The organism is Spiroplasma platyhelix PALS-1 (assembly GCF_021496725.1).
Taxonomy (GTDB): Bacteria; Bacillota_I; Bacilli_A; order Mycoplasmatales; family VBWQ01; genus Spiroplasma_D; species Spiroplasma_D platyhelix.
In genome coordinates this window covers 115343-346028 of sequence record NZ_CP051215.1, presented here as the reverse complement: position 1 = coordinate 346028, position 230686 = coordinate 115343, and the positions used below count along the sequence as shown (strand labels likewise).

The following is a 230686-nucleotide window of genomic DNA, read 5'->3' as shown; positions in this document are numbered from 1 at the left end:
AAATTTAATGGCCAAACATTAGGAAAAAAAATGTTTGCCATTAAATTAGTTCAAGAAAATAACGACAAAATTTCTTTAAAAAATATTTTAATCAGAGAAGCAATCTTAGTTTTTATTCCAATTACACTAACTATGGTAGCTATTTTGTTAAGCAGTATTTTCTTACAAAGTAATGTTGCAGAAATTGATGATAAGACAACTTCTGGCTTTTGAATTAGTGTTTTAGTACGCATTATTTATAGTTTTATATTTGCTTGATACTTAGGAATCATGATTACAACAAAAGTTGATAAAAAACATCAATTATTTTATGATCGTAAATTTAATCTTTACGCAATTAATAAGAATCCATTACTTAAAAAACCTAGCCCTCAAGAAACTAAGGAAAATCCTAATCTGATTCACATTCATTTAGGAACAAAACAACCAGGAAATATCAGTCAAGAAGAATTAGATGAAATTAAAAACTTATAATTGATAAAAATAAAAACTAAAAAGTAACTAAATATCATTTTATAATTTGCTATAACTATGATAAATTATAAAAAAATAGACCACTTAAGGAGTAACAATGGAGCAAAATAGTTTAATAAAAGAATTAAATGATAGCCAATTAGCAGCTATTCTTTATAATGAAGGACCTTCAATTATTGTTGCTGGAGCAGGTGTAGGAAAAACTAAAGTCTTAACACATAAAATTGCTTATTTAATTACAGGATTAAATGTTAGTAGTGAAAGAATACTAGCTGTAACCTTTACTAACAAAGCAGCAAAAGAAATGAAAAATAGAGTTAGTCAACTATTAAATAATGACAGAAATAATGTCAGAATTTTTACCTATCATGGACTTTGTGCTCAAATTTTAAGAAGAGAAAGTCAGAATCTAAATATTAATAACAACTATAATATTATTGATACCAGTGATCAAAGACAAATTTTAAGAGATATCTATCAACGTGATTTTAATCATAAACCAGAAGCAAGTGAAATAAAAATGCTAATTCACTTTATTTCAGAATGAAAAAATCATCATCTAACAAAAGAAGATGTAATCCATGATTATACTGAGCAAGAAACTTGAGTACTTCGTGCTAAAGTTTATGAAAGATATCAAGAATACCAAAGACAAAATAATTGTCTTGATTTTGATGATTTACTACTTTTAGTTGCTCAACTTTTTAAAGAATTCCCTAATATTGCTAGCAAATGACAAAACAAATTTGACTTTGTTTTAGTTGATGAATTTCAAGATACTAACAATTTACAATATGAAATTCTTTTAAACTTAGTATCAAAGAAACAAAACTTAACTATTGTCGGTGATCCAGATCAAACAATCTACACTTGACGTGGCGCTAATATTAATCTAATTTTAAAGTTTACTGAGAAATTTCCTCAAGCTGAAACATTCATTTTAAATCAAAACTATCGTTCAACATCAAAAATTTTAAATGTTGCCAATAGTTTAATTACTAACAATGAACAAAGAATTGCCAAAAACTTATTTACTAAAAATAATCTTGGTGAAGATATTATTGTTTATCATGCAGTAAATAGTACACAAGAAGCTAATTGAGTTGCAAATGTTATTAAAAAAATTAGTTTAAAAGAAAATATCAAATTGAACCAAATTGCTGTTTTATATCGTAACAATTATTTATCAAAAGATTTAGAGCAAGCTTTTATCAATCATAATTTAAATTATCGTATTGTTGGTGGTTTTAAATTCTTTGAAAGAAAAGAAATTAAAGATATCATCGCATATTTAAAAGTAATTGCCTGAAATGATAACTTATCAATGATTAGAATCCTAAATGCAACACCAAAAATAGGTGCTAAAACAATTGAAGGTCTATTATCTCAAGCTAACGAAAATAACCTAACATTAAGTGAGTATCTCTTTTTATTCCAACATAATCTGACAAAAAATCATAAACTTTATTTGCAACCTCTGATTAATTTAATTACCGATTTTAAAGAAAAAACTAATGAAGTAACTTCATTACATCAAATGGTTTCTAAATTATTGCAAGATACTGAATATTTAAAAAAATTAAAAGATCAATTTGAAAATGAAAGAATTGAAAACATCAAACAATTTTTAGAACAAATAGTTGAGTTTGATAGTAAAAATGAAAATTTACAAGGTGAACTATTGCTCACTACTTTTCTACAAGAAATTAGTCTCTACACTGATTTAGATGAAGATAATGACATTGAAGCAATTAACTTTATGACAATTCATAGTGCTAAGGGATTAGAATTTGAAGTTGTTTTCATCATTGGATTGAATGAAGGTATTCTGCCTGGACTTACTAATCCAACAATAAATTTATCAACAAAAGAAAAAATTAAACTAGAAGAAGAAAGAAGACTCTTTTATGTTGCCATCACTAGAGCAAAAAGATTTTTATTTGTTTCAAGTGCTAGTGGCTATTCTTACGTTTTAAATAACCATCGTGTGCCTTCTCGATTTTTTGAAGAACTAGACTTTCAATATTTAAAGGTCATTTCTTCTAATAGAACTCAAGAAGAGAATCAAGAAAAGTTCTATCCCAAAAACTATAAGTTTAATAAAATTGTTTCACGAATAAATTCAAAAGAGTTAAATCAGTCAACAAACTCAGAGAATCCTTGAAAAATTAGTGATCTGCTAACTCATGAAATCTTTGGTAGTGGTGTGGTAACAAAAATTATTGGTGACAAAATTGAAGTTGCATTTCATAAAAAAACTGGAGGAATTAAAATCCTTAGTGCTAGTCATCCGTTAATTAAAAAAGTAATTTAAAAAAAATAAAAGCATCGATTAATTCGATGCTTTTATTTTGAGATTCATTTTTTATTTGCAGCAGTTTAATTTTACATTTACTTGTTAAGTAGTTTCATTAATACACGGAAGAACAAGCAATAATACAATACTAATACTTATTAAACGTAAATTAAATTTGCTTTCCTCTTAGCAATTAATGACCTAAATCCCAAAAGAATCTAAATTTTTATTATAGCTATCAAAGTGTCACATATAACCATAACAAAATTATTTTAAATGTTTATTAAACAAAATACAAATATTTTATTTAATTAATTTCAACTATGAGTTGAAGCTGTTAATTTTGTTGGCATAATTCATCCACCAAATCTAATTAATATACCATTTCCTTCATCTGCTTTATCAAGAATATGAACTTCTAATTTTAAAATAACATTAATAATATCTGAAATAGATCCAATTTTTTCTTTTAAACTTGGAATTTTTTCTATAACATCAGATACAATATCTAAAATATCATTTACACTTGCACTACCAGAAATAATATCTTGTGTTAGTTCATGATTAAATTCTAATCTTCAAACTCCACCAATTTTTTCAGCTAATGTTTTAGGTCCTTCAGCATTAACTTTTCAATTTTCTGAAACATAAATATTAGTTTCTTTTAAAACTCCTATATGATTTGTTTCTACTATATTATTTTGAACTTGTGAATTTATTACTACTGTTGTTGAAACACCAGAAGTAATTAAAGCAGCAGCTCCTATCATAGTTAGTATTCTTTTCATAATAAAACCCCCTTAGTTTTAATACTATTTATTATAATATCTAATTCCTCAAATAAATAAAAAATTCTTGAGTTAACTCAAGAATTTTTTAATTCACAATACTTATTTCTTTTTCTTCTTTTTTTCTTTCTGCGCTTTTTGTGATTCAAGTTTTAATTTATTACGTTTAATTTCTTCAATCTCAGCAACATCAGTAATGATATTAAATAAGTGATAAAGCATATATTTTTTTTCTTTTTCTTTTTCATAATGTTGTTCAAAAAACGTTGTAGCTTCATCAATTTCTGTCATCAATTTATAAGCCTGACTAGTGTTAATTGCATTCTTTGCAAATGGTACTTTGATTAAAGTAGGTAATTGTGTAACAAAAGTATAATCTTCTAAACCTTTTTGTTTTTGTGAGTAATAGAAGATACGATAAGCAGTAACTCGAGCATTAATTGTTTTAATTGCTTTCATAATAGCACTAACTTGAGTGTTCAACATGTTACGAATTAAAATTGTTAACATTACTGTAATTGTTCCAATTGGGAATAGCACTGATAGAATTAAATCTAAATTTACTCCAAATTCGTTGGCAAAAACAACTTTCAAAATGTTGAAAGTATTTTGAATTATTATGATAATAGCAAATAAAGCAAAATTAGGTGCCTTTCATCATTTATGTTTTACTAAAACTTCAGTTTTGATTCTTAAGACATATCAGAAGAAATAAGAAACTAGAACTAAGATAGTTCCATATGCTAAAGCAACAAGTGTTGATAAGAAATTAAAGAAACTGAAAACAATTGCTAAATTAACAATAAAATTTAAATACATTTTAATATCATAAATTACATAATCATTGTGATATTTAATAACTAAACCATGACGCTTTTCAAAGTGTGCACGATGATAAATTCTAACAATAACAATGATATAAAAAACAAAACCAATAATTGCAATTAGTGCTGTAATAAAGATATAAGAATAAGCCAAATTAATATTATTTAATCTTTGCGTTCAAGCAGCTCCTCAATCAGAAACTGGTGCACTTGAAGCAGAAAAAACAACAAAAGTCATTAAAGAAAAGTCAATCAAAGGATATTTAATATCCATTAATTGCTTATACAATGTGGTCTTTTGAGCTTGATCATTACTATTTGCAATTTGATCCAAAATAGCATTAACATTATTATCACTGTTAACTCGTGCTCGTTCAACACTAAACATAACAACAGCTGCAACTAACAGTGCAATAAAAATTAATCAAAAAAAGCTTAAAATAAAATATTGTAGTCCCAAAACTTTTGGTGAATGGATATTAAATATCGCATTATCACTAGCAGTTTTATTTTTACCCATTAGTTAAATTCCCCCTATTTTTAAAATAAATTTTTCAATATGTTTCAATTATATCATTCTTCAAAAAAACATTAATTAATATGAAAATATGATAACAAAGATTTATTTATTGTTTTCTTTATCTATTTTTTATTTTTTATTTTATAATTAAGAAAGATAATGAAAAATTATTTAAGAAATGGTGGCAATCAATGAATACTATTTTACCAATCTTAGTTGTTGACAATAATTACATAGCTAAAGAAGTAGCAATCTTAGCAGGAATTGCAATTGCATTAGAATTAATTATTTTACTTTTAGTGGTTTTTCTAGTAATTTTTAAAAATAAAAAAGGTTGATGAATCATCAATCGTAAATCTCATATGACCGTTCTTGGATCTTCAGAAAAAAGAATGTTATCTAGTTTATTGTCTGAAGCAATTATTAAACTATCAGAAGAAAAAACTGGAGCTTTAATTACAATTGAAAGAAGCATGCCACTAAATCAATACGTTGATTTAGGAATTAAAATTGATAGTGAGGTTAGTCCTCAATTATTGCAATCAATCTTTTACAAAGAATCTCCCTTACATGATGGAGCAGTAATTATTCGTTTAGGAAGAATTGAATGTGCTTCAACTTATTTTCCTCTAACTAACAAGAAAATTTCTAGTCAATATGGCAGCAGACATCGTGCTGCTCTAGGAATATCTGAACTAACTGATTCAGTTTCAATTGTTGTTAGCGAAACTACTGGCGCAGTTTCAATTGCTCGAGATGGTAAATTCTTGCAAGTAGAAAATCTTAATAATTTAGTAAGAACATTATTTGATGAACTTGCATCAAGTAAAGAAATGGCCAACCAACTACAATAAAGAAATAAGGTTGAAATGATGATTTTATTAATTGACATTGGCAATACACTAACAAAAATTGCTTTAGGTGATGAAAGCAATAATAAACTTTCTTTCATCAAAGCAATTGATACTCAAAATCATAATTGAGAAAAAACAATGCAAAAAATTTCTCTAAGTAAAAAGACAAAAGTTGAAAATGTTGTTATTTGTAGTGTTGTACCAAAAAAATTACCAATCATTAGCAAAATAATCACAACAATTTTTAAATTTAAACCAATTATCCTTAACTACAACACAATTAAATTCCTACCAATAAAAGTTGATGCAAAATATACAGAAATCGGCAGTGATTTAATTGCGTTATCAATTGCTAGTCATCATCTCTTTGATAGTGCCATCACAATTAGCTTAGGAACAGCTACAACTTATTGCATCATCAAAGATAGCATCTTAAAAGGCGTAGTTATTGGCCCTGGTTTCACTAGTGCTAAACTATCTCTATCTAATGCTGCTGCACAAATTAAACCCTTTCAAGTTGCTAAATATCAATCAGTTTTAGGTAACTCAACTAAACATGCTTTAAGTATTGGTTATGGTAACGGATTTAATTACATGATTGATGATACAATTAAAGTAATTAATAAAGAATTAAAAACAAATTTAAAAGTAATTGTTACTGGTGGTAGTTTTGAAGAATTAAAACCTTTTCTAACATTCAAATATCAGTATCAAGATAACCTTGTTCTGCAAGGTTTGATTATTATTTACCAAATCTTAAAGAAAAATAATAAACTTAAATAATAAATTTAATTGGAGGCACTATGATAATTGATTTTACTACTACTAAAATTCTTTTTCTAACAGTAATAATTTTACTTTTCATTGTTTTGATTACATCCACAATTATTCTTATTATCATAAGTAATATTAAAAATAAAAAAAATCAAATCTTAAAAAACTTAGAATACTGCCAAAATATTAATCTAAAAGATCGTTTAAAGCGTATCAATGGAATCATCAAAACAAATACCCAATATGAAAATATTTTTAATATATGAATTAATCGCTATCAAAAACTATTAAAGCAAGATTGTCAAAAAATTGTTAAGGATTTTTGAAAAATTATTGACTTAGAAAAAAATAAGGATTATGTTGCTCGAAATGAATTAATTAAAATAACTTTTGTTGCTAGCAACAAAACTAAAGAACAAACTAAAAAATTACTAATTGAAATTGATTACTTTATTAGTATCGATCAATTAATTCGTGAGTATCAATTATTTTTCAAACAAAACTTTAACTACTTACAAAGTGAAATTATTAAAATCAACTTACAAAGTGAAATTAACCAAGAGCAACTAACAGAAATTATCAATGTTTTAGAAATTAAATTTAAAGATTTAGAAAACTTTGTCAACCAAGCACAATTTTCTTTTGTTATCAGTACCTTAAGTGAAATTGCTATCGGAACAACAGTACTAGCAGAAATTTTAGTTAACCTACCAAACTTAAGCCATCAAGTCTATCATTTAATTCCAGCACGAATCAATGCCATTAAAAAGCAATTAGAATACCAATCTTATGATCACAATTTAATTATTAGTTTTAGTGTTTTAGAAGCAAACATCAATCATAAGTTACAAGTAGCTAAAAAATTAATCAATAACTTACAATACAAAAAATCAAAAAACGAAATTAAAGAAATTCTCTTTGCTTTAAACAAATTTAATACTGATCTAAAAGAAGAAGACAATTTTAATAACATTTTTTCACAATACTATCAACAATTCTTAGATTTATCATTAAATCTTAATCACGTATTCGATAACCTTAATCAAGACTTTGACGATCTTGATCAAACACAAAATGGCATCCAAAATGGTAACGAGGTAAATAATTTAAAAAATATTATTTATCAACAAATTAGTATCATCACCGATATCCAGAATGAAATCACGATTGAAATAGAAAAAACCGATAAGGATTTAACTTATCAACAACTACTAATGCTTTTAAGAGATTTACTAGAAAACAATATTATTGCTTTTAATAGTCTAACAAAATATAATCAATTACTAATTGAAGAAATTAAACCTAAACTAATTATTTCTTCTTCACTTAACAAATTAAATTCAACAATGTTACAAGTTGAAAACATTCTTTCTAACTTTAAATACAAATATTTATCAAGTCAATACAATCAAATGTTTCTTAATTTAGAAGATAAAATTAAAAATTTAACTGATACTATTGAAAATAATGTTGATTTAGATTTAAATGTAGTTATCAAAGAATTAAATTTATTACAAAATCAAAGTTTTCAATTATATCAACAAATTAAAATTGCCATTACTTTTTATCAATTATCCAATGCAACTTTAGTTTATGCTAATCGCTATCGTCAAGATAATGAACAAGCTAATTTCCAATTTCAAAACATTGAAGAAAACTTAAAGCAACAAAACTATCAGCAAGCTTTAGTTAACTTAATAAATTTAATTCAATAGCATAATTATCTAATTATGCTATTTAATTTAACTATTAAATAGGAGTCTTCATGGAAGTAACAAAAGTAATTATTATTCATTACGATGAATTAGTATTAAAAGGTAAAGTAGTACGATTTAACTTTATTAAACAATTAAAAAATAATATCAGTAACAGTTTAAAAGAATTTGATAGTTTAAAATATCAATCTTCTTTTACTCATATTGAAATTAGCAATTTTAAAATTAGTGAATGAGAAGGAATCAAAGAAAAATTAAGTCAAATTTTTGGTATCAGCAATTTTTCTTTAGTCTCAAAGTTTCCAAAAGATTTTGATCTAATTAAAAGCAGCATTCTTGATCTAATTGCTTTAGAAGCAATGCAAGTAAAAACTTTTAAATTAATGGTCAAACGAAATGATAAATCATTTAATTTTTCTTCAAGAGCAATGATTGAAGAACTTGCAACAATTATTCTAACCAACACTAAATTAAAAGTTGATGTCCAAAATCCAGAATTAAAAATATTTTTATCTGTCAACACTGATGCAATTTACTTTTATACCAACAAAGTTGAAGGGGCAAAAGGTCTACCTGTTGGTAGTTCTGGTCGAATTCTTCTACTACTTAGTGGTGGAATTGATTCTCCTGTTGCAGCATGAAAACTTATGAAAAGAGGATTAGAGGTAATTTTTTTACACTTTGCAACACCTCCAGTAACAAGTGAAGAAGCTTTAAACAAAGTAAAAGATTTAATCAGAATCTTAAAACCTTATAACAACAATAAATCTAATTTATACATATGTGACTTTCTAACACTGCAAAATGAACTAATGCATACCTCTCTATCTAGTTATCGTATTACTTTAATGAGAAGAATGTTTATTAAAATTGCTAATCAACTATCAGACAAACTTGGGATCATTGCTATTGCTACAGGCGAATCAGTTGGTCAAGTTGCCTCTCAAACTTTAGCTAGCATCAATGTCATCAATCAAGTTTCTAATGTACCAATTCTAAGACCTTTAATTACTGATGATAAATTAGAAATCATTAATCTTGCTACTAAAATCAATACCTATCAAACTTCGATTCTACCATTTGATGATTGTTGTTCACTATTTGTTCCAAAAAACCCAACTACCCAACCAAAATTAGAGATAGCACAAAAATTAGAACAAGAATTACAAGAATTAATTAACTTAGAAGAATTAATTAAAATAACTACTGACAAAATTATTGCTACAACTATTTGCTAAGCAACAAACAAATAATTATTAGCACTTATTTTTAATATTTATGGAATAATAATATTATATATATTGGAGGTAAAATGAAATATCTAGTTAATTTAAATGTTCATTCTAATTATTCATTTTTATCTTCAAGTATCAAACTAAAAGACTATCTTTCTTTTGCAAAAAAAAATAATTTAGCAAGCTTAGTTCTCACAGATAGCAATGTCATGTATGGTGCTTACGAATTTTATCAACTATGTCAGCAACATAACATTAAACCTATTATTGGCCTTGATTGTCAGTGAAAACATCAAGATATACTAATTAACCTTAGTCTTTTAAGTATTAACTATCTAGGTTACAAAACTTTAATTAAAATCAGCACTTTTTTAAATACTAAAAGTCCTTTTCTAACTGATTTAGAAATTGCAGCAGAATTAGTTGCTAACTCTAATCTAATTGTTATTATTAAAGTTGATGAACTAGAACCAACATTCTTAAAAGAAACTTGAAATATTATAACTAAAAATCCAGATGATGAAACTTATTTTGGTGTGACAGAAAATAATATTAAAAAAATATCTGATCTAACTAAGCTAACAAAAAAAATTCTTGCTACTAATTTAGTTGAGTATATCAACTCAGAAGATGCTGAGATTCTTCAAGTTCTAACAGCAATTAAAGATAACAAAATTTTGAAAACTAATGAATTAGTTAAATCTGGTTCTAATTATTATAAAAATGAAGTAGAACTAAAAAAAGTTTTCCCTGATTGAATTTTAGCAAATAACGAAATAGTAATTAGTAAATGTAACCTAGACCTGCCCAAACTAACAAATCAAGAAAAATTACAGCAACTTCCAAAATTTAGTACTCCTAACAGTACTAGTACTAGTTACTTAAAAGCATTATGCAAAGAAGGTTTAGAAAAACGCTTCAAAAGTAAAACAATTAATCAAGCATACATCACAAGACTTCTTTCAGAATTAGCTATTATCAATTTAATGGGTTTTAATGATTATTTTTTAATTGTGCAAGATTACATCACTTTTGCAAAAAAGCAAGGAATTATCGTTGGTCCTGGTCGAGGAAGTGTTGCGGGTAGTTTAGTTGCTTATGTACTTGAAATCACTGATGTTGATCCAATTAAATATGATTTAATTTTTGAACGTTTTTTAAATCCTGAAAGAACTTCATTACCTGATATTGATATTGATTTTCAAGATGAAAGAAGAGAAGAAGTAATCCAATATCTAGGTCAGAAATATGGTCTAGAACATGTTAGCCATATTGTTACTTTTCAAACAATTGCTAGTAAAATGGCAGTAAGAGATTTAGGCCGTGTTTTTAACATTAGCCTAGAAGAAATTAATGAAATCAGCAAATTAATTCTAACGCAATATAATTTTGATTTATCGCAAGCTATTACTGCTTCACCAAAATTACAACTTTATGTCAAGAAGTATCCTATGATGTTTGATGTTGCTCAAAAAATTCTTGGTTTCCCAAGACAAACAAGTACTCATGCTGCAGGGATTATTTTAGCTAATCAACCTTTAGTTAACTTACTTCCACTACAAACTGGATTCAATAATATTTTTCAAACTCAATATGCAATGCAAGAATTAGAATCTATTGGTCTGATTAAAATGGATATTTTAGGTTTAAGAAATCTAACAATTTTAAATAAAATTTTAGAGCAAGTAGAAAAATACTATAATATCAAATTAGATTTAAATCAAATTCCTTTGAATGATGCAAAAACTTTTAAAATCATTGCCAATGGTGACACAACAGGTATTTTTCAACTAGAATCGCAAGGAATGCGTGAAATTTTAAAAGCAATGGAGCCAAATAACCTAGAAGATATCATTGCAACAACATCTTTATTTCGCCCTGGTCCACAAGACTATATTGAAACATACATCAGAAGAAAATTAGGAAAAGAAAAAGTAACTTACGTTACTTTAGATTTAGAACCTTATTTAAAATCAACTTATGGGATTATTGTCTATCAAGAACAAATCTTGTTAATCTTACAAAAAATTGCAGGATTTACACTAGCTAAAGCTGATTTAATCAGAAGAGCAATTAGTAAAAAAGATCTGAAAGTAATGAATCAACAAGAAACTTTATTTATTGAAAGCGCTTTAAAGCAAGGTTACAATCAAACAACTGTAAGCAAAATTTGAGATGATATTAAACAATTTGCTGGTTATGGTTTCAATCGTTCTCATGCTGTTGCTTACACCTTAATTAGTTACTGATTAGGATATTTAAAAGCTAATTATCCTCTAGCATTTATGTCATGTTTACTAACTAGTGCAATTGGTAATGATCAAAAATTAATTCAATACTTACATGAATGTCAAAAATACAACATCAAAATCTTTCCACCTGATGTTAATAAGTCAAATGCTGAATTTATGATTGATAAAAAAAATAATGCCCTAATTTACAGTTTACAAGCAATTAAACAAATGAGTCTAAATGCTTGTCAGCTTTTAGTTACTGAACGTGAAAAAAATGGTTTATTCACTGATTTCTTTAATTTTTGTGCACGAGCAATCTTTGTTGGCCTTAATCGTAAAAATATTGAATATTTAATTGCTGCAGGAGCCTTTGATGAACTTAATAATAATCGAACAACGCTAATAAAAAATTTAGATAATGCTTTTAAATATGCTAATATTGTTCAAATTAAAGATTTAAATACAAAAATAGTCAGTTTAAACTTAAAATTCCAAGCACCTATTCTCATAAGTTATCCTAATAATTGAAATGCTAACAGTATCAATGAATATAAAGCTTTAGGACTTTATTTAAAATACAATCCAGAAAAAAAATGAAAAGCAGAACTAGACAAGCAGAATCAAACAATTAGTCTAACTGATGTTAATAATTATGTTAACCAAACAGTTAAAGTAATCTCAAAAATTATCTCTGTCAAGACAATCAAAACAAAAAACAATCAACTTATGGCATTCTTAATGGTTGAAAATAATAATATCATGGCCGATGTTACTGTATTTAATAATGTCTATCAATATTATCAAGATAAATTACAAACTAATAAAGTTGTTTTAATGGAAGTAAAAGTCGAAAATTATCAATCAAAAATTAAATTAGTTCTGAATAAAGTTCTTAATAGTCTATAATATAAGTATAAGCAATTTTTGTCTCAAAAAAAGGGGGATTTATTTATGAAAAAATTATTAGCAACAATTGGATTAGTTACTCTTAGTGTTCCTACATCATTAAGTGTTGTAGCTTGTGGTAACAAAGAAGTACCTAGTGAAATTGATAATCCTGAAAATGTAAAAGTCAATCAACTAAATCAAGATATTACAAATCAATTTAATGATTATGCCAGCATTGAAAAGAATATTTTAGCAAGTGAAAATCGAAGTCTTCAACATTCATTTCTTAGACCAACTGGTTATTTTTTAGAAAAAGATAAAGAATATCAGATTCAAATTAATAAAAATGCAGATAGTAATGATTTATTATATCTTGCTATTGGTCAATATGGCGACTACAAAAATTTAAATGATGGCAAAAATGTTGGATTCGAAAGTTATCAAATTGTTGGAGAAAATTTAACTGTTACTCCAAAAATTTCTGGAATGCTATACTTAAAAGATTACCGATTTACTAATAGTGTATCAATCGTAAGTATTAGTAAAAATGAGCCAATAAAAGTTCCAACATTTATTATTGATGAATCTAATCAAACAGATTTTTTTAATCAAATACTAGAAACAAATTCACCTTTTGTTGAAGTTGTTGGTAATCATGTTTTTGGAACATTTCAAACTGAAATGTTTAAAAAAGATGTGATAAATGCAAAAGATGTAAATATAAGTAATACTGTTGAATCTTGAGATCAAATTTGAAAGTATTCAAGTGAACTATATGGACTAAATGAAAAATATTCAGGAGTAGCAAAAAAAGTATAACCAATTTATTCATATTACTAATCCTGATAATGGTGTTGGTTATGCTTCTGCAACTAGTTATCGAATTACTTTTCAAAATAAAAGTGGTGCAGGTAAAAATTTATTTGTTAGAAAACCTGATAATCAATGAGGATTATGACATGAGATCGGTCATACTTATCAAACTCCACAATATAAATGATCTAATTTAACAGAAGTTACAGTTAATATAAGCGCTTTATATGTACAAAAATTTATTGCTAAAACAAATAACTTAGAAAGTGCAAGTAATATCGCAAAAGTAAAAGCATTTTTAAATTCAAATGATCCAAATAAAGATTTCAATAACGAAAAAGACGGATTTGTAAAATTAACAATGTTTTGACAATTACAAATGGCTTTTGGAGATAACTTCTATCCAACGTTATCACAGTTTTATCGAACTAATTTATCAATCAGCAATATGCAACAAGATTTTATTAAGATAACATCAAAAATAACAAATCGAAATCTAACACCTTTTTATCAAAAATGAGGGATTAAAATAAATGATGACACTAAAAAAACAATTGAACAATTGCCTTCACTAGAAAAAAATATTTGAGAAAACATAATTAATGGCACTAAAGAACCTGTTGTTGAGTTAGAATTACCAGAATATCAATTATCAACACTTAAATATGAAATTACATCAAAAAAAGCAGTTAATTTTGGAACAAAAATTGATGATACTAACATAAATGAATTTTTGGATATTTCAGAAAATAATAATATCCTAGCCGATAAAATACAATTAAATTGAATGAACTATTATATTAAAGAAAATCAATATTATATCCAAACAAACATTATTGTAAAAGATGATAATTTATTATCTAATTCTTATATCTACTTCATACCAGTTTCTTTTGAAGATACAATCAGTTTTATTGGGTACGCTTATTATCAACGTGGATTAATTGGATTAAATCAAGCAACAAAAACAATTTTATTTAGAGGTACTGGTACATTGATTGATGCAAGCCAAAATAAAGAAACAGAATATTATGATATAACTATTAAAAATCAAAACCGTGAAATTGTTAAAAATATTACTTTAAAAGCTGGAGATAATTTTAATAATGTTCTTAATGCTAATAAGTTATGAGAAATTCCATATGAAGAAGGTTTTATAATTGAAGTTAATACTCACTTATCAAACAAAGCCAGAATTTTTAATTCTGAAAAAAATACTTGAGTAAGTAATAATAAAAAATACAGCGAATATGTAATTTCAAATGATAAACTAGTTGTTGTAAAATAATTATTTAAAATATAATCTTCAAATTAAAAATATTAAAACCTAGTAAATTTTTACTAGGTTTTTTAAATAAATTTTAATTATTGCTAGATAAAATAATTTTCTGAGATTAAAATAAAAAGGGTAGAAATATAAAAATATATTTAATATATTTTTGTTTCAAGCATATTTTTAATGAAAGGGTTATCTTTAAGTTAATTAAAGATATTAAGGTATAAAAATATGAAAAAATTATTAGCAACAATGGGGGTATTAGCAATTGCAACTCCTGCATCAGTAAGTCTTACTAATTTAAATAGTACTACACTAGTTTCTACACAAGCTACAATTGAAGAACAAATAGTAGAAGCAGTAAAAGCAAACATCGGTAGAATCCCAGAAGAAGCACTAACAATTTATGAAATTTTAACAGTAAACCAATTTATAGAAGAAATTGCTTCAACAATTCCATTTCTTATGGCTTTAGTTCTACCTTCAGAATTATTAGATCAATTTGATCTTAGTTTAGTTCAAACTAACAATATCACTTTAGATGGTAAAGAAATAACTGATGAAATTTTACAAACAGAAGGAAAAAAAGTTACTGAGATTAATTTTAATTATGGTTCAGTAAAAAATGAAACTATTAGTCTAAATTTAACATTTAATTTCAATTAAAAAACTTTATCAACTAAAAAGTCTGATCAAATGCATTTGATCAGACTTTTTTACTTTTATTTAATTAAAGCTTTAATTTTTGTTGCAATAATATCAATTGCAACAATATTATGAAAATCAAACGGAATGATGATGTCAGCAAAACGTTTTGTTGGTTCAACAAAAGCATCATGCATTGGCTTAACAGTTGCAGTATACTGTTCTAAAACACTATCTAATGTTCTACCTCTAGTGTTGACATCGCGAGCAATTCTTCTTACTAACCTAATATCACTATCAGTATCAACATAAATATTAATTGTTGCTTTATTACGAATTTCTTGATTTTCTAAAGCAAAAATTCCATCAAAAATAATCACATCGCCAGGCTTAATAATTTTTACTTTCTTACTACGACTATTAACCTTAAAATCATAAATTGGTTCTTCAATTTCATTTCCTAATAATAATTGTTCTAAATTATGAATTAATAGATGAAAATCAAAAGCATTAGGATGATCAAAATTAGTTTTCTTTCTTTCTTCTCTACTTAGATGACTTAAATCTTTATAATAGTTATCCATTTCAATAAAGATAACATCCTTGCCTTTACATGCTTCAGCAATTTTTTTTGCAACTGTTGTCTTACCTGAAGCGCTTCCTCCAGCAATTGCAACTAAATTAACTTTATGATTTTTATTTGTCATTATCTTCTTCCTTTCTTTGCTTTTGAAAATTTATCTTGTCAAAATAAGTTTGCAAGATAATTGTTGCTGCAACCTGATCTTTTTTTTCTTTTCTCGCTTTTCTACTCAAATCAGCTGCAATTAAAACTTGATTCGCACTAAAAGTTGTTCTTCTTTCATCTAAAAGAACAATAGCAATTTCACTATCAATTTTTTCTTCTAACATTTTTTTAAATTGTAAAACAGTCTCAGCACTTTCTCCAATTGAACCATTCATATTTAGTGGATAGCCTAAAATAATTTCATCGGGCTGATATTCTTTAATTGCTAACAAAAGTCCCTGCAAAGCCTGATCAAAATCATTTTCTTTAAATCTTAAAGTTTTTCATGGTGAAGCAATTAGCCCTGTTCCGCGAGCTAATCCTAAAGTCTTACTTCCTAAATCAATTGCTAAATATTTCATATTTTTATTATACCTTAATTTGTTTAAGTAGTAATTATTAAAATAATTAAAAATTTAAATAATTCTTGCCCCCCCCCCCCCGAGAAAATGATAAAATAATTTTGAAAAAGTAAAATTAATAAAGTTTTTTTAATAAAAGGAGGAATATGCTATAATTTATTAATTATAATTTTAAATATAATAGAAATAGAAATAAAAAGGAGAGAAATTGAAAATGAATTTTAAAAAAATGTTAGCATCAATTGGTTTATTAGCTATTGCAGTTCCAACTTCGTTAAGTGTTGTATCTTGTGGTTCAGATGCACCAACAGCTAAAATCAGTCTAGACACAGTGATTAAAATTACTGAAGTTGCTAGTGATGCTACTGAAACAACAATCATCGACAAAGTTTTAGCACTAAATCCAGATTCTAAAGTAAATAAAACAGACCTTGAAGTTAACTCTTTTGTAGCAGCTCAACCTGGTACAAAAGGATCAGCTAAAATTGCTGCCAAAAAAGAAAGTACATTCACAGGCGAAGTAAACATCACAATCAAAGCAGCAGACAAAATCAACCTAGACACAGTAATCAAAAATAAAGAAGTTGATGGAAACACTTCTAATAATGAAACTAAAGTACTTCAAACAATCGAAACAGCTAATCCAGAAGTAAAAGGTAACATCCAAATCAAAAACTTCAAAGCAGCTACACAAATAGCAAACGGATCAGCAACTGTTTTTGCAAAAGAAAATACTAAGTTTACTGGCGAAGTAAACATTTCTATTAAATCTCTCAACAAAACTCAATTAAGTTCTGTAATTAAAATTACTGAAGTTGCTAGTGATGCTACTGAAACAACAATCATCAACAAAGTTTTAGCACTAAATCCAGATTCTAAAGTAAATAAAACAGACCTTGAAGTTAACTCTTTTGTAGCAGCTCAACCTGGTACAAAAGGATCAGCTAAAATTGCTGCCAAAAAAGAAAGTACATTCACAGGCGAAGTAAACATCACAATCAAAGCAGCAGACAAAATCAACCTAGACACAGTAATCAAAAATAAAGAAGTTGATGGAAACACTTCTAATAATGAAACTAAAGTACTTCAAACAATCGAAACAGCTAATCCAGAAGTAAAAGGTAACATCCAAATCAAAAACTTCAAAGCAGCTACACAAATAGCAAACGGATCAGCAACTGTTTTTGCAAAAGAAAATACTAAGTTTACTGGCGAAGTAAACATTTCTATTAAATCTCTCAACAAAACTCAATTAAGTTCTGTAATTAAAATTACTGAAGTTGCTAGTGATGCTACTGAAACAACAATCATCGACAAAGTTTTAGCACTAAATCCAGATTCTAAAGTAAATAAAACAGACCTTGAAGTTAACTCTTTTGTAGCAGCTCAACCTGGTACAAAAGGATCAGCTAAAATTGCTGCCAAAAAAGAAAGTACATTCACAGGCGAAGTAAACATCACAATCAAAGCAGCAGACAAAATCAACCTAGACACAGTAATCAAAAATAAAGAAGTTGAAGGTGATTTGTATAACGATGAAACATGAGTTCTTAATCAAATTATTTTTTTAAATAATGATGTAACAATTGAAGATGTTGAAATCAAAGAATTCAAAGCAGCAACAATAAGTCAGTCTGGATCAGCTAAAATTACTGCCATCCCAGAAAGCAATTTTACTGGTGAAGTTTCAATTACAATCACAAAATTGACAGCAACAAAAAAAGGTTTAAATCGTATCATTATAAATAGAGTAATTGATAGTAATACTAATAATACCGAACAATCTGTTCTTAATGAAGTTCAAAAACAACATTCCGAATTAAACAGCGCAAATATTAGTATTAAAGATTTCAAAGCAGCAACCAAAGAAAACTTTGGTTCAGCAACTATAATTACTAAACCAAATAAGACAATTGAAGGTGAAGTTGCAATTGTAATTAGCAAAATAGATCCTGCTTACAATAACATAATTGAGAATCTAAAAAATGCTGAAACAAAATCAGCAGCAAAAAAAGATGCATGAATTGCTTTCTTTGATTATAAAGAAAAACAATTTATAGAAATTTATGGAAATGGTTTATTAATCGCAGATCTAGATGGAACAACCGACGAAAATGTATGAAGATTCATCTTTTGAGTACTTGCTCATCAAAGACAAGAATTAATAAATCAAGATATTGAAATGGATTATAAAGACCTTGATAAAATCGTAAGTAATTCAAAAAATGTTTGAGATAAAGATCAAGAAACTGTACTACATAGTGGAACCTATACTGTAGTATTTTGAGATAATTCTACTCATGTAATTCAACTTAAAGACTTTAAAATGTTTTATGAATTAAATAAGCAATAATAATAATTTTATTAAAATAAAAGCTCCAAATTTATTGGAGCTTTTATTTTTTATATTCAACAATCAATTTATCAACTAACTCTTGAGCAATTTTAGGGTTAGCTTGACCTTTCGTTTGCTTCATCACTTGACCGATAAAGAATTTATTCGCTTTAAAAGGATTTTTAAAGTACTCTTCTACCATTTGTGGGTTGTCTTGAATTAATTTGATGATGATTTCTGATAGTTCTTTTTCATCAGTGATAACTCTAACATCTCATAACTTCAGTAACTCATTTGGATTGTGTTCATCCGACTCAAAAATTGTTGTTAGAATCTTTTGACTTTGTTTGTCATTTACTTTTTGTTCTTTAATCATTGTGATTAATTCTGCTAGATGCTGATAGTTAAGTTTTGTTACACTAAGATCATTTATCTGCTGCGTATTAAGATAACCTAGCACTGGTCCTAAAAGATAGTTAACTGTTTCTTTAGATAAGTTATTTTCTTTCACTATAACCTCAAATGCTAACAATAAATCTCTACGATCTAAAAGAACATTAATCTCACTATCATTTAAACTAAATTTATTCTTTAAAATATCTGCAATCTCATTAGGTAGCATCGGCAGTTTACTAATGACATCATCAATTCATTTTTGTTCTAACTGGACTGGAAAAATATTTGGTTCAGTAAAATATTTATAATCAACAGCACTTGTTTTCTTTCGCATTAAAACTGTTTGATTACTTTTTTCATCAAATCTTCTAGTTTCTTCTTCAATTTGTTTGTTTGCTAACAATAGTTCACTTTGACGAATAATTTCATCATTAATCGCTAAAGTTATATTATTCAGCGAATTAAGATTTTTAATTTCAACTTTTGTTCCTAAAGTTTCACTTGCTTGTGGCTTTAAAGAAATATTTAAATCACAACGTAATGAACCTTCGTTCATTTTTGCATCACTGATATCTAACGCAATTAAGATTCTTCTTAAAGCAACAATATAAGCATGAACTTGTGCTGCATTATTAAAAATTGGTTTTGTTACTAATTCTAATAAAGGCACACCAGCACGATTGTAATCTAAGTAAGTTAAATCACCTTGATGAATTTGTTTTGCTGTATCTTCTTCAATATGAACTCTTTCAAATTCAATTAAAAATGGTTTATCTGCAACAGTAACTTGTAAGTTACCATTGCTACCAATTGGATGATAAAATTGAGTAATTTGGTAGCCCTTAGGTAAGTCAGGATAGAAATAATTCTTACGATCAAAACGTAAAAGCGGATCAATTTTCATATTCAAAGTATGTGCTAATTTAATCCCACTAACTACTACTTCTTGATTTAAACTTGGCATTGCTCCTGGATAACCTGCATCAACAGGACTAACTTGGCTATTAGGTTTTGCAGCAAAACTATTTGCAGCAGATGAAAAAGCTTTTGTTTTTGATTTTAATTCAATATGAACTTCAACACCAATTGTTACATCATAATTATTCATCATCTTCACCTAGTAGTTTATTTTTAAAGTTAATTTGTTTGCTTAAATAATTAGCAATATTAAGTGCAGTTTGATCTTTAAATGGTGCAGTGTTAATGTTAAGTCCGATTGGTAGTTCATCAACTATTGTTAGAGGAATAGTAATTGAAGGAGAACCATTCAAATTTGCTAGCACCAATAAGTCTTCCATATACTGATGTTCTGCTTTCAAAGTATTATTTTTTTCAAGAACATCTTTTATTGTTGGCGCTGGACTAACTGAAGGCATAACAATAAAAGCATCATAGTTAGCTAATAATTGATTAATTTGTTCAACAATTATTCTTCTTACTCTTTTAGCTTTTAAAAATAATTCTTTTTGATGCAATTCAGATAGCGCATACGCTCCAATAACATATCTTCTCTTAACTACTTGACCAAACCCTGCTGTTCGACTTTTAATCATTGTTTCTTGATAGTTGCTTCCTTTTTTTTGTACACCAAAATTAACACCATCATAACCTGCATGACAACTTGTTGCTTCAGCAAAAGAAATAATCATATAAACTGGTAGTAAAGCACTTAACAATTCTTGATTAAAATCAATATATTCAACTTTTGCCTTACCATTAACTAAATATTTCATTGCTTGATCAAAGGCAGATTTAACTTCATCTTTTCATTGATAAGATTGATAATTCAAGACTGCAATTTTTAAATTACTAACATCTTCTTTTAAGTTCTTAAAATAATCTGACTCTAAACTTTTTGTATTAGTAAAATCATTCTTATCTTCTTTTACTAGTACATCCAAAACATTAGCAATATCTTGTACATAATTAGCAAATATTCCAACAGTATCTAAACTAGGTGCATAAGGAATCACACCATTACGAGAAATTAAACCATACGTTGGCTTAAATCCAACAATACCATTAAAACCAGCTGGCTTACGAATTGAATCTCCTGTATCTGTCCCTAAAGCAAAAGGAACAACACCAGCAGCCACTAAGGCCGTTGAACCACTTGAACTACCTCCAATGATATGTGCTTTGTTTCATGGATTGTAAACATACCCTGTGTTAGCATAAAGACCATCTCCACCCATACCTAATTCATCTAATGCTGTCTTAGCAATATTAACTGCCTTAACATTTTTTAATAAACTATTAATTGTACTATCATAGTGCGGCACAAAATTAGCTAAGATATTTGATGATGCTGTTGTTTTTTGACCAATCGTAATAATGTTGTCTTTCATTACAAATGGAATTCCATATAAAGGATTATCTTTTTCAATTTCCATTGCTTTTAAACTTTGAACTCATTCAGTAGCTTCTTTTTCTAAAACAGTTGCCACAGCATTAAGATCTGCAAATTTTTTTAATCTTGATAGCACTAAGTTTAATAATTCTTCAGCACTAAGTGTTTTATTAACTAATAATTCATGCAATTGCATAATTGAAAGTTGTTGATAATTAATTTTCTTCATTATTAATCACCTTATTTATCACAATATAATCATTTTCAACCTGTCCAGCGACAGATAAAACAGCGCTACTTGTTAATGCAGATTCAATCGTATCACTACGCAAGTAATTTTTTTTCAATTCAAAAGGAAAATCTAATGGCGCCACATTTTCAGTGTCAATTTTTCTTACAACTGCCATCTGTTCTTCAATTGCATCAAATTCTAATAATAAATTCTGACATTGCTGATCATCTAATTCAAAAAACAAATCTTGCGCTAATTGATGTAAGAAATTTAAAGTTATTTCAGGATTTTCTTTAGTCATATTTTTCCCTTTCTTTATTTCCCTTGCTTAATTTTAACATTAATAAATATCAATAAGCAAAGAAAAAAGGCTTTACTTCTTGTTAATTATTGAAAATAATTCTTCTTCACTAATAATTTTGACATTTAATTCTCTAGCTTTTTCTAATTTTGATCCTGGTTCTTTGCCTGCTAATAAGTAATTAGTATTGCTACTAATTGTATTGGTAACACTAGCACCATAACTCTTTAATAAACCAGCAAAATAATCACGACTTTTTGATAGCGTACCTGTGATAACAAAAGTAGTATTAGTAAAAATCTGCTCTTGCTTTATTTCTTGCTCAATAAAACTAAAGTTAACTTTAAATTCTGCTAACTTTTTAATTAATTGTTGATTATCTTGATTAGCAAAATAATCAATAACACTAGTTGCGATCGTTGGTCCAACATCATTAATTTCTGATAATTGCTGATGGTTTGCTTTCATTAAGTTTTCTAAAGTTTTAAAATTTGCTGCAAGAATCTCAGCATTCTTTTCTCCAACATGACGAATCCCTAAAGCAAAAAGTAAACGTTCTAAAGAATTACTCTTTGATTTAATAATCATGCTAACTAAATTGTTAAACGACTTTTCACCAAATTTCTCTAAATTGATTATCTCTTGACGATAGTTAACTAATTGATAGATATCTGCTACATCATGAATTCATTTTAAATTTAAAAATCTTGCTAGAATTTTTTCTTTTAAACCAGTGATGTTCATGGCATTACGCGAACAAAAATGAATTAAAGATTTCAAAATTCTAGCTGGACAATTAGTGTTGACACAATATTGATCTACTTCATCTTCTACTTGCTCTAAAACACTATGACATTTTGGACAGTGCGTAGCTTTGCTAAATTTTTTTGCATCTTTTTGTCTTGCACTAACAATCACTTTGATAACTTCTGGAATGATGTCTCCAGCTTTTTTAATTTCTACTAAATCACTTTCTCTTAAATCTTTCTCAATAATGTAGTCGCCATTATGTAAAGTCGCATAAGAAATTTTACTTCCTGAAAGTAAAACTGGTTCTAATTTAGCATTATACGTAATTCGTCCTGTTCTTCCTACAGTTGGAAAAATTTCTAATAATTTTGTTGTTGTTGTGACAGCAGGAAATTTATAAGCAATCGCTCATCTAGGTGCTTTATTGGTATTTCCTAATATTTGATACAAACTTAAATCATCAACTTTAATCACAATCCCATCAATTTCATATGCTAAATTATTTCTTTTTGATTGATAATCATCAATATATTGTCACACTTGATCAATATTTTGACATAATTTTCACTCTTTATTAACATTAAAATGATATTTTGTTAGTTGTTGCAAAGCTTCACTATGAGTTTTAATCCCATCTTTAAGCGCATCAACATAGTAATAAAGAAAAGCATCTAACTTTCTCTTAGCAACAATTGTCTTATCTAATTGACGCAAAGTTCCTGCAGCAGCATTTCTTGGGTTAGCAAATAATGGTAAATTTAATTCTTTCTGTTCTTGATTTAAAATTTGAAAATCATTTTTACTTAAAAAAACTTCACCACGAACTTCTAGATTTTTAATTGGACAATCAATTAAAGTTATTGGAATTGTTTTAATTTCTTTTAAATTTTCTGTGATGTCTTCTCCTAAAGTACCATCGCCTCTTGTTGCTGCTAATTTCAACTTAGCATCCTGATAAGTAACAGTAATTGAAAGACCATCAATTTTTAATTCGCAAACATAATTCACATCAGCTTTGCTAGTAATTTTTTTTATTTGTTGATCAAATTTAATTAAATCTGATTGATTAAAAGCATTTGCTAAACTCAACATTGGAACTTGATGAGCAATTTTTCTTAAACTAGAATCTGTTATTTGAGCACCAACTGTTTTTGTTGGTGAATCATTTCTAATAAACTGTGGATACTGCTCTTCTAATGCAACTAGTTTACGATAGTGTTGATCGTAGACACTATCACTAACTGAAGATTGATCAAGAACATAGTATTCATAATTTCATTGTTTGATTTTATTAATTAAATCATCAATTTCTTGTTTAATTGCTTTTAATTCTTCTTTTGTCATTTTCTATCTTGCTCCGTTACCATTAGTCACATTAGGATTAATGTTGTTAGTACTATTACTAATAGTACCATTATGACTTACTTCATAGCTTTGAAATAATTTTTTATATTCATCAGTAAAAACTGCTAGAATTTGATTTTTACTAGAATATCTTTCAATTAATAAATGTAAGTAGTGATGATCATTATTAGCTTTTAATTCTTGTTGATAAGAATTATTATTGCTACGCTTTTGATTAAAATGAACACCTAAGACTTTAAAGTTATGCGATAAATAATTACGAATATCTTTTAAATATTCTAATTGTTCTAATAAAATATTTTGATTGTTGTGTTCATTAAGACCAAAATATTGTGCCACTTTTTTTAAATTTTCATCATTTAAAGTTTGCAATAAAGTCATAATTGATTCAAAAGACATAACCTCAATCAAACTACGAATTGTTTTTGATTTTAAAACTCCATTACGACTATATTTATGATAGCCTGCTCTAATGACTCTTCTTGCTCTTCTTAAATTTTTTAAATGTTCTTGATTAAGAAAGTGACTATTTTCTAAATTTTGTAACTCATTGATGAACATTTGATGCAATAAAATATTTTTTAACGAATTTTCAATCATAAAAAGATGCTTTAAATATAGTAACCTCAGATCAATATTTAATAATAGTAATTTTTCTAAATCATGATTAGAATAAACCTTCTTTAATTGTTCTAGATATTTTTCATCAACAATATTTGTTGCTAATCATGTTTGTGATATTGTCATTTAATAAACCCCTCTCAATTTTTAACCCCTAATTTTATAAATTCCAACTTTTGGCTTTTCTTGCTCACTAGTTTTCTTACTTGATAACTTTTGCTTTTTAATTAATTCTTGCTCCAACAAATCATCAATGTTATTTCGATTTACTTGATAAGTTGATGTTAGATCAAATGTGTTTGAAAAATTATTCATTTGACTTGGTGGTGGCATGTCGTTAAATAAGTCTTGTCACTCCTTATCATATTTCTTCTTGTCTGTTTTTTTACTCTTAAATAAACTTTTAAAGAACTTTTTCATATCAAATATTAATCAGAAGTGCTTAAAGTTGATTATCATGGCCAAAAGTAGTACCAAACCAATACTTCCTAATAAAGTGTAGCCAGCAATTGATAGCGTTAGTTTTGGCTGTTTAATATTATTAACTGGTGGATAAGCATTAAATAAATATAAGAAATTAAAGAGTACAGCAACCAACATTGGTAGGATTAGAATTAAACTATTTTGAACAATATAGCGTAAGTCACTATTGTAAGTTAAATTCTTTCAGACATAAACTCAAATAGAAATTAAACGATAAACTCAGCCAATGAACACAGAAAACATAATCATATATAAAGCTCAATCACGATGACCTGTTGCAGATAGACTTCATCCTAAACTAATTCCTAGCACTAAAATAATTAAAGCTTGAATATAAGAACCTCAAATTGTTTCTTTATGCTTAACTGTTGCGTTCACAATAACTTTTCCTGGTTCAGTTGCCACTTCAACAGCATTTTTTAATGATAAAAATAAAATAAAAGTTGGACTTGATAAGAAAAAATCAAAAAAGATACGACTATTTTCTTGATTACTGGCATTAAGATATTGAGTACCATAAATTGAACTAATTAAATATTGCGAAATAATAAACTGACAAATAAAACAAAACCCAGCAACCATATAAGCATACATTTCAAATCTAGTATAAGTTGACCAACGAATTCTTCCACTCTTAGCAATCCAATAACCCAATACTTCTCGAAACGAACTAATTAGAATCATCGCAATACTTCTAATTGTTGCTGCAATAATTAAATAGTAAGAATAAATTGTGGTAAAAGAAAGTGACAGAAAAATTGTCACTAAAATGACATCAATATTAGAAACTACTAATTCAGGCAGTCTACTCAAAGCAACTCATCATGATTGTTTCAATAAACGTTTCTGTTTGATTCATTTCTTATGTTGTAATCATGGATACTCAATTTTAATAATAATAAAAGTAACAACTGTTTTGATAATTCCACAAATCAAATAAGCAAAAAATGGTACAAAAAATGGAATGTTAGGAACTAAGAATAATGAAATTAAAAAAATGTACATAATAATTTCACTAAAGATAAATACTAATCGATTTAAATAACCTTTTTGATCAGATTGAATCAAATTTTGATAGGCTCCAGAAAAATAAAAGAAAATTAATTCTTTTGAGGCCAAACATAAAATAACAATAGCTAGTTCTCAATAAGCAATATCAGCACTAAAACTACCAAGAATTCCTGGTACTAAACCATTTACCAAAGCAACAAGAAAAGCAATACTAATTACTATCACTAAATAAATTTTTCCAGTACGCTGATAGTTTTTTCTGGTCGTGTTGACAATATCATTAACTGTTTCGTAGTCGCCATTTTGTAAAGGACGATATAAAGAAAACATGGTTATTAAACCAAGTCCTCCTTCAGTTAGCGATAAATAAGCTAGAAATGAAACAATAACTCTAATCAACCCAACAAATTCACCTTGATATTGAGTATTAATCACAAAAAGAAAAGTAAATTGGAATACTGATATGATAATTGTCATTACTACTCCAATTAGAGTATTAAAAACACCTTTTCTTGTTGACATTAGGCACTCCTATCTAAATTACTAATAAAGATATTTTATCACTTTTTTATCAAACCCTGTTCTCATCATCTTTTCTAACTCTGCTTTACAAGCAAATAAAGTAATTTTTTGCTTATTTAAATATTCTAAGGGTGCTGCTAAGTTTTGAAATCCCAAATAATAAGCAAACAATAAAATTTGATTTTTTAAAAAATATTCAGATCCGTACTTTTCATCACCAATAATTGGTAGGTTTAAATATGCTAAAGTAGCACGAATTTGATGCTTTCTTCCTGTCACTAATTGACATTCAAGTAAAGAAAAATCACCAATTACTTTTAATGGTTTAATAATTGTTTGACAATTTTTACTATTTCTAACTTGTTTTTTAGTAAAAACCATTTTTTGATTAATTTCATCTTTAAAAATAAAACCACTAACATGCATTTCTTTAGTTAACTTGCCTTGACAAACTACCAAATATTTTTTAATGATATTGTTTTCTGCTTGAGCTTTAACTAAAATTTGTTGCGCTATTTTTGTTTTTGGATAAATCACTAATCCTTTAGTTAATTTATCTAAACGATACTGATGACTAATAGTAAACGTTTGATTATCAAATAACTTTGGTTCTTTTTGCAAAAGATAGTAGCGCACAATATTATCTAATGATTGACTAGTAGGACTATGTGTAACAATACCATGATCTTTGACAACAACTAAAATTTGTTGATCTTGATAGGCAATTTCTGGTTTCATTTGTGGATCAACTAAAGTTTCTTTATCAACTAAAGTTAATTGATGATCATAAATTAAAATGACATCATCAGTTTGTACTAAATATTTAAAATTTGTAACTCTCTTATTGTTGACTTTAATTTTCTTTTTATAAAATAAATGATAGATTTTTGCTAGTGATTCATGCTTAAAAGTCTTCTTTAAAAAGTTAATTAAAGTTTGATTGCTATCATTTTTTTGAACAACTAATTTAATCATGATTTATTTCATTGTGGCAAATAAAGTAATTGTTGCAATTGTGTTTAACAACATATGTAACCCAAGAGTATATGTAGTATTACCTCTAGTGCAAACAAACAACAATGGAGCCATAATTCCCGATCCTAAATAACCAAAGATATTATTTCAATCACCACTACCCATAATATGCATAGCAGGGAAATAAATTAAAGAAGCGCTAAAGCCAATTCATTTATGACGGACAATACTAAACGTTCCATAGCGATAAGAAATCTCTTCATTAATTGGTGCTAAGAAAATTGAACCAAGAACTAACGCAAAAATTCCTAAAGGTGTCGTAGCCATAAATACCAATTGATTTTGATTTTTACTGTTACCAGTATTATCAGCAAGAATATTTGTGTTGACAGAATTTGAAATTGCATTAAAAGCAAAATTTAAAATTGAAACAAGAGCTAAAAATACTAGAATTCAAATTAATAAATCTAGTTTAGCTTCTTTAAAAGTTGCAATAATTTGTTTTCTTAGTGCTTTATTAGTAAAAATAACTACTAATGAACCAATAAATTGAATAATTATCTGAACTAAAAAACCAACAGCTAAATAAATTGCATCATCAACTTTTCCTGAAACCGCTCCTGTTTCAATTAAAAACAAACTAACAAAAAAAGAACTAATAATTCCAAAAAGAAAATGTGTGTAGGCTGCTCATGCTCCATTTTTAGCCATTGCTTTTCAATCAACAGCAAAAGCTATTCCTGCTCCAATAATTGGTAACGCAATAGTAATTAATAACTCAAGATTATTTCATGGATTAGGTAACTTACCATCAACCAACACAACATTGTAAGCATAATTTTTAACTAAATTATAAATAATTGGTATTGCAATAAAAGTAGTCAAATAAACAATACTTACATATCAATTAGCATTTTTAAAATTAAACGGATAGTCATGATCAGAACTAATTTCTTTACTAGTGAAATACTTTTTTCATTCATTATTTATTTTCTTTGCTTTAGTACTTTTTGTTGAACTTTCAGTCATCAAAATCATCTTTCTTTCTTAAAGATAAAGTTTTTTAATAAGTATAACATAAAGGATTAATTAAATAAAATATTATTTAATTACAACAATTTCTAAGAGCACTTAAGAAAAAATATTTTTTTATTATTTATTTTTAATATATTGTTATAATTACCGTGTAATATAAAATAATGATAAAAATAAGTAAAAGATTTATTCAATTCAGGTGAACATAGACAATGAAATGAAAACGCATATGAATATCTTTATGGCTTTTAACCTTATTAGCAATTTTTATTGTTACTTTAGTAAATCACAGTCCGTACTTCCTATTAGGAGGATCAAGCTCAGTTGCTCCTGTAATGGAAGAATTATTACATAATTATCCTAATAATCATAAAAAAGGTGACTTCAATTATGTTAGCTCAGCTTCATCTGGAGCTCCTATTAGAGTTGACAATGATTTATTTGCCATTGGTTGACTTTCAAAAGATTACACTAACACTAATCCTAATCTTCTTTCTTTTCAATTAATGCGTGATGCGTTAGTTATTGTTTACAATTTACCTAATTTAGAAAACCCTGATACTCCTTTAAATTTCAATTCAGAAACAGTAAAGCAATTATATCTAAATCATAAGCGTTGAGATGAAGTTTTTCCTGACCAAATTAAAAGCTATACACCAGCAAAACTCTTTACTAGACCTAATGGTTCAGGAACAAGAGATGTTTTTGATAACAAAGTTCTTTCAGGAGAAACTTACTACGAAGCTAACACTGTCGATTCTAGTAGTGCGATGTTAAATCTAGAACCTGGAAGTATTGGCTATACATCTTTTGCTGATATCAATCAAGCAAAAAATATGCGTGTTAGTTCAGGATACTGAAATCAGAAAAAAGCAACTGAAGATAATATTAAAAATAAACTTTATGAATTATGAAGACCTTTTACTGGTTTACTTAAAAAAAATTATAAATATAGTGCAGAAATTGCTGGTCTTTTAAAGTGAATTTATATCGAAAATCCTCCTGAAGTAGAAGCAATTTTTAAAAAGTATGGACCAAGAATAGACATTAGCGATCCCGTTAATAATCAATTACAAGAGTGATTATCAGGTTGAGCATAAGGAGTTAATTGTGGAAATAAAAACAAAAAAAGCCTTTTGGCAAAAAATCAATCTTTTTAATCGTAGAAATCAAGATACTTTTATTAGCGAAGAAACAAAAAATTTACATGACTTAATTGCAAAAATTGTCATTTGATTTTTTTTATTGCTTACTTTATTGCTTTTTGCTTCTTTAATTGGTTTTGTGATTGCTCAATCAGTTACAGCCTTCCAAAGATATGGATTCTGAAATCTTTTAGTAGGAAATAAGTGAGCTCCTTCAGATGATCCTCCATCATTTGGTGTTCTACCATTCATCACAGGAACTTTTTGGGTTTGCTTGTTCTCAATGATTCTAGCTGTCCCTTTAGGAATACTTTCTTCATTATTTATTTGTGAATTTCTACCAAAAAAAATTAAAAAAACTAGTCTAACATTAATTGAATTACTATCTGGAATTCCTTCAGTTGTTTTTGGTGCTTTTGGATTAATGGTGATTGGTCCAATTTTTGTCAAAATGGGAGCACCAACCAAAGAAAATATGATGACAGCTAGTTTCATCTTAGCTTTAATGGCCTTGCCAACAATTATTTCTCTATCTGTCAACGCAATTAACGGAGTTGCTAAATCACACCGTTACGCTTCTCTAGCTTTAGGAATTAGTCAAGCGAATACTACTTTTAGAATTGTTTTTAAATCTGCTCTAACAAAAATTATTGGAGCTGTTATCTTTGGTTTTGGCCGAGTAATTGGTGAAACAATGGCAGTGATCATGATTGCTGGAGGTAGCGTCTTTTCTCCTGACACCATGAATGGTCCCTTAGCATTTTTCTTTTCTTCAATCACAACGCTAGCAGGAATTATTGGAATTGAGATTAATGAAACAACAAGTACTCTTCATAGTTCTGCTTTATATGCTGTTGGAATTTTCTTATTCATAATTGTGACAATTATTAATGTTATCGTTTTAATAATTTATAAAACTCATGATTATCGTGCAAAAAGAATTGGCAAGGAAAAAACTCCTGACTTAAAAACATTGAATTTAAATGACACAAAAATGAAAAAACTAATCTATCAAAAAACACTGAACAATCGCAAGGTCAGTCAAACTTGAGACTACATTAGAATTGGCTTTATGTCACTTGCTTGAGCACTAACAATGGGTCTAATTATCTGAATTATTGGCGACATTATTTTAGAAGGTATTTTTAATTTCCGTCCTGCTGCAGGAGAAAGCATCTGAAACTTTCATTTAGCTCAATTCTTTACCACTGAAGTTAATCCACTTACTGGACGAGGTGGCTATATGTCTCTCTTGTTCACAACATTCTTATTGGTTATTGTTGCAATTACAATTGCTATGCCAATTGGAATTATGATTGCCATCTATTTAAATGAATATAGTGGTATCAAGAAAAATAAATTTGCTAACTCTATTCGCTTCTTTTTAAATACTCTAGTTTCTACGCCATCAATTATCTATGGAATGTTTGGATTAATCTTATTTATTGATTTTCTGGGATTTGGCTTTACAATAATTAGTACAGGTCTAACATTAACACTTGTTGTTCTACCAGTAATTATTAAAGCTGTTGAAGATTCTTTAAAAGCAGTACCAGATGAATTAAGAGAAGCATCTTTAGCTTTAGGAGCTAATAAAATTGGTACGATAACAAAAGTAGTTATCCCTAATGCTTTACTAGGAATCATCACAAGTATGATCCTAACAATGGGAAGAATCATTGGTGAATCTGCTCCTGTTTACTTAACATTAGGTTCAACATTACAATTCCCTGACAAAGGATTTTTAAGCTCAGGGCAAACTCTAACTACTCATATTATTTTTCTTAACAAAGATTCACCCCTACCAAATAAAATTAATTTAATGTATGAAACAGCCTTCATTACCATTGTTTTAATTTATCTACTAAATTTCTTAGCAAAACATTTTGCTAATAATGCTAAAAACAATACGTCAGGAGGAAATACAAGATGAACAATCGACTTAATAAAACTAAAGATAAGCGAAAGAAAAACCCAAAAAGCGACAAAAAAACAACAGAAAAAAACACAAAAACCGAAACAGTAAAAATTAGCAATTTTATTATGCAGATCAGAATAAAAATAAACGAAATAAAAAGCAAAAAAGCTGCTAAGAAAATAGTGAAAGCAACAAAGAAGTCAGAAAAAAAAGCAAACAAAATAAAAAATAAAAAATTAACTAAAAAACATTCTACGAAAAAAACTAACAAAAGTAGCAAAAAAATAGCAAAGAAACAAAATAAACCATCTAATAAAAATAAACAAAATAAAAAGCAAACAACAAAAACTTTAAAACAAAAGAAAAGACATGCTCTAATTACTAAAATTAAAAATAAAAAAACTTCTAAGAAACAAAATCCAAAAACAAACAACAAAGTAAAAGTTCTTGACGATAAAGTTTTTAAAATTAAAAATTTAAATTTTTATTACGAAAATGGCAGCAAACAAGCTTTATATGACATCAATTTAGAATTAACTCGTAACAAAGTTACTGCACTAATTGGTCCTAGTGGTTGTGGAAAATCAACCCTATTAAGAACATTAAACCGTATGAATGACCTAACTGAAGGTACTAAAATTAATGGTGAAGTTCTATTTAACGACCAAAACATTTATGAAAACAACAAAAATGTCATCACTCTAAGAACAAAGGTCGGAATGGTTTTTCAAAAAGCTAACCCCTTCCCGATGTCAATTTACGATAATATTGCTTACGGGCCAAGAAACCAAGGAATTAAAAATAAAAAAGTTTTAAATCAAATTGTTGAAGATTCTTTAAAAAAAGCTGCTCTATGAGAAGAGGTATCTACTCATCTCTATAGTTCTGCTCTAGGTCTATCAGGAGGACAACAACAACGTTTATGTATTGCACGAGCACTTGCTTTAAAGCCTGAAGTTCTACTGATGGATGAACCCACATCTGCTCTAGACCCAATTGCTTCAGCTAAAATTGAAGAACTAATCAACCAATTAAAAAAAGAATACACCATTATTATTGTCACTCACTCAATGCAACAAGCAGCAAGAGTATCTCATCAAACTGCATTCTTCTTAAATGGCAAGTTAATTGAATTCAATGAAACAAAAAAACTATTTTCTCGTCCTGATAGCAAACAAACTGAAGAATATATCACCGGTCGCTTTGGCTAAAAAAAGAAAGGGGGAACACTACTATGCTGACAAATAAAAATCGTTTTGATAACCAAATTAAAAAATTAAAAGAAGACTTACTTGATCTATTATATAATGTCAAAAAAGAACATGAACAAGCCTTACTTGCCATTCAAAATCATGATTATGATATTTCAAAACAAATTATTGAGAATGATCAAGAAATAAGAAAAGTTGCTGAAAGCCTAACAACAACTGCAATTTGACGAATAGCATCGCAACAACCATTTGCTACTGATTTAAGAATAATCATCGGCTATATGAACATCATTCGTGACTTAGAACGTATTTCCAACTATGCAAAAAATATCTCTAAGTTTAATGTTAGATACAAACCCGAAACTGAACTAGTCAAAGAAATTAGTAATTTAATGGATACAGCTTTTGAAATGATGGACTTAATTGCTGAGTCAATTGAAAAAGAAGAAATCAAGCCAGCTCTAGCAGCAGCAAAAAAAGATCAAGTCATCGATGAAAATTATAAAAATGCAATGAAAAAAATCACGCACAACTTCACTAAAATTAATAAAGACAAAGAACTAATCAAGCAGTACACTGCAGGTGTGCAACAACTAAAGTATATTGAAAGACTTGGTGATCATCTAGTAAACATTTGTGAAACAATTGTCTACATCAGTAAAGGTAAATTTTACGACTTATCGCTATCAGATGAACAACAATAAAAAAAGTATTTTTACAATTATGTAAAAATACTTTTTTTATTCTTCTAATTTACTATCAAACTATTAATAAGCTCCTTCTTTAGTGTAAAAGTTTAGGGTCTATTTCCATTTTCAATCAAATGTTATCTTAATTGAATTTCAGTCATGTTCTCCCCCCCCCCCCGCTTGGTGGAAGAGAAATGTAACATAAAAAATTATTAATCTAAATAAAGAAAACGAGACCAAAAGTCGTTTCATAAATTCCCCCTTTATTAAATTTTAAAACAACTATATTATACTTCAATATTTCATTTATTAGCAACAACAGAAAAACCAATTGTATTGTCACCAGTATGAGTTTGCAAAATATTACACAATGGTTCAATCTTAATTTTTTTAAAGCCTAACTCACGTGCAGTTGCAACTGCTTTATCAATTAAACTTTGATCACATCATCCATTGATGACATATAAAGTTTGTTCAAAAGAATTTTTTGTTCGTTCAATGATTAATTCCAACATTTCTTTAATTGCAGAACTCATAGTACGTTTAATTTTTTGATTCTTAATCTTTTCTTTACAAGCAATAATTGCTTTTAATCGTAAGAAATTAGCAATGTTAGCCAAAGAACTTGGGATTCTTCCACCACGAACTAAAAATGATAAATTATCTGGTGTTAAGAAGCATTCATAAGTAATACGAAATTCATCTAATGCTTTAATAATTTCTTTCATACTATGATTTTCTTTTGCTAGTTTTAAAGCAATTAAAGCCATTGCTTTTAAAGGTACAGAAGCAGCCCCAGTTTCGTAAACAACAACTTTGTTAGCAAATTCTGGTTCTTTTTGTAAAACAACAGCACTATCATATTGTCCTGATGCAGCTTGAGCAATTGGCAAAAATAAAACTTCATCATATTCTTTTAAAGCTTGAATTCAAAACTGACGTAATTTTTCTCGATTAGTTTGACTAGTTTTTAAAAATTTATCTTCTTTAATCATTGCTTGATAAATTTTTTCACTATTAATATCAAAATGATTATCCTCATAAACTTGATTATCTTCATTAATTATTACTAAAGGCACAACAATAAGATCAGAATATTTTTCAATTTCTTCTAAACTTAATCCTGTTGATGAATCAGTAATAATGCCAATTTTCTTTTTCATTAAACACTCCTAGCTAAATCTTTCTAGCAAATTTTCTTAAATTATAACAAATTTCTATTAATTAAAATAGCAAAATGTTTAAAAATGACTCTAAAAAATTAAAGTCATCATTAATAAAATATTATTTAATTCAAGGATTTTTAAATACGTTCTTTTCTTAAACTTCTTAAAGTACGAGCGCTAACAAAAACTACCTTACCATTAATTCTAACTTTTTGTAAGTTAGGGTTTCATTTTCTTTTAGTTGCATTCATTGCGTGTGAACGATTATTTCCTGAAAGTGGTCCAATACCACTAATTGCACATTTTCTTGCCATGTTTGTCTTTTGCTCCTTTCACTTTTCAACTTATATATAATATCATAGTTTTATTAAGTATGATATTATTTTTTAAAAATTTTTGATTATTTTTGCTAATATTGGCTTAAAATATGTTATAAATAATATTGTACTTTTTCTTTTTTGGAGGGAATAAATATATGAACAATGAAAATAAAGAAATTTATGCTGTACAAATATTAGATAAAGCTAAAGTTGGGTTACATGCTCGACCTGTAGCTAAAATTGTTGCAATTACAAGCGACAAAAAATATCAGGATACTACTGTTGAAGTAATAAAATTAGCAGACAATACTGATCTTAACAATGAAATCAGCTTTACTGGTGAAGAACCAAAAGCTAATGGGAAATCAATCCTAAGTTTTATTGGCTTAGCTGTTAAAAATGAAAATAAAATTGCTTTTATTATTCAAGGACCAAATTGTAAAGAAATTATTACAGCAATTAAAAAAGTTTTAAAAGACGAAAACTTAATTGCTTAATTTAAGGAATTGAAAATGGCTGAAAAAAATAACCAAATAATTATTACTAAACAAGGTTTACAAGAATTAAAAGAAGAATTAAATAATCTAATTAATTTCAAACGTGAAGAAATTAAAGAAAGATTAAAGGCTGCTCGTGCTGATGGAGACTTATCAGAAAATGCTGATTATACTAGTGCTCGTGAAGAACAAGCAAAAAATGAAGCCAGAATTCAAGAGTTAGAAATTATTATTGCTAGTGCTGTGATTATTGAAGAACAGCAAAGTAATAAAAAGAATAGTAACTCAATTCGTGTCGGATCTTGAGTAACAATTTGTCATGTTGGAAGAAATGATCAAATAGTAAAAGATTCAGAAGAAAAATTCAAAATTGTTGGATCAATTGAATCTAATCCTTTTGAAGGATTAATTTCTAATGAATGTCCCCTAGCAACATCTATTTTAAATGCTGTCACTGGTGACATCATTGAAATTAAAGGGGTTCAAAATCCTTATAAAGTAAAAATTTTAAAAGTACAAAACTAAAGCATAAAAGAAAAATGGTTTCCTAATTAGAAACCATTTTTTTATTAATTATTATTATTTATTTGCTGCCAGTAACTAGTTCATTTAATGTTTCTTTATGATCTTGATTGAAATCAAAAGCTGCATTTAACTCAACTTGTAAGTCTGGGTTGGCTTTCAAACGTTTTTCATACTTTGGTAGATAGTATCAACGGTATCAGCAAACAGCAAATGTAAAGCTTCCAACAATAAATAGTGCTTCAATAATTAGAGCAACAATTGGAGAAGAAGTAGCTCCAGGTTTTTGCATTTCTTTAATTGTATCTGTGATTAAAGCATAATAATGTCAAACTAAAGTTAGTGCTAAAAAGGCAACAACAATTGGGAAAACAATTTTTTCATATCATCCTAATTTAATTTTTTTAGTTAATGCTAGTTTAAGCACCACACCTAACACCATCATATAAATAAAGATTGTTACAAATGAAGATGCAGCTGTTAATGATGAAATATTAAAAGCTGATTTATAATCTTCTGGAAGAACGTCTGGATGACCTTGTAATCAAATTCCTTTAATTAAATCTGGAATAACTAATCACAAGCAAATCATTACTGAAGTGATAATTAAGTTTATGATAGCAGCCTTTACAGGAATCCCATCATCATTTAATTTAAATAAACGATCAGAAATATATCCTTCTTGTGAAAGTGGTTGTAACGCTGTTCCACCATATAAAGCATTTTGCATTGCAACATTAATTTTTAAAGCGATACCACTAATAATCATGATGATTGGTCCACCATATAGAATTACCTTACTTGAGAATTTTCCTCATGCTCCCATATTCATGTTTTGGAAAAATTCATCATAAGCCAAGAAGAAGATAAGTGAAGTCACAACATAAAAGATTGTTGAAATTAAAATAATTGATGTAATTCCCTTACCAATATTTTTCTCAGGATTTTCAATATTTCTTCCTGCTGTAGCAAATACTTCAAATCCAGCAAAGAAGAAGAAACATGAAGTAAAGGTATTCATAAATCCAGCAAATGATAGTTGACTTTCTGATGTTCAATGTTGTCAGTTTGAACTACCATTTCCAATTGCTAGAGCAAATGCCGCTATAATTAAGAAAAATGCTGTTCCTCATTTAATAATTCCAGTACCATGTGCAAGTTTTTTATATCATTTAATACCAAAGAATATAACTGAAGCTGCTGTTAGATAAATAACAATTCCAATTAAATCTAGATAAAAATCTCCAAAATTTCCTCAATGTAAAGTGTATCAATGATTTCCTGCATATTCGGCTGAAAATGTTCCCTTCATCAACATCATAATTTGAATTGTGATGATAAAAGGTAACATAACATATTGCATAAATCCAACAATTCATCCTCAGAATCGACCAAAGCTTGTTCTTACATAAATATAAGCAGCCCCATTAGCGTCTGAATTATGAATTTTTGCCATTTTAGCAAAAGCTCAAGCACAATTACCAGCAATAAATCCAATAACTAAATACACTCAAATAGCATGCATACCAATTGAATTTGGAGCATTAACATTTGATAGAATAGCAAAATTCCCAACAAAACCAATTCCAACGGTATAGTTAAAACCTAATCAAATAAATTCTCTTAAGGATAATTTCTTCTTTGAAACTTTTCCTTCCATTGTTATTTCCTCCTTTTGAAATTAAATATATAAAAATTTATATATTGAATAATTTTATCATTAACGAGCATAAATAATCAAGTAAAAATGAAAATTGAATACTTCAATTTTAAGGAAATAAAAGTCAATCATTCATGATTGACTTTTATATAAACATATTAAATTAGGTAAGTTTTATATTTAATTAAAATTTTTATAGTGAATTTAATATAATTATTTTTTCTTGCTATTTTCAATGCAATCCATGTAGTCTTCCAAATACTTTTCAAGACATTTCTTCATATTCTTCTTTTTTTCATCAATACCTTTGTATTGTCAAAGTTCAGCAAATTTACCAGCTGCTAAATTATTTGTTCCACCTACAGGATCAGTTCTAGTAAGTCCTATTGTAGGTGCTTCTCTTCTTGTAAATTGAATAAATGTTTCAGGATCTAACTCAATATTTGTTGGACGATTCATTGCATAAAATGTTTGATCATGCGGAATTGATATACATTGACGTTTTCCAAAAAAGTCATGATAATGTTCTTTAACTTCTCCTGCTGTATTTCCTTCTTTATCACCTTGAATTAATGTTTGTCCTGCAGTAAGTTCTACTTTAACTCATCCTTCTGGCATTTTTGATCCAATTGGCATTCATTTATATTCACCAATAACTCATTTTTCACTATTAAATTTCTCTAATAAAGCTAGTCATTCTTCTTTAACACTTTCAATTGAATTATCTGTTTTTTCTTCTATTTCTTTTTTCGCTTTTTCTATTTCTTTAGCTATTTTTTTAGCACAATCAATTCCTTCAACTACTTTGCCAAGACCATCAATTACATCACAAATATTTTCTTCCTTTTTGCAAGAACATGCATTCATGCAGTCTTTTAATAATCGGCTCATATTAAACCTCCTTTTGTATAAATTATATTTTTACAGATTAATTATATATACGGATTTTTTTATTGTCATACCACTATCAGTCAAGATAATAAAATATTCATTTAGTAAATAAAAGATTTAAAATCAAAAAAATAGTTGTTATTATTTTTTTGATTTTAAATTAAATTATTTGAGGTTTAAAGAATAAATTTTATTCTTTCTTATCTAAACAATCACTAATAGATTTTGCTAAACATTTCTTTAACATTTCCTTCTTGTAACCAGTACCTTTATATTGTCAAAGTTCAGCATATGTTCCTGCTGCTAAATTTTCTTTTTGATCTTCGCTTAAGTTCCCACCATATCCAGCAGTGTTAAATAAAACAGCTGCATCTTTAATATCATTTACATAAGGGAAAAGAACATCATCAGCACCAGTGGCAGTACCTTTTCCATAAATCACTTTATGAGTTGCTCAAACACCAAATTCATATGGAAAGAAGTGACTATGTGACTTAACAATTCCTTCTGTTTTACCTGCCTCAATACCTTGAACTAATGTTTGTCCTTGACCCAAATCAATCTTAATTCATCCTTCTGGCATTTTTGATCCAACTGGCATTCATTTATATTCACCAATAACTCATTTTTCACTATCAACTTTGTTTATTAAAGTTAATAATTCTTCTTTAGCCTCTGTGATTAGTTCAGTTGTTTCTTCTCTGATATCTTTCTTTATTTTTTCTGATTCTTTAGCTGATTTTTTATTGCATTCAATTTCTTCTACTACCTTACCAAGACCATCAATTACATCACAAATATTTTGTTCTTTTTTGCAACAACATGTATTCATGCAGTCTTTTAATATTCGGTTCATATTAAACCCTCCTTTTTATATAATTCTATTTTTACACATTGATTATATAAAAGGATTTTTTTATTGTCATACCACTATTAAGTAGAATTATCTTTCTCTTGCCAAAAGAATAATCAAAATAAAAAATAAAAAAATAGTTAGAACTAACTATTTTTTTATTTTTTTAAAAAGTCAAATTATTTGGCGTTCTAGGGAACGGAATCACATCACGAATATTATTAATTCCTGTAATCAACATAATTAAACGTTCCAGACCTAAACCAAAACCAGCACTTGGTGCAAAACCTGATTTTCGTAAATCAAAATATCATTGTAAATCATTATTCTCAATTTTAAATTGTTTTTTATTAGCAATTAACTTATCATAATCATCTTCTCTGACTGAACCACCAATTAATTCACCAATGCCAGGAACTAATAAGTCCATTGCTGCAACTGTTCTTCTTTCTGGAGTATCTTGTGAAATTGGATTTGCTTTCATATAAAAAGCTTTAATATCTTGTGGATAATTTGTCACAAAAACAGGACCTTTAGAAACTTCTTCACAAAGATATCTTTCATGTTCAGATTGCAAATCCATTCCTCATTTAATATCATTAAAAATGAATTCTTTTCCTTGCTCTTTTGCTTTTAGTAAAATCTCAATTACTTCTGTGTAAGTCAGTACTTTATAAGATTCTGCTTTTGTTAGCATTGCTAGTCTTTTCATTAAATTGTCCTGACTTTGTTCTGTTGACTTTAATCTTTGATTAAAAAAATCAACCTCTGCTGGACAATTTTCAAGCACATTGCTAACAACTGAAATTACTAAATCTTTAGCTAACTTAATAGTACTTTCTAAATCTGCAAAAGCAACCTCGGGTTCAATCATTCAAAATTCTGCTGCATGACGAGTCGTATTAGAATTTTCGGCACGAAAAGTTGGACCAAATGTGTAAACCTTTTTAAAAGCTTGTGCATATGCTTCAGCATTTAACTGACCACTAACAGTCAAAGCAGCTTTTTTGCCAAAGAAATCTTTTTCATATTGATCACTAGTAATTGTGGTAACAATAAAGTTTTCTCCAGCACCCTCAGCATCATTTGCTGTAATTATTGGACTATTTAAATAAATAAAATCAGAGTTTTGTAGGAATTGATGAATTGCAAAAGCAATCTGATTGCGAACTTTAAAAATTGCTAAAAAGGTATCAGTTCTTGATCTCAAATGTGCTTGTTCACGCAAAAATTCATGACTATGAGCTTTTTTCTGAATTGGATAATTTTTATCCGCTAAGTTAAGAAAATCTAAACTTTGTAATTTTAATTCAAATGGTTGTTGTGCCTTATCTGTCAAGACAATTTCTCCAGTCACACTAATAGCACTACCAGTAGTAACTTCTATTAATTGTTTTCATGCTGGATTTTCAACATTATAAACAACTTGTAAAGTTTTCAATGTACTACCATCATTAATATCTAAAAAGCCAACTTTATTACCATTACGATTTGATTTAACTCACCCCTGAATTGTCACTACTTTTGTAGCTTCGTTATCGTTATTATATAATTGTTTGATTGCTACTATCACTATTAAAACTCCTTACTGTTTTTCGTAGTTAATTTTTAATTTATTATAACTTAATTAATAATATATTATAATAATAGATAAGAAAAAACTTAATATTTTTATTTGAGGTGCAGAAAATGAAAAAGTGAGTCAAACTAATTAAAGCTGACTTTATGTATGGGGTTAGTGAACCTTGATGTGATGATCAAGGTGTTGCTATTTTACCTTTTATTTATCAATATAATCAATACTGATTCTTATTAATTCATGAAGCCAATCCTTTACTTAAAGGCAGACTACATCAAAGCTATGGAACGCTAACTGGAGGTTGTGAATTAAAACTTGACTTGCTAACAACAGTTAAGAACGAACTTTATGAAGAAACAGGAATTAATGTTAAAAAAAATGAAGATGTTATTTTTCATGATTTAGGAAGCTACTATGCTAACAAAACTAACATCAAAATTTGACATTTATATGCTGTTGATCTAACATCACTAAATTTGAATCTCCAAGAAACTTATCATGGTAAGGGTGACGGTTCAGCTGGTGAAAAAAACATCAATGGTGTCTTTGTCAACGAAGTTGACCTTGACAAAACAAATGACTCCCTAGCATTAGCTATTTACGGAAAATTGAAACTAGAAAAAATTCTTAATAATCCTAATTTGATTGTCTAGTGCTTATGACATAATTAAAGGATAAGGAAATTAATATGACACAAAACTACCAATTAAAAACTTTAGATGACACAAAACTTCTTGCTAAAGCAATTGCTAAAATTGCTGATAGAAATATTTATCTACTTTTAAGTGGTGAATTAGCTAGTGGCAAAACACAACTAACAAAATTTATTGGTGCTGAAATTGGTGTCACAGATGTCATCAATTCTCCATCTTTTGTAATTTTAAATCAGTATCAAACAAAATATGATTGAAAACTAATCCATATTGATGCCTATCGTTTAGATAAAAAAAATGATTTTAGCGAATATTTTGAACTAACAATTGACAACTTTACTATTGCTGAATGACCAGAAAAAGTTAATTGAAATTTTGATAAGCTAAAAACTATTGCGATTACTTTTAAAGTTGATAGTGACATTAGAAATCTAACAATCGCAACAAATAATCTAACCTCTGAAGCAGAACAAACTTTATTTGCTGATATTAAATAAAAAAATGCAGACTAATCTGCATTTTTTTATTGACCAAAGTAATGTGACATGACCCAGCTAACAAAGCCTTCGCTAACAATATTAAATTGCTGATAAATGTTTAGTGTATCTCTTGTCAATCCTTGTTCATCAAAGTGATAGTAAGGATTTAAAAATGCTACTAAGATGGCAAATAAAATTAATAAACCAATTGCAACAGGACTAAAAGCATAAAAGAGAGTTAACTTACGATTATGATAACTAACAACTGCTCCAACTAATCAACCTGAACCAATGGCAATCATTCAATATAATAAAGTGATAACTTGCATTCCACTAAAGAAAATTCAAAATAGCAACATTAAGATAAAAGTGATAATTATTTTATTCATCACTGGTGATTTAAACAATCGATAATTTCAAATAATTGGAATCATTGCACCAATTGAAATTAAACTTAAAATCTCAAAACCATTCATAATCTGAACATGATCAACCGTTGATTGGATAACTCCTGTTAGGATTACAGCTGAAACTCAAATAATAAGTGACTTTCACAATCCATAGAATCCTTCAATGTAACGACCCACTCGATAAAACATTCATAATGAAAAGACTAATGCTAAAGAATCAAATTGAACTAAAGGATAAGTTAGTCATCTTCAATATTGGTTGGCTCCAAAAATAAGATTACGATGCGAAGCACCAAATACTAATTTAATTAAATTTAATTCTATTCCACCTTGAAAGATATTTGGATTACTATTAATTAAAATTGTAAAAATTACATATGAAACAATCGGTAAGGCAAAGAATAATCATGTCACAACTAAATGCGGATTAGTAGATTTTAAAAGAGCATCTTTTAAAAATCTACGATTTTGAAAGTTAATTTTCTTTCAATTTTTTTGACGATCTGTTAGTTCTTCAGATCCTTCTTCTTCATCTTGCTTTTCTTCATCTTGAAATTCTTCTAAATTATCTGTTTTGATTGCTTTAGTAATTGAAGGAAAAGTTTTTGCTAATTCACGAACAATATTATTAGGAGTAGCAACAATGATATCTACTGTTGGAGATTGACGAAATTCATTTTGATGATCACTATTAAGAATTAAAATCAACATTTTAAAATCAGCTTCGTTTACAGCTAAATCTTTTTTTAAGATTTCAACTACTTGATCATCTTTAGTTTTAATTTCATTTGCATCATAAGAACTTTGTTTAATAATTTTAATTACTTGATATTTTCTACTATTCTTATTAACTAAATAAACTTTTCCTCTCTCTTCATCACGAAGCTTTTCAGGAACATTAAATGGCTGGTATTCTTGAAAATTAATAAAATAATCAACTAATTGTAAACCTAAGACATCTAAAATATTTTCTTCCATTAATTGCCACTTTCCTTTCTTAATAATTGTAACCTATTTTCAAAAAAATCTGGCAAATCAGACTTAAAAGTCATAACTTTTTTTGTGCTTGGGTGAATAAAAGTAATTCTACTAGCATGCAAATACTGACCAAAATTACTATTCTCAACTGGATATTTACTATATACTGGATCATTTACCACAGGATGATTAATTCATTGTAAGTGAACACGAATCTGATGTGTTCTTCCTGTTTCTAATTGACAAGAAATTAAAGTATATCTTTCAAATCTTTCTAACACTTCAAAATGAGTCACTGCATTTTTTGCATTTTCTTGATTAACTGTCATTTTAAGACGATTATGCTTATCTCGAGCAATTGGTGCATCAATTGTCCCAGATCTTGTATTAATTTTACCATGAACTAAAGCAATATATTCGCGTTTTATTTCATGATTTTTCAACTCTTGACTTAAAAAATAATGACTTTGATTGTTCTTAGCAACAATTAATAAACCTGTTGTTTGCTTATCTAAACGATGAACAATCCCTGGTCTTGTTTCATCAATTGATGATAACTCTTTCATATTAAATAATAATCCATTCACTAATGTATTATCAAAGTTTCCTGCTCCAGGATGAACAACTAAATTATTTGGTTTATTAATAACAATCACATCTTCATCTTCATAAATAATTGGAATATCAATCTTTTTTGCTACTAAATCACTTGGTTGATTTTCATTAATAATTTCAATACTAACTTCATCACCTGATTTTAATAATTTTTTAGCACTAGTGACAACTTCATTGTTTACTGTTACTTGACCTTGTTCAATTAAATTACTAAGAAAAACTCTTGAATAACCATGTTTTTGTAACTCTTGTGCTAAAAACTTATCAAGTCTAATTGCTTCTGATGATTGATATTGCAAACTAAACTGCTTTTCTTTGTTTTTCATGAGTTTTATGCTGCACTTTCTTTTCTTTTTTTTCTTCAATAAGGAACATCACACCATCAACAATTAAACGAACAACAATAATAATGATACCTATTGTCACCATGATATCTGCAACATTAAAAATTGTTTTTGGTTCAAACATATCTCACTTTAGAAAATCAATCACACCACCATCAAAAACAAAACGATCACTTAAGTTACCAATTGTTCCTGCTAGAATAAAAGTAACAGCAATAATATTAGTTGTTGAGCGGCTAAAGATTCATCAAATTAACAATACAAAGGCAATTAAAAAAGCAATGGTAACTAACACAGCAGTTTTATTTTGATTAAGACCAAAAGCCGAACCATAGTTAATCACATACTTTAAGTTAATAAATCCTGGAATAAAACTACGTTCAACATCTTGCGTTAAGTTGGTTCTTGCTCAGAATTTAGTTAATTGATCTAACTCAAGTAAAAAAAGTAACCCAATAAAAGTAATTAGTTTAACAAATAATTTCCAATCATAATCCAAAAAATATTTTTTTGTTCTAACCTTAAAATCTTTCATTCTTTCTAATTCCCTGTTTGTCCTTCTTTTAAAACATCAGTACAACGTTGACAAATATCAGTTACTAAATTTTGATAAATTAATCAACAGCGTGCACACTTAATACCTTGCTTTAAAGTAACACTAATGTCAGCTAAATTACTAGTGAAATCTGCTTTTAAATCATCAATTCATTGCGCTTCACTAACAATTAACAACTTAGTTAACTCTTGATTGTCAATTACTTTTAACGCTTGTGCTTCTGGCTTTAATTTAATCACTACTTTTGATTCTAAAGTATTTTTAATTATTTTATTAACTTGTGCTTGTGAGATTGCTTGGTTAACCTCTGTTCTTAATTGCATAAATAAATTTCATTGTTTTAAAATTTCTTCTTCATTGCTAATTTCTCATGGTTCAACAAATGGTTCAAACATGAAAGATGTTTCAATGTTGTCTCAAGATTTTTGCTTTAAACTTTGAAAAGCTTCTTCACAAGTATGAGGTAGAATTGGGCTTAATAAACTAATTAATGTCTTAACTAAATAAAACATTGTTGTTTGCGTTTGCTTTCTTCTTTTATCATCTGCTGCATTTAAATACAAAGTATCCTTACTAATATCACAATAAAAAGCTGATAGATCATTAGTAATAAAATTTAGAACAGTATAATAAAAATTATTAAATTGATAACTTTGATAAGCACTATGAGTATCCTTTATTAACTGATTTAATTTTACTAAGATATATTGATCAACTTCTGCTAGACTAGCAAAAGTAGTATTAAAGTCTTGCTTTTCAATTGTTGAAGCATCAAAGTCAAATAAATTTCCTAATAAAAATCTTAACAAATTACGAATTTTACGATAATTTTCACTAATTTGCTTTAAAATTTCTTGACCAATTCTTGTGTCATCTTGAAAGTCAACACTAGCAACTCATAATCTTAAAATATCAACACCATAACTTTGACAAACATCCTTAACATTAAGAACATTTCCTAATGATTTTGACATCTTGTTACCTTTTTCATCATTAACAAATCCATGCGCTAAGGCATTCTTATAAGGACTAGCCTTGCCATCAATAATCCCAGTAATCAAACTAGAATTAAATCAGCCACGAAATTGATCATTTCCTTCAAAATATAAATCAACAGGTCAAGGTAGACCATTAGCTTTAATTACTGCTAAATGAGAAACACCACTATCATATCAAACATCCATAATATCATTCTCTTTAGTAAAATTACCATTTGGACTATTTATATGAGTGAAATTTTCTGGTAACAATTCTTTTGCTGTTTTTTGATATCAAATGTTGCTACCATATTTTTCAAATAAATCTGCAACATGTTTGATGACTTTACTATCTAAAATCGCTGTATGCTTTTCACTATAAAAAATTGGGATTGGTACTCCTCATGCTCTTTGACGAGAGATACATCAATCATTACGATTCTTTGTCATCAAAGTCATACGCTTTTTTCCTCATTCAGGAAAAAAGTTAATCTTATCAATTGCTGATAGAATTTCTGGCTTTAATTTACTAATAGCAATAAATCACTGTCAAGTAGCACGATAAATCACTGGTTTTTTTGTTCTTCAATCATGGGGATAAGAATGAGTAATTCAGCTAAATCCCACTAAATTGCCACTTGCTTTTAAACGTTCAACTATTGCTTTATTAGTATCATCATAAAACTTACCAACTAAACTATCATCTTGAACTTCTGTCGTAAACTTACCCTGATCATCAATTGGCACAATAATTTGAATATTATGTTTCAATCCTAAAGTAAAATCATCAACTCCAAAACCTGGAGCAATATGAACAACTCCTGTTCCTGATTCTAAGTTAACATGGTCACTATGGACAATTAATGTTGGTCTTTGATATAACGGATGAGCAGCCTTTAATCCTACTAAGTCATCACCTTGAACTTCTTTAATAACTTGATAGTCACTACTATTTGTCCCTTTTAAGAAATTTTCTAATAAATCCTTAGCAATGTAGTATTGCTTATCAGCAACTTTAATCAACACATAAGTAAAATGTTGATTAACTGCTAGCAATTGATTTGCTGGTAGAGTTCATGGTGTAGTTGTTCAAATCACAACTGCAGTATTTGCTTGATCAATTAAATTAAACGCAACAAAAACTGCTGGGCTTTTTTTATTGCTATATTCAATCTCAGCTTCAGCTAAAGCACTTTCACTACTTGGTGATCAATAAACAGGATATAAATTACGATAAACAACTTCTTGTTCAATCATTTTGGCAAATAACCTAATTTGCTGCGCTTCATATTTCTGATCAAAAGTTACATAGTATTGCTTAAAATCAGTTAGCAAACCTAACTTCTCAAATTGATCTTTTTGATTCTTAACTTGTTGACTAGCATATGCTAAACATTTTTGACGAAACTCACTAATGCTAATAGTTTTTCTATCAATACCACTATTAGTAACAGCTTGTTCAATAGGTAGACCATGAGTATCTCAACCAGGAATATAAGGAGCATAATAACCATTAGCATTATAGTAACGAATCAGAAAATCTTTTAAGATTTTATTTAAAGCATGACCCATATGCAAGTCCCCATTTGCATATGGTGGTCCATCATGAAGAATAAATTGTTTAGTTTTTTGCTCATTATTTCTAGTAATTAATTTTTGATAAATTTGATTTTGATTTCAAAAACTTTGAATTGCTGGTTCTTTTTGTGATAAATTAGCACGCATCTCAAAATTAGTTTTTGGCATCAATAATGTTTCTTTGTAGTTTTTATTCATTATTACTCCTAATTAAAATAATTCATTTGTATTACATAATTATAATTATAAACCTAGTAGAAATAAAGTTTTTTATAAATAAAAAAATTATCTTATTTTTCAAACAAGATAATTTTCATTTTTAATTACTTATAAAATTTGAGCAAGGCTACCATTATGTTTAGCTAGTAAACGAACACTATCTTGATAGTCAACATTTTTAACTAACATAACAATTGCATTTTTACAATTATAATTTGCTGTTGCTAAAGTTTTAAGAATTACTTCACTATCAGCATCTGTTATTGTAGCAACAATATTGACTACTCTAGCTTTTAATTTTTCATTACTGGCAACAAGATCAACCATTAAATTTTGATACACTTTTCCATATTTCACCATTAACGCTGTTGAAATCATATTAAGTACCAATTTTGTTGCAGTTCCTGCTTTCATTCTTGTACTTCCAGTAATTACTTCTTGACCAGTTTCAATGATAATTACCTTTTCAACATAAGAAGATAATTCTGGATCAGTAGTCATAGTCAATCCAATTGCTAATCCTTTAACTGCGCGACAATATTTTAAAGCTGACAAAACATATGGCGTTCTTCCTGAAGCTGTGATACCAATTAAGATATCATTTGCATTAAAGTTAACTGCTTTTAAATCTTCGATTGCTAGCAACTCATTATCTTCAACACCTTCTTTTGCTAATTTCAAAGCATCATCGCCACCAGCAATAATTCCAAAAATACGTTCAGTACTAATTCCATAAGTTGGCAACATTTCTGATGCATCTAAGATTCCAATTCTTCCAGAACTTCCAGCGCCAATATAAATTAATCTTCCTCCAGCTTGAAATTTTTGATAAATTAAATCAACTACTTCTGAGATATCTGCTAATTTTTTACTAACAACTTTCGCAATTAACGCATCTTCTTTATTAATAATTTTAAGAATTTCCATAGTAGAACTTCTATCAATATTCTTACTATTTTTATTTCTTTTCTCTGTTGTAATTTTTGTTAAATCCATTGTTATCTCCTATGCAGTAACATCAATAATCATTTTAATAATTGAAATTCAAATTAAAACAATTAAAATTCACTTTATTATTTCTTCATTTTTAATTTTGTTTTTAATAAAGTAAGCAACTATCGTTCCAATAACAACTCCACAAGTCATAGGCAAAGAAATTTGCAAATTCAATGTTTGATTACTAAAGTATTGATAGCTCAAGCAAAGTGAAACAAACGCAGTAATTGCAATCACACTATGTGAAATTGGTGTAGCTTGTTTCATTGTTAGTCCACAAGTTAATAAAAGCAAAGGCATTAATATTGGTCCTCCACCCATTCCTGTGAGTGTAGTAATAATGCCCCCTAAAAAAGTAATTAAAATAATTGTAAAGATATTTATTGTTAGACCATAATTAGTTTTTAATAAATATCATGATTTTTTTACGACTTTATCTTTTTTTCATAATAAGATTTTTTTACTAATTATATTGTTACAACTTAATAAAATCGTAACAATACTTAGTAATACAATTACAATAATTTGAGTAATTCTTTGACTAATTAATGAAGATACATAATTTCCTAAAAAAATGGTTGGAATTGCAATAATTGCAATTAAACTAATTAAAGTTCAACTAAATCTTTTATTAATAAATTCTAAAAAAACATTAATAAAAGCACTCACAAATACTAATAAAGTAGAAACAAATCTAATTTGATTAAAAGAGTAGTAATCAGATATCAGCAACAACATTGCTGGAATAAATAATACTCCCCCACCAACTCCAGAAATAGATCCAAGAACTGAAACTAATAAAGCAATGATAATAAGAATTGGAATTAAAATTGAAATATTCATACTTAACTTTCTAAACTAATTTAAATTCTTTTAAATTCATTTTATCTTCATTACTTGATTTATAATATCAAGTTAGTCAAATAATTGGTAAGCCAATTAATGTTACATAAGTAAGCATTAATCCAAATTGCTTTAATGAACTAACTATTTTATTTCAAATTTCTTGATCTTTATCTTTCATAGTTACAAGTCATTCTCTTGTTATATTTGTAGTTTTTTCTGCACCATAACGAGCAACTCTAGAATAAGCAAAGAAACAAAGCCCTGCGCCAATAAAGTAAGTAACAAATACAACTGATAAATAAACTAAAATTCCTTTTACAACATTACCATCAACAGTAGTCATCATAATCGCAGCTGTTAGACCACCTGGACCTGTTGCAGCATTCATTCCAATCCCTAAACCGCCTCAAGTATTTAATGCTCCCATAATGAATCCACCAAAAGCAGCAGCAATACATGAAACAAAGAATGGCTTAACTCTTGGCAATGAAATACCATAAATTAATGGTTCTCCAATTCCTAAAAATCCAGGTATGATAGCACCAGAAATTTGTTTTCTTAAAAGTGAACCTTTACCTGCCATAATTCACATTGAAATTGCAACTCCAACTTGAGCAACACCACCCATACACATAATTGGGAATAAACCATTTACTCCAGTGTCAGCAATTAAAGCAAAATAAATTGGTAAGAATCCTTGATGAACTCCAAATGCTAAAGCAAAAAGGAAGATTCCAGCAAGTAGTGCTGCACCAAATGGATTAGTGTACAAATTATTAAATAAGAAAGTTATTGCAGTAAACAAGTAACCAGCAGCTGGAATTATGAAAACAAAATTTAAAAAAATCATCGCAAGAATTACTAAAATTGGTGTCACAATTGTATCCAATGCTCCTGGCATAAATTTTCTAAATTGTTTTTCAACAAAAATTGTGAAACCAACAGCAATCATTGCTCCAATTAATCCAGCATGTGGAGCACCTAAAATTGGATTTCCTTGAGTATCAAGATTAACAAATCCAACTGTAAACCAATTGTGTTGAATAGTATCTTTATTAATTAGTATCCCTAAAAAATTATAAGCTGTGATGAAGCCATCAGTATCTTTAACTGGAATAAAAATCCCAGAAATATTCGCTCCAGCAAAACCACAAAACATTGCTGCAATTAAAGCACATAATCCAGCATTACCACCAAATTCTTCACCCAATCGTCATCCTACAGCAATGATAAAGACATTTGTTAAAATTGCTAAAGCAAATGCAAGAACACTATTTCAAGATTTTATTGTTTCAGATGCATTATCTGCTCCTCCTCCACTTGAAAGAATAATTCCAGCAATACCAGATAAAAGTCCAGCACCAATAAAGGCTGGGATTAATGGTGTAAATACTTTAGAAATTTTAGTTAAGAATTTCTTAACACTTCCTCCAGCACGCAATTTTTGCTTTTCAAAACTCGCTAAATCTGCTAGAGATTGTGATGCTTGAATATTGTTATCTTCAACTGATTCAGTTTCTAAATTAACAAATTTTTTAAAGTTATTAGTTACTTGATTAACAAACCCAGGACCTAAAATAATTTGATATTCTGTGTCATTAACAATTAAACCAGTTACATTTTCAATTGATTTAATTTTTTCTTGATCAATATTTGCTCCTCTTCTAACTGTTATTCTCAAACGAGTCATACAATTAGTAAAAGATACAATGTCTCCCTGATTAAAAAGTTTTGCTATTTCTTCAGCGGTTTTTAATGAATTCTTTTTACTCATACTATTCATCCCTTTTAACAATTTTTTGTTTTTTAAATAGTTGATATCATTTCATTTTGCTGTTTTTAAATCAAGTTCAAACTTCAAATCATGATATTGCTGCTGGTGGAGTTGTTATTTCAACACTCCATATGCTTTGCATAATCCAGCAATACCAGATAAGATTTTTTATCAAAATCCAAGATATTAATAAAAAATCTCAGAAAAAATAATAAAAATACTTGAATAGGGTATTGTTTCATCTATTTAACATTTTTAGAATTAATAATTGTCTCATCATTATGATTAATTGATTCAGTAAGGGCATTAATTACTTTAAAGACAATTCTAATTCTAAAACAATTAATTTATTGCAGAGGGAGATAGAGTTTCTATCACTTCGGGTAAAGATTTAATGTCTGCAAAAATTATTGAATCGGGTTTAATTTTGTTAAAATTTTATGAAACAATTTTTTTATAACCCCCACATTTATATTAAAAATATAATTTAGTAAAAACAAGCAAAAATTACATTATAGATTTTTATCTCAAAAAAAGTAATTTTTTTTCATTTAAAACTTATTTAATGCAGTTTTTTGCAAAAGATCCTTATAATGTTCAAAATCAGTAAACAATAGTTTATACAAAATCATATCCAGACAAAATATTAAAGCTAACCTATTGGTCAAAGATACAATTCTAACAATTGGATCGTTACTACTAATTTCTAATTTAAAATCAGCAAGTCTACCCAGCGTGTTATTACTTTTCTTTGAAATTGTAACTACTTGACTATTATTTTCTTTACAAATTGAAGCCAATTTAATTAAATCTTTTGTTTCTCCTGAATAGGAAATAAACATATTAACAGTGTCTTTATTAGTTTGCTTAACTAAAAAGTAACCATCATGAAAGTTATTAGACGAAACAGCATTAAAACCCATTCTTAAAAGTTTTTCTTGAAAATCTCTAGCAAGATTATAAGTACCACCAACTGCAAAAATATTAATTCTTTTAGCGTTTCTTAACTTACTAACCACTTGCGTTGCTAAATCTTCTTGTGCCACAAATAAATTGAAAGTATCTTGAATACTATTAAGAACATCATGATATCTTTGATATAAAATATTACTTTCACTATCTTGCTTGGCTAATTTATCACTATCAACTAAAGTGTAATTAAAATACTTAATGATATGAACTAATTCTTTATATCCTGACAAGTCTAAAGATTTAGTAAAACGATTAATTGTTGATGGTGAAGAAAAAGTTACTTTAGCTAAATCTGTGATAGTAATTTTAGGTATCTCAGTGATGTGATCAATAATATACTTAGCAATAAAATAAAATCGATGTTTATTATTTAAACTAATTTTTTTAATTTCACGAATAATATCAATTTCCATGTTTTATTAACCCTAAATTTTAAAACAATTAAAATCCTTTATTTTTTTACTTATTCTATCATGGCTATATAAAATAAGCAAAAAAATCTAAAAAATATCAGCATAAATACTGATATTTTTACTTTGTTTGAGACATTAATTTTTTATTGTTAACATTGACACTTCAAGTAATAAGATAACTAATAAAATAAATTAATAATACAACTAATAAAGTTAACGCAAAGTACCATCATTTAAAAATAATTGGTACATTTAATGAAAGAAAATTAGAAATTGCCCCTGCAACAACTCCAACTAGCACCGGAGCTATAAAAATAGCAAATAAAGAAAAAATAATTAAAATTGGAATCGTTGTTAGCAAGAAGACATAAGAAATTTCTGTTGCTGAATATCCCAAACTACGTAAGATATCAATTAAAACCAAATTATCACGAATATTAATGTTGCTAATAATGATGATAATCATAAACGACAAAATAACACTAAAGACAGCAAATAGAACAATCAAAGTTTGTAAAGTATATTGTCTTGCTTGAAACATTTCCTTAATTGCATCAACATCATAAATCATCGTTAGAGCAGGTGCAATTCCTTTATCTTTTAGATAACTATTATCTGCAATTTTTGTTAAATCAAATAAATAATCATTTTTAGTGCTAATAATTGGTAGATACTGATGCAGTTCACTTTCATTAAATTTAGTAAACTTAGTATTTGCAAAACTTGCTGCTAAATTAGTATAGTTACCAAAAATTGCTGGATTTAATCATGTTTCAGGCATCAAGATAGTATTTTGCAATAAATTTCTGGCTCCATCATAAATAACTCCAATAATATATTTAGTTTGACTGTCTAGTCCTTGATAGCGATATAAAACAGTCTTACCAATACTATCTCCATCACCACCAGCCTTATTCTTTATTCCAGGTACTGTTGAACCAATCATTGGAATAATTTTTATTGCTGCAGTATCAGGATTTTGAATATTAAATTTTTCAATAATTGAATTTCTAACATTTAAAAAATTAGTATTTAGTCATCCTCCAGCAGTATCCATCCCTGACAGAGTTAAGTTAGTAAAATTACTAAAATTAGTATTTTTAAATGAAGGAGAAAGATAAGTGGCAGCACTGTCACCCACACCATAAACAGTTCTTTTATTTCCTCTTAATTTTGTTCAATCACCTTGCAAGACATTACTATCGTTATCATAATAGTATTCACTACTATCAATAGTATTAATATTAAAATCATGAGCATCTGAAAATTCAAGCTCAGTGTAAGGTGTTTCTACTTCTGTGTTATATGGTAAAAGCCCAAAGTTAATCATTAAATCAGTTTTGTTCTTACCATTGTCATTAGTTAAATAATCAATGAAGAAAATATTTTGATTTCAAAAATCTTGAAATTCTTGTGGAAATTCTGTCAAATTTGGATCAACAACTTCACTACGAATTTTATACATTTCACTACCCATTAAATATCCGTAACGAGTATCAATTAATTTTGGTGTATTAGAATGATCATCTCTTATTTGTTCAAGAGCTTTTCTAATTGGCAAGTATAAAGAAGGACTAGCTTTAATTTCACTAACTGTTTCTTTCTTATACAATAATTCATTATTACCATTAATAAAATTACTACTAATATCACTATCAAAGTTATAGGTGGTATTAAATTTATAATTAATTGAAGCAAATTGTAATCCTAATAAATTATTAACTAATCCACCTGAAGAAAAAGAGAACAACAATAAAGTACTAGCAAAAACGCTAACAATGATAACAAAAAGCAACTTACCAAACCCACGAAAAGTTGTTGTGATTGCTAACTTATTGTAATAGTTGAAATTCTTTGTCACCCCTGAAATTAATGAACCAAAAAAAGCATTAATGCTAAAATTATTTTTTGGTTTTGATCAACTATTATTGATTAAAGTCAAAGGTTTCACTTTTAAAAGAAAAGCTACCATAATAAAACTAATTATTGATAGCACAACAAAAGGAACAAAAATTACTATTAAAGCAATTGACCAATAAAAAGGTCAACCATAAGACACTAGAATAATTGCTGTACTATAAGTGCTAATAATCAAATGACCAAATAAAATAGCAATAGCACTCCCTAAAATAGCAAATAAAAGAATCGGAAAAATTGTTGAAGCAACTAAGGCAAGATTTAACTTTCAACTTGGATAGCCATGCGCTTTTAAAATTCCAATCAACCTTTTATTACGGTCAATCATTTTAAAAATAACAATGAAAACAATCACACTAACAACAACAAAAATCAACCCTAAAAAAGCAGAAGCAATTTCTAAAAAGATGCCTCGTAAATCATTAACATTTGTTCAAACTACAGCTTCTATTGCTTCAACTTTATATGTTGTTCTAATATTAAGTGGGTTTAATAAGATTCTATTATGAATGGCATTCTGATTAGCAGAATACAATTTTGTTCGATTAACTGTCTTATCATCAAGAATTCTTTGATGCAAATAATTATAAAGTCATTCATTCCCTGTTGGATTCTCATCTGTTACACCAATACTTTTAGCAGATACTTCTGGATTAAACCCAAAAAATTGATTTTCATAAATAACAGTATAAGGATTATTCATCACTTTATTCATTGTTGCTTGATTAGTAAACGCTACTGTTTGATTCTTATTATCACTTTGATAGTAAAAATAAGTTGCATTATTTGCTGCTAAAATACTCGTTGCAAAGCCTGCAATATGAAACTTATAGCCAGCAAAAATGTAATCTTGACCAATCTTTAAATTGTTTTCTTCAGCAAATTGACGATAAACTAAAATTTCATCATCTGCTAAATTTCTTGGATCAAATTGACGAGTGTTGCCATCTGTTAGAATTGGAGCAAGAACTTTATCTTTAGCAGTTGTTTGAATAAAACTCATTGTCTTACCAGTAATTAATAAATCATTAATGTAGTAAACTTTTGACCATGATAAATTATCACCATACAACATACCAGTAAGAAGATACTGATACAGTTTTGCTTGATTGATGATATCTTGTGCAGTATAGTCACCATGAGTATCTCATGCTGGTTTATTACTATTATGATATTCTAAAGCCTTGTTATTAGTGATGAAAAAATTAATTTTATTCTTATTATCGCTACCATCGTAAACATAACTATCCAATATAGTAGCTTCATCTTTTAGAAATTGGTTATGCTCAGCAACAGAAGGATAATTAAAAGGAGCACTTAATTTAAAATCAACATAGTCATGTCCTGTATCTTCAGCAACTTTTGAACCAACACTGATGTGATCATCACTATTAGTGCTATTAAAATGAAAACGATAAAGATACAAATTATTTGCTGCATCTCCTGGTAACTTTTCAAGTTGAAAAGTAGCTTTAAGCATCTTCTCACTATCAATCTCATTGCCTCTCAGCATATAGTCAAGATTATTTAATCAAGTTTCTTTGATAAATCCATTTTTAAATCTTGCATCAGGATTAAAGTAAACATCTTGATGAAACTCTTCTTTGGCAATATCTTCTCAATAACTATCGCTAACATAAGAAGTACCAAAATTTAATGATAAGAAAGAACTAACCATGATGATAATAACAAAACCCAAGCCAAAAACTTGTACTAAACTTGTTTTTTGTTCTCGAATATAGTTAGTTAGTAACTTAAACATCTTAATCTCCCAATCCCATTTATCTAATATTGTTTAATTGCTACTATTTTACTTCTTTTGATAGCTTTTCTAGAGCAGCTTTAGCTGCTTCCTGCTCTGCTTTCTTTTTAGTTGACCCTTGCCCTTTTCCTAAAAGGATATCATCTAAATAAACTCCAATTACAAAAAATGTTATATTATTTTTTTTGTTTTGCTCTAAAAGTTTGTAGACAATCGGATTACGTTTTTCATTTTGGACATACTCTTGTAACTTTGTTTTGTAGTCAACCATACTATCAAAACTATTAGAAATAATTCATTCGTATAAAGTTAGATTCAAGACCTTATCAACTGCTTGATGTCCCAAATCTAAATACACTGCAGCTAGAAAACTTTCAAACACATCAGATAAGATACTCACTCTTTGCTTACCACCAGTATTTTCTTCACCATGGCCAAGAAAAAGATATTTTTCTAGACCTAAAGAAAGACTTGCAGCTGCAAGTGTTTCTTGTCTTACTGCCTTACTTCTTAAATTAGTAAGTTCACCCTCATCCATATTAGGAAAATGTTCTCAAATAAAATGAGTGATATGGACACTTAAAACAGCATCACCAAGAAACTCCAATCGTTCATATGAATAACTTAAATGATTTTCATTTGAATAAGACTTATGAGTAAAGGCTGCTTGATAGAACTGATTTGTTTTAATTTTTTCTTCTAAGGGCATTTTTAAAATATTTTTAATTTCATTTTCCATACTTATTCCTTCTTATAAAAGTTCAGCAACTTGTGTTTTAATTTTATTTGTTACATCTTGGTCAATTGCTTGTCTTAATAATTTTAAAGTACTATAGTAAGATCTACTGTCACTTGATCCATGTGCTTTAAAGCAAATGCCATTAATCCCAATTAATTGTGCTCCTCCAGTATTTTTATAATCAAAAGTATTTTTGATTCCCTTAAACACAGGTTTAGACAATAATGCTAGAAACTTCGTTCATAAATTTTTTGTGTAGCCTTTTTTAATTAGACTAAAGATTAAGGTTGCCATTCCTTCAAGTGACTTTAAAACAACATTCCCTGAATACCCATCGCAAACAATAATATCAACATCACCTGATAAGACATCTCTTGGTTCAATGTTGCCATGAAAGTTTAAAAAACTAAGACTAGCATTTGATTGCGTTAGTTGCTTTAATTTCGCATAAGTTTCTTTTGTCACAGCAGGACCTTTATTTTCTTCTGTTCCAATATTTAATAAAGCAATCGATGGACGAGCAATATTCAAAATTGTTTGACTATAAATATGAGCCATTAAAGCAAAACTAATCAACTCGTCAACACTATTCTCAATATTAGCTCCCACATCTAACAACAGTACTTTACCACCTTTTAAAGTTGGCATAATCGGCATAAAGGCTGGTCGTTTAATCCCACTAATTTCTCCTAAGATTAAATGACAAACTCCTAAATAAGCAGCTGTTGAACCAGATGAAAGTACTCCATCTGCTTTTTCTTCTTTGACTAATTTTACAGCTTGACTCATTGACGAATTAGGCATTCTTACTGCTTCAAAAGGACCAGCAGTCATTGGTACTACATCCTTAGCACCATGAATTGAGATTGCATCAGGAGTTTTTTCATCCTTAAAAATCTGCTTTAAATGTTCAGTAATCTCTTTTTCATCACCAACTAAAATAATCTCTAAATCCTTAAATTCTTTAATCATTTGCAAAGCAGCTAAGATTGGATTTTTACTGCCATTATCTGAGCCCATCACATCAAATGCTATTTTCATAATACCTCCACTGTTATAAAACAATTATATACTTTTATTTCATTTTAAAATTGAATAACGATTCTAATTATAAAATTGATAGACATTTTTCGCAACATCTATCAATTTAAATTTAAATCCAACTTTTGGTAATTTTGATATACAACATTTTCCATAACTGACTAAGAATAAAGTATAAAACGACAACACCAGCAAGATAGGCAAAATAAATACCAGATAAGTTAACAAAACCAATATTATGACCTAAAGGTGTGAATGGTATCGCAATTCCAATTACTGTAATTAAACCTGTGACAATAAGAACTGGTCATGAAGCAATACTTTGAATAAATGGAATTTTTGGTGTTCTTAATAAATGGAAAATTAAAGTTTGAGTTGTAATACCAACAATAAATCATCCAGCTTGGAAAAGACCAAGATAATAAGGATCATTAAAGTGATCAAAGACATTAAAGGCATAACCCATAAACAAGAAGGTTGTGATATCAAAAATCGAACTTAAAGGACCATTCCATAAAGCAAATGGAATGATACTTTTACTATTTCATTTCTGTGGTTTAGCAATAAATTCTTGATCAACATTATCTCAAGGAATTGATAGTTGAGAAATATCATACAACAGATTTTGTAGCAGAATTTGAATTGCAACCATTGGAAAGAATGGCAATCAGAATGAAGCCACTAAAAGACTTAACGCATTCCCAAAGTTAGAAGAAATTGTAATCTTGATATATTTTAAAATGTTCCCAAAAGTAATTCTTCCGCCAACTACTCCTTGCTCTAGGACATCTAAATCTTTTTCTAACAAAATGATATCTGAAGCTTCTTTAGCAATATCTGTCGCACTATTTACTGAAATACTAACATCAGCATGATGCAAGGCAACAGCATCATTAATTCCATCACCTAAAAAACCAACTGTATGACCTTTTAGCTTTAAGATGTCAATAATTCTTGCTTTTTGTAAAGGATTCATCTTAGCAAAAATTGTTGTGTTGACTGCAAGTTCTCTTAACTTCTTATCACTCATACTGTCTATTTCTGTTCCTAATAATGGTGTTTTAGGATCCAAGCCAACTTTGTTACAAATTGCTCTAGTTACAATTTCGTTGTCTCCAGTTAGAATCTTTACATCAACACCATGACTTTTTAGTGTTTTAATGGCACTAATAGCACTCTTCTTTGGTACATCAAAGAACCCAATGTAACCAAGTAAAGTCAACTTTGATTCATCTTTAATTTTGTAAACATGATTAGTATGCTTATAGTCTCTTGAACCAATCGCAATTACTCTTAAACCTTCAGCATTTAATTCTTTACTTAAAGCTAGAACATTTTCTTTAATTGCTTTATCTAATGGCACTATCTTGCCATCTATCTCAACATCTTGACAAATCTTTAAAATTTCTTCAACTGCACCTTTAGTAATTAAAGTATCTGTTGCTTTATCTTTAGCAACAACAACTGACATTCTTCTTCTAGCAAAATCAAATGGTATCTCATCAATTTTTGTGTAAGGCATCCCAATAATTTTGTCATGACGAGATTTAATATGTTCAATAATTGTCTTATCAATATTGTTTTTTAATCCTGTTTGAAAAAAACTATTCAAATAAGCCATTTCTAGAACTTTTTCTGATTCTTTTCCTTTAGCATCCAAATGCTTCACTAATTCAATTTTATCTTCAGTTAGCGTTCCTGTTTTATCAGTACATAAAATATCCATCGCACCAAAGTTTTGCATACTACTTAAATTCTTAACAATAACTTTTTTCTTTGATAGTCTTACTGCTCCTCGAGCTAAATTTGCACTAACAATCATTGGGAGCATCTCTGGAGTCAAACTAACTGCAACAGAAATTGAAAAAATCAAAGCTGCTAGTGCATCATGTTTCATGAATGCATTAACAATAAAGATAATTGGTACGATCACTGCCATAAAACCAACTAAAATATAACTAGTTTTTTTAATTCCTTTATTGAAAGAAGTTGTTGGTCTTTTAGCGGTAATTGAACTAGCAATTGTGCCAAAATAACTACTTGTTCCTGTTGCCACAACAAGTGCAATAGCACCACCAGAAACAACACTTGTTCCCATAAAACATAAATTTTGAAATTCCAAAATATTTGAAACTCTTTTAGGATTTACTGGACTATACTTAGCATGCTTTTCAACAGGAAGTGCTTCTCCTGTTAATGATGCTTGATTAATAAACAAATCAACTGAACTTAAAATTCGCACATCAGCAGGCACCATATCTCCTGATGAAAGAAAAATAATGTCTCCTGGTACCAATTCTTCAATTAAAATTTCTTTAGTATATTTAGAAACACTGTTCAAATCTTTTAAATTTGCTTTATACTCAGGATTTTTCTTACTAAAACGAAAAACACTGGCAGTAGTTTCAACTAACTCTCTTAATTTTTCTGATGACTTATAGCTACGAAAATCTTGAAAATAAGAAATTCCCACACTCAAAACAATCATCACTATCACAATGATTGCACTTCATAAGTCACTAATTCTTTCATCAGCATTATTAGCATTAATCACAAAATAACTAATTAAGTTGTAGATAAAGATAATAAATAAGATGATAACAAAAGGATTGGCAATATTTGCAAAAAGACGTTTGTATCAAATAAAACCTTTTCTTGCAAACACATTCTTACCATAAATTTTTTCCTTGTCCTCAACTTCTGATCTTCTCAATCCTGCTAAGCTGCTTTCAAGTTTAGTAATTGCTTCTGTTTGCGATGCTTGCGAAATCTCTTTAAAAAAGTTAGTATTCTTTGCAACATCTTTCTTTTTCTTCTTTAGAAGCATTTTACACCTCATATGATTTTTTAAAAAAATTAAAAAAGGACTTATTATCGAATAAATCCTGACTCACTGAAAAAGAATTTATTCTCCACGTTGAGCTTTAGCACTTTACAACTTTGACTTTTGAAAGTCAGCTACATTAACTCAAGCCTTAATCCGACAAGAGTTGTTCACCCAGTTTTTTGTCTTTAGACAAAAGGTGGGTAGCAGCATATATCCATAAAGTAGCCTCACCTAACAGAATAAAATTACTTATTTAATTTATTTACCTTATTTATAACAAAAATTTAATCAATTAACAATTATTTAACTAAAAATTTCCATTTTTTATTAAACAACAAATAATATTTAAAAGTGATACTATTGTTTTCAAGTAAACAAAATAGGGTAAAAAGAAAAGAAAGGATGATAAATAAAGCAATTTTAATTTAAAAAACATATCTTTTAAAAACATATTAAAAATTGGTTTTATGAAAATTTAAGGGTAAAGAAATATGATAAAGGTGTATGTTTCTCCTAGTTGTCTATCTTCAAAGAAAGTAATGCAATTTTTCGACAAAAATAATATTTCTTACATCAAAAGAAATATTATTAAAGAACCACTAACTGAAAGTGAAATCAAAGTTTTATTACGATTTGCTACTAATGGCATAAATGATATTATTTCATCAAGAGCTAAACTAATTAAACACCATGTGTTTAATATTGAAAGTTTAAAACTTTCTCAAATTTATCATTTAATTAGTACTTCACCAACAGTTTTAAAACGTCCACTTATTTTACAGGAAAATAAAGAAAGACTGCAAATTGGTTACAATGAAGATGAAATTGAAATATTTTTAAGAAACGATAGCAACAACGAGAATAATGAACAATGTGAATTTTTTTAAAAAATGGTTAGTTTGAGCTAACCATTTTTAGTTCTCTTTTATTGTTCTTCTAACACCTTAACGATATCTTTTGCTCTAACAATTCCTTCAATCTTACCTTGACTTAATAAATTAGTTCCTCCCCCCTTACCTTGAAATCACTTTAGAATTGTCAGCAACATTTCCTTAGCATGATAATTGTTGTCAGCCAACTGCTTACTAATTGCAAGAACAATCAAAGTTTCATTCGTTGCAGAAAGATGATTTAAAAAGATGATCACGATATTGTCATAACGATTACGATAGTGATCTGTTAGATTCTTCAAACTATTAAGATTAAAATCTTTAAACTCATGAGTTAGTAAATAAGTACTATTCTTAGTTAGTTCTGGCTTTAATTTTAAATACTTAGCTTCTTCTTCTTGTTCAAGTTTCACTTGAACGTCTTTTTGTCACTTACGAAAATCATTTTGTAACACAGCTAAATTTTTCTTAGCAATTCTTCAAGCTTCTTTTGTTGTTTCTAAAACTGCTAAAGCAAGCAAATGCTTTTCAATTTTTTTATCTTGCTTGATTTTTGCTTGTGCAGAATATTTAGTTTTAATTTCTGCAACTTGCAATTTAATTTCATTCATCTTTTCATCTAAAAAACTGTTAATTGTTTTAAAGCTAGTTAGCGCTTGAATACGATAACTACCTGATCCCTTTGACTCAATATTAGTGACTAGTAAATCTTCAACTTCTTTTGTGTTGCCACAATGTGTGCCACCACATAATTCAATTGAAAAGTCACCAAACTTAATCACTCGTACAATTGATTCATATTTCTCACCAAAGAAAGCTAACGCACCAATTTTTAAAGCTTGTTCATGAGTTAAATGCAGTACCTCACATGGTGTAGCAGAATTAATTCAAGTTGCTACTTGTGCTTCAATTTTCAACATTTCTGCTTCACTAAGATTTTGAAAGTGACTAAAATCTAATCTTAAGTAGTCTTCATTATTAAAACTACCTGATTGCATCACATGAGTGCCTAAAACACTTCTTAACGCAGCATGCAATAAATGAGTACCTGAATGATTCTTTCTTGTGTAGAAGCGCTTCTCTTGATTGATGACAGCGCTAACAACATCACCTTTTGTTAATTTTCCACTAACATCTAAGTAATGAATATTAAGATTGTTGACTGATTGAACATCTAACACTGTCCCATAGCCATCAGGACCATTAATTTCTCCTGCATCTGCTGCTTGACCACCTTTTTCAGCATAAAATGGTGTGCGATCTAAAATGACGTAGCCAGTAGTATTTTCTAAACTTTGAAATTGTTGATTGTCTTTGAAAATAAAAATAATTTCTCCATCATCAATTTTTTCTTTTTTGTAGCCAACAAAACTAGATTTTAAAGGTAAGTTAACTAATAAAGGATTTTGTTGCGTTAGCGCCTTAACATCTCCTTGAGCACTACGAGCATTTTCTTTTTGTTGAGCTAGTAGTTTTTCAAATCCTGCTAAATCAATGCTTACTTGATTTTCTTGGGCCAGTTCTTGGGTTAACTCAATTGGAAAACCATAAGTATCAAATAACTTAAAAGCGTTTGCTGCTGAAACTGTTTGCTCTTCTTTGATTACTTTTAAAAGTAATTCTTTGCCTGAAACTAAAGTTTGTCAGAACTTAATTTCTTCATTCTGAACCACAGTAACAATTAAATCTTGCTTAGCTTTTAATTCTGGATAGTAACTTCCCATTTGTTTGACAACAGTTGGCACTAAAAAATATAAAAATGGTTTATTGATATCTAACTTTTGTCCATAAATTTCTGCTCTTCTTATTAGTCTTCTTAAAATGTAACCACGAGTTTTTGCACTAGGAAAAACTCCATCACTAATTGCAAAAGTCAAACAACGAATATGATCACTAATAATTTTAAAAGCAGTGTTGATCTTGCTTTGTTGCTCATCATTCTTAAAATAATTATTGATATCGTAACGATACTTAGTTAGTGTCTGACATTTCTTGATAATCGCTTGAAATAAATCCGTATCAAAATTAGTTGGTACATCTTGTAAGATACTGATAATTCTTTCTAACCCTGCACCAGTATCAATATTCTTTCTTGGTAGGTCAGTGTAGTTATTAAAGCCATCATTATTAAATTGTGAGAAAACAATATTTCAAATTTCAATATAGCGATCATTCTCAATGTCATCAATTAATAATTTCAAGCCAATTTTTTTCTTATCATATTTAGGACCACGATCATAATAAATTTCAGTGTTTGGTCCACAAGGACCTTGACCCATATCTCAAAAATTAGTTTTTCTTGTTCCTAAAATTATGTGGTCTTTCTTAACTTTAATTTGCTTCAATCAAATATCATAAGTTTCTTGATCATCTTCAAAAACAGTGATGTATAATTTTTCTTTTGAAAAGTTCAACCACTGCTTATCAGTTAGAAACTCTCAAGCTCAAATGATTGCTTCTTCTTTAAAATAGTCACCAATCGAAAAATTTCCTAGCATCTCAAAAAAAGTATGATGTCTAGATGTGTAGCCAACATTTTCAATATCATTAGTTCTAATTGCTTTTTGTGAGTTAACTAATCTTAATGAAGGTGGTGTTTTTTTTCCTTCAAAATAAGGTTTTAAATTAGCTACCCCAGAATTAATTCACAACAATGATGGATCATCATTAGGAACTAACGAAGCTGTTGGCAGAACATGATGATTTTTTGCTTTAAAAAATTCTAATCATGTTGCTCTTAATTTATCAGTTGTTCATTTCATTGTTTGATCTCCTTTTTAAAAATAAAAAACGTTCCTAAATTTAGGAACGTTTGTTCAACGCGGTACCATCCTAATTCTTCAGTATTTTAAATACCAAAGCTCTCAATTAGTTTATTAATTTTGTCAAATCTTAGTAGCTTCTAATTAAGTAATTTAAGTGATTGCACCAATCTCACTCTCTCTAAAAAACAAACTTAATTATACTTATCTAATAAATCCATTCTATCGTAAATTATTTTAAAAAACAACTAAAAAACTTAAAACTAATTGCTAACGTTTCTTTTTCTTAAATAAACTTTTCTTACGTTTTTTAATTTTTTTCTTAACCTTTTGGGCCTTTTCTTTAATTATTGTTGAAGGTCCAATATTTAAATTAAAATCATTGTAAACTCGACTAATGTTGTCATTCTTGCCAATGAAAAGTACTTCATCATTTAAGAACAGTCTTTCATCACTACGAGGAATGATAACTTTATTATCTCTTTTAATAGCAATTAGATTGATGTTATAAGTATTAGGAATTTTTAATGTTTCTAACTTCTTATTTGTCAAACGAATATTCTTAACTGTAACATTAACAATCGAATGCTTTTCATCAACTGTTGTTAGATCTAATCCTAACTTTCAGATTGCTCGATAAGCTGCTCTTCTACCAGCTTCTATTTCAGGAAGAATGATATTATTTATGCCAATCGCTTGTAAAAGCAATTGATGAGTGCTATCAACAGCCTTAGCAACAATATTAATTTCAGTACCATCATTATATTCTTTTTGTAAATTTAAAATTTGAACTGCTGTAACAACTGAAGCTGCTAAATCTGATCCCACAGCAATGATGATGTTCTTAATTTTATAAATCCCAGCATCTTCTAAAGCATTACGATTTGTTGAATCTAAAATCAAAACTTCACTAGCAATATTTGCTGCTAATTGTACACGTTCTTCATTCTTATCAATCGCCAAACAAACCTTACCTAATTCTTCTAGAGTTCTAACAACTGACATTCCAAACTTTCCTAAACCAATGACACAATAATCATTTTCAGAAGACATTATATTCCTACTTTCTTAAAGAAATCTTTTTTAAAATTCTATTAAACAATAATATCATTATACTAAAAATTATTAAATAAGGTTTCAAAATAAAAAAATGATAAGAATATCAGCTTATCATAAAAATTAACTACAAAAAAAACACAATAAAAAAACTACTCTGTAAAAGAATAGTTTTTTTATTAGCTTTAATTGCTTTTAGTCAAGTCACCTAATTCATTCAAAATAAATTCTGTTTTTTTAGTTAGTCCTTGTCATTTATTAGTACTTTTATCAAATACTAGAATTCTGTGTAATTCTGGACTATCCACAGTAATCTTACTTCCTGGAATAAATTCTAAACTACCAAATATGTTTGGAAGATTATCAACTCAGGTTCTTCCATTAAAAGTAAAGTCTTTTTGTCCAGAAAAATTAAAAGTATGATACTTAATAAAATTTTGATGTACTTGAACAGATGCTTTTTGAAAATATTTTACAACATCAAAAAATTTAATTTTATTAGTTGTACTATCTAAATAAATATATCCTTTAAGTCCATTTTTAATATTAACATTGCTTGCATTTGCACCAATTCCTGAAATTTCAAACAATTTTAAATTTCAAGTTAATTTTACATCTCCTCGATATTTAGAATCTGGTTTCGCTTTCACAAGAATTGAGTTACTTGAATGATTTTCTAAACTTAAACCTGCTTCATCTAAACTTGAAGCACCAATATGACTCAAAATTTTATTAGTAATACTATCTAAATTATTATTATCTAAAAAACCTTGAACATTTTTTTCATCAGTAAATTTAAAATTACTAAATACTTCACTCAATTGAAGTTTGATGGTTGTAACAATGATATTTACCTTACCAGTAAACTTAGTATTTGATTTAGCTGAAATTATTGCTGAACCATTTTCTAAATTTGTTGCTGCTTTAAAATCATTAATTTCAATAGCACCATTCACTTCTGAATTTTTTGCTTCTATTTCTTCAAGAACTTTAGCTGCATCATTAGCAATGTTCCCATCAACTTCTGTATTCTTAATCACATCGCTTAACTCAGTTTTATCTAAAGATTTAATAGTAATAATTACTTCACCAGTAAACTTAGTATTTGCCTTTGCTCTAACAACTGCTGATCCATTTTGAATTTGTGTTGCTGCTTTAAAATCATTAATTTCAATAGCACCCTTCACTTCTAAATTTTTTGCTTCTATTTCTTCAAGAACTTTAACTGCATCATTAGCAATGTTCCCATCAACTTCTATAGTTTTAACAACTTCACTTAACTCAGTTTTATCTAAAGATTTAATAGTAATAATTACTTCACCAGTAAACTTAGTATTTGCCTTTGCTCTAACAACTGCTGATCCATTTTGAATTTGTGTTGCTGCTTTAAAATCATTAATTTCAATAGCACCCTTCACTTCTAAATTTTTTGCTTCTATTTCTTCAAGAACTTTAACTGCATCATTAGCAATGTTCCCATCAACTTCTATAGTTTTAACAACTTCACTTAACTCAGTTTTAGGTGCTTCTGTTTCCTTTGAACCACAAGCCACAACAGTTAAAGAAGTTGGAACTACAATAGCTAAAGATCCAACTAGGGCTAACATTTTTTTAAATTTCATTTTTTCTTTCATAAATTTCAAGTCTCCATAACCAATAAAAAATATAAGTATATTATCTCATTTTTCTCTTGCTGTGTCAACATAATAAATGAGAACTAAAATTCCAAAATATAATTAAAAAACTACTCACTAAAGGAGTAGTTTTTTAACTATACAATTGCTAATTCTCACACACTAGTTTTTGTCCCTGCATAAAGAACTTTATCAATTATCACTAATGAATATACTGAAGCATTTAGTTGATAGGAATTCTTTATGCTCTTAGCATCTAAATCAAGTTCATAAATATTTCCTTTTTCTGTTGCAACATATATCTCTTGGTTGGTTCCTTGAACTAAAGAAAAAATGTGCCCTTCTTCTAAATTAAGTACTTCAGACATTTCATTACTATTCAAATTAAATTGATAAATTTTATCTTTTGTAGTTAAAACTAATTTGTCATCAGCAATTTCTTTCATATCTAAAATTGAATTACTTTTATTTTCAAAACTAAATTTTGGAGTTTTAACTTCAGTAGCAGTAAAATCAATCTCTCATAAATTACCATCAGTTGTACCAGCATACAATTTACCATTTGAAGCTTGAACTAAAGTATTAACAAAACTTCAATCTAATAAACGATATTTTGTTGGATTTTCAAGATCTTTTAAGTCAATTTCTCAAACATTTCCAATACCACTACCAGCGTACAATTTACCATCTAATCCTTCAATTAAAGTTGCAATATCGCGATGATCTGCACCTGGTCAATCATTAAGAATTTTTAGAACTGTATTATCTTCTAAATTAATTTCTCAAATACTAGATTTAACAGTTCCTGCATATAATTTACCATTCTTAGCCTGAATTAATGTATATATATGTTCATTATTTAATTGGTATTTTTTGCTTTTTTCATTATTACTTAAATCAATTTCTCAAATGTTACCATTGTCAGTTCCTGCATATAATTTACCATTCTTAGCCTGAATTAATGTATTTACATTACCATCATTTAACTCAAATTTATCAGCAATTTGAGCTTCATCAACAGTAATTATTAATTTAGTGCTTTGATTTGCTGATTTAGCATAACTATAAACAATTCTTGCTTCAAAACTGCCAACAGTTTCAAAATTTTCATCTGTTAGAATTTCATCTTTATCATTAGTAATTGTTTTTAAGTCAAATAAATCTTTTTTAAAATAATTCGCAATTTCTTCAGACAATTTGCTCTTAATAAATTCTTCATCAATGGAAGCCTTTAACTCTACAATTGAACTTTTAAAATTAACTGTTGTTGTATAATCACCATCATTAATTTCTTTAATAATTTCATCACTTTTGTTATCTTCTAATTTACTAATTGTGATGCTAACCTCACCAGTATATTTACTATTTGCTTTTGCTACAATCTTTGCTAAACCAGTTGCATTTTCTGTTGCTTTATTAAAATCTGTAATTTCAATATCTTTATCTGTTAACTTAGAATTTAACTTAATAACTTCTGCAAGCACGATATCTTTTTCATTAGCGATATTTCCATCAACTTCTGTAGTTTTAATAACTTCACTTAATTCAGTTTTTGGGGCTGCTGTTTCGTTTGAACCACAAGCCACAACGCTTAAAGAACCTGGAATTATAATAGCTAAAGAACCAATCATGGCCAACATTTTTTTAAAATTCATTTTTTCTTTCATAAATTATCACGCCGCCACTATCACTTAAAATATTATTGATATTATAATACTTGCATTTTTTCTTTTTCATGTCAACATAATCAACATAATTATATAATAGCTAAAGAAAACTTATAAAGGTTCTTCATCCATTTTAATATCTACTCTCCTACCTTAATAGAAAGTTTACAAAATTACTAAAATTAGATATAATATTATTTCTAATTATTAAGAATGAGTTTTAAGCAAGGTTCTTAAACAAATAATGATAAAATTATTTAAACAAAATTCTTAAGGGAGGATATTAGTGAAAATTAAAATTGTTCATAATCAAAAAATGATGAATCAAGCTTTACGAATTAGAGAAGCAGTTTTCATCAACGAACAAAAAGTACCGCTTTCTGAAGAAGTAGATGAGTACGATACTACATCTACTCACTATCTTGTCTATAACTTAAAAAATAGACCAGTAGCAACTTGTCGAACAAGAGCATATAAAAATAAGCTTAAAATTGAAAGAGTGTGTGTTTTAAAACCTTATCGTGGCAAAAAAATTGGCGAAAAGTTAATGCTTCATGCTGAAAAAGAAGCACAAACACAAGGATTTAAAGGTACCATGTTAAGTGCTCAAGTCCAAGTTGTACCATTCTATAAAAAACTTGGCTACCAAATATGCTCAGAACCATTTATTGATTCAAACATCGAACACTATCTAATGGAAAAAAACATTAACTAGTGATTAAAAAAAGTCTTACTATTTAGTAAGACTTTTTTATTTTTAATTTCTAAAATTCATTAATTAATATTTCCAAAATAATCAATAGAATAGTCTTCTTTTGAAATTGCAACTCACTGACCAGTCTCTTTTTGAAATATTTTAGTATAATCGCGTTCTTCAGAATTTAATATAAGTTGAACACCATTAGTAAAATCAAAACTATTAAATAATGCTGGAACTTCAAAAGTTAAAGAACCCGAACTAATGCCAAATTCTTTGTTAATACCTTTGTTGTTAGCAAAATAAAAACTATGAGACTCAGAGTATGGTGGTCCTTCATGAATCATAGGTACACCATTTACACCTTTATATGCTGCTACATCAAAAACTTTAATGTGATTATCTTGATAATCTAAGTAGAAATATAATTTAAGTCCTTCACGAATATATGAATCAGTAGTTTCTTCAAAATTTGTTCCTCAAAGTTCTAATAATTTTAAATTTCAATTTAATGTTACTTCACCTTTATAATTCTTAGCATCTGATTTTGCTTTTAAAAGAATTGAAGTAGCTTTTTGATTTTCTAAAATTAAACCTGCTTCATCTAAAGATTTACCTAAATACTTTTCAATTTGAGTAGTAATATTAGCTACATCATTATTATCTGTAAATCCTTCAACATCCTTTTGATCTCTAAATTGAAAATAATTAAATACATCAGTTAATTTAAGCCTAGTATCTCTAACATTAATTGTTAATTTAGTTTTCTGTTTACTAATCTTGCCATAACTATAGTTAATTTCAGCACTAATATCAGCAACTTTTGTTAAATCCTCTTCATTTAAATCATTACTATCAACAGTAATTTTTTCAAACTTAAATAAATTATATTTAAAGGCATTTGCTACATCATCAGTTAATTCATCTTTAATAAATTTTTGACTAGTTACTAAACTATTAACTTCATCAACACTAGAATTAATATTAAATTTTCCTAAATACCTAACCTTATTAATTGCCTCTACTATTTTCGATCAGTATTTTCTACTTCTTTGTTACCACAAGCTACAACACTTAATGTTCCAGGAACAACAATAGTTAATAAACCAATTGATGCTAACATTTTTTTAAAATTCATTTTCATCATATAAAAACCCTCCAAATTTTGTTAAATACGATATTTCTTTTATATTTAATTCTTTTTTTTCTATAATTATCAAGACTTATAAAAAAATATATCATACGATATATTTTTTTATTTCTATTTTAAACTTATTAATTAACATTGCCAAGATGATCAATAAAATAAGTTCTTTTTGATGAAGTAACTCATCTATTACTATTTTTGTTAAATACTCCTTTGTAATAAGGTGCTGTAGTAGGATTTAATGTAACTTGAATACCATTAGTAAAGTCAAAACTACCAAATCTTGATGGAAGAACTGAAGATAAATCTCTAGAATAAATATTAAATGATTTATTAACTCCTTTATTATTAGAAAACGAAAAATTATGAGTTCTTGGATTTGTTAGACTATTAGCATAACCAACTACTGTTAGTGCATCTTTATATCCTGGTAAATCAAAAGCTTTAACTTGATTATCTTGATGATCTAAATAAATATATAATTTAATTCCTTTACGAACAGATTCATCAGTACTACTTAAAAGTGGTTGACCTAAAGCTTCAAATAATTTTAAATTTCAAGTTAATGTCACTTCACCTTGATAATCCTTAGCATCTGATTTTGCTTTTAAAAGAATTGAAGTAGCTTTTTGATTTTCTAAAATTAAACCTGCTTCATCTAAAGATTTACCTAAATACTTTTCAATTTGAGTAGTAATATTTTTTAAATCATTAGAATCTAAAAATCCTTCAACATCTCTTAAATCTTTAAAATTGAAATCCTTAAAAACATCAGTTAATGAAGCACGATTTTCTTTAATATCAATAATTAAATTAGTACTTTGATTTCTAAATTTACCATAATTATAATTAATTTCTGCATTAATTCTTCCAGGAACTTTAAAATCATTATATGATAGTTCCATATTCTTATCATTAGTGATTTTATTTAAAGTAAACGAACTATCTTTAAAAACATCCGCAATTTCTTCAGGTAATTTATCTTTAATAAAATTAGAAGTAATTATTGTTTTTAAATCACTTACTTTACTATTCAATTCCACATTTGTTGAATATGAACTTTCATTAATTGCATCAACTATTTGTTGATCTGAAACAGTAACAGAAATTATTAAATTAGTACTTTGATTAGTAATAGATCCATAATTATAAACAATTTTAGCAACAATTGTCCCACTATTAACTATGTCACTATCTAACAAATCTGTGCTCTTACTATTAAGAAGAACATTAAATAAAGTAAATTTATCATCAGCAAAAATTGATTGAGTACTTTTATCTAACTGATTTTTAATAAAGTTAGCATTAATTTGTGTCTTTACATCGTTTACTTTACCATTTAAATTAATATTTTTAAAATATAACTCTTTATTAATAGCATCAACTACTTGCTGATCTGAAGCGCCAACAGTAATAATTAAACTAGTACTTTGATTATTAAATTTTCCATAGTTATAAATAATTTTTGCATTAATTGTTCTACTAATATTTAAATCACTATCTAATAAATCTGTACCTCTACTATCAATAATTCTATTTAAAGTAAATAAATCGTCTTTAAAAGTCTTATTAATATCTTCTGTTAACTGACTTTTAATAAAATTAGTATCAATTGTTGACTTTAAGGAATTTATCTCACTATTAAACTTAACATCTTTAGTATAGGTACTTTCATTAATTGCATCAACTACTTGCTGATCTGAAATACCCACATTAATAGTTAAATTAACGCTTTGATTACTAATTTTTCCATAGTCGTAAATAATTTTTGTACTAATTGTTCTACTAACATTTAAATCACTATTTGATAAATTTGTTCCTTTATCATTAAGAATATTAGTAAAATTAAATTTTTCTTCATCAAAAGTTGACTGAATATTTTCACCTAATTGATTTTTAATAAAATTACAATCAATTGATGCTTTTAAAGCAATAACGTCACTATTTAAAATAACCGTTTTAGAATACTTTCTAGTACTAATATCTTCCACTATTTGCTGATCTGAAACAGTAACAACAATTATTATATTAGTACTTTGATTAGTAATAGATCCATAATCATAATTAATTTTTGCATTAATTATTCCAGTACCTGCTAAATCTTTATCCGTTAGTTCTTGATTTTGTTTGTTAAAAATGTTATTTAAAGTAAATAAATTATCTTTAAAACTCTTATTATCTTCTCCTATTAATTGATTTTTAATAAAATTAGTAGTAATCTGTGACTTTAAATTATCTAATTTACTATTAAATAAAACATTTAATTGATAAGAATCAACACCATTAATTGCATCAACTACTTGCTGATCTAAATTCTTTTCTTGTGTTCAATCTTTTGGTTCTTTTGGCTTTTCACCATTTTCTGCAACTTGTATATTTCCACAAGCTACAACACTTAATACTGCAGGAACAGCAACTATACTTGTACCAATTAATGACAACATTTTTTTAAAATTTATTTGCCTTTTCATTCTTAACCTCCCTAAAATGTATAATGTTTTTTGTTCTAGAAATTTTACCTACCTTTCTTTTGTAATTCAAGAACTTTTTAAAAAATAAAAAATCACTATCAAAAAGTGATTTTTATTTTTAGTATTAAATTTTAACTAATATATTTCGTATTAGTACTCTTCTGCTCTAGCAATCTCACCTAAGCGAATAATTTCTTCACTAGTTAGTAAACCAGTTCCTGCTGGGATAATGTTTCCTAAGATAACATTTTCTTTTAATCCTAATAGGTTATCTGTCTTACCTTTGATCACAGCATTAGTTAGCACTCTTGTTGTGTCTTGGAAAGAAGCAGCAGCTAAGAATGAATCTGATTCTAATGGTGCTTTCTTAATTCCTAAGATGATTGGCTTTCCAAATGCTGGATTCTTACCTTCCATAATTGTTTGCACATTAACACGTTTGAATTCCTTCACATCAAGAATTTCTCCTGGTAGCAATGCTGTATCACCACTATCAAACACAAAGATACGACTTAGCATTTGTTTGATGATAATCTCAATGTACTTATCAGAAATTTCAATTCCTTGAAGACGATAAACTCTTTGTACTTCTTTAAGAATATATTGTTGAACTGCAATAATTCCTGCAACATCTAATAGTTGGTTGATGTTGATTGAACCTTCAGTTAGCTTTTGACCAACCTTAACTTCTTGACCAACCTTAACTCTTACTTGTGCATTATATTGTGTCTTATATTCTTTGTAGTCTAGTTCTGAAGCTACACCAATAGTATAAATTCCTTGTTCTTCACGAATATCCTTAACTTTTCCAGCAAATTCACTAATTAGGGCAACTGCTCCTTTTGGATTAGTTACGTCTAATAGTTCTTTAATTCTTGGTAGACCTTGAGTGATATCTGTACCACCAGCAACCCCACCAGTATGGAAAGTACGCATAGTCAACTGAGTACCTTGTTCACCAATTGATTGAGCAGCAATAATTCCTACTGCTTCACCAATTGCAACTTCAGATCCAGTTGTTAGATTCAATCCGTAACATTTCTTACATACTCCACTTTTAGCTTCACAAGTAAGAATAGAACGAATTTTTACTTTCTTCACACCAGCATTAATTACTTTTTCAACTAAATGTTCAGTAATTAAAGTACCATGAGGTAGCAGTACATTCTTCTTATTATCTAGTAAGTCACCTTGAAGGTATCTTCCAAATAAACGGTCTCTTAATGGCACAATGATGTTGTTTCTTTTAACGTCAACAATATCATTAATGATAAATCCGTTATCTGTTTGACAATCGTCTTCAGACACAATGATATCTTGAGCAACATCAACTAGTCTTCTTGTTAAGTATCCTGAGTCAGAAGTCTTCAACGCCATATCAGCCATACCTTTTCTCGCTCCATGAGTTGAGATAAAGAATTCTGAAACATTTAATCCTTCTCTGAAAGAAGATTTAATTGGTAATTCAATAACTTCTCCCTTAGGATTGTTCATCAATCCTCTCATCCCTACTAATTGAGTAAAGTTACTAATATTAGTTCTAGCACCTGAATCTCACATCATAAAGATTGGATTGTTGATGTCTTCTTTTAAGACATGCTCTAATTGATCTTGAATGTCATTTTTTACTTTTGCTCATTTATTGATAATGTGATAGTGACGTTCACGTTCAGTTAGCATACCTTCTTTATAGAACTTATCAATCTTACCTACGTAAGCATCAGCTTCCTTAAATTCTTTTTCCTTGGCATCATATGAAATAATGTCACCAGCAGAAATTGTTGTTCCTGATATCGTTGAGTATTTAAATCCTAAATCCTTCATCTTATCTAACATTTCTGCAGTTGATTGTGTTCCATATAACTTAAAGTATTTATGAATAATATCAGCTAATGTTTTTTTCTTAAATGGATCAATAATTTTACGATTTGCAACAACTTCATGAATGTTTGTTCCAAAATCAATTAAATCTCCAGTTTGATAGTCATGTAAGTTATCAATGTTTGGATGATTGATATATGGCATGTCGCTAGGGAAAATTTTATTGAAAATTAATTTTCCAACTGTTGTGATTAAAATTTTGTTCTTATCTTCTGGCTTGAATTTATTTTCACCAACGCTAACAACTCTAATTCCAATCATCGCATGTAAAGAAACACTGCGTGTTTCATATGCCTTAACTGCTTCATCAATATCTTTGAACACCATTCCTTGTCCTAATTGATCTTGCTTTTCAATTGTTAGATAGTAGTTTCCAAGCACCATATCTTGAGTTGGTGTAACAATTGGCTTACCGTCTTTAGGACTTAAAATATTTTTTGAACCTAGCATTAAGTATCTTGCTTCAGCAACTGCTTCTTTAGTGATTGGCACATGAATCGCCATTTGGTCACCATCAAAGTCAGCATTAAAAGCAGGTGTAACTAAAGGATGCAAACGAATTGCTTTTCCCTTAACTAACTTCACTTCAAAAGCTTGAATTCCCAAACGGTGCAATGTTGGAGCACGGTTTAGTAGTACTGGTCTGTCTTTAATTACTTCTTCTAGATTGTCTCAAATTCTTTCATCTTGATTTTCAATTAACTTTTCAGCAATCTTGATGTTTAATGCAATCCCGTTAGTAACCAATTTTTGAATCACAAATGGTTTGAATAAGATGATTGCCATATCTCTTGGCACACCACATTCATACATCTTTAATTCTGGTCCAACAGCAATAACACTTCGTCCTGAATAGTCAACACGTTTTCCTAAAAGGTTTTGACGGAATCTTCCTTGCTTTCCTTTTAAAGTTGCTGTGATTGATTTTAATGGACGCTTGTCTCTTCCTGTTACTGGACGAGCTTTTCTTTCGTTATCTAATAGTGCATCAACAGCTTCTTGCAACATTCTTTTTTCATTGTTGACAATAAGAACTGGCGCACCCATTTGTTTGATTTTCTTTAAACGTTCGTTACGAATGATAATTCTACGATATAAATCGTTGATCTCAGATGTTGTGAATCTACCACCATCTAATTGAATAATTGGACGAATATCAGGTGGAATAACTGGGATAGCATGCATCACCATTCATTCAGGACGATTTCCTGATTTTAAGAATGAATCAATCACATCTAATCTTCTCATCAATTTACGACGATCAGTTTGTGATTTTTTACTTGTTAGTTGCTTCTTAACCTTATCGAATTCTACTTCTAAATCAATATCTTTTAAGAGATATTCAATTGCTGAAGCACCAATTCCAAACTTAATATCAGTATGTTTAGCAATAAATTGTGTACATTCATCCATTGAGAATGGTCGTGATAAATCAGCTAAGCTTTCAGCTAAAACTTTTGCTCTAGTGTGAGCAAAAGAATTTGGCTCTAAATCTTCTTGAATTCCAATCACTACTTTACGTAAGCGATTACGAGTTTCAGCAGCAGTCTTCACTGAACCAATATCAAGAATCATCTTACTCTTGAAAACCTTACTTGAACCTGGATCAAGCACGATATATGAAACAAAGTAAACTACTTCTTCTAAATCTTTTGCTTTCATATCAATTGCTAAAGCAATTCTTGAAGGCGAAGCCTTAAGCATTCAAATATGAGTAACTGGTTCTTCTAATTCAATATGTCCTAAACGTTCTCTACGAACGATTGCTTCTGTGATCTCAACTTGACAGCGTTCACAAACTTTACCTTTGTTTTTAATCTTCTTGTACTTTCCACAAATACATTCATAATTCTTAATTGGACCAAAAATTCTAGCATCAAATAAACCATCTTTTTCTGGCTTTAAAGATTTATAGTTGATTGTTTCTGGTTTTGTGATTTCTCCATGTGATCAAGAACGAATTTGTTCAGGAGAAGCTAAAGAAATTTTAATTGCACGATAGTGCTTTGCATCATTATTTATCATCTTTGTTCCTCCTAAATTGTATCTTCTTCAACAAAATTATTGTTGTCGAGATTTTCTTCTAAAATCACTGCATCATCATAAGCAATAACTTCTTGTTCTTTACCTTGAGCATCAACTAAAGTAACATTAATTCCTAGTCCTTGTAGTTCACGTGTTAGAACATTAAATGATTCAGGAATTCCTGATTGTGGGATATCCTTATCACGTAAAATTGCTTCATAAGTCTTAATACGACCTTTAATGTCATCTGACTTGATTGTTAGGATTTCTTGTAGGGTATGAGCTGCACCATAAGCTTCTAGTGCTCATACTTCCATTTCTCCAAATCTTTGACCACCATTTTGAGCTTTTCCACCAAGTGGTTGTTGAGTAATTAATGAATATGGACCAACATTTCTTGCATGTAACTTATCGTCAACCATGTGAGAAAGTTTCAACATGTACATAACTCCAACAGAAATTTTGTTGTCAAATTTTTCTCCTGTCATCCCATCATATAATGTAACTTTATCAAAGCCATTAAAGTTAGCTTCTTTCATAATATTTAGTAAGTCATCATTTTTTAAACCATCAAACACTGGAGTAGCTACTTTAATTCCTAATGTCTTAGCAGCCATTCCTAAATGAAGCTCTAAAATTTGACCAATGTTCATTCTTGAAGGAACTCCCAATGGATTCAACATAATGTCAATTGGTGTACCATCTTCTAAGAATGGCATATCTTCAACTGGTAGCACTTTTGAAATAACACCTTTATTTCCGTGTCTTCCAGCCATCTTATCTCCTTCACGGATCTTACGCTTTTGAACAATGTAAACATGAATAATTTCTTCTACTTCAGAAGGTAGTTCATAACCATCTGCTCTAGCATAACGCTTAACACTTTGAACAATTCCAGCACCACCATTAGGTACTCTTAAAGAATTATCCTTAACATTACGAGATTTTTCTCCATAAAGAATTGATAATAGTTTTTCTTCTGGTGTTGGTTGAGTTTGTCCTTTAGGAGTCACTTTACCAACTAAGATATCTCCTTCTTTTACTTCTGTTCCTACTAAAACAATTCCATCATCATCAAGATATTTTCTTGCTATCTCAGAAGTATTAGGGATTTCTCTTGTTATTTCTTCTTTACCTTGTTTTGTACGTCTACGCTCTAATGTGTACTCTTCAATATGAATTGAAGTGTAAACATCATCTTTCACTAGTCTTTCACTAATGATGATAGCATCTTCATAGTTGTAACCATTTCAAGTCATGAATCCTACGATCACATTTTGTCCTAAAGCTAGTTCACCATCTTTCATTGATGGACCATCAGCAAGAATTTGACCTTTTTCAACTTTGTCACCAATCTTAACTAATGTGCTATGACTAATTCCAGTACCATAGTTACTACGTTCAAACTTACTTAATTCATAAGTGTTGACTTCTTTTTCACCTTGAACAATAATTTCATTGGCATCAACATACTTAATAACTCCAGGATTCTTAGCTAAAATTGCTAATCCAGAGTCTCTTGCTACAGCATACTCCACACCAGTACCAACAATTGGTGCTTCTGGTTTAATTAAAGGAATTGCTTGACGTTGCATATTAGCTCCCATTAAAGCACGGTTAGCATCATCATTTTCCAAGAATGGAATACAACTTGTCGCAATTGAAACAATTTGTTTTGGTGAAACATCAATAAAGTCTACTTTACTTGGACTAACAATAATATTTTGACCATTATTACGCGCAATCACATTCTTACTCTTAATCACATTATGACTATCAAGTTCAATATTAGCTTGAGCAATAATGTAGTCTTTTTCATCACCAGCAGTTAGATAAAGTACTTCATCAGTTACCTTAGCATCAACCACTTTACGATAAGGAGTTTCAATAAACCCATATTCGTTTACCTTAGCATAAGTAGCTAAGTTACTAATCAACCCAATATTTGGACCTTCTGGAGTTTCACTCGGACAAATTCTGCCATAGTGAGAATAGTGCACATCTCGAACTTCTAAACTAGCACGTTCTCTAGATAATCCACCAGGACCAAGTGCAGTTAGTCTTCTTTTATTAGCTAATTCTGCAAGTGGATTAGTTTGATCCATAAATTGTGATAATTGCGATAGATTAAAGAATTCACCAATCACAGCTGTTAGTGGTTTATTGTTAGTGATGTTAGTTGGCTTGATACGATCAATATCAGTTGTTGCCATCTTTTCTTTGACATTCTTTTCAATACGACCCATACCAATACGGAATTGATTTTGTAGCAACTCACCAACAGTTCTAATTCTTCTGTTTGATAAGTGATCGATATCATCTTCATTTCCAACTCCTTGAATGAAGTTTAAAATGTATGATAAAGTTGCAACAATATCAGCGATATTGATGTTGTCATCATGACAATTTGGATTTACACCAATAACATTAATAATGTTGTCATCAGTACGTTCAACATCTTCTTTATAAACTTTAACTAATTGCAGATACTTTTCACCTTGAGTTTCATTTAAAATTGTATTGACAGGAATTAAACAAGCACCAGCTTTTAAAGTTTGTTTCAACAATTCTAATTTATCTTTACTAATAAGAGTATTCTTTTTAAACACAACATTCCCGTCAACATCTTTGATGTCTTGGGCAATCGTACAATTTAAAATTCGTTCACTAACTGATAATTTTTGAATTAATTTGTATCTTCCTGCTTTTGTTAGATCATATTTCTTACGATCAAATAACAGCCCATTTAAGAACTTAAAGGCACCATCAATACTTGCAGTTTCTCCAGCTTTAATCTTCTTGTAAACTTCTTGAATGGCATCTTCTCATGAAACATGCTCATCATATTGATAAGTATTTAAAAGTGTTTCATCATTTCCAATGATATTAAGCACATCATCTTTTGATAGTCCTAATGCTGTAAGCAATGTTGTCACTGGAACTTTTCTTGATTTCTCAATCTTAACTTGAATAATTTCTTTTAAACTATTCTTATTTTTTAGAATCTTATTACGTTTAACATCTGTTTCTAATTCTAATCATGTTCCTCTTGAAGGAATTAAATCACCAAAGAATTTCTTTAATCCTGTTTTGCTATCAATCTCAACTTTAAAGTAAGCTCCAGGAGAACGTACTAATTGAGAAACAATAACTTTTTCACTACCATTGATGATAAATGTTCCCTTATCAGTCATCAACGGGAAGTCTCCTAAAAAGACATCGCCTTGACGATTTAAAGTGAAATCAACAATTAATTCTAATTCATTTCTTCCTTGAACAGTAATTTCAATATTAGAAAAATCACCATTACTATGTGGCTCTTTTTCTTCAAAATAATAAGTGCTACCACTAATTTGTGGTTCTTTAATGTTAGTGATGTTAAATTGTTCTTTAATTCAACGAATTAAATAGTTTAAAATATTTTCTTTAGGTGAAATTGCTAACTTACGATTAGCATCTGAGATTGCTAAAGATAGAATAGTATAAAGCGGCGCTTCATAATTTTTTGATTCATTCTTAGCTTCTTTGATGTTTCTTCTTGGATGACGAAATTCTCATCCTAATAGAGAAAGTATAATACGGTTATCGTTATCAGTAATTGGGAAGATATCATCAAATACTTCTTGAATTCCTGTTTTAATAAATCAATCATAAGTATCTCTTTGTATTGCTATTAAGTCAGGTAGTTCTAAGTTTCCTGAAACTTTAGTGTAGTCTCTTCTTGTTGCATAATGTCCAAATTTTTTTGTTGTATACTCCATTGGCCAGCTCCAATTCGTTTATTTCTTGCACATAATTTTTTATGTGCGGTACCTTTTATAAAGTACAGAAAACCAGCTATAAACTGGTTTTAAATTTTCTTAAGTTTTCTAAGTTTTTTTAAGACTGCTTGCAATTATTTAATTTCAACAATTGCTCCTAATTTCTTAAATTCTTCTTCAAGTTCTTTTAATTCATCAGGTGACACATTGTCTTTTAATAATTGTGGCTTTTCAGCAACTGCATCTGTCATCTTTTTAGCTGACATTAAGTCCATTCCTAATTTTTCTTTCATTAATTTAATAACTTGAACTTTAGCAGCTCCTACTTCTTTTAAGTAGATTGCACTTGCTTGTTTAGCTTCTGATGCTTCTGAAGCTCCAGTTGCAACTGGACCTTGAACAGCAACTGCAGCAGTAACTCCAAATGTTTCTTCAATTGCAGAAACTAATTCTTTTAATTGAAGAGCAGTCATAGTTTTAATATGTTCAATAATTTGATCATTTGTTAAGTTTTCCATTTTCTTACTCCTTTTTATTGTATTCTATAATTATTTTTTTAGTTGTTTGATGCTTCTTTTTGTTCAGCCACTGCTTTAATAGTTGCAGCTAATTTTTGTACAGGGGCTTGTAAGCAACTCAACATCATTGATAATAAGGTTTCTTTTGGTGGTAGTGATGCAATAACAACCAATTTTTGGCTATTAATTACTTGATTTTCAAAAATACCTGCTTTTAGTTTTAAAATTTTATTTTTCTTAGCAAAATTTGCTAACACCTTTGCAGTACTCAAATCATTTTCAAAACCAAAAACAAACGCATTTGGACCAATTAATTCTTTTGATAAATCAGTAAACTCAGTGTTTGCTAAAGCACGATCAAACAAGTTATTCTTGTAAATTTTAATCTCTGCTCCTGCATCACGTAATTCTTTTCTTAACTCACTTAAAGAACTAACATCTAATCCTTGAAACTGAACAACTATCGTTGTTTTAGCTTTTGTAATTTGACCATGAATTTGATCAATTATCTTTTGTTTTTCAACCATTGCTGGGCGCATCAATACACCTCCTTCTTTCTAGATTTTCAAACTAGAATTAATAAGCAATGTAAAAACTCGAGTGAACCCGAGTAATAATTACCACATAAAGAAAACATGGAATTTACCTGGGCAACATGATTAAGACTTGCGTCCGTTGCTGTCTTAGGCTTATTTTCTAGCTTTATTATTATAATACAGTATTAAATAAAATACAATGTTTATTACTATTTTTTAAAAAAATTAAACAGTTAACTTTATTCATAAATAAAATGATTATTTCTTTTTATTTTTTAATTTTGTTTTAAAGAAAATTACTGCTTATTATTTACTTGCATCCACATGGATTGAATAAAGTATTTTACGGATTGAGATTTCTAGCAACTGAACTTTAGTTGCTAAATCATCTCTTTCAATTCTTATAAATTATATCATGATGCCAAAAAATATACCACATGAATTTGGATATTTTTAAAGAAAATTTTTAATTTTTAATCGTGCTAGCATCTAATGTTTTCTCTAGTTGCTCAGTAGCTTTTTCAATAAAAAGATTTAATTGCTTCTTTCTCTAATTGATATTGTTCTTTTAAAAAACCAACAATATTTAATTGATTAATTTCAGCTGTTTTTAAGAACAGCATATTCTTAAAAGTTTGATAATTGAAAGCTTTTGATCCATAACCTAGTAGTCACTTAACAATATGAGAAATATCTCCTTCTGCACTAACACCAATATTTCATGCTAATTTTTGATTGCTAATACCAAAAGAATTATTACTAAAATAATTGATTATTTTTTCTAACTTTTGTTCTTTTGCTGGTTTAACTTTAACTTCTTTTAATTGATTAATTAATTCTTTCGATGCTCCTTGCTCAAATAACTTTTTACTTGCTCTATAAGACTGATAAGTTGATTGATTTTTGCTATTAGAAAAAATTTGCTTTAGATAACGCACGGCATGAAACTTATCTAAAACATATTCAGAATTCAATCAATAATTAGCAGCTTCTCTAATTCAAGGTGCTCCATCTCCTCCAATAATTACTTTAGTTTCATCTAAATTATCATAAAATTTTCTGGCAACTCTTTCTAAAGTAAGCATAAATTCAAATGTGTTAATTCTCTTTGAGATAGGTAGTAATTGATAGTACACACGTTTATTAGCTAGCACTTTTCTTTTAGCAGTAGAATAAGTTTGATCGTAGCCAGTATGAAACGTAACTAAACGAATACGGTACTTTTTCATTTTATTGTTCTTTCTTAATTTAAGAAATGTTTCATCCATATTGATATAAAGATATTGATGAATCTTAACTTTAGTAATATTTTTATTAATATGATCAAATGACTTTTGAAAATCAGATAATTTAATAATATTGCTAACAGTTGTTCTAGTAAGCTTAGCTGAAGCAAACATATCACAAATATCTCTTTGTCTTTTGCCTGTAGCAACCTGCTCTAAAATCTTAAACTTTAAATGACTAGTAACTCTACTATATTTTTCTATTTGTAACTTCTTATCTGCTAAGAAAACATAATGATATCTTGTCTTGTCTCAATACTTATAAATTCTTCTTTTAAATGTAACTGGTCCATAAATAGTTAGCAGTGTTCGTGATTTAAAGCCATCTGGAATGTAACCCTTATTCTTCCTTCATGCTGCAAAAAATATTTCTCGATCAATACTTTCAAAATAATTTTTTAAATCATTCCTAATTCTAATTAAATTATTTTCTTGATAATCTTCAAAAAACAAATATTGATTATTAAAGTCATTATTTCCCAATTTATCTATACCCATACTATCTTTTCCCCTGCTTCCTTTGGGGAAATTATAACGCTAATAGAAGAAAGAATAAAACAAGTTAATCTAACAAAATTGTAAATAAATATTATACAGAATCTAATATATCTTTAGAAAAAAGACCATCAATAAAACTCTTAGTTAAAAATATATCTTTTTTATCTTTATAATGTTCATTAATAATTAATTCATGTAATTTATTAATTCCATAAATATGTATTGAAAAAAAATTATTACTACTAATATCAAAAATATTATTAGATTCACTTTCAGAAAGTTTAAAAATTTTGTAATCAAATTTATTATTAATAATTTTTTTTAATTCTTGTTCTAATAAATCATTCTTTTTAGAATCATTTAAATCTTTATAATAAATTCTTTTTGTTTTAGCATCTAATTTTGGAAATAATTCGTCTTTTAATTTATCCATATAAAATAAAGTAATCAAAGGAAATATTCCAGAATTTCTAATATCATTAACTTCTTTTGCTTTTGTTATTTTTGTACAACCATTTTTATCAATTTCTGAAATATAAATATTCTCATTTAAATTAGGAATTAAAAAAGGTGAGTGCGAAGTTATTAAAATGAAAATATTATTTTTATTTGTAAAATTCAATTTTAGATATTTTGCTAATTCATATTGTAATAAAATATGTAAGTTTTTATCTGGTTCATCAACAATTAAAAGAGCCTTACCATATGTTGTTTCATCCACCTTTTTTGTAGCTTCCAACATAATAACTAATCAAAAAAAAGCTTTAAAGCCTGAACTTTGATTATAAGTTTCTGATGAACCATAATATCTTTCTTCATTTCCATTAATAAGAATTTGAAACATATTATCATCAATAAGAACTTCTGGGAGCACATCAATACTAAAATTTTTAAAAATTTCTTTAAAACATTTTTGAAATTTCATACTCAATGTGTCTTTTAAAATTCTAATTTCAGCTCTTTTCACTTCAGAAGTGGATAAGTCAATTATTTGTTTAAGATTTTCAATACTTTCTTTACCAATTATATTTAATAAAACTTTAAAAGTAGGATTCATAGTTTCCTGATTCTTAACACTTTGAATTGGATATTCAAATAATATACGGTTATCATTTTCTAAATTTTGAGAAAATAAAATATTTGGATGGTATTTAAACATTTCTTCAATTGCAATTCAACTATCAAGAGCAGTACATAACATATCTTTAATATCTCTATTTAATCCTCGTTTTGTTGAATTTTCAATTTCTTCTTTAGCAATTTCAAGAGGCATATTAATCTCAAAATAATTATAACGGTCAATCTCTTTTTCAACAAAAATATAACTAGGTCAATAATCTTCAAATTTTAAAACTATAGCTTCTTTAATTTTTGCTAAATCTGTTAAACCTTTATAATTAATATTTAAATCTTTATAATATAAATCTTTATATTTAATGAAATATCTATAAAACTTAGAATCATTAAATTTTTTAATATTTATTTTATGCAAATGCTCTAATACAACTTTTTTTTCATCTTCATCTAATTCAGCTTGATAAATAATCTCGGGTGAATCTAAATATAAATCATTAATGTTAAAATTTGGGTGAAATTTTGTCTTTTTAGATTTTATATTCTTAACATCTCCAGCAGAAAATCATCTAATAGCATCTAAAAAATTCGATTTACCGCTACCATTTGTTCCTATTAATATATTAATTTTATCTGATACTAATTCTAGTTCTTGACTTTCAATTATTGATCTAAATCTTTTAATCTTATATTTTATATTCATAAAAACCTCCCAATAATAAAATATTTATTTATATTAAATAAATATTAAACTATTTTTTTCATTTTTTATATTATAGTAATAATCTTTTTCAAAATTAATTAATTTTAATCTCTTTTTATATATTTCTAATTGATCGTGATTACTACTAATTTGGTATCAAGGAATTAAAGTAGCTTTAAAAGCATTTTCCTTAGCATAAAAAATGATTGCTTGATTAGATGACAGTCTCATTAAATCACTAGCTAAAATTAAAGGACGACCTGCTAGATTTTCAGATTGCCTTTTAACTTCACCTTTCCCACTAATTCCAATTTGTATGACTGTTGAATATCCAATCATTTTACTATATTTTTCTGCTGTTTCTAAAGCCATTGTTTGTAAGAATATATGTAAACTACAGTTAGTAAAAATAATATTTGCTACTTCAGAACCATATTTTTCTTTTAATTGTTGTAAATCTTGAATGATTAATTGAAAAAAGATATTTCTACCACGGGCAATAGTAATGATAGATTCCATATTAGGAATTGTTGGTAGATTACCAAATTCATCACATAAAAAATAAACTGGTCTTTCTAATTTACCAGTTTGTTTTTTATTAGCTTGCGTAACTAAAAACTTATAAAGTTGCATAATTAATAAAGTAACAAAAATATAGTAGTTTTTATTTTCATCAGGAATAATTACAAATAAAGCTGTTGGCTTCTTAATAAAATTATTAAAATTTAAATCATTCTGACATGTAAGATTTCTAATAAACTCATTTTTAAAGATTGATAAATTAGTAGACATTGTCATTATAATACTTGTCAGAGTTTTTGATCCATTTTGTAAGACTTGATTAGCAGTTATCTTAGCAATGCTTGTATCTGGAAAAGATTTAAATCATGAAACCATATCTTTATCTAATGATGCAATCACTGTAACTGATGCTAAATTAAATTGATTAACTGGCAAATATTTATTTAATAATTTGCTAATTGTTTTATTTTCTTGAGATTCATTTTTATTAATTAATGCTTCAGTTTTTTCTAAAATTCCTAATATGATAGCTTCAGTAATTAAAGCTCCACTTTCATTTCAAAAAGAATCTATTTGATTCTTACTAGCAAATAAAGTTTTAGTTAAATCTTGAATATCAGATTGAATTTGAACTTTTAAATGAAGTTTTGTTTGTTTCCTATGACTTAGCAACATTGTTTTAAATTGATCATAGATTGCTTGCAAGGGATTTCAGGTAATACTTTCTCTGATATTACGCAAGTTAAGAACTTTAACGCTATAACCTTGTTTTTGTAGCCTTCTAGCTTGACATTTATAGAGTTCACCCTTAACATCTGTAATCACCATACTTGGTTTAATTTCACTCTTAGCATTACAGTTAATTGTTGGTAAAACTAATCCTTGTGTCTTGCCACTACCTGTTCCTCCAATTACTAAACTATGAGTATTAGTTCTAATGTTATGAAATAAAGTATTTTTTTCTTTTTTACTATTAACTACAAATCCATGTTGTTTATGATTTCTGTTTCCATAAACTAAAGGATATAATTGATTAATTTCTTTTTTATTTAATCATCTAGCGTTACCATAATCATTCTTTTTAGTTGCTTTTAAAGTAGCTTCTTTTTTCGTAGCAAAACAAACTTTATAACCATAATAAAAGTAAATAATAAAACTTAATAAAAATGATAGTAAACTATAGTATCAATTGCTAAAACTTTTACTTCAATAATTAAATAAATTAAAATCAATATTACTATATTCAATTAAATCAATAATCATTCCAATAACTGTTATTAAAAAAATAAAAATAATTGGTAAGATAAGTAATCCAATTACTAAATGCCATTTATATTCAACAATTTTTTTCATAAATTTTCTCCTTTACTAATTAACAAATATTTATAAAAAAATACAAATAAAAAAGTAACTAATAGTTTGTTCTACTAATTAGTTACTTTTTTATTTGCTAGAATCCTTCTTGCTCTTTTCTACTAGCTTCAATATTGATGCAGTGACGTTCGTACCCTGAAACAACAAACAAAGCTTGTCCTTTAGAAGCTCTTGCGATGTAGTCTCTTTCTGTTTTTGTTAGCCCCCCATAACTACGATACAAATCTGCAACATCTTTTAAATCTTGTGGAGCAAGATTTAAAATTAAAGAATACTGTGTGTTGTTGATCATCGCTGTAGTTTTCTTTTTGATATCTTCAGTACCAGTAAAGTCATTTAAGTTTTGCGTTGTAATGATAATTGAACCTTGATACTTACGAATTCGCTTCACCATTTGATACATAAAATTCAAAGCAGCTGGATTATCACGATCAATTGCTAAATGAGCTTCATCAACAATGATTACTATTTCATTCTTGTCTCTAAAGCGATTATGCTTAACTTCTGCTTTAATCACAGCAAGCACTAAATGTAACTGTGCAGCCGTGACTTTAGGTTCATCTTGTTCAAACATTGTTAGCACATCATAAACAACAAATTGATTATTAAATGTTAACGTAGTGTGACCATTTCATAACTTTTCATATTTACCATCATTTAAAAAGTCTGTGGCAATAATATCAATAAACTCTTTTAACAAAACACTAGAATCTTTTTCATACTCTCTTACTAAAAGCTGATAGAAATCAGACATTGTAGGAAACTGAATCCTACTTAACTTATTGACATCAATTTCATTAGTAATATTAAATTGTTGATAGAGTTTCTTTAAATATTTAACTAATAAATTAAATTCACGATCATTAAAGTCAGGATACAATGTTTTAAATCATTGCGTTAGCAAACGCAAGTGATTAGAAACAGGAGCTGAATTTTGTTCATCCATTAGCATTTCAATGCTATTATCTTGTGCTTTTTTAAATTCTGATAAATCTTTAAAATTATTATCTAAAACTTGTAAGGGATTGATTCTTCCTAAAGAAGCATCACCAGTATCAACCCATTGACCATGATAGTAGTTAGCTAAATTTTTATACTCTCTTTCAGGATCAATCACAATCACATTACGACCAACATTTAAATGAAAAGCAATCATTTTTTTAGTTGTAAAGGACTTACCTGAGCCACTTGTTCCGATAATAATTTGATTGTGATTCTTACGTTTACTATCTAGTTTAAAAGGGTCAAACAAGATGCTATCAGCAATGTTACTTTGACCAAGATACATTCCCTTATCATCATTCAAACCACCTGTCATAAAGGGAAAAGCAGCAGCAATTGTTGCACAAGGCATCTCTCGACCCAACATCATAATTAATGGATCATAATTCTTCGGTAGAAAAGCATTAAAAGCATCTAATTGACGATAAGTAAGCGGATTAATTTTCATATCTAATTCTTGTAAGGCTTTCTTTAATCTTGCTTGAGCTTGCTTAAGAATTTTAAAATCAGTACCATAACTTAAGAATAAAATATCAACATTTTTGATGATTTCACTAGAACCATTAATGTCTTCGATTAATTGTTGATAGGCTTCAATCTCATAATTGTTCTCACTACGATTGATGTGAGACTTAGTCATAAATTGTTTAGTAAAGGCATTATTAAGTGCTTTGTTTAAAGACACTTTCATTCTTTGCTGATCAACTGGATTAATATTTCAAATCATGGTTTGCTCATTGCATGCTAAAGCAGCACCTCACAAATCACTAATTATTAAAGGATAGTCGTAAACACCACTAATTGCATAATAAATCTTGTTAGCAGTGAAATATGTTTTATGTAACTGAAAACTTTCAAATCGTAACAACTCACTAAGATTATTTTTATATTTTTCAAACTGACTTTTAGTAATTGGAGTATCATAAGGATTTCAAACTAAATGTAAGATTTGAACAATTTCATAGTTACTTAACCACTCACAAACAAAATTACCATTAATTAATTTATGTTCTAAAACATTCATATTTTCTAATAATTCAGTTTCATTCTTACCATAAACAAAAACATAAAAACATTTCTTAGTTTTGATTCCTTCACTAGTAGCAATTAAATCCTTTTCTAAAGTAGCAATCAAAACTTTAAGTTGAACCTTTCTTGCTAAAAAAGCATCTTCTTTTATTTCTTGCTTACCATAAGCTTGCTTAAGTTTTGTTAATTGACTTTTATAGTATTTAATTGTTTGCTTAAACTCTAATGGTTTTTCTAACTTTAAAATTGTCATTGGAAAGTTAGAAAATTTTAATGTATCTTGTAAGTCTCTTAGTCTTAGTTCTTGTTCTTCAGGATTCAACAAAGTAATATCAAATCCTCTAACACTTAAACATCCTACTAAATTCTTCTTACCATTAATCTTGTTTGTTTGAATAAATGCATCCCCCACAACCTTGTTATAAGGAACTAATAAACTAGTATCGTTACGACTATCTTGCTGATACTTTTTTGCCATTGAACAATGTCTAAATAATAAAATCATCACATTTCAACCCTTCATCCCATGTTGAATTGGAATAATTAAAGGCACAGCACAAATTGCTACTAAAAAGACAGCTAAGATTTTTTGTCAGTTACCTAAGGGTAGTCCAAAAACAAACATACCACTCAAAGCAAACCACACCATAATGATGAGAACATCAATTAAGTTAACATTTCTTCAAATTGTTAGCTTACTTTTATTAATTGATTTTGGGATTAAATTCTTCATAAGTTCTCCTTAAAGATAAAAAAGCCCATTTAGGGCTTTTTTAATAACATATTTAATCATAATATTAAATTTATACACTCATATAACCATTCATATTATTTTTATAAAAATGCAATTTTTTAATTTTATTTTTATTAGACTTTTCAATAACTTTATTAATATCAACAATTTTTTTATTAATTATTTCTTGATTTATTAAAAATTTATATTCATAAACATTATCATAAATCAATACTAATGTTTTTTCTTGTAACTCTTTATCAATCATCAATAAAAATGCAAAATTTAATTCCTTACATAATCATTCATAGTCTTTATGTTCTTCAAATAATTTATTAAATTTATCTTGTTCTTCTTTATCAATATTACCAATAGTATTTTTCATTTTTGAAATTTCTAATGGTTTATATTTATTAAGTAATAAAACTGATTTATCTAAATAATCTTCTATTAATTTTGGTGGTTTTTTTCTTTCTTCTTTCAGTTTTAAAATATATTTTTGAGCAACGTCCATAATAATCATGTTAATAAATGCATTTAAGATTTTAAAATCAATTTTTTTATTCATAATATTATGTCCCACTTTCTGATTTTATTATATCATTATCCAATTTGTCATTATTATTGATACTTGTATCTTGAATATTCTCCTTAGATTCACTTAACCTATTAGTTAATAAATCCACAGTTTTTTCAAATGCTCCATCATTCATAATATTAAATAATTCATCTGCTGTAACGTTATTTATTTTCATATAATTTAAGGCAGCTATTTTTGCTTCAGTTTCTCTATCTTTCTCTTTTTGTTCTTTATCATGTTTTAATTTACTTTTATGGATATAAAAACTTCCTAAAGAGCCTAAACCGCCTCCTATTAATGCTGCAATAATAGTAGCAAGAGGAGAAGCAATTAAAAGCGCATCTTGATCAATTAAAAACAAATTAATAAACCCAACCCTTCATAAGTATTACTTATTCAATTTTACATATACTTAAATAAAAAACCAAGTCCCCTATTAATAAAATTCTTGATTAGAACTTGTTTTTTTATTTAATTACTTATTGTTATTGATAATTTATTATATTTCCTTTATTAAATTTATTTTTTTAATTGGTTCTTCTTTTTCTTGCCACCAATCCCTTTTTTCAAACGATATTTAAAAAAGATAATTGTTCCTATTGTTGTAACAATCAGTACAACAACAACTGACATAATAATTAAATTTGTTTGCTTAGCAATTCAAGTATTATTTGGTGGTAGTGGATTTGGATCAGGGTCAGGAGCTGGTGGTTTTGTTGGAGCAATTTGACCCTCTGGATCGTTAGTTAACTCCAAAGTTGTACCATTTATTACTTTTAATGAACTATCTAATGCGTAGATAGTAATTGATAAACTAACAAGTTCTTTACTGCTAATAAATTGTGCTAAAGTTTCATCATCAATTGACTGCACACCATAATCAGTTTGATAAACTAACTCAGCTTTTGCACTAATAAGTTTCTTTTCAATTGAAGCTAAAATTCAATTATCTCTTAGTTGTTCAATTGTTAGTTCACTAAAATTTTGAGTGTAAAATCATGGTTTAATTTTTGATAAATCAAAAACCCGATCAGGATCATAATGAATATTATTCTTAACTTTAATGGTATTAGAACCAATTGCTCTGGTTGAAGTAGTTAAGGCACTAATATCTAACTCAATTGTTGCATCACCTTCACTATCATAATCTAACAATTCTTTAATCCTATCATCACCAAATGACTTGAATTGATAATCTTCTTGATAGATTAAACTAGTTTTAGCTAATTGACTTTGCACCTGTTTGATAATTTCTTCTTTAATTAAATCAACTGAAGTCAAATTCATCTTAATTGTTCAAAAAGAAATTTCACTTAAATCTAGATAGTTTGCTGGATTAGGATCAACTGGAATTCTTTGCGCTATGATGTCACTAGTGTACTCTTTTCAATAACTAACAACTTGCTCATAATTTAAAATGCTAATATTTCCTGAATCTAAGTTTTTATATTTTGCTAAATAATTTTTTAAATGAAACCCATGAATTGTTGTTCAAAAATCAACTGCGATAGTTGAATCATTTAGCACATCTAAAAATCGTGGATACTTATTTTGATAGTTAGGACCAATTAAAACATATTTTTCATATGCTAAACCATCTAAAGTCTTAGTGATGTAATGTCACATTCCTTGTCAACTTCAATAGGTATTATTCTTATTAGGAATAATTTCTGTTAGTTTTTGCTTGTCATTTGGTTCAGTAAATTCTTTTAAAGCATCATCTACTCCTTCTCGAGAGACAGACTTAACTTGACTAGGCTTAAATGATTGTTGTACTCCCATCCCAGCAACTGATCCTTCAGCAATAAACCCTAAATCATAGTCTTCAGCGTTGGCATTGGGATTAATTAATTCTCCCTGTTTGTTTAAAGGATCTAAAGGAAATGGATATTGCGATTTCTTTTTCACTCAAATAATTTGTGTTTTAGTTCCTGTTTTTGGGTTGACTTCTTTATCATAGTCTGGATTAGTTTTGCCATTAGATAAGGTTGGTGTAATTAATTTTTTTTGATCAGGATTAGTTTCTGGATCTCAAGCATATCATTTTGCTTCTAAAGTCGGCACAAGACTACTAATTGTATATTTAATTTGATACTGCTCTTTGTAACTACCATCATCATGATAAATAATAATATCGTAAACATTAACTGCTTGATCACCATTTTCAACACGATTATCAACCATGTCATAAATAAATTTGTTATTTAAAACTTCTACTAGTTGACCATTGACTGTCATCCATTCAGTTGAATCTTCTAACCCATCAAACTCAATATGTGCTGTTGTATGATATTGCATATTACCACCATAAGTTTCACTAACTTTATCTGGTTCTATCTGCAAACCAACATCAGGAACCATCCCTTTTGTTGAATCTTCTGGATTAACAATTTGTCCTGGCTCAATATGCAATCGCTCACTTAATGATTTACCTCAATAATCATGTGATAGAGTAATGTTAATAGGTGTATTAAAACTTCATACTTGTTGTTGCTTAGTAACTGGATCAAGAAATTTAAAAACTATTGTTGCTTGCCTAGTTGCATTGCTAAATGAAAATGGTTGAATATATTGTTTTCAAGCACCATATTCATCGCCTAAAACTTTTGCAATAACACCATTAATTAAAGTAGTTTCATCATTACCTTTTCCTGTTGGATCTTTGATATTATTAGGATCTTCTAATGAACCTGAATAATTTGATTCTAATTTAATTTGATTTGATAGTGCTGAATTTAAACTATCTTTGATTGCACTTAATTTTCATGATGAACTTATTGTTCCACCACGATAATTAAGATAGCTTTCTGTTCAAATTGAACCAGTACCATATTGATAGGCTTCTGTTCATAAATAAAATCTTAATTTTATCGTTGAACCAGAAACTATCGCATCATAATAAACTCCTGATTGATTGTAACTTCCTCAAGTAAAAGATTTATTAGTGTAAGTTAAACAGTATTTTGACCCACTTGCTCTTAATACACTATTAGCATGCCAACTGCTTTGCTGTGCAATACTAGAAACTGCAATGCTAACACTAGAAAAACTTTTCTTACCCGCTTGCTTGCCATCAGCATAGCCGTTTGCATTTAAACTAATTGTTTTATAGTACTTTTTAAATTGTTCTCAAGTACTTGCATAGTTTGTTCAAATGATTTCTGTTGTGCCATAGTAGTTTTCTTTTGTTGAACCTTTAGCTAAATTACCTTCTTGACGCACTGTTGCACTCGCACTGTTAGAAATTTTAATATCTGGGTGAAATGGTGAATCTGCTAAATTACTAATTGATAATTTATCAAAAGTTTCTGTTGTTGTAACTACAAACCCAGAAAATAAAATACTTGATAGCATCCATGTTCAAATCTTTTTCATTCTAACCTCCTTCTAGTGATATAAATAGAAAAATAATGAAACTGCCAAAACAAAAAAGAAACTAAAAATGATAATGGCGTAAATTAAAAATTTACGCCATTTTTTGTTTCTTATTGTCTCAACAGCATTAATTTTCTTAAGTTTATTAATTTTAAGTAATCTTAATAAACAAAATAAAATCCCAGCTAGTGAACTACTAACCAGGATACTTAATGCTGTCAACATAACAACTCCTTCTATTTAGATTTTGAATTACTTTTTACGTTTGTTGCCGTTGTTGTTTTGTTTGTTTAAAGAATCATTAAACTTATTCATTCCTTCAACATGTGTTCTAACGAACTTTTCTTTATTATCTGCCATTTTTATCACCTCCTTTCGTGTGTGCTACTATAGTTTTATGCCTTTAAAATAAAAAAAGGTCTGATTTGCTCAGACCTTTCATATTTAGTATTTAGTTCCTTTAATTATTTTTCTTCCTCTTCTGATGCTTCAAATTCAATTTCTTCTATTTGATTTTTTTTAAACTCTTGATAGGATTTTTTTCTTTTTAATTGGTTTATTTTTAAGTTTTTTTTAGCTAAGATTTCTTTCAATTTAGCAATTTTTCGATCTTTTGCAGCTAAGATATTTTTTTTATCCAACTCAGAAATCTCAATTTGTTCTTTATATCTAGCAATCTTAGCTTTCATGGTTTTAAGTTCTAATTCCAAATCAACATTCTTTTTTTCTTTTTCAGCAAGAATAGTTTCAGTTTTATGCTTATTGTATTGAACAGCTCAAGCATAAGCAACATCTCAACTTTGTTGCAAAGCAGGATTTTTTCTTAACTTTCGTGCTGAAGGTAAGAGATCCATAGTAGAACTAAAATCTGTAAATTTATTATATTCAGTTCTGGTTGGACATTCTTCACCAAAAGCTAAAATCACTTTATAAGCTCATTCTTTTTTAATTTTTCAATAACACTTAGTAAAAAAAATCTCCATGTCATAATCATAATATTCTAAATGTGTTACTTCTTTGACAACAATACCTGCTTGCCATAAAGATTCTTTTAATCGCATTCGATCAACACGATCTCAATTAGTTCCAAACCCTAGCAAAGTAAAAATACTCATTTATTAACCTCCATACAACCCTTTATTTATTTAATTTTATCAGTTTTATCAGATTGAAGGCTTTTTTTATTGCTTTTTATAATTGGATTTAATGTCTTTCCAACACTAACAAATGGCGCTCCTGCTGCTTTTGCTACTCCTTTAGAAAAGTCTCTAACTCCACCTTTGATACCATTTTTAGATTTTCCATCTCTAAAGTTTGAAACTCCAATTGCTGTAGCACCAATTGCTAAACCAGCTAGACCTAAGATACCTGCTCTTGCAGATAAACCTGTGGTTGCATTACGATAACTCGTAAAATTTATTCCCTCTGAACTTGCTTCACCAGACTGATTACTCATGGCACTGGCAAAACTATTGCCTAAAGATCCTGAATGTCTAATCGCACGTTTGCTTCGCGCAAAGCCCATTGCCTTACCTGCCATTTTCCCTGCTCCCATAGCCATCATTCCTCCTGCCATAGTTGAACGCATTGAAGACATACTTTCTCTAATTCCTGCACTTTCGCCAACAAAATGAGCAATCATGTCAGAAGCAGCCATTGTTGCTAAACCACCACCACATAAATATAAAATAATAAACAATGATTTAGTAAAGTTACTTGTCTCTAACCCTGTTAGCCCCGAACTTAATAAAATTTGTGTTACTGAAATAAAGATGTAGTAACTAACTAAAGTTCCTGTTGAAGCTAGAAACTTCGCTCCAACCATATCTTTTCAGCTAAAAGCAGCCTTGCCATCATCAACAACCATGACTATCATCACAATCGGACTAATCACAAATAAAAAGAATAATTCAATAATCTTTTGGATTAAAGTGATTCCAATCATAAAGATAGCAAACAACATAAATCATGTCCCAAACACTTGAGCCATCATATTGTAATCATTAACATTCCCAGGTACTGAAAAATCACCAGGTACATTATTAGCTGTTCCATCTCAAGTTGGATCACCAATATGTCAGAGATATTGAGCAATGTTGCTGTTGTTTCCAAAATGATTAATCACTGTCATTGCTAAACTTTGGATAATAAAGTTAGCAAGGAAAAAGAAAATTGGAATTAGAAACATAAAACCAAATGCCTTGACAGAATTTTGAATTGCTTGCACAAATTTTGCTTTTGTTTCAACTGATTCTTTGAACATTAAGACAATCATTTGAATAGTGAAGACTAAACTAAAAATACATAAAGCCACCACAACAAATCATCAAAATTGTACTGGAATATTATTCCAATTAAATTCTGTTGACGATCCAAATAAAATATCAGTAATTAATCCACCTGTTAAATATTCTAGTACTGTGTTAAATGCTGAAATTAAATTTAATGGTCCTTGAACAAAAATAAACCATGTTAGTTTCAAAATCGCATTTCAAATCATAAATTCATCCCCTTTCTAAGAGAGTTAACCAACTTCACTCTAACTACCACCTAAACTTGGTGTTTCAACCATTTTGATAACAACATTAGCTATTCCTACTACTGCCAAAGTACCAACAATTGCAATAACTGGTCATTTTAAGGCATTTAAATAAACTGCTCTTGAATCTGGTTCATCAGAGTTACGAATCACACTTCATCAAATTCAAATCGCTTTCAGAGCAGCAAATATTATCTCTAAAGCAATCAAAACTGCTAAGGCTGCGTTAACTCAAATTGTCACCTCTTTTGTAACAGCACTAAAGTCAGGTACATCTGCTAAAATAGTTATGACTGATAAAGCAAATTGTGTCATTTTAGTCCTCCTTAAGCGCTAAAAATATCTCTAAAATTAGCTTTGCTACTTGAATATCATTTCTAATTATTTCTAACTCTTTTTCAGTATAGTAATCTGGATACTTTTCTTTTAGTTTCAACTCTTGCTCTAAACTACTAACTCTAGTACTAAAAATAACAATACCTTCTAACACCTGCTCAGCAGTAAACTTTTCATTAAACTCTAACAATAAAATTTGATACTGATAGTCACAAATCTCAGCTTGATAGGCAAAGCGTTGTGCCTTAACTTCATCAAGCGCACTTTGATAGTCCACTTCATCATCGTAACCATCACGATTATCTTTAATTTCTACTAACATTTCATCACAGTCAAGGATATAGTTTTCTGTTTCTTTAATTAATACTTGATAGTATTTGATATTCTGGACAATTGGATCAGGTGGCTTTGATTTGCCATCTTCAGCACTATTCAAAGAATTGCTACAAGCTACAGTTGTCAAACCTGCACTGCTAACTACTAATGCCTGTGCAGCTAAACTTAAAATTTTTTTCATCTCTTTTCCCCCACTAATTTTTGATTTTCCCAACTGAAATTGAACTGTCGTCAATCAGCACTCAACGAATCACTAAATGACTATCGCCACAAAGAAAATAGACATGTCAACGCTGCTCACTAATTTGTTTAGCAGATTGATAAACCAATTTCTTACAACACTTAACAGGTTTAATTTCTTTACAATTACTACAGTTTTGATAGCTATAAGCCGAACAATAATTGTATTGCTTGTTTGCATATAATAACTTTTGATTTTCCACTGGTAGATATTTCTTAATTATTTCGTTAATTGACATAATTTTTCCCCCTAAAATTTATAAATATTTTATTGTCCTTTTAAGACTCTAGCACTTATAAGTGCTGGTATTGCTTATGGTCAGGGTTACCACCCCCAATAATTCACTAATCTACCACGAATTAATGAATCAATTTTTCAATTGCTATTCAATTTTGTCAACTACGCTAATAAATTAAGAAATGATCTTGCTGATTCTCAGTATAGCAATCAACATCATCTTCATTTGCTTTTAAGTCTTGATACAACTGTTCACCAAGAACTAATGTTGTTGCTATCTCTGCTTTTTCGTAGTCAAAGATGATGATTTGATACTCTTTTTTAAAATCCATCTCAACAACCATTAACTCATCAGAACTAATTGCTGATGAAACAACTAAGCGAGACAAGAAGATTCCTGCATCAACATTATCTGCTGGCTCAAGATACTGCTTAGGAGGAATTATTTTGATAAAATAAGGTGTTTCTTTGATGATTCATTTTTTATTGAGAAAAACTTTTTTAATGTTTTGATTTACCATATTGCTTCCTTCTTTCTTTTTTTGATTAGTGCACGATAGTGAATTGAACTAATCCGGAAACAATTTTATTCAGCCGATATAAGAGATAAATTCTAATTCAGGCATAAAAAAACTAGTAGGCAACCTACTAGTTTTTTTACACCTAGCACACTAAATAGTGCTATTGATGTTGACAGTGACAACCTGCGCAGTCACATTGTTCGCAGTGACAAGTACATTGTTCTTCTGAACTATCTTGATTGTCTTGCTCTGAACTTCCTTGCATATTTTCATCCATATTACTGAACCTCCTTATTTAATTCTGCTTTAATTATAACTACAATTTATTTTTAATTGTCAAAATATAATAAACAAGAATAAATAAACAAATTAAGCTAACTCTTGACTTCTTTTTGCTACTGCTGCTATTGCCTCAGATACAACTTGCTTGAGATTGTGTTGATCAAAAACGCTAATTGCTTCAATTGTTGTACCACCAGGAACACTAACTTGCTTTTGCAGTTCTGCTAAACTATCTGAACTATGCTGAATATTTGCTGCTACACCTACTAAAAGTTCAGTAATGATGCTCTTACTGTCTGCTAAACTGATTTTGCTATCCAGAGCCATTTGCATCAATGGTTGCAATCAGTAGTAAAGATAGGCACTAGCGCTACCACAAATAGCAATGAACACATGAATCTTTTCTTCTGGCAAGACGATAGTCTTGCCTAATAAATTAAAAATCTCTTGAGCAGTTTGATTGGCTTCTGGCTTACCTTCTTGCGCGATCATTGTCATCGATTGATTAAACTGACAAGAAGTGTTAGGCATAGCTCTGCTAACTGAAGCATTAGGGAATATTGCTTGCAATTGCTGTAAGTTGACACCTGCTGCAACTGAGATGATGATTTGCTGTTTACTAAATATTGCTGAGAGTTGCTCTTTGTTTTTGCTGATGTCATCTGGTCTTAAAGCCAACAAAACAACCTCACAATCTGCTAAAGTAGCTCAATCCTTGCTAACTTTAAAGTTTTCTTTCTGATAGGCTGCCATACTGCTATCTGAGCCAACAACGATATGAAAGTCTTCTTGCTGATACTTCTTACTAGCTAATAAACCTTTAATGATGGCTCCACCTAAATGACCTGCACCTAAAAAACCAATTTTCATGCTTCTAACTCCTTATACTTTGCTAAATTGTATCATAAAGCCACTCTATTCAAATAAAAAAGACCCTTTCTTTTAAAAAGAAAGGGTCTTCTCGGTCAAGCTGACGCTTGAAATTAAACTTTGGCATTGTGCTATTTTTGCACATAGTGCTATTTTCGCCGCTGATATGCTTAACTTCTGTGTTCGGAATGGGAACAGGTGATCCATATCGCTATGAACACCAAAGAATGAACTTTGTGTTTTATGTAATTATTCTCTAAAAACTAGATGTAGGCATCACAATAAATCGTGATATAAATTTGTTCGCAATAGCGCATTTCTCTAATAAATCCTCGATCTATTAGTATTGGTTAGCTGAACACGTCACCGTGCTTACACACCCAACCTATCAACCTTGTTGTCTTCAAGGGATCTTACTCCTTACGGATGAGAAATCTAATCTTGGAACTGACTTCGCACTTAGATGCTTTCAGTGCTTATTCATGCCCTACATAGCTACCCAGCTGTGCCACTGGCGTGACAACTGGTGCACCAGAGGTAGGTCCATTCCGGTCCTCTCGTACTAGGAACAGCTTTCCTCAAATTTCTTGCGCCCACGACAGATAGGGACCAAACTGTCTCACGACGTTCTGAACCCAGCTCGCGTACCGCTTTAATGGGCGAACAGCCCAACCCTTGGAAGCGACTACACCTCCAGGATGCGATGAGCCGACATCGAGGTGCCAAACCTCCCCGTCTATGTGAACTATTGGGGGAGATAAGCCTGTTATCCCCGGGGTAACTTTTATCCGTTGAGCGACGGCCCTTCCACTCGGGACCGCCGGATCACTAAGCCCAACTTTCGTTTCTGCTCGACGTGTTAGTCTCGCAGTCAAGCACCCTTCTACCTTTGCGCTCTATGTATGATTTCCATTCATACTGAGGGTACCTTTGGGCGCCTCCGTTACTTTTTAGGAGGCGACCGCCCCAGTCAAACTACCCACCAGACACTGTCCTCAGACCAGATCATGGCCTCAAGTTAGAATTTCAGTATAACAAGGGTGGTATCCCAAGGTTGACTCAGTGCCTACTAGCGTCTGCACTTCATCGTCTCCCACCTATCCTGTACAAGTTATACCAAAATTCAATATCAAGTTGTAGTAAAGCTCCACGGGGTCTTTCCGTCTAATCGCGGGTAACCTGCATCTTCACAGGTACTAAAATTTCACCGAGTCTATAGCCGAGACAGCGTCCGGATCGTTACGCCTTTCGTGCGGGTCAGAACTTACCTGACAAGGAATTTCGCTACCTTAGGACCGTTATAGTTACGGCCGCCGTTCACTGGGGCTTCAGTTCAAAGCTTCGCATATAAATATGCTAACAAATCGCTTTAACCTTCCAGCACTGGGCAGGCGTCACCCCCTATACTTCGTCTTACGACTTTGCAGAGAGCTGTGTTTTTGCTAAACAGTCGCCCGGACCTCTTCACTGCGGCTCATATTTCTATGAGCACCCCTTCTCGCTAACTTACGGGGTTATTTTGCAGAGTTCCTTAGCTATAGTTATCTCGCTTGCCTTAGGATATTCTCCTTGACCACATGTGTCTGTTCTCGGTACAGGTACCATAATAATATCTTTAGAAGCTTTTCTTGAAAGCATGGCGTCAGATACTTCGTTACTAGGCGAACCGTTCACTACCCATCGTATTTCAAGGTTAACGCTGTGCGGATTTGCCTACACAACCCTCTTTATACTTAGCCCAGCACTTCCAGTCGTTGGGATATCTTAGCCTTCTTTGTCACTCCATCAGTTATTATGGTAGTACAGGAATATCAACCTGTTGTCCATCGACTACGCCTCTCGGCCTCGCCTTAGGTCCTGACTAACCCTGGGTGGACGAACCTTGCCCAGGAAACCTTGGTCAATCGGCATGAAGGATTCTCACCTTCAATCGTTACTCATGCCGGCATTCTCACTTTTAAGCGCTCCACCAGTCCTTACGGTCTAGCTTCGTTGCTGCTTAAAACGCTCCCCTACCGCCCAAGTGTGTGTAAACACACACTATAGACCCATAGCTTCGGTACAATGCTTAGCCCCGGTACATTTTCCGCGCAAAATCATTCGACTAGTGAGCTGTTACGCACTCTTTAAAGGGTGGCTGCTTCTAAGCCAACCTCCTAGCTGTTTAAACAATTTCACATCGTTTTCCACTTAGCATTGATTTGGGGACCTTAGCTGATGATCTGGGCTGTTTCCCTCACGTCCATGGACCTTATCACCCATAGACTGACTGCTAGACATGAAACAATGGCATTCGCAGTTTAATTGCATTCAGTACCCCGAGGTGGGGCCATCATACATTCAGAGCTTTACCTCCATTGTCCTAATTCTAACGCTAGTCCTAAAACTATATCGGGGAGAACCAGCTATCTCCAGGTTCGATTGGAATTTCACCGCTAGCCACAAGTCATCCACGGTCTTTTCAACGAACGTTGGTTCGGTCCTCCATTAACTATTACATTAACTTCAACCTGCTCATGGCTAGATCACCTGGTTTCGGGTCTACAACTACATACTAAACGCCCTATTAAGGCTCGCTTTCACTACGGCTCCGTGTTTTCCACTTAACCTTGCATGTAATCGTAACTCGCCGGCTCATTCTACAAAAGGCACGCCGTCACCCATTAACGGGCTCCGACTTGTTGTAAGCATATGGTTTCAGAAACTATTTCACTCCCCTTACGGGGGACTTTTCACCTTTCCCTCACGGTACTGGTTCACTATCGGTGATTGGTTAGTATTTAGCCTTACGCAGTGGTCTGCGCAAATTCCGACAAGATTTCTCGTGTCTCGTCGTACTCAGGATACCATCAGAAGATTTGTCAATTTTATATACTGGGCTTTCACCATCTATGGCGTTGCTTCCCAACAACTTCTACTATCGACAAATTTTGTAACTTCTATAATGATGGTCCTATAACCCCACTCTGATGAGTGGTTTGGGCTGGTCCCTTTTCGCTCGCCGCTACTAAGGGAATCGCATTCGCTTTCTTTTCCTCTAGGTACTAAGATGTTTCAATTCTCTAGGTATCACTCTGAATAGCTATGAATTCACTATTCAGTACTATCTGATTAGAGATAGTGGGTTTCCCCATTCGGAAATCTCCGGATCAAAGTTTATTTCCAACTCCCCGAAGCTTATCGCAGGTAATCGCGTCCTTCTTCGTCTTCCAATCCCAAGGCATCCACCATACGCTCTTATTAATTTATTAGAATAATCCTATTGCAAGATAATTTATAAAAAATTTGATTAATTTTGATGTCTACTTATCTAGTTTTTAAAGAACAATTACACTCGAAAACATTTTGTTAAAAATGTTTGAAAATGTGTTTTTTCAGAAATTAAAACAATCTCTGAAAACTAAATAGAACTCGAACTTTAATAATCCGTATTAAATCAAGGTTAAATTTCTATACATTGTTGTCTGTAAAGACAATTCTCCATAGAAAGGAGGTGATCCATCCACATCTTCCGATACAGGTACCTTGTTACGACTTAAGCCCAATTGCCACCACTGCCTTGGGTAGCTCCCTCCTTGCGGTTAGGACACCAACTTCTGGCATTGCCGACTCTCGTGCTTTGACGGGCGGTGTGTACAAGACCCGAGAACGTATTCACCGTGACATTGCTGATTCACGATTACTAGCGATTCCGACTTCATGAAGTCGAGTTTCAGACTTCAATCCGGACTGAGACTGATTTTTTGAGATTAGCTCGATCTCGCGATTTTGCGACTCTTTGTATCAGCCATTGTAGCACGTGTGTAGCCCAGGCCATAAGGGGCATGATGATTTGACGTCATCCCCACCTTCCTCTAGCTTACACTAGCAGTCTCCTTAGAGTCCCCAACTTAATGCTGGCAACTAAGGACAAGGGTTGCGTTCGTTGCTGGACTTAACCAAACATCTCACGACACGAACTGACGACAACCATGCACCACCTGTATCCCTGTTAACCTCCACTATATCTCTATAGCATTGCAAGGTATGTCAAGGCCTGGTAAGGTTCTTCGCGTTGCTTCGAATTAAACCACATGCTCCACCGCTTGTGCGGGTCCCCGTCAATTCCTTTGAGTTTCACTCTTGCGAGCATACTACTCAGGCGGAGTACTTAATGCGTTAGCTACAGCACTGCCTTTTGGCAACACTTAGTACTCATCGTTTACAGCGTGGACTACTAGGGTATCTAATCCTATTTGCTCCCCACGCTTTCGTGCTTCAACGTCAGTAATAGGCCAGCTAGCCGCCTTCGCCACTGGTGTTCCTCCATATATCTACACATTCCACCGCTACACATGGAATTCCACTAGCCTCTCCTATACTCTAGCCTTGCAGTTTCCAAGGCGAATGAGAGTTGAGCTCTCATATTTAACCTCAGACTTACAAAACCGTCTACGCACCCTTTACGCCCAATAAATCCGGATAACGCTTGCCACCTATGTATTACCGCGGCTGCTGGCACATAGTTAGCCGTGGCTTTCTAGGTAAGGTACCGTCATAAGTAGAACCATTTCCTGTCCTACTATTTCTTCCCTTACAACAGACCTTTACAATCCAAAGACCTTCATCAGTCACGCGGCATTGCTCCATCAGGCTTTCGCCCATTGTGAAAAATTCCCTACTGCTGCCTTCCGTAGAAGTTTGGGCCGTGTCTCAGTCCCAATGTGGCCGTTCATCCTCTCAGATCGGCTACGCATCATTGCCTTGGTAGGCCATTACCCTACCAACTAGCTAATGCGCCGCATCCTCATCAAATAGCGAAGCTTGAAAGCTCCTTTCATTCCTAGAAAATCATCCTAGGAACAACATGCGGTATTAGCTGTCGTTTCCAACAGTTATTCCCCACTAAATGGTAGATTAGATACGTGTTACTCACCCGTTCGCCACTAAGTAGTAAACTACTTCGTTCGACTTGCATGTATTAGGCATGCCGCCAGCGTTAATCCTGAGCCAGGATCAAACTCTCATAAAAAAATTTTAATTAAAGTATAATTCTGACTTAATTGACGGATTAATTCTTGTTCTATTTAGTTTTCAAAGATCGTTCTTTTTTTCTTAATTTTGTAACCTTTGTTTTCGGTCACAATAAGAATACTACCTAAAAGCAAAACCATTGTCAACTAAATTAAAGAAAAAAAAGAATTATTTTTTTTCATTGATTTTTAGTCAGTAAAATCAAGCAAAAAGGCATTTTCTTTTTTTAAGAAAATGCCTTTTTTAAATAAATCTATTTTTTAATTTCAGTCTTGTCTTTATCCTTGTTATCAGCAACTGGAGTTGCAACTGACTTAGCTTCAGTTTCTTGTGCTAAAGCTGTAGTCTTTTTACTTGTGGGAATGTTTTCACCTTTATAAGTATGACATTTCATACAAGCATGATGAGGTAAAACTACTGAACCACAATTAGGACAATTAGATGTTGTACGAGAAATTAAAGCGTGATGACTACGACGAGTATTCTTACGCATTTTTGAAGTTCTTCTTGCTGGTACAGCCATATTTATGTTCCTCCTTGAAATTTACATACCAATAAATTATATATGTATTATTTAAAAAATGCCAATATTTTTTCACTTTTTTACTTTTTTTCTTCAATTTTGAACTTAATTGTTAAATATTTATCATTTAAGGTTGCTAAATAACTTCCAACACCCACAAAATTGTAAAGCTTTAGTGATAAATTAGGATAATTCTTGTTAATTTTGTTATCTAGAAACAAAAACTTGGTAATATCTTGTGTTTGTAAATCACGAACTAGTTTACTGCTAATACTTTTATTTTCTGGAACTGATCAATAGAATTCTTGTCTATCAGCATCATATCTTGTTAACTTACCATAATTACTAGCATCAACATCTGCTAGAACAACAGATTTTGTTTGATCATAGGTTAAGTAACCTGCCTGAAATGCAATAACCTTTAATGGTCCTAATTGCTTCAAAAAATTAAGTCTGTTAATTGCTACTAAGGCTTGTCTAACGGTATAAGTAGTATCTTTAATCAATAAAGGATGATGCTCAACTTCACTTTGACTAACTAGTAAAGTTTCATGATTTAATTTATATTCTAAAATCATGATTAGCTCTTTTACGATTAATTCATGATTGCTAATGAAATCTTGCACTAAATCCTCACTAGAACTAGCAAAGTTAGCATCAAATACCTTCATACTAGTCACTTCAGGAAATAAAGACACCACTAATAGGTTGTCATAATAATAGTTAAGCTCAAATTTACTCAAATCATTGGCTAACCGATGATAGAAATAACTAACAATGTGATAGTTATTTAAAAATAAGAATTGTTTTAAGATATTTTTGTTACGACCACTCTGATTTTTAAGGGCAGTGTCTGCATTAAATGAAAGTGCTACTTTAAGATAAAAGTTATCTAGATATTGATAGAATAAAGGCAAACTTAAATCATAATCAGCGATAATCCTTGCTAGTCCTTGCATTTGATACTTTTGATAGTAGTCTCGTACCACTTGATACATTCGCTTCGGTACTTGATATCATGCTTGTAAATTGTTTAAGATAACTTCCTTACTTCTTGCTTCTAAATTAATAGTGCAACCTTCTGGTAGACTGAAGCCTTGCTCAAAGATATCCTTATGCTTTAAAGTTGCTTGATTGTGATACAAATTCTTAATTCCTACTGTAATATCATACTTTTGATCAATATTAGCGATTAAATCATAAACTGATAGCTTATTCTTACTATTTGTCTTTCTTAACCCTCTACCTAATTGCTGTAAGAAGATTGTTTTTGAGTTTGTTGGTCGTAATAAGATAATACTATCAATCTCAGGGACATCCATCCCTTCATTAAACATATTAACAACACATAAATAGTTAATTTTTCGCTTTTTAAAGTCACTAATGATTTTACTACGCAAATGATTAGTCTTGCTTGTTAGATACGCTGCTTTTAAGCCATTTTGATTTAAAAAGTTACTGATAACCTCAGCATGCTCAACATTGATACAAAATACTAATGCTAAGGGCTGATGATAGATTCCGATATAATTCTTAATCACACTAAACAACAATTCATTTCTACCATGATTATTTAGTGCTCGAAAGACTTGTTGATCATTGTTTAAATCCACTCCAACTAAATTACTCTGAATGTCATCAATACAATAGTAATCAAATTTTGATAGTAATCTTTGATCTATTGCATCCCACAACCTTAACTCGTAAGCAAACTCATCATCAAAGTAAGGCAAGATACTTTTATTATCTTCTCGTTCTGGAGTTGCTGTTAGACCAATAACTTCTTCTGGTTGAAAGTAATTAAAGACACGATCAAAGGTTTTTGCAGCAATATGATGTGCTTCATCAAAAACAATCACATCAAATTGATTAACAGAAAAGCGCTTTAAATGTAAGTGCACAGTTTGAATTGTGGCAAATAAGTAACCACTACTAAAGTTATGTTTGCCAACATTTAAAATGCTAGCAAAGTTAGCATCATTCAAGACTTGTCTAAAAGTTGCTAGCGCTTGTTCAACAATCTCTTTTTGATGCGCTAAAAATAAGATTTTTGGTCTTCTGCCATGATTTTGAACTTGCTTTAAATAATCAAATGCACTAACAACAGTCTTGCCAGTACCTGTCGCCATAATGATTAAATGCTTATGCTTATTAATTTTTCTGCGATAAGCTAACTTTTCTAAGATTTCAATTTGAAAATCATACAAAACATAATTAACTAATTGAATATGTTTATCTTGTTGCTTTTGGTCTATTCGTTTGAATAATTCTTTTCTTACTAATTCATCATTAAAATCAAGCAAATTATCCTCTCATAATTTTTGATACTCTTGTTCAACTTTTTGATACAATTCTTGATTATCAAATTGACTAATTCTTAAATTTCATTCTCTACCTGTTGCCATTCCTGGCATTGTTAGATTACTAGACCCAATAACAGCCGAAGAAAACCCCGAATCTCTTTGAAAGATTGCTGCTTTGATATGGATTCTTTCACTTCTCAACTCAGTGTTGTCTTCAATTCTGATTGTGATATTAGGATAAGTCTTAATCAATTGCTCTAATTCATATAAGTTAACAAACAAAGCTTGATCATCAAAAGTAGTAGTAATCAAAGTAATTGGAATGTTATGTTGCAAAGCATGACTAAAAGCATTACGTAACTTATTAATCATTGCTTTAGAAATAAAAGGATAAACAAATGCAACAGCATCACTAGTGATGATTTCTTTATTTAATTGTTCAATTAGATTTTGTTCTTTACTGTTAGTAAATAAGTAGTTGTCAACTAATCTAATGTTACTTTGATAGTTAATATCTTGCTTTGAGTCTTTAATTTGTAACAAAACATCATGACTAAATTGTTGACTACTAAAATTTGCTAGTAAATTATTTAAAAATTTAATTTTATCGCTGACACTATCAATATTTGATAAGTGATTAACGATGATACTACTAAGTTGATTAGTTAAGTAACTATCAATATTATTGATAGTTTTTGCTTCGTTTTTGATGTCTTTAGTTAAATAACTATCACTAATTTCATCTGTTAAGTTTAATAATAAATCATAGTATCCTTTTTTCATGTTATTAAACCCTTATTCCATTGATTAAGATAAGTATAAAATAAAAAATCTCTTAATCAAGAGATTTCTATTCTTTTTAATTTGAATATGAATATGGATGATCTTTAATCCCTATTTCTTTATTAACTAATTTTTGATAGTATTCCTCTTTATATTTCAGAAAATCTAATTCATTTTGTAACTCAGCAATTTTTGCTTGAACAATTTCTTGTTGCTGGATAATCATTAAGTGTCGTTCTGATACCGTACTTTGACCTTTAGTACATAAATCAAGATATTTTTTGATATCTTTTAGTGACATTCCTGTCTTTTTTAAGCAAACAATCACTTCCACTCATGATAAATCAACTTCATTCAAATAACGATAGCCATTGCTATCTCTTTTCAAGAATGGCATCAAACCTTGCTCATGATAGTATCTAATTGTTGCACCACTAATGGCAAACTTCTTTATAAGATCATTTAAATATAATTTTTTCATTTTTTTTAACTATTCTCCTTGCCTTAAAGTAACTTTAATCTTTTACAATTATAACAGAGGTGATAAAAATGAAAACAAGAACATTAGGTAAAGAATTAATTGTTTCAGAGATTGGGTTAGGATGTATGGGATTAAGTATGAGTTTTCCTCCATTTCCTTCAAAAGAAGAAGCAGTAACATTCTTAAGCGAAGCATATCAAAAAGGGGTTACTTTTTTTGACACAGCAGAAATTTATGGACCATTTAATAATGAAGAAATTGTTGGTGAAGCTTTAAAATCATTTAGAGATAAAGTTATCATTGCAACAAAATTTGGTTTCAAATATGATGGCAACAAAGTTGTTGGTTTAGATAGCAGTGAAACAAATATTCGTCGTGCCATTGAAGGATCACTAAAAAGACTGCAAACTGATTATATTGATTTGTACTATCAACATCGAGTAGATCCAAATACACCAATTGAAGAAGTTGCCAAAGTAGTCAAACAATTAATGACAGAAGGAAAAGTACGCTACTGAGGTCTAAGTGAAGCTTCACCAAAAACAATTCGTAAAGCTCATGCTGTTTGTCCAGTAACTGCACTACAAAGTGAGTACTCAATGTTTTGAAGAGACCCTGAAAAAGAAATCATTCCTACACTTGAAGAATTAGGTATTGGCTTTGTTCCTTTTAGTCCTTTAGGTAAGGGATTCCTAACAGGAACTGTCAAGCCAGGTCAAATATTTGGTGAAGGAGACTTCAGAAACACAATCCCAAGATTCAACACTCCCGAATATGTCGAAAAGAATATGAAACTTGTTGAGTATGTCAAAGAACTTGCAGCAACTAAACAATCAAGCCCAGCTGCAATTGCAATTGCTTGAATTCTTGCCCAAAAGCCATGATTTGTTCCAATTCCTGGTACTAAAAAGATAAGTCGTTTAGAAGAGAATCTATCAGCTGCTGAGATAAAATTTAGTGAAGCAGAGCTTGCTGAAATCAAAAAACATTTAGATGCCATTGAAATTGTTGGTCATCGATATAGCGAAGCTTCAGAAAAACAAATTGATAAATAAACAATAGGAGATAAGATATGACAAACAAAGTATGATTCATCACTGGAGCTAGTAAAGGCTTCGGAAGAATTTTAGTTAATAAACTATTAAAACGTGGCGATAAAGTTGCTGCAACAAGCAGATCAATAGAAAGTTTTGCTGACATCAAAGATAGCAATTTTTTAGCCTTAGAAGTTAAGAATTTAGCTGACGAACAAACAGTCAAGCAAGCAGTTGAAAAAACAATTGAAACATTTGGTGCAATCAACATCTTAGTAAATAATGCTGGCTATGGCTTATTAGGAGCTTTTGAAGAGATATCTGATGCTGAAATGCGAACAGAATTTGATGTTAATGTCTTTGGTACATTCAACACAATCAGAAATATCCTACCATTTATGAGAAAACAAAAATCTGGTCAGATAATTAATATTTCTTCAATTGCTGGGTTTGTTGGTTACGAAAACTGAACAGCATACAACGCAAGTAAATTTGCTGTTGTTGGATTTAGCGATTCGCTAAAACATGAATTAAAACCATTAAATATTAGAGTGCTATGTGTCATGCCTGGACCATTCAACACTGACTTTTTAAATAACAATTCACTAAAAGTTTCTGATCAAAGAATTTCTGACTATAAAACTAATGCTGTCCATTCTGCTTGAGATGAAATGAACCACAAGCAAGAAGGTGACCCAGACAAAGCAATGGATGCCTTAATTAAATTAGTTGATGAAAATAACATCAATATTGATCAAGCCTTTTTTGGGAAATGAGCCTATCAAGGAGCAAAAGAACAAATCAAAAATATTGAAAATCAAATGAATGAAATTTCTTCCCTAGTTGAACATTTAGAATACAACTAACAAAAAAGTACATCTTACGATGTACTTTTTTTATTGTTGTGCTTTTCAAATTTCAGCTTCTTTTGTTAGCGTCTTATCAAAAATTTCTAACACCTCTTCAAGACCAATTTTCTTGACACTAGAAAATAAAATTACTTCTGTGCTAATTGGTAGATTTAAAGTTGTTAGCAGTAACTTCTTTTGTTTGATATATTGATTCTTGCTCACCTTATCAACCTTTGTTGCTACTAAGTAAATCTTATGTTTCATATATTGCAAATATTCCAACATCAAAACATCATCTTTTGTTGGCTGGTGACGAAAATCTAATAGTAAAAAGATTGCTTTTAAATTCTTTCTTGTTGCTAGATATTCTTCCATCATGTCAGCAAATTGTTCTTTTTTACTACGATTCACCTTAGCAAATCCATATCCTGGCACGTCAACAAAACGAAACTGATTATTGTTGATATTAAAGAAATTTAAAATTTGTGTCTTTCCTGGTGTTTGAGAAGTTCTAGCTAAATTCTTTTGGTTAACTAAAGTGTTGATAAAGCTAGACTTACCAACATTACTACGACCAACAAAACAAAACTCAATAATTTGATCTTTTGGTCACTGACTTTCTTCTACTGCACTAGTCAGAAATTGTGCTTGTTTGATTGCTAACATTTTATCCTCACTACTTCTTCTTTATTTAATTATATTACAACTTTTAATCTTTAAAATTTTAATTAATAATGTTACAATATAAATGTAAAGAAGGAGTAAGCCTTCGCATTCCCAACCCTGGCTGTTGGGCTTTTTATTACCTTTTTTCAAATTGGATATTTGCTCTTAAAAACCTAATTAAACTAAAATCTCTAACCTAATTCTAACATTAAACCATACAAAAAAAGACCTTTAAATAAGGTCTTTTTTCATATTTTTATATGCTAATTTTACACTTGCTAAAATGCTTCTGGTTGAGCTTCATCTTGCTTAACTCTTACTTTGTTTTGCTTGAAGATGATATCGTAAACTTCACGATAGAACTCAACAGGAAGAATCTTTAATTTCTTCTTTACTTCTTCAGGAATGTCATCTAAATCCTTTAAGTTTTGCTTAGGAATTAAGATTGTTTTCAAACCACTTCGATTAGCAGAGATTGATTTTTCTCTTAGACCACCAATTGGTAGCACATGACCACGAAGCGTAATTTCTCCTGTCATCCCAATATCTTTTGATACTGGCTTATGAGATAGAGCAGAGATGATTGCTGTTGTTAGTGTGATTCCTGCACTTGGTCCATCTTTTGGAACTGCACCTTCGGGAACATGGATGTGGATGTCATTTGTTGCGAAAACAGAAGGATCAATCTCAAATAAACCACTATTTGCTTTGATGTAATCTAGAGCAATAGTTGCTGATTCTTTCATCACATCTCCTAATTTACCTGTTAGCACTAAGTTACCTTTTCCTTTAAAGAAGTTAACTTCAATCGGTAGGATATCTCCACCAAATTGAGTGTAAGCTAACCCAGTAACAACACCAACTTGTGATGCTTCTTCTTTTTTAGTGTAGTCAAAGATTTGTTTTCCTAAATAGTCCTTCACATTTTCACTTGTTAGTTCTAACTTAGAAATTTGTTTGTTTAGATACTGAACAATGAATTTACGAGAAATCTTATTTAGTAAACGTTCTACTTGACGCACACCAGATTCACGAGTGTAGTATTTAATAATTTCTTCAATTGCATCAGTTTTATATTTAATTAATTTATTATTTAATCCTGTGATCTCGTTCACTCTTGGAATTAGATATTGCTTAGCAATTTCTACTTTTTCTAACTCTGTGTAAGAAGATAATTCAATGATTTCCATACGATCTTTTAATGGTTCAGGAATCCCTTCAATATAGTTAGCAGTCGCAATGAACATTACTTTTGATAGATCATAGTTTTCTTCAATGTAGTGATCTGAGAAGTTAGCATTTTGCTCAGGATCTAGCACTTCTAACATCGCACTAGAAGGGTCACCACGATAGTCTGATGCCATCTTATCAATCTCATCTAATAAGAAGACTGGATTGATAACTTTAGCTTTCTTCATACCTTGAATAATTCTTCCTGGCATCGCACCAATATATGTTTTTCTATGGCCACGAATTTCTGACTCATCTTTCACTCCACCAAGTGAAACCTTCACAAAAGAACGATCCATTGCTTCAGCAATTGATTTTGCTAACGAAGTCTTTCCAACCCCTGGAGGCCCAACTAAACAAATAATTTGGCCTGGTAGGGCTTTAGACATTTTTTGGACAGCTAAGTACTCAACAATTCTTTCCTTAACTTTATTTAATCCATAATGATACTTATCAAGAATTGCTTGAACACGCTTTAAATCATAATTTTCTTCACTATCTTTTTGATATCATGGAATATTCATCATTCAATCAATGTAAGTACGTAAAATGTTAGCTTCACTTGAAGCTTGTGGCATTTCATCACAACGAGCAATCTCTTCTCTAATACGTTCTTTAATATTTTCTGGGAACGGTTCAGTTTCAAGACGTTCTAGATAACGATTAAGTTCATTTGACTTACCATCAATCTCACCTAACTCTTCTTTAATTGCTCTTAGTTTTTCTCTTAGATAGTATTCTTTTTGTTGTTCATCAATACGATCTTTGATTTTATTTGTTAGTTCTTTTTCAATAATACCAGCTTGTTTTTGTCCACTGATATCTTTAACTAATAAATCTAAACGCTTCTTAACATTAGGTTCAGATAACAATGCTTGACGCTTTTCAATTGTTAGATAAGGTAGGAATTGAGCCATCTTATCTATGATCTCAGTTGCTTCCATCCCATCAGTAATTTGACTAATTACTCCTTGTGGAATTGAACCATGAACATCTAAAATGTATTGTAGATTGTTCACAATTGATTGAATTAATTCTTCTTCATCTTCTTTATTGATTGCTTCTTTTTCAATAATTTCTGCATCACCAGAGTAGAAAGTCTTTTCTTTTAAGTTAGTAACTTTTACTCTTTCTTTACCTTGAAAAACTACTGTTAGTGTATCATCAGGAAAAACTTTTTTAATTGTAACATCACATAAAGTTCCAACATGATAAATATCACTAGATTTTGGATTTTCAGTTTTTGGATCTTTTTGTGATAATAAGATCATTTGAGAATTTCCATTTTGCTTTGCTTCATTGATAGCAGCAATTGACTTTGCTCTACCAACTTCTAGTTCTACTTCAACATTTGGAAAAACAAAATTTCCTAATGTTACAAGAACTGGAATATCAGTAAGTTTTTTTTCTTTCATACTTTCACCTCAAGATTATTGTTTTAATTTAATCATCATAATTTATTGATATAAATTATTATAATATAAATTGTTAGCACTTACAAATAATAACTGCTAAAATATCCCCCGCTCAAGAAATATTTTTCAACATTATAATTTTATAATATTTTAAATAAAAAAAATGTTTAACCCTTTTTATATGTTATATTTAAGAAAAAAGGGGATACATAATGTTAGTATTATATTCAATGATTGGAATAGTTAGTTTTATTATAGGAATTACTATTATTGTCTTAGTAATTCAATTTTTAAGTGCAGGAATCAATTATTTTCGATTAGCAAATAAAAAAATAAAATTAGAATTAGCAACCCAAGAAAAAGAAATCATAGAAACAAACGAAATCAAACAAGAAAAACTTAACAATTTTGAAAAATAAAAAAGCAGTTTTTAAAAACTGCTTTTATTTTATTTACTAATTTTTCTTTGACTTAGCAGGTGCTGCTTTTGCTTTTGAAACTTTTGGTTTTACTTCATCAGCTGTTGTTTTAGATTTTGGTGCAGTTGCTGCTGCTTTCTTTTCTACTGTTTTTGTTGATGATCCATTGTTTTCTCACAATCAATCTAATGTTTTATTACGTCTGATGTTGCTAACAATGAAATTTAAATCTTTCATGTTTTTCTTAATTTCTTCAATCGGGATGTTAAATTGCATACTAATTTGATTGATGTAATCTTCAATTTCTCCATCAGTTGCTGTGATGTTTTCTGCTTTGGCAATTTCTTCTGTTAGGATATAAGTTTGTAGTTGTCAAAGCGCATCTTTTTGGGCTTCTTTTCTAACTTCTTCTTCTGTTAGATTTGTCATTTTTTGATAGTCTTCAAAAGTAACATTTTGTTGTTTCAATTGCATTTTAAACTCATTAAGTAAACGATCTGTTTCTTTATCAATTAATGAATTAGGAACAATGATATTTGCTGATTTTAAAATTTCTGTAAAGAGATTATTTATAAACTCGTCTTTTACTGAACGCATCTTTTGTTCTTTTAATTGCTCTCTGATATATTCTACTAACTCTTGATAAGTGCTAACATTAGGAATGTTGACATCTTGTACTAATTCTTCATTATTGTCAGTAAGTAATTTAATTTTAATTTCTTTTAATGTAACTGCAAATTCTGCTTCTTGGCCAGCTAAATTTTCAATGTGATACTCTTGAGGGAAAGTAACTTTAATAACTTTACTTTCTCCTTGCTTCATACCAATCATTTGTTCTTCAAAACCAGCAATAAATTGATTTGAACCAATTTCTAATTGCGCATCTTCTGCTTTACCACCTGGGAATTCTTCACCCTTAATTGTCCCTGTGAAATCAAAAACTGCAATGTCACCAGTAACTAAATTACCTTTTTCTTTTGGACTGTAAACAGCAAAACGATCTTTTAATAATTTAACTTGTTGATCAATTTCTGCTTGCTCTATTTCAACTTCTGTTTTCTTGATATCAAAATTAGTGTAAGCTTTTAAATCAACTTCTAAAGGTAAGTCAAAATTAAAAATTAACTTACATAAAGACTTTGATAAATCAGTAATCTCAACTCCAGGTTTATTTGTCACCTTCACATCTAAATCTTTTTGATCTAGACCATATTGATAAGCAATTTTAATTGCACTGTTTCCAGCATTTCTTAAAACTTCATCATCCTTGATATGTTTTTTTGCTATATGAGCAGGAACTTTTCCTTTTCGAAAGCCAGGAACTTGTAAGTTTGCTACTAAATTATTTTCAGCTCTAACTAAAATCTTTGCTCAATCATCACCACTAATAGTGATGATTCATTGCCCTAAACCTTCTAAAGGGATTTTATTTGTTTTTAATTCAATATTTTTGTATTCTTTCACTATACTCACTCCTAAGTAATTTTATGTTGATTCAAATCTAACAAATATTTTTTAATTAGTTCAGATGTTGAATGAAACATTTTGGTACTTGATAATAATGTTACTCTAATAAATTGCAAACTGCAAGCACGAACATATATTGCTGCTGCTATGGCATTAGTATGCTTTAAATTGGGAACTTTTGGCATTAAACTCTCAAAATAATTATTTAATAAAAAGCCACAAATTTGAAACAAACTAGGATTCTCGCTATACACTTTTTGTTCTAGCAATTTGCTAATATTTTGATAAATTTTTAAATCGTATCATAAAGGAAATTTAATTGGGTTGATGCTAAAAGTACCATGACTCTTAACAACTTGAAACTCTTCTTTAATTCCTTGATTTTTCAACAACATCACCAATCTTGTTTTATTGATGTTGCTAATATTAGGATTTAATAAATATTCAATAATTACTGGCAAAATTAATCTAACATTATAATTTTGCAAATGATAGAAAGCAATTGGATGCTGCTCTTCTTCTAATGGATTGCTAATTACTTTGCTAATCATTGCTAAAGGTCAAATAGAATCTGCTGCTTCTTTATTCTCTTGTACCATTTTCAGATTAAAAACAATATCAGAATATAGCTTTTCAAACTGTTCTTGATATTGCTTAGGAATATATGTTACTGCTAATTCTTCTTGAACTAAAATTAAAGCTTGATCTCAAGCTCTTTTGCTAATGAGATGATTAATTTTAGCAATAATTTCATGATAATAATTATCCATATTATTAAACCTCATGATTAAATTTGCTAATTAAAATAAATGGCGTCCGCGACAAGATTCGAACTTGTGACCCCCGGCTTAGAAGGCCGGTGCTCTATCCACTGAGCTACGCGGACATTTTTTTACACCACTAATATTAACTTGTTTGTTTTAAAAAAGCAATATAGTTAAGTAAAATGGTATTAATTATTTCCTTTGTGTCATTTTTTTGAAACTAAAGAAATAAATCAAATTAAACCCAGCAAATAAAATCAACGCAACTAATAAAAAAACACCAATAAAAATCAAGTCATTTGTTTCTGGAACAGTAACTTTTGCAATATCTTGATCTGGATTCAACACAACAAAATAAGGGTAAACAATATAAAATGGTACATCTTTTAAAATAGCAACATTACGATATAAAACAATACGAAATATTAGATATAAAATATAGAGCAATGGATAAATTAAATAAAAAAAGAAATACTTAGAATAGTAAGATTTAGCACTAAGTTTAATTGCTTGCACATGAGTCAAACTATAAGCAATCATCAAAGCTGGATTTAATAAATGAAAGTATGGTCCAGTAATCCACTCTTCTGTTGTCAGCGTTTGATGACTGATAAAAAACCCAGGAAATAAAATTACCACATACACAAAACAAGTAACAGAAATATAAGAAGTAACTGCTAAAGTAAGCTTTTGATTATCAAGTAAATGATTTTTTTGCTTGTGATAAATTGCTGCTACTAAAAACCAAACACCAACAATAAAGTTACTTTGAAAAGTAAAAAAACTAAAAAATTGCCCTTGAAACATTCAATAAGAAAACGGATAACCTAATTCTCTAACTCATGTTTGTGCAATCATATGATACAAATAAAGAGCAAACAAACCCCCCAAAATTAAAAAAGCTGAACCAACTTTATAATAAAATCATTTATCTTTTCATTTACTCATAAGACCCTCTTAATAGCTTTAATTCAAGATATAAATAATTATAATAAATTATATAAAAAAATCAGTTTTTTTAAACTGATTTTTTTAAATTAATTATTATTTTGAAAACGATTTAATTGAGACAATCGCTTTTGTACTAAAGCAAACAACACATAAATCAATAAGAATCTAGCTACTTCAATTGCTAGTAAGATAAAGAAGATTGCTGAAGCATTTTCAAAAAATGCTGTTACGCCATCAAATATCCCTTCATGATCACCATGAAACACATCAACATGTTCAGCTGAACCTGTGTTCAATAAAACTAACATTGTAAAGACAAACATCAATGATGAAACAATTGCATTTAATGGTACTAAAACTAGACCAGCAAAAGTATTCTTAGCAATAAAAGTTTTCTTATTTGTTGTATCAACTTGATTCAATTTAAATAATTTATAAAATACTAAAACAAATGAAATAACAAACACAACATTGGCGATGTTATCAAAAAACATTTGAATAGGTGGATGATCGCTATCAATCGCAAAATGCAATCAAGGTTCAATAATCGCAATTGAAACCGTGTATCAAAGTCCAATAATTGGAATCGCAATCGCCATGATCAAAGCATCAAAAATTCTTAACGGGATACTTGCTCCCATAATTGGAATTTTAAGTTCAATTAAAGAAAATGCTACTGACAAACCTAATAAAAGTCCTGTCAGAACAATTTTAAAAATTTGATCTTTAGTTTCAATTTTTTCTTTACGCTTAAACTTAAAGAACTTATTTTTCAACTTTGAAGTTGATTTTTTTTCTTCAAGTACCTGATTTTCCATATACTTACCTCTCTGAAAATTTATCATTTAATAATTAATTATTTATATAAATTATAAATTAAAATAAGAAATAAAGCAAGTCAAATCTTATAAGTCAAAATGACGCTTTAAAATTGCTAATGGCTTCTCTAGTAGCAAGAATAAAATCAGCACCAAACTAAACTTAAGTAAATTATATGGCAAGTAAACAACTCATAAAATTTGCTTTTGTTCTGAAGCACCATACAAGTCTAAAATAAATGCTCAATTATAAAAAGTATTCAATAAAGAAATCAACACACAAGCTAAAATAATACTAAGGATGTTCACTACTAAATGTGGTTTTCAACTATCTCTGTTACCTTTAATTAACAGCAACAGCAAATCATGAACTGCAAAAAACACTATCAAACTAGTGATCGCACTCAACATTGATGAAAGTGCACCAACCACATCTGGTGGCATTGTATGGGGAATCCCTAACCTAATTCAAGGAAAAATTATCGCAATCAACAAACCATAAGGTAGACCCACAATAAAAACTGCTAGCAGATTAATTGTGATCGCAAAATCAATCGATAGAAAACTATTAAAAAAGGTTGGAATCTCAAGTAAACTAATTAAAGTTGTCAACGCAAGAAAAATCCCAATTAAAGCAATCTTATGAGTTGATAGTTGAAAATCCTCAACAATTTTTGCTCATTGTCTTTTTCAAAATTGTTTGAAATTATTTTTCTTTTTGGCCATCTCTGAATCCTAATTTTTAATTTTTCGTGATAATCATGTTAATTATAATATAAAAAAGATAAAACTATTATATAATTGAAATTAACATGAAAGGAGTTGTCTACTTAAATGGCCAACAATGAACTAACAATCGAAATGGTTGTTGAAATCCCTAAAGGATGCAAAAATAAATTTGAATTTGATAATAAGAGAAAAACTTTTATTTTAGACCGCCCATTATTTGGTGCTAATTTCTATCCTGGTGAGTACGGCTTCATTCCTAATACTTTAGATTATGATGGTGATCCATTAGACGTGATCTCATTAATTACTTATCCTACTTTTCCTGGATGTCTGATTGAAATTCGTGTTCTTGGTGCAATTGAAATGATTGATGATGGTGAGATTGATACAAAAATCTTTGGTGTTGTTAAGAGTGATCCAAGATTCAAAGACTATCAAACTTTAAAAGACGTTCCTAAACATCTATTAGACGAGATAACTAACTTCTTCTTACAATACAAAGCCTTACAAAATAAAAAAGTTGTCATTAAAGGATGAATGGATGTTAAGCAGGCACTAAACGAAATTAATGACTGCCAACGACTATTCACTAAGTACCAAAAGGAAATGCTAACTTTAGAAAAAGATAAATTAGTAGATTTATTAAATAAAGACCAAAAATAATTTATAATAAAAAGACAAACTTAATATTAATTAAATATTTAGGGAATTTAGTGCAATTCTAAGACTGCCCCAGCAACTGTAATACTGATGAACGTTAGATAAACCATTGAAACAAATGTTTTGAGAAGGCTAACTAGTAAAATGAAGTTAAGTCAGGAGACCGATTTAATTAATAAACCAAGAAACAACTCTGGGTGCAGTTAGAAAACTAATGATTTTTCACGCACACTCAAAGTTAGTGTGCTTTTTTATTAGGGAGAAGAAATGAGTTTACATGTTCAAAAGCTACTAAGACTACTAATTATTGCTTTATATAGTGCACTAGTTTTTGCCCTAAAAGAAGCACTAGCTATCTTACCTAATATTGAAGTGGTGACTTTCTTACTTTCTTTTGCAGCTCTAGTGTTCCCACTTTCTATTAGCATTTCTATCCCACTAATTTTTAATTTATGTGAAATTCTCTTAAGAGGAGTAGCAACTTGAGTTATCTTATACTTTATTGCTTGACCACTATTAGTGCTCTTAATCTGATCATTTAAAAAAGTAATCAAAAAACATTGATGACTCTTTATTGTCCTTAATAGCTTATGAGGTTTCACTTTTGGTACCTTAGATGCATTTCTTCATCTGCTGATGTATGGTAAGAGTGCTTTCTTTGCTTATTGATTGAATGGTCTGTTGTTCGATGCTGTTCACGGAGTCAGCAATGCTGTTGTCGCAGGCGTCCTCTATCAACCTGTGATGCATCTATGAGACCTACGATTGAAGTACTACATCATCAGTTACGATGCTCTAGAAGAATCTCAACCCACTGCGCCAATTAATGCAGGTTAATAAAAAATAGTCCTATATAGGACTATTTTTTATTTAATCATTTATTTATTTCATTAGAATATTGTTCAATTTGTGCTTCTCAAAATTTCAAACACTGCTTTGATCTTTTTGACATACCTTTTTTTATATTTACATTATAAGGATTACCATTTTCTTTCACTCATTTAAAAGCTAAATGTTCTATATTATGAAATTTTAATCTAACACTTGCTTCTGTTCTTTTTTTATTATAACGTTCATTATATAAATAAACTTCTAAGTCCATCGCTTTACTATTTACAGGTTGACCAGATTTAATTAATTTTTCAAAATAATTTTTAATAAATCTATCAACACAATATAAATCTTCTTCTGCTAATCACTTTGTATAAGTGCCTGTACGTGCCATTTTTTGTCCTATCTAATCAAAACAGAAAGAACTTCATCCTTGCTAAAATTTGCTCCAAAGACTGCTTTGATGTCTTCTTCTGAAATGATACTGCTTAAGGTTGCTAATTGATAAGGCTGATCTATCAGCTTATCTTCTAATGCTTTAGTACCTAAAGTACCAAGAAAGTCACCATAAATCTTAATTGATCTAATCAGTCCTTTCTCAACTGCTAAACGAACATCAACTGTTCCCTTGCCTTCAATTCGCACTTTATTTGTAAGATTAAATTCTGGTGAGTGACCATAGTTTCACACTCAAGTACGATACTTCTCATCAGCTAATTTTTCTGCTTGGGCAATTAATGCTTTACTAGGGTAAACAATCTTAGCTTGCTTAGTTTCTTGTAAGTCGCGCACAATTAATTCTTTAAACTCATCAATGCTAATTTTATTTGCTAGTAAAGGTAAAATATTTGTTACTCTTGCTTGCACAGACTTGATTCCTTTTGATTGCAATTTCAACAAATCGGGTTTAAGCACTTGAGGCAAAATACTCATGTCGACATCAAATAAGATTGTGCCATGATGCATAATGCGATTCTTGTGATTATATTGTGCGTTACCTGATATTTTTTTGCCATCAACTAAGATGTCATTCTTGCCACTAAACTTAGCATTCAGTCCAATCTTTTGTAGTACATCAATAATTGGTTGAGTAAACAACGCATAATTACGAACAGTATCTTTATTCTTGGTGAAGATAAAAGTAAAATTTAAGTTACCTAAATCATGATAGACTGCTCCACCACCAGATAGTCTACGAACCACGCTAACATGATGCTCTGAAACGTAATCATTGTTAATTTCTTCAATCGTGTTTTGATTGACTCCAATAACGATTGTATTGTCATTTTGTCATAGTAATAAAATTTCTTCTGTGATGCTGTCATCTTTTGTTAGTAGTTCTTCTAATGCTAAATTAAAATATGGATCTTTACTTTGATTGACATAATAAATCATTGTTTAATTATTCCTTTGTTTTCTTCTTACTATCCTTGCTGAATCATTTGCTAACAAACTTTAAAGTTGTTTTGCTATATAATGGATAATCAGTCAATGCAGATTCAACATGACGCGCATGAGGAACTAGCAATAATTCGCTAGGTTTCTTACTCTTTGTTGCTACTTCATACTTAATTTTTTCGCTATAAACTTTTTTAGTCATTGTTAGTGGTACAGTTTGATCTGCTGTTCCATGAATGAACAACATTGGCATTTTGGCACAATTTTGAATTTTCTTAAGTGGTCTAATCTCAACAGGGCTAAATTTATCCTTTACATTAAGTCAGAACTTAACTCCGTAATAGAATCAAAATCAATGTCAGTGCACTCGTGTCTTACCTAAAATTTTCAACATGTGCGTGTAGTCATCGTAACCACAATCAAAGATTGCTGATTTGACACCAACAGCTGCTAAATCATAATTAGTAACTGCTTGTAAAATAGTTGATGCACCCATACTGTTACCAATCAACGCAAACTCAAGTGTTTGTCCTTGATACTTTTCTCTAACATACTTGACAACATAAAATAAATCTTTTGCTTCTTTACTACCAAAAGTACAACTGCTATCAGCATTTGAACCATGATTTCTAGCATCATAAACCAAGACATTAAAGCCACCTTTATAAAAATGCTTAGCAAGATATAAAATGCTGTAACGATTTTGCATTCACCCATGAACCACAACAATTCATTTATTAGTTGGTTTTGGGTTAACTAAAAAGAAAGCTGCTAGAACTTTTTCATCAAAAGTAGGAATGGCTACATTCTCTGGTTTCATACTAAATCATTCTTCAGAACTAATAAATAACTCTTTTGGTGCATGCTTTATCTCCATGTCACGATTATAAAATTCTAAAGTGTTGAAGTCAACACCTTCATAACCTGGAAAGTTAACTGGTCCTGCTTTAGGAATAATTTCTAAGGCATCACGCAACTTTCTACCAATAATTAAATTAATAATTAAAGTTGGTAGAATTCATAAAGGCAATGTTAAAAAAAGTAAAATTTGAAACACCCAAAAAAAGTGATATCTAATTTCTTTAACAGCAGGTGCTTTTGCTGGCATCGGTGCAACATTTTTACTTTTTTCTTGTAACATATTTACTCCAATTAAATTTGATTTATTTGCTCAATAGTTTCTGTGCTAAATAACTCTTTTTTTTTATTTTCTTCTTGATAGGGATCTGGATACACAATATCTTCTTGCTTTAATATTCCCATTGCTAATAGTGCTGCTGCTGTTACATAGTTATATGGTTTATTAAAGTGCGGTAAGAAGTACATATCAATTAAGGCAATCTCATCAATTGTTAGATTTTTCATAATTGCTAATGAGAACATAAAAATTACTTCAGTGTGATCTTGTGTTGAACCAATTTCTGCTCCAACAATTCTTCTTGATTCTTTTTCTCAAATAATTTTAATCTTAACTAAATGATTTTCTTTCATAAATGGTGGAAAAGCTGTATCTTGATAGTACACTGCTTCAATATTATCTTTTCCTAAAATTGCTTTAGCAGATATTTCTGATAGTCCTGTTGCAGCTAGCTTTCATCCAAAAACAGCAATTGCATTTGTTCCTTGCACACCAGGAAATGGTACTTTGTTGTCAGTACTAATATTTAGTCCTGCTACTAATCCACTACGAACAGCATTAGTTGCTAAGGCAATGTTGACATCTTTTCCTCAAGCATTAGAATGAATAGCAATACAATCACCAATCGCATAAACATCTGGATTAGAAGTTTGAAAATATTGGTTGACAACAATTGCTCCACGAGCATCTAAGTTTAGTTGTGTTGATCCATCAGTATTTTTTAAAACTGATGTGTTTGGTAGAAAGCCAACAGCCATAATAACTAAATCAGCTGGATAATTTCCTTTATTTGTTACTACTCCTGCAACTTGATTATTTTCAACAGTAAATCTTTCAAGAGTTTCACCTAATTGTAATTTTACTCCATTTTTCTTCATTTCTGTTTCTAAATCATTTGTGAACTCAGGATCATAGTATCTTGGCATAATACGACTTTCAAAATCAATTAAAGTAACTTGCTTTTTCACCTTAACAAAAGCTTCTACTAATTCAATCCCAATGTATCCTGCACCAATCACAACAATATTTTTAACTTCTGGTTTATTTAAATGTTCAATAATTAATTGTGCATGTTGATAAAGTTTTGAAAGATGAATTCCTTTTGTTAGCTTGTAACCATTCAAAAAGTCTTCAGTTGGTTGACCATTTGTTAGTTGCAATAATCCTGGAATTTCCTTGCCACCTGGATTTAAAATTGGTCATGATCCAATTGCTAAAATTAACTTGTCATATGTTTCAGTAATTGTTTCATTAGTTTTTAAATTCTTAATCTCTAAAGTTTTTTTGCTTACATCTAATTTTGTCATCTCATGACTCATTTTAATGTTTACACCCATCGCAGCCAACTTTTCTGCTGTAGCATAAAATAGTCCTTTTGGATTACTAAATTCTTTTCCCACTCATAATGCAATCCCACATCCTAAAAAAGAAATATTGTCATTACGATCGTAAGCAACAACTTCTGCATTTGGATTATTTCTAATTAAAGCCTTTACTGCTGTTGTCCCTGCATGATTAATACCAATCAAAACAACCTTAGTTTTTTTATTCATAATCTATACTCCTTAAATCATTCATTTGGATTTTATATACCCATTCTAATTTATATTATAAACCTTTGAACACTAAAAAAATTAATTTCTTTAATAAAGAAAAAAATAAATTTATCTGCTAAGAACTAAGAGCAAGCATGATACAATTTTCTTAATAAATTAAAAAAGAGGTAGAGAAATGGCAAAAGATTTAAATAACATGATTGAAATCCTTGATGGGGATTTTAGTAACATTGAAAACTTACTAACTGAAGGAAAAACAATCCTTGCTGCAGTAGAAATTGGTGAGTATGTTTCATCATCACTAAACAAAGGATTTTCAGATCACTTTAATGCCAATATGGAATTAAAAGAAAAGAAAGAAAATATTGGAATTTGCGGTTGTGGCAAACCAGCAAATGCTCTAATTTACATTTGAAGAAATTAAAAAAATAGTAGCAATTGCTACTATTTTTTATTTAATAATTCGTAAGTATCGTGACAAATGATAATTTCTTCATTTGTTCTGATTTTATAAATTGGAAACACTGAAGATAAATCACTAATTAAAACATAATCATCATACTTTTCTTCATTGGCTTTGCTGTTAAGTTTTAATGAGAGAATCTTAATTTCTTCAAGCACTCATTTTCTAATTAAAACACCATTCTCACCAATCCCTGCTGTAAAAACTAAGGCATCAACTTTATTGTCTAAATCATTGCTATATTGAATGATGTAGTTTGCAATGCGCTGACAAAACATTTTAATTGCCAAACTAGCTAGATGATGCTTAGGATGATTCTCATCTTCTTTTGCTGCAGTCACATCTCTGATGTCAGATGAAACACCACTAATTCCTAACAATCCAGACTCTTTATTTAAAATATCTGTCACACTAGCAATTGTTTGAGCATCACTAGTATTTTTTGTTATCTCACAAATATATTGATGAATTGAAGGATCAACCACACCACTTCTTGTTCCCATAATTAAACCATCTAAAGGTGTCAGACCCATTGTTGTGTTGAAACTTTGACCATCTTTAATGGCACAAATACTTGCTCCATTCCCTAAATGGCAAACAACAGCATTAATTTTTTTCTCATCTTTTTTTAAAATTGCTGCTAGTTTCTCTAAAATGTAACGATAGCTAATGCCATGAAAACCATATTTTCTTACTTGATACTTTTGATATCACTGATAGGGTGTTGAATAAAGATACTTTTCTTCTGGTAGAGTCATGTGAAAAGAAGTATCAAAAACAGCAACATGTTTAATCTTTGGATTTAAAGCTTTAAAAGCATTGTAACCCTTTAAAGCAGCAGGATTATGTAAAGGTGCTAAAGAAACACTTTTGATAATTGCATTTTCAGCTGCTTGATTTATTATTGTTGAAGTTTTAAATTTTTCTCCCCCATGAACTAAACGATGGCCAATCCCTACAATTTCATCAAAATTTGAAATCACTGAATAAAGTTGCAATTGCTCAATAATTAATTTCGCACCAAAGGCATGATCTTGAACATCAATTTGCTTATCATATTTAATAAAACTATTATTTTGTATTAATTCAATGCTAACTCTACTATCTTTGATACCAATTCGTTCAACTAAACCTTTTGCTAGAATTTGAAATTCTGGTTTGCTACTAAGAATATTAAACAACTGAAACTTAATTGAACTAGAACCAGCGTTAATAACTAAAATTTTGTCACTCATTTATTTTTTGCTCCTTTAATTTGCTTATGCTTATTTATTAATTTGTAACGCTAAATCTTGAGCAACATCCATCACTACTTCTGATAGCGTTGGATGGGGGTGACAAGCATTTGCTAACTCAACAATAGTATCTTCGTTCACCATAATATTCACAATTTCAGCAATCATGTCTGTTGCTGTTGTTCCTAAGATATGAGCACCAAGAATCTCACCATACTTTTTACTGATAATCAATTTAACAAACCCATCAGTTTCACCATCACTTAAAGCTTTTCCATTAATACTAAATGGAATCTTCTTACTTAAATAGTCATCAGGATAGAGTTTCTTAACTTCTTCTTCTGTTAAACCAACACTAGCTGCTTCAGGGAAAGAATAAATACAACTTGGCATTTGATTGTAGTTAACTATTCGTTCTTGATAGTTTGCTTTCTTTTCTTTTACTAAGATGTTGTTAATAGCCATCAATCCTTGACTTGAAGCAACATGAGCTAACATTTTTTCTCCTGTTACATCACCAATAATGTAAATGTTATCAAGCACTTGATTGTTCTTATCTAACGCTTCTAATTTATTGTTGACAGCAAAAGCACCATTAGGTTTAATTTGTAAATCAAGGTTTTCAAAACCTTCTGTAATTGGTATTCTTCCTGTACTTAATAAGAAATAGTCACTAGTAATTGTTTTAGGATTCTTTCGTTCCTTATCATCTGCTGCATAATAAGTTAGTGTATTTCCTTCTAAACTAGCAACACTATGATTTGTTAGAATTTCAATGCCATTATTAATAAAAATCTTTGTTAGTTCATTACTAATATCACGATCTGAAATAGCTAAGATTGAAGGCAAATACTCAATAATTGTTACTTTAGTACCTAGTGTACTAAACAAAGCAGCAAACTCACAACCAATAACTCCACCACCAATTACTGTTAGTGATTTAGGAATTTCTTTTAAAGAAAGAATCTCAGTTGAAGTTAGTAAAGTTTGATTATTTTTTAAATCATTTGTACTCAACCCTGTAACAGGAACATTTGGATTATCAAACATTTTTACTTTTGAACCAGTAGCAATGATTAGATATTTAGCAGTATAAGTTTTTTGTGACCCTTCTTTATCTGTCACTTTAATTGTATGACTATCAACTGCTGATGCTGTTCCAACTATGCTATCAACTTTATTACTTTTCATTAAAAATTGCACACCAGTAGTCAACTTCTTAACAACATCATCTTTTCTCTTTTGTGCCACATTTCAATCAATATGAATACTGTTCTTATCATAATTAATTCCATATTTTTCACTAACATCTAGATAGTGAAAAACCTTAGCATTTTTTAGCAATGTTTTTGTTGGAATACATCCGATATTCAAACAAACACCACCCCAAGTTCCTTTTTCAACAATTGCTGTCTTTAGCCCTAATTTTCCAGCACGTTCTGCTGCAATATATCCTCCAGGGCCTGCTCCAACAATAATTAAGTCGTAATTATAATTCATTCTTTTCTCCTTTTTAAATCTAAAATTAATGTCCTATCATTTTAATACTAATTAACGATTTTTTCAATGTACCTTAATGCAAGAATCTAATAAAAAAACTGATATTTTACTAAATACCAGTCAAAGTTTCAGTTAGTTACTTTTTAAAAATTTTTGGGCACAAGTGATTAGTGCTGTATCATAAATGTCATCAATTGTTGCACCACGTGATAAATCGTTCACTGGTTTTTTCAACCCTAAAATTATTGGACCAATTGCTTTAAATTTTCCCATTCTTTGGGCAATTTTGTAACCGATGTTCCCTGCTTCTAAGTCAGGAAAGATAAAAATGTTACATGCACCCTTCATCTCAAGATTAGAAAACTTTTTTTTGCGAACTGTTTCATCAAATGCTGCATCAAACTGAATTTCTCCAGCAATGTTTACTTTTTGTTCACCATTTCAATTCTTTTGCGCTAGTGTTTGACTTGCTGTTCTCACCTTATCAACATCTTGACCTGTACCACTACCATTAGTTGAATAAGATAACATGGCAACATTTAAATGTTCAAAGTTAATTGAATCAAAAGTTTTAAAATCAAAATCAAGAGCAAAATTAATGGTGCTATCTGCAATCTCAACTAATTGTTCTGCTGTTGGTAAAATATTGATTGAACAATCACTGAAAAGATAAGTTTCTTCATTCTTATTCATAATAAAAGTGCTGGCAACCGTTTTCTTATCTGCTTTGATAATTTGTAAAGCTGGTCTTAAAATATCTGCTGTTTTGTAGTTAATCCCAGCAACTAAACAATCAACTTCATTGCCATCAAGTAGCATCATGCCATAGTAATTCTTACCAGCTACTAAAGTTTGCGCCTGTGCTAATGTTAGACCTTTTTCTTTTCTAATTTGGTACAACTTTTGAGCCAAATTTGATTGATCAGTAGTTTTGATAATTGTAACTTGCTTAGCTAGTGCTTCAGGAATACTATCTTTTTCATCAAACAATAAAACTGGTTCAATGATATCTTTAATGCTAATTGTTTGCTCTTTTTTATCTTCAGTTATGTAAACAAAAGTATTTTGAATCAACTTCAATGCTACAGCTTGAACTTTTTCATTTTCTGCTTCAGGGAATAAAATTCTAATTGGTTTTTCTGGTTTTTTTTTATAAATTGTACTTAATATATGTTGCTCTAAATTCATTTAGATTACTCCTTAGAATTGATATTTTTTTTGCTACTAATAGTTGTAGAAATCGCTGTTCCTTGTGCTGCTTTGATGATGTTATCTGGAGTATTAATATCGAACACAACAATTTCTAAATCAGCTTCCATTGACATTGTTGAAGCAGTTAGGTCCATCACTTTTAAATTCTTGCTAGTGATATCTTGATAGTCTAAAGAAGAAAATCGAACAGCATTTTTATTTACTTGTGGATCTTGATCGTAAACTCCATCCACCCCATTTTTTGCCATTAAAATGACATCTGCTTTAATCTCTGCTGCTCTTAAAGCTGCTGTGGTATCAGTTGTAAAGTAAGGATAACCTGTTCCTCCAGCTAAAATCACAACATAACCTTTTTCTAGTCTGCTAATTGCTTTTTTATAGTAATAAGGTTCTGCTACTTTGTTGACTTCTAAAGCTGATTGCACAATGACATTTAGACCTAATGCTCTAAATTTTGATTCCAACACTAAAGCATTCATCACAGTTGCTAGCATCCCCATATAGTCAGCGTTAGTACGATCCAACCCAACTTTTTGACCTTCTTTGGCACCTCTTCAAATATTCCCTCCACCAACAACTAGTGCAACTTGAACTTTGCTATTGATTAAAGTTTTAATTTGTTGACAAATCTTATCAATTTTTTCATTGCTGTATAAGTCATCTGTTGACCCTAATGCTTCACCACTAATTTTTAATAAAATTCTTTTATATTTAAAATTTTCCACTATTCCCTCCAAATTTCTACTTTAATTATAAAAAACCACATTGTGTTTGTGGTTTTTTTACTTTATTAATTTTGTTCAAGTTCAACATTTTGTGTTGAATCTGTTGTTTCAATATTTTCTATTGCTAGTGCTGCTGCTCTTTGACTTTGATTTGCTGCAACAATATCAGTTAAAATCTCCTTAGCAAAAAGTCTTGCCTTAGGACTAAAGATAGTAATTTTTTTCTTAATGTTTTTAAATCCTTGTTCGTAAACAATTTTTAAGCAATGTGGCTTTTCTTCTAAGGCAATAATTTTTTCAGTGTTTACTGTTTGACCAAAGAATTGTAAGCGATTAGTATCTTGCTCTAATGTCATCCCAAAATCAAAGGCAAAAACATAAGCTAAAACTAAGAAAGCAATTAAGAAAATAAATTCAAAAACTAAAATTGAAATAAATGCTGGATCTGATCTAACAAATTCATCATCATATGCTCAAACTTTCATTATAATTGGAATTCAAGCAAGAATAAAACTAACTGCTGCAATAGATAGTGTTAGTGCTAATAAAGGACGATTTAAAAATCGTACATTACTTTTAGACTTTTTATAAGTAACAGCTCCTCAAAGAAAAACTGCAATTAATAGAAAAGACATTACTAAAACTATATAATAAATAATTTTAAATTGTGCCATTTTTTCACCTCAAAGTATTTTTTTGAGTTAGGTAATTAAACCAACTCTCCTACTTCATATCTAATCATACTTTTAATTTTAGCATTATTTTTATCTAAATATTGCTTAATTGTTAATGATGGATCTTTAATGTAAGTTTGACTAGTAATTGTTAGTTCAGCTAGGGATTTGTTAACTTTTCCTTGAACCATCTTTTCAATGATTTCTTGTGGCTTTTCCATACCCTTAACTTGCTCTTGAGCAATTTCTAATTCTTTTGCTCTTACTGTTTCATCAATATCACTAACATCAATAAACTTTGGTTTCATTGCTACCAATTGCATTGCAATATTTTTTGCTAACTCTTGATCTTTTGTTCCTTCTAGAACAACAAGTCCAGCACTGACTGCTCCTGTATGAATATAAGAACCAAAAATTTCATCTTCTTTTTTATCAACTACTTGAAAACGTTTTAAAACAATGTTTTCTCCTAATTTTGTAATTGCACTAGTAATTAAATCTTTGATTGTTTCTGTCTTAGAAACTGCTAAAGCTAAGGCTTGATCAATTGTTGATACAGCTTCAGATTTTAAAAGTGTTACTGAAATTTGATTCAAAACATTATTGAATTCTAAATTATTGGCAACAAAGTCAGTTTGACAATTTAACTCAATAATCACAGCACGATTTTTATCAATTAAAATCTTAGCAACACCTTCAGTTGCTTCATTGTTTACTTTAGACAATGCTTTTGATAGCCCCTTAACCTTTAAGATTTCTAAGGCCTTATCTAAATCATTGTTAGCTTCAATTAAAGCAATGCGACAATCATTAAAACCAACACCAGTTGTTGCTCTTAATTCTTTTAATAATTTAATATCAACTTTAATATCAGACATGCTAATCTCCTTATTATTTACCTTCTTCTGTACTTGGTTTAGTATCAGATTCAGGTTTTTCTTCAGCTGGTTTGTCAGCTGATGGTGTTGCTTCTGCTTTAACTTCTTCTTTTACAGGTTCAGTTAGTGTTTGACCAGTAGGTTTTTTACCATCTAAAATTGCTTGTGCAATTATGTTAGTAATTAAAGTGATTGATTTTGTAGCATCATCATTCCCTGGAATAATGTAGCTAATGTCATCTGGATCACTATTACTATCACAAATTGCAATAACAGGAATTCCTAATTTAACTGCTTCTTCAACAGCAATTTTATTTGTGATGATATCGCTAACATAAACTGCATCTGGCAGTTTATACATATTTCTAATCCCACCAAGATTTCTATCTAAACGATCTTTTTCTTTCGCAATAAGCATTTGTTCTTTTTTTGTTAGTAATTTTAATTCGCCACTTTTTTCTTTATTTTCAAGATCAATTAACTTCTTGATACTAGTTTTAATAGTCTTAAAGTTAGTTAAGTTTCCACCTAATCATCTTTCTGTTACATATGGTGAATTTGTTTTTAAAGCTCCATCTTGGATTGCTTGCTTAGCTTGTTTTTTAGTTCCAACGAATAAAATCTTGCCACCATTAGCACTAAGTTCTTTAACAAAACTATAAGCTTCATCTAATTTACGCATTGTTTTTTGTAAATCAATGATATGAATTCCATTTCTTTGATTAAAAATATATTTACGCATTTTTGGGTTTCATCTTTTAGTTTGATGACCAAATTGAACTCCAGCTTCTAAAAGCTTTTCTCTTGTTACAATAGACATAATTTCTCCTTTAGTAAATTTGTTTTTCTTCCATTAATTTCGAACATCAACCACTTTCATTATCATTGAAAGCACAAGGCTATGAATTAATTAATGTGACGCTTAATAAAATATCTTTTAAGCCTATATATTTTAGCACATTATTTGTTGATTTGACTACACTTTTTAAAAAATTTGTTTAGTCTTTTCAATTCAGAACAATCCCTTTTGGACGCATAAATGAGATTAAAGAATCATGAATTCCTTGTGCTCCCAATCCTGAATCTTTGATTCCAGTAAATGGAAAGTGATCTGGTCCTCTTTGCGTTTGATCATTAATGTTCACTGTTCCTGTTTCTAAACGCTTAGCAATACTTAGAGCAGAGTTGATGTTAGTTGTAAAAATTGCTGCTTGTAAACCATACTCTGACTTGTTAGCAATGCTAATTGCTTGCTCAATATCTTTAAAACTAATAATTGGTAGCACTGGCCCAAAAGGTTCTTCTCATGCTAACTTCATATTTTCCTTCACATTATCAATTAAAGTTGGCATCATTAAATTTCCTTCAACTTTATTGCCAATTAAATTTTTTGCCCCTTTTTTCAATGCATCACTAATTAAACCTTGAATATACTTAACTGTTTTGTTGTCAATCACTGGTGTGATATCACAATCATCTTCAGGTTTGCCTACACTTAATTTAGCAACCTTAGCAACTAAAATTTTTGCTAACTGATTCTTCACCTTAGCATCAACTAAAACTCTTTTAATTGCTGTACAACGTTGTCCAGAGTAACTAAAGGCACCTTTAATAATTTTGCTAGCAGTATCCTCTAAATCAGCATCTGCCAAAACAATTGCTGGATCCTTACCACCTAATTCTAAAATCATGTCAACTTTTAAAGACTTACTTGCAATATGTTTTCCAACTTCAGGAGAACCTGTAAATGAGATGACATTGATTAATGGATTCTCAACTAAAATATCACCAATCTCACTCCCCTTACCACTAACAGCATTAAAAACTCCTGCTGGAATTTCTGTTGCTTTTGCTAGTTGTGCTAAATAAAGACCTACTAGTGAACCTTGAGACGCAGGTTTAAAAACAACACTATTACCAGCAACTAACGCAGGAATAATCTTAGAAATAGCTAAGTTAACTGGATAATTAAATGGTGAAATTGCCAACACAACTCCTTTTGGAACATACTCAAAAATTCCTAGTTTATTTTTGGCATTTCAACTATCACCATTATATGCTCGTGGATGAATTCTTTTCATTTCTTCAAATGTGTAATCAATATACATCACTGATCTTTCAACTTCAGTAATTGCTGCTTTTCTACCCTTAGCTATTTCTAACACCATTAAATCAGCAATTTTTTCTTTATGACTAGTGATTAATTCTTTTCATTGATTTAAAACTTTAATTCTTGCTAATAAAGGCATTTCTGCTCATAATTTTTGAGCATCAAATGCTATTTGATAAGCCTTATCAATTTCATTTTTTGTTAGAGCAGGCACTTGTCCAATAACTTCATTTGTTGTTGGACTAATGATCTCAACTCACTTACCATTTTGATAACTTTGACCATTAATTAAAGCTGACATTTGTTCAATTTTATTCATATTTTCACTCCCTTAGTAACTAATATTTATTATAACGAAATTTTTCTAACTATTTAATCACCTTAGAAACAAATAGATTATTTTTTAAATAAAATCTTCAAAAATGCTCCTTATCTTCTTGTGCATAATCAATGTTGACTCTTTTTGCTGCTACAATTTCATCTGGACCAACAAAAAAATCATCGCTAACTAAAGTAAGACAATCATTGCTCAACAAATGTAAATTATTTAAACTCTGATCAAGATTCAATGCTAGTGCAAGTTTCCCTGGACCATTAGTTCAATGATGTGATCTTTTTTTATGATTATTACCAGCAAGATAATTTATTGCTACTTCATGTCCTTCAATAATCTCAACAGCACGAATTAAAACAGCTTGCGGATTATCTTTTGTATTAACTACAATATTAAAGCAATAATACATCCCATATATTAAATAGATATAAATTCTACCACCCTCTTGATAGAGAGGCAGAGTTTTTGGTGTTTTTTTAAATCCGTAACTATGAGAAGCACGATCAAAACCACCCATATACGCTTCAGTCTCAACAATTCTTGCTTTGATTTTTTGACCCTTAATAGTTCTAACTAAAATTTTTCCTAGCAAGTTTTTTGCTACAACTGTTGCTTCACTAAGAAAAAAATCTTGACTAATTATTTGTTCCATTGCTAACTAAGCCTTCTTTTTTCTACGACGTACAACTAATATTGGAATTGCAATGGCAAAAAAGATAATTGCAATAAAACTAATTGCAATAATCAGACAAATACGGTTAATTTTTTTCTTATAAACTTCTAAATCATTTGGGCTAACAACTTCATAGCCATAATAACTAATGATGTTACCTTTACGTTTTTTAAAGAAAACAATACTCATCATATGGATAAAAAACATCACTGCTAGCACGACTGATAAAGTGACTGCATCAGTTTTTAAATCAGGAACTGTTACTGTTCAAGATTGAATTAAAAAAGTCAACTTTTGTCCTGAAATTAGATACATAATTAAAGTAATTAATCCAATCAGAACGTAACAGAAACTAAACATTCAATTGAAGATAATTAAGCGCCCATGAATCTTACGATAATTTCTAATGATAAAATTAGGAGGCATCAAAGAACCTTTTAAAGTTTTCTCGATATATAAGTTAACTTCTTTTTTCAAAGAAAAAAAATCAACTAAGTTCACTGCTAGAATCATCAAAGAAAAAATCAATAAAGGAATTGTGAGAACTGGATGAGGAATATAACTTAAATTTAAGTCACTAAAATAAAAACCAATAAATGTTGAACAAATTGAAATCACAATTAAACTAAATAAAGACATAAGTAACTGCTTTAACTTTTCAATTCTAATTTCAAAACCAATTGCTTGAGGAATTTTAAAATTATTTTTAAAACTAACTAAAGCCATCGTATCCATTTTCGGTTCACTAACTAAATTTTGCTCTTGTTGGAAAAAATCATTGTTATTTGGATAAGGAGGATAAGAACTTTGCTTTGCTCTTTCATTTAATGGGATAACAAAAGAAGATGTAACTTGAACATCTTTGATAGTACGAATCTTTTGAACATCACTAGCATTTTGCTTACTATCTAAACTACTAGTAATTGGTGGCACAATATTATGAAAATAGTCATTGGGCTTTTGTTGCTCATGACTTTCTTCTTTTTTATTGTTCAAAACTTTTGCAGCAAACTTTGCTTTTCATTTAGCCATCTAGACCCACCTATGCTAAGAAAAAACTTTCTTTGTTTTTTTTATTTGCTTGTTAAGATAAAGTTTTTTTTGAATTTGTAAGATTTCTCCTTCAATTTCTAAAATTTCATCTTCTACTTGATAACTTTTTTTATCAAAACCTAAATATCCTTTAATTGCCATTTTTTTACGCAAATACATCAAGAGCAAGATTACTAATAAACCTAAAAAAACTAATAAAGCAATACCACCAGCTATTAGTAAAAAAGAAGAGATTGAGATTTGAATTCCTAAAAAATCAATCGTATTTGATGAGTCACTGGCACTAATGAACATTACTAACCCTCTTAAATATCTAAATTTTCATTATAATTATATCAAAATATAACAGTTAATTTCTGTTTTGTATATAAACAAAGAAATTTTTTCCCTATTTGACAAATAAATGCTAGCAAAACTTTATTAACTGCTAGTATTCTTTTTCATAAGTTCAACCATTTTTTCTAAAATATCTAGCAAAAACTAATTGACTTAAAACTGCTAAAACCAAGCCTAGAAAAAAAATTAAAATCAAAATTGTGTAATCTAAAGTTCGACGATGCTTTAAAAATAAATCTGCATCATCTCTTTGTAACTCCAAACAGAAACGAATGAAATTTCAACCAAAGAAATATAGTCACATTTGTACTCCAGAACGAAGAACAACATAACCTTTCGGATTATTCAAATGATAGAGTTTGCTACTTCTAGCAAAATAAGCTTTAGTGATTAAATCATTTCTAACAAAGAATTGTTCTTTCATTGCTTTTGCTTTCTTTGCTTTATATTTTTGATTGATTTCCTTAACAACAAAACCATCAGCTTTATAATTATAAAAAGCTTCATTTCAATATTTTTGCTTTAGCTTATGATTTTGGTGAATTAAAGTAAAGTAATTTGAAACTGAATTACTCTTAGTTTTAGTTTTTTTCTGAATATCTGCCATTGTCAACAGTTGATATTTCTTTGCTTCCACTTTCCATGGTTTCTTACTGAATCAATGAAAAGCATTTGGTAGTAAAAAAGTTAGAATAGCTCAAAATCCTAAATTAGCTAGTGATTCATATAAAAAGATTGGTGCACGAAAAACAATCATCTCTTTACCATCAATGAATGCTGTTTCTGGACTACCACCCAATAATTGAAAACAGTTATCACGAATAAATGCTGGTAGTCAAGAAATAGCAGAAATATGACTAGCATTTAAAACATCACTGTAACCAACAACTGCACCTAAAAGTTCATGATTAAAAAAGTTTCCTCAACGACCAATCACTTGACCTAATAGAATGTTTGGGATAATACAATCCCCATAAACTCATAATGATACATTAGTCTTCTTTTTATAAATAGCAAAGAAAATCAACCCAACAATTGCACCAAACAATACGCCACCATGAATTGACATTCCAGGCTGTCAGAAAGCAAATTTCTCTCAAAAACCAATTGGTCGGGTTGGATCATCCTTACCAAAAAAACTAGCTCCTAACAAAGAAGCAGGAATAATAAAGACAACTGATCAAATAAAACCATCAGTTGGAACTTTTTGTTTGTACAAACGGTATCATGAAAAAAGAATTGCTACTACCATTCCGAAGAACATGGTAAAAGCATAAACATGAAACCAACCATAATCAGAAGAAATCCCTCAAGGACCAACATAACTATTAAACATTCTATCTCTTCCTTTAAAACACTCAACTATCCAATAACCTAAATATAACATAATTCACCTAATATTAATAAATCATTTTCAAATAAACCTTTTATAAAACTAAAAAGATTATAATAAAAGAAAAAAACATTTATTTAGTAGGAGTTTAAATTATGGCTATTTTAGTTGCCCATCGTGGTTTCCGTTCTGCAGCAGGAGAAAATCGCATGATTGATTTTGAAAATGCTTTAAAAATTTGTCCAGCAGTAGAATTTGACATCAGACTCACTAAAGACAATCAAGTGATTATTTTTCATGATGACACATTTAAAAGAATTGCTCATCAAGATGTTAGCGTACACGACTTAACCTATCAAGCAATAAAAGAATTAGAATTTTTCAAACAAAATCCAACTGCAACTCCACCATTATTTCTTGATTTCATCACAAAATTAAGTTCCAACTATCAAATGATAAATGTTGAAATCAAAGAAGAAATCAATCGTAACTACACTAGTAAAGAACTTGATCTTATCTTTAGCACAATTAAAAAACTTCTTGACCACACTAAAGCTGAAGTCATTGTTTCTTCTTTTAATCATGCTATCTTAAACGAAATCAATCATCGCATTAGTCAACCAATGAAAAAAGGTTACTTATTTGAAACACAAGCAACCTTTAATGAAAAATATGGCCAAGACTTTAACTACATTCATCCTGGGATTGCTACAGCTTTAAATCCAGAAATGATTGCTAAATTAAAATCACTTAATAAACCACTAAATATTTGAACTTTCCAAACAAATGAAGAAGCAGCACAAATAAGTGCTGCCTATCAAAATCAAGTTTATGGATTCATAAGCGACAACCCTGATCTAAAAATTAAAAACTAACTATCTAAATGATCTTTTAAAGTTTTATAACCTTTATAGTTGAATCAGATATTGTTATTTCAATGATACAACTTTTCATCAACTTCTTCAGTAGTTAATAAAGTGTTGACAACAATATTAGGATTAAACAAATGTTCTCTACCAATTGCTACTGCATCAATTCCTAAACTAATTGCACTATCAACATCTTTTCTTGAATCAAAATTACCAACAGCAATCACTGGCGTTGCAACTGCTTGCTTTACTTTAAGTGCTAAAGGAATTCTAAATAACTTAGTTCCTGCTTCTTGGATTACTTTTGGAATATCAACTCTACTAATTACTTCACCACTTGAAATATGGAAGTAAACAACTTTATTTTCTAATGCCTTTAATAGTGGTACAAAATCTTCAACTTTCATCCCATCATTGCTATGATCAGAAATTGAAAATCTAATCGCAACAGGAATCTTAATATCTTGATTGATTGCATCAACAATCTCAATAATTATTTTTGCCCTTTTTAAAATATCTTGATCATTTGTAACTTCATTAATTTTTTTAGATAGAATCTCACTTAACAAATAACCATGAGCAGCATGCAACTCAACAAAATCAAACCCTGCTTCTTGGGCTCTTTTTGCTGCTTTGATGAAACTAGTCTTGATGTCTGCTAACTGTTCAACTGTTAGCAAACTAAAATTAGTTTGATCAATGTAGTCATAAAAATTTGTTGCACCAACAGTATTAATTTTTAATTCTGCTTTAGCTCCAGCATGATTCAATTGCACACCAGCTAATGCTCCACCAAGTTTAATTGCCTTCACAACATGCTTAAATGGTTCAATATGTGCATCTTTTCAAAGTCCTAAATCTTTTTCTCTAATTCTGCCATTTTCTTGCACAGCAGTTGATTCAATAATAATTGTCCCTGTTCCACCATAACTTCTTGCTCCATAATGTTGAATGTGAAATTCATTAGCAAACCCATCATTTGCCATTAGCGTATCCATCGGTGGCATAACAATTCGATTTCTTGCTGGTTTATTTTTAATAAATTCAAATTTATCTGTTAATTTCATTTTACTTCTCTCTTTCTTTTTTATTCATCAATATTCAACACAGCCATAAAAGCTTCTTGTGGCAACTCAACGCTACCAATTGCTTTCATTTTTTTCTTACCTTCTTTTTGCTTTTCTAATAATTTTCTTTTTCTTGTGATATCTCCCCCATAACATTTTGCAATAACATCTTTTCTTACTGCCTTCACAGTTTCTCTTGCAAGAACTTTATTATTGATTGCTGCTTGAATTGCAACTTCAAAATTTTGACGTGGAATAATTTCTTTTAATTTCTCACATAAAGCTCTACCTCGGTCATAAGCAAAATCATTATGAACGATAACTGATAAAGCATCCACTGGATTACTAGCAATCAAGATATCCATTTTAACTAATTTACTTGCTTTGTAACCAATTAACTCATAATCTAATGAAGCGTAACCTTTTGAAATTGATTTTAATTTATCAAAAAAATCCAAAACAATTTCGTTTAATGGCATTTTATATGTTAAATTTCTTCTCATATGATCTAAATACTTTAAATCTTGATAGATTCCTCTTTTAGCCTGACACAATTGCATAATTGCTCCAACATACTGATCAGGACAAATAATTGTCACTTGAACAAAAGGTTCATCAATTGTTTTAATTTTTTGTACTTCTGGTCATTTAGCAGGATTGTCAATCTTTAAAGTTTCACCATTAGTTAAGTTAACATGATAAATTACTGAAGGTGCTGTTGAGATTAAATTCAGATTGTATTCTCGTTCTAATCTTTCTTTAATGACATCCATATGTAAAAGACCTAAAAATCCAATTCGGAATCCAAACCCTAAAGCTTGTGAAGTTTCTGGTTCAAAAATCAATGAAGCATCTGATAATTGGATTTTTAAAAGTGCTTCTTTTAAATCATTATATTTATTAGTATCAATTGGATAGAAACCACAAAAAACCATCGGCTTTAACGGCTTGTATCCTGGTAGAGCCTGGACTGCTGCATTCTTGACATGAGTGATAGTATCACCAACATGAACATCACTAATAACTTTAATTGAAGCTGCTAATCAACCAACTTCTCCAGCAACTAGTTCATCTTTCTTAATTTCTTTAGGTGTACGAACACCTAATTCTGTTACTTCGTAAACACTATTAGTTGACATCATTTTAATTTTGTCGCCAACTTTAATTGTTCCTTGCTTGACACAAATAAAAATAACAACACCACGAAACTTATCATAATAAGAATCAAAGATTAGTGCTTTTAAAGGTTCACGATCATCTGCTTGATCAGGATAAGGAATATTTTTAATTACTGCTTCTAAGACATCACGGATGTTAATCCCATTCTTAGCAGAAATTAAAGGCACATCACTTGCATCTAACCCAAGCACTGAATCAATCTCTGACAGAACTCGTTCAGCATCAGCACTTGGCAAATCAATTTTATTAATTACTGGCACAATTGCTAGATTATTATCTAAAGCTAAATACGCATTTGCTAAGGTTTGAGCTTCAATCCCTTGCGCTGCATCAATCACCAAGATAACACCCTCACAAGCAGCCAAACTTCTTGAAACTTCATAAGTGAAGTCAACATGACCTGGAGTATCAATTAAATGTAACAAATAATCATGTCCATCTAACCCATGATAATTTAATTGCACACTATTTAATTTAATTGTGATGCCACGTTCACGTTCAAGTTCCATTGAATCCAATAATTGATCTTTCATCTCTCTTGCGCTAACAGCTTGTGTCAACTCTAAAATTCGGTCTGCTAAAGTTGACTTACCATGATCAATATGGGCAATAATGGAAAAATTACGAATATATTTTTTATCAATTGCCATTTTCTTCTCCATCATAAATTTCTTTAAATTCGCTTTTTTGTTTTGACCTTAAATAATCAAATTGACTATCATTTCAAAAATGATTATTTGTTTGTATACGAGACAAATAGTAATAAAGTGGTACTGCAACTACATAAGCAAACCCAGCCTGAATAGTATCCCCAATCAACTCACTAATCACTATTGCTCTATCATGATAAATCATAACATAGTACAACGGATAACCAAACATTAAAATAACCACTGCAATAAAAAAACTATAAAATGAACTTCATCACTTATGATTAGTTAGTAATTTAATGATAAAAAACATTAAAACTCTAATTAGAATTGTCACTGGAATCGTGATAATTCTAACTCCACTAACTAAATCAAATATTCCACCTGCAATTGAACCAGCAAACAGCATCATTGGTCCTTTAAAAATTGCACAAAAAGGAACAAACAAAGCATCAAATAATTGTAAAGTTGTTGTACCACCAAAGACACTAATTGTTCAAGCGAAAAATAATGATGAAAGATAAGCCACAACAAACAACAAAGCTGTCATGAATCCTGTTACTGCAAGGTATTTAATTGATTTAAAGCGATACATTTAATGAACCACTAATTAAAAACTAAATCAACTTTTAAAGGATTAGTTGAAGAACCAAAATAACTACTAGCACTAATTACTTTTTTGCCTGCTGCTTGAATTTGCTTAAGCACAACATCATAATCTTTTGTTGCTACAAAAATTCCTAAATTATTAATTAAAGTGATTGTTCCTGGTTGCTTTTGTGATTTCTGTTCGCTAACAACAACTTGATGAATTTTATAAATAAAGTTATTCATTGTCGTGTAAGCAATCGGATGATCATATAATCCTCTTACTTTACAAGAAACTAAAACAGCATTCTGATCTCAATTAATTAATTCATCTTCTCTTGTGATATTTAGACCAAAAGTAACTTCATTTTCATTTTGTTGTTTAACTAGAATCTGACCATTAATGATTTTAATTAAATCTTTTTCAATCATTTGCTTTGCTAAGGCAATTAATTTTACTTCTAAAGAAGAATAAGTTTCTTCACTAGTAATTTTAATTTGCTCTTGACTAAAAATGTCACCAGCATCCATCTTTGGACTCATCTTCATTAAAGTAATACCTGTTTCAGAAAAGTTGTTGATGATTGCTCATTGAATTGGCGCTCCACCTCGTAACTTTGGTAGCAAAGAAGCATGAATATTTAATGGCAGAATTTTAGCTAGTTCTAGCACCTTACTTGGTAGAAATTGTCCATAAGCACAAGTAACAATCACATCAATTGCTAAGGCTTTTAAATTATCATATTCAGAACTAATCTTTTCTGGTTGAAAAAGTTTAATTGCTTTTGCTAAGGCTAATTGTTTGACAGGCGAAAAAACAATCTCTTGTTTTCGACCAATTTTTCGATCTGGTTGGCAAACCACCCCAACAATGTTTACTTCTTTCATTGCTAGTAAACTAGTTAAGATTTCTTTGGCAAATATTGTTGTTCCCATAAATAAAACATTAACTTTTTCTACCATGATACTCCTACTTTATTTCTTGATTATTCTCAATCAAATGTTTGATATGTCAAAATAATACTACCATACCTAAAGTATCTCTTGTACAATAATCCAACATGTTCTGATAAAAGTTTTCTTGTCAGTTTTTAAGCGAAATATTGTTTTCTACTCTTCTACGAAAAACTTCAGAAGCCATATCACCTTTTTGAATTGCTAAATCTTGATAAGAAAAATTGCTATCAAAAGCAGGAAGTGTTTTTTTAATTGATAGTGAACCTGCAAAACTTGACTTATAAATTTTAAAATCTTTAAAGAAATCTTGTAAGTCAATCGTTCTATTGAAAATTTTCTCTAATTCATGATAGTAGTCTTTAAAATTAAACATCAACTTTTTTAAAACTGATTTTTCAAAACTTTGATTGTAAGCAACATAAGTCCCTAAACCATGAATTGCAATTAAATCATGACATAGATGACTAACAACTTCTTTTCTTGGATCATTTGTACCATCTGCTAGAAACTGATAGTGCTTGATATTTTGATTAGTTTTAAAATCAAAGTCAGGACCTAATAAAACATGAACTGAGTATTGAAAAGGAATTTGCTGATAGGACTTGCTGTTGATAAATTTAGGAATTGCTGATTTCATTGTTTCAAAATCATACATGTAAACAGGATACTGATATTTTGATAGTTCACTTTTTAATTGATTTAAATATGATAAATTAATTACTTGCTCACCATGATTAGCTATTTGATACTGACGATAGTGTAATTTACTATCAACCACAAATGTTAGTAATCTTTCATCTTGCAATGAAAGTAAATCATGCTCATAGTATCAAAATGCTTTTTTCTTTTTTCTTAAACGATAGAGTTCAAAAATAGTGTTATATCGATCAAAGTAATTAAAAATATGGAAACAATATTGTTGCTGCTTAGCATCACAATATTTATTTGTTAGTAATTTTAATGCTTCTTGCTCATCAGCAATTGCTAGAATATCAGCAATTGTTTGATATTCTTGTGCTAAATGATGATCAACTAATTCTTCTTGAATTGATTGATACAAACTAAAAGATTTTTTAGTCTTATTAGATTTTTGTCAAGTTGACCCATTAGCAATAAATAAAGCTTTTAAATCAAGCTTTTCTTTTCTGATGTAATCATTATTTAAATACATGATGTAAACATTCACAATATCAAGCCCACATTTAGTCAAGATATCATACTGATATAATAAGTCTCACATATGCTCTTCTTTAACTCAAGTAACGGCCTTTACTTCAATTAAATCTCAACCACTACCATTACGCTTTAAGATATCACACTTAGTCACACAACTATTGTATTCAAATCTTGGTTCAAAAAAAACTTGATACTTCTTATCATTTAAAATTTCACTTTGATTGTTAGTTTGCTGTGTTTCAAAATTGAAACATTGATAGTCTTGCATAAAATATTCTTGAGCATAGTGTCCAGTTTCTAAACCATCAGCAATTGTTTCACCAGCATAAAAATCATCACTAACTTCTTCTTGAAATTCTTGATCTTCAAAATTTAAATAATCCAAATCAGTAACAGTTCGAATTTGTTCTTCAGTTTCAAATTTAGCTTCAAAGCCATTAATTTTACTACTTGTTTTGGTATTTGTTAGTTCAATAAAGTTGACAATTAACTTATCGTCAATCAATTTCTTCGCTAAGTGATAGTGTTTCTCACTTAAGAATCAAGCTAATTTCTGACAAGTACGAAAATGTTTGTAGTCATCTTTATAAATTTTCATCAAACACCCCTAATTAATTATGTTAATCTTTTAAACCAGTAAATTTTTCACCAACAGGAACTTTTGGCTTCTCATAATTCTTTACTTTACTTTTTCTTTCTTTAGCTAATTGCTTTTCTTCTTGAATACTTGCTTTCAAAGCAGCTTTTTCTTCAGCAATTAACTTCTTATCATCGACAGTTTTCTTTTTAATTTTCTTAGACTTACGTTTTTCTAAAGTAATACGTTTTAAAGTTTCATCAAAATCTAACTCAGAGTTAACTTTTCAAATAGTTTCAAATTCTTTTTTAGAAATTTGCTTAGCAAATCCTTCAACTTCAAAGGCCTTAGTAGCATATAAATCATTTTTCTTTGAATCATAAAGCTTTACAACCACATCAAAAACATCACGGTAGCGATAATCTTTACTACTGCGAGCAATTACTTGATCAAATTCAACTGTTTTATGACGTAAGTTTAATTCATCACGCATATAATTTTTTATTACTTCTTTTACTTCTTTTTGACGTTTTTGCTTTTCTTGTCTCTTACGTTTTTTTGATCCAACTGAAGAAACAATAAAAATTATTAAAACAACTGCCATTAAAAGTAGCATTCATCATGAACTCTTTAAATCCATCTTTTTTTCACCTTTTTATTTTTTTAACTATTTAATATTCCTAATAATCTGTCTGGTTTAAATGGTGATAGTGTTATAATCAAATTTTCATTTATATCAACCACAAAATAAAGATTTGTTTTATTAACATTAATATATTTACAAGTTTTTGTTTCATGCATTTCATGACTTAATTCAATTAATTTTAAGCAATGATTAATTACTTCTGAATCACTCAAATCTTTTAAATTTAAACGAGTTTTAGCTCTATTTAAAGCATGATCAGAAAATTTATATTCGTTCTTGTAATAATAACTCATAAACACTCACCAACAATTAACATTTTCTATTTGTTAATGTAATAATTATACTGAATTTCAAAGAAAAAAACAAATTACTAAATTACACTAAATATAAATATATAAAATATAAAGAAATGTTATATTATTAATTTAACTACTATAATAATTCTTTTAATACCTTACTAATTAGAAAGGAAACATATAAACAAATGATTAAATTTAAAAGCGAAAGTAAATTGAATACAATTCAATTCATTTGTTTTGGTTTCAATTGAATTGTTGGCTTTGGCTTTATCACAGCTCTAACAAAAACTGTTAACTTAGGCGTTTGATCTTTATTATGTTTTGCTATTGCCGCCTTTGTTTCTTTTGCAACTATGTTAGTTTTTGCAAGAGCAACAGAAAAGTATCCCCAAGTTTCTGGTGGAACATATGGTTACACCAAATTAGCATTTGGCAAATTTGCTACTTTCTTTCAAGGTTGAAACCAAATTTCTCATATCTTTTTGCTTTCAGCAACAGCACCTTTATTTCTTTCTGAACTTCTGACTTTACTTGATAGCACACCAGCAAATCAAACCTATTATAAAGTAGGTTCAGTGATACTATTTATTCTAATTACACTAATTGCTGTTTTTAGTTTAAAAGTTTCAAAAATCTTTTTACTTATCTTTGCAATATTTAAATATTTAATTATCTTTGGTGGAACAATCTTAATAATTTATTTCTGTTTCAAAGATAACAGTTTTAGTGAAAACATTAATGCAACTGAAAAAATAAATCTTTCAACTATCGCTGCTAAAACAATGATTTTTATTTTTGCTTTTAATGGGTTCAATAATATTGCAGCCCTTTCAAAAGATACTATTGGCATCACTAAATTTAAAAAAATAATGGTTATCATCTATAGTTTAGTTTTTTCATTTTATCTGCTAACATGTCTTTTATTTTTAGGAATTAATGGCGCACAAAATATTAAAGGTTATGAAGGAATATTTCTCAAAGCGTTCTCAGTTACTGGATTAATTATTTTCATTATTGGAGCAACATTTAATCGTCTTAGCAGTCAACTTGGTTACACTATTTGATATGCAAGAATCATTGCTCCAATGGCAGAAGATGGTTATCTGCCTGAAATGTTTAAGAAAAAAAATCGTTTTGGTGAGTATTCAAATGCAATGTATTTAGCACTTGGCGCAACAATTGTTTCAATGATCTTATTTGTCATCATCCCAATTATTTTCAATTTAGAAAATGCTTTTGAAAGTATGGTCACAGCAGGAACTATTGTTTACATGGTCAACTATTTAGGTACTTTTATTGCAATATGCTATCTGCACTTTAAAAAGAAAATGCTTAAAATTCCATGATGAGAACTAATGCTTTATTTTCTTGCCATGGGTGTTATTGTTGTAATTTTACTACTAACACTAATTCCACCAATAATTGGTGACCCTTGAACTATTACCAACAGTATTATGCTTTTCTCTTATCTTGGTTCAATGGCTTTTGGTTACTTAGTTTGATTTAGTTACTATTTATATAAAAGAATAAAACATAAAAATAAAATAAAACTTGAAGAACCAGAATTAAAAAATGTCTTACTAGTAGAAGAATAAAAAAAATAGCTTTATAAGCTATTTTTTTTCCATCTTATTTGAATTTATGATTATGTGATATTAATAACAGAACCTCGTGAAAAACTAATTTCTCCACCTTTATTTCCTGTAGGTTCTTCAATAATCATTGAAGCACGATATGATAAGCGTAACATTAAATGACGATCAAAAACATCATAATATAAATAATAACCACGTTCTAAAGTCATAGTAGTTGCATCACTAACTTGTTTAAATAATTCTGTTCAAATTTCATTATTTTGACGTCGCATATCTTTAACATTTCAACTATCAGTATCTAAAGCTACAAACCCATTATAAGATACTTTTAATTCAGGAATGATAACTGATTTATAGTCATGTAAAAATTGATGTTCATCTTTAATTTTCAATGAAGTTAAATCAATTACGCTAACAATAAACTTCAAACTTTCATTAGGACCTTTCGTTTCGCTAACAGTGGCAGGTTTCATATTTCATTCTTGCGGCATAGAAAAGTTTTGCTTAATTTGAGTATTAATTGTTTCTTGAGTAAGTGATGTTGACGCAGTTGTCAGAAGTGCTAAACCAGCCAGTGAAATTAATAATTTTGGCATCATAAAAACCTCTTTCATTTGAATTTATGATAACTTTATATTTCACTTTTTAAAAAATGTCATGAGATTTTTAATAATTAATTTCATAAACATTAAAATATAATTTAATTGGTTTAAAACCAAGCTTTTGATACAATGGAAATCCTTCTGGAGTTGCAATTAAAGCAACTTGCTGATAACCCATCTTCTTTGCAGTAGTCAGCAAATGATTTAATACTTTTTTTGCTAAACCTCGCTTTTGAAAATTAGGACTTGTTGCAATATCATCAATGATAACTAAATCATCTTCATAATAAAATTGACCTGTTGAAGCTGGAACTTCGTCAACTGTTAGATATACTTGATAGTCTATTTTTTGTGTTTTTCTTAATTCATAAAGTCCATAATATTTTTGTAAATCAATCAAAATTAATGAAAAGGAATTCTTGATGACACTACGAAATTTTTCAACATCTGCTAAAGTTTCAACTTGCTTAATTTTTTCATTTTTATTCAAAGGCAACACTTCATTAAATTGATTTAAATCAGCAACCATAGCGATAATAGTTTCTGAATGAATAAATCCTTCTTTTAAAAAGAATTCTTTTTCTTTTGTCTCTTGGGAGTCTGAAACAACAACTCATGTAAAAGGCATTTTATTTTTTTGTCATACTTTAATAATTTCTAGCGCCTTATCATATTGCTTTTGTGTTACTAAGTTTTTAGAAACAGCAACATTTAAATTACTAGCTGAAGCAAGTGAATTAATATAATGAATTTGATTTTTTGGATCAAAAACAACTACCTTGCCATCGTTGACTGGATTAGGATTAACATTATATTTAATAAAATAATCAATTATTGTTTTTTCTAATTTATTTTTAAAATCTAACATAGATAAACTAGGTCTCCTTTAATGCAATTTAACTTTGCTCATTATAATTTTACACGATAACTTTAGATAAACAAAAATAGTCTCGAAGAGACTATTTTTTAGTGCTAACAATATTCTTACATTGTCCCGATTTTTCAAATTCTGCTAAATTTTCATATGATGTTTCAACCATATTCTTGACAGCTTCATCAGTATAACTACCCACATGAGGAGTGAAGATCACTCTTGGATAGAATTGATGAAGTTCTTCATAAACTTTAATTGGTAGTTCTCTACCTTCAAAATCTTTAAAGAAAATTTGACTTTCATTTTGTAAAGTATCTAAGGCTGCACCTTTAATATGTCCTGACTTAATTGCTGCTAGTAAGTCTTCAGGATTAATTAATTCACCTCTTGCAGCATTGATGATAATTGCACTTTTTTTCATTTTTGCAATTGTATCTTTATTAATCATATTATCATTTTGACCTGGAATATATGGTGAGTGTAAAGTAATCAAATCACTTTGAGCAAGTAACTCATCTAATGAAACATAATCTAAAATTGCTTTGTTAGCATCATTAGGATAAATATCATATCCCAAAACTTTAGCGCCCATTCCTTTAAAAGCCTTAGCAGCTTCCATTCCAATTCTTCCCGTTCCAATCACACCAATTGTTGAATTTCTAATTTCCTTAGCAAACATGAAATCATCAACTTTAAAGTTTTTCTGTCTCATTTTATTAGCCATGTAGAAAGTATTTCTTAGAAATCCAACTGCTAAAGCTACAGCTAACTCACTAACAGCATTGGGAGAATAAAATGGTACTCGAGCCATTTTAAATCCTAATTGATCACCATAATCAACATCAATATGGTTGACTCCTACTGTTCTTGTTAGGACATATTTAATACCAAATTCTTTCATCTTATCTAAATTTTGTTTATCAGCAACACAGTTTGCTCGCAACATTACTGCTTGAGCACCTTGTGCAGTGTTGATATTATCATGTGTTAATAATTCTTCTACCAATACTAATTCGTATCCAAATTTTTCATTTAATGATGTAAAGAATTCTTTTTCAGTATCTCTTACACCATAACATACAATTTTAATTGCCATTCTATTCACCTATCCAAATAATGGAGTTGCTCCAATCGCAGTAACAATAATAACTCAAATTGGTAAAGTAATAATTGATAGCAGTGTCGATACTAATGTTAAATTAGAAGCTAATTGTGGTTCTTTGTCATATGCAATAGCGTATGATACTACAACACTTGCTGGTGGAGTTGCTGTCATAATCACTAATACTCCTAATGCTGTTGCTGTCATTGCTGGTTCATTACCACGACCAGCAAATGCAATTGCAGCAATAATACATGTTAGACATAAAATAATTGTTGGTGCAACAACTACTTTCATAATTGAAGCATATCATACTGTTTTTGAGCGCATTGCTTTTTTAAAATCTCCTGCAGCTAGTTGCATTCCAATTGCCACTCAAACTAAAGGAGTACAAATTGCAGCTACTACTGAAAGAATTTTCGCAATTGGTGGAAACAATAAATCAATTCTTAATGGTGAAAAATCAGTTGTTGAACCAAATGGTTTACCAGGCACACAATTAATCCCAGGAATCAACTGCGTAATTCAAATAAAAAGTCCAACAAAAGTACAAATTAAAATTGGATTTAAAAAAATATTCTTTAAATTTGTATTTCTTTGCACTATTTTCTTCTCTTGATATTTCGCGTATCCTTCTGGATTTTTTTCTTTATTTGGAATTGCAAGCAATTCCATTGCCTTCTTTTCTTTTCTTGAAAGTGCTGCACCAATATGCTTTTGTGACATAATCATAAATCCTAAAGAATATAGGAAAATTCGATATGGGACATTGAACATGTTAGCAGTAATTAAAGAACCATCTCCAAATAATTCTCTAACAATTGGAATTCCAAAAAATGTTGTTGATGCTAAGGCAGTACACATAGTTAGAGTATCTTGAATATCCTTATCATATTTTAAATAAAATAATCGAGCACCAAAAACCATAATTCCATAGAATAAGAATCCTGTTAGCAGTACAAAACCTTCAGATGTTAATTGCTTTAATGTAATATCAGTTAAGAATCCTTGTAAAGCTAATGCCGGTAGACCAATAATCATAACCATTTTAATTAAAACTTTATCTCATTCTTTTTTTAAGATGTTTTTTCTTGTTAAAAGAAAACCCAGTCCAATGACAACAATTGTTGCGATAATAGCACTTCAAAATCCTCAACTTTTAAGTGTATTGACAACTGCATCGCTAACATCAGATTGTAAAATTAAATTCATATATAATTATTATCCTTTCTTTTTTTCTTTAAATCACAATAGTTATCTTATACTTTTTTATTTGATATTACTATTACAATTTCGTTTATCAGTCAAGATTTTATTAAATTCAATTTAAAATTATGAAAGAAAAATCCTGAGATTCTCTTACAAAATCTGAAGTTATTTGCTATAATTACTTTTGTTTTAAAAACTTAAATAAAACTTAAAGATTAAACAAGGAGAAAATAATGGCAAATATTAAATCACAAATTAAAAGAATTAAAACTAATGAAAAAGATCATCAAATCAATAAAAGCTATAAAAGCAAAGTAAAAACTGCTTACAATAAAGCAATTGCAGCAATTAATGCTCACTCAGAATCAGCAGGTTCTTTAGTAAACGAATTTTGTAGCTTAATGGATAAAGGAGTTAGCAAAGGTGTTTTCCATGCTAACAAAGCAGCTAACAAAAAAGCTAGAATGATGACTAAATATAATAAAAGCTTAGAAGCAAAAAAATAGTTCTGTTTAAGAACTATTTTTTTTATTTAAACTATTTTGTTTTGTTGTTAGAATCGACCACTAAAGTTAGCTTTTCTTCTTTTCTTGTCTTTATTTGCTGGTTCATCATGATCAAATAAACTTTGATCTATGTCATATTTTTTACCATTCAAAGCAGCATTAATTGCATTTTGATACTCAACATTAGCTCTCATAACCTTGTTACGATCAACTCTTGGATTGATTAAGATCAACACTAAAACAAGAAGTAAAGGTAGGATACAAATAGCAGAAGTGATAATAGCAAAAATTTTAAATACTTTAAAGTTAGGTAAAGCTTTCAAATGCTTAACAACGTCAGGATTTAAGTCTTCTTTTTTTACTACAGATAGGAAAAAGTTTTGATAATAATTATCACTTACTTCTCAAAAGAAATAAGACATTGTCACAATTAATCAAAAGAATAATAAACCTAACATAAAGAAAGAAATACGATATTTTTCTCTTAAAATTTTTGTTGGTCTAATAAAAATATACGCAAATGAAAAATATAAGATTATTGTCATGATTAAGATAAGTCAATTATTTGTTTGACTTAAAACAAAATCAACTGGTTCTTTATTAATATCAATTGTAAGTGGACCCTTAACAAATGATGAAATAATTATTGTAATGATAATAAATAAATTTGAAAGAATCAATAATCCTGCTAAAGCTTTCTTCAAGTTTGGAACAATTCCAGGTTTAGTCAAGTATGGATAAAAATTAGGGCTTGAAGCAGGATGCTGTGGCAACACACCTAATTTTGTTAAGTTTGCCATATTGTTATTTAAATCTCTAATATTAGTATTATTTAAATTATTATTTTCAACTTGATTGTTAGTATTTTCTGAATTACTATCTTGATTGAAAACAGGTTGATCTGCAGTATTGCTTTTTTCTTCACTAGTAAAATTACTTAGAGCAGAAATTTGATCATTTAAACCTTTTAAAGCTGCTGAATCAACAGTGCGAACTTTTTCTAAACTTTCACGTTCAACACCTTTACAACTATTAACAATAGTTACAATTAATAAATTACGATCTTCTAAAATATCAATTCTTGTCTTTTTAGGACTTTTGCTAATTGATAAAGCTAAGTCAGTAATGTTAGCAGTTAATTGTAAAAATTCTTTTGCCATTTTTTGACCTGTTAGTTTTTTACTTAATGCTGTTTCTAAAAAGAACAAATTAGAAATTTGTAATTCAGTATATTTTAAAATATTTTCATTAACTTTAATTTCATTTCTGACAATTGGATTACTTAAACTATTAAAAAGAGTGCTTAAAATTTCATTATATAATTCAACGGTAATAATTTCATCTTTATTTAAATATTGATCTTGATCAATATTTGATTCTTTAATTTCATCTTTTAATACTACTGCTTGCTCAGTTTTCTTTTTTCTTGGTTTTATTTCTTTTTTCTTATCCTCGTTATTATTTAATAAGTCGTCTTTTTTACTCATCTCTTCACCTCTTTATAATAACTATATTATTATATCTTAAATTTTGCAAAAAAATATATCAATTGCGAGATTTTTTGCTAATTTTCCACTTTTTACCTTAAAATCAAACTCATGTGCCTTAACTAATAATTGATTGATCTCTTTGATTTCTAATTGGCACTTTAATAAACTTTTAATCTGCAGCATTGAAATATTTAGTTTGACACCAATTTCGTATTCAGAACAACCATCTTGCAAAAGCAATTTAATGTTTCTAATTAACTCTAATTGATAGGTTGCAATTAAAAATAAATTTAACTTATCATACTTAATTTTTTCTCAGTAAGAATGATAGTGAAATCAAAATGTTACATAATCTTTATGCAATCATAAATTAATTAATTGATAGGGATTAAAAGCAAAATATTTACTGCTAAGTTTTCTAATTCGTTCTACATCAATAGATTGATTTAATTGTTGCAATTGCTTCAATTCATTGTCAATAATACTTAAAGAATTAGGAAACATTGTCACAACTGCATCAAGTGCATTTTCTGCAAACTTAATTTTATATTCTAAATTTTTATTAATAATTCATTTTTTTAATTGTTCTTTATTATATGATTCAACAAAAATTGATTCAATTTTAGCTTTGAAAAATTGTGGATTTAATTTTTTAGTCAACATTTTAATGATAACAAGGTTATCATTTTTAAATTGTTGCAGTTTAGTAATAAACTTTTCAACCAATGCTAAATCGCTATTCAAAGTTAAATAATAATCATTGATAATAATAATTTTTTTATTGTTAAACAAATCTAAACTACTAACTTCGTTCAGAATTTTTTCCATTGTTAGTTGAAAATACTCTGGTTCTAAGTAGTAAGAAACAACTGCATCATTTTCATGTACATCCTGATTTGGTTGATCAGTCAGATGATTCATTTTCAAATAAATGTTCACTGTTTGATTAAGTAAAAAATTATCTAGGCCATAAAAGACGAACATTATTCCACCTCAAAGCAATTATAACATTAATATTTTTTTAACTTAATTCTTTGATTTTTCGTAAAATTAATTCCTTTTGCTTTTGATTTTGCGCTAATTTTTCTTGTTGAAATTTAACTTTTTCTGGTGCAGCTTTGCTAATAAATTGTTGATTATTTAAAAGGATTTCACATTTTTCAATTTCAAGTGTGATTTTATCTAATTGTTTTTTAAATTTTACTAGTTCTTTATCTTTGTCCACTGCTAATTCAGTTTTAATTTCAACAACAGCATTACTAATAATTTTACTAATTTTCTTTTCTTTAGTAAAAGAAGCAATGTCAATGCTAACAATTTCACTATTTGTTAATTTTAATAAATATTTATTTAATTGATCTTTTTCTGCTTTAAATAAATCTTGATCTGAAATAATATGTAAATCTAGTTTAGTTTTAAAAGCTAAACCAAATTGATTACGAATTTCTCTTACTGCAGAAATAATCTCAATCAAATTTTTAACAAATACTTCAGCATTACATTCAAAATTATAACTTTCAACTTTTGGATAGTTTTCTAATAAAATACTTGATTGATACTTCATTTTTTGATAAATCTCTTCTGTTACAAAAGGTAAAAATGGATGTAACATGATGATGACTTGTTTCAAAACATAAATTAAAGTACTGATTGAAGCAACAGCTAACTCTTTATTTTGTAAGTTAACTTTACTCAATTCAATGTATCACGAACAATATTGATTTCAAATGAAATTTGATAACTCATGACTAACACTAATAAAATCAAACTCATCCATACTTTTTTCAACTTTACTAATCAATTGATTTAATTCTGTTAGCACTCATTGATCAATAAAACTAAATTTAACAGCATTTGCATCAAATTGATAATTAAAATCTTCAGGTAAGTTTAATAAAACATATCTTGCTGCATTTCATAACTTGTTAATTAAATTTCAAGCTGCTTCAATTTTAATTTTACTAAAACGTAAGTCTTGTCCTGGTGCAGAATTGCTAATTAAAAAATAACGCAAAGCATCGGCACCATACTCATCAATGACGGCAATTGGATCAATCCCATTATTTAATGATTTTGACATTTTTCTACCTTGCTCATCACGAATCAACCCATGAATCAAAACATGTTGAAAAGGTTTAGTCGCTGTGAACTCTAAGCCCATAAACATCATTCGCACAACTCAGAAAAATAAAATATCATACGCTGTAACTAAAACATTTATTGGATAGAAATTCTTAAATTCAACAGCATCTTCATTAGGTCAATTTAAAGTTAGTAAAGGTCATAAAGCACTTGAAAATCATGTATCTAAAACATCTGTTTCTTGCTCATAATCAGCAACATTATTTGGTGCTTCAACGCCAACATAAACTTCTTTAGTTTGCTTATGATATCAAACAGGAATACGATGTCCTCATCATAATTGTCGAGAGATACATCAATCTTGAATATTATTTACTCATTTTAATAGTTGTTCTTCAAAAAATTCTGGGAAAAAATCTACTTTATCTTTTTCATCTGCTTGATTCTTCAAAATCATCTGAGCTACTGGATTCATGTTAATAAATCATTGCTTTGATAAATAAGGTTCAACAACCACATTAGTTCTTTCTGAATAACCTACTTGATGAACATACTCTTCAATTTTTTCTACTAGTTGTATTTTCTGTAAATCAGAAATTAAATTTTTACGGCAAAGAAAACGATCTTGACCAGCATACTTACCACCTAATTGGTTCACTACTCCTGCTTCATCTAAACAAATTGGCATTGCTAACTTATGATTCAAACCAATTTGATAGTCATTAAAATCATGCCCTGGAGTACATTTCATAATTCCTGTCGCAAAACTAACATCAACATAATCATCACTAATGATTGGAATCAATCCTTGATTAGCTGGATTAATTACTTTCTTGTTAACAAATTTTTGATATCTTTCATCTTTACTATTGACAACTAATGCTTGATCAGCAAACATTGTTTCTGGTCTTGTTGTTGCAACAACAAGATAAGAAGACTTATCTTCTAGATAGTATTTTAAGTAATATAATTTTCCCTTAACTTCTTGATAGTTTACTTCAATATTAGAAATTGCTGTTTTCAATAAAGGATCTCAATTAACAATTTTTGTTCCTTGATAGATCAATTTTTTGTTGTATAAGTCAACAAAAACTTTTCTTACTGCTTGACTAACATCTTGATCTAAAGTAAATTTTTCTCTTGTATAGTCTAACGACAATCCAAGGTTGGCTCACTGTTCATGAATAACCTGATAGTACTTATCTTTTCATTTTCAAGCATAATCAAAAAATGTTTTTTGATCTAAATTCTTTCAAACATCAGGTTGTATTTTTTTAATTTCTTCAAGCACCTTAACTTGAGTAGCAATCCCAGCATGATCAATTCCTGGAACAAAAAGTGTTTCAAAACCTTGTAGACGTTTATATCTAATTAAAGCATCTTGAATTGTTCCATCTCAAGCGTGACCTAAATGTAATTGTCCTGTTATGTTTGGAGGTGGTAAAACAATACAAAATTTAGGCTTTTTACTTTCAGCACTAGCAACAAACAATTTTTCATCCAGTCACTTTTGATAGCTCTTTGCTTCAATTGTCTTATGATTGTATTTTGTTTCCATTTTTTTACTCCTTCATAAAAAATGTTCCTAAAAAATAATTTAGGAACGTTATTTAACGCGGTACCATCCTAATTCTTCAATATTTTAAATATTGAAGCACTCAATTAGTTTATTAATTTTGTCAACAATATAAACTACCTTCAAACTAAACTTTGCTTAATTTCCACCAACCATTAAGTCTCTATATTAACAATTTAATTTTACTCTTTTATATTGATACTCATGATAATAGTATGATACTATTTTACCTTTTTAATTGTAAAAAACAAGATTATAACATTTCTTTAAATGTTTTTTTATAATAAAATTCCTTATAATATAGACATAAACTTTTGCTAAAGGAAATTATTGATGAAAAAATCTTGAAATTTAATTCTAATTCCATTTTTTATCTTTCTTATTATTTTAACTATCATTATAATAGCTGTTAGCACTATATTTAGTCCTTATCGCTATCCTTTTAACACCTTTGCTAAAGTTGAAGCAACTATGACTCTTTCAAAGAATAAAAAGAATGTTGTTTATATTATGATTGACATGACAACTGGATTTGATGTGACTTCAATTTTACAATCTAACCCAGAAATGGCTAATAATTTTTCTGGATTCACTAATTATTTAAATGTTATTTCAACCAATTGAGGAACCAATGCTTCTGTTCCTAATATTTTTGGCGGATATGATTTTAATCCTTATTATAAAAATCATGGTCCAGCAGAAATTGAAAGTATTAAATTTAAAGACTATATGAAAAATGCAATGAATATTTTAATAAGCGCTTTTGGTCAAAGCAACTGAGACTTAAGTGCTATAGGCAATCAGTACTATAACTATAATTCAAATAAATCATACTGAGATTCAAATTGAGAAACATTAGAATCTGATTTTAAAGAATATAACTTAAAAGCAATTAACTCCAATGATGTTACTCGTTTACTTTACTACCAATATCCTAACTTATATAAAAAGATAAATCTACCTAATCAATTCTTTTTAAAAAGCAGCAACGCTAACTTTATTTCAATTAGTGAGTATCTAAGTCATTGTAAGATTCAAGATACTGAAAATAATAAATTTATGACAATTATGAATGAAAGCAACCATAGTCCAACTGTTATGGATCAATTTGGTAACTATCAAACTTCTAATGTTACAATTGAAAACATTTATAAATCAACAACAGGCTTTGTTACAAAAATCAACAATTTTATTAGTTATTTAAAAGCAAATAACATCTACGACAACACAATGATTGTTATCAATTCTGATCATGGTAACAATGGAACAGGTAGTCTACCTATTGCTAATTCAGCATACAACCATACTGGGATTGACTATCAAGATATAGTTACAATTGAAAAGAAATATCCTAGTTTCACCAGAGCTTTCCCTGTTCTTTTAGTAAAACCATTTAGCAAAACTACAGCAATTGAATATGACAACAACTATTTATACACCAACACTGATATTTTGTCTTTCATTAAAGAATACAATAATGATGTTATCTTTAATCTTTTAGATCAAACTAAAGATCCTCGTTTTTTAAAACAATTAAGTGACATTCAAGCAAGATCTAATGTTTACATGCCCAGCTACCATAATGATTCACTATGAAGCGATGATTTTAACCACTATCTAAACCCTGATAGTGGCTTTGGTGGGGTAAGTTTTTTAGTGAAACAAAGTATCTATCAACTGGCAAATTATTTAGTAGCTAAAGATCTTAAAGACTACTATAGTCCTGATGCTTTAGAAAATTGAAATCAATTGACAATATAAAAAAATATCCTAATTTATTAGGATATTTTTTTTATTTTAAATTGTTATTTGCAATTTTCTAACTTAAAATTGCGCCTACTCCTAAATTAATATCAAGAGTTGCTGAAGAAAAAGAATTCATTGGATTAACAAATTGATTTACTAATAATTGAAAATAATAGTTTCCAGATTCATAATATCATGTATAACCAAAATAAATAGTAGCATCAAGTTTTGCTAAACCAGAAGAATATCTTTCATTAAAAATTTCAATTGTTGAATATTTATCTATGGCATCAGTGTTAGCCTCAGTAACCTTTTCATTATTATTTGATCCAAATGCAAGTCCACCAAAATTGACATTATAAGGACCATAAGAGTCGCCACCCCAACTTAAATTAATATCATGATTACCATTGAAAGAAAAAGAACTAAAATTAGGTTTTTGGCTTCCTAAATTTAAAGTCAATACGCTTCTATTTGTTTCACCATTTACAGAAGGTGAAGCTGTTACTGAACGTGCTTCATTACTATGACTACCATTTCAATAATACTGTTGAGAAAAATTTTCACTTTGTTGATTACTGTTAACCAATACAGCTGGAGCGCTACCAGCAATAGCAATAATTCCTAAAACGCTTAATAAATTTTTCATAAATTAATACCCCCTCAAAAGTTTAATATTTTTAAAAATATTAAACGAATATAAATTAAATTATATACCTCTAAAAATAATTAACAATAGAATCAAAAATAAATTTTATATTATTTAATTTTATTCTAAAATTGCTTTTGGTAATTTTATTTCACTCTTACTAATAATTTTTTTATTTCAAGGAACAACACGATATAAAACATAACTAACAGCAAAATCAATTGATTTTGTTAGACAAGAAATCATCATCACATATTTAATATCCATTTGAGTTCATTGTAATAATGCAAAAGTAACAAAAATGTCAACAATTCAAACTAAACACAAATCAGTGATGCTAACAATTAAAGTGTAACCTCCTGCATATAAGAAACTAAAAATTGGTTGCATCATATTAAAGAAAAAATAACCAATCGCACTAAATGCTAAATATCAAATTGCTAGACTCAATCCTTCAGCACTTAAGTTGACAAATAAAAATCTTGGTACTCAGAAAGCACAACTTAAAATAACTAAAGCTGTCACAACTGAAATTAAAAAGACCAATTGTAAAATTTTCTTGGCGTTCTCTTTTGCCAAAGCTAACTTACCCTTACCTAAATTCTGACCGACATAGTAAGAAACTAAGGCGTTATAACCCCGATAAGTTGAATAGAAAATTGCCATTGTGGTTGAAACGATACTAGTTGCTGCGACAACAGTTGTGCTACCATAGTAAGCAAAGATAACCGTTTGAATAATTAGAGACAAGCCAAAAAATAATTGATTAATAAACATTGGAATGAAAGCTTTAAAATAGTTTCAATGTAGTTCTTTACTAATTTTAAAGATATTTCAATTTGGCGCGTACTCTGGTTTTTTATAAATTAAGTAACCAATAAAAATTAAACATTCTACTGCTCTTGAAGTAATCAAACTAATTGCTAGTCCCTCAATCCCTAAGTTAGGAGAACCTTGATAGGGTAGTGAAAGCGTACAAACTAGAACTGTATTCAAAACTAAAGAAATAGAAGCCACAATCAAAGGAGTCTTAACATTTCCTGCAACATTCATTGTTAGGGACATAATGTAAGCAAAACCTAATAAAGGATAATTTCAAGCAATTAGTCGACTATATTGTGTTGCCACCTTAATTGCTTCATCATAATGCTCTCCACCATGTGCTCCTAAAATCAAAATAGAAATATCCTTAGCAAAAACTTCTAGTACTATCAAACAAATAACTGAAATCAACAAAACATAAAACAACTTAACATTAGTTGTTTCTTTAATTTTTGTTTTCATGTTTGCACCTTCATATTGCGCTAAAAAAATATTTCCTGTCGCAACAATCGCAAAGAAAACATATCAAATCATATCGTAGACATTAACTGATGATGCAACCCCTGCAATCACATCATCGTTTCCAAACTGGCCAACAATAAAAGTATTCATTAGACCCAACACTGTTTCAACTAATGCTTGAAGCGAAATTGGGATAATAAATAGTAACCCTTTAGAGTAAAAATTAAGATTGTCCTTTCAGTATTTTTTCATTTCAACACCATCTTCAATAAGAACATAAGCTAAGAACTAACACTCAAACTAACGAATCTCTGCATTAAACCTTTGTTGCATTAGGCTTTGAATCATTTTAATTTCTTGACTAACTCTATCTTCATCTAATTGTTCTTTTTTACTATTAAATTCTAAATTAAAAGTTAAAGAATGTTTCTTTTTATGCTTTAAAACTTCATCTGAATAAATATCAATTAAAGTTAGGTTTTGCAAGTATTTAGTTCTTGCTGCTCAAATCACATTCTTAACATCTTCATATTCAACATTACTACTAATGATAATTGATAAATCTCTACTTAATGGATTAAACTTTGATCAACTTTTATATTTCACTACTTGCTTGTCTTTCAACTCAGCAAAAATAGCTACTAATTCAGTAAAATTAATCTCTACTAAAAATACTTGCTTACTTAAAGCAATTCTTTCAGCAATTTCTGGGTGTAAAGCTGCAATTGTTGCAAAATGAATATTATTATACTTTATTTTACTACTCAAATAAGGGTGAATTGTTTCTTGATCAAAACTATGATAAGTTAAGGCATCATTAAATTCCTTACCCCCTTGCTTAGTGAATCAAGCTGCTAAAAATCCTTTAATTAGTAAATAATTATTAGACTTTTCAGAATTAGGATTAAAATAATTTTGCACATCAAAGAAATCATTGTTGACAACAAAAGCTAAATGATGATTAGCATGTTCTACTGCTTCTGGATCATTGTTATAAATCACTTCATCAGTAAATACTTTTAAACTATCCTGCTTGAAACTAGCATTCAAGCGACAAATTTCTAATAAACTAGGTAACAAACTAAAACGCATTGCTTTTCTTGCTAAATTAATTGGAGCAATTAAAGTAATTGGTTTTTTGTAACCAAAAAAGTTAAAGTCTGCTAGCGTATCTTTATTAGTTAAGTTGTAAGTCTTCACTTGATGAAAGCCATAATCCAATAGATATTTTTTCATATCGGCTAAAAGAATTTGTAAGTTACTTAATGGTTCAGCTCTGATGACAAATTTTGGTTTAATTTTTGGCAAATTATTGTATCCAACAACTCTTGCTACTTCTTCAGTAAAATCGTTGACATTATTCAAATCATTTCGATAACTCGGAATCTTAATCTTCATTATTCCTGATAGTTTTGATTTTTTTAGTACCTTACAACCAATTGTGTTTAAAGCACTAACAATCTCAGCTAAACTTAAATTTGTTCCTAAAAGTTTATTAATCATTTGATAGTTAATTGTGCGTGAGTTATCTTTTAATTGATAGTTCACCTCATTAACAAAACTAACAACTTCAAATTTGATATGAAATTGATGCAATAAGAATAAAATTCTTTGTAACACAAGTAAATAATTTACTGGCACAATTGGTTTGTTTAGTCTTTGTAAGAATAAATTACTTGGATTGAAACTATTACGTTTGATTTGATCTTGTACTAAATCACCATCTAAATTTAATGAAGCAAAAACTAAAGCTTTAGTTTTTGGCTCAACAAAATAATCTGATAGTGTTGAAACTGCTAAGTTACTAAAATATTGTTCTTTATTACTAAACACAATATCATTTTTAAAAAATTGAAAACTTTTTGTTAGATAATCTTTATTTGCTAAAGTAATTTTAAAATCTTCTAAATTATCAGCTGCAAAAACAACAGCTGGTTGACCCAACTCTAACATCACAATGCTAACTAAGTTATCAAAGAATGATTTTGGTTTGATATTTGTTAGTTGCAAAGTTCTTTTAATTCAACTTTCGTCAATTTGACCATGATTTAATAAATTAATTTTCAATGTTCCTAAAGCATGAATGAATTCATGCTTACTTTGTTTGCTTGTTTGAATGTTGCTAAAATTGCTAACAGCAATCTTTTTTAATGGCAACTTAAAGTAGTGACTTAATTCTTTAGCTAGATAATACATAGCCAAACAGTCACTACGATTTAATGTCAATTGAATTTCAAAAATTGAATCATCTAATTCTAAATAATGTAAGGGACTTAAACTACCAACTGGAGCATCATCAGGCAAGTAAACAATTCCTGCTAATTCTTCTTCTGATAGCACTTCAGGATTCAAGCCAAGTTCTGATAATGAACAAATCATCCCATGAGACATCACACCTAAAATTTCTCTGTGATCAATCACCAAATCATTTGCTAACTTACTACCAACCTGAGCTACAACCACTTTAATTCCTACTCGAACATTACTTGCGCCACAAATAATTTTGACAATCTTTCTTCCAATGTTGACATAACAAAGATTTAATTTCTTACTTTTTGGATGTTCTTCAATTTTTAAAATCTCACCAACAATTAAATTAGTGTTAGTAGTAGTTAAATTAACTACCTTATCAACCTCGAATCCTAAACTGTTTAATGCTTTAGCAATTTCTTGATCTTTAATTTTTCTAACATCTATTCATTGATTAAGTATTCTCTTTGAAACTACCATAATCTTCTTTTTTCTCCAATTCTAAAATTGTTTTAAAAAACGTAAATCGTTACTATAAAATAATCTGATATCATCGATACTATATTTAATCATGGCAATTCTTTCAATTCCAACACCAAAAGCAAAACCAGTAATATTAGGATCTTTAATGCCACAAGCATGAAAAACATTAGGATGAATCATCCCTGCTCCTAAAATTTCAATTCAACCAGTATGCTTACATAAAGCACAACCTCGACCACCACAAATTGGACAACTAACATCAACTTCAGCAGAAGGTTCAGTAAAAGGGAAGAAACTTGGACGCAAACGAATCTTACTATCTGCTTTAAATAATTTCTGACAGAAATATTCTAATGTTCACTTCAAATTAGCAAAAGTCACACCATGACCTGCTAAAAAAGCATCCATTTGCATAAACTGATGACTATGCGTTGCATCATCATCATCTTTACGATAAACATTTCCTAAACTGATATATGCTAAAGGTTCTTTCATATCTTTATTTACTAATGATAGGATTCTTGCTGTCATGTTTGTACAATGTGTTCTCAACAACATACGATTCTTACCTTTACGAGTATCATTTAAATAAAATGTATCTTGCATCGCTCTTGCTGGATGATTTTCAGGTAAATTCAAACGATTAAAATTATATTCTTCATTGTCAACTTCAGTACCGCTAATTACTTGATAGCCTAAATTTTTAAAAATTGTTGTAATCTCATCAATCACCAAAAATAATGGATTACGATAACCAACTTGTAAACCAATCCCTGGTAGCGTCACATCAATCTTATTTTCTTTTAATTCCTTTTCTAATTTTTCTTGTTCAAGCTTAACAATTTTTTCATTAATTAACTCCATAATTTCCATTTTAAAATTATTTACTAATTTACCAAGTTCAGATTTTTGATTATCATCAAAATTAGTTAATGATTTTAGAACATCACTAAATGCAGATTTTTTTCCTAAATACTTTGACTTTAAAAAATGCAAAAAATTAACTTCAGAATTTTTCTTAACATCTGCTTTTGCATCTGTTGAAATTTTCTTTAAATGCTCTTTAATTTTATTAATATCTTTCATTATTTGCCACCAATCATTTTAATAATCATATTGTAATACAATATTACTATTTAACATCAATAAATAAGGAATAAATTGTTAGAGCAACACTTGTTGCTAAATTTAGTGATTCTACTTTATTAGTTGTTTCAATAATAAAATTTTCATCAACTAATATTCTTAATTCAGAACTAATACCTTGTCCTTCGTTGCCAAACAAAAAACCATTCTTTTTATGAAATTTAATTTGATTTAACTTTGTTGGTTGCTTTGCTTCATGTAAGAAAGTTCCATAAAAATAATAATCCTCTGCTTTTAATTTAGTCATCAAAGTAATTAAATCACAATATTCAAAAGCAATATTAAATATCGCTCCTTTACTAGCACTAACCACTTTGTGATTATAAAAATCAACACTATTTTCTGAAAGAAAAATCTTTTCAACACCAAAGGCACAACAACTTCTTAAAATTGCTCCTAAATTACTAGGATCTTGAATGTTATCTAGCACAATAATGTTATCTTTATTTTTCACTTGATACTTTTGAAAATTACATAAAGCTACAACTGGTTGTGGTGTAACTGTTTGACTAATTTTTTTAATAATCGCTTTTGTTACTAAAAAAATCTCAACCTTTTGATCTAATAAAAATTGGTAACTACCAGTTTCACTCTCATCAAGAAAAATTGTTGCTACTGCTCTATGCTTTAAAGCTTCTTCAACAAGATATTTACCTTCAACTAAAAATTGTTGATTCTGATAGCGATTCTTACTTTTTGCTAGAGTTCTCAGATATTGAATTATTGGGTTACTTAAAGAACTAATCTTTTTCATTACTACTACCTACGCTAACACTACTATATTTTAAAATATTCTTACAACTTTTATATTCTGGACAATACAATGATACTAAATTTCAAAAATCCCTACTATGATTAGGATAAATTAAATGCGCTAACTCATGAATGACAACATAATCAATCACTTGATAACTAAAATGGATTAATTTTGAATTTAAAGTTATCTTCTGTAAATTAGGAAAACAAACTCCTCACTTACTTTTCATCAATCTTATTTCTAAGGTCGAAACTTTTAAATTCATAATTGTTTGTCAGTGAGTTAATCGTTCTAAAAAAATTGGGTGCGCTACTTTTTTTAAAAATGCGTTAATTTTTTTTAAGAGTAAAAGTTGTTCATTCTCATTATTTACTGCTAGCGGTGTGTAAACAAAAAAACCATCATCACTAATAAAAAACTTAGTTTGCTTTTGATACTTAATAATCATTGTTAGTTTCTTATCTAAAAAATAAATAAAAGGTTCACCAAGGAAAGCAATACGTTCAATTTTTAACTCATGCTGCAAATCATGCTCTTGAATCTTAGCAGCTAACTTTGCTAAATTTTCACGAACAAAATTTTCAATCATTTCTGACTTAACAAAAAAAGGAGCACTAACAAAAATTTTATTACCTTTTAATTTCAGATAAAGATTTTTTTGTTGCTTATATTCAACAATATACTCTCATTTTTTTTCATCATAAAAAATTGTTCTAACTTCCATTTAGTCCTCCAACTAATAATTTTGCTCTTGACGCAAATGGTTAATTTTATTCTTGTCTAAGTAACCATTAAAAATATCATCCCCACTAAAATCACACAATTTGGCGATTGTATAGTAAATATTAAATCATTGATTGATGATACTTAGATTTTTTTCTTTTGCTAATGCTAAAGTTTCAGAAAATAAATCTAAAAAAGCTAAATTTAAATTGTCATACTTTTGTTCAACAATTTTTAAATCACTAAGATTTAATTTTAAATTGTTTGCAATGCTGATAATAAAATGAAGTCCATCAATATATTCTTCTAACAATACTGCTTTTGATGATGCAGGCTTTGAACTTCAATATTTGAAACAACGTTGTTCGTTAGCAAATTCACCAATCTCCACAAGTAAAGCTAAAAATTTTGCTGTCAGTACATCTTGACTTTCTTCAATCATTTTTGTTTGAACAATTTTTAAATCTAATTCTGCTTGTAGTTTAATAATTGTTTGCAATTGTTCTTTATTCAACATAGTTATGCTCCTAACTTATTAGTTTTTTTTAATCTATTCTTAATTTTACTAAATAATGATAATTTATTGTCATAATACTTGTTAACCTCACTACCACTGTTGAAATAAAAAGGCGGAAAATATTTTTTAATCAAAAAATTAAATATTAAAATAAACATCATTCCAACTGACCACATAAAAATAAAACGAAAGACAGGATTTCAATGTCCAGTACTTAAAAGTCAATACTTATCAGTGAAAGTAAATCCTGCTGAACCAATAAATAAATAATTAGTACCAAATGTAATATTGAAAACGAAGACAAATAAAGCAAACCCCGTCATAAAAGTACATATTTGTCTCAAGTATAAAGAATTAAACTTTACATGACCATAAGTATATAAATAAAAGAAGCCAAAGAAAATAATTAAGTGATTTAGATAATAGTGATAGTAAAAGAAGTTATCAGGTCCATAAACATGCTTGTCAGGAAAAAGAAATGGCAAAACAACCGGTCCAACTAAAGGAAAAGTCAAACTAAATAATTTATCTGAAGGACAAATTAATAAAAAAATACTAACTAAATCTAAAAGTGAACATAAGTGAAATGGCATATAATCTTTTCAATTTATATCACCATTCATCTCATGAAAATAAAAATATAAAAAATAAAGAATCAACTGCAAGCTACCTAAAGAGTAACGAAAAACATTATACCTACTAACTTGAGCATAAAAACCTTTAAAAATAAATAAACTTGCAATTAGACACACTGAAATACTAAGTCCTATTCAATAATTGACACCAAATAAAGGGCTAACAACTTCTTTTAAATCACTATCTGTAAATCCACTAAATAAATTCATATTTTCTACACCTTATTCTTATTATATATTTTATCGCTTTCTAAATTAAATCAAAAAATTTAAAATAAAAAAAGTCTTATTTTATAAAATAAGACTTTTTTTCAATTTTCTTAAACTGCTTTCGCTTTATCAACAAGTTTTTTAAACTCGTCAGGATTATTAATTGCTAACTCTGATAGTGTCTTACGATTTAATTCAATCCCAGCTTTTTTCAAACCAGAAATGAAAGTTGAATATGATAACCCTTCTGCTCTAACAGCAGCATTAATTCTTGTGATTCATAATTTACGAAAATCACGTTTACGATTCTTACGATCACGATAAGCATATGCTAAAGAATTCATTACTTGTTCATTAGCTGTACGATATAAAGTACTCTTTGAACCATAGTAACCTTTTGCTTGCTTTAAAACTTTCTTACGACGATGATTAGTTGTGTAACCACCTTTAACTCTTGCCATCTTCTATTCTCCTTTTAAATTAAATCTTTTAAACGCTTGTAATCAGATTTAGAAACTGTTGTTCATCCTCTTGATTGACGCTTTTGTTTTGTTGTTTTTCTTGGTGCTAAATGCGAAACATAAGCACTACCACGCATTCATTTTCCTGACGCAGTAACTTTGATTCTTTTTTTCAAAGCTTTTTTAGTTTTCATTTTTGGCATTTTTTCCTCCACTATTTAGTCTTTAGTTTTTAATGTCAAATAAATATTTAAAAAATTACCATCAAATTTAGTTTTTTCTAAATTACTTAAATCCTTATCACAAAGTGCGATATCACTTACTTCGTCATAAAATGCTCGAATCTTTTCAAACCCAAGTTCACGATACTGAATTTCTCTACCTTTGTATTTTAGTGATACTTTGACTTTATCACCTTTCAATAAGAACTCTCTTGCTTTTTTTGCTTTTACTTTTAAGTCATGCATACCAATGTTAACTGTTAAGCGAACTTCTTTCTCCTTAACAACACTAGCGCGTTGTGACTTTCTTTGTTGTTTATCTTTCTGCTCTTGTTGGAAACGATAGTGATCATAATTAACTATCTTACAAACAGCAGGTTTAGCATTTGGTGAGATACATAACAAATCAAGATTCAAACTATATGCTTTTGCTAAAGCATCATCTTTTTTCATAACCCCTAAATTTTTACCCTCTTGATCAATCACTAAAAATTCTTGAAAAGGAATTTTTTCGTTTCAGAACTCATCTTGCTTTTTATTTACCATACAACCTCCAGTAAATTTATAAAATAAAAGTGTGCATAAAGCACACTCACCATTAAATCCTTTTTTGTTATTAAAAAATAACTTTTAAAGCTTTTAACCTATAACAGCATAGTTATCAGGTGAGTGAATACTACTTTCTTTATGCTATAGAAAATTATAGCAAGTTTTTCTAAAAATGCAAGAATTTATTGAATTTTCTTATCATAAAACTATCATGCACTATTTACTGTTTGATACAACATTTCTCCTACTGTCGCATGAATTGATGCAGTTGGATGAACAAAATCAAAGAAAAAATACTGATCAATTGTTGATGGTGAAGCTGATCCTTCTCACTTTGGTGTAATCTTACCTTCTATAATAATATCAGGATTAAGTTCATAACTAACAGCACCTTCATCAATATTGCCCCCATTACTAGCAAAATTTGCTAATAATTTAGGAAAGGTCTGATAGAGATCAAAAACCTTAAAATAATGAGGATATTTTGCTTGTAAATTGCTGACCATATCTAATCATAAATTATTATACTGCTTACTCAATTCTGAAGCTTGTTGTTTTTGACCAGTATTTTTAAAATTAGGAACATTCCCTAAATCTGGTGTGTTCATCAGTAAAATATGTTTACTTCCATGTTCAATTAAAGTTTCTAATGCTTGTTTTTGATTAGCAATTGCATTTGTTACAACTTCTTTATAATCTAGCAATAAATCTAATCCTTGAATCAAATCATTGCTGCCAATTTCAAAAAAAGTTAAATCATTTTCTTGAATTGTATGTTGATTTACTAATGCATCAACTTGCTTTTTAATCGTAAAATTATTTAGTAGCAAACCTTCTGCTCTAGAAGTTTCTGATGTTTGTGCACCTCCTGCAGCATAATTATTACCAACTTGTTTAAATTCTTTTTGATCTAAAAAATTAAAATCTCAAGCAGGCTTTAAATTTAAATCTAACTTTTTTGCTAATATTTCTGCTGCTACTGGACCATTAGAAAATGATCTACTCTGATAGAATGGTTCTTCTAATAAAAAATCTTAATCTTGAATTTGAAATTCTTTTAATATTTCACTAGCAGCACCAACTAACGAGCCTGTATCTGATAAACTATCTCCTAAAATATATAATTCATTATAAGATAGCGCACTATGAACAGTTTTTTCATCACCCAACTTAACATTTGTTAGTATAGCTGAACTTGTTAGTCCCAAACCTGCGATTACTAAAAAAACTTTTTTCATAATATTTCTCCCTTATAAAATTTTTAATATTTTATCTTATTCTGATACAAATACATTTTTTAACTTTGATATATGAAAAAAATTTATTCTTTATATATTTATTTAATAGTAATCTCTCTAATTTCTTCACTACGCATGAAAAGAATTTTACTATTAATTTTTGCTCCTCAAGCTTTTGCAACATTAATAATTTCTTCATCTGAATTAATAAATTTATCATAGTTGTCAACTTTATTCATAAAAATTGAATGATAACATCCAAACATTGTATACAATTGTTCATCAGCTGAAATTCCAATTACAACTGTGTTAGGACGAAACTTTGAAAGTGCTCTTAGTAGTTCTCCTGTTTTTGAAAGAACAACAGCATATTCATATTCACCAGACTTACATTTTTCTGCTAACTTCTTAACAATTTCTGCTCTTGAAGCTGATGCTGATTGAATAGCATCTTCAAATTGCTTTTCATAATATAATTTTGAATAAAATTCCATCTCAGCACGACGATTAATTGTTGCCATCACATCAGTAGCAATGAAAGGATAAGTTCCATTTGCTGATTCTCCTGATAGCATTGTTGCATCTGCTCCTAACTCAGTAGCAAAGTATACATCAGTTACTTCTGCTCTTGTTGGCGCAGGATTATCTGTCATTGACTCTAACATTTGTGTTGCCACAATAACAAGTTTCCCTGCCTTACGACATTTTCTAATCATAATTTTTTCTCAGTATGGAACATCATAATAAGGAATTTCTAATCCTAAATCGCCACGAGCAACCATAATTCCATCTGAAGCTTCAATAATCTCATCAATGTTGTTAATTCCAATTTGTGATTCAATTTTGGCAATGATTTGAATATTTTCACCATTAAGTGATTTTAATAAATCACGAATTTGTTTAACGTTAGCTGCTGTGTTCACAAATGAAGCAGCAATATAGTCAATTCCTTGCTCAACACCAAAAGTGATATCCTTGACATCTTTTTCTGATAAAAAAGGTAAAGAGAAATCTACTCCTGGTAAATTAACTCTTTTATTTGTTTTTAATAAATGATGATTAAATGCATTAGTTTGAACAACACCTGGACTAACTGAGATAACATCTAAATGTAATTTCCCATCATCAACTAAAACAACATCACCTTTTTTTAAATCTTTTGACATATCATATGACACTGTCATTTCAGTTGAACCACATACTTTATTTGTATAATCTGCTTCTGTTGTATAAATTGTCACCATACTACCTTTAGCAATTTGTTGCTTGTCATCAAGCATCTTACCAACACGAATTTCTGGACCTTTAGTATCCAACATAACTGAGATTGGCTTACCAAGTTTTTTTACTACTTGTTTTGTTCAAACAATTCTATTTCCTTGCTCTTGATGATCACCATGAGAAAAGTTCAAACGAACTGTTGTCATACCATTTGCGAACAAAGTTTCAATTGCTTCAGCAGAATTTGTTGAAGGCCCAATCGTTGTAATTATTTTTGTTCGTTTCATATTTTTGATAATATTATCTTTTGTCATTTTTACTCCTTTTTGATTTCATTTGCTTAATAATTAAATACTATTAAAACTTACAAATAAAATTATATACCATTTATTTTCCAACAGCATCAATATTTTCCATTAGACTGCTTTTATTATATTTATTAATTTCCTTTTTTAAAATAGTATAATAAAGCAGTAATAATTAAGAAAGGGGCAAACTAATGAAACTTAAACGTTTTCTTAAAAGTTTAATTAATAACTTTTTATTTATTATCAATGCTATCTTATGAATCTTCAATATGAATTCTCTTGGAGAAATGGCTACTGGGATTCAAGTTGGTAAGACAAGAAAAGAAAAGCTTATTTATGGATTATGTAGTTTCCTACAATACATTACTTATGCTACTATTGTTGGATTAATCATCACTATTTGATGATGATACAAAGGCGAAACTTCAATTGCTGAAAAAATAAGTGGACTACACATGTCTGGTGGCAAATAATACTTAGTTACGCAAGTAATTAAACGATTTTTTTATTACCATGCTTTATTATATTTCTTAATTTACATTTTGAAAATAGTATAATAAAGGCAATAATAAAACTAAGAAAGGGGAAAACTAATGAAACTTAGACGTTTTGTTAAAAGCTTAATCAATACTCTTTTGTTTATTATCAATGCTATTTTATGGATCTTTGATGTTAACTCACTTGGTGAACTTATCGTTGGAATGCAAGTAGGAAAAGGTAAGAAACAAAAGTTTATGTATGGAATGTTTAGTTTACTACAATATTTTAGTTATGTTTGCATTATCGGATTAATTTACACTATTTACTGATGATCTAAAGGCGAAACTTCAATTGCTGAAAAATTAAGTGGCCTACAAGCTGAAAAAGTAAACTGTTCTACAAGCAGTTCTGCAAGTTCTTCTTCAAGTAGTTCAACTTCATCTGGAAGTTCAAGTAGCTATCAACAATAAAAAATGCTGTTCTTAAATGTAACAGCATTTTTTATTTTTATTTTTTTGCAATAATTTCTTTTTCTAATAACTTAATAAATTCTTCTTTACTTAAGGTTTTGTTATCTTTTTGTTCTTTATAAGTATGATAAGTTAGATTCTTAGCTTGTTGCTCTTTTGCTCCAATAATCAGAACATAAGGAATTTTATTCTCATGAACTAATCTAATTCTTTTTCCTAAAGTATCTTCTTTCACTATCTCACTACGAATATTTTTTGCTTTTAAAGCATTATGAATTTCTTCAGTATACTGACTAATTACTTCACTATCATTAATTGGTAGAATAGCTACTTGTTGAAAAGCAAGTCATAAAGGAAAAACTCCTTGAGTTTGCTCTAATAAAGTTGCAATAAAACGTTCATAAGTACCAATCAACCCTCGATGAATGATGACAGGACTCATTTCGCGGTTCTTATTGTCGATATATGTTAGTTCAAATCTTTTTGGTAGTAAAAAGTCGAATTGAATTGTTGAAATTGTTACTTCATGACCTAAAGGTGTTTTGATTTGAATATCAAATTTTGGCCCATAAAATGCAGCTTCACCAATCATCTCTTGATAGTCAATCTTTAATTCATTTAGTACTTCTCTTAATTCATTCTCAGCATGATCTCACATTTGATCATCATTATAATATTTTTCTTTATCTTCTGGATCTCTTAAAGATAGAGAGAAATAAGATATTTTGATGTTTAAAGTTTCTAAAACTTCAGTTATCAAATGGTAGCAACGCTTAAATTCTTCTTTAATTTGATCAAGACGAACAAAGATATGAGAGTCACTTAGTTCCATTGAACGAACTCGTTCTAATCCTGTCAGTGCTCCACTTGTTTCATAGCGATACAATAAAGCATGTTCACTTAAACGAATTGGTAAGTCACGATAAGAACGTGGCACTGATTGATAAATCATACAATGATGTGGACAAGTCATTGGTCGAAGTACTAATTGTTCGTTATCGTTGACAATTGGTGCAAACATATTTTCTTGATAGTGGTCTCAGTGACCACTCTTTTTATATAATTCAACTGAACCAAGCACTGGTGTGCTTACTTCTTGATAGTCTCATTTAAATTCTTGTTCTCTTAAATAAGCTTGTAAAGTTTTCTTAATTGTCATACCATTAGGTAAAAAAATTGGTAGACCCTTACCTACTTCATCATTGAACATAAAGATATTTAACTTCTTACCAAGAACACGATGATCGTAACTTTTTCTTTTTTCAATCTCAGCGATTTTTGCTACTAGCCCTTCTTTTTCCCAGTCACAAATACCACTAATTCTTTGTAATTGTTTATTCTTATCATCACCTAATCAATAAGCTCCAGTAACACTTGTTAGTTGAAAATACTTAATTGGTGAACTAGTACTAATTGCTACTCCTGATGCAATCACTTTAGTTTTGTTGTCAACTAAATAAGATGCTTTACGACCATTGATGTGAGTCAATTCAGCATATTGTTGGGCAAAAGGATTATTTTTATATAAATCCAATACTTCTGGTAGTTGTTGACAGCTATGAGTAATTGCTAATTTTGTTTGCAGTACCTTACTCATCTCAGTACTTATTTTTAATAAATCTTCTTGTTTCAATTGCTTTTGATAATCAAAATCTAAGTAGAACCCAGTATCAGTATTTTGTGCCACAGCAATTGTTGCTTTTGGATACAACTTCTTCACAACATAAGCCAAAACTAAGGCACAGCTATAATTTAAAACTTTTCAACCTTCTTGATCTTGCTTGTAAATAAATTTAACTGTTGCATCATTGCTAACATGAGAAAATAAATCTCTAACTTGATTGTCAACAGAAAATGCTACGATATCATTTTTATTTTGTTCTTTTGCATATTGATTTAATAAATCGTACCCTGAAATCTTGTCACTAAACTTGACAATTTGCTCTTGATTTTGTTGATTTAAAATTTTAACTTCCATAATCTATCCTCTTTTTTATAATTCAATACTTTATTAAAATCATTTTAACATCTTTAAATCTAAATAAAAAGCAAAAAAGTACTGAATAATTAGTTATCCAGTACTTTTTAAGTAGTATTTAAATGATGCTATTTTCTTTTATAAAAAATTCCAGATAAACGTAAAATCTTACTAATTGCATTAAAGTGATCTGCTTTTGGCATACTTAAAGCAACTTGAATTGGCATTGCTGATAATTTGTTACCATTCAATCCAATGATTGAACTTGAGTTGCCTTTTTTTTCAAGTTGTTCAACTGCAAAAATTCCCATCATAGTTGCAAGATAACGATCAAAAGCACTTGGTGAACCACCACGTTGAACTTGACCAAGAACTGTTGCTCTTGTTTCAACTTTCAATTCTTGTTCAATATTTTTTGCTAACTTTTTCACATCATATAAATGTTCTGTTGTTAGAACAACAATTGAACGTAAATTTTGTTTAGTATGTAAATCTTTGATGATATTGATTAATTCATGCTCTTGAATCTTTGGGTTATCAGGAGTAGCAACTAAATCACAGTTGACAGCAGCTTGAATTGCTAAGTCTCCACAATGACGACCCATTGTTTCAATAATTGAAATACGAGAATGAGAGTCTGATGTTTCACGAATACGATCAATTGCGTCAACAATTGTGTTGAGCGCAGTATCAAATCCAATTGTAACATCACTTGAAACAATATCATTATCAATTGTTCCTGGAATCCCAACACATTTAACGCCTAGTTCACTTAACTTTTGTAACCCAGCAAATGTCCCATTACCCCCAACAGCAATCAAAGCTTCAATCCCAAACTCATCTAAGATTTTTTTTGCTTTTTTTCTTGTTTCTTCTTCTTCAAAACTTTTAAAACGTGCTGTTCCAATAATTGTTCCACCAATTTTAGTACTGATAGTAATTAACTCTTTTCAACGGTCATCAACCTCATAAATTTCTTTTTCTAAAATTCCTTTGTAACCATTTTTAACTAACATCAATTCTAACGGTCGTTTTTCTTCTGGACTCAGACTTTTATTTGCTTGCTTTTCAGAGTTTATTGCTTTAATTGTTTTGTAGACAGCGCTAATAACATTATTCATTCCTGGAGCATCTCCTCCAGAAGTTAAAATTGCAATCTTTCTTTTTTTATTAGTTTCACTCATATTTAAATCCCCATTTTAATTTAGCTGTTTTTTAATTCTTTTTTAAATTATAAAAAACTTCACTTCCCAAAAATTCTGCATCTTCTGCTAAATCTGCATTAATTGTAAGCAAACGATTATACTTAGCAATTCTATCTGTTCTTGACATTGAACCAGTTTTAATTTGACCTGTGTTGAATGCTACAGTTAGATCTGCAATAGTTGTATCTTCTGTTTCTCCTGAACGATGAGAAACAACTGCTGTTCAACCTGCTTTTTGACACATTTGAATTGCTTCAATAGTTTCAGTTAGCGTACCAATTTGATTTAATTTAATCAAAACTGAATTTGCTAGTCCTTCTTTAATTCCTTCCGCAATAATCTTTGGATTTGTAACAAATAAATCATCACCAACAATTTGTACTTCATTATTAGTTTTTTCTACTAATAATTTAAATCCTTGCTTGTCGCCTTCTGCTAGACCATCTTCAATTGAAATAATTGGATATTTTTTCACTAATGAAACTAAATAATCAACCATTTGTTCAGATGTTCATTCTTTTTTATCTCCAGGTTTAGCTGCTGGTTTTGCTCCCAAAACATATTTACCATTTTGATAAATTTCACTTGAAGCACAATCCATTGCAATTGCAATATCAGTTTTTGGTGCGTACCCTGCTTTTTTAATTGCTTCAATAATTAAATCTAATGCTTCTTCTGCACTACCTAAGTTTGGTGCAAATCCACCTTCATCACCAACTGCAGTAACCATTCCTTTTGATTTTAAAATATCTTTTAAACAATGGAATGTTTCTGCTGCCATTTGAATCGCATGATTGAAGTCTTTTGCTCCAACAGGCATAATTAAAAATTCTTGAAAATCAATATTGTTGTCAGCATGTGCTCCACCATTAATAACATTAAACATTGGAACTGGTAGCTGACAACTGTTAGTTCCTCCTAAATAACGATATAATGGCATATCAAGCTCATTTGCTGCTGCTCTTGCAATTGCTAAAGAAGCACTCAAAATTGCATTAGCCCCTAACTTTGATTTATTTTCTGTTCCATCTAAATCAATCATAATTTGATCTAGATACTTTTGTTCTGAAACTTCTTGACCAATTATTGCTTCTGCAATCATTGTGTTAACATTTTCAACTGCCTTTAAAACACTTTTTCCTTGATAGTTTTTTGGATCTTGATCACGTAATTCAATTGCTTCTCTTGAACCAGTCGAAGCTCCTGAAGGAACAAGGGCAATTCCATAGCCTCCTGCATCTGTTCAAATTTCTGTTTGAATTGTTGGATTACCACGAGAATCAATTACTTGTAGTGCTCTAACATCAATAATAACTGACATAATATTTTTTAACCTCTTTCATATTAGTTGATTCTTTTCAAATCATACAAAGTATTTTTATACAAGTAAATAATAATTTAAAAAAATTTTTTTCACAACAAAAATTAACTAAAATTCTTGAAAAACCTTAATTTTTCAATAAAGATTCCTCTTTCATTTCTTCTGGCTTTTTAATTTTTAAAAGATCAAGAATTGTTGGAGCAACATTTGCTAGACTGCCATGCTCTTTTAATTGCAAACCTTTTTTACAAATTATTAATGGTACTGGTTGAGAAGTATGCTTTTTATTAATCTCACCTTGTTCATCAACCATAACTTCAGCATTACCATGATCAGCAGTAATGATTAAAGTTCCATCAACTTGCTTTAAATTTTGATAGATATTTCCTAAACATCAATCAATTGTTTCAATTGCAGCAATCGCTGCTTTTAAGTTACCAGTATGACCAACCATGTCTGAATTAGCAAAATTTAAGATAATCACATCATATTTATCTGATTTAATTTCTTTTTCTAAACGTTGAGTAATCAACTCAGCACTCATTTCTGGCATTAAATCATATGTTTTTACTTTTGGTGAAGGAATTAAAATTCTTGTTTCTAAAGGATACTCAACATCTACTCCTCCATCAAAAAAGTAAGTAACATGAGCATATTTTTCTGTTTCAGTAATTCTTAATTGTGTTAGATTATTTTTGCTTAATCACTCACCCAACCCATTAGTTATCTTAACTGGTGGAAAAATAACACCATTTGCCTTAACACTATCTGCATAAGTCATCATTGAAATAAAATAGATATTTTTTAGTGGTTCAGCACTATTATCTTTTCAAAATGGATAGTTTGAATTAGTTAGTGCACTAGCTAATTGAATTGCTCTATCTGGTCTAAAGTTAGCAAAAATGATACTGTCATCATCGCTAATTTTACTATTTTCCAAGTTTTGATTGTATGCTGGCATCACAAATTCATCACTATGATCTAATTGATACTCTTGATCAATATAAACTAAAGGTTCAGTAAAACTTGCTCCTTTATGAAACACCATGGCATCATATGCTAACTGTAAGCGCTCTCAACGTTGATCACGATCCATTGCATAATATCTTCCTGAAATTGTGGCAAGTGCTCCTACTTTTAAAGATGCCATCTTGTCAATTAATTGTTGTAGATAAATCTTTGCAACATTACTTTTAGTATCTCTACCATCTAAAATTGCATGAACATATACATTACTAAATTTTTCTTGCGCACAATATTCTAATAAAGCAAAAATGTGATTGATATGAGAGTGAACTCCTCCATCACTTAATAAACCAATTATATGTAGTTTACTATTTTTTTCTTTTGCATTTGCAATTGCTGCTTTGATTACTTGGTTACTAAAAAAACTCTTATCATCAATCGCTTTGTTGACTAATGTTAGCGATTGATAAATTGTTCTTCCTGCACCAATATGTAAGTGACCTACTTCTGAGTTACCCATTTGTCCTTCTGGAAGACCTACTGCTAGTCCTGATGCATCTAATTGCATGTGTGGATAATTTGCTAAAAAATAATCCAAATTAGGTTTTTTTGCTTGTGAAATTGCGTTAGTGCTACTTTCTTTAGCAATCCCAAAACCATCTAAAATTGCTAGTAAAATTGGTTGTTTTTTCATAATTTTATATAAACCTCACAGATTCTAGCAAAAATTTACTTTTGCTTAATTTTAAATTGTTTGATTGTTACTAATTTTAAAGAAGTTGATGATGTTTCTGATAAAATCGTTAATTACTTGATAGTTATCTGCTTCAATAAAAACACCATCTTGTTCTTGATTGTAATTAATTGCTTTAAAAGAGACATTAGAAAATTGATTTACTAATGGTGTGATATTAATCTCGCTAATTAAATTCTGACTAATTTTTAAAATAACCATCGAATTAGCAAGATTATTATTAGATAAAAATAAAATTTGATCATCAGCTGTTTGAATTTTTTCTGCTGCCTTTGATGCTAGTAAATCTTGATCTAACAACAGATTATTAAAATTAATATGAATAAATTGATAGTCTCCAATTTTTTCTGAATACTGAGTTTCAATTGAATCATTGATAAAGTTCTTCATCAACTCAGGATTTTTATTTTGAAAATTAGTGAAATCATCTTTTAATTTTAGATAATCATGATTTAATTGTTCTAATTTTTCATAAGTGTCAACAATCAACTCAGGATAAAATTCAGAAATTTTATCACTACTAATTACTTTTATTTTTTGGTTAATCATTTTTATGCCAGCAAATAACTCTTTTTTGCTATTGATAAAGAAATCACTAATCTTTTCTTTTCCGACTAAAAAATCAACAGTAAAATTATTTTTTTGTGTTGTAAAATTTTTAACTTCAATCAATTCAAGTTTTGTTAGACGTTCCTTTTCTAACTTAGTTAACTCATCTTTTAAAAAAGGATATTTTTGATAGTTCAATCGCTTATTTTCTAGGCATTGATTAATTGCATCTCGCGTTTGAAAAATCATCTCTTTACTGATATTTAATTTCTTATTAAATTTTAAAGTAAAGATATCATCATCAATTCTAACGCTAATCTTTTTAATTACATCTTCTGAAATAGCAAAATTATGATGTAAAAATAAATTAAATAATTTAACTGCTAATTTATTATCAAATAATTGCTGACAAAAATATTCATCAGTAGTTAATGTTAACTCATAATCTTCACTAATAGTGATGATGCCAGAAATAACTTTGACTAAATGAAAATAAACACCCTTAACAGTTGTACTATCAACATCAATGATTTTAGCTTTAAAGAAATCACTACTAATAAATCCTTGCTCAGCAATACTTGTTTTATCATGACTGTTTAAAATCGTTTGATTTAAAACAATCAACCCAAAATTTGGTATTTGGCTAACAGGTTCAATCTTATCATTCAATAAGTGCACAATCTTAACTTTTGCTTCTGATTTATCAGAGATAAATTTTGTCTTAGCAAATTGAAAATTTTGTTTTTTTAATTTTAAATTCTGCCATCAATTACTGATGGATTCAGGTTCAACTGGATTCATTTTATTTGCTCCTTACTATTAAATCAAACAAATAATTAATTTAATAAATTAATAAAATCTGCTACTTTCAATGAAGCACTACCTACTAAAGCTCCATCAATATCAGGTTGTGCTAAAAATGTTTTAATGTTTTCAGGCTTAACTGAACCACCATATTGGATTCTAACTTGATCAGCAATATCTTTACTATATAAGTTCGCAACAATATTTCTAATCTCTGAACAAACAGATTGAGCTTCTACATCAGTTGCAGTTTTACCAGTACCAATTGCTCAAATTGGTTCGTAAGCAATAACTAATTTACTAATATCCTCTTGCTTTAAATCTTTTAAAGCAGCCTTAATTTGTTCTTCAATTACTTTCTTTGTTTCTTGCTTTTCATATTGTGCTAAAGTTTCTCCACAACATAAAATTGGTAGTAATTTTGAACTACTAAAAATTCAGTTTAATTTTCGATTGATGCTTTCGTTAGTCTCATTAAAGTATTCTCTTCTTTCTGAATGTCCAATAATAACATAACTAACATCTAACTCTTCTAACATATTAGTAGCAACTTCACCTGTGAAAGCACCTTGTGCTTGATCATGACAATTTTGTGCAGCGATAATAAAATCACTTGCTTTCTTTGCTTTTAAAACATGCAAATTAGTAAAACTAGCTGCAACACCATAATCACAATCAAAACTTCAACCAGTAGTTTGTTCATTGAATTCAGTTAGAAACTCTTCTGCTTCTTTCATAGTTTTATACATTTTTCAATTTCCGATAATAATTTTTTTACGCATTTTACTTTTTCTCCTTTTATCATTTATTTATTTTTGGGATGATAATACCAAAAAATATCCCCAAAAATAAGCCAGTAATAATTAAAAATATTCCTAAAGGAATCAAATAAGAAGCAATAATTAATCACTTAATATTTTTCTTATTTTGAATGTAACAATCTTTATGATAATTCCCTTTAATTAAAATATTGTTAACTTGAACTGAATCTTGATCAGGCAAAATTTCTTCGACACACTTTTTACAAAATTCTTTTTTGCTTTTAATAGCAATATTTTCTTTAAGAATTTCTTCTTTCAAACTATCTTCTTTTATTTCATTTTCCATAATTATTGCTCCTTAAATTAACTTTTTTGTTCTAATAGTGATGCTGCTGCTTGATCTGCTAGAATCAGAACACTAGGATGATTTTGTAAGTAGCTACAAGGTCATTTTTCAGAAACCTTTCCTTGCACCAAAGCCTTCACTGCTTCTGCTTTATTTTTGCCAGTAGCAATCAAAACAATGTTTTTTGCTTTTAAAATTGTTGCAATACCCATTGTGATTGCCTGTGTTGGAACAGTATCTTGGCTACTAGCAAAAAATCTTTTATTTGCTTGAATTGTTTCTTTACTTAATTCTACTACTCTTGTTACAGATTTGACATCTGAACCAGGTTCATTAAACCCAATATGACCATTACTGCCAATTCCTAAAATTTGAAAATCAATTTGTTGATGTTCACTAATTAATTTTTCATACTCAGTAGCATTTTGTTTGACATCACCCAGTCCATTAGGAATATGAATATTTGCTTTTTTAATGTTAAGGTGCTTAAATAATTGCTCTTCCATAAAGTAATGATAGCTATTATGATTTTCTTGCTGTAAACCAACATACTCGTCCAAGTTAAAAGTGCTAACATTTGATCAATCTGTTTTATTTGTTTGATGATCTTCAATTAGTAGTTTATATGTTGCTATTGGACTTGAGCCAGTTGCTAATCCTAAAACAGCATTAGACTTTTGATTAACTAAACCAATCACAATTTTACTTAATAAATTTGCAATTTCATCTGAATCTTTTGTCACAATTAAATGCATTATTTCACCATATCTCAATTATTTTTTAAAAGCAATTTGACCTTCACAAATTGTTAAGTCAACATCATTATCTTGATTTAAAACTAATAAGTCTGCTAATTTATTTTCTTGAATATCACCTATTATGTCATCAAGCTTTAATTGCTTTGCACTATTATAAGATGCCATTTTGATACAATCCTGTCAATTATTATTAGTTATCTTTAATAAATTCTTAAATCCTTCAATCATTGTTGCAACACTACCAGATATTGCTAGATGATTATCTTTTAAAGTTGCAACGCTACCTTTTTTAACAATTGCTAATGAACCTAAATGATACTCACCATCACTACATCCCTTAGCACTAATAGCATCGCTAACCATGATGATATTTTCTGCACCTTTAATTTTATAAGTTAATTTTATAATATCAAGGTCAACATGAACTCCATCACAGATTAATTCTGCTTGCATATCTTTAGTATCTAGGATTGTTGGAACACAGCCAGGAAAACGATGATTGAATCCACTCATACCATTATAAAGATGCGTTACATGATTTAATCCATATTTTTGCGCTTGTTTGACTTGCTTAAAAGTTGCTGCACTATGAGCTAAACTAGGTATGATATCATTCTTGATTAAAAGTGTTGTGAAGTTATTAGTTTCAGAATTAAATTCTTGATCACATTCTAAGGCAAACGCAACAAATTTTAAGCTGTTGTTACTTAATTGCTTTCATTGCTTAATTCATTCAATATTAGGTGCTACTAATAAATTAGGATCATGTGCTCCTTTATATTCTAGACTAATAAAAGGTCCTTCTAAATAAGCCCCTAAAACTTGCGCTTGTTTTTCTGGTTGCTTTTCTTGCATGTAAGAACCTAATTGTGTAAAGAATTGATCAAGAACTGGTTTTTTTGAAGTAACAGTAGCACAACAAAACTTTGTTACTCCTTCTTGAACTACTACTTGAGCAAAATTATTAAGCGAATCTTTTAATTCATTTTTTTCATCAATAAAACTGTATCCATAGCCCCCATGCACATGGATATCAATAAATCCTGGGATAATTGTTTTATTTAAACAATCAATAATTGTGATATTTTTATTATTTCCATAATTTACATCATGAAAATCACCGGATTGAATCTTTGTGATTTTTTTGCCTTGAATTACTAATCAACCAAAATCAATAATTTTGTTAGTGCTAACAATTCGAGCATTTTTTAAAATCAACTCACTAGTCATTCACTACCTCTTCAACTATATAAATAAACTATATTATTTATAACATATTTATAAAATAAAAAAAGGCATTTATTGCCTAAAATAATTTTTATTAATGGTGGTCAAGGGCGGAATCGAACCGCCGACACTATGAGCTTCAATCATATGCTCTACCAACTGAGCTACCCGACCGCTAACTTTAAAATAATATCATAAAATAATAAAATAACAAGATATAATTTAAGAGATTATATTCTATTTTAAAAGGTGAAAATTATGACTGATAAAGAAATCCCAACGCTAACAAGTTCAAGACTTATTCTTCGTGCTCTTACTTTAAATGATGCTGAAAGTATTTTTGAATACGCCAACAACGAAGCAGTAGCAAAATATGTTTTTTGAGAGCCTCATCAAACAATTGAAGATAGCATTAATTTTGTTAGTCAAATAAATAAATCAGATGAACTAATGTGAGGAATTCAGCTAAAAGATAATCCTAAAATTATTGGTACTTGTGGTTTTATTACTTACAATTCAATCACTAAATGTCTAACAATTGGCTATGCTTTGAATCAAAACTATTGAACAAAAGGCTACACTAAAGAAGCTCTATCAATGCTAATTGACTATGCTTTCAATAATTTAGATACGATTAGAATTGAGGGAATTTGTGTTGTAGACAACATTGCTTCAGAAAAAGTAATGCTTAGTTGCAATATGGAATTTGAAGGTATATTACATGATAATTTCATCAAAGGTACAGATATCCATGATTGTAAATTATTTGCCATCACAAAAAGAAATTATTTAGCAAATCTTAAGAAATAATCTCAGTACGGTCTTGAAAAACATCAATCTCTGATCTTGAACCATCTGCTTTCTTATTGACACTTTGCATTTTTCAATCATTGTAAAACTCAAAATAATTTACTAATAAAAGAACAAGAATCAAGATATAAATTAAAGGTCAAAAAGTGAGAACTAGTGACATCTGTCAACTATATAAATATTCAATAAAAATTGCTGAAAAAATTTCAAACAATAAAAAGAAAAGTGTTGCCACAGCAATTGCTAACAACAAAATAACTTTCTTTCACTTATATTCAACACGTTTCAAAGAAGCATCAATCACTAAAAAAATTAAGAAATAAAATAAAAAACTAATCAAGCCAACGCTACCAAAAATCAGACCATTTTTTAGATAAAGATCTAATTCAAGCAGTTCAAGATTCCCAATTTTATAAAACTGAAGACTACCATATCAAGCAAACCCAGTTAAAAATAATGTTATTGGTGTTAGAAGCAACAGCAGGCCTAACAAAGCATACTTCAACAACATTATTGCATCATTGTTACTACTATGTCTGATTTTTTTAAAAAACATAAAAAACTCCCATCAACTATCCTTGTTACTAAAATTATATTATATTTGAACCTGATTTGACCAAATAAACTATTTTTTCTAACAAAAAAGCTAACTAATTTTTAAAATTAGTTAGCTTTTTACTTTAATTAACAATTTAATGGCGGTCCCGACGGGGTTCGAACCCGCGATCTCCCGCGTGACAGGCGGGCGTGTTAGCCATTCCACTACGAGACCAATGGTTTCGGAGGCCAGATTCGAACTAACAATCTTCGGGTTATGAGCCCGACGGGATACCATTTCCCCACTCCGAAATATATTAAATTTTAATGGCGGGAACTGAGGGATTTGAACCCCCGCGCGTCTCACAACGCCTCCCAGTTTTCAAGACTGGTCCCTTCAACCGGACTTGGGTAAGTTCCCATATAAATTTGATGGTGGACCCTATTGGATTTGAACCAATGATCACCCGGTTATGAGCCGGGGACTTTAAACCAAGCTAAGCTAAGGGTCCAAACAATATGGTAGCGGAGACGGGACTTGAACCCATGACCTTTCGGGTATGAACCGAATGTTCTAAACCAACTGAACTACCCCGCCAAAGATAGTTTTTAAATTTAATGGTGGATCCGATCGGGATCGAACCGACGACCTCCTGCGTGCAAGGCAGGCGCTCTCCCAGCTGAGCTACGAACCCATTAAAATTGATAAATGGTCGGGAAGACAGGATTTGAACCTGCGATCTCTCGGTCCCAAACCGAGCGCTTTGCCAAGCTAAGCCACTTCCCGAAGGCTGGCGCGCCTAGCAGGAGTTGAACCCACACCTTCTGATCCGTAGTCAGATGCTCTATCCATTAAGCTATAGGCGCACAAATTTATTAATCCTTAATAACAGACCTTAACAATTATACTTTCTAAAAAAAAATTTTACAAGTTAAATTTTAATAAATAGTAACATTTACTAACATTAATAAATGGAGGAGCTGGACGGACTTGAACCGACGAATGAGAGTTTTGCAGACTCGTGCCTTACCAACTTGGCTACAGCTCCAAATATTTTTATTAACCCTTATTTAACACTTTTTTATCATATCAACTATATTTTAAAAAGACAAGACAACAAATAAAAAAAGCACAAATATAGTGCTAATAAAAATGGTGGAGATGACGGGAATTGAACCCGTGTCCAAAAGGTAACCAACAAATAATATCTACAGTTTAGTAGAATTACTTTTTTCGCTAATATTAATTAATTCCACAAATTTAATATTAACTAGTTAATTAGAGTTTCAAAAAAGCTTATTAACATCGCTTTTTCTAGTTTATTTGTAATACGTTAATTAATAACAATAAACAGTTATTTAATTAACGGTAGTTCTCAATTTAAATTGATTTTAAGCAGTTAAAGTAGCTAAGTTAGCTGATTTGTTTAAACCAAAGCTAAATGAACTTAACTTTTCTTTAATGTCTGCAGGTACTACAGATTTGTTTTTGTTTCCGGTTATTTCTACCTCGTAGTCTTATGGTCTACCAGACCACTGCAATCACTTGCCATTAACTCCTGTCGAAACCTAAACATCCCCACTTAATATTATACTATTTTTAGCTATTTTTATCAATCTTTCAGTAAAAAAACTACTTACTCAAATTTTTCAATTTCTTCTGCAACTAATTCTTCTTGATTAGTTAATTCTAATGCCAAATTCTTAACTTTGCTATCAATCTTGGATAATAATTTTGGAATTCCTAAAGTAATAGTATGTAAAACTACTGAAGCAAATTTTAACCCAATTAATAAAAATCATTGTTTGTTTTTCATTTCTAACCCCTCTGTAAAAAACTTTAATAATATTAATTTTACTACTATTTATTTATTTTACCAAAAATTCTATTTGATTTATTTTGTTGTCAAAAAAATAATTTATAATTAAAATTAAACAATATTTGTTTACAAATATAAAAAAAGGGGTGAAGAAAAATGTTTAGTAAAAATACCGACAATAAATTAGGGGTAAATGATTCAAAAATTGGAAAAAACGACAATGTTGATTTAGGAGACAATAAAAATAATCAAACAAAACAAAAAAGTACAATTAAAAAATCACAATTAGAAAATTCTAATAATAGTCAAAACTATGAAAATAGTCAAAACTTCAATGCTGATCGCATTGAAAATCACTATTATTCTACAGCAAGAGCAAAAGAAGATTCAAAAAACGAACAATATTTAACAGTAATTAACTTAAAAAATGATGCACTAAAAAGAATTTATGAAATTAGAGATACATTTATTGAATGTGTAAAATGTCGAGAAATACACAAGCGTGATATTACAAAAATGCTTAAAAGAAGAGCAGAACAAAATAATTATGAAAAAGATTTTGCTACTCTTTATGATGAAGAATGAGATTTCTCAATTGTTCCTCAATTACCTACCTCTGTTGATAATTGATTAGAAGAAAATGTTAAATTTGTTAAGCAACAAAAAGAATTTTTAGTTAACTATCAAGCGATGAAACCAGGCTTTTACACACCTTGTAAAAAACATATTAATTTAGGAAGAGAATGATATATGCTAGAACTTCAAATAACTGATTATAACAAACTAATTAATAAATAAAATTTAGATTATAATTAATATCATACAAGTAATTCAAGATAAATTAATAAAAGGAAAAATATAAATGGCTCTAAAAGAATGAGATCAAACTTTACGCGATGGTACTAAATTACATATGTACGAATGAAAACCAGATAAGTTAGAAAATGTTAAAGGTATTCTACAATTAGTTCATGGTAGTGCCGAGCATTCAAAAAGATATGATGACTTTGCTAAATATTTAGTAAAAAATGATTATATTGTTATTAGCGATGATCATCGTGGGCATGGCAAGACTGCTCAAAATAAAGAAGACTTAGGGTTTTTTGCTGAAGAAAATGGTTGAGAAACAATAGTTGATGATTTATATGAAGTAACACTTTTAATTAAAAAAATGTATCCAAATCTACCAATAGTCATGTTTGGCCATTCAATGGGCTCATTTATGGAACGAGAATACATCATTAAATATGGAACAAATATTAGCGCAGCGGTGATTTGTGGCACAATGTATCATACTAAAATGGTGTTAAAAATATCACAAATGATTGCCAAACACCATCAAAAAAAACTTGGTTCAAAAGAAAAAGACCAAATGGTTTACAATCTTTCATATGCCAGATTCAACAAACGCTTTAATAAAGAAGGCGCAACAGGCGTTGAATGAATTAGTACTGATAAAAAAGTACAAAAAGCATTCAAAGAAGATCCGTTAAGTGGACAAGTCTTCTCAACTAGCGCTTTTAAAGATATGTTCACTGGTTTGATGTTCATCAACAGCAAAAAAAACATCAAAAAAGGACCAAAAGACCTGCCTATCTTCTTTATTTCTGGCGAAGATGATCCAGTTGGCAACTTTGGCAAAGGTGTCAAAAAAGTTTACAAACTATTTAAAAAACACTACACTAATGTCAGCTTCAAACTCTATCCTCATGCTCGCCATGAAATTCTAAACGAACCAATCAAAACAGATGTCTATCAAGATATCCTAATCTTCTACAATCAAGCAATCAAAACAAACGAACCTAAAAAAGACTAAAAAAGAGATTTAAATAATCTCTTTTTTATTTGCTTTACTTAATAATTTTCTTTAATCTGACGCTTTAAATCACGACTTTTAATTGCTTCTCGTTTATCATGAAGTTTTTTTGGTCTTGCTAGTGCTATTTCTAATTTAGCCTTACCTTTTAAAGTTAGATACAAACTCAAAGGAATAATAATTAATCCTTTTGTTTTTTTTTCTTGCTGCAACTTTAAAATTTCTCGACGATTTAATAGTAATTTTCGTTTTCTTAAAGCATCAACTTGATAAGAAGTACTAAATTGATAATTGTTAATATTCATATTAATGATATAAGCTTCATTTTTCTCAAAGCTAATATAACTATCTTGAATGCTAACATTACCACTTCTAATTGATTTAATTTCTGAACCAGTCAGTACAATCCCTGCTTCATATCGCTCTAAAATTTCATAATTAAAGTATGCTTTTCGGTTCTTGGCAATAATCTTCATAAAAACTCCAGTAATCATAATATACTAATATCATAATATATATTATGCTATATTACGATTTAAAAAACATTTAAGTATAAATTTTTTCTCATTGATAGACTGATCCATAAGCTATTGATGTAACATTGAGGTTAGTATTAGAGTCTTTTAAAGTTGCTGCTATCTTAGCAATTGAAGTTCCTGTTGAAACAACATCATCAATGATGATGATATTTTTGCTATCAAAAAAATGTTGATAGTTTGGCTTAAGAATGATTTTATTTGAAATTTCATTTTTTCTTTCATTTAAATTCAAACGATTTTCTCAAAACTTACGATAGTTCTCAACCAAAAATAAATCATTAATTAATTTTATTTTAATTGCTAAATTACTTTCAATAATACCAATTAACTTTAAAATTATTTTTTCTAAACTACTAATAGAAGTTGATTTTAAAGGCATCATGATAAAATAATCAAACTGTTGAAATAAATCAAACTTTTGACCCAATAAAAATAAATTATTAGCAATACGCAAACAATTTTCATCGTCTAAGTCTTTAGTCTTGATTAAATTATAATCATCATTCACTCAAAGTAGTTCTGGATAAGTTGCTAGCCCTGGTGACTTAAAATAACCATAAAAGTAACAAGGAATTTCAAGTAAATCTTGTTCTATCATTCTAAAATTTGTTTCTTTTGTTAGATTCATCATAAATCCTTGCTATGTTTTATTTTCTACTTCTCTTACTATAATAGAATTTCATTTTTTTGCCATGCTCTTTTATTCTTAAATCTTTGTTACTTTCTTGCTTCATGTCAGCAAAAACAAAGTCAATTGTTCGACTTGCTTTATTAGCATTCTTCACAAGAATGTCTACTGTTTGACCTAAACGATATTGTTTACGCTTTCTTTCACCAAATAGAATCATTGCTTTTTCATTAAAAATATAAAAGTCATCTTGCATATCAGATAATTTAATTAATCCTTCAATTGTGTTTGGTAACTCAACAAAAACTCCAAACCCAGTGATGCCAGAGATAATTCCTGTAAACTTTTGGTTCACAAATTTAGTCATATATTCAGCTTTTTTCATTTGCTCAACAATTCGTTCACATTCCATTGCCTTTACTTCCATATTACTTGATTGTTCAGACGCTAAGGCAGTAAAGTTTTGATTTCTTGCAATAACTTTTGGATTGATGTCCCTATCAACTAAATATTGTCTTAATAAACGATGAACTATTAAATCAGGATAACGACGAATTGGAGAAGTAAAGTGAGTGTAACAAGTACTTGCTAATCCAAAATGGCCGATATTAGCGTTGCTATATCGTGCTTTTTCCATACTTCTTAATAGTAAAGTTGAAAGAACCTGAAAATTTGGTAGATCTTTCAATGAGTTTAATAAAATTTGTAAGTCTTTTGAATGTAACTTATCTCAATGATAGTTACCTTGCAAACCCATCAATTTTAGAATAGTTGTCATTTGTGACAATTTCTTTTTTCTTGGTGACTCATGAACTCGATAAATAAAAGGTAAATTTCTTTTACTAATTGTTCTAGCAACTGTTTCATTAGCACGAATCATAAAACTTTCAATTAATTTTTCTGAAATATCTCGTGTTCTTAATTTAATATCAGTAACTTCACCTTGTTCACTAACAACCACTTTTGCTTCATCAATATCAAAATCAATCACACCATTATTAATTTTGTATTGCGCTAAAATTTCATATAACTCTTTTGCATCTTTCAACATACTTCATACTTGTGGATGAGTGCTAACAAATTCAGGCTTCTTATCATGATAGGCTTCGTTCACTTCATCATAATTCATTCTTCTTACTGATTTCATTAATCCTTCATAAATCTTGCTACTTACTGTGTAGCCTTTCGAATTAATTTCCATATCACAAACAAAACATAAACGTTCAACTTGTTCATTTAACGAACAAATTCCATTTGATAATTGTGTTGGCAACATTGGAATAACACGATCAGCTAAGTAAACTGAAGTTCCACGCATAAATGCTTCATCATCCAAAGGACTTTTTGCTTGCACATAATGGCTAACATCTGCAATAGCTACAATCAAACGATAGTTACCATTTTTTAATTTATAAACACAAATCGCATCATCAAAATCCTTAGCATCCTTGCCATCGATTGTAACTAAAACTTCATTTCTTAAATCAATCCGATTCTTTTTTTCTGCTTCTGAAACAGTTTGACTAATTGCATTGGCAGCCATCAAAGTTTCAGGATCAAATTGTGGCTTAATTCCTACTTCATAAATGACAGATAAAATATCCACTCCAGGATCATTTAAGTTTCCTAAAATTTTTTCAATTGTCACAGTAAAATTATTTTCTTGAAAATTATTTATCTTTGCAACAACAATATTATTTTCAATTGCTTGATCTTCATTAAGAATCTGAACACGATATCTTTGCAACTTACTATTTTGAACACTTAAAGTTTTTTGCTTTGTTACTTGATCAACAACAACTGTTCCAACTAAACTTGTTGTATTACGTTTTAAAACAATGTTAACAATTGCTTCATCATTAGAAATTGCACTAAATAAAACTTCATCATTATTCAAAGCATGATTAGTGTTATTTGGACTAACACGATATTCTTTATCATTACTATTCAAAGGCTTCACAAAACCTGTGCCTTTCATAGTAACTTGGATGACACCAATTAAAAATTTGTTGTATCCCTTTTCAAGATAAAACTCTTTCTGATCATTTTCTAAAATAATATCACTAGTTTTCAATTCTTCAACATCAGACAATAGTTCTTCTTGCTGAGCGTGATTAATAATTTTTAATTTACTTGTTAATTCAACGATTGATACTGGTTTAACAGCATTTTTTAAAACATCAAGAATTTGTTGTTTCATATTATTTTTAACTCCAAATCTCTTTTATAAATATCTCTAACTATTCTATAATTATAATAAAAATAACTACTTAATATACAAAATATAAATTAAGCGTTAAAACAAGCACATCAGTGCTTGCATTCATCACAACTAGTTTTTTTATCTGCAGCACATTGCTAAAGTAATGTGTTCATCAAAATTCTAATAATAATTGCAATAATAAATAAAGATATTCCTAATCCTAAAGTAATAATTGAAAATAAACGTGTTCATCCTCTTTCTTTAGTGCTTGCAAATAACTCTTGATTTCCACCGCTCAAAGCGCCTAAACCATTATGATTTTTTTTACCTTGTAGTAATCCTAAAATAACTAACACAGTAGCAACAATAAATAGAATAATTTCAAAGGCAAAAATAAGATTTTGATTCATTATTTCACTTCCAGTTTCTAACTCTTAAATAATTTTATCACTAATTTTTGAAAACAAATAAATATTTTCTTGCAAGAAACAAAAATTGCTACTAATGAATATGCTATAATTATTACTAACCTTTATTCAAAAATAAAAATTTAGGAAGGGTAAAATATGAAAAAGAAAATTGGGATTGTTACTGATTCCTCATCAGGCTTAACAGTAAAAGACTTTGAAGAAATGCCCGATATTGGCTTTTGTCCATTACTAATAAGTTTCAATGACGATGAAACCTTTGATGATGATCCTAGAACATTTAAACAAGAAGAATTCATTGAACGAATAACAACTAAAAAACAACTTGCTAAAACATCTCAAACACCTTTAGGAAGAACTATTGAAATTTGAGAAGAAATGTTAAAAAAATTTGAAAAACTAATTTTCATTCCTCTATCAAAAGGACTATCAGGACAATATAGCACTGCTTCAGTCTTAGCTAAAGAACCAAACTTCAAAAATAAAGTTTATGTTTTTGATTCAAATGGTGTTTCAATCATTAATTATTTATTAGTCAAAAAAGCATATAAAATGGCGGAAGTTAAAGAAAATAATGTCAATGCAATTTTAAGTGCTTTAAGAAATATTCGTGATAATTATATTGCTTTTATTCTTCCGAATGATATGTCCTATCTAGCACGAGGAGGCAGAATAACTAAATCTGCAGCAGGTCTATCTAAATTACTAAAAATCAAACCAATTCTTACTTTTGATGGCACAATCGATAAATTTGATACTACTAGAACTTGAAAAAAAGCAGTCAACAAAGCTCTTAACGAAATTCTAAAGTTTCATAAATTAAATAAAAACAACACTACTTTATATGTTGTCGATGCGTTTGCTAATCCAACTTTACTTAATGAAACAAAATCTTACATCGAAAATTATGAGTTTAGCAATGTTGAATATTCAAAGCTATCAAATGTCATAGCTGCTCATACAGGATTAGATACTTTTGCTTTTATTAGCTTTAATATCAATGAAAAGATTAACTTATAAACTTACAATTCAAACAATAAAAAAAATCACAGCAATGTGATTTTTTAAATGGCGGGGGTGGCAGGAATCGAACCCACACACTCGGATCTGAAGGCCGAAGTTCTACCACTAAACTACACCCCCTAATGAAAAGAGAATATTAAAAATATTACTGTTAAATTTTACTGAAATATAATTAATATTACAATCAAATTTAAACTTTTTTCATTTGCTTTTGACAATTAGCACAAATTCCATGAACTTCTAAGGTAAAATGGGAAAAAAGAAATTTTTTCTTTGTTTCTAAAAATGTTGTTAGCTTATCTAAATCTAAAAATCCAATCTTTGCTATCTCATCATCATCAAAGTGAATAATTTTATGACAAATATTACAAATTACATGAATTGCATTATCTGATAACTCATAATAAACTTGCTTGTCTTCAAAAACATTAGCATGAATAATATGCTCTTTCATTAATAAGTCAATGGTATTGTAAACACTCATGATGTTGACAACATCATTGTTCTTTTTTAATTTACTAATAATATCGTTAATACTGATATCTTTTTCAGTTGTAAAAATTTTAATTATCGCCTTGCGAATATCAGTTAAACGATAATCTTTATCTTGTAATTTTTGCAGAATATCATCATACTTAACTTGATTTTTTTCCATAGTAAAATTCCTATTTCTTTTTTGCAATCAAAGCTTCGATTTCTTTCACAATTTCTCTAACAGTTTTAGTTTTAATATTTTCTAAATCTTCATCAGGAAATCTAATTTCATATTTATCTTCTAATTCAACTGCAATTGTTGCTAGTTCTAAAGAATCTAAATAATCAATATCTCCTAAAACAGTATCTAAAGTAATATTTTGCTTAATTTGCGGATAATTGTCTTTAATAATTTTTTGAATTGTCTTTAAAACATCCATATTTTTCTCCATTAAATTAAAAGCATTTTTGCTTTGCTTTTATCATACGATTACTGATATATTATAACATAAAAGCTAGTCTAACTAAAATGCTGATCTGATAAGATTTTAAATTAAAAATAAATATAAAAAGCGTGTAATTGCTTTGTGCTTTAATTTTTGATAAGTATCTTGCGAATAATGTTTTTTCCATCAAGCTTTAGCATCTTCTGCTAAGAACTCCTTAATCAAACAAGTATACTCTGCTTTGGGCATCAAAGCTAAGATTGTTTCAATAAGTTGTAAATAACGTTGATAGTCAATTAATTGACTAAGCTCAGTTGAATCTTGGCCATAAGAAATTGCTTTTTCTTGCAAAGCATCAGCATCTTTAATTCCTTCATTTTGCAAAATGATTTTTGCTTTGCTGTATTTTTGAAAGATATTGCTAATAAATTTTTCATCAAGTGATAAAGAATCTTTCATGAAAATCTCACCTCATAAATTAATTAAATAAGATGATGAAAAATTCCTTTTTTTTAAATACTTAAAATTTAAAAAATTTAGCACTAATTGTTAGTGCTAATAAGAACGGGCAAAATAAGTTCAAGGACAATTATCTTTTTGACACTTAAAACATTTAGCATTAGGTTTATATGGTGTTAGCGGTATACAACGTGAAGTAGTACTAGTAAGATTTTTGATTTCTGCTTCACATTGAAAATCACCACAAAAAGGAGCAATGATGTAACCTTTATGATTTTTAATCAAAGTTTGATACTCTTTAAAATCAGTAACTTCTTTTAAGTTACTATTAAAATTATTTGTTGAAGTTTGCAGTAACTCGTGATTAGAACTTGCTAAAATCTGATCAAGACTAGCTAAAAGTTGCTGTTCATCTTTGATACTGATAAAAGTTGCTTGTAGATTATGTCTTGCTGTTACTTTAATTTCTTGCTTTGTTAGCTCTTGTTGACCAACTTCAATTATTAAGGGTATACCTTTGATTGTTGCTTCAGATTTTTTGTAACTAGCACTTTTATCACTTGCATCAACACTAATTGAATACTTTTGTGCTAAAGTTTTTGCTAACTTATCAACTGCTTGACTAACTTGCTGATCTTTTGGCATTAAATTTAAAATCACCATTTTAGTTGGGGCAATCAAAGCAGGTAGCACCAACCCTAAATCATCACTATGTGCCATCACTAATGCTCCAATTAAGCGAGTTGAAGTTCCTCAAGAAGTTTGATAAGCAAATTCTTGTTTGTTTTGTTGGTTACTAAATTTAATGTTGAAAATTTCAGCAAACTTTTGACCAAAATAGTGACTAGTACCTGCTTGTAATGCTTGTCCATCTTGCATCATTGTTTCAATAGTGTAAGTTTCTAAAGCACCAGCAAAACGTTCATGAACTGTTTTCTTACCTAAAATCACTTTAATCGCTAAGAACTTTTCAACAAAACTAGCATACAAATTAATTATTGTCAGCACAAGGTCAAGGGCTTCTTGCTCTTGAGCGTGAACTGTATGACCTTCTTGTCATAAAAATTCTGTATTACGTAAAAATGGTCTAGTTGATTTTTCTCAACGAACGACACTAACTCATTGATTATAAAGTAATGGCAGTTGCTTGTAACTGCTAACTATTTTTTGAAAATGTGAACAAAATAAAACTTCTGAAGTTGGACGAATAATTAAATTTTCTTGTAATTTTTTATCACCAACTTGAGTAACTATTGCACATTCTGGTGCAAAACCTTGGATATGATCTTTTTCTAAAGCAAAAGTTTTTTCATTAATTAACAATGGAAACATCACATTTTGTACACCTAATTTTTTAAATTGTTGATTCAATTCTTGTTGAAAATTTTCTCAAAGTGCGTAACCATAAGGACGAAAAATAATTGTTCCTTTTGGTGAACCACTACTATCACCATAGTCACAAAGATCTGCTTCTGTAATAACATTGGTATATCATTTAGCAAAATCAACACTTCTTAAAGTAATATTTTTATTAAAGCCTTTGGCCATTTAGTTGTTTCCTTTCTTATTCTGACTCTTCTTTCAACTTCAATAATTCGGATAATTTAAAGAATCAATTATTTTATCAACATTTTCTGATTCAAAAATGTCACCAGATAAGTATTTAATATTTAATGATTTTAGCATAATAATCTCTGGAACACTATCAACTCCTAAAGCAATAATCTTCTTTGAACCTAAAATACTTAAATAATTCAAACAAATAATAAGTTTGATATAGCGATTAAATCTAAAGGCAACATTTTGTAATAAGTTAGCTGTTAAGATCACAAAATCAGGTTTAAAATGACTAATTAATTTAAAGTTGTTAATATTTCTTAATTCATGACTAAAAGCAATTTTAACATTATGTTCACGTAGAGTACTAATAATATTTTCATACTTAACTCAATTATTAATTTTTGTCACACAATTGTCTTGGAAATCAAAAATTAAACTAACATCCTTAAATAAATTTTGACGTTTCTTAATGATGTTAATAATTTGTGTTAGCACTGTTTTGTTTTCTAACTCCATTAATAAAAAAGGGACAATCAAATTTTTCTTTACTTTTAATTGCGCAAAATCTTGTAAGACTTGTAAGAACAATGGCTCATAAACTTTTCATCACAATCCTGCATCTTGAATATTACGAATTAAATTAATGTAGTTTCCATAATAAGCGTTATCAATTAACCCCAAACGAGCATAATAACAATCTGGTTCTTTAGCGTTATCAGTTTTATAAACTGGAGCAATCGTAATATCTAAAAGCTTTTTAATTTCTTGTGAGTGAATTAACTCATAATGATTATTAATTTTACCTTGATTTTCTGATGTTCGTAATCTAATTTCTCTTAAATCCTTATCACTAGTATTCAATAAGTTAACATCGATAATCTTATTGTATAAATTTGAAACATTAGACTCCTTACCCTTAATTAAAGAGTAAACAGCAACAATTTGCGTTTGAATTTGTAAGTAACTACTTTTTTCAACTAAATTATTTTTAATGTAACTATTTAAGCGTCTTTGAAATATTGATAAGTTAAATTTCTTATGTCTTGAATAAATTAAAAACTCGCCATCATAATACTTACAAATTAAAGTGTTGGTAGCACCTAATAAATTCTTAGCACAATAAGTTAGTAACAACTCCATACTTTGAATATTGTTAATTGTTAAGATTGATTCTAAATTATTATAATTTCTAATTTTAATTAAAATCATGTACTCATAAAGATTTTTTTCTTTAGGGTTATATTTGACACCTTTAAAAAAACTTAAAATTGTTGCAATAAAATCTGCCTTAGGTACAGTTAGTTGTGCAGGATTAACATCAAAATGCTCTGAAATCACAAAACGATTATATCTTGTGTTACTTTGCATTTGACCATATAAAACCTTATGCTCCTGATCATAATAATCTAATGTCAAATCATAGATAATAATTTTATTATGCAATTGAAAATAAATTAAATAGTTAACTGGACTAAAAGGAACTTTGTTAACTAATAAGTTTTGAAACAAAATTTCTAATTCAACCCTAGCTTTACGATTAATCATTGATTTAAAAACAAAAATTGACGTACGCTTTTTATTATTTAAAACTTCTAAGCGACTAAAAAATGTAATCATTTCATTTTCTAAATCAATTTTTAATGGCACTAAATTCATCAAATCACTATGAATCGTGTTGTAGTATTGATTGTTACGACTATTTAATCTTGCAAAGAAAAAAATCATAAGTAACAATAAAGTGGCCAGTGCTATAAATAAGAAAATTGTTCAATTAAGAGTCATGACTTTCTCCTTTCTTAGATAATAATTTGTCCAGCATTGCCTTGAAATACTTTCAACTTTAAATTCTGCTTTTCAGCATGAATTTTAGTTAAGTTGAACATCTTTTTATTCTTAATCAAAATTCAATCGATCGCAACATTTGAAATTTTTTCATAAATTTGAATGCGATTAGTTTCTAAATTCAACTCTCAATCTAATTTTGTTGTTTGAAATAATTTTTTGACATCAACAGAAATAATCGCCAAATTATTCAAGTCAACTTTTTGATCTGTGCACCACTTTCAAAAGTAATGTCTTGTTGAATTTCCTAATTCTAATTCTAAATAAGTAGCATGCTCTAGATATGTTCAAACAGTGTATTCTTCTTTCGGATCTAATTTGATTTGTCCAGTTGGTTTAATTCCTTGCTCTAAAATTAATGGAATATTATGAACATCGGTATAAAAAAAACAATTAAAAATATTTTTAGATTCTAAATATTTAATAATTTGTAAGGTGTTTCTTCTACGGAAATGCTGAAAAATATTACGACTTTTCTTAGCTTTATGGTTTTTTTTATTTTTGTTGTCATCACCATCATCAGGCACATAAAAAAAATCAATATCTTCTGCTTTTTTTTCTTTTTTGATTAATTTTTTTAATTTTTTAAAATTTAAATTCATAATCTCACCTATACTAATTATACTAAAATAATGGCGCTAAAACTCTCATTAAGAATAAAAAGACATAATGATAAAATTTATTGCGTTGCAATAATGGGTTGCTCTTAATTAAATTAGAGTATTTAAAATCTTCGCTAAATTTACTTGCTAGGACTTCATTCGTTTTTTCATCATAAATTGAAACCAAAGTTTGATGATCAGAATAGAGACTACGATAGTCTAAATTTGTTGACCCAATAATCGTAAATTTATCATCAAAAATTCCCATTTTTGAATGGTTGACAACATGAGCATATTCATAAATCTTAACTCCTGCTTCTAATAAAGCATCATAATAAGTTCTTCCCATATCTAACAATAGATAGTGCTCAACAATCCCAGGAAGACACAAACGAACATCCACTCCAGAATAAGCACTATTTCTTAATGCAGTAATTAAATCTCCAGTAGGAAATAAATAAGGAGTTGTAATTCAAACTCGTTTTTTTGCCATACTAATGTATCTAATAAATAAGTCCTTTTGAACTGCTTCTTTTGTTAGCGGTCCATCGTCAACTAACTGAACAATGATGTCATTTTTTATCTTGACACTAGAAGTATTAAATGAAACATCAAGAATCACTCCTGTTATAAAATGTCAGTCTTGACGAAAAATTAATTCTAATGACTTAACTGCATCCCCAACTAAGCGAACTTGCGTATCACGTCAAAAGCCTCTGCCAGATAAATGAATGTAAGTATCTGATAAATTAATCCCACCCGCGTAGCCAATATGACCATCTATGATGACATCTTTACGATGATTACGGAAATTATAACTTCCTGTTAGGATTGGTAGTTTAATTGGTGCGAAACGTTGAAAATTAATTCCCATTTTTTTAATTCTTCTAATTGTTTCATGAGATAACTGAAAATATGATCCAACATGATCATAAATGATATAAACTTTTACGCCTTCCTTAACTTTTTTTTCTAGAACTTTTAAAATTGTTTCTAGCAGCTCTCCATCACCGATAATATAGTAATTCATAAAGATATATTTTTTAGCCTCTTTAAGATCAGCAATAATTTGATAGTAATTTTCTGGTCCATTAACTAAAATACGAACATCAGTATTGGTGTAAATTGGACGAAAAGAAATTCTTGTTGTATAGTTAAAAATTGCTAAATCTTCAGCACTATATTTCGGATTTTCATTATTCAAGACTTCTCTAGTAAAATTTCAATCTTCTTGCTTGTAAAAATATTTAAATAAATTTAAATGTACTTTTTGCTTCTTACGATAACGATAAGGTCGACCAAAAACTCAGTAAAGAAAAATTCCTAAAACTGGTAAACAAACAACAACAATAATTCAGGATAACTTAACATCAATTAAACGATTAGTTAGAAAAATAATAATTACTGTTAGGATTGTCACAATCGCAACAATTAGTAACAGCACTCAAGAGTAACGAATGTAATAGATGAATAAAAATACTGTCAAGCAAATTAAAAATAGATACAAAACAAAAGATAACAAAAGATTCACTCTTTTACGCATTTAATACTCCTTTAATTGGCTTTAAAACTATTTATTCACCATCAATAATTAAATTATACTAATAATTCTAATTAAAAATTAAAAAAAACTTAGAAATTCTAAGTTTTAAAAATGGCGGAGCGGAAGAGATTTGAACTCTTGCGACATCTTTCAACGTCCTACTTGTTTAGCAAACAAGCCTCTTCGACCAACTTGAGTACCGCTCCATTATTAATTAATTTGACAAATAATATTATAACTATAAAAACATGATTTATTAAAGTAATTTTTAAGTTTTTTTCTTATTCACTAATTAATTTTGCCATTAAATTATTTAAATCAGCAAGAAAATCCTTTGTTGATCCATTATTTTTGATAATAAAATCAATCGCACGATCAAGAATTAAATGCTTTTTTTGTAAGTTTAATAAAGTCTTTGCTTCATTATCTGAAACACCATCTCGAGACTTAATACGATTAATTTTTAAATTTTCTTCTGATTCAATTAATAAAACTTTATCAACAAGATAATCTAACTTAGCATTAAACAAAACTGCACAATCAATCACAATCAATTTTTCTGTCTTATGACTTTCTACTTCAGTGATGATAATTTTCATCATTTCTGGCCAAATAATTTCTTCTAATTTTTTTAAAAATTCATAATTTTCAAAAGCATATTTTCTTAAAGATAACTGATTAAGAGTAGCATCATCATTTAAAAACTGTTCACCCATTTTTGCAATAATTTTTTTTGTAGTTTCAGGTTGCTGATAAATATATTTCACAACTAAATCAGCAGAAATAACATATGCACCCTGATGTTCAAAAAAATTTGAAGCTGTACTCTTACCAACCCCTGCTTCACCAATAATTCCAAGAATCATGCTTAACCCCCTATTTTGCTTTAATTTGATAACTTGATAAAATTCCAATCATTGCTGCATTATCTGTACAATATTCTAACTTTGGTACAATAAAGTTTAAATTTGGATACTTTTGCTTTAAATTTAAAAAGTTTGCTCTTAATTCACTGTTAGCACTAACTCCTCCTGCCAGCACTACTGTTTTTGGTTGATACTGTTCAATTGCTAAAGTTAACTTATTGATTAAAGTCTGAACAATTGTCTTTTGTAAAGAACAACTAAAGTTAGCAACATTTAACTGCCCTTTTTCTTGCTGAATCACCTTAGCTGCAGCAGACTTCAAACCACTAAAACTAAAGTCTAATGTCTTATCATTTTTTGGCAGTGGTAGTTGATAGGTACTCTGGCCAGATTTAGCTAATTTATCAATTTCTGGACCACCTGGATAAGCTAAACCTAACATTCTACCAACCTTATCGTAACACTCTCCAACAGCATCATCTAAAGTTTGACCTAAGATTTCAAACTTAAGATGTTCTTTTAAATAAACTAATTGTGTGTGTCCACCACTAACTAATAAACCTAGAACGGGAAATTCTCATTGGTTGTCAATCAATGAAGCATAGATATGACCAAATAAATGGTTACAAGGAATCAAAGGTTTCTTTAGATAAGTTGCAATCGTATCAGCAACAACTTTGCCAACATGCAAACAACTAACCAACCCTGGAGTACTTGTATAAGCAATGTAATCAACTTCTGCTAAATCAATTTTAGCATCTTTAATCGCAGAAGACAGAACATAACTAATATTTTCGCTATGTGCTCTTGCTGCTAGTTCTGGTACAACACCACCATATTTTTGATGCAAACTAATTTGTGATGAAATCACATTACTTAAAATTTGATTGTTTTTGATAATTGCGACACTAGTTTCATCACAACTAGTTTCTATTGCTAATATTGTCATTATGTTTTTCTTTCTTTCATATACGCAACTGCTGAATCTAATGCTAACTGCATCATTTTATTAAAACTTGTTTCTCTTAAGTCTGCAGCAATTGCTTCTTGTGTGATAAATGAATCAGAAATTGTTAGCAAACAAGCAGCATCTTTTTTTAGATATTTTGCATTACTAAAAAGCGCAAAAGATTCCATTTCAACTGCTAGACATGACTTAATTTTTTCATTAGTCTTTCATTCATCTTTGTTAGCACGATAGAAGACATCACTGCAATGAATTAATCCTGACTTTAAATCAATTTTATCATCCGTTGCTACTTTGCTAATTAAATTAAAAATATTTTCAGAACTCTTAATCATATTTTGATCAAAATTAGTAGCATACTTAGCATATGTTGATTCACTATAAACTGATTCAACATTAACAAGATCATAAATCTTAACTTCTTTTTGATAAGAACCAGCTGAACCAATTCTGATGATGCAATCAACATCATAGAACTTAAATAACTCATATGAGTAGATGCCCATTGAAGCTATCCCCATACCACTACTAGCAATAGTGATTTTTTGATCTTGATACTTGCCAGTAAACATCAACATATTACGAACACTATTCACTTGACTAACTTCTTGCAAATAATTTTCTGCAATATACTTTGCTCTTAAAGGATCACCAGACATCAGAACAACTTTAGCAATATCTTCTTTCTTAGCATTGATGTGAGCAGTAGGAATTAAATTTTCACTATTCATATAGTTTGCTCCATTTCTAATCATTTATTCTACATATAAATAATATCACTTATATAACTTGATATATAAGTGATTTATCAAATGCAATGCTAACGTTTGGATTTATTAAATGGCACACCCAAAGCTTTTGGTGCTTTGCTTCATTTTGAAGTAAAGACCAGTACTAATAGTGATATAACAAATGGTAGTGTGTTAAATAGTTCTTTATTTGTCACCACTCAACTTGAAACTCCTGTTTGATAGCTAATTCTTGCTCCTGTTGTTTCAACAATGGCAAATAGTGCTGCACCAATAGTAATCAAAGGCACTCTTCACTGACCAAAAATTAAGATTGCAATCGCAAGAAAACCATTCCCATTCACTACTGCTCGAAATGTTCCACTAGCGTACATCGTAAATACTGCCCCAGCCATTGCTGCTAGAAATCCTGAAAGCAACACTGCTGCATATCTTCTTTTGATGACATTAATCCCAGCAGCATCAGCAGCATTAGGATTTTCTCCTGTTGCGATATGACGTAAACCTCATTTAGTGTACTTTAAGGCCAATCCAATTATTACTATCGTTACAACAGCAATTAATAAGTAGATGTTGAAGAACTCACCAGAACCAATTTTAGGAAGAGTATAAATTGTATTAAAAGCAATAAATCCATTATTCCCTGGTAGTTGTACAACAAATAAAGCAATCGCTGCTGCTAGAATGTTGATCGCAACACCAGAAATAATTTGATCAGCTTTCAAAGTTACTGCTGCAAAAGCATGTAAACTAGCAAAGAGTACTCCTACTAACCCGGCACATAGTAAGGCAATAATTTGCGATCAGTTACCTCAACTAGCACCCACTCCCTTAGCAAAAACAGCAAAAATTAAAGCACCTATTGTCATCATACCTTCAATGCCAATGTTAGTTACTCCTGAACGTTCAGAAATCAAACCAGCCAAAGCACCAAAAATCAAGACAACAAAAATCAAACTAGAATTTTCTAAAATCATTCGTAATGCATCCATCTTTACTTACCTGCTTTCTTTTTTGCTGACTTACTTTTCTTATGATAGGCAGTTTTGGCTTTATTTAGTTGTTTCTGAATCACCATCAACTTTTCTTGCTCTTCATCAATCAATTTATAAAATTGTTGATTGAAGTTACTTGTTTCAATCTTAACTTGTTGCTTATAAAGATGAGTCAAACCTTTAATGCGTTGGTGTAACTCAGGTGCATTTTCTCTACTCAATACAGTAACTTTATCTTTAAAATCTTGACTTAAACTGTGCACTGTTTCTTCATAAGTACTTCTGGTGTTAATATAATGATTTAAATTTTCTGCATACACTTGCTTCTTTGCTTGCGTTGCTTTATTATTAATTCCTTTAAGACCTGAAGTTCAAATCCTATCGTATTCTTGATGGAAAAAGTTTTTTAAACTTTGTCACTCTTGCTGCATTTGTGACTTACAGACCTGAATATTATCTTTCTTATCATTAATTAAAGTAATTCGTTCTTTATTTTTTATTTCATCAACTTTTTCTTTATTATTTACTTTTTGTCATGCTTTAATTTTGTGATTATAGGCTTTTTTAATTTGAAAAGTTTTCATAAAATCTTTTCAAATATTTCTGATATAGTGATGGAATTTTTTTCTTCTATTCTTATTAAATTCTACATTAAAGTAACTAATTAAAAATTTAATTGGAGCAATCTTTGAAAGTAAAATTGCACAAGCAGCTGAATAAATAATCACTCCAAAAATGATGTCGCTCACTGCATTTGGAATTCCTAGACCGACACTACCAATTGGTCCACCACTTTTGATTAGTCCTCATAAAAAGGCAGCAGCCACTGTTCCAAACGGATTAATTTGTCCAACCAAGGCAACTGAAATACTATCAAACCCAATACTTGGTAAAGCATCTGTAGCAAAACTTAAAGATGGATTCATTGCGATATAATAAATCACTCCCATAACTCCTGCTAGGGCTCCTGAGATAATAAATGAACTAAGACCATACTGACGACGAGAAATCCCTGCATAATCAGCAGCAAAAGGATTTAATCCTACTGTCTTAACTTTGTAACCTAAAGTTGTCTTTTTTAATAAGAATCAAACAGCAACCACCAAAACAAAAGCTAGAATTAAAGGCAAAATGAATTTGTAACCTGATATGGCAAAATTCATACTATCATGTAATTGTAAAGTTGCTCCTCTGCTATCATCATATAAATCTTTGCTTGTTGTGAATAATCACTTAATTAGATATCAAATTGTTCAATTTAATAAAATAGAGGTCACCACTTCATGAACATTAAACCAAACTTTTAGTAAAGCTGTCACTAAAGCAACTGATACTGCTGCTAGCACTCCTGCAATTAGAGCAACAATAATCGCAATCGGTTGAGAAAAATCGTATCTAATCCCAATTGCAATCACCACTGAACCAGCAGCTAACATTTGTCCAGCAACTCCGATATTAAACATTCCTGTTTTAAAAGACATCACCAAGGCAAGACCAGCAACAATATAAATTGCTCATCAAACTAAAGTGTTATCTCAATTGTTGTAACCATAACTACTAAAAGCAAAGAACAATAAATAATGAAAATAAGTAAATGCACTGTTTCCTGTTGCTGCAATAACAATAGACCCAATAATTAATCCTAAGATAACTGCAAAAACTGAACCTTTAAATTTGCTGACACTACCTTGTAGTTCTTTTGAACCAAGAAAAAGCCGACTACGACGAGTCCAGAATCATCTTTTTTGTTGAAACTTTGTCATCTTTGCTATTTCCTTTCTGCTTTTTTAGTTCCAGTAGATTTTGGACTGATGTTACTTCATTTTTGACCAGCCATCATCAAACCTAGTGTTTCTTTTTTAATATTCTTTGCACTAACATCACCAGTAACTTTGCCAGAATGCAGCACAACAATACGATCAGCTAGAGTCATCACTTCAAATAATTCATAAGAAATCAGCAACACAGCATTGCCTTTTTCTTTTTCTTCTAAAAGTTTTTGATGAATGTATTCAATCGCACCAATATCTAATCCTCTTGTTGGTTGAGCCACAATTAAAAGTTGATGCTTACGATTTAACTCTCGTCCAACAACAGCTTTTTGTTGATTCCCACCTGATAGACCTCTTGCTAACGCAAACCCACTATCACTACCACGAACATCATAGCTGCTGATAATTTTTTGCGCATAATTCTGAATTGCTTTCTTTCTTAATAAACTAAATTTAGAAAAGGGATACTGATCAACATTTTGTAAGACCATATTATCAATCACAGTATAATCTAAAACCAGACCATACTTATGTCGATCTTCTGGGATATGACTTAAGCCATGATGATACAACTTACGAGCACTAAAATTAGTTACATTTTGACTGTTTAAAAAAACCTTTCCTTTCGTCACTTTCATCAAACCAGTCAAACTATAAATTAATTCACTTTGACCATTACCCTCAACACCAGCAATCGCAACAATCTCACCTGCTTTAATTTCTAAATTAAATTTTTCTAATCCTAAAATTTGCTCATGATTACGAGATTTCTTTTTCTTAAATAAAGATTTAAATTTAGTTGCACTAGCACCACTATTCATTTTCTTAACATGTAAGTTTTCAATTTTTAATAGGGTTGGACCTAATTCAATATTACTTTGATTCTTAACTGCAACTAACTCTCGTCCTACCATTAAAGCAGCAATTTCACTTTTAGTCTTTTCTGATGCAAGAAAACTCTCAACTACCTTACCATTTCTAATTACTGTGACTGTATCAGCAATTGCCTTTACTTCACCTAATTTGTGACTAATAAAGATAATTGTCTTTCCTGAATTTTTTAATTCTTTAACAATTTCTAATAAACTAGTTATCTCTTGTGGTGTTAGCACTGCTGTTGGTTCATCTAGCACTATGATATCTGCACCACGATATAAAACTTTTAAGATTTCTACTCTTTGTTGCATGCCAACACTAGAATTTTCAACCTTTAAATTAGGATCAATATTGAGCTTATATTTTTTTGAAAGTTCAACAATACGCTTCTTAGCTTTTTTAAAATCTAATCACTGTCAACCTACAACTGATTCGCTACCTAAGATAATATTTTCTGTCATTGTAAAGTTGTCAACTAACTTAAAATGTTGATGCACCATCCCAATTCCTAATTCTGTTGCTTTAATTGAATTAGAAATCACAACTTGCTTATCATTAATTTTAATTAACCCTTTTGTTGGCTGATACAAACCAAATAAAATTGACATCAATGTTGATTTACCTGCGCCATTTTCGCCAACCAACGCATGAATCTCACCTTTTTTAACTTTTAAAGAAATATTATTATTAGCAATAATGGTATCTAAAAAGATTTTTGTAATCCCTTTCATCTCCACTGCATATTTAATAGTCTTCTCTGCCATTATTTCAATATACCTTCCTAAGTTTTCTTACTATTATTCAAAAGGATTGATTGTCTTACCATAAATTCAATAATCACCATTATGATCTAAAACTTTTTGTCAGCCTTCTGAAACTTTTTCAATAAAACCTCCTGCTTTTGTTAACTCTGGACTACTTATAACTTTATTATATATCGGACTAATCGCTTTATTGTCAGCAATTCCAATAAATTTTTCTTCAAATCCACGATTTAGTGCATCTTCTTTAAAAACTTTATCTTGTTCACCTACTGGCAATTCGCCATGAGCAGGTGTTTCATCATAATTAATGGCTCTTCATAACATATAGTCAACTGAATTAGAGATATCTTTTAAAGCTGACGTTAGAAAATAATCAGCTGATTCAGTGTACTGTAAAGCTTGATCAGTATCAACACCAATCACTTTATAATTTTTTCTTTTAGATTGAATTGCTGATAGCGTATCAGATGTTTGAGGCCCAGCAACAGGGAAGATGATGTTTGCGCCATTTTCAACAAGTAAACTATTTACCGATTTAGATTCAGAAGAAGCTTGATCAAAATTATTAGTAAACTGATTAGGAAGTTCAACAAAACCAATTTTTGGTACTGGCTGACTATCATCAAAATCAGGATTCAAATCTTTAATTCATGATTTAATCTCTGAAATAATTGGACTAGAATCTTCACTATTATTTAGCAATTGAATTCCTCAATAAAATCCATACATATAATTAGTTACCGCTGGAATATTAAGTCCTCCATAAGTTGACATTTTTAAGTTACCATAACCGCCATATTCTTGCGCATGCGCAATCAATCAAGACTCTGCTGCTAGAGCAGCCATTAGACCTGCTTGTTCAGCTTTATAAAGTAATCCTGCGAGATTTTTATTTTGATAAGAAACATCTTTATTAGGAGTATCGCCGTCAACATAAATGTAACGCATACGATCTTTTAAAAACCCATTTTGGGCAGCAACCAAAGCACTACTTTGAATTGAACCAGAAGCAATTGTTACTTTACTATCCATCACAACAGCCTGACCATAACTTGAAAGTAAAGTATTTAAATCTGTTGTTGCTGGTTGAATTGGTGTGATGACAACTTTTTTATTTCTTAATTCATCAGGAGCAGTGCTACTTGCATCAGCAACTCATGCTTCAAAACTCGATTTGAATTTTAAAGCACCTTGATAAGACGATTCATTAAAAGAATGATCAGTAATAGTATGTCCATCTGTAACAATCGTAATTCGAAAAATATTGGAGTCAGAAAAAGGATTTGTACAAGCAACTATTGAACCTGAAGTTGTTGAAGCAAATAGTAATGCTACCATTATCTTAATTGTTTTTCTCATTTATTTTTGTCCTCTTTCATCATTTAATTTATTTTAACAAATATAAAAAAAGAGAAAATAAAAAACTTTCTCTTTTGTAATAAAAATATATTTTTTTTAATCCCAGTATATGATATCTCATTGATAACTCCTATCTGGTGAATTGTATTATAAAACTTTTTTTGATGCAAGTATTTTAATTAAAAATCTGGACGATAATCTGGAATGTTGACATCAATAACTGTTTGTCAAGCATTATCTCATTTTTTTGAGTTAGTGTTATTTGCTAAATCATCTGAAAGTTTTTTAAACATCTCCATCACTTTATCTGCTAAATTTCAATATGTATCATCAAGTTCAATTAGTTTTTGATAAATTGGTTGAATTGATAAATTATCAAAAATACCGATATATTTTTTATCTGCCAATGGCGGAATCTCACTGTTAAAATATTTTTCACTATCAGGATAATCAGAAATAGTACCTTCATCATTTTTCAAGTTAAAAGAATTTCACAACATTCAGTCTACTGATTCACGAATTCCTTTTTTTGCAGAAGTTAAAAAATATTCCTTTGCATAATCATACTGTTCACTCTGATCAACATCAACACCAATAATTTTTGCTGCTTTATTAGAAGGTGAATTAACAATTGCTGAAATCAAATCAGTAGTTTGTGCTCCTGCAACTGGAAAAACAATATCAGTTTTTCTATCATTAATTAATTGTGAAGTAATTGCTTTTGCGTTTGGAGTTCCTGATTCAAAACCACCAGTAAAACTATTTTCTAATTTATCAAAAGTAATATTATAATTTGCTAATTCTGATGAATTCATATCTGCTAAACCTTGTGCTGATCTAATTTGGTTAATCATTGTTAAGATATTGCTATCATCAGTTTTTTTAAATTAAAATAATAAACGCCTCAATAGTAACCTATCATATTTTCAACAACAACATCAGTTGGTATAGCACCAAAAGTTGACATCTTTAATCCATTACTTTGATATTTTTCATGATTAGCAACTAACCAAATAGCACCTGCTAAAGCTGCTAGATAACTAGATTTTTCTGCAGCATAAGTTATCCCTGCTAGATTAATAGGATTTTTAATTAATGAATCAATCAAAATAAATCTTACTCCTAAATCAGCATAAATTTTTTGAATTTCAGGAGTTAATGCTGGAATATGACGATACCCCGCACAAATAATTGTTTTAGCTCCAGCATAACTAGCAATATTATAATTATTTTGTAGGGTTGCTAATTCTCCATCTTTAGAAATAATTCATTTAATTCGAGCAGGTTGATCTTTTCATTGCTCAAAACCTGGAATGTTACTAATTACTTCACGGTTAGCATTAAAAGTTTCAACAAAATCTTGACTACCTTCAAGAACTTGTTGATTAAATGCTTTATCAAATAAGTCTCCTCCCTCAGTAATAATTCATATTTCGCCCAGAGTTGTTGGTCGACAACCAACTAAAACAATTGAACTATTTAATAAAACTAAACTAGTGCTTAATAGTTTAAAGATTTTTCTCATCTCTACTACCTCACCCATCACTACTAATAACTATATTATATTTAAAAAATCAACTTTAACAAGGGTTTTTGTTTTATTAAATCACTTATCTTTTATTACTAAAATTTAAATATCCTTTATTATAAGCATCAATAATTACTCGAGCACAATGAATTGGATTGTATAATATATTAGTTTTTAATTCTGAATTAGCTAATAATAATTTCAAAAATAAATCAAAATCACTTTCTTTTAAAATAAAATTATTAGTAATTGTATTAACATCATTAATATCAACATTTAAAGCAATTAAAATTTTTTGTAATAAGCCTCAGGATGTCTTTTTTGCATTACTTTCAATTCGACTAATTGTTGCCTGCCTGACGCCAACAACTTCACCTAAATGAACTTGGGTTCATCCTAATCTTAAACGTTTTTTTCTAATTTCACTTTCAATGGACACTTCTTAAGCCCCTTTCTAAAAATTAATCTTAAAAAATATCATATTTATTATTGAGGGAAAAAGAAAAAAGCACTAATTATTATCTAATATGTGTATAAAATATATTAAAATAGAATAGGTGAGAAATAGATGAAACAAAATATTATTAAATATTGAGGGAAAAAAATATTTTTTACTCTAACAATTGCTAATTTAATTATTATGATAATTTACATTATTCTAGGCAGTGTTTTAATAAAAACAACAGAAGCAAAATTAATTAATATTCTTCTAACTTTGCTTGTAAATTTTATTTTTTTAGGTATTTTGTATGCTTTTAGCATCAGCAATAGCATCTATGAAACAGTCTATCAAATTAAAACTGACAACAAAGGTTACGAACCAAAACTTTATCGTTATCTTTTAATTTTATTTGGTTTTCTTTGACTAACTTTTTTCGGACTTGCTGCTTGCTATATGTTTGCTGAAGCTATTGCCTACCACACAAGTTTGGATTACTTTCAAACTTTAAAAAATGACTGATGAAAAATTTTAATTATTAGCTGCTACCATGTTGCTTTAATAACTATCCATCGCCAAATTATGTGATATACAATTAATTATCAAAAACTCCCTTGAGAAAAAGAAGAAAAATAAAAAAGATTTTATCAATATTGATAAAATCTTAATAATTTAAAATTAATGGGGCGGCTGATGGGATTTGAACCCACGAATGTCGGTTCCACAAACCGATGCGATAGACCACTACGCCACAACCGCCATTTATTCAAACCTACAATATTATACATGAAAAAAATAAATATCTAAACCTATTTTTTAATAGTTTATTGATATTTTTTTTAATTTTTATTTTCTTACATGGTAAACTTAAACCTATAAATAATTTACATTTAAGGGAAACTAAATGAAGAATAACAATAAAATTAATTTCTTTGTGAAAAAAAATTCAAGCTTCTTTTTCTTTTTTATTCCACTGCTAATTATTGTTTTAGTTAGTGCTGGTGTAGTAATTGCTACAGGTTGATATAGTGTTGATTATAAAATCTCAGAAGAACTTGCTAAAGGTTTACAATCTGAATTTGGAAAATATTGAACTCGCTTTTATGAACAATTAGGTAACACAGAACTGGTTGTCATTATTCTTGTTTACATAGCAATCATCTTAGAAACTTTATTCCTAACAAAAATCAATCAAAAAAAACAAGGCTTTAAAAAAAATTATTGAGTTGTTGACACATATTATATTATTATTTTTATCGGTTGAGTTGGCTTTAATCTGATTAATATTATTTTAATACCAAATACTGATTATGGCTTTGGTAAAGGAATTGATAGAACTTTACTTGATGATATTAAATATCAACTGACCGGAGCAATTATTGCTTTCACACTTCAAACTATGCTCTTGGTTTTAGGATTTTACTATGTTCGTTACCATTTAGTTAAGAAACAAAGAATTCTTGTAGAACAATTTTGATTGAAAGCAGTCAAAGGTCTAAGTTATGTGATTATTACTTATGTTGTGATTGTTGTTTTAAAAGGAACAACAAGTCGAACTTACTACTACAATGCCATCTTTGGTGACTTAATTAGTACTCGCCCTGACTTATTAGAAGCCTATAAAAATTCTGGTTTCCAATATGGGTATGGTGCTGATCATGCTAGCAATATTCCTTGAGAGTTACAATATCCTTGATGAAAACCAAGTCTTAATTTAGTAGATTCAAATGCCTACATGCCAAGATTCAAGTTACCTTGAGAATATGCTTTCCCTAGCGGCCATGTCAATGCAACTTATTGTACTGCAACAGGAATTCTACTATTTTTAAAAAATAAGAATAATGATAAAGTTAATTGAAAAATTAAAGTCTTATTCATCTTCTGACTAGCTCATGTTCTATCTATGAACTTTTCATTAGTTGTTGAAAGATTCCATTGAATCTCTGATACTGCCTTCACATTTGTTTTCTCTACACTAATGATTTTAGTGATTCATTTCAGTGTCAACAAAATATTTGCTAAGAAAATTAAATAATTAAAAAGTCCTCAATTAATTGAGGACTTTTTAATTCAAAACTATTTTATAAAGATACAATCCTGAAGCAGAAGCTTTAGGATAAGGATACTTTTCTTTTTCTTTTGCTGATAAGTATTGTTTGATTTCATCTAACGTTACTTTATCTTGCGAATAATCAAGTGCTGCTCCAATGATATAGCGAATTTGATAACGCACAAATCCTTTAGCCTTAACCACAATTGTTAGCTGGCCTTTTCTTTGTCAGACTCTAATCTTGTCAATTCTCCGATAAGGGTTTTTAGCATCTCCTTTTGCAAGGCCACTAAAATTATAAAAATAATTGCGTCCAGTAAATAATTTTAAAGCTTTTCTTAATTTTTTTAAGGAAATTTTTTTACAATACTGCAACTGATAGTTAATTTTAAAAGGATTATGAGCGCCTGTGTTGATGTAGTAGCGATACTCTTTATATCTAACATGCTTACGAATATCATATTTATTTGCAACTACTGTAACATTCTTAATTTTGATGTCACGAGTGAAATGTTGCTCTAAAATTACTTTTAAATTATTAGGTTCCATTCAAAAAGGCAAAGCAAAAGTAAAAACTTGATCGTAGCCATGAACACCACTATCTGTTCTACTAGCCCCATTAATTGCAATCTCAACTTGAAAAATTGCTCTTAAAATTTTATTAATTTCTCCTTCAACAGTTCTTAATCCGATTTGCTTTGCTCATCCTGAAAAATGACTTCCATCATATGCAACTCTGACACAATAAGTTGTTGGTTTTTTCATCTTAACACTACTACTATTTAAATTGTTTTTCATATCTTACATAACAAAACGATCAATTGGAATTCTTGGCATAAAGTCTGGATGATATTTATAAGTGATGATGAAAGCTAAAAGTCCAACTCCAAGAACAAAGAAAAGCACATCTTTAAAATCAATATGATACTGACGAAATCTTGTTCTCTTTCCTTGCGGATCGTATCCTCTTGAATCCATCGCATAAGCTAAATCCTCAGCCTTTTGAAAAGCAGAAACTAATAAAGGAATAATCAAAGAAACTAAAGCTTTAACTTTTTCTTTAAAGTGACCATTTTTTAAATCTACTCCCCTTGATGCTTGTGCTTTTAAAATTCTTCCAGCTTCATCAAATAAAGTTGGGATTGAACGTAAAGCAATTGAGATAATCATTGAGATGATGTGAACAGGGAATCTAATCAACTTCAATGGCATCATCAAATCTTCTAATGCTAGAGTTAAGTCTAATGGTTGCGTTGTTGTTGTAAGAATTGTTGTTGTGATGATCATCAAATAAATTCTCAGACCAATGTAGACACTACTAAAAATCCCTCGATAAGATAAAGTTAAAAACTGTCAATTTCAAATCACACCAATATTCTCAGAATTTCCTTTAATGATGAAACAATTCAAAATAAATAAGATAACAATAATAAAAGACATTGGAATTAGTAAGCGAATTAATAAAGTATAAGGTAGACGAGCACTAAAAAATACTAAAAGAATAACAGCTCCGATAATACAATATCCTGTGAACCCAGTATTGAAGAAAATTGAAACAATTAGAGAAATTAAGACTACTAACTTAATTCTTGGATCAACTTTATGAATAATTGAATTTAATGGTAGATATCGGCCAAAACTAACTTTCATTTTTCTTTTCCTTTAAAATTGCTGCTAGTTGCTCAATTAGTTCCTTTGTGCTTCTTGCAGTAAGACTACTTGTATCAAACCCAGCTTGTTGGAGTTTATAAATAAAACTATAAACTTTAGGAGGTTCAATCCCTGTTTCAGCAATCAAATCTTGATTTTTAAAAATAGTAATTGGATCTGCTTTAGTAAGAATTTTAGTGTTGTGCAAGACAATCACTTCATCTGCTACTTCAAGAACATGATTCATGTTGTGAGTAACCAAGATAATTGTTTTATTTTCTTCTTTGTTGAGATTATAAAATAACTTTAGTAATTCTTTCTCTCCATCTGGATCAAGACCGGCAGTTGGTTCATCTAAAATTAAAGTATGACCTTGTAAGGCTAAAATTCCTGCAATAGCAACCCGTCTTTTTTGACCACCAGATAAATCAAATGGTGACCGTGGCAAGTAACTATCATCCATCCCAACAACATTAATATATTTACTAGCAAGCTTCTTTGCTGCTTCTTTTGTTGCACCAAAGTTAACTGGACCAAACATGATATCTTTTTCAATTGTTTCTTCAAATAATTGATACTCAGGAAACTGAAAAACCAATCCGATTTGCTTACGAATTTGCTTGATATCACGAATTTTCTTCTTATTAGCTTTAATGACAAAATCATTAATTGCAACTTCACCATTCATTGGAATTAGTAACCCATTGATATGTTGAATTAAAGTTGACTTTCCACTTCCTGTTTCACCAATAATTGCAATAATTTTATGATCAGAAATCTCAACAGAAACCTTATCTAAAGCTTGATACTGATAGGGAGTTTTTGGTGAATAGATATAACTTACTTCTTTGAATCTAATTGGCATAAATTTTTCACTAACTCCTCTTCACTTAAAGTTTGTTTCACCTTAACTCCATGACTTTTTAATCCTAAGGCTACTTTTAGCACAAAAGGAATATCTAAATGAATACTTTGTAGATATTCTCAATCTTTTAAAATATTTTCTGGAGTATCAAAGCGAACTAACTTACCTTTATTCATCACCATAACCTTGTCAGCATGAAGAATTTCATCCATGTCATGAGTAATTGAAATAATAGTTTTATTACGATCTGCTTTTAATTTTAAAATGATTTCTTTAACTTCTCTTTTTCCTTTCGGATCTAGCATACTAGTTGCTTCATCAAAGATAATAATATCTGGTTCTAAAGCCAAGACTGATGCAATCGCAACTCTTTGCTTTTGTCCACCTGATAGTCATAAAGGTTCATGATCTAAATACTTTTCCATCCCAACAGATTTTGCTGCTTTTGAAATAATTTCTGGCATTTCTTTTGGTGGAATTAAATGATTCTCTAAGCCAAAGGCAATATCATCACGAACAGTTGAACCAATAAATTGGTTGTCAGGATTTTGAAAAACAATCCCTAAATATTTTCTTAAAGTTTTAATATTTTTATTAGTTACTAAATGACCAAATACTTTAATATCTCCTTTTTGTTTATGAAGAACACCGATTATAATTTTTGAAAGTGTCGATTTGCCTGAACCATTATGACCAATAATCGTTACATATTCACCATGATTAATATCTACTGAAACATTATGAACAGCATCTGGATATTCTGGTTTGTAGCGATAAGTGATGTGTTTTAAGCTTAAAGAAATATTTTTTTCTTTATCAGCTTTTATTATATTTTTTTCACCTTTGTTCACTTTTGCTCACCTTTGTTCACTTTTTTTATAATATTATACCAATAATTTTACAAATATCAATTTATATTTTATATAAATAAACTAAAAATAAATTATTTTCATACTTTAGTGGTCTTGCTAATTTTTTTCTAAGAGATATAATTTCAAAGAATAATTTTTAAAGGGGGATTATTATGAAAAAAGGATTATTTTTACTAACAAGTTTACTAATAACAGGAACTGCAGTAACTCCATTACTAAGTCAAACTAAGACACAAGATGCTGCAATTCAAGAACAGACTAAATCACTTGATGTTCTTGATCTAACAATGCCATGATGAGGTAATGTTAAAGCAGATACACCTAATTTAACACAACTATTAAATGATAGTGTTGGAAAATCACTACAAACTAGTCTTATGATTTTAACAGCTCCAGATGGAACAGTAATTGAAAGTGAATCAAGTTTTGACAACAGTGGTTTACGTGGAATATTAGGATATGATCAAGTACATTTCACTGAAATAAAACTTGAAGTTTCAGGTGGAACTCCATATGCAAATTACCTTATGGCACAATATAGTTATGTAGAAAAAGACGAAGTAAAAAATAGTTCTAGAGTAATCAACCGATTTGATTGACGAGGAATCGACATGGCACCATTCTGAACTAAAGATGTAAAACTTGAGTTCGAATTAAATTTCTAATTCCTGCAATTTTAATACTAAGATAAAAAAGTTCATTCTTAAAGAGAATGAACTTTTTTTAAACTGCAATTAATTATTTCGACGCATAATTTCATCATCACTCTCAGAAGCTGTGACTGGCTTATCAGGATTATTTTTTGCCTTTCAATCTTTGTACCACTGATACTGACCTTCTTCTGGAAAACGTTTTATTACTTTTTTGCGAACTTTTGGCATCTCTTCTTTTGGCAGTTTTTTTCAAATTGCTTTATTTGTTTTTGGATCAACATATTTAGTTAATTTTTCTTCCATCAAAATCTTCGCGAGTTTCTTACTCTTACAAGTTCCATAATATATTTCGCGATTTCTTAAAATTGAAGCTAGTAACCCAATAATTAAGAAACCAACAGTTCAAATTATCAAAATTCCTAATTGTTGCAAGATATATAAAGTATCAGCTAAATTAGCACCATTAATGGCAATACTATAAATAATGACCCCTTGACCATGCATTGAATAAGTGTATGGTGCAATATAACTTAAAACATCAAAGATTCCTGCTTGCATAAATGTTGGAAAAGTTCCTCATCCAGAAGATAAGTTGATAATTAATAAAAGAATTATTAAAAACTTACCAACTGTTTCATCTTGAACACTAAACCATAAAGCTTGCTGAATGACAACAAAAACAGTTGCAGTAAACATCATTCATAAATACATCAACCCAAATGCTGAACCCATAACTGATCAACCTAAAGCGTAAACAGTAATCATCAAAATTGTTGTTTGGATTCATGCTGTAACAAGCATTAAAGTTGTTTTTGATAAGTATCATGCTCATGGCTTAGCTTTCTTAACTCGCTTAGCTCGATCATAAACAAATGTTTGCATTAAAGTACCAACTCATAATCCAATACATAAGAAGAACTGTCCTAATCCAATCCCATAAGGATTAAATTGACTCCCAACAATAGTCGTTTTGATAAAGTCATCTAAGTTAGGCAATAATCCATCTAATGCAAATAAACTAGGCGCAATTAATGTTTGAGTTTGATTTTCAGCAACATCTCTACCAAGAACCAGATACATAATAGCATTAACATCATGACGTAAATTATAGTTAAATGTTCCTTTTTGTGGTTTTGCTAAATCTCCAAAAGGCAAGACATAAGCACTTGTACTCGTTTTACTATTAGCAGATAAAATACTAATTAAATTAAACTGTGTATGAAGTGGACCTGAAGCAACAGTGATTAAACTTTTATAATCAGTTACTTGACTAGCAATTGGTCCAGTAGCTTTAATTGGAAAGTTAGCATTACTATCATTTGGAATGATAGTACCATCTTGCTCTAATAATCCAGCAATATTTCCTGCTGTTGAAAATAACTTTTTAATTCCATCACTATCAATTGTTAGACTTCCTAAGTTCTTTTCAATTAACTGACTATTAATTTTTTTAGTTAGTGTCGTTGCTAAACTACCAGCAATGAGATCACCATTTTGACTTTGCATCAATTGATTCCAATTATCAGAAAGAACGCTTAAAAACCCATCTGTTCCTCAAGGTTGACTGATATCTGTTCCTGTTGTCCCTTCAATACTCTTTTCTGGCATAGTTCAACTAGAAAAATCAGTATCAGCTTTAATTGCATCAATCATTTCTTTATTACGAATAACATATTCTGTTCCTTGCGTAACTTTAAAGTAAACACTATGAAACTCTGATGAACCATGGTCACCCGCTATAGGTAGTGTCTTAGCAGCATTCTCTGGAGCAGTAAAGACAAGTTGACTTTTGATGTTATTTAGAGAGTTTTGAATGATTAAAGAAATCATTTGACTGATAACTTGTGGCCCTAAGTCAACTAATAAACTACTTTTAAATTCATCAAAAATATACATGAATTGACCAAATAAGAAATTATGCTTGTAAGTTGATCAAAAATGCATACTATTTTTTTGCAAATCAGTAAGGAAGTCACTTGGATCCTTCGCTTGATTCTCATCTACTGGTAACTTAAAAGCTCTTTGTAAACTAGCATCAAAATAACCTAGAACATCACTGGATAGTTTTGTTGGCATTTGAATTTGAGCTCAATATTTTCTTTCATTCTTAACATCTCAAGAACCATCTGACTTAGGCTCAGCAATTTCTTTTGCTGCTGCACCATTTAAATAAGTCAAATTTGTTAGCGACATAGTCTCATTAACTTTAATAGTAAATTTATCTTTATTTTGATCATAAGAAATATTGTCAACACTGCCTGACTTTCAGGCATCCACTAAGTTGTCAACTAATGACATTTTATTATGAATAAATGATGCAGACTTAACAATTTTTGTTCCTGCTGTTGTGATAAATTCGGTACCATCAGCAATAGCACCTCAATCAGTGCTATCATCAATAACAACTGGCTGACCACCTTCAATATAACTATAGGCCTCACCAGCAGCTAATTTCCCATCTGATGTTTTGCCAACAATAAAATTAATTGGTGCATCATTGCTAACAATAGCCATGGGTGCTTCACCAATCTTAGGAATTGGATCTCAAAATGCTCAGATACAAATAAAAGCATATAAAAAAGGAACAAAGCAAATAGCAATAAATTTAATTACTCTTTTTCTACTGCTAAAAACTCTTTCTGCAAATTCTGCCTTCACACTATCAACATAGCCATTATATCGCTTCATAATATCCTCTTTCATATATTATTATAATATTAATAATATTATTAATATAAATTTAACTAAGAACTTAATATATCACTTTTAAATTATTTGTCTATATATCAAAGAATAAAAAAAATACTTTTTTTAAAAAGTATTTTTTTTATTCTTAATACTAGTAACTAAATTTTTAGTTGATAAGTTAATTTAACGCTTTCAGTTCAATATGACTCTCATAATTTCATGTTAATCTGAAGTCAATTAATTCTACCAATTTCATCAACTAATTGATAATTGGGTGGAAAAAGTTCTGGATGATTATAATAAACCAAAATTGTGTTAAGATATGGAGCTTTTGCTGTCGCTTTAAATGTTATTCGATTAATTTTTAAACTTTGCTTTTCTATTAAAAAGGCAATCACTAATCAGTCAGATGGAAAAGCGGCTCTACCACCAAATGTTTCACCTTCTGGATTAGTTAGGTAGATGTGAAGATTTTTTGTTTCTGCTTTTCTTGCTTGTGCTCTAAGTTCCATCAATCCTTGATAAAAATTAGGTAGATCAACTTCAATATCTTCTGCTGCTAAATTTGTTAAGTCAATTGTGTCAACAAATTCAAAAATTTCATTTAATGATTTTGTAACATCTTTATTAAGATTACTATGAGATTGATTTTGTTCTTTATTCATGAATAATCCCTTCCTTCTTTATAATATAATGATTATAAATATGAATATTTTTATTGTCATATCACTAAACTTTTAAAAAGATAAAAAAGATGCTAATCAGCATCTTTTTAAGTAAAGTTTTCTTTAACTATTTAATTCTACTTTAACTTCATTCATAAATAATATTTAAATTCAATATCATTAGTGAAAAAATCAGCTGGATTAACACCCATTATTTCTCAATCTAATTCTCCAATGACAGCAGATAAAATTTCCTCACTATCATCTTGCGTTCAAGAAATAACAACATTATTTGCTTTATTATCGATAAGTGAAATATTTAATTCTGCTTTAGTGATAAATCCGTTATGTTCTAAAATTCCTTCTAACAGAATATTTACATCTTCATCATTTGATCAAATAAGTTCTTGTTGATTATTATTAGCATATTTTATTGTTGCTGCTGATTCACTAACACCCACAACTTCATCAACTAAAAAAATTTCATTTAAGCCTCTTTTTAAATTTTTTAATTCAACAGTTTTTGAATCTTCATTTTCTGGTAATGTTAAATCAACATTGTCCCTTACTAGGAACAAAGGAGTTACTATTTCTTGTGTGTTATTTTGCTGTAATACTGGAGCTACTGCAGTTCCTGTTAGTACTAAACTTGTTAGTAAAATTAATCCTTTTTTCATTTAAACCTCTCCTTTTTTTCTGATATATAATTGATTATAAACATGAATATAGTTATTGTCATACTGACATTACAAAAAAAAGATGCCTTTTCAGCATCTTTTTTTAAATCATCATTCTATACGAATGTGATGATCACCATTTTAGCGTTGTCTCCAGCTCTTGGGTTGATCTTAATTAATTTAGTGTAACCACCATTACGATCTTGATATCTTTGAGCGATTGTTGTGAATAGTGTTTGAATCACAACATCTTTATCACTTTCTTTTGTAGTGATTTTGCGTAATTTTGCAATTGCCATTCTTCTTGAATGAAGGTCACCACGTTTTGCTAGTGTTACTAATGGTTCAATAAAAGTTTGCAACTTCTTACCAGTATTTTCAGTAACAACTAGTTTACCATGTAAGATCAATTGGCTAGATAAATCACGTAATTGGCCATACTGTTTACTAGTTGTAAACCCGTTATCGTTAATATATGACATTATTTGCCTCCCTTATTTCCCTTCATCTTTATATTCATCAACAATATTTTCTAATGATTTTTCTTTTCATTTATCAAAGTTCTTTTTAAAACTCTTAATAATACGATCAATCGCATCTTTGTCGATTTGAAAAACTGTTAGAACAGAAGTGATAATATCTTCTAATGATTTATCTCCTAAATTTTCCATGTCTTTCAATTCAACTAGTTTTTTGTGATAGAAGTCACCTAAAGTCTTACATCCTTCACGTTTCAAACAGTTGTATGAACGAGCAGATAAGTCTAAGTCTTCTAGAACTAGATTTAAATTATCATTTTCTTTATTGTCAGATGTAGCAATTACTTCAAAGTTTCTTACTTCATCACTTAAATTAATAAATAATTCTAAATGGCCAAAAAAGATTTTTGCTGCCATTGAAATGGCACTAGCAGGACTAATTGCACCATTTGTTTGGATAGCTAGCAATAATTTTTCATAATCTACGCCTTTAATAGTTTTTGTAATTGGTTCTACTTTGTAAGTTACTTTAGTTACAGGTGAGAAGTTTGCATCAACTGCCATAATTCCCATACTGTTTCCAACTAATTTTTTGTTTTCTTCAAAACTTGCGTAACCACGAGATTTCTTAACAAAAAATTCTACTTCTAAACCTAAATTACGATTAGTTGTGTGAAAAATAACTAAATCTTTATTCACAACTTCAACACCAGTTGGACAAACAATGTCTCCTGCTGTTACGGCAGCTTCACCCTTAACATTTAAAGTTAAGTTTTCAATTTTGCTATCTGCAGCAATGTTGTTAGATGTTAGAACAATATCTTTAATATTTAAGATAATTTCTGAAACATTTTCAACAACACCTTTAATTGTACTGAATTCATGGTTCACACCTTGAATTCTTACTCCATAAATTGCAACACCAGGGATAGAAGATAATAGTGTTCTTCTTAAAGCATTACCTAAAGTTGTAGCAAAGCCACGTTCTAATTGACTAACATTAAATTCCATATAATTTTCATTTGGATCTTCTTGATTTAAAAGAAATTTTGGTCTTAAAAATTGATTCATTCCATTCACCTATTTTCTTGGCTTCTTAGGTGGGCGACAACCATTATGTGGTAATGGTGTTACATCACTTAATTCATGTAATTCAAAATTTAATGCTTGTAAACTACGAATTGCTGGTTCTCTTCCTGGTCCTGTCCCGTTAACATAAATTGATAAAATTTTAACTCCATGTTCCATGGCTGTTTTCCCTGCAGCTTCAGTTGCTTTTTGGGCTGCATGAGGAGTTGATTTTCTTGTTCCTTTAAAGCCAACAGCTCCAGCACTAGATCAAGCAATAACATTCCCGTTAACATCAGTAATAGTTATAATTGTGTTGTTGAAGCTTGCTTTAATGTAAGCTTTTGCTTTAAGAAAATTAGGATTAACTTTAATTTTCTTTTTTGTAGTTGATTTATTAATCATATTAATTTTCTCCTTTATGCCGCTTTCTTCTTATTAGCTACAGTTTTTCTTGGACCTTTACGAGTTCTAGCGTTAGTTTTAGTTGATTGACCATTTACTGGTAAACCTTTTCTATGTCTAATCCCACGATAGCAACCAATTTCCATTAAACGTTTGATGTTTAAAGAAACTTCTCTTCGTAATTCTCCTTCAGTTTTGTAATTTTTTTCAATTTCTGCACTAATGGCACTAATTTGTTTTTCTGTTAATTCAGCAATTTTTGTAGTTGGGTTGATACTTAATTCAGATAAAATCTTGATAGCACTACTTCTACCAACTCCGTAAATTCTTGTTAGACCAATATCAGAATGCAAGTTTCCAGGAATGTTTACTTGTCCAATTCTTTTACTAGCGATATTCATATTTGACATATAATCCTCCTAATTATCCTTGACGTTGTTTGTGTTTTGGGTTGACACAAATAACCATATTGCGGTTTTTACGTTTAATTATTTGACATTTGTCACAAATCTTCTTTACTGACGCTTGTACTTTCATATTTTTGTCTCCTAATTATTTTTGTTCATTGTTAAAATTTGATGGTTTATTAGTTTTATGACGAAACACGATGCGACCTTTTGTTAGATCATAAGTTGACAACTCAACTGTAACAAAATCTCCTTTAAGAATTCGAATGTGATTCAAACGAATTTTTCCAGAAGGAGTTGCATCAATAACTGTATCAAAATCCTTTAATAAAACTTTAAATTTTGTATTTGGTAAAACTTCTACAACTTGAGCTTCACATAAAATAGTATTTGGCTTATTTTTTTCAAAACTATTGCTACCAGTAGAACTAGTACTTTTTTGTTTTTGATGTTGTGGTTTCTTTTTGGCCATTAAATACCTCTCTAAATATATCATATTTTAACAATTTTTTAAAGTAGTGCAGTATTGAAAATACTGCAAGGTACTACTTGGTTAATATTTCGCAACCATCATTTGTCACTAATAATGTGTGTTCAAAATGAGCGGTTGGTTTGTTATCTGTAGCTACAACAGTTCACTGATCTTTTAAAACTCTAACTTTATCAGTTGTAGTTTGCACCATTGGTTCAATACAAATGGTCATACCAGCATGTAACCTCATACCAGTATTTGCAACACCAACATTAGGGATTGCTGGGTCTTCATGAAGGGATTTACCAATACCATGACCAGTGTATGATGTTGGTAAATAAAAGCCTTGACTTTCAACATAAGCTTGAATTGTTGCACCAATGTCACCAATTCTTATGCCTGGTTTAATAATCTCAATCGCTTTCTCTAATGCTTCTTTAGTAACATTAATAATCTTTTCTTGCTCTGCTGTTGGCTTGCCAACGCACATGCTAAAGGCTGCGTCACTGTGGTAGCCTTCAAAGGCTGCTCCAGCATCAACTTTCACTAGATCATTAAGTTTGAAGGGTCTATCATTAGGAATTCCATGAATTAGTTGTTCGTTAACCGAAACACAAATTACTGCTGGAAATCCATGATAATTAAGAAACGATGGTGTAGCTTTATGTTTCTTAATAATTTCCCTTGCTTTTAAATCAAGCATTTTTCCTGTTGTTCCAACCTTTATTAGTTTTGCTAATTCTTGATGAATTTCTGCAACAATTTTTCCAGCTTTTCTCATCTTAACAATTTCTGATGCGCTTTTAATACTAACCATGAATTGCCTCAATAATTTGTTTTAATTGCTGACGAATTGTTGTGTTATCTTGATTAGCGTCTATTACTTTTAAAAGTCCCTTGCTTCTAAAGTAATCTACTAAAGGTTGTGTTGATACATTATATTCATTTAACCGAGTGACAATTTTATTGCTATCAGTATCATCGGTTCTTTGAATTAATGGTGTTTGGTCCTTATCACAAAGAGTATCCACTTTTGGTGGCATAGAGATACGATTGTAAGTTGTTTTGCAAACTGGACAAACCAATCTTGCTAGTAAACGGTCAACAATCGTTTGCTCTTTAATCTCTAGATATAAGACCACATCAATCTTGTGATTGATTTTTTGAAGAACTGTTTCTAAAAACTTAACTTGACCAATAGTTCTAGGGTAACCATCTAAAATAAAGTTATCTTTAAGATTAGTGATTTTATTGTCAATGATGCCATTCATGACATCATCAGGAACATACTTACCTTGATCAATAAAACTTTTTGCTGATAAACCAATTTCTGATTTAGCAACAATCTCATCTCTTAGTAAGTCACCAGTTGAAAGATGAACAAAGTGATATTGTTCAACTAAAAAATCTGATTGAGTTCCCTTTCCTGAGCCTGGAGGTCCTAAAATAATTAAATTCATGTGTTCTTCCTTTTTTTACATTTATTTATAAATGTTTGATAAATACTAAGATCATAAGTGTTCTTGAGAAACTTTTTGTTCTTTGTAATTTAAGAATGAATGTTGAGTAATTCTTCCTTTAACTTGTTTTGCAGTATCTAAAGCCACTCCAACCATAATAATTAGTCCTGTTCCACCAATAGCTAATGATGAAGGCAGGTTAGCAACCTTAGAAATTAAGAATGGTAGCACTGCAACTAATGTTAAGAAGCTTGCACCAATTGTGCTTAAACGATTTAACATTCTTTTGATGTATACTTCTGTTTCCTTGCCAGGTTTGACACCTGGAATATACGTTCCTGCTTTTTGAAAGTTTTGTGACATTTGCTCAGGGTTAATTTGGACATGAGCATATAAATAAGTAAACAGTATCGTCATGATAGCAAAGATACTAATTCCGACTCATGATTGAAGCGACAAATAGTTCTGCGTAAATTTCGCAAAACCACTATTTGGGTTGCCACTTTGAATAATTTGAGCAACTGTCATTGGAGCAGTGATTAAAGCTGAGGAGAAGATGACAGGAATAACCCCAGCAGAATTAATTTTTAAAGGTAGATAAGAAGACTTATCACCCTTTAGTGTTAGTCCACTTCCTGATTGTTGAATTGGAATATGTCTTTCAGACTCATTAAAAAACACTACGACCAAGATGATAAACAAGAAAGCAAGTAAATATAATGCAAATTGTAAAGCTCCTTGGAAGATGACAGCATTGTTTGAATCTGGCCCTACTCAATATTTAAAAGTAGCAGCTAAATTAAATGGTAAATTGGCAGCAATCCCACCAAAAATAATTAATGAAATCCCGTTACCAATCCCACGATTAGTAATTTGATCTGCCATTCATAATGATAACATAGTTCCTGCTAAAAGAACCATTGGTACCAAAAAGTAGTAAAACATTGCTGGACCAACTCCAGAACCACTTGATCAGTCAACACTAATGATGCCTTGAGATTGTAGTCCTAAAATTGTTGCAAAGCCTTGCATAATGGCAAATGGAACAGTTAGAATTCTGTTCATTAATTCTAACTTGCGTTTCCCTTTTTCTCCTGATTTAGCTCATCTTGTTAGTGTTGGTACAACATCAGTTGACAACAACTGAACAATAATTGAAGCTGTAATATAAGGAGATACTCCAAGAGCGAAAATTGAGAAGCGATTAATCGCACCTCCACCCAACATTGAGATTAGGTTAAAGAATTCTAATCCACTATTGTTGCTGCCATTTAAATCACCATTTAAATGGACTCCTGGAGCAGTAATGAAGGAACCAACTCGAAAGATCACTAATACAAAAATAGTAAATAAGATTCGAAGAATAACTTCTTTATACTGTTTTGTTAATTCACGAGTGGTCTTAAACACCTAAATCACCTCAGCTTTTCCTCCAATTTTTTCAATTGCTAACTTAGCAGCATTTGAAAATTTATGCGCTTGAATATTTTTAGCTGTTGCTAAAGTTCCGTTGCCAAGAACTTTAATTTGATGTTTTTTATCCTTAATAATTTTTAATTGATATAACAATTGTGGTGTTACATCAGTTTCTTTAATGCTATTAATTTGATCTAAATTGATAATAGCATATTTAATAGTTGTTGGATTTGTAAATCCTCTTTTTGAGATTCTTCTGTATAAAGGAGTTTGTCCTCCTTCAAATCCAGGTCTTACTCCTCCACCAGTTCTAGCGTTTTGGCCTTTTGTTCCCTTACCGGCAGTCTTCCCAAGACCAGAAGAAGTTCCTCTTCCTTTTCTCTTAGGTTTTTTTCTTGAAAAAGGAGTTGCTTGTAATTCATGTAGTTTTAATTCCATTTTAGTCTCCTCCTACTTTCTAACATCAGAACTAGCTACAGAAGTAACTGGAGTAGTTTTTCTTTTGATGTTTTTGTTTTGAAAAAATTCTGCTGATTTAAGAGAGCTCAATCCATTGATTGTTGCTCTTGCTAAGTTGATTTTATTGTTTGACCCTAGTGATTTAGAGTAAATGTTTTGGATTCCTGCAAGTTCAACAACGTCTCTTGCACTTCCTCCGGCCTTAACTCCAATCCCTTCTTTTGCAGGTTTCAATAAAATTTTACTTGCACAATAAGTACCCATACCATGATGGTAGATTGAATAATCTTTGTTGATTGATACTTGTTTTAGATTTTTATGAGCTGCTGCAATTGCTTTTTTAATGGCATCATTAACTTCATTTGCTTTTGCAACTCCAAGTCCTACGGTTCCTTTTTTGTTCCCAACAACAACTGCTGCTGAAAATCTTAGTCTTCTTCCACCTGTAGTTACTTTGTTAATTCTTCTAATTCAAATAACTTTTTCTTGAAAGTCACTTTGTTCTTTTGGTTTACGAAAATCTTGTCTTGTTCTTTGTGGGCGGTCTTTATTTGACTTATTTTTGTCTTGTGGGCGAAATGGTCTTCTAGTATCGTTAGCGTTTACAGCACGACTAGTGCTAGTACTTGCGCTATCTTTAGGATTTTTTGCTACTGCAGTTTCTTGCTTTGCTTCTGTTGCAGTTGAGCTAACTTGAGTTTCTTTTTTATCTTCTAAGTTCATTGCAATTTCTCCTTCTAAAATTCTAATCCGCTTTTTCTGGCAGCATCAGCGAATGCCTTAACTTTGCCATGATATAAATTCCCACCACGATCGAACACTACTGATTTGATTTTCTTGTCACCTGCTAATTTAGCAATTTCGTGACCTAATTTTGTTGCTGCTTCGATATTTTTCTTTGACTTTAAATCTTTAAAAGTCAAAGATGATAAACCAATAATAGTATTTCCCTTGCTATCGTCAATAATTTGAGCATAAAGACTATTATTTGATTTAAAAAGATTTAAACGTGGTCTAATTTCTGAACCAACGATTTTCTTACGGATTCGCAAATGACGAATCTTACGAGCTTCTTTTCTGTTGAACATACTTGTCTCCTTTAATCATCCTAGCAAGTCTATTTAGACTTACCAGCTGATTTTCCTTCTTTACGACGAATAATTTCATCTCTATACTTAATCCCTTTACCTTTATAAGGTTCAGGTGTTCTAAATTGACGAATTTGGGCAGCAACTTGACCTACTAATTGTTTGTCAATTCCACTGATCTCAAGAACAGTTGGTTTTGGTGAAACAATTGTAATTCCTTTAGGGATATCATACTTAATTGGGTGTGAGTATCCTAAACTAAGATTTAGAATATCTCCTTGCACATTACCACGATAACCAACACCATTAATTTCTAAGTGCTTTGTGAAGCCTTTAGAAACTCCAATCAACATACCATTAACTAATGAGTTAACAGTTCCATGCAATTGTTTCATTTGTTTGTTATCATTTGGTCTTTCTGTGCTAATAGTTTTCTTTTCTTGATCAATGATAATTTTAATTCCTTTTGGAAGGAACTTATTTAAATTCCCTTTACTTCCAGCAACATCTAAATAGTTATTTTCATCTAACTTAACTTGAACTCCATTTGGAATTGTTAGAATACGGTTACCAATTCTTGACATACTTAATTCTCCTTATCAAACATAAGCAAGAACTTCGCCACCAAGGCCTAGTTTCTTTGCTTCTTTGTTTGTCATAATTCCTTTTGAAGTTGAGATAATTGCGATTCCATAACCATTTAGCACATTTGGTAGAGCTTTAGCTTGAGCGTATACTTTTAATCCCGGAGTTGAGATACGTTTTAAACCAAGAATGTTCTTTCCACTATGTCCTAGTAGGATTTCTAAAGTTGGTTTTTTAGGTTGATATTCGTTAACACGATATTTTTCAATATACCCGTTCTTTTGTAGAATATCAGCAATTTTAACTAATTGCTTTGATGATTGCACACTAACAGTACGATGCTTACTCTTATCAGATGTTCTGATTGCATTACGAATAACTGTTAGTAAATTGCTTATTGGATCATTTAACATTTAACATACCTCCTTCTTATCATGAAGCTTTTCTTAAGCCTGGGATTTGTCCCTTATATGCTAATTCTCTAAAACATAGACGACAAAGCATAAACTTACGAATAACTGCATGAGGACGTCCACATTTTTGACAACGTGTGTAAGTTCTAGTGCTAAATTTTGCTTTTCTTTGTTGTTTTTCTTTTAAAGCTGTCTTTGCCATACTACGCCTCCTGCTTTGCCTTTCCCTTGAAAGGGAATCCAAATTTTTCTAATAATAATGTTGCTGCTTGCTTATCATTTGTTGAAGTAACAATTGTTACTTCTAACCCACGAATTTTTTCAACATCTTCGTAGTTGATTTCGGGGAAAATAATTTGTTCTTTTACACCAAAGGTGTAATTACCATTTTGATCAAATGAATTTTTTGATAGACCTTGGAAGTCTCTAACTCTTGGTAGAGCAATAGAAATTAATTTATCCAAGAAATCCATCATTTTTTGACCTCTTAGAGTCACTTTGCAACCAATTGGCATTCCTTCACGAAGTTTGAATCCGGCAATTGATTTTTTTGCTTTTGTAATCACTGGCTTTTGACCTGTGATCTTAGTTAATTCAGCTACTGTTTTATCTAACATTTTTGGTGTAGCAACAGCGTCACCAACACCAATGTTGATAATAATTTTCTCAATCTTAGGTACTTGCATGATTGATGAATACTTTAGTTCTTCTTGCAATTGAGAAACAATTGTCTTTTTGTATTGTTCTTGTAAACGATTCATTTTTAATTGTCCTCCTTATTAAGCTTCAGAACCAGATTTACGATAAACGCGAATCTTTTTCTTATCTTTAAATGTGTACCCAAGTCTTGAAACTTTGTTTGCTTTTCCTGATTTACCATCAATAATCTGCACATTAGAAATATGAATTGGTGCTGGAATTTCAATGATTCCACCCTCTTGATTTTCTTGTGTCGGCTTTTGATGTTTTTTCATAGTGATACCTTCAATAACAACACGATTTTTATCTCGTAAAACTTTAATAATTGGTGCAACAGTTCCTTTGTATTTTCCAGCGATAATTTTTACTTTATCGCCTTTTTTTAGTTTTGTATCAAGAATTTTAATTGCTTTACTTTTTTTACCTAACGCCATAATAATTCTTTCCTTTAAACTATTTCTTCTGCAAGTGAAGCGATCTTGTTGTATCCACGATCTCTAACTTCTCTTGCAAGAACACCGAAGACTCTTGTTCCTCTTGGTGTCTTATCTTCTTTAATTACAACTGCTGCATTATCATCAAATTTTACACAACTACCATCACTGCGTTTCACACCAAATTTAGTACGAACAATAACTGCTTTCACAATTTGTCCTTTTTTAACCATTGAATTTGGTGTTACAACTTTTGCTGAGCAAACAACAATGTCACCAATGTTAGCTGTTTTTTTGTTACTTCCACCCAAAACTCTAATAACCATTGCTTCTTTGATTCCCGTATTATCGGCAATATTCAATCATGATAAATTTTGAACCATAATTAATTATTTTCCTTTGCAACTTGTTCTGCCTTAGTTTCGATAATATTTAGTAAACGAAAGCGCTTTAGAGCAGACAATGGACGAGTTTCAATAATCTTCACAACATCACCAATTTGAGCTTGGTTTTGTTCATCATGAGCATGGTATTTTTTAGTTGATTTGTAACGTTTGTTATAAATTGGGTGAGTTTTTGATGTTTCTATACTAACAACGATAGTCTTATCACTTTTATTAGATACTACTGTACCAATAAAAGTTTTATGTTTTTTTAACATAATATTACTGTTTGTCATTGTTGTTTTCCTCCTTTGGAGTTGAATCTGTTGTTATTTTTTTATCTTCAGGTTTTTCTGGTTCTTTGATTTCAGTATCTGCTTTATTAGATTCTTTATCTAATTTTTTTGTTGCCTTAGCAACTTTTTTATCTTCTTTTTTTGTTGTTTTGTCTTCTTTTTCTTCAGGTAGAGTCATCTTTTTAATATTTAAAGGTTTGATAACTTCACCTTTTTCGCTTCTGCTTTGTAACTCAGTTTTAATTCTGGCAATGTCTTTACGTAGTTGATTAATCATATGCGGTGCATCTAACTTACCAATCGCTTTTTGAATTCTGAAAGCAAACAATTGGGCACGAAGTTGTTCTTCGTGTTCTTGTAACTCTGCAGTTGATTTAGATTTAATTACTTGCATTTCCATTGTTTTCACCTAATTCTTGCTTAATTGTTTTTTTGTTTGATAAGTCTTCTCTACCAACGATTTTACATTTAATTGGTAGCTTATGCATTGCCAAACGTAAAGCTTCTTTTGCCATATCATGATTTGGATAATCTACTTCAAACATTACCGTTCCTTTTTTTACTACAGCTACTCAATGATCAATTGAACCCTTACCAGAACCCATTCTTACTTCAGCTGGTTTTCTAGTGATAGGTAGTTGAGGAAAAATTCTAATTCAAACTTTTCCACCACGTTTCATATATCTTGTCATTGCAATTCTAGCTGCTTCAATTTGTCTTTCAGTAATGTAGCTTCCTTCTTCAGCACGTAGTCCTAGAGTACCAAAATCAACATTTTTGCATCCTTTTGCTTTGCCTTCGTAACTTAAACGATGAACAGCAGGATATTTATATCTTTTTGGAATTGCC

General features: G+C 29.4%; 208 protein-coding genes, 14 tRNA genes, 3 rRNA genes, 1 other RNA gene, 2 pseudogenes, 2 riboswitches and 1 other annotated feature (2 of these 231 cut by a window edge). Of the genes and pseudogenes, 40 read left to right on the top strand and 188 right to left on the bottom strand.

Annotated features, from left to right (window positions below):
• Together SPLAT_RS01640 and SPLAT_RS01635 are read left to right on the top strand one after the other, a co-directional pair.
• Window positions 1-474: the 3' portion of an RDD family protein gene (locus tag SPLAT_RS01640; RefSeq protein WP_168104671.1), read on the top strand. Its footprint begins 216 nt before the window's first position; the window shows 474 of its 690 coding nt (coding positions 217-690); the start codon falls outside the window, past its left edge; its stop codon occupies window positions 472-474.
• A gap of 97 nt (window positions 475-571) precedes the next feature.
• Window positions 572-2788, top strand: a complete 2217-nt coding sequence (locus SPLAT_RS01635; protein ID WP_168104670.1) for an ATP-dependent helicase — start codon at window positions 572-574, stop codon at window positions 2786-2788.
• A 293-nt stretch (window positions 2789-3081) separates the two neighbouring features.
• Here the strand turns inward: SPLAT_RS01635 and SPLAT_RS01630 are convergent, their stop codons facing one another.
• Window positions 3082-3558: a hypothetical protein gene (locus SPLAT_RS01630; RefSeq protein ID WP_168104669.1), complete on the bottom strand. Its 477-nt coding sequence runs from the start codon at window positions 3556-3558 to the stop codon at window positions 3082-3084.
• Window positions 3559-3660: 102 nt separating this feature from the next.
• Window positions 3661-4902, bottom strand: a complete 1242-nt coding sequence (locus SPLAT_RS01625) for a hypothetical protein (protein WP_168104668.1) — start codon at window positions 4900-4902, stop codon at window positions 3661-3663.
• A gap of 191 nt (window positions 4903-5093) precedes the next feature.
• Between SPLAT_RS01625 and SPLAT_RS01620 the strand changes: the two genes are divergently transcribed.
• From SPLAT_RS01620 to SPLAT_RS01585, 8 genes are all read left to right on the top strand, one after another.
• Window positions 5094-5756 carry a diadenylate cyclase gene (locus SPLAT_RS01620; RefSeq protein ID WP_168104667.1) on the top strand — a complete coding sequence of 221 codons (663 nt, stop codon included), beginning with the start codon at window positions 5094-5096 and terminating at the stop codon, window positions 5754-5756.
• Window positions 5757-5774: 18 nt separating this feature from the next.
• On the top strand, window positions 5775-6539 hold the full coding sequence (locus tag SPLAT_RS01615; protein WP_168104666.1) for a type III pantothenate kinase: 765 nt from the start codon (window positions 5775-5777) through the stop codon (window positions 6537-6539).
• Between the two features lie 20 nt (window positions 6540-6559).
• Window positions 6560-8245, top strand: a complete 1686-nt coding sequence (locus SPLAT_RS01610) for a septation ring formation regulator EzrA (RefSeq protein ID WP_168104665.1) — start codon at window positions 6560-6562, stop codon at window positions 8243-8245.
• Window positions 8246-8295: 50 nt separating this feature from the next.
• Window positions 8296-9483, top strand: a complete 1188-nt coding sequence (gene thiI / locus SPLAT_RS01605) for a tRNA uracil 4-sulfurtransferase ThiI (RefSeq protein WP_168104664.1) — start codon at window positions 8296-8298, stop codon at window positions 9481-9483.
• 74 nt (window positions 9484-9557) lie between these two features.
• Window positions 9558-12620 (top strand): DNA polymerase III subunit alpha, encoded by a 3063-nt coding sequence (locus SPLAT_RS01600; protein WP_168104663.1) that lies wholly within the window; start codon window positions 9558-9560, stop codon window positions 12618-12620.
• Window positions 12621-12665: 45 nt separating this feature from the next.
• Window positions 12666-13421: a M60 family metallopeptidase gene (locus SPLAT_RS01595; protein WP_168104662.1), complete on the top strand. Its 756-nt coding sequence runs from the start codon at window positions 12666-12668 to the stop codon at window positions 13419-13421.
• Between the two features lie 7 nt (window positions 13422-13428).
• Window positions 13429-14703, top strand: a complete 1275-nt coding sequence (locus SPLAT_RS01590; RefSeq protein WP_308699569.1) for a M60 family metallopeptidase — start codon at window positions 13429-13431, stop codon at window positions 14701-14703.
• Between the two features lie 219 nt (window positions 14704-14922).
• Window positions 14923-15357 (top strand): hypothetical protein, encoded by a 435-nt coding sequence (locus SPLAT_RS01585; protein ID WP_168104660.1) that lies wholly within the window; start codon window positions 14923-14925, stop codon window positions 15355-15357.
• Window positions 15358-15413: 56 nt separating this feature from the next.
• Here the strand turns inward: SPLAT_RS01585 and udk are convergent, their stop codons facing one another.
• Both udk and ruvX read right to left on the bottom strand, forming a co-directional pair.
• A complete protein-coding gene (gene udk / locus SPLAT_RS01580; protein WP_168104659.1) occupies window positions 15414-16043 on the bottom strand; it encodes a uridine kinase in 630 nt (209 codons plus the stop codon).
• Window positions 16033-16485: a Holliday junction resolvase RuvX gene (ruvX, locus tag SPLAT_RS01575; RefSeq protein WP_168104658.1), complete on the bottom strand. Its 453-nt coding sequence runs from the start codon at window positions 16483-16485 to the stop codon at window positions 16033-16035. Before ruvX ends, udk begins: the two co-directional genes overlap by 11 nt.
• A gap of 214 nt (window positions 16486-16699) precedes the next feature.
• Here ruvX and SPLAT_RS01570 point away from each other — a divergent pair, with 214 nt between their 5' ends.
• Window positions 16700-18838 carry a hypothetical protein gene (locus tag SPLAT_RS01570; RefSeq protein ID WP_235083232.1) on the top strand — a complete coding sequence of 713 codons (2139 nt, stop codon included), beginning with the start codon at window positions 16700-16702 and terminating at the stop codon, window positions 18836-18838.
• Between the two features lie 43 nt (window positions 18839-18881).
• Here the strand turns inward: SPLAT_RS01570 and gatB are convergent, their stop codons facing one another.
• The 8 genes from gatB to SPLAT_RS01530 form a co-directional block, all read right to left on the bottom strand.
• The gene (gene gatB, locus SPLAT_RS01565) at window positions 18882-20324 is read right to left on the bottom strand and encodes an Asp-tRNA(Asn)/Glu-tRNA(Gln) amidotransferase subunit GatB (protein ID WP_168104656.1); all 1443 of its coding nucleotides are present in this window, start codon (window positions 20322-20324) and stop codon (window positions 18882-18884) included.
• Window positions 20317-21795, bottom strand: coding sequence for an amidase family protein (locus SPLAT_RS01560; protein ID WP_168104655.1), 1479 nt, complete (start codon window positions 21793-21795; stop codon window positions 20317-20319). The genes gatB and SPLAT_RS01560 overlap by 8 nt, the downstream gene beginning before the upstream one ends.
• On the bottom strand, window positions 21782-22099 hold the full coding sequence (locus SPLAT_RS01555) for an Asp-tRNA(Asn)/Glu-tRNA(Gln) amidotransferase subunit GatC (protein WP_168104654.1): 318 nt from the start codon (window positions 22097-22099) through the stop codon (window positions 21782-21784). The genes SPLAT_RS01560 and SPLAT_RS01555 overlap by 14 nt, the downstream gene beginning before the upstream one ends.
• A gap of 72 nt (window positions 22100-22171) precedes the next feature.
• Window positions 22172-24193 (bottom strand): NAD-dependent DNA ligase LigA, encoded by a 2022-nt coding sequence (gene ligA, locus SPLAT_RS01550; RefSeq protein ID WP_168104653.1) that lies wholly within the window; start codon window positions 24191-24193, stop codon window positions 22172-22174.
• A 3-nt stretch (window positions 24194-24196) separates the two neighbouring features.
• Entirely contained in the window at window positions 24197-24961 is a 765-nt protein-coding gene (locus tag SPLAT_RS01545; RefSeq protein WP_168104652.1) for an Abi family protein, read from the bottom strand.
• 21 nt (window positions 24962-24982) lie between these two features.
• Window positions 24983-26851 (bottom strand): MATE family efflux transporter, encoded by a 1869-nt coding sequence (locus tag SPLAT_RS01540; protein ID WP_168104651.1) that lies wholly within the window; start codon window positions 26849-26851, stop codon window positions 24983-24985.
• A 21-nt stretch (window positions 26852-26872) separates the two neighbouring features.
• Entirely contained in the window at window positions 26873-27826 is a 954-nt protein-coding gene (locus SPLAT_RS01535; RefSeq protein WP_168104650.1) for an RluA family pseudouridine synthase, read from the bottom strand.
• A gap of 3 nt (window positions 27827-27829) precedes the next feature.
• Complete coding sequence (locus tag SPLAT_RS01530) at window positions 27830-28855, bottom strand: CPBP family glutamic-type intramembrane protease (RefSeq protein ID WP_168104649.1); 1026 nt, start codon at window positions 28853-28855, stop codon at window positions 27830-27832.
• A 341-nt stretch (window positions 28856-29196) separates the two neighbouring features.
• Here SPLAT_RS01530 and SPLAT_RS01525 point away from each other — a divergent pair, with 341 nt between their 5' ends.
• From SPLAT_RS01525 to phoU, 4 genes are all read left to right on the top strand, one after another.
• Entirely contained in the window at window positions 29197-29961 is a 765-nt protein-coding gene (locus SPLAT_RS01525; protein ID WP_168104648.1) for a PstS family phosphate ABC transporter substrate-binding protein, read from the top strand.
• 10 nt (window positions 29962-29971) lie between these two features.
• The gene (gene pstC, locus SPLAT_RS01520) at window positions 29972-32032 is read left to right on the top strand and encodes a phosphate ABC transporter permease subunit PstC (protein ID WP_168104647.1); all 2061 of its coding nucleotides are present in this window, start codon (window positions 29972-29974) and stop codon (window positions 32030-32032) included.
• Window positions 32033-32391: 359 nt separating this feature from the next.
• The gene (gene pstB, locus SPLAT_RS01515) at window positions 32392-33135 is read left to right on the top strand and encodes a phosphate ABC transporter ATP-binding protein PstB (RefSeq protein WP_235083237.1); all 744 of its coding nucleotides are present in this window, start codon (window positions 32392-32394) and stop codon (window positions 33133-33135) included.
• 23 nt (window positions 33136-33158) lie between these two features.
• Window positions 33159-33839 carry a phosphate signaling complex protein PhoU gene (gene phoU, locus SPLAT_RS01510; RefSeq protein WP_168104646.1) on the top strand — a complete coding sequence of 227 codons (681 nt, stop codon included), beginning with the start codon at window positions 33159-33161 and terminating at the stop codon, window positions 33837-33839.
• Window positions 33840-34111: 272 nt separating this feature from the next.
• Here phoU and SPLAT_RS01505 read toward each other — a convergent pair whose 3' ends face one another.
• Both SPLAT_RS01505 and rpmB read right to left on the bottom strand, forming a co-directional pair.
• Window positions 34112-34987: a DegV family protein gene (locus SPLAT_RS01505; RefSeq protein WP_168104645.1), complete on the bottom strand. Its 876-nt coding sequence runs from the start codon at window positions 34985-34987 to the stop codon at window positions 34112-34114.
• Between the two features lie 140 nt (window positions 34988-35127).
• Entirely contained in the window at window positions 35128-35304 is a 177-nt protein-coding gene (rpmB, locus tag SPLAT_RS01500; RefSeq protein WP_168104644.1) for a 50S ribosomal protein L28, read from the bottom strand.
• Between the two features lie 161 nt (window positions 35305-35465).
• Between rpmB and SPLAT_RS01495 the strand changes: the two genes are divergently transcribed.
• Together SPLAT_RS01495 and greA are read left to right on the top strand one after the other, a co-directional pair.
• Window positions 35466-35807, top strand: coding sequence for an HPr family phosphocarrier protein (locus SPLAT_RS01495; RefSeq protein ID WP_168104643.1), 342 nt, complete (start codon window positions 35466-35468; stop codon window positions 35805-35807).
• Between the two features lie 15 nt (window positions 35808-35822).
• On the top strand, window positions 35823-36332 hold the full coding sequence (gene greA, locus SPLAT_RS01490; protein ID WP_168104642.1) for a transcription elongation factor GreA: 510 nt from the start codon (window positions 35823-35825) through the stop codon (window positions 36330-36332).
• 58 nt (window positions 36333-36390) lie between these two features.
• Here the strand turns inward: greA and SPLAT_RS01485 are convergent, their stop codons facing one another.
• From SPLAT_RS01485 to asnS, 4 genes are all read right to left on the bottom strand, one after another.
• A complete protein-coding gene (locus SPLAT_RS01485; protein ID WP_168104641.1) occupies window positions 36391-37989 on the bottom strand; it encodes an APC family permease in 1599 nt (532 codons plus the stop codon).
• A gap of 213 nt (window positions 37990-38202) precedes the next feature.
• Window positions 38203-38880: a hypothetical protein gene (locus tag SPLAT_RS01480; RefSeq protein ID WP_168104640.1), complete on the bottom strand. Its 678-nt coding sequence runs from the start codon at window positions 38878-38880 to the stop codon at window positions 38203-38205.
• A gap of 190 nt (window positions 38881-39070) precedes the next feature.
• Window positions 39071-39736 (bottom strand): hypothetical protein, encoded by a 666-nt coding sequence (locus SPLAT_RS01475; RefSeq protein WP_168104639.1) that lies wholly within the window; start codon window positions 39734-39736, stop codon window positions 39071-39073.
• A gap of 163 nt (window positions 39737-39899) precedes the next feature.
• Window positions 39900-41309 carry an asparagine--tRNA ligase gene (asnS, locus tag SPLAT_RS01470; RefSeq protein ID WP_168104972.1) on the bottom strand — a complete coding sequence of 470 codons (1410 nt, stop codon included), beginning with the start codon at window positions 41307-41309 and terminating at the stop codon, window positions 39900-39902.
• Between the two features lie 113 nt (window positions 41310-41422).
• Here asnS and SPLAT_RS01465 point away from each other — a divergent pair, with 113 nt between their 5' ends.
• Together SPLAT_RS01465 and tsaE are read left to right on the top strand one after the other, a co-directional pair.
• Complete coding sequence (locus SPLAT_RS01465; protein WP_168104638.1) at window positions 41423-41965, top strand: hypothetical protein; 543 nt, start codon at window positions 41423-41425, stop codon at window positions 41963-41965.
• Between the two features lie 35 nt (window positions 41966-42000).
• Window positions 42001-42462 carry a tRNA (adenosine(37)-N6)-threonylcarbamoyltransferase complex ATPase subunit type 1 TsaE gene (gene tsaE, locus SPLAT_RS01460; protein WP_168104637.1) on the top strand — a complete coding sequence of 154 codons (462 nt, stop codon included), beginning with the start codon at window positions 42001-42003 and terminating at the stop codon, window positions 42460-42462.
• Window positions 42463-42488: 26 nt separating this feature from the next.
• Here the strand turns inward: tsaE and SPLAT_RS01455 are convergent, their stop codons facing one another.
• The 13 genes from SPLAT_RS01455 to mgtA all read right to left on the bottom strand — a co-directional run bounded on the left by SPLAT_RS01455 (window position 42489) and on the right by mgtA (window position 61408).
• Entirely contained in the window at window positions 42489-43832 is a 1344-nt protein-coding gene (locus SPLAT_RS01455) for a rhomboid family intramembrane serine protease (protein WP_168104636.1), read from the bottom strand.
• Window positions 43832-44773: an RluA family pseudouridine synthase gene (locus SPLAT_RS01450; RefSeq protein ID WP_168104635.1), complete on the bottom strand. Its 942-nt coding sequence runs from the start codon at window positions 44771-44773 to the stop codon at window positions 43832-43834. The genes SPLAT_RS01455 and SPLAT_RS01450 overlap by 1 nt, the downstream gene beginning before the upstream one ends.
• The gene (gene lspA, locus SPLAT_RS01445; protein WP_168104634.1) at window positions 44748-45326 is read right to left on the bottom strand and encodes a signal peptidase II; all 579 of its coding nucleotides are present in this window, start codon (window positions 45324-45326) and stop codon (window positions 44748-44750) included. The genes SPLAT_RS01450 and lspA overlap by 26 nt, the downstream gene beginning before the upstream one ends.
• A gap of 5 nt (window positions 45327-45331) precedes the next feature.
• Entirely contained in the window at window positions 45332-48100 is a 2769-nt protein-coding gene (gene ileS, locus SPLAT_RS01440; protein WP_168104633.1) for an isoleucine--tRNA ligase, read from the bottom strand.
• A 129-nt stretch (window positions 48101-48229) separates the two neighbouring features.
• The gene (gene murQ / locus SPLAT_RS01435) at window positions 48230-49117 is read right to left on the bottom strand and encodes an N-acetylmuramic acid 6-phosphate etherase (protein ID WP_168104632.1); all 888 of its coding nucleotides are present in this window, start codon (window positions 49115-49117) and stop codon (window positions 48230-48232) included.
• Between the two features lie 9 nt (window positions 49118-49126).
• Window positions 49127-49960, bottom strand: coding sequence for a sulfite exporter TauE/SafE family protein (locus SPLAT_RS01430; RefSeq protein ID WP_168104631.1), 834 nt, complete (start codon window positions 49958-49960; stop codon window positions 49127-49129).
• A gap of 10 nt (window positions 49961-49970) precedes the next feature.
• The gene (locus SPLAT_RS01425; RefSeq protein WP_168104630.1) at window positions 49971-51737 is read right to left on the bottom strand and encodes a PTS transporter subunit EIIC; all 1767 of its coding nucleotides are present in this window, start codon (window positions 51735-51737) and stop codon (window positions 49971-49973) included.
• Between the two features lies 1 nt (window position 51738).
• On the bottom strand, window positions 51739-51879 hold the full coding sequence (locus SPLAT_RS01420; protein ID WP_235083230.1) for a hypothetical protein: 141 nt from the start codon (window positions 51877-51879) through the stop codon (window positions 51739-51741).
• A gap of 409 nt (window positions 51880-52288) precedes the next feature.
• Window positions 52289-53122 carry a MurR/RpiR family transcriptional regulator gene (locus tag SPLAT_RS01415; RefSeq protein ID WP_168104629.1) on the bottom strand — a complete coding sequence of 278 codons (834 nt, stop codon included), beginning with the start codon at window positions 53120-53122 and terminating at the stop codon, window positions 52289-52291.
• Window positions 53123-53240: 118 nt separating this feature from the next.
• Window positions 53241-56801: an ABC transporter permease gene (locus tag SPLAT_RS01410; protein WP_168104628.1), complete on the bottom strand. Its 3561-nt coding sequence runs from the start codon at window positions 56799-56801 to the stop codon at window positions 53241-53243.
• A 43-nt stretch (window positions 56802-56844) separates the two neighbouring features.
• A complete protein-coding gene (gene rnc, locus SPLAT_RS01405; protein WP_168104627.1) occupies window positions 56845-57540 on the bottom strand; it encodes a ribonuclease III in 696 nt (231 codons plus the stop codon).
• A 12-nt stretch (window positions 57541-57552) separates the two neighbouring features.
• Complete coding sequence (gene plsX, locus SPLAT_RS01400; RefSeq protein WP_168104626.1) at window positions 57553-58581, bottom strand: phosphate acyltransferase PlsX; 1029 nt, start codon at window positions 58579-58581, stop codon at window positions 57553-57555.
• A 112-nt stretch (window positions 58582-58693) separates the two neighbouring features.
• Entirely contained in the window at window positions 58694-61408 is a 2715-nt protein-coding gene (gene mgtA / locus SPLAT_RS01395; RefSeq protein ID WP_168104625.1) for a magnesium-translocating P-type ATPase, read from the bottom strand.
• A gap of 75 nt (window positions 61409-61483) precedes the next feature.
• Window positions 61484-61654, bottom strand: a riboswitch (M-box (ykoK) riboswitch).
• 245 nt (window positions 61655-61899) lie between these two features.
• Here mgtA and SPLAT_RS01390 point away from each other — a divergent pair.
• The gene (locus SPLAT_RS01390; protein ID WP_168104624.1) at window positions 61900-62295 is read left to right on the top strand and encodes a Spx/MgsR family RNA polymerase-binding regulatory protein; all 396 of its coding nucleotides are present in this window, start codon (window positions 61900-61902) and stop codon (window positions 62293-62295) included.
• A gap of 38 nt (window positions 62296-62333) precedes the next feature.
• Here SPLAT_RS01390 and alaS read toward each other — a convergent pair whose 3' ends face one another.
• The 4 genes from alaS to SPLAT_RS01370 all read right to left on the bottom strand — a co-directional run bounded on the left by alaS (window position 62334) and on the right by SPLAT_RS01370 (window position 69417).
• Window positions 62334-65060: an alanine--tRNA ligase gene (gene alaS, locus SPLAT_RS01385; RefSeq protein ID WP_168104623.1), complete on the bottom strand. Its 2727-nt coding sequence runs from the start codon at window positions 65058-65060 to the stop codon at window positions 62334-62336.
• Window positions 65061-65330: 270 nt separating this feature from the next.
• The gene (locus SPLAT_RS01380; protein ID WP_168104622.1) at window positions 65331-66113 is read right to left on the bottom strand and encodes a potassium channel family protein; all 783 of its coding nucleotides are present in this window, start codon (window positions 66111-66113) and stop codon (window positions 65331-65333) included.
• Window positions 66114-66301: 188 nt separating this feature from the next.
• The gene (locus tag SPLAT_RS01375) at window positions 66302-67750 is read right to left on the bottom strand and encodes a hypothetical protein (RefSeq protein WP_235083229.1); all 1449 of its coding nucleotides are present in this window, start codon (window positions 67748-67750) and stop codon (window positions 66302-66304) included.
• A 137-nt stretch (window positions 67751-67887) separates the two neighbouring features.
• Window positions 67888-69417, bottom strand: coding sequence for a ligand-binding sensor domain-containing protein (locus tag SPLAT_RS01370; RefSeq protein ID WP_168105281.1), 1530 nt, complete (start codon window positions 69415-69417; stop codon window positions 67888-67890).
• Between the two features lie 286 nt (window positions 69418-69703).
• Between SPLAT_RS01370 and SPLAT_RS01365 the strand changes: the two genes are divergently transcribed.
• The gene (locus tag SPLAT_RS01365) at window positions 69704-70132 is read left to right on the top strand and encodes a GNAT family N-acetyltransferase (protein ID WP_168105280.1); all 429 of its coding nucleotides are present in this window, start codon (window positions 69704-69706) and stop codon (window positions 70130-70132) included.
• 59 nt (window positions 70133-70191) lie between these two features.
• On the opposite strand, the gene SPLAT_RS01360 is transcribed toward SPLAT_RS01365, so the two are convergent.
• The 27 genes and pseudogenes from SPLAT_RS01360 to SPLAT_RS01235 form a co-directional block, all read right to left on the bottom strand.
• Complete coding sequence (locus SPLAT_RS01360; RefSeq protein ID WP_168105279.1) at window positions 70192-70461, bottom strand: hypothetical protein; 270 nt, start codon at window positions 70459-70461, stop codon at window positions 70192-70194.
• Between the two features lie 677 nt (window positions 70462-71138).
• On the bottom strand, window positions 71139-71261 hold the full coding sequence (locus SPLAT_RS03540) for a hypothetical protein (protein WP_268833972.1): 123 nt from the start codon (window positions 71259-71261) through the stop codon (window positions 71139-71141).
• 128 nt (window positions 71262-71389) lie between these two features.
• Entirely contained in the window at window positions 71390-73732 is a 2343-nt protein-coding gene (locus SPLAT_RS01355) for a hypothetical protein (protein ID WP_168105278.1), read from the bottom strand.
• Between the two features lie 150 nt (window positions 73733-73882).
• Window positions 73883-77638 (bottom strand): DNA-directed RNA polymerase subunit beta', encoded by a 3756-nt coding sequence (gene rpoC / locus SPLAT_RS01350; RefSeq protein WP_168105277.1) that lies wholly within the window; start codon window positions 77636-77638, stop codon window positions 73883-73885.
• Window positions 77639-77712: 74 nt separating this feature from the next.
• A pseudogene (rpoB, locus tag SPLAT_RS01345) lies at window positions 77713-81399 on the bottom strand (DNA-directed RNA polymerase subunit beta); the annotation flags it as partial.
• Between the two features lie 134 nt (window positions 81400-81533).
• Complete coding sequence (gene rplL / locus SPLAT_RS01340; RefSeq protein ID WP_168105275.1) at window positions 81534-81917, bottom strand: 50S ribosomal protein L7/L12; 384 nt, start codon at window positions 81915-81917, stop codon at window positions 81534-81536.
• 38 nt (window positions 81918-81955) lie between these two features.
• On the bottom strand, window positions 81956-82456 hold the full coding sequence (rplJ, locus tag SPLAT_RS01335) for a 50S ribosomal protein L10 (RefSeq protein WP_168105274.1): 501 nt from the start codon (window positions 82454-82456) through the stop codon (window positions 81956-81958).
• Between the two features lie 41 nt (window positions 82457-82497).
• Window positions 82498-82623 (bottom strand) — a sequence feature (ribosomal protein L10 leader region).
• Window positions 82624-82935: 312 nt separating this feature from the next.
• Window positions 82936-84237: an Mbov_0401 family ICE element transposase-like protein gene (locus tag SPLAT_RS01330; RefSeq protein WP_168105273.1), complete on the bottom strand. Its 1302-nt coding sequence runs from the start codon at window positions 84235-84237 to the stop codon at window positions 82936-82938.
• A gap of 91 nt (window positions 84238-84328) precedes the next feature.
• Entirely contained in the window at window positions 84329-86014 is a 1686-nt protein-coding gene (locus SPLAT_RS01325) for an AAA family ATPase (RefSeq protein ID WP_168105272.1), read from the bottom strand.
• Between the two features lie 33 nt (window positions 86015-86047).
• Complete coding sequence (locus SPLAT_RS01320; RefSeq protein WP_168105271.1) at window positions 86048-87889, bottom strand: VirD4-like conjugal transfer protein, CD1115 family; 1842 nt, start codon at window positions 87887-87889, stop codon at window positions 86048-86050.
• Window positions 87890-87986: 97 nt separating this feature from the next.
• Window positions 87987-90674 carry an Mbov_0397 family ICE element conjugal transfer ATPase gene (locus tag SPLAT_RS01315; protein ID WP_168105270.1) on the bottom strand — a complete coding sequence of 896 codons (2688 nt, stop codon included), beginning with the start codon at window positions 90672-90674 and terminating at the stop codon, window positions 87987-87989.
• Window positions 90675-90744: 70 nt separating this feature from the next.
• Window positions 90745-91242: a hypothetical protein gene (locus tag SPLAT_RS01310; protein ID WP_168105269.1), complete on the bottom strand. Its 498-nt coding sequence runs from the start codon at window positions 91240-91242 to the stop codon at window positions 90745-90747.
• Window positions 91243-91246: 4 nt separating this feature from the next.
• A complete protein-coding gene (locus SPLAT_RS01305) occupies window positions 91247-91615 on the bottom strand; it encodes a hypothetical protein (protein ID WP_168105268.1) in 369 nt (122 codons plus the stop codon).
• A gap of 158 nt (window positions 91616-91773) precedes the next feature.
• Window positions 91774-94629 carry an Mbov_0399 family ICE element protein gene (locus SPLAT_RS01300; RefSeq protein WP_168105267.1) on the bottom strand — a complete coding sequence of 952 codons (2856 nt, stop codon included), beginning with the start codon at window positions 94627-94629 and terminating at the stop codon, window positions 91774-91776.
• A 464-nt stretch (window positions 94630-95093) separates the two neighbouring features.
• Window positions 95094-95744 (bottom strand): hypothetical protein, encoded by a 651-nt coding sequence (locus tag SPLAT_RS01295; RefSeq protein ID WP_168105265.1) that lies wholly within the window; start codon window positions 95742-95744, stop codon window positions 95094-95096.
• 26 nt (window positions 95745-95770) lie between these two features.
• Window positions 95771-97129, bottom strand: coding sequence for an Mbov_0396 family ICE element transmembrane protein (locus SPLAT_RS01290; protein WP_168105264.1), 1359 nt, complete (start codon window positions 97127-97129; stop codon window positions 95771-95773).
• 39 nt (window positions 97130-97168) lie between these two features.
• Window positions 97169-97483: an Mbov_0395 family pilin-like conjugal transfer protein gene (locus SPLAT_RS01285; RefSeq protein WP_168105263.1), complete on the bottom strand. Its 315-nt coding sequence runs from the start codon at window positions 97481-97483 to the stop codon at window positions 97169-97171.
• Window position 97484: 1 nt separating this feature from the next.
• On the bottom strand, window positions 97485-98021 hold the full coding sequence (locus SPLAT_RS01280) for a hypothetical protein (protein ID WP_168105262.1): 537 nt from the start codon (window positions 98019-98021) through the stop codon (window positions 97485-97487).
• 13 nt (window positions 98022-98034) lie between these two features.
• Window positions 98035-98319: a hypothetical protein gene (locus tag SPLAT_RS01275; RefSeq protein WP_168105261.1), complete on the bottom strand. Its 285-nt coding sequence runs from the start codon at window positions 98317-98319 to the stop codon at window positions 98035-98037.
• Between the two features lie 166 nt (window positions 98320-98485).
• On the bottom strand, window positions 98486-98839 hold the full coding sequence (locus tag SPLAT_RS01270; protein WP_168105260.1) for a hypothetical protein: 354 nt from the start codon (window positions 98837-98839) through the stop codon (window positions 98486-98488).
• 369 nt (window positions 98840-99208) lie between these two features.
• Window positions 99209-99991, bottom strand: a complete 783-nt coding sequence (locus SPLAT_RS01265) for a pyrroline-5-carboxylate reductase family protein (protein WP_168105259.1) — start codon at window positions 99989-99991, stop codon at window positions 99209-99211.
• A gap of 118 nt (window positions 99992-100109) precedes the next feature.
• Window positions 100110-100216, bottom strand: a 5S ribosomal RNA gene (rrf, locus tag SPLAT_RS01260).
• Between the two features lie 95 nt (window positions 100217-100311).
• A 23S ribosomal RNA gene (locus SPLAT_RS01255) occupies window positions 100312-103242 on the bottom strand.
• 235 nt (window positions 103243-103477) lie between these two features.
• Window positions 103478-105002 (bottom strand): 16S ribosomal RNA (locus SPLAT_RS01250).
• Together the 16S, 23S and 5S rRNA genes form the textbook arrangement of a ribosomal RNA operon.
• Before the next feature lie 363 nt (window positions 105003-105365).
• A pseudogene (gene rpmF / locus SPLAT_RS03550) lies at window positions 105366-105527 on the bottom strand (50S ribosomal protein L32); the annotation flags it as partial.
• A gap of 80 nt (window positions 105528-105607) precedes the next feature.
• Window positions 105608-108613 carry a DEAD/DEAH box helicase family protein gene (locus SPLAT_RS01240; RefSeq protein ID WP_168105257.1) on the bottom strand — a complete coding sequence of 1002 codons (3006 nt, stop codon included), beginning with the start codon at window positions 108611-108613 and terminating at the stop codon, window positions 105608-105610.
• Between the two features lie 76 nt (window positions 108614-108689).
• A complete protein-coding gene (locus SPLAT_RS01235) occupies window positions 108690-109094 on the bottom strand; it encodes a MerR family transcriptional regulator (RefSeq protein WP_168105256.1) in 405 nt (134 codons plus the stop codon).
• A gap of 68 nt (window positions 109095-109162) precedes the next feature.
• Here SPLAT_RS01235 and SPLAT_RS01230 point away from each other — a divergent pair, with 68 nt between their 5' ends.
• Entirely contained in the window at window positions 109163-110149 is a 987-nt protein-coding gene (locus SPLAT_RS01230; RefSeq protein ID WP_168105255.1) for an aldo/keto reductase, read from the top strand.
• A gap of 17 nt (window positions 110150-110166) precedes the next feature.
• Complete coding sequence (locus SPLAT_RS01225; RefSeq protein ID WP_168105254.1) at window positions 110167-110994, top strand: SDR family oxidoreductase; 828 nt, start codon at window positions 110167-110169, stop codon at window positions 110992-110994.
• A 30-nt stretch (window positions 110995-111024) separates the two neighbouring features.
• Here the strand turns inward: SPLAT_RS01225 and yihA are convergent, their stop codons facing one another.
• Entirely contained in the window at window positions 111025-111645 is a 621-nt protein-coding gene (yihA, locus tag SPLAT_RS01220; RefSeq protein WP_168105253.1) for a ribosome biogenesis GTP-binding protein YihA/YsxC, read from the bottom strand.
• Between the two features lie 278 nt (window positions 111646-111923).
• Window positions 111924-114290 carry an endopeptidase La gene (lon, locus tag SPLAT_RS01215; RefSeq protein WP_168105252.1) on the bottom strand — a complete coding sequence of 789 codons (2367 nt, stop codon included), beginning with the start codon at window positions 114288-114290 and terminating at the stop codon, window positions 111924-111926.
• Between the two features lie 212 nt (window positions 114291-114502).
• On the opposite strand from lon, the gene SPLAT_RS01210 reads away from it, so the two are divergent.
• On the top strand, window positions 114503-114709 hold the full coding sequence (locus tag SPLAT_RS01210) for a hypothetical protein (RefSeq protein WP_168105251.1): 207 nt from the start codon (window positions 114503-114505) through the stop codon (window positions 114707-114709).
• Window positions 114710-114745: 36 nt separating this feature from the next.
• Here the strand turns inward: SPLAT_RS01210 and tig are convergent, their stop codons facing one another.
• The 6 genes from tig to SPLAT_RS01180 all read right to left on the bottom strand — a co-directional run bounded on the left by tig (window position 114746) and on the right by SPLAT_RS01180 (window position 119435).
• Window positions 114746-116173 carry a trigger factor gene (gene tig, locus SPLAT_RS01205; RefSeq protein WP_168105250.1) on the bottom strand — a complete coding sequence of 476 codons (1428 nt, stop codon included), beginning with the start codon at window positions 116171-116173 and terminating at the stop codon, window positions 114746-114748.
• An 11-nt stretch (window positions 116174-116184) separates the two neighbouring features.
• Window positions 116185-116946 (bottom strand): DUF3196 family protein, encoded by a 762-nt coding sequence (locus SPLAT_RS01200; protein WP_168105249.1) that lies wholly within the window; start codon window positions 116944-116946, stop codon window positions 116185-116187.
• Window positions 116947-116986: 40 nt separating this feature from the next.
• Window positions 116987-117062 (bottom strand) — tRNA-Arg (locus tag SPLAT_RS01195).
• 70 nt (window positions 117063-117132) lie between these two features.
• The gene (locus tag SPLAT_RS01190; RefSeq protein ID WP_168105248.1) at window positions 117133-117888 is read right to left on the bottom strand and encodes a hypothetical protein; all 756 of its coding nucleotides are present in this window, start codon (window positions 117886-117888) and stop codon (window positions 117133-117135) included.
• An 89-nt stretch (window positions 117889-117977) separates the two neighbouring features.
• Window positions 117978-118709 carry a hypothetical protein gene (locus SPLAT_RS01185; RefSeq protein WP_168105247.1) on the bottom strand — a complete coding sequence of 244 codons (732 nt, stop codon included), beginning with the start codon at window positions 118707-118709 and terminating at the stop codon, window positions 117978-117980.
• 87 nt (window positions 118710-118796) lie between these two features.
• Complete coding sequence (locus tag SPLAT_RS01180; protein ID WP_168105246.1) at window positions 118797-119435, bottom strand: ECF transporter S component; 639 nt, start codon at window positions 119433-119435, stop codon at window positions 118797-118799.
• 108 nt (window positions 119436-119543) lie between these two features.
• Between SPLAT_RS01180 and SPLAT_RS01175 the strand changes: the two genes are divergently transcribed.
• A complete protein-coding gene (locus tag SPLAT_RS01175) occupies window positions 119544-120101 on the top strand; it encodes an inorganic diphosphatase (RefSeq protein ID WP_168105245.1) in 558 nt (185 codons plus the stop codon).
• A gap of 15 nt (window positions 120102-120116) precedes the next feature.
• Window positions 120117-120284, top strand: a riboswitch (cobalamin riboswitch).
• Window positions 120285-120365: 81 nt separating this feature from the next.
• Window positions 120366-120935 carry a hypothetical protein gene (locus SPLAT_RS01170; RefSeq protein WP_168105244.1) on the top strand — a complete coding sequence of 190 codons (570 nt, stop codon included), beginning with the start codon at window positions 120366-120368 and terminating at the stop codon, window positions 120933-120935.
• Window positions 120936-120957: 22 nt separating this feature from the next.
• Here SPLAT_RS01170 and SPLAT_RS01165 read toward each other — a convergent pair whose 3' ends face one another.
• The 4 genes from SPLAT_RS01165 to SPLAT_RS01150 are packed head-to-tail and all read right to left on the bottom strand — an operon-like array spanning window position 120958 to window position 125018.
• Entirely contained in the window at window positions 120958-121323 is a 366-nt protein-coding gene (locus SPLAT_RS01165; RefSeq protein ID WP_168105243.1) for a hypothetical protein, read from the bottom strand.
• An 8-nt stretch (window positions 121324-121331) separates the two neighbouring features.
• A complete protein-coding gene (locus SPLAT_RS01160; protein WP_168105242.1) occupies window positions 121332-122324 on the bottom strand; it encodes a lipoate--protein ligase in 993 nt (330 codons plus the stop codon).
• A 7-nt stretch (window positions 122325-122331) separates the two neighbouring features.
• Window positions 122332-123468, bottom strand: coding sequence for an alpha/beta hydrolase (locus tag SPLAT_RS01155; RefSeq protein ID WP_168105241.1), 1137 nt, complete (start codon window positions 123466-123468; stop codon window positions 122332-122334).
• Between the two features lie 11 nt (window positions 123469-123479).
• The gene (locus SPLAT_RS01150; protein WP_168105240.1) at window positions 123480-125018 is read right to left on the bottom strand and encodes an FAD-dependent oxidoreductase; all 1539 of its coding nucleotides are present in this window, start codon (window positions 125016-125018) and stop codon (window positions 123480-123482) included.
• A 178-nt stretch (window positions 125019-125196) separates the two neighbouring features.
• On the opposite strand from SPLAT_RS01150, the gene SPLAT_RS01145 reads away from it, so the two are divergent.
• Window positions 125197-125445 carry a hypothetical protein gene (locus SPLAT_RS01145; protein WP_168105239.1) on the top strand — a complete coding sequence of 83 codons (249 nt, stop codon included), beginning with the start codon at window positions 125197-125199 and terminating at the stop codon, window positions 125443-125445.
• Window positions 125446-125465: 20 nt separating this feature from the next.
• Here SPLAT_RS01145 and SPLAT_RS01140 read toward each other — a convergent pair whose 3' ends face one another.
• The 12 genes from SPLAT_RS01140 to SPLAT_RS01085 all read right to left on the bottom strand — a co-directional run bounded on the left by SPLAT_RS01140 (window position 125466) and on the right by SPLAT_RS01085 (window position 137550).
• A complete protein-coding gene (locus SPLAT_RS01140) occupies window positions 125466-126719 on the bottom strand; it encodes an acetate kinase (protein WP_168105238.1) in 1254 nt (417 codons plus the stop codon).
• A gap of 30 nt (window positions 126720-126749) precedes the next feature.
• Window positions 126750-128219 carry a dihydrolipoyl dehydrogenase gene (gene lpdA / locus SPLAT_RS01135; RefSeq protein ID WP_168105237.1) on the bottom strand — a complete coding sequence of 490 codons (1470 nt, stop codon included), beginning with the start codon at window positions 128217-128219 and terminating at the stop codon, window positions 126750-126752.
• A gap of 132 nt (window positions 128220-128351) precedes the next feature.
• Window positions 128352-129407: a phosphotransacetylase gene (locus tag SPLAT_RS01130; RefSeq protein ID WP_168105236.1), complete on the bottom strand. Its 1056-nt coding sequence runs from the start codon at window positions 129405-129407 to the stop codon at window positions 128352-128354.
• A gap of 5 nt (window positions 129408-129412) precedes the next feature.
• Window positions 129413-130156, bottom strand: coding sequence for a UMP kinase (pyrH, locus tag SPLAT_RS01125; protein WP_168105235.1), 744 nt, complete (start codon window positions 130154-130156; stop codon window positions 129413-129415).
• Between the two features lie 65 nt (window positions 130157-130221).
• Window positions 130222-130830, bottom strand: a complete 609-nt coding sequence (locus SPLAT_RS01120; RefSeq protein WP_168105234.1) for a hypothetical protein — start codon at window positions 130828-130830, stop codon at window positions 130222-130224.
• Window positions 130831-130865: 35 nt separating this feature from the next.
• The gene (gene tsf, locus SPLAT_RS01115; RefSeq protein ID WP_168105233.1) at window positions 130866-131708 is read right to left on the bottom strand and encodes a translation elongation factor Ts; all 843 of its coding nucleotides are present in this window, start codon (window positions 131706-131708) and stop codon (window positions 130866-130868) included.
• A 13-nt stretch (window positions 131709-131721) separates the two neighbouring features.
• Entirely contained in the window at window positions 131722-132528 is an 807-nt protein-coding gene (gene rpsB, locus SPLAT_RS01110) for a 30S ribosomal protein S2 (protein WP_168105232.1), read from the bottom strand.
• A gap of 178 nt (window positions 132529-132706) precedes the next feature.
• Window positions 132707-134137 (bottom strand): NADP-dependent glyceraldehyde-3-phosphate dehydrogenase, encoded by a 1431-nt coding sequence (locus tag SPLAT_RS01105; RefSeq protein WP_168105231.1) that lies wholly within the window; start codon window positions 134135-134137, stop codon window positions 132707-132709.
• A 49-nt stretch (window positions 134138-134186) separates the two neighbouring features.
• A complete protein-coding gene (locus SPLAT_RS01100) occupies window positions 134187-134804 on the bottom strand; it encodes a DNA-3-methyladenine glycosylase (RefSeq protein ID WP_168105230.1) in 618 nt (205 codons plus the stop codon).
• Between the two features lie 6 nt (window positions 134805-134810).
• Window positions 134811-135857 carry an MSC_0882 family membrane protein gene (locus SPLAT_RS01095; protein WP_168105229.1) on the bottom strand — a complete coding sequence of 349 codons (1047 nt, stop codon included), beginning with the start codon at window positions 135855-135857 and terminating at the stop codon, window positions 134811-134813.
• 15 nt (window positions 135858-135872) lie between these two features.
• Window positions 135873-136172, bottom strand: a complete 300-nt coding sequence (locus SPLAT_RS01090; RefSeq protein ID WP_168105228.1) for a hypothetical protein — start codon at window positions 136170-136172, stop codon at window positions 135873-135875.
• Window positions 136173-136305: 133 nt separating this feature from the next.
• Entirely contained in the window at window positions 136306-137550 is a 1245-nt protein-coding gene (locus tag SPLAT_RS01085; RefSeq protein WP_168105227.1) for a prolipoprotein diacylglyceryl transferase, read from the bottom strand.
• Window positions 137551-137702: 152 nt separating this feature from the next.
• Between SPLAT_RS01085 and SPLAT_RS01080 the strand changes: the two genes are divergently transcribed.
• Window positions 137703-138422 (top strand): glycerophosphodiester phosphodiesterase, encoded by a 720-nt coding sequence (locus tag SPLAT_RS01080; RefSeq protein WP_168105226.1) that lies wholly within the window; start codon window positions 137703-137705, stop codon window positions 138420-138422.
• Here the strand turns inward: SPLAT_RS01080 and SPLAT_RS01075 are convergent.
• From SPLAT_RS01075 to SPLAT_RS01045, 7 genes are read right to left on the bottom strand one after another with little or no spacing between them, the layout of a single operon-like run.
• Window positions 138419-139483 (bottom strand): oxidoreductase, encoded by a 1065-nt coding sequence (locus tag SPLAT_RS01075; RefSeq protein WP_168105225.1) that lies wholly within the window; start codon window positions 139481-139483, stop codon window positions 138419-138421. The two genes, SPLAT_RS01080 and SPLAT_RS01075, sit on opposite strands and share 4 nt — an antisense overlap.
• A gap of 20 nt (window positions 139484-139503) precedes the next feature.
• Window positions 139504-141306, bottom strand: a complete 1803-nt coding sequence (gene lepA / locus SPLAT_RS01070; protein WP_168105294.1) for a translation elongation factor 4 — start codon at window positions 141304-141306, stop codon at window positions 139504-139506.
• Window positions 141299-141907: an ECF transporter S component family protein gene (locus SPLAT_RS01065; protein WP_168105224.1), complete on the bottom strand. Its 609-nt coding sequence runs from the start codon at window positions 141905-141907 to the stop codon at window positions 141299-141301. The genes lepA and SPLAT_RS01065 overlap by 8 nt, the downstream gene beginning before the upstream one ends.
• An 11-nt stretch (window positions 141908-141918) precedes the next feature.
• Complete coding sequence (fmt, locus tag SPLAT_RS01060) at window positions 141919-142863, bottom strand: methionyl-tRNA formyltransferase (RefSeq protein WP_168105223.1); 945 nt, start codon at window positions 142861-142863, stop codon at window positions 141919-141921.
• A gap of 7 nt (window positions 142864-142870) precedes the next feature.
• Window positions 142871-144631, bottom strand: a complete 1761-nt coding sequence (locus SPLAT_RS01055; RefSeq protein ID WP_168105222.1) for a DUF2779 domain-containing protein — start codon at window positions 144629-144631, stop codon at window positions 142871-142873.
• 22 nt (window positions 144632-144653) lie between these two features.
• Complete coding sequence (locus SPLAT_RS01050; RefSeq protein WP_168105221.1) at window positions 144654-145250, bottom strand: hypothetical protein; 597 nt, start codon at window positions 145248-145250, stop codon at window positions 144654-144656.
• 23 nt (window positions 145251-145273) lie between these two features.
• Window positions 145274-145549 carry a hypothetical protein gene (locus SPLAT_RS01045; protein WP_168105220.1) on the bottom strand — a complete coding sequence of 92 codons (276 nt, stop codon included), beginning with the start codon at window positions 145547-145549 and terminating at the stop codon, window positions 145274-145276.
• A gap of 191 nt (window positions 145550-145740) precedes the next feature.
• On the opposite strand from SPLAT_RS01045, the gene SPLAT_RS01040 reads away from it, so the two are divergent.
• On the top strand, window positions 145741-147150 hold the full coding sequence (locus SPLAT_RS01040) for an APC family permease (RefSeq protein ID WP_168105219.1): 1410 nt from the start codon (window positions 145741-145743) through the stop codon (window positions 147148-147150).
• Window positions 147151-147200: 50 nt separating this feature from the next.
• On the opposite strand, the gene SPLAT_RS01035 is transcribed toward SPLAT_RS01040, so the two are convergent.
• The 4 genes from SPLAT_RS01035 to SPLAT_RS01020 form a co-directional block, all read right to left on the bottom strand.
• A complete protein-coding gene (locus SPLAT_RS01035; protein ID WP_168105218.1) occupies window positions 147201-147746 on the bottom strand; it encodes a hypothetical protein in 546 nt (181 codons plus the stop codon).
• Between the two features lie 70 nt (window positions 147747-147816).
• Window positions 147817-148620 (bottom strand): GNAT family N-acetyltransferase, encoded by an 804-nt coding sequence (locus SPLAT_RS01030; RefSeq protein ID WP_168105217.1) that lies wholly within the window; start codon window positions 148618-148620, stop codon window positions 147817-147819.
• A 91-nt stretch (window positions 148621-148711) separates the two neighbouring features.
• A complete protein-coding gene (locus SPLAT_RS01025; protein WP_168105216.1) occupies window positions 148712-149722 on the bottom strand; it encodes a 2-hydroxyacid dehydrogenase in 1011 nt (336 codons plus the stop codon).
• Between the two features lie 9 nt (window positions 149723-149731).
• Complete coding sequence (locus SPLAT_RS01020; RefSeq protein ID WP_168105215.1) at window positions 149732-150940, bottom strand: AEC family transporter; 1209 nt, start codon at window positions 150938-150940, stop codon at window positions 149732-149734.
• 230 nt (window positions 150941-151170) lie between these two features.
• On the opposite strand from SPLAT_RS01020, the gene rpsT reads away from it, so the two are divergent.
• Window positions 151171-151443 (top strand): 30S ribosomal protein S20, encoded by a 273-nt coding sequence (gene rpsT / locus SPLAT_RS01015; RefSeq protein ID WP_168105214.1) that lies wholly within the window; start codon window positions 151171-151173, stop codon window positions 151441-151443.
• A gap of 47 nt (window positions 151444-151490) precedes the next feature.
• Here rpsT and SPLAT_RS01010 read toward each other — a convergent pair whose 3' ends face one another.
• Genes SPLAT_RS01010 through SPLAT_RS01000 form a run of 3 tightly spaced genes read right to left on the bottom strand, consistent with a single transcriptional unit; the run spans window position 151491 to window position 156573 of the window.
• Complete coding sequence (locus SPLAT_RS01010; protein ID WP_168105213.1) at window positions 151491-152930, bottom strand: hypothetical protein; 1440 nt, start codon at window positions 152928-152930, stop codon at window positions 151491-151493.
• A gap of 36 nt (window positions 152931-152966) precedes the next feature.
• Window positions 152967-153917, bottom strand: a complete 951-nt coding sequence (holA, locus tag SPLAT_RS01005; protein ID WP_168105212.1) for a DNA polymerase III subunit delta — start codon at window positions 153915-153917, stop codon at window positions 152967-152969.
• 37 nt (window positions 153918-153954) lie between these two features.
• Entirely contained in the window at window positions 153955-156573 is a 2619-nt protein-coding gene (locus SPLAT_RS01000) for a valine--tRNA ligase (RefSeq protein ID WP_168105211.1), read from the bottom strand.
• A 351-nt stretch (window positions 156574-156924) separates the two neighbouring features.
• Between SPLAT_RS01000 and SPLAT_RS00995 the strand changes: the two genes are divergently transcribed.
• Window positions 156925-158352, top strand: a complete 1428-nt coding sequence (locus SPLAT_RS00995) for a sulfatase-like hydrolase/transferase (protein WP_168105210.1) — start codon at window positions 156925-156927, stop codon at window positions 158350-158352.
• Window positions 158353-158410: 58 nt separating this feature from the next.
• On the opposite strand, the gene SPLAT_RS00990 is transcribed toward SPLAT_RS00995, so the two are convergent.
• The 14 genes from SPLAT_RS00990 to pyk all read right to left on the bottom strand — a co-directional run bounded on the left by SPLAT_RS00990 (window position 158411) and on the right by pyk (window position 170995).
• A complete protein-coding gene (locus SPLAT_RS00990; protein WP_168105209.1) occupies window positions 158411-158986 on the bottom strand; it encodes a hypothetical protein in 576 nt (191 codons plus the stop codon).
• Between the two features lie 120 nt (window positions 158987-159106).
• Window positions 159107-160522, bottom strand: a complete 1416-nt coding sequence (locus SPLAT_RS00985; protein ID WP_168105208.1) for an MATE family efflux transporter — start codon at window positions 160520-160522, stop codon at window positions 159107-159109.
• 48 nt (window positions 160523-160570) lie between these two features.
• Window positions 160571-163000 (bottom strand): phenylalanine--tRNA ligase subunit beta, encoded by a 2430-nt coding sequence (pheT, locus tag SPLAT_RS00980; protein WP_168105207.1) that lies wholly within the window; start codon window positions 162998-163000, stop codon window positions 160571-160573.
• Window positions 163001-163021: 21 nt separating this feature from the next.
• Window positions 163022-164089 carry a phenylalanine--tRNA ligase subunit alpha gene (gene pheS / locus SPLAT_RS00975; protein ID WP_168105206.1) on the bottom strand — a complete coding sequence of 356 codons (1068 nt, stop codon included), beginning with the start codon at window positions 164087-164089 and terminating at the stop codon, window positions 163022-163024.
• A gap of 46 nt (window positions 164090-164135) precedes the next feature.
• Window positions 164136-164903: a TrmH family RNA methyltransferase gene (locus SPLAT_RS00970; RefSeq protein ID WP_168105205.1), complete on the bottom strand. Its 768-nt coding sequence runs from the start codon at window positions 164901-164903 to the stop codon at window positions 164136-164138.
• Window positions 164890-165630, bottom strand: a complete 741-nt coding sequence (locus SPLAT_RS00965) for a M48 family metallopeptidase (protein WP_168105204.1) — start codon at window positions 165628-165630, stop codon at window positions 164890-164892. Before SPLAT_RS00965 ends, SPLAT_RS00970 begins: the two co-directional genes overlap by 14 nt.
• 12 nt (window positions 165631-165642) lie before the next feature.
• Window positions 165643-166146, bottom strand: a complete 504-nt coding sequence (locus SPLAT_RS00960) for a dUTP diphosphatase (RefSeq protein WP_168105203.1) — start codon at window positions 166144-166146, stop codon at window positions 165643-165645.
• A 2-nt stretch (window positions 166147-166148) separates the two neighbouring features.
• Complete coding sequence (locus SPLAT_RS00955; protein ID WP_168105202.1) at window positions 166149-166991, bottom strand: YwaF family protein; 843 nt, start codon at window positions 166989-166991, stop codon at window positions 166149-166151.
• Window positions 166992-167101: 110 nt separating this feature from the next.
• Window positions 167102-167452, bottom strand: coding sequence for a 50S ribosomal protein L20 (rplT, locus tag SPLAT_RS00950; RefSeq protein ID WP_168105201.1), 351 nt, complete (start codon window positions 167450-167452; stop codon window positions 167102-167104).
• 14 nt (window positions 167453-167466) lie between these two features.
• The gene (rpmI, locus tag SPLAT_RS00945; RefSeq protein WP_168105200.1) at window positions 167467-167655 is read right to left on the bottom strand and encodes a 50S ribosomal protein L35; all 189 of its coding nucleotides are present in this window, start codon (window positions 167653-167655) and stop codon (window positions 167467-167469) included.
• A 15-nt stretch (window positions 167656-167670) separates the two neighbouring features.
• Window positions 167671-168219: a translation initiation factor IF-3 gene (gene infC, locus SPLAT_RS00940; RefSeq protein WP_168105199.1), complete on the bottom strand. Its 549-nt coding sequence runs from the start codon at window positions 168217-168219 to the stop codon at window positions 167671-167673.
• A gap of 209 nt (window positions 168220-168428) precedes the next feature.
• A complete protein-coding gene (locus SPLAT_RS00935) occupies window positions 168429-169247 on the bottom strand; it encodes an SGNH/GDSL hydrolase family protein (RefSeq protein ID WP_268833981.1) in 819 nt (272 codons plus the stop codon).
• Between the two features lie 9 nt (window positions 169248-169256).
• A complete protein-coding gene (locus SPLAT_RS00930) occupies window positions 169257-169460 on the bottom strand; it encodes a hypothetical protein (protein WP_235083228.1) in 204 nt (67 codons plus the stop codon).
• Window positions 169461-169558: 98 nt separating this feature from the next.
• Window positions 169559-170995 carry a pyruvate kinase gene (gene pyk, locus SPLAT_RS00925; RefSeq protein ID WP_168105197.1) on the bottom strand — a complete coding sequence of 479 codons (1437 nt, stop codon included), beginning with the start codon at window positions 170993-170995 and terminating at the stop codon, window positions 169559-169561.
• A gap of 185 nt (window positions 170996-171180) precedes the next feature.
• On the opposite strand from pyk, the gene SPLAT_RS00920 reads away from it, so the two are divergent.
• Window positions 171181-171462 (top strand): hypothetical protein, encoded by a 282-nt coding sequence (locus SPLAT_RS00920; protein ID WP_168105196.1) that lies wholly within the window; start codon window positions 171181-171183, stop codon window positions 171460-171462.
• 120 nt (window positions 171463-171582) lie between these two features.
• The gene (locus SPLAT_RS00915; protein ID WP_168105195.1) at window positions 171583-171939 is read left to right on the top strand and encodes a hypothetical protein; all 357 of its coding nucleotides are present in this window, start codon (window positions 171583-171585) and stop codon (window positions 171937-171939) included.
• Between the two features lie 37 nt (window positions 171940-171976).
• On the opposite strand, the gene thrS is transcribed toward SPLAT_RS00915, so the two are convergent.
• The 10 genes from thrS to SPLAT_RS00865 all read right to left on the bottom strand — a co-directional run bounded on the left by thrS (window position 171977) and on the right by SPLAT_RS00865 (window position 182782).
• Window positions 171977-173917, bottom strand: coding sequence for a threonine--tRNA ligase (gene thrS / locus SPLAT_RS00910; RefSeq protein WP_168105194.1), 1941 nt, complete (start codon window positions 173915-173917; stop codon window positions 171977-171979).
• 128 nt (window positions 173918-174045) lie between these two features.
• Window positions 174046-175101, bottom strand: coding sequence for an ATP-dependent 6-phosphofructokinase (locus tag SPLAT_RS00905; RefSeq protein ID WP_168105193.1), 1056 nt, complete (start codon window positions 175099-175101; stop codon window positions 174046-174048).
• Between the two features lie 31 nt (window positions 175102-175132).
• Complete coding sequence (gene eno / locus SPLAT_RS00900) at window positions 175133-176443, bottom strand: phosphopyruvate hydratase (RefSeq protein WP_168105192.1); 1311 nt, start codon at window positions 176441-176443, stop codon at window positions 175133-175135.
• A gap of 127 nt (window positions 176444-176570) precedes the next feature.
• Entirely contained in the window at window positions 176571-178103 is a 1533-nt protein-coding gene (gene gpmI / locus SPLAT_RS00895; protein WP_168105191.1) for a 2,3-bisphosphoglycerate-independent phosphoglycerate mutase, read from the bottom strand.
• 51 nt (window positions 178104-178154) lie between these two features.
• Window positions 178155-179513 (bottom strand): hypothetical protein, encoded by a 1359-nt coding sequence (locus SPLAT_RS00890; protein WP_168105190.1) that lies wholly within the window; start codon window positions 179511-179513, stop codon window positions 178155-178157.
• Between the two features lie 35 nt (window positions 179514-179548).
• Window positions 179549-180298 (bottom strand): triose-phosphate isomerase, encoded by a 750-nt coding sequence (gene tpiA, locus SPLAT_RS00885; RefSeq protein WP_168105189.1) that lies wholly within the window; start codon window positions 180296-180298, stop codon window positions 179549-179551.
• A 16-nt stretch (window positions 180299-180314) separates the two neighbouring features.
• Window positions 180315-180623: a hypothetical protein gene (locus tag SPLAT_RS00880; RefSeq protein ID WP_168105188.1), complete on the bottom strand. Its 309-nt coding sequence runs from the start codon at window positions 180621-180623 to the stop codon at window positions 180315-180317.
• A gap of 17 nt (window positions 180624-180640) precedes the next feature.
• On the bottom strand, window positions 180641-181378 hold the full coding sequence (nagB, locus tag SPLAT_RS00875; protein WP_168105187.1) for a glucosamine-6-phosphate deaminase: 738 nt from the start codon (window positions 181376-181378) through the stop codon (window positions 180641-180643).
• 18 nt (window positions 181379-181396) lie between these two features.
• A complete protein-coding gene (nagA, locus tag SPLAT_RS00870) occupies window positions 181397-182611 on the bottom strand; it encodes an N-acetylglucosamine-6-phosphate deacetylase (protein WP_168105186.1) in 1215 nt (404 codons plus the stop codon).
• A 95-nt stretch (window positions 182612-182706) separates the two neighbouring features.
• Window positions 182707-182782, bottom strand: a tRNA-Phe gene (locus SPLAT_RS00865).
• Between the two features lie 84 nt (window positions 182783-182866).
• On the opposite strand from SPLAT_RS00865, the gene SPLAT_RS00860 reads away from it, so the two are divergent.
• Entirely contained in the window at window positions 182867-183418 is a 552-nt protein-coding gene (locus tag SPLAT_RS00860) for a GNAT family N-acetyltransferase (protein WP_168105185.1), read from the top strand.
• Here the strand turns inward: SPLAT_RS00860 and SPLAT_RS00855 are convergent.
• The 12 genes from SPLAT_RS00855 to SPLAT_RS00800 all read right to left on the bottom strand — a co-directional run bounded on the left by SPLAT_RS00855 (window position 183408) and on the right by SPLAT_RS00800 (window position 185772).
• The gene (locus tag SPLAT_RS00855; RefSeq protein WP_168105184.1) at window positions 183408-183974 is read right to left on the bottom strand and encodes a hypothetical protein; all 567 of its coding nucleotides are present in this window, start codon (window positions 183972-183974) and stop codon (window positions 183408-183410) included. The two genes, SPLAT_RS00860 and SPLAT_RS00855, sit on opposite strands and share 11 nt — an antisense overlap.
• 140 nt (window positions 183975-184114) lie before the next feature.
• Window positions 184115-184190, bottom strand: a tRNA-Asp gene (locus SPLAT_RS00850).
• A gap of 2 nt (window positions 184191-184192) precedes the next feature.
• Window positions 184193-184267, bottom strand: a tRNA-Met gene (locus tag SPLAT_RS00845).
• A gap of 16 nt (window positions 184268-184283) precedes the next feature.
• Window positions 184284-184376, bottom strand: a tRNA-Ser gene (locus SPLAT_RS00840).
• A gap of 12 nt (window positions 184377-184388) precedes the next feature.
• Window positions 184389-184467: transfer RNA gene (locus tag SPLAT_RS00835), tRNA-Ile, on the bottom strand.
• Window positions 184468-184475: 8 nt separating this feature from the next.
• Window positions 184476-184553 (bottom strand) — tRNA-Met (locus tag SPLAT_RS00830).
• A 21-nt stretch (window positions 184554-184574) separates the two neighbouring features.
• Window positions 184575-184650, bottom strand: a tRNA-Ala gene (locus tag SPLAT_RS00825).
• Window positions 184651-184665: 15 nt separating this feature from the next.
• Window positions 184666-184742: transfer RNA gene (locus SPLAT_RS00820), tRNA-Pro, on the bottom strand.
• Window positions 184743-184747: 5 nt separating this feature from the next.
• A tRNA-Arg gene (locus SPLAT_RS00815) sits at window positions 184748-184822 on the bottom strand.
• A gap of 106 nt (window positions 184823-184928) precedes the next feature.
• A tRNA-Cys gene (locus SPLAT_RS00810) sits at window positions 184929-185004 on the bottom strand.
• 105 nt (window positions 185005-185109) lie between these two features.
• Window positions 185110-185536, bottom strand: a transfer-messenger RNA (tmRNA) gene (gene ssrA, locus SPLAT_RS00805).
• A gap of 56 nt (window positions 185537-185592) precedes the next feature.
• Entirely contained in the window at window positions 185593-185772 is a 180-nt protein-coding gene (locus SPLAT_RS00800) for a hypothetical protein (protein ID WP_168105183.1), read from the bottom strand.
• A 159-nt stretch (window positions 185773-185931) separates the two neighbouring features.
• Here SPLAT_RS00800 and SPLAT_RS00795 point away from each other — a divergent pair, with 159 nt between their 5' ends.
• Window positions 185932-186573, top strand: coding sequence for a hypothetical protein (locus SPLAT_RS00795; RefSeq protein WP_168105182.1), 642 nt, complete (start codon window positions 185932-185934; stop codon window positions 186571-186573).
• Window positions 186574-186637: 64 nt separating this feature from the next.
• Complete coding sequence (locus tag SPLAT_RS00790; protein WP_168105181.1) at window positions 186638-187591, top strand: alpha/beta fold hydrolase; 954 nt, start codon at window positions 186638-186640, stop codon at window positions 187589-187591.
• A gap of 38 nt (window positions 187592-187629) precedes the next feature.
• Here the strand turns inward: SPLAT_RS00790 and smpB are convergent, their stop codons facing one another.
• The 4 genes from smpB to secG all read right to left on the bottom strand — a co-directional run bounded on the left by smpB (window position 187630) and on the right by secG (window position 191371).
• Entirely contained in the window at window positions 187630-188067 is a 438-nt protein-coding gene (smpB, locus tag SPLAT_RS00785) for an SsrA-binding protein (protein ID WP_168105180.1), read from the bottom strand.
• Between the two features lie 70 nt (window positions 188068-188137).
• A complete protein-coding gene (locus tag SPLAT_RS00780; protein ID WP_168105179.1) occupies window positions 188138-188758 on the bottom strand; it encodes a hypothetical protein in 621 nt (206 codons plus the stop codon).
• Between the two features lie 19 nt (window positions 188759-188777).
• Complete coding sequence (gene rnr / locus SPLAT_RS00775) at window positions 188778-190958, bottom strand: ribonuclease R (RefSeq protein WP_168105178.1); 2181 nt, start codon at window positions 190956-190958, stop codon at window positions 188778-188780.
• Between the two features lie 158 nt (window positions 190959-191116).
• Window positions 191117-191371, bottom strand: coding sequence for a preprotein translocase subunit SecG (secG, locus tag SPLAT_RS00770; RefSeq protein ID WP_168105177.1), 255 nt, complete (start codon window positions 191369-191371; stop codon window positions 191117-191119).
• Window positions 191372-191527: 156 nt separating this feature from the next.
• Here secG and SPLAT_RS00765 point away from each other — a divergent pair, with 156 nt between their 5' ends.
• The gene (locus tag SPLAT_RS00765; protein WP_168105176.1) at window positions 191528-192409 is read left to right on the top strand and encodes a DegV family protein; all 882 of its coding nucleotides are present in this window, start codon (window positions 191528-191530) and stop codon (window positions 192407-192409) included.
• Window positions 192410-192458: 49 nt separating this feature from the next.
• Here the strand turns inward: SPLAT_RS00765 and SPLAT_RS00760 are convergent.
• The 19 genes from SPLAT_RS00760 to SPLAT_RS00670 form a co-directional block, all read right to left on the bottom strand.
• Window positions 192459-192532: transfer RNA gene (locus SPLAT_RS00760), tRNA-Trp, on the bottom strand.
• A gap of 70 nt (window positions 192533-192602) precedes the next feature.
• A complete protein-coding gene (locus tag SPLAT_RS00755) occupies window positions 192603-193067 on the bottom strand; it encodes a Fur family transcriptional regulator (protein ID WP_168105175.1) in 465 nt (154 codons plus the stop codon).
• Between the two features lie 10 nt (window positions 193068-193077).
• Window positions 193078-193326: an acyl carrier protein gene (locus SPLAT_RS00750; RefSeq protein WP_168105174.1), complete on the bottom strand. Its 249-nt coding sequence runs from the start codon at window positions 193324-193326 to the stop codon at window positions 193078-193080.
• A 108-nt stretch (window positions 193327-193434) separates the two neighbouring features.
• Window positions 193435-193791: an MG284/MPN403 family protein gene (locus SPLAT_RS00745; RefSeq protein WP_168105173.1), complete on the bottom strand. Its 357-nt coding sequence runs from the start codon at window positions 193789-193791 to the stop codon at window positions 193435-193437.
• 96 nt (window positions 193792-193887) lie between these two features.
• Entirely contained in the window at window positions 193888-195339 is a 1452-nt protein-coding gene (gene proS / locus SPLAT_RS00740; protein WP_168105172.1) for a proline--tRNA ligase, read from the bottom strand.
• Entirely contained in the window at window positions 195340-197133 is a 1794-nt protein-coding gene (locus SPLAT_RS00735) for an EAL domain-containing protein (protein ID WP_168105171.1), read from the bottom strand.
• Between the two features lie 14 nt (window positions 197134-197147).
• The gene (locus tag SPLAT_RS00730; RefSeq protein WP_168105170.1) at window positions 197148-197795 is read right to left on the bottom strand and encodes an acetyltransferase; all 648 of its coding nucleotides are present in this window, start codon (window positions 197793-197795) and stop codon (window positions 197148-197150) included.
• 22 nt (window positions 197796-197817) lie between these two features.
• Window positions 197818-199338, bottom strand: a complete 1521-nt coding sequence (cls, locus tag SPLAT_RS00725; RefSeq protein WP_168105169.1) for a cardiolipin synthase — start codon at window positions 199336-199338, stop codon at window positions 197818-197820.
• Between the two features lie 112 nt (window positions 199339-199450).
• Window positions 199451-199544 (bottom strand) — tRNA-Ser (locus SPLAT_RS00720).
• A gap of 75 nt (window positions 199545-199619) precedes the next feature.
• Window positions 199620-200204: a dephospho-CoA kinase gene (gene coaE, locus SPLAT_RS00715; protein WP_168105168.1), complete on the bottom strand. Its 585-nt coding sequence runs from the start codon at window positions 200202-200204 to the stop codon at window positions 199620-199622.
• Between the two features lie 10 nt (window positions 200205-200214).
• The gene (gene tsaD, locus SPLAT_RS00710) at window positions 200215-201153 is read right to left on the bottom strand and encodes a tRNA (adenosine(37)-N6)-threonylcarbamoyltransferase complex transferase subunit TsaD (protein ID WP_168105167.1); all 939 of its coding nucleotides are present in this window, start codon (window positions 201151-201153) and stop codon (window positions 200215-200217) included.
• Complete coding sequence (gene deoD, locus SPLAT_RS00705; protein WP_168105166.1) at window positions 201153-201902, bottom strand: purine-nucleoside phosphorylase; 750 nt, start codon at window positions 201900-201902, stop codon at window positions 201153-201155. The genes tsaD and deoD overlap by 1 nt, the downstream gene beginning before the upstream one ends.
• Window positions 201903-201991: 89 nt before the next feature.
• Window positions 201992-202912, bottom strand: a complete 921-nt coding sequence (locus SPLAT_RS00700; RefSeq protein WP_168105165.1) for an ABC transporter permease — start codon at window positions 202910-202912, stop codon at window positions 201992-201994.
• A gap of 2 nt (window positions 202913-202914) precedes the next feature.
• Window positions 202915-204678: an ABC transporter permease gene (locus tag SPLAT_RS00695; protein WP_168105164.1), complete on the bottom strand. Its 1764-nt coding sequence runs from the start codon at window positions 204676-204678 to the stop codon at window positions 202915-202917.
• A 5-nt stretch (window positions 204679-204683) separates the two neighbouring features.
• A complete protein-coding gene (locus SPLAT_RS00690) occupies window positions 204684-206327 on the bottom strand; it encodes an ABC transporter ATP-binding protein (RefSeq protein ID WP_168105163.1) in 1644 nt (547 codons plus the stop codon).
• 33 nt (window positions 206328-206360) lie between these two features.
• On the bottom strand, window positions 206361-207686 hold the full coding sequence (locus SPLAT_RS00685) for a BMP family lipoprotein (RefSeq protein WP_168105162.1): 1326 nt from the start codon (window positions 207684-207686) through the stop codon (window positions 206361-206363).
• Between the two features lie 179 nt (window positions 207687-207865).
• On the bottom strand, window positions 207866-208540 hold the full coding sequence (locus SPLAT_RS00680) for a type 1 periplasmic-binding domain-containing protein (protein WP_168105161.1): 675 nt from the start codon (window positions 208538-208540) through the stop codon (window positions 207866-207868).
• Window positions 208541-208542: 2 nt separating this feature from the next.
• Window positions 208543-209211, bottom strand: a complete 669-nt coding sequence (locus SPLAT_RS00675) for a BMP family ABC transporter substrate-binding protein (RefSeq protein WP_168105160.1) — start codon at window positions 209209-209211, stop codon at window positions 208543-208545.
• Window positions 209212-209296: 85 nt separating this feature from the next.
• Entirely contained in the window at window positions 209297-209653 is a 357-nt protein-coding gene (locus SPLAT_RS00670; protein WP_168105159.1) for a helix-turn-helix transcriptional regulator, read from the bottom strand.
• Window positions 209654-209782: 129 nt separating this feature from the next.
• Here SPLAT_RS00670 and SPLAT_RS00665 point away from each other — a divergent pair, with 129 nt between their 5' ends.
• A complete protein-coding gene (locus SPLAT_RS00665; protein ID WP_168105158.1) occupies window positions 209783-210289 on the top strand; it encodes a hypothetical protein in 507 nt (168 codons plus the stop codon).
• Between the two features lie 46 nt (window positions 210290-210335).
• Here the strand turns inward: SPLAT_RS00665 and SPLAT_RS00660 are convergent.
• A tRNA-His gene (locus tag SPLAT_RS00660) sits at window positions 210336-210412 on the bottom strand.
• 145 nt (window positions 210413-210557) lie between these two features.
• Between SPLAT_RS00660 and SPLAT_RS00655 the strand changes: the two genes are divergently transcribed.
• Window positions 210558-211688 carry a phosphatase PAP2 family protein gene (locus SPLAT_RS00655; RefSeq protein ID WP_168105157.1) on the top strand — a complete coding sequence of 377 codons (1131 nt, stop codon included), beginning with the start codon at window positions 210558-210560 and terminating at the stop codon, window positions 211686-211688.
• Window positions 211689-211718: 30 nt separating this feature from the next.
• Here the strand turns inward: SPLAT_RS00655 and truA are convergent, their stop codons facing one another.
• The 4 genes from truA to SPLAT_RS00635 are packed head-to-tail and all read right to left on the bottom strand — an operon-like array spanning window position 211719 to window position 215069.
• Window positions 211719-212501 (bottom strand): tRNA pseudouridine(38-40) synthase TruA, encoded by a 783-nt coding sequence (truA, locus tag SPLAT_RS00650; protein ID WP_168105156.1) that lies wholly within the window; start codon window positions 212499-212501, stop codon window positions 211719-211721.
• A 3-nt stretch (window positions 212502-212504) separates the two neighbouring features.
• On the bottom strand, window positions 212505-213353 hold the full coding sequence (locus tag SPLAT_RS00645; RefSeq protein ID WP_168105155.1) for an energy-coupling factor transporter transmembrane component T family protein: 849 nt from the start codon (window positions 213351-213353) through the stop codon (window positions 212505-212507).
• Complete coding sequence (locus SPLAT_RS00640) at window positions 213343-214218, bottom strand: energy-coupling factor transporter ATPase (RefSeq protein ID WP_168105154.1); 876 nt, start codon at window positions 214216-214218, stop codon at window positions 213343-213345. The genes SPLAT_RS00645 and SPLAT_RS00640 overlap by 11 nt, the downstream gene beginning before the upstream one ends.
• Window positions 214194-215069 carry an energy-coupling factor transporter ATPase gene (locus SPLAT_RS00635; protein ID WP_168105153.1) on the bottom strand — a complete coding sequence of 292 codons (876 nt, stop codon included), beginning with the start codon at window positions 215067-215069 and terminating at the stop codon, window positions 214194-214196. The genes SPLAT_RS00640 and SPLAT_RS00635 overlap by 25 nt, the downstream gene beginning before the upstream one ends.
• Window positions 215070-215242: 173 nt before the next feature.
• Here SPLAT_RS00635 and SPLAT_RS00630 point away from each other — a divergent pair, with 173 nt between their 5' ends.
• The gene (locus SPLAT_RS00630; protein ID WP_168105152.1) at window positions 215243-215755 is read left to right on the top strand and encodes a hypothetical protein; all 513 of its coding nucleotides are present in this window, start codon (window positions 215243-215245) and stop codon (window positions 215753-215755) included.
• A 69-nt stretch (window positions 215756-215824) separates the two neighbouring features.
• On the opposite strand, the gene SPLAT_RS00625 is transcribed toward SPLAT_RS00630, so the two are convergent.
• The 24 genes from SPLAT_RS00625 to rplP form a co-directional block, all read right to left on the bottom strand.
• Window positions 215825-218431: a hypothetical protein gene (locus tag SPLAT_RS00625; RefSeq protein WP_168105151.1), complete on the bottom strand. Its 2607-nt coding sequence runs from the start codon at window positions 218429-218431 to the stop codon at window positions 215825-215827.
• A gap of 158 nt (window positions 218432-218589) precedes the next feature.
• Complete coding sequence (locus tag SPLAT_RS00620) at window positions 218590-219096, bottom strand: hypothetical protein (RefSeq protein WP_168105150.1); 507 nt, start codon at window positions 219094-219096, stop codon at window positions 218590-218592.
• A 137-nt stretch (window positions 219097-219233) separates the two neighbouring features.
• Window positions 219234-219773, bottom strand: a complete 540-nt coding sequence (locus tag SPLAT_RS00615; protein WP_168105149.1) for a hypothetical protein — start codon at window positions 219771-219773, stop codon at window positions 219234-219236.
• Window positions 219774-219889: 116 nt separating this feature from the next.
• Window positions 219890-220255, bottom strand: coding sequence for a 50S ribosomal protein L17 (rplQ, locus tag SPLAT_RS00610; RefSeq protein WP_168105148.1), 366 nt, complete (start codon window positions 220253-220255; stop codon window positions 219890-219892).
• A 12-nt stretch (window positions 220256-220267) separates the two neighbouring features.
• On the bottom strand, window positions 220268-221323 hold the full coding sequence (locus SPLAT_RS00605; RefSeq protein ID WP_168105147.1) for a DNA-directed RNA polymerase subunit alpha: 1056 nt from the start codon (window positions 221321-221323) through the stop codon (window positions 220268-220270).
• 9 nt (window positions 221324-221332) lie between these two features.
• Window positions 221333-221725 carry a 30S ribosomal protein S11 gene (gene rpsK / locus SPLAT_RS00600; RefSeq protein WP_168105146.1) on the bottom strand — a complete coding sequence of 131 codons (393 nt, stop codon included), beginning with the start codon at window positions 221723-221725 and terminating at the stop codon, window positions 221333-221335.
• Window positions 221726-221739: 14 nt separating this feature from the next.
• The gene (gene rpsM / locus SPLAT_RS00595; RefSeq protein ID WP_168105293.1) at window positions 221740-222126 is read right to left on the bottom strand and encodes a 30S ribosomal protein S13; all 387 of its coding nucleotides are present in this window, start codon (window positions 222124-222126) and stop codon (window positions 221740-221742) included.
• 22 nt (window positions 222127-222148) lie between these two features.
• Window positions 222149-222262 carry a 50S ribosomal protein L36 gene (gene rpmJ, locus SPLAT_RS00590; protein WP_168105145.1) on the bottom strand — a complete coding sequence of 38 codons (114 nt, stop codon included), beginning with the start codon at window positions 222260-222262 and terminating at the stop codon, window positions 222149-222151.
• Window positions 222263-222277: 15 nt separating this feature from the next.
• Window positions 222278-222517, bottom strand: a complete 240-nt coding sequence (gene infA, locus SPLAT_RS00585) for a translation initiation factor IF-1 (RefSeq protein WP_235083235.1) — start codon at window positions 222515-222517, stop codon at window positions 222278-222280.
• A gap of 160 nt (window positions 222518-222677) precedes the next feature.
• On the bottom strand, window positions 222678-223421 hold the full coding sequence (gene map / locus SPLAT_RS00580; protein ID WP_168105143.1) for a type I methionyl aminopeptidase: 744 nt from the start codon (window positions 223419-223421) through the stop codon (window positions 222678-222680).
• Window positions 223414-224064 (bottom strand): adenylate kinase, encoded by a 651-nt coding sequence (locus SPLAT_RS00575; RefSeq protein ID WP_168105142.1) that lies wholly within the window; start codon window positions 224062-224064, stop codon window positions 223414-223416. The genes map and SPLAT_RS00575 overlap by 8 nt, the downstream gene beginning before the upstream one ends.
• Before the next feature lie 45 nt (window positions 224065-224109).
• The gene (secY, locus tag SPLAT_RS00570; protein ID WP_168105141.1) at window positions 224110-225474 is read right to left on the bottom strand and encodes a preprotein translocase subunit SecY; all 1365 of its coding nucleotides are present in this window, start codon (window positions 225472-225474) and stop codon (window positions 224110-224112) included.
• Window positions 225475-225912 (bottom strand): 50S ribosomal protein L15, encoded by a 438-nt coding sequence (gene rplO, locus SPLAT_RS00565; protein ID WP_168105292.1) that lies wholly within the window; start codon window positions 225910-225912, stop codon window positions 225475-225477.
• An 18-nt stretch (window positions 225913-225930) separates the two neighbouring features.
• The gene (rpsE, locus tag SPLAT_RS00560; RefSeq protein WP_168105140.1) at window positions 225931-226662 is read right to left on the bottom strand and encodes a 30S ribosomal protein S5; all 732 of its coding nucleotides are present in this window, start codon (window positions 226660-226662) and stop codon (window positions 225931-225933) included.
• 14 nt (window positions 226663-226676) lie between these two features.
• The gene (gene rplR / locus SPLAT_RS00555; protein ID WP_168105139.1) at window positions 226677-227027 is read right to left on the bottom strand and encodes a 50S ribosomal protein L18; all 351 of its coding nucleotides are present in this window, start codon (window positions 227025-227027) and stop codon (window positions 226677-226679) included.
• Between the two features lie 29 nt (window positions 227028-227056).
• Window positions 227057-227611 (bottom strand): 50S ribosomal protein L6, encoded by a 555-nt coding sequence (gene rplF, locus SPLAT_RS00550; RefSeq protein ID WP_168105138.1) that lies wholly within the window; start codon window positions 227609-227611, stop codon window positions 227057-227059.
• A gap of 12 nt (window positions 227612-227623) precedes the next feature.
• Entirely contained in the window at window positions 227624-228025 is a 402-nt protein-coding gene (gene rpsH, locus SPLAT_RS00545) for a 30S ribosomal protein S8 (protein WP_168105137.1), read from the bottom strand.
• Window positions 228026-228041: 16 nt separating this feature from the next.
• Window positions 228042-228227: a type Z 30S ribosomal protein S14 gene (locus SPLAT_RS00540; RefSeq protein ID WP_168105136.1), complete on the bottom strand. Its 186-nt coding sequence runs from the start codon at window positions 228225-228227 to the stop codon at window positions 228042-228044.
• A 1-nt stretch (window position 228228) separates the two neighbouring features.
• On the bottom strand, window positions 228229-228786 hold the full coding sequence (rplE, locus tag SPLAT_RS00535) for a 50S ribosomal protein L5 (RefSeq protein WP_168105135.1): 558 nt from the start codon (window positions 228784-228786) through the stop codon (window positions 228229-228231).
• 18 nt (window positions 228787-228804) lie between these two features.
• Window positions 228805-229158, bottom strand: a complete 354-nt coding sequence (rplX, locus tag SPLAT_RS00530; RefSeq protein WP_168105134.1) for a 50S ribosomal protein L24 — start codon at window positions 229156-229158, stop codon at window positions 228805-228807.
• Window positions 229159-229172: 14 nt separating this feature from the next.
• Window positions 229173-229541, bottom strand: a complete 369-nt coding sequence (gene rplN, locus SPLAT_RS00525) for a 50S ribosomal protein L14 (RefSeq protein ID WP_168105133.1) — start codon at window positions 229539-229541, stop codon at window positions 229173-229175.
• A gap of 2 nt (window positions 229542-229543) precedes the next feature.
• Complete coding sequence (gene rpsQ, locus SPLAT_RS00520; RefSeq protein WP_168105291.1) at window positions 229544-229819, bottom strand: 30S ribosomal protein S17; 276 nt, start codon at window positions 229817-229819, stop codon at window positions 229544-229546.
• A gap of 4 nt (window positions 229820-229823) precedes the next feature.
• The gene (rpmC, locus tag SPLAT_RS00515; protein WP_168105132.1) at window positions 229824-230237 is read right to left on the bottom strand and encodes a 50S ribosomal protein L29; all 414 of its coding nucleotides are present in this window, start codon (window positions 230235-230237) and stop codon (window positions 229824-229826) included.
• Window positions 230218-230686: the 3' portion of a 50S ribosomal protein L16 gene (gene rplP, locus SPLAT_RS00510; RefSeq protein WP_168105131.1), read on the bottom strand. 2 nt of this gene lie beyond the right edge of the window; the window shows 469 of its 471 coding nt (coding positions 3-471); its start codon straddles the right edge of the window (only 1 of its three bases is visible, at window position 230686); it ends in the stop codon at window positions 230218-230220. Before rplP ends, rpmC begins: the two co-directional genes overlap by 20 nt.